This window comes from Psychrobacter jeotgali (assembly GCF_904846315.1).
GTDB classification, from domain to species: domain Bacteria; phylum Pseudomonadota; class Gammaproteobacteria; order Pseudomonadales; family Moraxellaceae; genus Psychrobacter; species Psychrobacter jeotgali.
Genome location: NZ_CAJHAF010000001.1, coordinates 461,371 through 692,056 on the forward strand (window position 1 = coordinate 461,371; position 230,686 = coordinate 692,056).

Below are 230,686 nucleotides of genomic sequence, written 5' to 3' on the forward strand. Positions count from 1 at the left end.
TACCTATTAATAAAAAGTATCCGTTAGATAAGCTGATCGCCGCCGCCAAAAACTACGTTTATGACGTCAATCCTCGCCATAAAAAACATGTCACTATCGAATATGTGATGCTTGACAGGGTCAATGATAGCAATGAGCACGCCCAGCAGTTGGTAGCGCTATTGGATGGTTTGCCTAGTAAGATCAACCTTATTCCTTTTAACCCGTTTCCGCATGCGCCTTATGATAAATCCAGCAACAATCGTATCCATGCTTTTAGTAATGTTCTTAGTGAAGCTGGATTTGTCTGCACTATCAGACAAACGCGCGGCGATGATATTGACGCCGCCTGTGGTCAGCTGGTAGGGCAAGTAGCAGATCGTACTAAACGGTCGGCAAAATGGCAGCAGAGTATTAAGGATCGAGAAAAAGTTTAGGCTAGCATTTAACAGTCTTATTAATAGCTTTTAAGACTCTTTTAAATTTATTATAGGTAATAGCCGCAAATTTTTAGCAACTAAATTGTACTTATAGAGGTTAAATCTATTAAACTAAAGGTTCGCTGAATGCTTTGTTGAAGAATAGGATTAATGTACGCTACAGTTATCTTATTGTGTAATCGTTTTGCATAATAAAAATGCTGCACAATAAACCTCAAACTGTTTAATTAGTTTGATTATCAGCAACATTCTATTTTGGCAACGTAGATACCTTGTCAGCTTACTTATAGAAGCGCTAAAATACAATGTCTTATAAATCGTACCATCAGCCAAACCGTCTGTTTGCTGGCATTACACTATTGACGGCTTTATTGTCATTAAGCCTCACCGCTTGTCAAAGTACTTCGAGTACTAACTTGGTGCAGGGTAGCCGTTATGAGACTACCACCCAAGCCAGTAGCAATCGCAGTATTGATAAACAAGAAGTCGCTCGGGTTCGTACGTCACTAGCGGCTCAATATATCCGCAAAAACGAGCTTGATACCGCCCAGCGTCAACTCGAAAAAGCTTTTGCTGCTGATAGCCGATATGCGCCAGCCTATGATATGATGGGCGTTTTATTGCAGCAAGAAGGCAGTCGGCTGAATCTTGAAAAAGCTGACTATTACTTTAAACAAGCTATTAAGCTTGACCCAGAGTTTGAGCAAGCCCGTAATAACTATGGTGTTTATCTATCGCAGATGCAGCGTTATGCAGAGGCCGCTGAACAGTTCGAGATAGCGGGGTCGGCGCTTGGCTACGAAGGACGTATTGGGGCGCTTGAGAATTTAGGCCGTACCTATCTGCAACTTAACGACCGTCCAGCTGCTGCAACGGCGTTTTTGCGAGCGCTGGATGGTAACCGTAATAGTCTGATTGCTCATATTGAGCTGGTGGATTTATTACTTGAGCAGCAGCGCGTACCCCAAGCCCAGCGGCTTTATGATGAAACGCTAATGCTGGTACAAAATCAAAGCAGTAGCCCGCGTTTATTATTACAAGGTATCAAGCTAGCAGCCGCGCAAAATGATAAAGCGACGCGTCACCAATTAGCACAACAACTTTTATCCGCTTATCCGCTGAGCGAAGAAGCAAAACAACTTAAGACTTGGCTTAACAATCCAGAGGCATCATGGCAATGACCAACCCACCATCGAATAATCAATCTAATGCACAGGGATCATTTGGTACCATGTTGCAGCAAGCGCGCAAAACTAAGCAATTGAGCTTAGATGATGCGGCAGCTGAGCTGTTTATTCTCAAGCGTCATTTGCAGGCTTTGGAAGACGAGCGCTTTGCTGACTTACCACAAGCCGCTTTTGCGCGTGGTTTTGCTATCAACTATGCCAAGTTCTTAGGACTCGATCCGGCGCAAGTAGCTAGCAGTTTTGACGCTGCTTATCCTAATGAGCTCAAGACAAACCCCACCAGTGATATTGAATCGCCGCTACGCCCAATGGGTACGCTTCAGCGTGATACCAATAGTCGCATTCGTTTTAATCCGTTATTGATCATTGCCGTTATTGGTCTGATAATTTTAGCGGTTTTCTTGTATCGAATGGTCAGCAGTGCTAGCCAAGACGAGCAGCCATCGACTCCTATTGTTGAGGATTTGACAGCGACTGAGCAAGCACAAGGTGCGGCGATTAGCAATCAGAATACCGTTAGTGCCTCTGGATCAGCACTGAATCTAGGCGGCGCTGAGAGTACCGAAAGTATGGTGTTAGCGCTTACTGTCACTGACACGGCGACAGTTAATATTACTGATGCTCAAGGTAATAATTTGATGAATGGTAGTCAAAATAGTGGTAGTTATGAGCTGTTGGGCGTCCCTCCCTTTAATATCGAGATTGATAATGTCAATAATGTGAGTTTATTGTTGAATCAACAAGCGGTGGTATTGGATCAATATGTTTCTGGAAACCAAGCCAGCTTCGTATTGACGCCTTAACTATTAGTCTCTTAATTATTAATACCTTAAATAAACAGTCTATGAGCAATGACTGCTGATTTTTCAACGGTAACCTTTAAGCATCTGAGCCTACGACTCTTAAACTTATTGCCTCTCATATTGATACTGTGTGCAATAAATGTTACTTACGATTCATGTAGCATCTATTGATATCTATAATAGAATAAACTCATTATATTTTTATGCACTTTGCTAAAACCAAGGATTTTATTATGTCAACGTCTGCGCCTATTAACCGTCGCCCTACCAAAAAAATCCATGTCGGTGATGTCGCAATCGGCGGTGATGCGCCTATTAGCGTCCAAAGTATGACTAATACCGACACTTGTGATGTCGCTGGCACCGTGGCGCAAATCGAGCGCTGTGTAGAAGCGGGTGCTGATTTAATGCGGGTCTCTACGCCCACTATGGAGACTGTAGAAGCTTTTGGTCAAATTCGTAAATTGGTCAGCATTCCTTTGATAGCCGATGTACATTTTGACCATAAGATTGCCTTAGCCGTCGCCGAAGCGGGTGCTGATTGTTTACGTATTAATCCAGGTAATATCGGTAGCGATGCCAAGGTACGTGAAGTGGTTGCCTGTGCTAAGCATCATAATATTCCGATTCGTATTGGGGTCAATGCAGGTTCGCTTGAAAAAGACATTCAGCGTAAATATACTGAGCCTACTGGCGAGGCGATGTTAGAATCCGCTATGCGTCACATTGATATTCTTGAGCGCCTTAATTTTGATCAATATAAAGTTTCGGTAAAAGCCAGTAATGTGTTTTTGACTTTAGATGCTTATCGTTTGATATCAGCACAGATTGATAACCCGCTGCATTTAGGGGTCACCGAGGCTGGCGTCTATCGGACTGGTGCGGTCAAATCGGCTATTGCTCTTGGCGGCTTATTGCTAGATGGTATCGGTGATACTATTCGTATTTCACTGGCATCAGAGCCTGAGGAAGAGATTAAAATTGGTTTCGATATTTTAAAATCACTTAATATTCGCTCTAATGGGGTGAATTTTATCGCCTGTCCGAGCTGTTCGCGCCAAGAATTCGATGTCATTAAGGTTATGACCGCATTAGAGGCACGTTTAGAAGATATCCGTGAACCGATGAACCTGTCAGTGATTGGCTGCAAAGTGAATGGTCCAGGTGAAGCTAAAGAGTCAGATATAGGTATCGTAGGGGCGTCGCCTAAGTCATTGGTTTATCGTATGGGCGAAAAAAGCCACCTCATTGATACTAATAACTTAGTAGACGAGATAGAAGGCATGGTACGTGCTCATGCTGATGAGTTGGCAAAGCTACGTGAAAATGAGATTATTCGAGTAAAATAGGGCTCAATTGACCAGCGCTACTTTATAAAAATTACGATAATAAAAAGAATGATGACGTTTGAGGATGTGACTGCACCATGATTAAAGCTATCAAAGGGTTTAACGATATTTTGCCAGAACAGGCTGCAAAGTGGCTCCATTTAGAAGCAATTTTGGCCGATGTGCTAAGTAGATATGGCTACGAACATATCCGTTTGCCAATCGTTGAACAGACCGATTTATTTGCTAGAGCTATCGGCGGTGCGACCGATATTGTCGAAAAAGAGATGTATAGCTTCGCTGATAAGTCGGATCCTCCAACCCCACTTACTCTGCGTCCAGAAGGCACAGCTGGGGCGGTACGAGCGGTCATCGAACATAATATGCTGCGCGGTGATACGCCCAAACTTTGGTATATCGGCCCGATGTTTCGTTACGAGCGTCCACAAAAAGGGCGTTATCGTCAGTTTCATCAGCTGGGCGTGGAGAGCTTTGGTAGTGCGCTGCCGGATGCTGATGCCGAGCTGATTGCGATGACTCATTTGATGTGGCAACAGCTGGGGCTAAAAGATGAGATGCGCTTGCAGCTCAATAGCTTAGGCGAGATTGATGAGCGCCATGCTTATCGTGATGCGCTGGTTGCGTATTTGACGGATAAGCAAGATCAGCTCGATGAAGATAGCAAACGTCGGCTGACTACCAATCCCTTACGTATTTTGGACAGCAAAGAAGCCAGTACTCAGGCAATATTAGCCGATGCTCCGAAACTCGCTGACTTTTTGGGCGAGGATAGTGTGGCGCATTTTGCTCAAGTCAAAAGTTATCTAGAAGCGTTAGGTATCGATTACGAGATCAACCCGCACCTGGTACGTGGTCTTGATTATTACAATAAAACGGTCTTTGAATGGGTGACTGATAAGCTTGGCAGTCAAGCTACCGTTTGCGCTGGTGGCCGCTATGATGGGCTTATCGGACAATTAAAGTCTGTGGGCGCAAGCAGTGCAAAAAGCGACAAGCCAGTAAAATCTGAACCTGGTGTTGGTTTTGCTATGGGCCTTGAGCGTTTATTGCTCCTTATTGAAGCGGTAGCGCCTTTTGAGCCCACTGCAGCCTGTGATGTTTTCGTCGCTGCTCATCCTGAGGTTTACAGCGCAGGTATTGGTTATGCCCAAAACTTGCGTTATAAGCGTCCAGATTTACGAGTAAAAATGGCCAGTGCTACTAGCCTCAAGGCTCAGATGAAAAAAGCCGATAAGTCTGGAGCTGCTTTAACCGTGATTATCGCCCAACAAGAGATAGACGATAATACCATTAGCATCAAAGATATGCGTAACGGAGAGCAGAGTAGTGTTGCTCAAGATTGGCTATCAAGCGTCGATAACTTTTCAGCGCAGTAGTGGTATTAGCCGTTTTAGTATAAGCATTTTAGTATAAGCATTTTAGTATAAGTTATTTTATAGACTTATTTTTAGTCACTAGCTTTTATCAGGTAAACAACATGGCTCTGAATCCCAATTCACCAAATCCAGACAACTCGATGCAAGCGTTAAAACAGTATGGTAGCTACATTGTCACCGTTATTTTATTAGTATTGGCGGGTTATTTTGGTTGGACTTATTGGCAAAACAATCACGCTCGTGTTGATACCGTTGCCGCTGATCAATATGCAGATATTAAAATGCTCAACGATCAGGTGTCGCTAGCAGCGCAAAATCCAGATCTAGAAGCGGACGCCCAGCAAGCATTAGCGACCAGTCGTGAGCAGTTAAATCAAGGGATTGATGCTTTGGTCAGTACTCACGGAGATAGTGTTTATGCGTGGCAAGCACTGATGATAAAGGCGCGTATGCAAGCCGATAATGATGATTTTGCTGGTGCCGCAGAGAGCCTTAAACAGGCACAAGCTATAGATTTGGGTGATGCAGGACTAAGCGCTATTACTCGTCTACGTTATGCACGAGTACTGCTAGACTCAGGTGATGCTGATGCCGCTTTATCTGCTGCTAATAATGATGTACCCGTATCATTTGAAGGCAGTCAACAAGAGCTGCTAGGAGATATTTACTTAGCAAAAAATGATAAAGATAGTGCGATTAAAGCTTATAATAACGCCTGGAGTTTGCTTAGCGATCGCCGTGAGCCTCGCGCAGTCCTAGCACTAAAAATGGAAAGCTTAGGTATTATCCCTGAATTCACCAATGAACAGCCCGGTCTTATCCAAACTGCTGCTACCCCGCAACCGCTTGTGATTGATGAGATAAATGATGAAGTTGCTGAAAGCATGGATAGTAATACCGCAGCTCCTGAAGTTAACCCGTAATATAATCTTAACCAATCTGAGTAAGTTGTGCAGTAAACCAGCTATATAATAGCGTTTTATACTGCACTTTTACGTACTAAAATCTGTTTATCGACAGCCAATTTTTTGTAGTGAGAATATATAATGACCCGATCTATTAGCTCCAGCAAGACGACAACCAAAACTATAAAAGCAACGGTTAAGCATGTGGCGGTCCTAGCGCTAATGACAACAGCGGTCGTTGGCTGTAATCGGGGTATCAAGCCCGTGGTACACGATCCGGTGAAGTTAGTAGAAATTGCTCAACCTATTAGTGTGCTTCAGCCTGTTTTTAGTGTCAATAGTGGTAGCCAAAAAGCCAGTAAAAAAGACCCACTAGATCTACGAGTTGGTTATGACAATACCCAAATCGTTACTGCCTCACGTGGTGGTGACTTGAACGGTTTTGATAGCAATGGTAATAGTCTATGGTCAATTAACGTTGGCGATCAAATTACCGGCGGAGTTGCTCTCGATGCCCTTAGCCAGACGGCTATTGTTAGTACACGTGGTGGCAAAGTATTGGCTTTTGATAGTACTACAGGGGCTCAGCGTTGGGAGCAGCAATTATCAGGTTCGGTGTTAACTCCAGCACTAATTACTAATAACAGAGTAGTCTTATCTGCTAATGATGGTTTCTTACATGGGCTGTCATTACAGACGGGACAATCTATTTGGCAGTTTGCCACTCAAGTGCCAGCGATTAGTGTTCGTGGTACTGCAGCACCTGCTATGTTAGATGGCAATACAGCTTTACTGGCTACTGCTGATGGGCGTATGCATGCTATTACTATCGACGATGGCTTGCCGCAATGGTCACGCCGCGTAGGCGTAGGTACCGGTAGTAGCGAGATTGAACGCATGAGTGATGTTGATGGGATGCCCATAGCCGATAACAATCAGCTATTTGCTATCAGCTATAGCGGTCAATTAATCGGCATTGATTTAACCTCGAGACAGGTGATGTTTATCAATGAGCTGGCTAGTCTAAAGTCTTTGGCGGTAAACAATACCCAAGTTATTGGCACCAGCCTAGAGGGCAAAGTGGTTGCCTATGATCGTAGTAATGGTCAAGTGCTATGGGAAAGTGAAGAGCTAGCCTACCGTGAGTTGACCAATCCAGTAATGATTGGGAGCTATATTGCCGTTGGTGATTTAGAGGGTATTGTACATTTATTTGATCCAGCGACCGGTGATATTGTGAGCCGTGTACAAACCAAAGGCGCACTGAGTAGTTTACAAGTACAAGGTAGTCGCTTGATGACTCAAAGTAATTCTGGCCAAGTCGCCATATGGCAGCTACCACGTTAGACGTTTTATTATTATTTATTTAAGTTTATAATCACGCCCAGTCGACCATAGCCGCTATCGGTATGCTTAGGTTTGACGGACATTAGGATTATAATTGTGCCCATAACAGAGAGTAGAGAATGAGTATCAAACCGGTGGTGGCTTTAATTGGTCGCCCAAATGTAGGTAAATCTACCTTATTTAATCAATTTACCAAGAGCCGGCAAGCTTTAGTTGCTGACTTGTCAGGTTTGACTCGTGATCGCCAGTATGGGGATGCTGTGTATGAAGGCAAGTCTTTTATCGTAGTAGATACCGGCGGTATTGGTGAAGCAGATGATGGTAGTGGCAATATTGACGACTATATGTCGGAGCAATCGCATACGGCTATTCATGAAGCGGATATTATCGTTTTTGTAGTCGATGCCCGCTCGGGGATGATTGGGGCGGATGCTGAGATTGGCAAATTCTTGCATACTTTAGGTAAACCGGTCTATGTGGTTGCTAATAAAGTTGATGGGGTGCATGATTCAGCTCCGGCAGAGTTCTATGCGTTAGGTTTAGGTGAGCCGTATCCTATGGCCGCTAGTCATGGCCGCGGCGTGGGTAATCTATTAGAAGCTATCACCGCTGACATGCCGGAGCAAGAGAGTATCGTTGAGCCCGAAGGCCTGAAGCTTGCGATTATCGGTCGCCCAAACGTCGGCAAATCAACGCTAGTGAATCGTCTATTAGGCGAGGATCGAGTGGTGGTATTCGATATGCCAGGCACCACTCGTGACAGTATTTATATTCCTTATGAGCGTGATGGCAAGCATTACGTTTTGATCGATACTGCGGGCGTTCGTCGCCGTGGTAAAATTGATGAAAAAGTAGAAAAGTTCTCAGTTATCAAGACCTTGCAAGCGATTGAAGACTCTAATGTTACGGTTATTGTCATTGATGCCCAAGAAGGTATCGTTGATCAAGATCTGCATATGATTGGCTATGCGCTTGATGCAGGACGCGCTTTAGTGGTAGCGATTAATAAGTGGGATGGGCTAAGTCAAGAGAAAAAAGACTATATCAAAATTGAGATGGATCGCCGTTTTAACTTTATCCCTTATGCTAAAGTTCATCTAATCTCGGCACTGCATGGCACTGGGGTAGGTAATCTATATCCCTCTATTCGCCGTGCTTATGAATCCTCGATGTTTAATGTTTCAACCAATCGCCTCACCCAAATTTTACAAGATGCGGTCACTGCCAATCCGCCACCTACGGTAGGTGGTCGCCGTATTAAGCTACGTTATGCGCATATCGGTGGCCATAATCCGCCAGTGATTGTTATTCATGGTAATCAGACCGGCTCGTTGCCCAAAAGCTATCAGCGTTATCTTGAGAATCAATTTAGAGAAGTGTTTAAACTTGAAGGCACACCGCTCAATGTGGTCTTTAAGCTCAATCAAAACCCTTATGCTAATAAAAGCGATACTCCTACTAAAGCAAAGGCTCAACAGCTGCGTCAGCGCGAACTTAACCGTAGTGCAAAGTATAAAAAAAGAGATAAAAAAGGTCGCTAAGCTAAATACTTACATGGTCAGTTTAATATAGAAACCATACAGTGCTACTGAAGGGTTTTCTTTATTAAAACCAGCTTTTGCATCTTCTTTAACATTAGCTTTTGCGATCCTAGCTTAATGGAGTGACATGAGTAAGCCTCCAGTTAGAACCATTACTGTGCTTGTCCAGCGCTCGGTATTACAGGCTACTGCTGTATCGCTAGTGGTAGCCTTTTTATTGTCTTTTGTTTACAGTCTGGTTTATCACTATCAGCAGCAGCGTTTGCATGTTCAGCAAGTCGCTACCATGCTGGCTAATAACGCCTCGACTCCTGAGGGTGCTGAGCTGGTAGCTACTCAAGTTGATTTTTTATTGCATGATGACCCTTTTATAAAAAGCATATTATTTTACTCTACTGATCAGCCACTTTCTTATCTTGATAAAGCGGTTAATGATCAAGCCCAAGGCGATTGGTATAACGCTTTATTTGCAAATAGCGTGAGCTTTAATCGACCAGTGACTAGTGGTTATATTGCTAGTAACAGTCAACGGCAAGCTAATACCAATCAGGCACCTTCTGCTCATTTATTCTCTCCATCTATTAATGAAGTCAACGACAACTCTGCAAGTGCATCAGTAGATAAAACCCTAGTCGGTTATATCAATATTACTTTGGACATGCAGCGCATGCGGCTTGCTTGGCTACGCCAGAGTCTACCGCTTTGGTTATTCACCATTTTTATGGGTTGGGTGAGTGTTTGGGCTATATTGCGGAAGTTGTATTGGCCGATTAAAGATATCACTGAGCTCACCAATGCCAGCCGTACTATAATTGATAATCAAGAGGTTGCCCAACTGCCAGCTATCCAGCAGCAGTTTGGTTTTGAAGAGCTTTTAGCTATTAGACAAGCGTTCGTTATTTTATTTGAGCGTTTGCGTGCCGCACAGCAAGATTGTCAGGCTTTGATTACCCTTGAGCAGCAGCTGCATAATAAAGACTTGTCTCTCGATATTCAGCGTCATAATTTTCAAAATATGATTACCTATGAGCTCAAAACTTCATTAAATACAGTTTTAGGGGGTTTACAGCTGCTAGATAGCCAATACTTGAATGAAGAGCAAAAAGATACTTTAGCAGTCATTCGTAAAGGTTGTCATCATTTGGAGATGACCCTTGAGCAGATTGTTGAGCTCAGTCGTATAGAAAAAGGCCAAGTAGCGCTTAACTTATCTGAATTTAATCCTTTACGTATAATTGCTGATTTGCTAGAAGAGTTTGAACCCCTTGCTAAACAGAAAGGGCTGGAGCTGGTCAGTCGTATCCATCATATTGATTACACTCTGGAAGGGGATGTCGGCAAAATTAAGCAAGTGCTGAGAATACTGCTTGATAATGCGATTAAATTTACCTCAACGGGTGAAGTTATTATTGAGTCACAGCTGGCACATTTTACGGATAGTATCCGCTGGCAAATCAAGCTAATCGATACTGGGGTCGGGATTGATAACCATTATATCGAAGATATCTTTACTCCATTCTTTCAGGTGGACCCATCAAAAATCAATCAATATGAAGGTATGGGAATCAGCCTGCCTATAGCCCAGCAAATGTTACAGCTTATGGGTGGATCAATAGAGGTGAATAGTGAGCTTGGAGGCGGCAGCCAATTCAAAATAATGGTTCCACTGCGTATCAAATATAAAGGCCAACAACAGCAGTTCTTAACCGATGTTCAGGTCCTGTATTATCATAATGATGAAAATAGCTTCTTAGTCGAAGCACTGCAGCGTCTAGGCGCAACGGTAATGTGCCAAAGTTATGAACAAGCAGTGTTAGATCAAGTCGCTAATATTAAAGTGGATATAGTGATGTTTGCAGAGGATATCTTACCTGAGAAAGCGGAGCAATTAGCACGGCAGATACGTAGACTAGAAACCACAGATAGAGTGTTATTAATCTACTGGTACTCTGCACATAAAGAAGAGATGCTAGACAGCTTTGAGCATGGGCTAAAATCAGCGGGTATTGATTATTGTCATAGCGGCACGCGAGACTTTAAAGTGTTGTCACAAACGCTAAAAAAATGGCTAACTTAATTTGACTTGAGGCTATTGAGCCATAAGAGTGTTGAGCCCTATAAATAACCCCATAATAAAAAAAGACGCTAATCAAAGCGTCTTTTTTGGTTTAAATCTTTGTTAGTTTAAACATAATTCACCCAAGCTCTTAGAATAAATTCTGCGCCCAGCGTACTATACGTTGCCACGTCCGGCTCATAAAGCCCGATTCCTCGATATCGTTATTGGCAACAATAGGTACGGAGGCTACGGCTTTGCCATCGATAACCGCCATCATTTTACCTACCTGCTGGCCTTTTTTGATCGGTGCTTCTAGGCTGTCAGGCAGATCAACCACGGTAGTGATTTTATTTTGTTGGGTCTTAGTGGTTAATACCTGCAAGTTATCGCCGGTACTGAGCTCAACCTCTTTACCTTCACCAAACCATACGGGTAGTTTGCTGACGAATTGTCCAGCGGGTGCTTTAGTAACGGTAGTAAAATGACCAAAGCCCCAATTGAGGAGCTGACGTGATTGATCAGCACGCGCTTGCTGACTATCAGTTCCCATAATGACAGAGATCAAGCGCATATCATTACGATTGCTTGAAGCTACCAAGCAATAACCAGCGGCATCGGTATGACCGGTTTTTAAACCATCAACAGTAGAGTCGGTAGCTAATAATGCGTTACGATTACCTTGAGTAATGCCGTTATAAGTAAACTCCTTTTCAGCATAAATATCGTAGTAATCACCGCTATTTTTAATAATAGCACGGGCAAGCTTGGCCAAATCTAATGCTGAGGCCAGATGGCCTTCATCTGGCATTCCCGTTGAGTTTACAAAGTTAGTATTCTCCATCCCCAGCTTTTGGGCTTGCTCATTCATTAAAATGGCAAATGACGCTTCGCTACCAGCAATATGCTCAGCCATCGCTTTAGAAGCATCGTTACCCGATTGAATAATAATACCGCGTAGCATATCGATGACACTGGCGGTTTTATTGACCGGCACATACATACAAGATTGGCTACTACTACCACGGCACCAAGCATTTTCACTCATAAGGACAGGCTCATCTTCTGAAAGATCTCCTGATGCAAGACGCTGCTCAATGATATAACTGGTCATCATCTTGGTCAATGAGGCTGGTGGTAAGGGTTGATTGGCATTCTTTTGCGCAAGGATTTCGCCAGTATTGTAGTCCATTAATACATAGGCAGTATTATCCATCTCAGGAGGCGTGATAGCCGCTTGAGCAGCTACTGTACCTAAAGATACACTGATACCGATTGCTAATTGTATGAACTGTTGTTTTACACGCTTTACTGTCATAAATGGATACACCACATCATAGAGAAATGCATCTAAGGCTTAGACCAGTACTTATTAAATAAGGCTGATTAGCAATAGACATAAGATTAACCGCTTATCTTAGCAAAATGCTGCCTAAGGGGGAATAAGTAAATATAATAAAAGTAAAAGTTAAGGCAATAAAAAAAGCTTGCTGCGCCGCTCATAAGAGAGTGGGGTACAGTAAGCTTTTTAGGATAAACCCATATATGCAGAATATGTTTTTATTGTAATTTCTGATATCCTCATATCAACTCTTATATTATAGAGCCTGAATGAGGTCCAGTACTATTCATTTAGTATTGTGCATTGGCCAAATCTTCACAAATGGCTTTGTTATCCTGCTTAGAGAAACTCATAGTCCAACTACGAATACTTTGTAAAATCTGGCGATAGTCCTGCTGAGTAGACAGATATTGAATAGCCGCTTTTGGATCTTCAAGGGTCGGCATCAACTCATGCAATTGCATATTATAAGACTTATAAAAACGTTGCTTCTGTCTGTTATTAAGCATCGGTGGGCAAATCTCAGACAATACTTGCATAACGGCAATTTCATGCTTAGTAATATTCATACCTGACATATCAAGCGGAATAGTAGTAGCTACATTACTGTTTGCTGCATTTGCTGATTGCGACATTATAGCTACAGAAGCTACAAGACCAGCAATGCCAAATTTTGTGGCTGTTTTCGTTATCATTGGAATTACAGATAATATCGATTGATTGTTCATTCGGTATCACACTCGCTTAGCTTTATTTGATGGTATTATGGTAATCGGAAAAAAATTAAAAGTCACATAAAATATTGCTTTATGTGTAGAAATATTGTCACCTCAGCCCCGCTTGCAGCAACATAGGCGTAGCATCTTTCAATAAGTTACCTTGAGATTAATAATTGGGTCATTATTGTTAGGCGTTGTTGCGCATTGTAACGGGCTTACCTGTTCTATCATCACTTTTAGTTTTAGCTGTATTTCTAAAATATGGGCTTATCTTATACTATTATTAAAGTAAAAAGATATTAAAATAATAAACTTAGCGAATAAATAATTTACTCTACAATGACATAACGGTTAGTTTGTGACCACGTACTATTCAGGTATAATCAACAGCGTTATTATCTTAACCTTTTATATCGCTACCCATAATTTGTGCTTTTCTGCTTAAAGAAGTTAACTCAGATGGGTAAGCTTAAGCTATACCGTTATCATTCATAGTGAAAAGAATCAAAAAATTGTTAAAATAGCAGTCTTAGTTATATATTTATAAAATGTTATTTAACTGATTGTTTATTATAACTATTTATCAATGATAAAGTACAAATGTGAATGACCGGTCAGATATAAGTATATTGAGTAAATATGAAGTTTTTAATAAGTAACGATGATGGCATACACGCACCTGGGCTTCTAGCATTATACGAGGCATTATCAGAGGTAGGAGAGGTCAAGGTAGTAGCGCCCAATACGGAACAAAGTGGCACTGCTAGCGCCCTCCATATTACTCAGCCTTTATATACTCACACTTTGCCTTCAGGGTTTGTCGCTGTCAATGGTACGCCAGCAGATTGCGTTTATTTAGCCTTGCATGAGCTCTATCCCGATACCGCCTTTGACTGCATTATTACCGGTATCAATTCTGGAGAGAATTTAGGACAGAATGTTCTATTTTCAGGTACTTTTGGCGCAGCGTCAATTGCGCACCTATTTGGCATACCTGCCATAGCAACCTCATTGGTCGGCGGCGCCATGCACACTCATGGGCAAGCTAGAATCGATCTATACCAAATGGCCGCTGCAGAGGTGGTCAAATTGATGACTCAAACCTCAGTATTGCAAGAGCTGCAGGATTTGCCCTATCATGTGTTAAACGTTAATATTCCAAATGTTAACAAGGCTAAAGATATTAAAGGTAGGAGAGTGACCACTTTGGCTTATAGCAAAATAGCTCAACCTGTCCATAAGATAGTAGATCCACGTGGACGTGACGCCTACTGGCTATCTTTACGTAAGCGCCAACACTCGCAAACCATGCAAGGCGCTACTGATAAGGTTGATGCTAGCGAACAACAGCAGTCAATATCAGCTAGCGAGGCTATAACCTCGATTATGACTGATAGTCAAGCCGTGGCAGCGGGTTTTATTAGTTTGTCACCGGTCAAGCTATATCATACGCCAACGGCAACTATAGATCGACTGGCTGCGCTAAACGACTAATAAATTTTGGAAGGATTGGGTAATATTATTAATAATACGTCTATTGATAATCAGTTTTATTAACTATCTGTTCTACTAACACTTTTATGATAAAGCGAGCATGGATAGTTTACGACAGCTAATAGGGCTCCATACAAGTACGTATAATAAAAGTACATAAAACAGGAAATCTTGCATGAAAAAGTTTACATTTAGAACGCCACTGACCACAGTAGCTGTAGTTGCTACCATGTCTGTAGTTATGGCGGGGTGTGCTACTAAGCCGACTTATCAGCCCCCCAATCAGGCAGGTCCTACTATTATTACCAATAATCAAGGGGTGCCTAATTATTACCAAGTTAAGCGTGGTGATACGGTCAGTGAAATCGCAGCACGCTATCGTTTAAATTATCGCCAAATTGGCGCCATGAATAACCTCGATAGTAAATATACCATTTATACCGGTCAGTATCTAAAATTATGGCAAGGTGATCAAAACCTGCGCGCCTCCACCAACAACCAGGTACGTTACAATGCCGCTGCGACAGCGCCTTCAAGAGCGCCGCAGCCTCAATATACGCCGCCACCGACTGGCTCAGCTCCCGTTTATCAAGGTGCTACCAATACCGCGGCTAGCGGCTATCAATATCCTACGCGCAATCAGGTTGTTCGTAATTTTGACGCTTCCTCCGGTACTATGGGTATGTGGTTTGCGGGTAATGTTGGTGATCCGGTGCTGGCGAGCCAAGCAGGAACCGTATTATATGCCGGTGATGGTCTGCCAGAGTATGGCAATCTGATTATGATTCGTCATAGCGGCGACTACATTACCGCTTATGCGCATAACAGTCAGCTACTGGTCAAAGAAGGTGAGCAAGTACAAACCGGTCAGCGTATCGCCAATATGGGTAGCAGTGGTCAGACCAATCAGGTAGGTTTGGAATTCCAAGTGCGTCTCAATGGCAATCCTATCGATCCACGTACCGTGTTAGGACGTTAAATAAACTTCGATACAGCAGGATAATCATCGAATGACTATCCTGCTAACGACTAAAAATGTCCCTAAAGCACCAAAAAAGCACTAACAAAGTAAGGTCTGCTAATGATCTCAACGATTTTTAATACTCAGCACTATAATTATCCGCAAAACTTCGTTGAGATCAAGCCTAAGCTGCAACAGCTTGAGCAAGCGATAAAAAAGTTAGAAGCCAATCTAATGGATGCCAATGAAGCGGTGCTAAACCAGCGTTTGCACCCTAATTTGGGATTAAGAGTAGATTATGCTAGCGAGCTTAATCCCAATCAATTATTAGCCGCTACTACTATTGAAGGTAAAGCTTTAGTTATTGCTGGGGCTGGTTCAGGCAAAACCAAAACCCTCACTTATCGAACCAGCTATTTATTAGAAAACGGCGTACCGCCGAAGCAGATATTATTATTAACCTTTACCCGTAAAGCCGCTAACGAGATTAAAAGCCGCGCAAAAACCTTGCTGACTGAGAGCTTGTCTGATGATGAGTTATCCGAGGATGTGTTGTCAATTCATACAGCGCCCACCAGCAAAGCGCTCAATGATATCACTAGCGGTACTTTTCACTCGTTTTGTAATCGGCTGCTGCGTCAATATTCAGGGCTGCTGGGGATTAATCCGCGTTTTACCATCTTGGATACCGGCGATAGCGAGGACGCTATAGATCTGATTTATAAAGAAAAAAAGTACCCTGCCCAAACCAAGAAACAAGCTTTCCCACGTAAAAAGACCCTGCAAAATATTTTCTCTACTTCTAGAAATCGGCGTATTCCCATCCGTAATCTAATAGAAGACAATTATCCTGATATCGCTATTCATATTTCTATCATTGAGCAATTGGCTGTCGACTTCCACGAGTATAAACGTGCCAATCATTTGTATGATTTTGACGATATTATCAGCCAAGTGGTACGCCATCTAAAAACTAACGATAAGTTTCGTCAGCTACTGCAAGAGCATTACCGCTACATTATGGTTGATGAATATCAAGATACTAATATCCCGCAAAAGCAGCTTATCGATCTAATTTGTGCGCCCGCTTCGGTGTCGCTAATGGTCGTCGGTGATGACAACCAAAGTATCTATGGCTTTCGCGGCGCCAATTACGAGAATATTTTGCTCTTTGGCGAAACTTATCCCGAAGCAAGTTTAATTAAGCTGGAACAAAATTACCGTAGTACCCCGGCTATTTTGAGTTATATCAATGCACTGTCTGCGCAAATCACTTTGGGCTATCAAAAACAGTTGTATTCAGACGCTGCTATAACAGGCGATAAGCCTATTTTTAACCGCGCTAGCGATGAGACCAAAGAGGCTAAATATATCGCCGATAAGATTGTCGAACATAAAGCTGATTATGATTATAACGACTTTGCGGTATTGTGCCGGACGTCTTTTCAGTCGAATTATGTCCAGCTTGAGTTTATGGAGCGCCATATTCCATTTATCGTGGTAGGCGGCATTAAATTCATTGAAAGACGCCATATCAAAGACGTTTTAGCCTTTATTAAAATCCTTTATAACCCGAATGATACCATTGCTTGGCACCGTATTTTGACCTTGTTTAAAGGGGTAGGGGCGGTCACTGCCACGCGTTTAACTCAAGCAATTAACGCTGATAATAACTCGTTTGATTCGCTACTATTACCCAAGTTTGCTAAAAAAAGCCCGCAGCTTGAACCTTTATATGCCACTTTAACTAAAGCCCAGCAAGCGGACTCGGTTACGAGCGTGATTGAGCTGATTTTAGATTTTTATATTCCTACACTAAAGACCATCGAAGAGAACTGGCGCGAGCGCAGTGAGGACTTTCGGGTACTCAAAAACTTAGCGACAGAATATAGTAGCCTTGATGATTTTTTAGAAAATCTAGCTCTTGACCCGCCTAATGATTCAGTCGCTGCTATGGATAAACCCGAAGAGGACGACAATGACAAGGTGACTATTTCGACCATTCATAGTGCTAAAGGGCTGGAGTGGCCAGTAGTGTTTGTTAATTCATTAGTCGATGGCATGACACCGCATTACCGGTCGTTAGATGACTTTGAGGAATTGGAAGAAGAGCGCAAACTGTTTTATGTGGCTTGTAGCCGTGCGAAAAATAAGCTGTACCTTACTGCGCCTGATTATTTCGCTAGCTATTCCGGCTACTTTGATAAACCATCAAGGTTTATTGCAGAATTATCTGCTGATGAGGTAGAAGTTAAGTCATCACTAAGAGGACTAGCGGCGCTGGCGAGTGATGATCCGGTGTGGTGGTAATTATGCTTTGATGCTTCAGTTTAACCTCAATGCCCAACCGTTTTAGAGAACACATTAATGACAATCACCCCGCTGATAATCAGTGCAATACCGGCTGCCGCTGGTAGATCAATACTTTGCTTAAATAAAACTATCCCGATAAAAGCGACCATTACAATGCCCACACCGCCCCAAATGGCATAAGCGATACCCAAAGGAATGGTTTTTAGGGTTAAAGTGAGAAAGTAAAACGAGCAGATATAAAGTATGACGGTCAATAACGTTGGTATTAGCTTGGTGAACTGTGCAGACTTCATCAAAAAAGTTGTACCCGTCACCTCAAAAATAATAGCCAACATTAAAAAGCCGTAGCCAATTAAAACAGGATTCATAGCGTAGACTCCAAAGGATAAATCGCACTAAAACAGTAAAGGGCAATGCGCTTAAAGATAGCAATATGGATGCTAAAGAGAATGATTAAAAGCTAAAATTTCATATAGTGAGTAACTTTTAGCGAATGTATATCTAAAAGTAAGCTATAACAAAAAATTCTGTTAAATAATGGTTCCATATTTAAGCTGATGCGTTATCATTAACGATTGCTATTTTAGTTTTTAATGTTTTTCTTGCTACTACAGCCCTACTAAAAAGGATAGGTTATGCGTTATGACGTGATTGTAATTGGCGCGGGTATGGTTGGCACCGCCGCCGCTTGGCACTTGCAGAACAATGGTTCTAAGGTGCTGTTATTAGATAGAAAGCTACCGGGGCTTGAGACCTCTTATGGTAATGCCGGCTTGATTCAACGTGAAGCGATTCATACCCATCCTTTTCCCCGTCAATTAACTGAAATGGTTAGAGTATTACCCAATCAGGGTACAGATATTCGCTATCGTATACCAGCGATCTTGCGTTATCATCAGGCACTATTGCAATATTGGAAGTATTCTACGCCAGCTTCGGTCAGAAAAATAGAGTCCGAGTGGCAGACGCTAATAGCGCATTGCACCAGTGAGCATCAGACTATGATTGAAGCGTCCGGTGCTGATGAACTCATTACCCGTGACGGCTGGCTACAACTTCACCGCTCAGAAGAAACCTTAAAAAAGGCGGTCGAGACGGCGATTATTGACCGTGAGCAAGGGGTTGAGCATAAAGTATTGAGTCTGGATGAGCTGCGGGCCTTAGAGCCCAATGCTAATTTTGATGGTTTCGTTGGCGCTATTCATTGGCTGAACTCATGGCAGGTATCAAACCCAAGTGCGCTAGTAAAAGCTTATGCCAAAAACTTCCAAGAAATGCAAGGGACGATACTCGAAAGCAATGTCCATCAAATCCTACCTGATAATAATAAAGATAATGCAGAAAAAGGCTGGCAAGTTATCGCAGCTGATGACACCTATTATAGTGATGATTTGGTGATAGCAGCAGGTCCTTGGTCAAATGATCTTATTAAACCGCTGGGTTATAATTTGCCGTTATTCCCGATGCGCGGCTATCATCAGCACTTTAAAATAAGTGATAAAAATACCATTCATCATAGTATGTTCGATATGGATAAAGGTTTTGTAATGGGGCCTATGCAGCAAGGTATTCGTATCACTACTGGGGCTGAGATGACTACTATGGATGCGCCCAAGAACTTTGGCCAATTAAAAACCGTACTGAAACTGGCAAAGAAAATTTTGCCACTAGACGATGCCGTAGAGAGCGAAGCTTGGGCAGGGTCGCGTCCTTGTATGCCCGATATGAAGCCGGTCATCGGGCCGGCTGACAAGCACGATAAGTTATGGTTCGCCTTTGGTCACAGCCATCAGGGTTTTACTTTAGGGCCGATAACCGGACGTTTGGTTGAAGAGCTGATTCATGATAAGCCGTTAACGGTAGATATTGAGCCTTTCAATGCTAAGCGTTTTGATAAAAGATAGCCGACTATTTAATTGTGACCAACTATAGGTGAATTATGATTAAGAAACTCCATAGCAATCAGCGTATGAGTAAAATTGTGGTGTACAACCAGACGATTTACTTATGTGGTCAAGTGGGTAATAGCGAGGATGATATCAAAGCGCAAACCTTGACTTGTTTAGAGAAAATCCAAACTTTATTAGAAGAGGTGGGTAGTGACAAGTCAAAACTACTATCAGCGACGGTTTGGGTCAAAAGCATGTCGGACTTTGCCGCGATGAATGAGGTGTGGGATCAATGGTTTGAAGGCGTACAGCCACCTGCGCGAGCTTGCGGTGAATCGGCGCTGGCCCGTCCTGAGCTGCTCGTCGAGATTACCGCTATTGCCGCTGAGTAGGATATTAGTTGTCTGTTAAGCTGCAAGCTTACTTATGAAGTAAATGGGACATGATATATTGTATCGTGTCCTTTTTTATTGAGTTTTTATGTTTGTTTTTATTGACCCTTTTATTTTTTCAGTGACCTACTTTTTGTTTTACCTTAAACTCAATCCTAGCGCCATAAACCAGATAATCTGCTACCATAGCGCCCTGTTTTATTTTATCAATAGGATTTAGATTTGAATACCTTTATAGCCCCTGTCATTACAAATATAGAAAACCATAATCTACTCAAGCAGCTGCAGCAAATTATCGATACTAAGACCAAGCCGCTTGGTGCGCTAGGACGTTTAGAGTCGCTTGGCTTACAATTAGGCATGATTCAAGGAACGACCAGTCCAACTATTGAACAGCCACAGATTCGGGTTTTTGCCGCTGATCACGGGCTTACCAAGCACGGCACTTCAGCGTATCCAAGTGCGGTTACTGCGCAAATGGTACATAACTTTTTGAATGGTGGTGCAGCGATTAACGTGTTGGCTCGTCAGCATAATATCGAGCTAAAAGTCGTTGATGCTGGGGTGGCAACTGATTTTGAGGGTACTTCTTTTCAAGATCATGAGCAAATATTGACCCAATATAAAGTCCGGCAGGGCAGTCGTGACGCCTTAACCGAGCCAGCGATGACAGAGGCAGAATGTTTACTGGCGCTCAATAACGGTATGGAAGTGGCTGCGACGCTTAAAGGTAATTTATTCATCGTCGGTGAAATGGGCATCGGTAATACTTCAGCCGCCAGTCTTTTATTGGCACGATTAGGCAATCTGCCTATTGGGGATTGCATTGGTCGCGGTACCGGTCTTGATGATACAGGGCTATTGCATAAAGAGAAGATTTTGACCCAAGTGTTACAATATCATAGTAACGCTAAATCGCCATTGGAAGCTTTAGCTGCATTAGGCGGGCTTGAGATAGCCATGATGGCAGGCGCGCTCATTCAAGCGGCGAGTGATAGATGCATTTTATTAATTGATGGATTTATTGCTAGTACTGCCTTATTAGTAGCAGAACGTCTAGCGCCGGGTGTTTTGCAGTATGCGGTCTTTGCGCATCATTCTGTCGAGCCCGGACATGGGCAATTGCTTAAACTGCTAAATGCAGAGCCGTTACTGAATATGCAAATGCGCTTGGGTGAGGGTAGCGGGGCGGCTTTGGCTTATCCTATCTTGCAATCAGCCTGCGGTATCGTCAATGAGATGGCAAGCTTTAGCGATGCGGGCGTCAGTGAGAAGGGTAGCTGATGCCAGACATGCCAAATAAAAACACTTCAAACTCGCAAACCTCTAAGCCACTGCTCAAAGTAATTAAACACGAATGGACATTATTGCTAGTCGCTATTCAGTTTTTGACTCGGCTACCGGTGCCACAGTTTAGTCATTATGAGCCGGACTGGTTACATCAAAGTAGTCGACATTTTCCGGGGGTAGGTTTGCTGGTTGGACTGCTATGCGCAGGCGTATTCTGGTTGACCAGTAGTTTGTTTACGCCACTCGTCGGTGCGGTGATGAGCACGGCTTTTGGTATTAAATTGACAGGCGCTTTTCATGAAGACGGTCTTGCCGATACTTGTGATGGACTGGGCGGTGGTCTGACCCGCGCGCGTACGCTTACCATTATGAAAGACTCACGTCTCGGGACTTATGGGGTTTTGGGGCTTGTTTCAGCGTTACTTATCAAGATAAGTTTACTTGCTAGCATGCCGATGTCGGTAGCTATTATCGCTTTAATCATTGGGCATACCGCCTCGCGCTTGCTTTGTATTAGCCTCATTGCGCTACTGCCTTATGGCGGTGAGATTGAACATGCCAAAGCCAAACCGATGGCGCAGCAATTGACGCCGAAGCAAGGCGTTATTGCTAGCGGTTGGCTACTATTGGGCGTGATTTTAGTGATAGTACTATTTCCTAAAGCTATACAGCAAATTAGCATTTGGCAAGGATTATTAGCCTTAGTATTGGCTGTCATTGCCACCGATTATATGCGCCGTTTATTACGCAGACGTCTGCAAGGCTATACGGGTGATAGTCTAGGGGCAACGCAGCAATTAAGTGAAGTGGCGATTTATGTAGGGCTGGCAGCGGTATTGCCGTTCTGATTTTTGCCTAGTATCGATTTGTTAAAATTAAAATGGTCACTACAGTTAAACGTTTAGTATGTATAGCTCCCGCCAGCTCCACATTTGAATGTTCAACAGACCCTAGTTTGAAACTTTAAGAAAGTAAAATGCTGGGCTAAAAGCGCCAGCCTACAACGACTTAGGAATAGCAAAGGAGCTATCAACATGAAGCTATACATTTGGCGTCATCCTAAGCCGCTTGCTGCGAGTGGTATTTGTTTGGGTCAAACTGATATGGGCGTCCATCCACGTAAACTTAAACGGCTCGCCAATCAGATTGAGCGTTTTGTGCGAATTAATGACCTACCAAAGGTGATTTGGGTTAGTCCGTTGCAGCGCTCTTTAAAAGTGGGTCAGATTTTAGCGCAGCGCGGATTTGCCTGTCATATTACGCCCGATTTGATAGAGCTAAACTTTGGCACTTGGGATGGAAAACTTTGGATGGATATTCCTAAGCAAGCTATTGATGAGTGGTGTGCTTATTTTGCGCATTCTACGCCTTACAATGGTGAGAGCGTAGCGCAGTTATTCTACCGTGTAGAGGCGCAAATGGAGAACTGGTCAAAAGCCCGTATGCTAGAAAAGAATAGTGAACCAATATTAGCAGTTGGTCATGCGGGCTGGATTAATATGGCTAAAATGCTTGCTGATGAACAAGGCGTACCTCAAACAGCTACCGATTGGCCGCGTCCGGTTGGCTATCGAGAGTTGAGTGTATTGAGTTTTTGACTATATTTTATGCGTTTCAATTAACAGCTGGATTTTAGAATAGAAAATTAAGGTTAAAAATCAGATGACCTACCTTGAAAACTTATCCTGATATTCCTTTGGCGTCAGCTCAGTGGTACGTTTAAACAACCGACTAAAAGAGGAGATATCGCTATAACCAACCTGTTCAGCAAGCGACTTTATGGTGACCTCTCCAGATTCTAACAACCGTTTGGCCTGCTCGATTCTCACCGCTTGGATATACTCAATCGGACGCATGGATGTGCAAGCTTGAAAGCGCCGGTTCAGGGTACGTGGGGTGACATTAACCATAGTGGCTAAATGACTGATTTGAATCGTTTGCCGAAAGTTATTTTCGATAAATTCTTGCACTTTTTTTACCAAAGCATCCGAGTGCGGTTTATGCAAAGTCACATTGCTATAGCTACCTTGACTACCACGTTTGCTATCAATAATTTGGGTTTTTGCCACTTGTGTTGACACCTCGCGTCCGCAGTAGCGCTCAATTAATAGCAGCGCCAAGTCATAAAACGCACTGCCGCCCGCTGCGCAAAATATATTCTCTGCCTGAGTGACGAACTGATTTTCTTGCAAGTCAACCAGTGGATAATCGCTTTTAAATTTATCGGCATAGCCCCAATGAGTGGTGGCGGTTTTGCCATCTAGCAGCCCTGCTTCCGCCAAAAAAAATGCCCCGCTACAATTGCTCGCAATATCGGCTTGGGTGCGGGCAAGTCGCTGCAAATACGGGAGCAGATCACGATTTTGCAGCAAAACTTTATCTATCGAATCACCAATAGTCGGAATGAGTAATAAATCGCAGTCTTCTACCTTTGCCATATCACAGTGCGCCTGCATGATTAAGCGATTGCTACATCGAATATCTTGTCCGCCAAGGCTAGCGATTTGCACCTTAAATCTAGGCTGCACTTCTAAATCTAAGAAACGCTGCCAACTGACGCCAGTAAACGAAAATAAATCCAGCGCCCCTGATAACACACTACCCAGCACCCCATCGAATCCCAAGATAATGACTTTAAAAGGCTCGTGGTTTGGCATTGGTTTATATCCTTTTACTGTTTTTAATTTATTTATTTTGAATAGTGTTAATACACTACTAGTTTTGTTTAGCAAAACGATAGAGTGCTACCGATATTAATTTTGCGCAGCCTCTGTCTGCGTAGGCACAGCACGCCAGTAAAATAAATACCAGTAGCACGTGGTAAAAGGTTTGTTGACTCTCGCAAGTTGATTTTTCAATCTAGTATTTTTATATAGTCAACAATTAAATGTCTTTTTTCACCTTAATTATGTCATAAATGACAATACGGTATAGGGCTAAATTAGATTACTATTGATAAACCATCCGTTTTTTACCTTTTATTGACCCAATCTTATCTAACGAGAACACTATGGCGACCGATACTCTAATTAACGACTTTGAATTACCGTTTCAATTATACGATGTGCTAAATGTTGAGAGTTTGACCCAGCATCAAAAGTTTGCCGAGCACAATCGCCAAACTTTTGATGCGGTATTAGATACCGCCAATAAGATAGCGACCGATTTATTTTTGCCGCACAACCACCTTGCCGATAAAGACGAGCCTTACTTCAATGGCAAAACCGTCAGCATGATTGATGAGGTCAAAGTCGCCTTTGATGCCTTTCGCGAGTCAGGGTTTATCGCTGGGCGCTACGCCTTTGAAGACGGCGGTATGCAACTGCCCGAAACGGTGATGACGGCGGTGGCAGGCTATTTTATGGCGGCTAATCCGTCAACGACCGCCTATCCATTTCTGACCACCGCAGCGATTAATGTCATCTCCCATTTTGCCAGCGATGAGGTGAAAGAGGCCTTTATGCCGCGTATGCTCACCGGCGAGTTTACCGGTACTATGGCGTTAACTGAACCGCATGCCGGCTCGTCCTTATCTGATATTAGAACTACCGCAACTGAGCAAGAAGACGGCTCTTATCGTATCAAAGGTAGCAAAATTTATATCTCCGGCGGCGACCATGAGCTATCTGATAATATCGTCCATTTGGTATTAGCAAAGATTCCGGGCGGTCCTGCTGGGGTCAAAGGTATCTCTTTATTTGTAGTGCCTAAATATCGTCTAAAGGAAAATGGTTCAATCGGCGCGCGTAACGATGTGCATTTAACCGGACTGCTGCACAAGCTGGGTTACCGAGGTACCACTTCTACTGCACTGAGCTTTGGTGATAAAGGCGAGTGTTACGGTTATCTTATTGGCGAACCGCATTTTGGTTTGCGTTATATGTTTAAGATGATGAATGAGGCGCGTATCGCTGTGGGATTTGGGGCGGCGATGATTGGTTATCGTGGTTATCAGTACTCGCTTGATTATGCTAAAGATAGAACTCAAGGCCGCATCGCCCCTAATAATAAACCTGAAGATGACGCTACTGCCATCATCAATCATGGCGACGTTAAACGGATGCTGCTGGCACAAAAGGCTTATACGGAAGGCGGTATGTCGCTATGTTTATACGGCTCCAATATTATCGACCGCATCAATACCACCAATGATGAAACCCTTAAAAACGAGCTATCAGAGTTATTAGATTTACTAACGCCAGTCATCAAAGCATGGCCGTCTGAATATGGGCCCAAAGCTAATGATTTAGGCATTCAAGTGTTGGGCGGTGCGGGATATACACGTGAATATCATGCCGAGCAGTTTTGGCGTGATAATCGTCTTAATCCTATTCATGAAGGTACCAATGGCGTGCAAGCACTAGATTTGTCATTTCGTAAGTTATGGCAAAAGGGTGGTCTAGGCATTCAAATATTAAAGCGTGAAATTACCCAAGATTTAGAAGCCCTTAAGACCCCAGAAGCAGCAAAACTTGCAGGCAAGTTGACGCCATATATGGGTCATTTGCATGAAGTATTGGTACATTTGAGTAAAATACTGCCTACTGAAAAAGCCATTACTTTGACCGGTAATGCGCAAGCCTTGATGAATGTGTTTGCCTCAATTGTGGTCAGCTGGATTTGGATTCGCCAAGCGAGCATTGCCGAGCAATTGCTTGCTGGTGAGAAAAATGCCGATAAGCAGAATTTTTATCAAGGTAAAATCCAAGCGGCGAAATACTTTATCGATTGGGAATTGCCAACCATTCAGCGTGATACTGAATTATTAAATAATGACAATGCCGTTTGCATAGATATGCAGGCGGAATGGTTTTAAAATTATTTATTTAACATGTAACTATTAACCAAAACCTTAAAGGAATAAACAATGATAACGAATGGAATTCAAACCACGGAGCTTGTTAATCTACCCGCTTCAAACGTAGCAGATAAACGGATTTTAATCACTGGCGGCGCCTCCGGTATCGGTGCGGCCAGTGCGCTGCTATTAGCCAGTCGCGGCGCAAAAGTGGTGATTGCTGATTTAGCAGAGGAGCTTGGCGCAGCGGTTGCTAAGCGAGGGCAAGATGCGGGTAACAGCGTCATCTTTCATAAAGTAGACGTGACTAGCGGTGAGGACGTACGCGCACTATTTAAATTTGCTATGGGTGAGCTTGGCGGTTTAGATGTGGTGATAAATAATGCCGGCATCGACCACCATCCAGCACCTATGCATGAGCTAAGCGATAATGATTTCGATCGTAATATTGCGGTGAATCTAAAAGGCGTCTGGCATTGTATGCGTGCCGCTGTTGGTTGTATGGCACCGACTGGTGGCGGTCATGTTATCAATGTCGCCTCTATTGCTGGTTTACGCTCAGCGCCATTATTGTCCGCTTATAGTGCGGCTAAACATGGGGTAATGGGACTGACCAAATCCGCCGCTCATGAGTATGCGCGGGTCAATATTCGCTTCAATGCCGTTTGCCCCAGCTTTATCGACACCCCGATGGTACGCAACACCATGGCAAATATGGATGAGCGCGCCCAGCAAGCGACCATTAAAGCCAGTCCCATGCGCCGCTTGGGAGCAGTCGATGAAGTCACAGGCGCTATTGCTTGGCTGGCAAGCGATGAGAGCAGCTTTATGAATGGTCATGCCTTTACTTTAGATGGCGGGATGTTGGCTTAGGGGTTGATACAGTTAATTCGAATTAGAACTAATATGTTTTTTACCACGTGCTGCTGGTATTAATTTTACTTGCGTGCTGTGTCTACGCTGTTTCGATGCTGCGCGACTTATTTTATAAAAAAGTATCCCAGCAGCACTAGAGACCGTCCCGTTTTTAAACAAGAGTTTTATAGTGTTATTAACAGAGGAAAACTTATGAAAAATTTATTTGATTTAACCGGAAAAGTTGCACTAGTCACTGGCGCTAGTCGCGGTATTGGCGAATCTATTGCTCGTCTACTGGCTGCACACGGGGCGCATGTGATTGTCTCTAGCCGCAAGATTGATGCTTGCCAAGCAGTTGCCGATAGCATTGTTGATAACGGCGATAAAGCCAGTGCTTATGCTTGTCATGTGGGCGAGATGGAGCAGATTGAGGCTGTCTTTGAGCACATCAAAAACGAGTTTGGCCGTATTGATATCCTAGTCAATAACGCTGCCGCCAACCCTTATTATGGGCATATCTTAGATACTGACTTAGGCGCATTTCAAAAGACCGTCGATGTCAATATTCGCGGCTATTTCTTTATGTCGACCGCTGCTGGCAAAATGATGCGTGAGCAGGGCGGCGGGGTTATTTTAAATACCGCTTCAGTCAACGGTATTGTGGCCGGCGACAAGCAAGGTATTTACTCCATCACCAAAGCGGCAGTGATTAGCATGACCAAAGCTTTTGCGAAAGAGTGTGGCCCGCTAAACATTCGTGTAAACGCTTTATTGCCGGGTCTGACCGATACCAAGTTTGCCTCAGCTTTAACTACCAATGAAAAAGTCTTGAATATGGCACTACATGCTATTCCACTTGGCCGCGTCGCTGACCCTGATGAGATGGCAGGTACAGTTTTGTATTTGGTCTCTGATGCCTCAAGCTATACTACCGGCGCTTGCGTACTGGTCGATGGCGGGATGTTGACTTAGTAGTAATTGGTTTAATCTTAACCACATAAAATTAAAACTATCGATAAAGATAAAAACTGTACGGTATAAATGCTGTGCAGTTTTTTTGCTTTAAGCTCTAGATAGAGGACATTATATAGCTGCATAAATATGAGGAATAATTACTCACAGCACAAGGTTTCCATAGCGAGGTTTTTTCGGTTCAGGTATATTAAAGGATTATGGGTTGCTCAAATGAATAGTCATCGAATGATGCTATTAGCGAGTTACTGTCATTCATTATGATTGACTTATTAAAAGTATTAGCAGTATCAAGGAAGGCTTTATGAAGGTATTAGCTATAGGTGGTAGTGGCGGAATGGGACGTGCTGCGGTACGTGCGGCTTTAACTTTTGATTTTGTCAGTGAAATTGTTGTTGCTGGAATAGACCTTGAGTTGGCTGAAGACTTTGTTGCCTCGCTCAAGGCTGAGGCGTCAGCTACAGGGCGTATACGTGCTATTTACTTGGATGTGACAGATGATGTTAGCTTACGCCAAGCGATTAGCGAGGTTGACGTGGTATTAAATTCAGCTGGACCGTTTTTTCGCTTTGGCGTGCCTATATTGACGGCGGCAATTGATGAGGGCAAGCATTATTGCGATATTTGTGATGATTGGCAGCCAACTGCTGAGATGCTCAAATTAAGCGAGCGGGCCAAACAAAATAATGTTACGGCTGTGATTGGTTTAGGCGCTAGTCCCGGTATATCTAATCTACTGTGTGTGAAAGCTGCCAGCGCACTGGATAAAGTAGATACTATCGTTTCGGCTTGGAAGCTATCGGGTGCGGTGAATGAGGATGATGGCTTTAATAAGCCAACTGCCGAGGGTCAAGTAGATGCCGCTGCGGTACATTTAATCCATTGTTTGTCTGAGAGTATCCAAGTACTGAAAGATGGCAAGATGGTTGAGACCACGCCCTTACAGCATACCCAGATTGATTATCCAGTAGCAAATTCTGCCAAAACAAAAAATTCAGTCCCTCTAGATGTCTGGTCTTTAGGTCATCCTGAAGCCATAACTTTAGTAAGGCGTTTTCCAGCGCTGCAAAACTGCTATAACGGCATGTTAGGTATCAATGATATCGTCGATAGTTTGCGCCAGATAGCCGCAGCAGTTGCCGCTAAAGAGCTCAGTGTCGATGATGCGGCGCGCCTGCTAACTGAAGATGGCGGACGTGAAGCTCGTCAAACCCGCTTAGCTGAAACCGAACGTGATGATATCCCTGGTATTCTGGCCTATGCTGCAGGACGTAAAAATGGACAGTTCGCTACCGCAGGCGCTTTTATAACCAATCAACCAAAGGGTGGCATGGCAACTATTACTGGGACTCCGCAAGCGCTTTTTTTACCTTTGCTACATAAAGGGCATCTGCAACAGACTGGGGTTTTCGCCCCAGAAGAAGTCATTGATCCTGACGTGTTTTTTGAATTATTAGACTCATTTTGTGGCCCTAAAGGGACAGGTTTAACTGTATTAACGTCAAGTTAGAGCGGTTTTATTTAGGACTCACTAGATAATATTCTTATTTGTAGAGAGAGTAATAAGTTATGTTTGAATTCGATTTAGACTTAAACTTAATGGCATACCATCTCTTTCAATTAGGTATAGCTTTTATATTATCATTGCCGATTGCCCTTAACCGTGAGATGAAAGAGGATGGCGCGGGGCTCAGAACCTTCCCCTTAGTCACTATTGCTTCTTGTGCATTTATGTTGGTTGGCAGAGATATTTATGAAGCCAGCGGTGAAGCAAGAATTATGTATGCCATAATTACTGGTATGGGCTTTATCGGTGGTGGCGCTATCTTCAAGAACGAAGAAGGTTCAAAAGGGACGGCAACTGCAGCGAGCTTATGGAATACGGGCGCTATTGGCATTTCAGTCGCTTACGGGCGCTATGAAATAGCTATTATACTATCAATTGTCGGGTTCTTGATTCTTCAGTTTTCAGAACCTTTTAAGGCTAAGAGCAATAGTAAATAGTATTAGCTGCTGGAGCACTGTACCGATCTTTAAATGGTTTGAATGCAGGTAAGAGTGAGCTTTTAGACCATCCTTAATCCAGGTTTTGCCCTGTTTTAGGAACTAAACTCCTTTGTGGTCTCACTTTACGCTATACTATTATATATAATATATTGACATTTGTTTTTAACCTAGATCATTTAATAGGTGACGGTGTCTATAATGAGTAATAAATAATAGGAGAAAATTATGAAGCGTATACTTGCTACAGCTGTTGCTATAGGCGCAACTTCCTTAATGATTGGTTGTACTGCCACCAATGCGATGTCTCAGAAAGCCCAGGCCACCCCTGAGGTCAAAACCGCCACGCCATCGGTATTGATTAACGTTACCTCGGATGATGCTCAAGTGCAGCTGATGTCAATGGTACTGACTATGCAGTCCGCCCAGCAGGGCGCTGATACCCGAGTTTTACTGTGTGGCCCAGCAGGGGATATGGCTTTACGTGACGCTCCAGAAAGTGTAACGACAGGGCAGCCTCCAAAAAATATGAGCCCACAAGGCCTGATGAAAATGGTCATGAAAAACACTAATACCAAGGTCGAAGTTTGCGCACTTTATCTACCTGGTAAAGGGGTTGATCAGTCAGCGTTGCTTGATGGCGTTACTGCAGCCGACCCAGCTGAAATTGGGGGATTAATAGTAGACGGTAAGACTAAGGTAGTAAGTTTTTAGTAACCGCTGTAAAAATTACAAAACAAAGCGGCTTGATTGAGAAAAGGTATAAAATAACAAGGACATGATATGTATTATCGTGTCCTTTTTTGCGCTTAAAACATACTTTAGAGAATAGCACTGTAGAGGATAGCATCGATGAAACCTTTAAAATATATCGCCCATTATCCAGAGCACATTCAAACCCAAGCGGCCGAGTTAATTAATAAGGGTCAATTGGGAGATTATTTGACTCGAAATTATCCTGACCAGCATCAGATTCAAAATGATAAGGCGCTGTATAACTATGTTAATGACTTAAAAAATCAATATATGCGCAAAATCAGTACGCTGTCACAAGTAAGCTATAATGCTAAAGATAAGATACTAAAAAATGCGCTTGGCACCCACACTTATCAGTCTCGAGTGCAGGGTAGTAAGCTCAAGGCGCACAATAGTATTGCTGTAGCTAGTTTATTTAAAGAGGCGCCACCTGAGTTTTTGCGTATGATAGTGGTGCATGAGCTGGCACATTTTAAAGAAAAAGCGCATAACAAGGCTTTTTATCAATTATGCTGTCATATGGAACCTAGCTATCATCAATTTGAGCTAGATATGCGTCTTTGGCTACATTGGCGTGAGCATTTACTCACTTAATATTATTTCACTCTTAGAGAAACACCCATGATTAATACCAAAATATATAAGTCAGTCTACACCTTGGCAGAAAAATTACTGGAGGCTGATAGTAAAGGTGATCAACAGCGTTTCGACGCCCTCTATGACGAGCTAAAAGCTATTTGTACTGAGCATGAAGGCACTGATAAAGATCATCCTGAACAGTGGGAAACCTTGGCTGATTTTACTGAAGATTTAGTTAAGGCGCTGGTTATTTACGACAAAGCATTGGCAAAAGCGGAGGCTATTAATTCAAAAGACCATTTGTCATCCATTGCCTATGCTATGGCAGTAATACAAATCGAATTGGGCCGCAAGAATGCTGCTATCAGCAATCTACAGAATGCAAAAATTAGTGCCAATAAGATTGAGGATAAAGAGTTTAAGGTTGAGATAGATGAATTGTTGGCCAAATTAGTAGCTGAATAGCCAAAGCTGGACATATATTTGCCATAGCCCTTATCCAAAACCTTAATTTACGCTATAATCTTCAACGTTTATTCTTGCTAACAAGAAGACATGATGCTGAAGCATGATGTTACATCGTACTAACGGCATTGTTTTAATCTTCCCTCATCGCAATGGGGGCTAATATTAATATGGAAGTTACTAGGAAAAATAGTATGGGTTCAATCAACCATGAAGAGCGCGTCCGTCACGAAGGTATGCGTGAAAAAATCATGTCTGCCGATCAAGCAGCTACTTTTATATTACATGACATGAATGTCGGTATGAGTGGCTTTACTGGGGCAGGCTATCCAAAGGCTATTCCAGCCGCCTTGGCAAAACGTATGAAAGAAGCTCACGCTAACGGCGAAGCTTTTCAAATAGGTTTATTAACAGGTGCATCTACTGCCGCAGAGTGCGATGGAGTGTTGGCTGAAGCTAACGGCATCAAAATGCGTACGCCTTATCAATCAGAGCCTGCACTGCGTAAACAAATCAATGCTGGTGAAACTTATTACTTTGATATGCACTTATCGCATGTCGCTCAGCAGAGCACCTTTGGGTTTTATGGCGATATGCATGTGGCAGTAGTAGAAGTCGCTGGCATTTTGCCTGATGGTCGCTTGATTCCTTCGACCTCAATTGGTACCAATAACGCTTGGCTTAATAATGCTGATAAAATTATCCTCGAAGTTAATAGTCGTCAAAGCCTATTATTAGAAGGTATGCACGATATTTTTGATGATATTGGAGTGCCGCCGCACCGTAAACCCATCCCAATTACTACTCCAGGTGAGCGTATCGGTGAGCAATACCTGAGCTGTGATTTGGACAAAGTCGTTGCCGTGGTTTTGACTGATTCGCCAGATCGCAACAGCAAGTTTGCAGATCCTGATGAAACCTCTAACAAAATTGCCAGCCACATCATTGATTTCTTCCATGATGAAGTGAAAAAAGGCCGTATGCCAGCCAACTTATTGCCAATTCAGTCAGGTGTAGGTAACGTTGCCAACGCCGTATTAGCAGGCTTGCAAGCCAGCCCTTTTGAGAATTTGATGGGTTATACCGAAGTCTTGCAAGACGGTATGCTTGATCTGATTATGTCAGGCAAGATGAGTCAAGCTTCTGCAACTGCCTTGTCGCTCAGCCCAGTGGCACTAGCTAAGTTTAATGAAAATATCGAAGAGCTGCGTAAACGCATTATCTTACGCCCACAAGAGATTACTAATCATCCTGAAGTGTCGCGTCGTCTTGGCGTTTTAGCTATTAATGCGATGATTGAGTGTGATATTTATGGTAATGTCAACTCAACCCACGTCATGGGTACTAGCATGATGAATGGTCTTGGCGGTTCAGGCGACTTTGCACGTAACGCCTTTACCTCTATGTTTGTGAGCCCGTCGGTTGCTAAAAACGGCGCTATCTCATGCATCACGCCTATGGTATCGCACCATGACCATACTGAGCATGATGTGATGGTCATCGTTACTGAGCAAGGTCTGGCAGATTTACGTGGTCTAGCACCACGTCAACGTGCTAAAGTTATTATCGAGAACTGTGCGCATCCAGACTATCGTCCAATGTTGCAAGATTATTATGATCGTGCCTCTAAGACTGCTGGTCTACAAACGCCGCATATTCTTAATGAAGCCCTATCATGGCATCAACGTTACGTTGAAACTGGTGATATGCGTATCAAATAAGCTGTTATAGCGATTTTGATGCAGCAATGTTTGAGAATGTTGTCGCTAGAGCCCTTTATCTAATTTAGATAAGGGGCTTTTTATATTGTGGCGATGTCATTTGATAAAAGTTTTCTTTACTATGCTTATAGCAGGTAAGATAATGTCTAAAAATACAAATATCAATCATAAAATATAGTGGTCTGATTGAATTGCTTGAGGAGAACCGGGTGGAAATTTTAGGACTTATTTTCTTTACTATAGGCATAATTATCGCTCTAGTCTATGGGATAAGGCTGGTCGTAACTGCCTTTCAAGAGTCAGTCATTTGGGGGCTGCTATTTTTATTCTTACCTTTTGCAAATATATATTTCATTATTACCCACTGGCAACGATGTAAGCTTCCGTTCGTAAAGTTTTTGGTTGGGGTGCCCTTTATAATAATAGGCGTTATGCTGATGCCCTCAGGTGTCACTTCTTAACCACTATTTTAAATATTAGACTATGCCACTAGCTATAGAATGATGACATCCTATATTTAATAATGGAGCTAAGCATGCCAATCTCACACGCTCATCATATAACTGCCAATAATGCAGAATTTAGCAACCATAAAACTTGGCTGTTTGTACCAGGAACAAGGGTTGAACGCATCTCTAAAGCCTTTGCCAGTGGAGCTGATGCGGTTATTGTTGACTTGGAGGATGCGGTCGCTCAAGCAGATAAAGCGCCGGCTCGTGCAGCGTTACTGGAATATTATAGTAACGAGCAACAGCAGCCAGTTTGGCTACGCGTTAATCAAGCAACCAGTAAGGAGTTTGCTAAAGACTTAGCGTTATGCCAGCAGATGCAGGCTCTTGCAGGAAAAAGCCTTGCGGGAATAGTACTCGCTAAAGCTGAGCGCGCCGATGATATTGAACAGATTCATCAAGCGACTGCTTTGCCAGTGATAGCGCTGATAGAAAGTGCGGCGGGACTACATAAAATCGACACCATATCAAAAGCATCAGGACTGCTGGCTTTTAGTTATGGGTTTTTAGATCTATGTAATGATTTAGGCGTGCAAGTGGGCACTGCAGCAGCCGACATCGTTGCCAATCAAGTCCGCTATCAGCTGATAGTAGCCTCGGCAGTGCAGCAGTTATTAGCACCTATTGATACTATACACCCAGACTTTGATGATCATGAGGGACTGATGCAGCGCACGCAGTTATGGTCGCAGATGGGGATGTCAGGTATGCTCTGTATTCACCCCAAACAAGTCACTAGTGTTCAGCAAGCTTTGCAACCTACCCAGCAACAGCTTGAGTTTGCCAAACAGGTAGTAGCAGAGTATGAGCGGAGTGGGGAGGCGGTGTTTAAAGTAGACGGGATGATGATAGACGCACCAGTAATTGAGCGTTGTCGTCAGATATTAAGCAGCCGTTAAATTGAACAACCATTGAAACGCTAGAATACTGCGATTCTTGGATGTTAAAGCTATGAAGCTAGCCATTTTTGTACCAGCTTCTTTAAGTTTCATCTAGTGATTAGCGACCTGTCCATACAGCGTGACGCTTTTCGATAAAAGCGTCAATACCTTCGCTGACATCATCGGTCATCATGTTACAAGTCATCACCTTGCCCGCATATTCATAGGCCTCTGCCAAATCCATCTCTAATTGTTTATAGAACATATCCTTGCCAGTGGTGGTGGCTACCGATGATTTGCTGATAATAGCCTCTATTAGAGCTTGCAGAGTATCATCCAATTGCTCACTAGCTGCGACGCGGTTAATCAGTCCTTGTCGTAAAGCAGTATCGGCATCGATAAACTCGCCCGTAATGAGCATCTCAAAAGCTTGCTTACGCAATAAATTGCGACTGACGGCAACGGCAGGGGTTGAGCAAAATAGCCCGACATTTATGCCTGAAGTAGCAAATTTAGCATTTTCAGAGGCCACGGCTAGATCGCACGTCGCTACCAATTGGCAGCCGGCTGCTGTCGCAATCCCTTGTACTTTGGCGATGACCACTTGCGGCATCTGATTGATAGTGAGCATCATCTGGCTGCACTGCTCAAATAGCGACTGATGAAAGGCCTCCTCTGTATGAGCGCGCATCTCTTTTAAGTTATGTCCAGCACAAAAGGCTTTGCCATTAGCTGCAATTACCACCACCCGCATATTATTATCTTGAGCAATATCGTTGAGCTCTGTTTGTAAGGCGGATAGCATATCGACGGATAGGGCATTGAATTGCTTGGGGCGATTTAAAGTCAGGGTAACTACACCGTTTGAATCGTTTTCTCTTATGACCAAAGGCTCGTCTATAGCAGAGTTTGTATTTGAATTAGAGTGAGTCATTTTTATCATCCTTGATAGTGGGTGTCCATTTGATAGCTAAATCATAACATGCTCTAGGGGTTATACAATAGAGGACTGTGTTTAACAGACCCCAAGGATACTATTTAAAATGGAAGATGTTGCCCCAAGCGCATAGCTGCTGCAATATTCATCGCTGTGGTTTCGAGGTTATCAGAGCCATTTTTCAACACTTTATCAATGTCATCTAGCTTCTGGATACTGGGCATAACCACATCGAAGGGTTGGGTTTGAGCTGTTTTTGAACCATCTGTACTTGTTACCTGATCTACTGCTCCGCAAATGGCGATGACAGGTTTACCGTTAGCCTTAGCCAGCTGACTAACGCCGCTTGCGACTTTACCCATAGAGGTTTGAGCGTCAAGCTTGCCCTCGCCAGTGATGACTAGATCTGCATCTTTGATATGCTCAGCTAAGTTGAGGGCTGTAGCGACGCTATCGAATCCTGATTGCAGCTTGGCATGACAAAATGTCATCAAGGCAAACCCCAGTCCGCCCGCCGCTCCTGCGCCCGCTACGTTTTGATAGTCTTGCTTGCCGTACTTACTATGTTGATTACAGACGGCTGCAAAGTTAGCTAGAGCACTATCTAACAGCTGAACCTGCGCTGGATTAGCGCCTTTTTGCGGACCAAAGATAGCGCTGGCACCAAACTTGCCGCACAAAGGATTAGTGACATCGCAGGCTACTTCAAAAACCGTATTTACAATCTTGGGATGCAGCAGCTTTGCAGCATCTATGCGCTGCAGGCGGGCAAGTTGAGCTCCGCCTTGCGCCAAAGCCTTGCCGTCATCATCATAAAACTCTATCCCTAACGCCATGAGCATACCTAAACCAGCATCATTAGTGGCGCTACCACCCAGTCCGATAATAATACGGGCCGCGCCGTTATCTAACGCATCTGCAATAAGCTCGCCAACCCCGTAGCTGCTGGTAAGCATCGGGTTTCTTTCTGCGTTTTTTAATAAATGCAAACCACAAGCTTCGGCAACCTCTATTACCGCAGTGCCACCGGCTAACCATAAATACTTCGCTGTAATAGGGCGCATCAGTGGATCATGAACGCGCAGTGCTTTCCAGTGCCCTCCAAGCGCGTAGGATAATACTTTAGATGTGCCTTCACCGCCATCAGCCATCGGTAATAATTTATAGTGAGCATCGGGAAATATCTGCCGAAACCCAGATTCGATGGCGCGGCAAACTTCAATGGCTTCTAGGCTTTCTTTAAATGAGTCGGGAGCGATTAGGATATTCATAAAGTGCTTATCTGCTTATATAGTCAATCCCAAATAAAACTGACATATTTAGCACTGAGTTGTAACATTTTTAAAGTGACTTATCTATAACTTATTAACCTGTCCCAAAAACAGGATAGCATCTGATTGATTGTCTTTGATGATAAACATAAACGGATGGTTGGCTAAAAATTCAGCTTCATAACGGGCAGAAACCACGGTAACCACTGAACCAGTAGCCGCCGCTGCTACCGTTCCTTTTTCATCAACTTCTATCACCGCTTCATGAAAGATATCACTAACCGATAAGGGCAAGTCTTCATTGAATAAGCTAAAGTCAGCCTGATTGCCAAAAGCTATTGGCATACCCATATCAGCCAATATTGGCTTCATTTTATAACTTTGTTTCAGAGTGAATTTTGGCAGGTCTAGCATCACTTCCTTTTGCTCTAACTTATCCGTCCATTGAGTAATCTGCGTGCTGCTCAAGTTTTTGACCAATGTTTGTAGTGCCGATTTATCTTTAGATTTTGGCAAGACGACTAGCATAGACAGATCATCGCCTTTATAGGGCAGCTCTAGCACTTGCACTTGCTGATCTTCGGTATAATTAAAACTATCTAGCTGATACATCATATCGATCGTAGAGGTCGTACCGTCGATATTATTGAATAGATAGTCTTTACTACCGTTAAAGGCAGATTGCCAGTCGCCCTTAAAATACACCGCATTAGTTAATACCGTAGAAGTGTCGGAGGTAATACTGCCGTTAGGTAATAACTCTGCAATCATCTGCTTAGTATATTCACTAATAGTCTGATTAATCTGCTGGCGAGAAGGTTCGGGGCGGTTGTTAAAATCAAGCTCAGTGACTTGTCCACCATAGTAACGCTGCACCGTATTTAGATAATCCTGCTTGGGACTGCGACCTTGCTGCATCCATAAGTCATTGATGGTAGTCAAAATATAGTCAGGATTGGGGCTATTAAACTGATTATAGAGAGCCGCGCTGTTAGGATTTAAAGTAGCAAGCGCCGGATAATTAAAGGTATCTTTGATTTGCTGTTGGGTTTTTCCTTGAGCGGCAGCATATAACATCGCCATCGCTGACGATAGGCTATAAGGCGAGAAGAAAACATTGCTATCCGCTTGATCCGGCTGAGCATGCAACTGCTGATATAAGGAGATGGCAAATTTATTGTTGGCATTAACCACTTGCGCTATACCTGCTGCTGTTGATGTCGAATCATCTGCAGCTTTAAAATCACTATTAGTATTCTTATTATCCGCTTTATCAGTCATTGCTGAGCTATTAGCACTGGGCGCTGTAGCATTCAAAAGACCGTTGCTACAACCGCTAGCAATTAAGGATAGTGTACTAAACGCAGCGATGGCAAAAGCCGTTCTAATGGCGCTAACGCTACGTTTTTGCGTAAAATTTTTTTGATTATGCAGGCTAATATTTTCCATAATAATTTACCTTTTGAAAGTTGAGGTCATGTTCTGATTAGAGCGGTTATATCTTTCATAGTTAAGCAACCATAAATATAGTTAATTGACCATAAAACTCATCCTTTGTCCATCATACTTATGATTGAAATAAGTGTTTAGTGGGCTAGTTAAGGGCATAAACAATCAAAGTGGAGCTGACTACTGGGTATTCATTTCTGTTAATTTCTCAGCCAGTTGCGGGTCATGATGGGTTTGATAAGAAGTTAATGGGTGAGCCGAATTGTAGCAAACCATACTAAAATAAAGGTATTGATGCTAAAATAGAGCCTCTGATAAACCTATCAAAGTCAAAGAGCGATAAACAGTTGCGAACAAGCTTTGACCCAACATTAAACGAGTATTAACGTCAATCAAATTATATTAGCGGTATATATGCATAATTATTATTTAGTCAGTAAGAGGACGAGAAGATGATGGATAAGAAGCAACTTAAATTATGGTTTTTGATTCCGCTCATCGTGTTTCTCGGTTTGATGGTTATGTTGTTTTTTAGGTTGGGTAAACCGACAGACATAGTCCCAGATACCGTGCTTGATCGCCCAGTACCAATGTTTGAGTTGCCGCTATTGTCTGATACTAGTCGAACCATCACTCAAGAACAGCTGCCAAAAACGCCTTATTTAATTAATGTTTGGGGCTCATGGTGCCCAACTTGTTATGTCGAACATCCGTTTTTTCTCGAGTTAGAAAGTCGCGGTGTTGATATTGTAGGGGTTAATTATAAAGACGAGATTGGCGATGCGCTAGGTTATCTTAATGATCTAGGTGACCCTTACTTGATGTCTGTTCAAGATAAATCTGGTCAATTTGCTTTAGATTTGGGTTTGACCGGTGCTCCTGAGACTTTCGTAGTCGATAGCGATGGCGTTATCCGCCAGCATATTTTAGGTGAGATTCACGCTACCAACTGGCGCGAGCGCATTGAGCCTTGTCTGAGCGCTTTGCAGCAAGCGTCCACTGATATAAGTGAGGTTTGTCAATGAGTGCAAGGTCACTATGAATGCCTCTGCTAATCTTGGCTGGTTTATTGCTCTGAGCGTATTAATGGCTGTTGTATTAGCTTTAATAGCTATTATGCCTTGGCTACGAGCAAAAAAAGAAGCAATCGCAGTAGATAATAGGCTGCTCGATATTAATATCGATGTCTATAGGTCTAGATTGCTTGAGCTGGCCGGGGATAAAGAGGCTGGAACCATCAGTGCCAGTCACTATCAAGCGCAAAAAACTGAGCTTGAACGGCAATTATTAGCTGCTGAGCAGATTACCACGCCAATGCAAACTCCGGGATCAAAGGGTAAGTTGCTACTGATTTTGTGGATGCCGATTTTTGTGGGGCTAGCTTATGTAGCGATCAGTGATCGCACCAGTGTATATACATTATGGCACGAGCAACAAATCGTGGGACAAGTGGCGGACGACTTACTAACGGGTAAAATTGATGAACCACCAGAGTGGGCATTACGACAAGGATTAGCGCTATTCTCTGCCATGCAAACCAACGTCCATTTTAATGCGGATGATCCAGCGCGCTGGTTGCGACTTGCAGAGATATTCTTATCTTTTGAGGCTACAGATTCTGGATTAGAGGCGCTATCACGAGCGCATAGATTAGCGCCTGAAGATGAAGATATTGCGATGATGTATGCGCAAACCAGCTTTTTTGCGCAAGATGGTTTTTTGGATGACAATATCCGCCGCATAGTAGAAGAAACTTTACGTAACAACCCTAATCAACAAGAGGCGCAAATGCTCATGGCGCTGGGAGAAGCACGCCGCGGCAATTATACGCAGGCGCAAAGTTGGATTGATAGGATGCGCAGCACTATAGGGCAAAAGTCAGGAGATCGTAGCCATGAGCTTAGTGGCTTAGAGAGCTTGGCGGCTGATATTGCCGAGCAAAAAGCGCAGGCTATGGAAGGCTTTGATATCTCAGTCACCATAAATCCAAGTCTATTACCATTAGTAACCGCTGATGATGTGTTGTTTGTGGCGATACGATCTATAGAAGGCGGCGCCCCTTATGCAGCAAAACGTCTACCTATTAGTAATTTAAGCCAAGGTAAAATTACCCTGACCTTGAATAATATGGATATGATGACCCCCGAGCGCACTTTACAATCAGCCCAAGCTGCAGGGGAGCGGCTGGTAGTAACAGCGCGGGTTAGTCATTCTGGTAATGCAACCACTCAGTCGGGGGATTTATCAGCCAATCCAGTGATAGTTAATAATGAACAGCAGCAAATTAATATTGAAATTAACCAACAAATGCCTTGATTTTTTAGAATATTTATACATTTAGTCTGTCAATTTTTATGCTTATGAAAGGATATAAATAAGCATTGATGGTTCGATAATAACTATTAACTCTATCATTTCATCAAGGGCGAAATAGTAAAGGATAGATATAGTATTTTACTTTGTAAATTTGACCCGAATAGTCTATATATCCCTTAAAAATATAGGGATATATGCTATCATTAGCAATAATAAGGAGTTAATCTTCTGATAGATTCAACCCCCTTAAATTAACAATTAAAGTATTTAACTATTACTAAAAGTTCAATGAATATTTGAAAAATTAAGCAAATCGAAACACTCTGCAACCGATAACTCTAAGTTTACTAAAGTATGATTTTTCCGTTATGGAAGCCAAATATAAACTTATATTATTCGTTAGCTATTTTGAACTTATTAAGAGGTGGAACATGTCACTTGAAAAGCAGTTGAAACGTGAGGAAGGACCTGTCAAGCATCAATGGCTTAGTGCTCTAGTAATGGCTTTTATAGCTTTGCCATTTATAGCTTTACTATTTGTTGCCGCTTATGGTTTTATCGTTTGGTTTGGTCAAATGCTATTTTGGGGTCCACCTACTTAGGGGCAGACGCAATAGCATAACAACACCGATCTTATCTAATATCTCTCAATCAAACCAATAAATATCTAATAAATGTCCACTTACGTCACCATGACAAAGGGTCATGAAAAAGGTAAGGAATTATCATGAACGCTATCAAACGCCTATTTAATTGGCTGCGTCGTCTCTTATTTAAACCTTCAACCCAAATCGGATTAGGCATTCTTATTATCATTGGCTTCGCTGGTGGTGTCTGGTTTTGGGCAGGGTTTACCGCCAGTATGGATGCAACCAATACCGAAGAGTTTTGTTTATCTTGTCACACCATGGAAGATAACATGCTACCTGAGTTGAAGAAAACGGTGCATTTTAAGAACCGTACCGGGGTTCGAGCATATTGTTCTGACTGTCACGTACCGCACGATTTTACTGACAAAATGGCGCGTAAGATGCAAGCTTCGCGTGAAGTATTATCAGAAATAATGGGTGATATTGATACGCGTGAGAAGTTCTTAGATCACCGAATCGTGTTGGCGCAACGTGAGTGGGGACGTTTTAAAGCGAATAGCTCTAAAGAATGCCGTGCTTGTCATGATTATGACAGTATGGATTTCAGTAAGATGCGTGTCACCTCACAAATGATTATGCGTAGTGCGGCTGAGCGTGATGCCAGCTGTGTCGACTGTCATAAAGGTATTGCTCATGAGCTACCAAATACAGAAGGTATGCATAACCCAGCATTTGATTCTCTGCTGTCTGAAGCGAGCCATGCCAAAATTAATGAAGGCGAAACTTATTATAACGTCGTTCCGCAAGCGTTATATTTAACAGCAGATAAAAAGGAACAAGCCGGTATTATAGAAATTGCTACGCCAGTTAAAGTAATCGCTCATGAAGGTGATATGACTCAAATTGAGCTGGATATGTGGCGTAAAAACAAAGGCTATGGCCGGGTTTGGTACACTTACTTTGGTCTAAACATCCCTGATGTTACTATCGATAAAGAGCTTGCCCGTGATGAGAACCTAGTGACAGTAACTGAGTCCAAAGAAGATCCGTTGACTGGCCTAGAATGGCAGAAAGTAAGTACTAAACTTTGGGTTGCTGATGGTGGTCTGATGGAGAGTATTGAGCCAGCATGGGATATCGCTAGCCAGACTTATGCTGATAACTGTAGTACCTGTCACCGTCAACCGAACCCAAGTTCGCATGATGCTAACCAATGGCCAGGACTATGGAGTGGTATGGTAGGATTTACCAGCTTAGATGGCGATACTGCCGCTATGGTTCTAAAGTATCTACAGCTAAACTCATCAGATTTCGCTAGTAACTCTGAAGAAGGTGGTAGTTCGATTGAAGATACCTTCCAAGATGCTAGACCAGGTTTAAGCGCTAGTTCTAGCTAAGTATTGATTATTTGATACATTAATCAAAAGTTAGTTGAACTATAAATATATTCCAAAGTGCGCCTTTGTAATTGGAGAAAATATTGTGAAAAGTATAAAAAATATGAATAGAAGAGGTTTTTTAAAGTCTTTAGCCGCTTTGTCTGGTACGGCATTATTACCTATGCCTTTACTGGCTAATAACAGCATCGTAACTAATACTAAAGGTGAAAAGGTTGATGTGAGTGGCTGGAAAGTATCCGGTGCTCACTGGGGCGCTTTTCGCGCTAGAGTTGAGGCTGATAGAGTTCTTGAGATATTGCCTTTTGAATTTGACCAACATCCTACCAAGATATTGGACGGTACTATGGGCGTTATTTATAGCCCTTCGCGAGTACGTTATCCAATGATTCGTTTGGACTGGTATAGAAAACGTCAAAACAGCGATAAAACCCAGCGCGGTGACAACCGCTTTGTCCGAGTAGGTTGGGATGAAGCTTTAGATACGCTTTATGAAGAGCTTGAACGTATCCAAAGAAACCATGGTCCTTGGGCATTACACACTGCTAACGTTGGTTGGCGTTCGGTAGGGAATATTCACAGCTGTGGCAACCACATGTTACGTGCTATTGCTATGCATGGTAATAGTGTAGGTACAGCAGGTGACTATTCTACCGGTGCCGGTCAGGTCATTCTGCCTTATATTTTAGGATCTACAGAGGTATATTCTCAAGGTACTTCATGGCCAGTCATTCTTGATGAATCAAAAGTGATTATCTTTTGGGCGAATGATCCGGTTAAAAACTTGCAAGTGGGTTGGAACACCGAGACTCATGAAGCTTATGAATATTTAGCACTACTAAAAGATAAAGTCAGGAATGACGATATCAAGGTGATCTGTATTGATCCCGTTAAGAGTAAAACCCAGAATTACTTAGAGTGTGAGCATCAATATGTCAACCCAATGACTGATGTGGCATTTATGTTGGCGATTGCACATACGCTTTACACTGAGAACCTTTATGATAAAGAGTTCTTGGACATGTATGCGCTGGGCTTCGATGAGTTTACCCCGTACCTTATGGGTAAAACCGAAGATATGGTCGAAAAGACCCCAGAGTGGGCGGCACCGATCTGCGGAATAGACGCACAGCGTATCCGTGAACTGGCGCGCTTGATGGCGAGTAACCGTACTCAGCTTATCTTTGGTTGGGCTATTCAACGTCAACAGCATGGGGAACAACCTTATTGGATGGGAGCGATTATCGCAGCCATGCTAGGTCAGATTGGCCTGCCAGGTGGCGGTATCAGCTATTCGCACCATTATAGTTCTGTTGGGGTCTCTTCTTCTGGCGCTACCATGCCAGGTGCATACCCACTGAACTTAGATACTGGACGTAAACCTAAGTATGACAACGATGACTATAATGGTTATAGCTCAGTGATACCGGTTGCTCGTGCTGCAGACTGCTTACTAGAACCGGGTAAAAAGATTAATTTTAATGGTCAAGAAGTTACTTTGCCACCTTACAAAATGGGCATCTTCTCAGGTTGTAACCAATGGCATCGTCACCAAGATCGTAACCGCATGAAAGAAGCTTACTTCAATGTGGAAACCGTAGTAGCGGTTGATTATAACTGGACAGCTACCTGCCGATTTGCAGATATTGTATTACCGGCCTGTACGCCTTATGAGCGTAATGACCTTGATGCTTATGGTTCCTACAGTAACCGCGGGGTTATTGCTATGCATAAGTTAGTCGAGCCGCTGTACCAATCAAAATCAGACTTTGATATCTGGCGCGAGTTTGCTAGACGTATGGATCGTGAACTCGAATACAGTCGTCAGATGAATGAGATGCAGTGGGTTGAACAAATTTATACTGAGTGCCGTGCTGACAACTTGAAAAAAGACTTTTACATGCCGCCGTTCCAAGAGTTTTGGGAAAAAGGTTACGTTTTATTTCCAGAAGGTGAGAACTGGGTACGTCATGCCGACTTCCGTGAAGATCCTGAGGTTAATGCTCTAGGTACACCGTCCGGCTTTATTGAAATTAACAGCCGCACTATCGGTAGCTACGGCTATGATGATTGTAAGAGTCATCCTATTTGGATGGAGAAGGCTGAGCGCTCTCACGGTGGCCCCGGTTCTGATAAGCATCCACTGTGGTTGCAATCTGTCCACCCAGATACCCGTTTGCACTCTCAAACTTGTGAGTCTGAGGAACGCCGTGCGGTTTATACCGTACAGGGCCGTGAGCCTTGCTACATGGGACCTGAAGATGCAGCCGCTCGTGGTATTAAAGATGGCGACTTGGTCAGAGTCTTCAATGATCGCGGTCAACTATTGGCTGGTGCGGTTATTTCAGACAACTTCCCGCCAGGTATCATTCGTATTCAAGAGGGCGCATGGTATGGACCAACAGGGCCTGAGCTTGGTGCCTTAGATACCTACGGAGATCCCAATACGGTAACTTTGGATATTGGTACTTCAAGTTTGGCACAAGCACCTAGTGCGAATACTTGTATCGTAGAGATGGAGAAGTTTGTGGGTACAGCGCCAGCAGTAACCTCTTTCGGTGGTCCTACTTATGTTAGACCAGATGGTAGTCCTGAAACATCAGCTCGAGCTCAATAAACGGGTGCTAGCAGTTTAAAGCTATATAAGTTATTAGTTCACTGACAGCTACTAATTTGTGGAGTATACCCAGAATGCCTTTGTAGATTATAACTATCAACTAGTTATGGTTTATAAAGGCATTACTCCTTACCCTTTATTATTAATAAATAAAAATAAGACAATTGGATATAAAATGACTATTTCAACCGATAGTTCAATAGATACCACAATGGATGCAACGACAGAATGGCAAGCTGCTAATACTGCTCGTTCTGCACTCTATCGCTGGTTTGCAGATATTTTTGCACGTGAGCTGACTACTACAACTCTAGAGCAGTGGCAACAAAACCAAGTTTATGAAAGCATTCATGAAGCTTTTGTTAGCCTTGATCTTGAAGAGCAGAGCAACCGGGTAAAAGCCGCTATTAGTGATTTAAATAAGCTACCTAAACAAGATCGTGCTCTCGAGCTTGCGGCTGACTTTGCCCAGATATTTTTACTGAGTGGCGATGATAGTGCGCCTCCTTATGCCTCGTATTACTTAAGTGAGGATAAGCACTTATATGGTGAGCCAGTCAAGCAAATGCGTCAATTCCTCAAGAGTCAGCAGCTAAGTTTAAACCCTGAATTCCGTGAGCCTGATGATCATGTGAGTGTTTATTTTATGGTTATGAGCTTGTGGATCAATAGTAGTAATAACTCAGGCTCAGATATGCTGACTTTAGCTCAAGAGCAGGTAGAGTTTTTAGATAGTGCGTTACTGAATTGGCTACCGAAGTTTAATGAGCGCTGCCAGAGAATAAGAGTACAAACGGATCTTTACCCCGCATTGGTAGCTTTAGCAGAACAGTTTGTTATCGCTGACAGAGAGGCGTTGTCCACCTTAGTTAGCTAATCCTGCTTGTATAAATTCACCCATACTTGATAAGATGGTTTCTATTTATTGTACATAAGTGAGTATAAATATAATGATTACCGTTGAACAGCTCCAGCATGCTATTACTGAGCGTATTAGTAATTACAACCAAGATGACTCTCCTTTAAGCAAACGAGCTACACAGACCTTTGAGCTTTTGGAAAGTAAAAACCATATTTTGGCCCAAGATATCATTTCACCTTTTAGCGTACCTAGAAATGACTTATCGGCTATGGACGGTTATGCTACGGCTAAGGGAAGTAATCTCTCAAAAGATAATACTATCGAGATCGTGGGTGAATCGCAGGCGGGTAGCCCTTTTACTGGCGATTTACAATCGGGTCAGGGTATTCGTATCTTTACCGGTGCGGTTGTTCCTAACGACTGCGATACCGTCATCATGCAAGAAAATACTGACTTTGACGCAATCAAAAACCATCTTGATAAGTCCCAACCTTATGCGATAACGCTTACCCAAGCTGCCAAAATTGATAATAATATCCGTAAGCAAGGCGAGGAGATTGAGTCGGGTGAAGTGGTTCTTAAAACCGGTAAACGCCTGAACCCTGCTGATATTAGCCTGCTTGCTAACTTGGGAATCGATAAGGTTGAAGTGTTTAAGCCCATAACTGTGGGGGTGTTAGCTACCGGTGACGAGCTAGTCGCTTTAGGGGATACTCTAGATAATTCGGCACAGATTTATAACTCCAATACTCCCACGCTTAAAAGTCTGCTAGCTGACTTGCCCGTTACCATTCATGACTATGGCATTATTCCTGATCATTTAGATAAAACGGCTAATGCGGTCACTGCTGCCATGCAAGAGTGTGATGTTTTAATCTCGACAGCCGGTGTATCCGTTGGTGATTATGACTTTTTAACTACCGTAATTGAGCAATTGGGTCAGATAAATCATTATAAAGTAGCTATGAAGCCAGGTAAGCCTTTTGTCTTTGGTGAATTAAATAAAGACTTGCTCAAGCCTGTATTATACTTTGGTTTACCCGGTAACCCCTTATCTACTATAGTGGGCACTTTGCAGTTCGTTATTCCAGCATTATGGCAATTATCGGGAGTACGTGCTGATGATTTACCATTGACGTTATCGATGCCAGCAACGCTTGAAAATGAGGTTAAAAAGTCAGCTGGGCGTACTGACTTTCAGCGTGGTGTTTTATCGCAGGATAACAACGGTAAACTGCAAGTTAAGAGCTTTGCCAAGCAGCAGTCCCATCGTATTAAGCAATTTAGCCAAGCTAATTGTCTAATGGTGTTGGCAAAAGATGAAGGCAATCTATCCGCTGGTGAGCAAGTGCAGGTTCAGCCTTTTCCTTGGTCGTAACAAGCTGTGGTGATAGTATGATGCTCAAGGCTGATAATAAAATTATCAGCCTTGAGTTTTTTAAGAATGTGAAAATTCGTTATGCTAGTTGCTATAGGCTTGTTAATGGCGACTAGCTCTATTGATATAAAAGCTGGGTTCGTATGGCTGTTAAGTGATTTAACAACCCATAACTTGACACCCTCTAATCTCATAAAGCTTCAGCTCATTATTCCGTTAATTATTATTAGATAAAAATTCCAATAAGACTGGGACGTTTTCTCTAGCGCTACGTCCAGCGCCTATGAGAGTGGCAGAGGCGGGACTGGCCCAATTGCCATAGCCAAATAACCACAGCCGAGGCTCTTTGAGCGCTTGTCCTTGTTTATTTAATATGCTGCCATCTTCTTCAATGACGCCTAAAGGCGCTAAATGCTCAAGCTCGGGCTCAAAACCAGTACACCAAATAATAGCATCTATTGACTCTTTACGACCATCACTCCAAACGACGCCTTGCTGGGTTAAGCGGCTAAACATTGGTAGCGTAGTTAATAACCCTTTATCTCGTGCTTTTTTAACCGCTGGTACCATAACAATATTGCCAACGTTAATATCGACGAGACGGTGTTTATCGCTGTTATCTTCGTCAGCACTATCGCTATTATATTGACCGGTAATACGCGCTGTGGCTCTATCAAATAAAGCACGTCCATCGACATCGTCTGGTAAGAATTGCGGAGGTTCACGTGTCACCCAGCTCGCATCAGCGAATTGAACCAATTCAGCATAAATCTGCGCCCCCGAATTACCACCACCGATTACTAAAACTCGTTTTCCTTTATAAGCTTCTGGACCTTGGTAATGAGCAGAATGGCGCTGCTCACCGAGATAGTCTTGTCGTCCTTGAATATCTGGAATGTAGTAATTATTCCACGTGCCTGTTGCGCTCACTACCGCATTAGCCAGCCAAGTATAGCGACCATCGCTGACACGCAGACAGTCATTTTGATCATCACGCTCTACGCTTTGCACGTCATACGGGCGATAGATAGGTAGCTTATAGTGCTGTTCATAATCAGCAAGATAGCTTAGGACTTCATCACGATGCGGGTTTTTGCCCTCTTTAGATTGTGGCATCAATCTCCCCGGTAAGGAGCTCATCCAAGCAGGTGAAAACAGCCGTAGCGATGGCCAAGTATGTCGCCAAGCGCCGCCACTTTGCTGTTGATTGTCTAGAATTATGAAATCCAGCTCGGCTCGCCTTAAATAATAGCCTACGGCTAGACCTGCTTGACCACCGCCAATCACAATCACATCGAATATTTTAGTTGACATAATACTACTTTAGTCGCCTTTATTAAGGGTGAATTAGAATCTGAATACCTTTAACTTTGCCAGCGCTTTAGTGCGGTCCTCTAATAAGGTATGGGGCTCAACGATAGCGACTCAAGTAGCAGACTATTAGATAATGGTTTATGATGAACGATTATTAATTATTCTGAACAAAATAAACTATGATTTTTATCAATAATAACATCAGTCTCAACGACAATGATGTAGAGATTAGCGCCATCCGCTCGCAAGGGGCTGGCGGGCAAAATGTCAATAAAGTCGCTTCTGCCATTCATCTGCGTTTCGATATCAATGCTTCAAGCCTCAGCGACACTCATAAACAGCGGCTGCTTGCCAGTAAAGACAACCGCATTAATAAAGACGGGGTGTTGATTATCAAAGCGCAGCAGTATCGCACTCAAGAGAGAAACAGAGTCGATGCACTTGAGCGGCTTAGAAGCTTTATAATTAAAGCCACTCAGGTGAATAAACCTAGGAAGCCGACTAAACCCAGTAAGAGTGCTAAACGTAAACGTGTCGATCAAAAAACTCAGCGTGGTAGAACTAAAGCTTTGCGAGGTAAGGTTGATTTTAATCAATAATCTAGCTTTTAGGTTCTGCTATAGCTCGCCATACTTGATTAAGTGCGATATCTTGGCAGAAATGCTAAAGTAGAGCGATTAGTTTATAACTTTTATTACTGCGAAAATATCTATGACTTGCTTACTTCCTCGGCTTTATTCCTTTCGTCGTTGTCCCTATGCTATGCGCGCCCGTCTCGGTATCTTATTTGCCAGGTTACAGGTGGAGCTGCGAGAAATAGTGTTAAAAAACAAACCGGCTCAGATGCTAGCGATTAGCCCAAAAGGTACGGTGCCGGTTTTGCAGTTGTCTGATGGCACGGTGATCGAAGAGAGCAGAGAGATAATGGAGTGGGCGCTTGAGCAACAAGACCCACAAACGCTATTGGATATAAAAACTTTGATTCAGGCTAATGCGCTGATCGATAAAAACGATAATGAATTTAAGTATTGGCTGGATCGTTATAAGTATGCGGATCGTCATCCTGAGATGACCCAAGAACAGTATCGTAAGCAGGGCGAAGTCTTTTTACAGGTTTTAGAAGAGCTGCTAACCGAAAACCCTTATTTACTGGGAGATAAAGTAAGCATTGCTGATATTGGTATCATGCCTTTTGTTCGCCAATTTGCTCATGTGGATCGTGAAGTGTTTTATAGCTTAGATTATCCCAATTTGCAGCAGTGGCTCATAAAATGGCTAGAGCATCCGCTCTTTTTGCAAATAATGATCAAATATCAGCCTTGGCAAGAAAATGATGACGTGGTGGTTTTTCCTCCTTCTTTAAAAGACCTTAATTAATGCTATGATAAATCTTCATTTTAACTTTAAGAGACTACCATGACCGTTGATCTTAATAGCCGTTACGGCCTGAATCCTGCCCACAGTGAAGTGGTAGAGGCTTGCCAAATTATTGAGCCGTGCGATGCGTTAGATATGGGTTGCTCTAACGGCCGTAATGCTTTATACCTCAGCCAACTCGGGTTCGATGTTACGGCGATAGATGTCAATCCTAGCGCCATTCATATGCTGGAAGATATCATTAAGCAAGAAGAGCTGACAAATATTAAAGCTGAAGTGTACGATATCAATCGGGCAAATCTCGATGCAGATTACGGTTTTATTTCCTGTACGGTAACCTTGATGTTTCTTGATCCCGCTCGCGTTGACGCTGTCATTGCTGATATGCAACAGCGTACTAAGCCTGAAGGTTATAATCTGATTGTTTGTGCGATGGATACGCCAGCATACCCGTGCCCTATTAACTTTCCATTTACCTTAAACGAAGGACAATTGCGTGAGTTTTATGAGGGTTGGGAGCTAATTAAGTATAATGAAGATGTTGGCACCATGCACAATGGCGCTCAATTACAGTTTGCGACTATGTTGGCACAAAAGCCTAGCTAGATCATCTGATCTGTTATTCACTCTAACAATTATAGAAAACATAGTCATAAAAATGATTATCAAAAAACATTTATAACAAGCTACTGATATAATGCAAATCGTTATAAGATAAAGATAGAAATTTATGGAACAGAAACAAAACGCTGTAGAACAAAGACCAGTCTTCATGCCTAGAGTCAACAGTGACAATCTAGTAAAAACCGACATGGTTAGATTTGAGCGCCATGTGGGATTTGCTAGTAGACAAAAGAAAAAGTCTATCAATGATTTGCATCAAGTGATTCGCAAAAAGTACGGATTTAACCATGTGTTAGAGCTATCTAGTAAGTCGGGTAACAAGTTGAGTTTCCTGCTCAGTCCGCTGAGCCTAAAGCTAACTGAAAATAATGGTGAGCAGCATAGTGTCGAAAACATCTTTCAAGCCAGTAAAGTTTTTGAGCACGGCGGGCCTTACCCTGATTTGCTGACCGCGCCGCCAAGACAAGCCAAAAAGGATGAGCGCTTGCAAAATTCAGGCAAGCTTATTGGCTACAATGATTTTGGTATGGAATGGCAGATAGAGCCCTTGACTATGTTTTATGATTGGCTGTATGTCAATGCTTTAAAGCAGAATACTCAGCTGCATGAAGAGGTTATGAGCTATCAAGCCTTTACTGATATTGAGTTTAATCCCAAAAAATCTATTCATAGTTCGGCTTATGCGCTAGCTTTGTTTGTGGCGCTTAATAAACGAGAGTTGCTGGATAATGTTGAAGACCCAATAGCTTTTTATGACTTGTGCGAGGGGTTTAAGGTGAGTAATACTGAGCGCCTTTTGGAAGAGGGATGGTTTTAATTTGAACTATGCTGATTTATTCAATCCTCAAGACCGTCCCGATTAACAATTTGTCAGACGTTAAAGATAGATATCAAAATAGATATCAAATCTTAGCGCCTTTTGCTAAATGCTTTTTTAATAAATGATCGAATATAAACGACTCAAAGAGCAAAAAAGATCCAAGTACGCCCGCTGGTATCGCCCACAGAGGCATTTTTATTGTAGTAGCTGCGATTATCAGGATTAGGATATAAGCGATAAATAAAACACCATGTGCCATGCCAATATATTTTACAGCTTCTGGAAAGCCCATTATGTATTTTAACGGCATGGCGATGCCTAATAACATCTAATAACCCTTAATAACAATAAAAAAGAAATCCCTTCCAAATAGCCCATAAATGTGAGTGTTTTTAAGGTGCTGTTTTGTGATGTTGGTAGGGGAAGCGGTTCTCGGTAATGATCTGAGCCTGTGACACTTTATTATCCTTTTTCATTAGTGCCTTGCATGGTTTGCTTCTAACCTAGAGTACGGGTAACTAGTGTTACTCCTTATCACCCTTGTTCTTGGCAGCTTCAATTTCATTAAAGCGTGCTAACTGTTCTGGTGTGGCTTTTTGTTGATACTTCTCTTTCCACTCAGAGTAGGGCATACCATAAATAAGCTCGCGCGCATCCTCGTAGTCGATTTCAATACCACGCTCCTCACCAGCCGCCTTATACCATTTGGATAAACAGTTGCGACAAAAGTCTGCAAGGATCATCAGATCAATATTTTGTACGTCTTTACGCTCGTCTAGATGAGCCAATAAACGACGAAATGCGGCGGCTTCTAATTCGGTATTTGATTCTAATTTTGCCATAAGGTTTTTCCTCGTATTCATGCGTATTTGTGGTTATATACGGTGTCTTAAAAGCAATGATAACCTATATAGGGCTATCATTCTTTTAAAAACCATTAAAAAACTACGTAGCCTTTATATTTAAGGGCTACGCAGTTCGGCAGTTCAATAGTATCAGAGCATCTATCGATGTCTGATAACACTAACACCTGACAACAACAGTCAAGCGTCAATGTGGTTAAGCATTACTTTTCAAATACTCTAACATGGTGTCTGCATCTGATACTTCAAAGGGGTCTATTGGGCAGTTGTCACCAAAATCAGGCTCCTTAAACACTTTTTTGATGGCTTTATTATCGACATACATCGAATAACGCCATGAGCGCATACCAAAGCCAAGATTACTCTTATCAACAAGCATACCCATTTTACGGGTGAACTCACCATTACCATCAGGAAGCAAGAAAACGTTTTCACGATTTTGCTTTAGGCCCCATTGATACATGACGAACGCATCATTAACAGAAACGCAAACGACTTCATCTATGCCTAACGCCTTAAACTCATCATAAAGCTCTTCATAACGAGGGAGATGGCTGGTCGAACAAGTTGGTGTAAAGGCACCAGGTAGTGAGAACACCACCACTTTTTTATTGGCAAATAACTCATCTGTGGTTAGGTCATACCATTTGAAGGGGTTGTCTCCTCCGATAGATTCATCACGAACACGAGTTTTAAAAGTCACATCAGGTACATGGGTAATCATTATTTACTCCGATTTAGGTTATTGTCTTTTTGTTTTTAAAATACTGCGTTTATATGATAATAGTAATAGCCGTTCATAAGCAAATTTTTAGGCTTATATTCCCTATATAAGATATCAGGATGTGTTCTAAAAACTATGCTATTTTCTGAATTTTGATCACGCTATACTAAGATTAGTAATACTAAATAAAGAGTTTAGAATTAAAAGTTAAGCTGTATAGAAATATACATTTTCCCTTCACATTACTATAGTATTTCTATAAAATACCGACCATACGGTTTCTTTTGTTTATTAGCTCGTGCTTAATTAAGAAGAAAAGCTGCGCAGATTAGTATGATTGTAGGCGAGGCCGCAATAATGAACCTACGGTCTGAATAGGGGGTACTATTATGGAAACAGAAAATGCGTATAAACGTAAAAAACAGCCTGAAGTGGTGCGTCGTGCACTGCTTGATCAGGCGGCACGCATAACCTTGGAGCAAGGTTTGTCTAAGGTTACCTTTCAAGCAGTGGCTGACGCAGTTGGGGTAACTAAAGGTGGAGTGATGCACCATTTCGCTACCAAAAATGCCCTCATTCTAGAAGTCTTTTATGATGCGATGGCCAAGTTTGAAGCAGAAGTTAATCAAGCCATCGCTAAAGATCCTGTCAGTTATGGCTCTTTTACTCGAGCTTATATAGATGCCACGATTAGCTTAGGTGAAAAGAGCCAAAAAAAGTTTAATAGCCAAGCCACTTTATATGTATTGATGCTAGGTGATCGTGAGCTGCGGGAGCTGTGGGCCAAGTGGTCAAATGAGCAGTTAGAGAAGCATAAAGCTACCGATAATACCGAAACGCTATGTATGGTGCGCTTAGTTGCTGATGGTATTTGGCTTTCTGATTTTTCAGGTATCAACATATCGGATAAAAAGTCTTTGCGTGAGCGTCTAATAAAGATGACGCAACATGGCTTTGATTAAAGTATTCATAAAGATAACTTTTATTTTAACATTTAACCCAAGACGACATTTGTTGGTGAAGCTTTTTACAGAGTTTGCCAGTCGCCCTAAGGAGAATTCATGACAGCTACAAAGAAAAACCTAAATAATTTAACCGATATCATCGACTTAGAACAAGTACAAACCGCTTATATTAACGGCCGTTATCTGGCTGTCGATAATGCATTGACTACTTTTGAAGATATTAATCCAGCGACGGGTGAGGTGCTTGCCACCATTCAGCAAACCACCGATGGGCAGATTAATGAAGCGGTAAAAGCGGCGCAAAAAGGTCAAAAGATTTGGGCGGCGATGACGCCAGTTGAACGTAGCCGTATCTTGTTAAAGGCAGTTGAGATATTACGCGAACGAAATGATGTGCTGGCATTACTTGAAACCAAAGACACGGGTAAAGCGTACTCTGAGACTAAATATGTGGATATTGTCACCGGCGCTGATGTTGTTGAGTATTATGCTGGTCTTGCACCAATGATTGAAGGTCGTCAGATTCCGCTACGTAATAGCAGCTTTGTTTATACCCGTCAGGAGCCGCTCGGTGTGGTCGCTGGTATTGGCGCATGGAACTATCCGATCCAAATTGCCATGTGGAAGGCGGGTCCTGCATTGGCCGCAGGTAACGCAATGATTTTCAAGCCTTCAGAAGTTACGCCGTTAACAGCACTCAAACTGGCGGAAATCTTTACTGAGGCAGGTTTGCCAGATGGTGTTTTTAACGTCGTGCAAGGCGATTATAAAGTAGGCGAGGCGTTAACCCAGCATCCTGATATCGCCAAAGTTTCATTTACCGGCGGTGTGCCAACGGGTAAGAAAGTCATGTCGAGTGCGGCATCATCTTCGCTTAAAGACGTGACCCTAGAGCTTGGTGGTAAGTCGCCATTAATCATATTTGAAGATGCTGATATCGATACCGCTGCTGATATCGCCATGATGGCGAACTTCTATAGCAGTGGTCAGGTTTGTACCAATGGTACTCGTGTGTTTATCCCGAAGGACTTGCAAGCTAAGTTTGAAGAGGCAATTTTGATACGTGTTAAACGTATTAAATTAGGTGATCCGATGGATGAGAATATCAACATGGGCCCATTGGTCAGTTTCCCGCATATGGAAAGCGTACTTGGCTATATCGAGCAAGGTAAAGCCAGTGGTGCACGCCTCTTAACGGGCGGTGAACGTATCACTTCAGGTGATCTTGCTAATGGTGCGTTTGTAGCTCCGACGGTGTTTACCGATTGTAGCGATGATATGACCATTGTGCGCGAGGAAATCTTTGGTCCGGTGATGTCGATATTGACTTATGAGACCGAAGAAGAAGTCATTCGCCGTGCTAATGATACCGAGTATGGTTTGGCAGCCGGAGTCGTAACGACTGATTTGACCCGAGCGCATCGGGTTATAGGTCAGATTGAAGCGGGTATCTGCTGGTTAAATACTTGGGGTGAGTCACCGGCTCAAATGCCAGTTGGCGGATATAAGCATTCGGGCATTGGCCGCGAAAACGGTATTGAAGCTCTTGAGCACTATACTCAGACCAAATCTATTCAAGTAGAGTTGGGTGCGTTTGAATCGGTATTTTAATCATTTGTGTGAAGATTCTTAATCAGTAAGGCGGGTTCATTAGGATTGATTTTTCCTTTTAGTACCGCCTTACTGATATGAAATGATGGATTTTTTAATATTATGGAGCGTTTTATGACATCAACCACAGCTGAGTATGACTACATCATTGTCGGCGCAGGTTCAGCAGGAAACGTGCTGGCCACCCGCTTGACTGAAGATGCCAACATTAAAGTGTTGCTGTTAGAAGCGGGTCGTCCAGATCATCGCTTAGACTTTCGCACTCAGATGCCAGCAGCACTCGCCATACCTTTGCAAGGAACGACTTATAATTGGGGTTATAAAACCGATCCTGAGCCATATATGAATAACCGTGTCATGGACTGCGGACGTGGCAAAGGACTTGGCGGCTCATCTTTAATTAATGGTATGTGCTATATCCGTGGTAATGCCTTAGATTTTGACGATTGGGCGAAGATTAAAGGTTTAGAGGACTGGAGCTATTTAAATTGCTTACCTTACTTTAAGAAGTTAGAAAACTATGATGCTGGTGAGAACGATTATCACGGAGTGGGTGGTCCCGTTGAGATAACTACCTCAAAGCGGGGAGTCAATCCGCTATTTGAAGCCATGATTGAAGCCGGCGTACAAGCTGGCTATCCACACACTGATGATCTAAATGGCTATCAACAAGAAGGTTTTGGGCCAATGGATCGTTTTGTGACCCCCAATGGTCGCCGTTCCTCAACGGCTCGTGGTTATCTTGACCGTGCCAAGCCCCGTAGCAATATCACTATTTTGACTGGTGCACTCACTGATGTGATTTTATTCGATGGCAAGCGTGCTGTCGGGGTCAAAGTTGAACATCAAGGACAAACTAAAAAGTTCTATGCGGCTCGTGAAGTGGTAGTCTCTTCAGGCGCTATTGCGTCACCGCAACTGTTGCAGCGCTCAGGTCTTGGTCCTGGTCAATGGCTCAAAGAGGTGGGTGTGACAGAAATACTGGACTTGCCAGGTGTTGGTAATAATCTACAAGACCATTTAGAGCTGTATATGCAGTATGAGTGTAAGCTGCCGGTCTCGATTGCTCCTGCCAATAAATGGTGGAATAAGCCAGCGATTGGTGCGGAATGGCTATTTATGGGTACAGGACTTGGGGCCTCGAATCAGTTCGAAGGTGGCGGCTTTATCCGTACTCATGAGAAGTTTACCCATCCTAATATTCAGTATCATTTCTTGCCATTAGCGGTGCGTTACGATGGCCGCAGTGCAGTTAAGTCTCATAGCTTCCAAGCGCATGTGGGTTCATTACGCTCACCAAGTCGCGGTCGGGTTAAGCTGACTTCTAAAGATCCAAGCGCTCATCCAAGTATCTTGTTTAACTATATGTCTCATGAGCAAGACTGGCAAGAGTTCCGTGCTGCTATGCGTATCACTCGTGAGATTATGCATCAGCCAGCACTTGATCCATATCGTGGCCGAGCCATCTCGCCAAGCGATGATTTAGTAACCGATGCACAATTGGATGAATACGTCCGTAATAATAGTGAGACCGCTTACCATCCCTCCTGTACTTGTCCAATGGGTGAAGGCAATGATTCGGTAGTCAATGGCGAAGGGCTAGTGCACGGTATTGATGGCTTGCGAGTCGTTGATGCGTCTATTATGCCAAATATCATCAGTGGCAATCTTAATGCGACCACTATTATGCTCGCTGAAAAAATTGTCGATAAGATGCGCGGCGTGCAGTTGCCACGCTCGACAGCTGCTTATTATGTCGCAAATGGCGCACCGCTAAGAGCGGAGCCGATGCGTGATTATAGCTCTGTAGTTTAAACAACTGAATCAGCTATTGGACAATGATTTATATAAGACAATCTGAATAAGAAGGCCTTTCACAGTAAAGGTCTTTTTTGTCAATGCGTATGTTTAAGAAGGCTTATACCTTTATGGTTGAGTTTTTAATCATTTACTCTGCTATTTAACTAGCAAAACTTATATAGCAGTTTTTATTTATTGGTACTGCTTTGTGCATCATACGTTGATGAAATTATGACGGACAAAGCAATATCAGACCCTGTTTAATTTACCTATTGAGGTCTTTTATGTACAGCTCGCCATCAGAAGATGCGACGAAACCCCTGAGTCTAAATAAAACGGTTTTTTTAGGCTCAGCTATTATTTCTATTTTATTAATAATCTGGACGATTGCGTTTCCAGACTATAGTGAGACCTTGCTTAGCTCTGGCATGGCATGGGTATCAGAAAGTTTTGGCTGGTACTACATGTTGGTGGTAGCTGCTTATAGTATTTTTGCGTTGTTTGTGGGCTTTTCTAAATACGGCGATATTAAGCTTGGGCAAGACCATGAAAAAGCCCAGTTTCCCTTTTTGGCATGGGCAGCGATGCTTTTTTCCGCCGGTATCGGCATTGATTTATTATTCTTTGGTGCGTCTGAGCCGTTGATGCATTATCTGACGCCGCATACGGGGCTTGAGCCTGCCAGTGAGGCGGCCATGCGTGAAGCACTGTCGCAGACCTTTTTACATTGGGGTCTACACGGCTGGGGGATTTATGCCCTAATCGGGATGGCATTAGCCTACTTTGCCTATCGCAAAAACAAGCCACTGGCGCTACGTTCACCATTGACACCAATATTTGGTGAGCGCTTAATCAAGGGCTGGCTGGGTGATAGTATTGATACCTTTGGCGTCGTTTGTACGTTGATGGGTATCGCCACCAGTTTAGGTATTGGGGTATTACAGGCCAATGCAGGCTTGACCCATGTCTTTGGTTTTGAATCCAGTAAAATGGTGCAGAGTCTTATTATCTTGGGGGTGGTTGCTGCTGCGGCTATCTCGGCTATGACGGGTGTAGAAAGAGGAGTGCGCCGTCTATCAGAATTCAATATGCTAGCATCAACTTTGCTATTGTTAGCAATATTGGTGATGGGTAATACGATTTATTTGCTAAATACTTTCACTCAAAGTATTGGTCAGTATTTTCAAACTATTGTTTATAAGACCTTTGATGTGTATGCCTATGATGGTACTGCTGGTGCTGATTGGAAATCAGGCTGGACGATATTTTTCTGGGCATGGTGGGTAGCTTGGGCACCTTTTGTAGGCTTGTTTATTGCGCGTATTAGCCGTGGTCGCACTCTACGTGAATTTGTGTTTGGCGTGATGTTTATCCCGCTTGGTTTTATCTTTGCTTGGTTTTCCATCTTTGGTAATTCAGCTATAGATTTAGTAGCTAATGGGGCAACTGAGCTTGGCGAAATCGCTGTTAATGATGCGGCGATGGGCATGTTCGCCTTATTTGAGTACTTTCCATACAGTGATGCTTTGTCATTTGCAGGTGTAATAATTGGTCTTATATTTTTTGTAACTTCAGCTGACTCAGGCGCTTTAGTACTAGCGAACCTAAGCTCAAGAGGCATGACTAATGATACCGATGCGCCTGTTTGGCTGCGTTTATTTTGGGCAGCAGCAACGGGTCTGATCACCTTAGGTTTACTGTTTGCTGGAGGCTTTGCTTCCTTACAGTCTGTCTCCGTGATTGCTGGTTTGCCATTTTCGCTTATCCTTGTGCTCTACATGATGTCGATGTGGAAGTCGCTAAAAGAAGAGGGTAATAAACGCAAAGCTAGCACTGTGGGTACAGCCAATGTTCTGGATAATGGTAAAAGCTGGAAGGCGCGTCTACAACGTATTGTCAGCTTTCCTGGGCATGCGCAAGTGGGAAGGTTTTTGCAAAATATTGTTATGCCAGCAATGAGCGAAGTCGAACAAGAGCTGAAAGCAGGTGGCCTTAATACTTCTTTAGAGAGTCATAATGTTGGTAATATCAGTGAAAATATAGATGCCGGTATGGATAAAGATAATGGTCAGATCGATGGTATAAAGCTGCGCGTCGGTCATGGTGACGAAGATGATTTTATTTATGAGGTCAATCTAATTAAAGCTGAACGCCCGAACTTCACATTAAATACTTCAACCAAGCATGCAGAGTACTACTATCGTGCCGAGGTGTTCTTAAATGATGGTTCGCAAGAGTACGACTTGGTTGGCTATACCAAAGAGCAAGTGCTGGTCGATATTCTGCATCAGTACGAATGCCATCTGCAATATCTACACTTGGAGCGTTAATTGATCAATAAATACGCTATTATAATATTGCGCGATAAACTTTAAGTAGAAACGGCCCTATAAGCTAGATGCAGTTTATAGGGTTGTTTTTATACTTCACTTTCTATAGTTTGATCACGGTGCTGATTTTCGAGCTTTTAATATATTAGATAATCTTAATAGTTACACTGACCTGCCAACATTAAATCTCGCTACAGCCCCCGAAAAATGGACAAAAAAAAGCCTCACTACTCATATAAAGAGAAGTGAGGCTTTCTGCTCTGATCGAGCTATATTTGGAGCGGGATAAGAGATTCGAACTCTCGACCCCAACCTTGGCAATGGTATCGGACTATTTTTATTTAAAGTGCTTTAAGCTATATACCTTGATATTAAAGGATTTTAGAGATTTAAATTTCATTATTATATTTTTAATAATAGCATATAATAAAGTTAGAGTCATATTTTAGACACGGTGTTTTTGTTAATATTGACACCAAACTATTTTTTGTCTACGATGTAAATGTCGCCTCCCTCATCAGTGATTATTTTTTATGAACAGATTTTTTATATATTATCTGAGTATAAAACTACATAATAATTTTTGAGATTCGTTTCAAATGTGAATGAGCATTGCAGAAAAAGGTCTAATTTTTATTTGTATATAACGTAAGTCAGGTTTATGGAGATGTGGGATGACACAAAAAAATACAGCGCGTCATCGTTTTTTGATCCCATCTAAAACAAATATAACAGTTCATCCTAGTGCGTTATCTGCACATAATGTCTGGCGAAAATTTCACCCCAAAAAATCTTTTATTCATATGATTAGTGTCGATAAATATTTTAAGCCAGCTATTAAAATGATTTTCGATAGCGATAAAAACTACTATTTATATTTTGATAACTTCGAGCGCATGTCACAAATTTTTCAGAATGAGTCCAAGCTGAGTCAGCCTTTCATAGTTATCGCAGGTCATGACCAGCAGATAACTAAGATGGCTTGGGCAGAAGTATTAGACTTATGCTTTTATCGCGATATCAATCATGTATTGTTATGGCAACATCTAAAGGAATATTGTGCTCAGTCGATTCTTAAAGAACTAATGGGATGTGATAGCTTACGTATACAAGATTATTGTTATTTTGCCGGTATTGACAGTGATCAATATGACTATCAAAGAGGCGCTATATTAGTGCAACAGAAGAAAACTGGACTACCACCAGCGTCGGAATGGTTAGATGAATAATAGTGAATACTCTGTAGTTGAGACTATTAGTGCTCATGATCTCAAAGCTTTGATAAAGCGAGTTGTACCGGACGACTCACCTTTATCTGACAGCGTGCAATCATTCGTTTTTAAATTAGTGTTATTGTCTCCTTGCTATCTATTTGATATCGATAACATTGAATCGAATTATGAAGCAACGGTGCTCAATCAAGATGAGTGCAACGAGATCATAGCTCAGGTGAAGTCTGCTCATCAGACGGACACATGGGCAATATCCTATATGTTGGCTGAGTTTTCGAACCAGTATCGTGAAAAGTCGTATAGTGACAAGTCATGGGGGTTTCTCAGTAAGTACTTACAACTAATGTTACGGATAGCGATGCGACAGGATAAACACTATAAGAAAATAAATAAGCTTGGTGTTCGCATTAGAATGGGATTGAATAAAAGTGCATTTCAAGAGGACATTTTGGAGACGCTATATGATATTCATTCATTATCTCACAACGTTAACAGTCATTTCAAAGCTATTAGGGAATATGAAGAGAACAAACGTTATGAAGAGCAAGCAGGTAAGGCAAAAACTACGCATCTAACTGCAAAGATAGCTCAGATAAGACTCGCTTATGAAGTTGTTATTAGCAACAAAAGTTTTATTGAGAAAAACTATAAATCGAATAAAAAGTCGGAGAAAATAAGAGATGATCAGACGTTAAATTATATAGATGAGATAACTCGCAAAATTCGTTTTAAGGTCGAGCATAAAAATAATAACGTTGTCGCATCAGAAAATCTAGCAGACGATGATCCTGTGGCTCTTCTAGATAATAACTTTACACCGCACAAGAAAACTGCGAAATCTTCACAACTACAGCAGTTTCAGGTCAAAACTAATTATCTACATAGTAAACGAAATCGATTTTTATTTGCGAGCAATACAAGATTACTTAAGGTAGCTAACTATCAACGTCTGTTTGCTAGATTATGGGTGTTAATAAGACAGGGTGATTTTTCAGAACGTCGGTTATCTACAGTACTGTTATTATCGATGTTAACGGGTAGACAGATAAGTACGATTATTGAAGAGATTAGCAACAGTAATAGTCAGAGGCAGTTTTTGGTAAAAGAAGATAATGGCGATACCAGTATTAAAAATAGTATCAATGTTACGTTGAATCGAAGGGGCAAGATAAAAAGACATAAAAAAAGTTATAGCAACAATTTTAGATTACCTATACCGCCGCCTTTGCAGGCTGTCTTACGATTTAATTTTGTAGTAGACAAAGGTGCAGTTGAAAGCTTATTGAAAACGCTCAAAGATGATCTATCACTACATTCATTGTCAAGTCAGCATATAGAATCAGCACTAGCTTTTATTATTACTCACCAAGCCCGGCAGCCACTGCATGCTGATATTATGACTGGAGTAGAAGTAGAGCATTCATCTGCGCTTTACTATACAAGTATTAAGACTGCTTCTTTGATTAACACTTATCAAGCAGCAATGATACTATTGAGTGCTCAATGCTTTGAAAGTTTAAAAGACATCTATTTTCATAAAGTACAAAACGTTCAACCAATATCGCATCCTCTAGGACCAAAAAGCTTGAGATTTTGGCAAGCTCATCGGTATTCTTTCTTTGTACATATGCCTTCGCTGCTTAGTAATAGTAAGAAAAAATATATTGGTAGTGAGATGTCATTAAAGGATGATAAGTGTAGTAAGTTTTTTAAGTTACTGACTAATAATGTACATAGTTATGATCATTCATTAATACGAGATTTAAAGATTAATAATGACACTTTTATAAAACAGTTTAATGCATACAGTCTTTGGCTTTGGCATATTGTTCAAATACAAACGGGGATTAGACCTGTTAATGACGCACCCGGGCTTTTGAATCAGTTCAGTTTTAGTCACAATCTTTATTGGGTCTCAGATAAGTCGATACGACCAGGTGAAGACCATGGCCGTCTCATTCCAATAAGTGACTTTCTAAAAACAGCGCTAAAAAACTATATTATCTATATACAACAGTTTGCTAGTGTGCACAATTTGATATATACGGAATATGCGCTACCAATCAAAAAAATCATGCAATCGGAAGTACCCTTTTTACAAGTATTCAACTTCAAATCACAAGAGTTTAAGCCTATCATGCCTAGCCGTATCAAAGGAATGTTGGGTAATTTTCTTTATCATCAAGACAATTGGCTACGGCATCAACTGCGCTCAATGCTGACAGATAGGCTAGATGAGGTATACATTTGCGCGTTATTCGGTCATGAACATGCGGATCAAGAGATATTTCATCCCATGTCCTCACTGCCCATAAGTCAATATAAAGCGCAGCTATCACCACAGCTAGATCATGTGGCCGAAAAGCTAGGTCTCATACAAGTAGAGGTTGATCTTCATGACTGACTTATCGTCGCATAAGCGTCGAGCATTTAATCTAAAACGGCAAAAACAAAAACTAGTCGAAAAAGCAGAAATTATTGTCACTGAGTACTTATATAAGAATCGTCTTTCCAATGGACCTGAAATAGAAAAACACTATAAGAAAATTGATGAAAAGCTATCTGAAGAGTTCAAAACGTTTAATCAGTATCGCCGTGCAAGACAAGTGTTCTTACAAGCTGTCAGAGCTTATAACAAAGATAATCATTGCGCGCTAGATGAACCAATTGTTCCTGTCATAGCAGAACGTGATCGACTCACTATTGGCAGTGACTGGTTCGTTAAGGGTTCAAAAGTCTCAAATACTTGGCAAGATATGCAACAAACTTGGCAGAATAAGCGTAAGTTTAATGCGAACGATTATGTCTCATATTTTTTATACAGTAGTATTATGTTCGGTGGTCTAAACGATGTTGATGCACTAAAAGCATTATATCAATGGCTGTTTAGTGAACGAAAACTGTATCTTGCGAATTTAGATAAACAGACTAAACCTTATCAGAAGTTAGATGCTGATAAAATTCTGCTTATAATTTCTTTAGAGATTAGGGATGACAAGTACGGTTGCAGAGATAATAATAATGATGAGGCTTTGACTCGTTATATGTCTTATGTTCCCGACGATCTTAGTCTTATGTTTTTATATGCGTTGGGCAATACTGATATCAACAAGCGCAAAATTAAGCAGTTCGAGACCATTGTCAAAGAGCTCAATAACAAGTTTGGACTTACTTGCCGCGATGCACAAAAAATTCACTTATCACAGCTTATAAAGTACGCTAATTTTCATTGGCGTCAATATGAGGGTAGTGCTATCGATGGGGCTAGCAGTCTGGTCATGCAAGGACAGCTTAAAAGCACGTCACTACCTAATAAACAACTACTCACTTATAACCAAGAAACTATTCAAAAACATTCATCTGCTATTACATGGCAACAGCTGTTTACTCAAAGCGTATCATCCAATGATAGCTTTAAGCCCAGTAAAAGCTATCCTGCTTTTAGCAAAAATATCATTCAGCTTATTCAGGATGGTTTGAAAGGAACTCGACCATCTGCGCAGCGTACTCTTATTGATCTACAAGCAGACTTTGGGCAGCCAAATGCTACACGTTTAATCAGTTGGGTATTGTCTCTACTAGATGGCAACCAAGCCAACCTTAACTCAATTAGTAAATATGTCGGCTGTATCGGACGTGAATGGCTAATGTTAACGATGGATGAGGATCTAGAGGAATGGGGGAGTAACGACTATGAAGAGGTGTATGAGCAAATTATCTTAAGCAAATCTAAAGATGCGCGCAAAACTGATGTCTTAAAAAAAGATGCTATTGATGATCGAGATGATATTGAGCTTGATAATGAAGATATCAAGAGTAGTGAAGGAGGTGACTCAGATGATTCATCATCTGAGACAGGACAAGTATTAGAAAAAGATAATGATTTAAAAAAAGAAGATCAACAAGCAACAAGTTTAGTTGATCTTAAAAATACTCAGTCGTATACTTATGGACGGCTGCGCGCTTTTCATCGATATCAAATGCAGTATTTTGGCGCGCCGGAAGTCAGTTTTGCATGGGGACAAAATAAGCAGATCGTTAAAGCAAGCATGGTATCTCCTAGGACATATCAAGCCATGCATGATGTGCTAAAAGTCTCTGAATTAAATAAAAGTCAAAAGCTGTTATGTCAGACGATATTAATTTTAGCGTACCGTACAGGGATGCGTATCAACGAGCTTGCAGGGATAAAAGTTAAAAACTGCGAGCATAGCTCAGATTTTAGTATTTTGCTGACACCAAATCCTTATTTACGGCTGAAAAGTAGCAGTGCTAGAAGAAGAGTATTGCTTAAAGTACTGTTAAAGAAAGATGAGCTAGTAACGGTCATACAGTTTATTGAGCAGCAAAAAAGAAGAGGTGCGAAGTACTTATTTTCACAAGGGGATGGTAAGCAGCCACTGCCGACGTACTTTTTTAGCAACTTGACGCGCATACTATGGGATAGCGTGCTTGGACAGGATAATCATAATTATACGTTTCACAGCTTTAGGCATACAGCAATTAGTCAGTTAGCGCTTGCTATCAATGGCTCAGCATTAGCTGAGGTGATGACGGATTATACCTTGGCAGATTGTCAGAACATTGCTGACAGTCTGGCAGGCTATCATCAAACTCAGGGTGCTTGGTTTGGGTTAGCAAGTTTTGTCGGTCATCTGACGTGTGATACGACGTTTGAGCATTATATCCATACTGCACATCTGTTAGCGGGAGAGCAATTAAGTCAAGCAAACATTGAAATACCTTTTACGGTACTACAGAATATTACTGGTATAGATTATCAAAAGGTCAATTATCACGATAAAACTGCCTATGACAAATCTACTAAAGCGGTGGCGTTGAGCAAATTAAGACCTTACTTTGCAAAAAAGCTAAAGGCGCATCATGCTCCTTTATTTACAGCGCTTGAAAGAAATAATCAGTTTATACAACAAGATAATAGCGGAGATAAGGCGCAGGCTCGTTCTATTTTTATTGATGCAAGATATGATGCAGTGATTAGCTTTATAAGAGAGTTAGATAATCTCAAGCTAGAACTACGTGAAAAGGAATTGGAACATATCGCGGTAAAGCATGGCATTCATTTGCTCGCGGCAGAGACGTTTTATCAAAACGCGAATAGTTTAAACAATAACGATAAGCTTATTACGCAAGTTAAAGGTCAAACTACTCAAGCAATTATTACAATGGCATTGGATAAAGCGTATCAGATGTCTGTGCAGGAGCCAGATAGTTTGCGAGAGTTTGTCAGTATCTATAAGCAAAAGCATATTACTTCAAGATCTTATTTAAAGTTCGGTATCAAAAAGTCACAGCATGAGATGCTGGCGCATTTTATAAAAATAGGCTGTCAAATTGTCGATCCACACCATTGGCAATTGACATCTAGCAGTGTGAAAGAAGTCAGAGACTTCAAAAAAAGGCACAAATTGGATAGTGCTATTAGGGTTGAGGGCAAACAAAGTTGTGCAGCCTTTGAAGTTAGAATTGTCAGAAAAATAAAAAACTCCACTAATGATACTGCCTATGAATCATCGGGTGTATTGAAGTTTCTAGGAGAGATTTTGGCGGTATTAATTGAATAAATTAAGCTGACAGGATCTATGAACATAACGATCCCAAAACTAACTCGTGCCCCATTGCATAATAAGTGCACGCTGCTTGAACGTAGTGGACGTCCAACTTAACTTATCGAAATCGTACACAGGACAAGTGACATTGCGGAAATCTTCATAGGAGTGATCAACAAAATCCATCTCTTGGCGCAGTATATGATAGCCTACCTGCGCATCTAAGGTGTTGTGAGACGTAGCCAGCAAGAAGTTTTGATTACTGCAAGATTTCATTTGTAAAGCCAGCTCAGCAATGACTTCGTGTACTGTATGCATATCTATGATATTAGAGAGTAGGTGAAAAGTCTCTTTATTTGTGCTAGGTGAGGGTAGTGAGGCTTGACCGAGTGTGCAGATCTGACAATGTATAGATACGGCTATACCATGTACCTTTGCTAACTTCTTAATTAACAGGACTGCAATACCCACGCTAATTTTAGAGGGTTCTATCAGATGCACCTCAAGTGCAGTTGTTGAGGCGACACGGTTTTGTGCCAAGTAATCCATAAATGCAAGTGTGGCTATACCTTGGCCGCTGCCATAGTCGATGAGTCGGATAGAATGCTGAATCTCGCTGGTGACATCAATCGTGTTATGCAATAAGTGCTGCATGCTTTGGTAGTGCTGCCAGCCGTAAGCAATCATATAGCATATTGCATCGTACGTAGAGTCAATAATATGAGCTGGGTCAAAAAGATGGGAAGCAAAGGTGCTGTGATTTGAGCTTTGATCAAAGCAGTTTACCAAGTGTTGATAATAATCAAAAAAGCTATTATTTATAGCGTGACTGGCACTGTCGATCTGACGTTGAAACGGCATAAGCATGACCCTGATAACGATTGGTGATGAGCCTATTATCAGCGCTTTTGCTTGCTTTCTCATAAAATGACAAGCTTGCAAGTCCTATATGAATTACAAAGACGCCGTCTATTAGGAATAGACGGCGTCTTTATTGTGGTTATAAGAGTATAAAAATTACTGGCTTTGAGAAAATACGATTTAAACGGTTGTCTATTCAGACTAATACTATCAGTCTTCAAAAAATCCTATTTTAAGGGTGTTTACTTGCGAAGCTAAAATTGGCATGCAATTTTTAAACGCCTAGAAAGTTCTATTTAAAGAACTTTCTCTTGCGAGACTAAAAAAGCAGTACTTTTTCTTAACGTCTCTCACCACTAGAAACCGTGGGTGAGGAGGGATAAAGCAAAGCACTACTTTGCCCCATTGCTGTAGAAAATCTGTGATTTTTTATTCAGACTAAACTAAGTCTTACAGAATTTGCGAAAATGCAAATTCTCTTGCACTCGGACGAAACAGTGTTCCGTTGTTTCCTCGTTCACCCACTAGGAATCGGGGAAGGTTTCAGACACCCCAAATCAATTGTAGACCATTTACAAACTACTGTCTTAATCCCCTAAGAATCGGGGAAGGTTTCAGACAAATGTGCTGATTCTCGTTCAATTTATGTTGAAGAGTCTTAATCCCCTAAGAATCGGGGAAGGTTTCAGACCTTACCGGATATATACCACGACATCATCGCGGTCAGTCTTAATCCCCTAAGAATCGGGGAAGGTTTCAGACTGTACACTGGGTTTTATTATCAATAGAATCAATAACCTACCATCGATATTTTAGCCGACAAAAATTGGCTTAAAAGTTGACGTTTTTTTAACCAATTTTCAAGTGAAAGTTGATCAAAAAATAACCAGTATTATGTCTGAAATGTTAAATAGCGCACCTTATCTTCGTCAGATAATGTCTGAAACTTCCCTAATTTACGGGGGTTACTGAGTGTAAATTAGCAACTCTATTATAGTAAAACAATGGTTGCGGTTTTGCAACGCTGGCTAATCAATATCTGTATCGAAGTCTTTTAGTTTTTCGACTAATAAAGTCAAACGGGCTACCCACTTTTTCTTTGGATCTTTTTTTACGCTAGGTTGCTTTATGATAAGCTCATAAGCTTCTTTTACTAATAGCTTTTGCTCTTCTGACCAAGTCATAATTTTTTGATAAAACTCAAAGACTTCAGGTGTTTGGTGGTCTCTAAAGTCATCAAGGAATATCTGTTCAGCAGACTTACCTTGGTTTCTTTTTTGCTCTTCGATACGAGCCTTTTCCTCTTCTATAAGAGCATCCTGTTCATTTTGTAACTTACTATTTTCAGCTTTATCTAGTAACATTCGACCGTAGCCTGTAGCTGTTTTGGCACCAATGCCTAAATGCTCTAATGCAATAGTAATAATGTTTGCGAGCTGTTTGGTTTCTTCCTCTGTGACATGAGCACCTAGTCGCGGCATGACTCCAAACTGCATAGAAGCATTTTCTACTGCCAAAAAGCTAACTGGAATAGGAGCATGCCAGTCTCCAGGTTGAGCTTCAGGCGATAGAGGCTGTGTATCTCCTTTTTCATACCACTTACCGTAATGAGGTGTCATAATGGATTGTACTAGCATTACAGGCTTGGTGGGGATAGCATCCAAAAATATAAAGCTACCCGTTGCTTGCGTGCTCAACTCTTCTTTTGTCTTTTCATCAATGTCATAGCCAAAATTGTGATTGAATAATTTTGCTGAATAGTGCTTTGACTGCAATAAGTTTACTGAACCAAACCAGCGTTTAATCAGTTTCGGATCAGCACCCCATTTTTCCATTAAGGCTTTTGCCATACCCTTTACAGTACTGCCTTGGAAGTAGGGGACGCCAAGAGTGGGATGCCATAGCATTCCGTTATCCAAAGGATGGCTATTTCCTAGTCCTACAGCTATTTGCCAAGTATTATTATAGCTAGTAGCGATACCCTGCTGTGCATGACAGAGTAAGCGTTGACGCATTGCATAGTTTTTCAATAAACTGCTATTACCGCATTGGCGTTGACCTGACTGACCCCAAAACTCCGTAAAAAAGCTTTCCTTCTCTCTAATCTTGGCTGTTTTTTTTGCGTCAGGATCAGCGATCAGACCTCCTTGACTATCGAAGATATGATAAGTATAAAATCGTTCATACCATACGCCTAAGTGCCCGTCTGTGCTGTCATCTTTAAAGACAGACTCTGCTTTTTTGGTAGTGTTCTCTTGATTATATATGGGTAGCATAATAATTAATCCCCTTTATCATCATTAGCAGTCAAAAGTGCGCGTGCGAATTTTTTTAACCATAACAAATAAGCTTGTGCTTCTTGTTGAGCGATTTGATAAGTCTGCAAGTCCGAGTGAGTAATGGCCTTTAATGGGGTTAATGAATTTAAATCCTCTAATGACTGAAAAACACCACTATGGTTTTTTAACCAGTCAAATACCGCATCGACTAATGCTGCTCGAGCAGGGAAGTTTTTGATATCACTAAGATAAAAAGCAAAGGCATGCCCTAAGCCATTCATATGAATCATAGCCGGTAGCCCTGATACGGCTGACTTAATATCTTTATCTGTTAGAATGATAGGCTTCTTTTGATTCTGAAATAGTTCTATTTTTTCTAAAGCGTGTTTGGCTCTAAGCTGATCGCGAGACTGAATCATAGGGTATGCTCCTTAAGCTGTCTGAGATGAATCGGTAAAATGAATGGCAAACCAGCCCATCCCCACAGTTTCGTTACCGCCGACTTGTAGATAGCGATTATGAGCAGGTATTATTTTATCCGTTAAAACGTGCGCAACATCAGTGGCAGTTAGCTTTATATTTTTTCGTCTTGAAGAGGTACACATGATTAAGCTATACATAACCGTTTCAGGCGGTAGAGTTTCCTCATACCATAGCGCTCCTTTGACTACCGTTTTATTCTCATCTAAAGCAATGTGAGCATTGACTGGTGTACTGTTCTGCGCCAAGTAAGTAAACATATCATCGCTTACTATAGCTAGCTGATCATGTAACTGTGATAGCTCAATTCCGATAACCTGATGGATGACTGTAGAGATTTGCTCTAATTCTGAGGCGTTAACGACAGTTAATGCAAACTCTTCTAAGAATAAAGTTTTTTGTTTACTGTCATTCACAGCCACTTGATCCAGTGTGATATCAGGTAATAATAAGGTGTCTGTACTTAAACTGGCACGATCACAATCTTTTAAGAAGCGTCTTATTAAAGCTGGGCAAGTTACCCATTTAAAATAGCCGTTTAGTGATCTGACTGGCAATAATAAAAGTCGAGCATCGCTTATCATACAAGCGCCTGCATAGGCATTACTATCTGCCCCTTGAGTGTCAGGACCAAAAACAGCTGATAAAACTTCTTTATCTTCATCATCTATTAGGGTTTGATAAGCTTGATAACGCAGAGCGCCTTTAAGGCTAGAGCCAAATACGACAGGATGCTGGGTATGCCCTTCGCGTTGTATGGGTAGATCTATAACACTTAATGCTTGCCCTGCGCCGGCATGAATGGATGTCTGTGCGGTCATAGCCATAATCATACTTTGATTGTTCATTTTATATCCTTGAATAACTATTGTTAATAGAATGTTTGTTGCTGTGTGCTGAAGTTTTAGATATTACTTATCATGAGAGATCAGTTGACCTACTAACATGATACCTTCGCCCCATTCATCATTTTCATTCAGACTTTGACCGTGAAGCCTTGAGATTAAAGTCCGGTCATCTATTGAGTCATCTACTTCTATAAAAAAAGCACTCCCTGCTGGTAAGTAGCTCTGAATAGGACGCGGAATATGATGCATTTGATCCCAGCCGCCTTCACGATGCGCCTTACCTATACAGGCAGACATTATTGTTAGATCGATACCATTGATAGATCCTGACCAGCCAGTCTCTGACAAGGTAAAGCGCTTAGGTAGCCAGCTATCAGTCTGCATCATAAGTTTAGTTAGTAGATAAATCATAAAGACTTTCTTATTGTTATCTCGCTTTACTGTAAGAGTGTTAGGTGGCGTAGGTAAAAACTTGGAGACACTTTGTTCAAAAGACATACTTGCCATACGTGCTTCACCACCGAGGCGAACAAGGTGTTGAGTATTAAAAAAGCTATCATCCACCACCGTTGATATGACTTGCTTATCCATAGTGACTGGCATTACAAAGCTAGTATTTGGATCTAATCTGATATGAGTGGTCTGGTATAGCTGTCCATCAACGACACTTCGATTATTAGGATCAACCTGTATACCTAGTCGATATTCTTCAGATATAAAGTCATCTTGCTCTTGAGCTGCTGCTGTAACCTGACTAATTTTATCTAACTTGCCTTGTAAGACTAGCTCCCAAGCTTCTTTAGACAACCAAACATCTTCAAGAGGCTTTGCTCCTTTTAAGTCGCTGTTACCGTTTACATTTAATGGTAGCTCTACTAACCTTGTCATTCCCAGGTCTGTCTGATATGACTTATCCGTTAGCTGTAAAGAAAAATAAATAGTCCTGCTTTCTTGTGTGTCATGATTCTTACGACAAACACTTATGGGTGCAGGGAGATAATATCGTTCTATATTTTCTATATGGGTTTTGACAAAGACGCCGCGAGGTTTTAGACAGCCTAATGTTGTAGCATCTCCAATAACTGATTTAAGTTCTGTTAGGGTAGATAGGTTATCCCATGATTTATTGGTATTTTTTTGAAAGTATTGATTGCCAATATGACTGCGCAAGCACCCCATAAGAGAGCGGGTAGGCGGTGGAAAAACAGAGCTAAGTGCATTGGCTCCGACACTACCATGAGGGCGTGACTCTCGAAAAAACCAGCTATCCACTTGTTCAAATATTATCAAGGTTTGGTTACTGTCATTCATGATCTATCTCCTTTTGCCAAACCTTTTTGGCCTAATATACGAAGTAAAATACCAGCATCTCCTGATAGTTGCTGACCTGATGTGAGATCTAGCTCTGCTCTACCGTCATCAATAATGCTACGATAATCACGGCTTTGTTCAATCAAGATTTCAAAGATACCAATGAGGCGCTGCTTGTCTTGTTCTTCTATTTTGCTAAACTGACCAGCTTGCAAGTATTCAGCTAAAAGCAGCTTACTTGCTTGAGTATCTGTCAGACTTTTTGTTTGCATCATATCTTGTAACATGACCATCAACTGGCGAGTCTTATAGAAAAACCCTGTCGAAAAGATAGATAAGTTGTCATCGCTATATTTTTGTTGAGCGATAGCAAGTGCCAATGCATGAATAACGGGTAACTCATCAAAGCTTTTTACGCTATTAGGTAAGCTTATATTGTAGCTTTGCTTTATCTCATTAACTACCGAAGGCTGTAATACCTTATCCCATGGTAATCTCCACTGCACCGCCACTCCTGATGGCTTCCATACCCGAACAGCTAAAGCATTACGACCAGTAGTGTCTTTAGCAATATTATCCAGTAGGTTATGACTATCCATTAACACATGCGTTAAACCTGAGCCAATATGACAATAGTTGATTGCACCTGATAAGGTGGAGCTGACTTTCACATCAGCAGTAGAAGCTGCTGCAAAGCACGCTTTATAATTATTTTGTAGAGCAACTGCTGCTGTCATAGCGTTGTCTAGGCTGAATAATGCTAATACATCATCCCCACCTGCATATATCAAAAAACCATCATGATCTTTTACGATATTTTGAGCGGCATTGGTAAAATTATTAAGAGCATGGCTAATAATAGGTTGTCGTTCTTGATGTCCCATCTGTTTGCCAAGACTGTCACCATCCATTAATAAGATTGCATAATAAGGGGAGGGTTCTGAGTCTGTTTTTCTATTGAGATCTCTCAATGCTTTGATAGCTTTTGCTCTATCATCTGACTCGGTATGCTCAAAAAACTTTTGATTGAGTATATGGTTTTCAAAGTAAATGCTACCATCAAGACTGGCGTAGTGTTTGTCTTGACGAGTTAGTAAACTGGCAATACTTTTTATATGGTTGGCCGCTTCACTGTGAGTGCCTATTAGCTGATAAGCAGATTCATAAAACGTAGCATAATGCTTAGCAAGCTGCTTATCGCCCTCTGATATATGCTTTAGCACGTTGTGTAACCAAGGTGTAGCTGCTAGATAATCGACAGAAGGGACGTTAGTAGGAACATGCCAGCCATGCACCCGTAGCTCATAATTATTAACATCTATAAGTGTGTTAACCAGATGAAATATGCGTACAAAACGCCGTTTGACATAAGCAATGGAGCATAGCTGTTCTTTTGGGCTTAAATCTAAACCTGTCTTGTTTAGCTGTGCCAAGGTTTGCCAGTATTTACGACGATTTTCACCGCTATTTTTTGTAGCGTTGCCGCTAAGCTCTTGATAGCCTGTCATCATCATACATTTATAGCCGAACTCTATTGAAGGAACATGAGTACGTAGGTTTTTTCTCTTATCAAGTGCACTGGTGTCATTGTTATCAGTAATGACCCAACTCATATCCCAAAACTTCTGAGTTTGTAATTCCCAAATTAATCGAGTTTTTTGATTACCATCTTGTTGTAAGCCTTTTTTGTCTAACTGCCAGACTTGTTCGCAAACAGCTTCCCATGCTTTCGTTATTGCATCAGTTACCGCTTTACCACTGAAATCTTTGCAATGGCTAATATCAGCCATAAAGCGATTAGGAATACCGCCTTGTTGAGGTAGGTTTTTTGTTGCTTCTCCGTTGATCGCTGCTAAAAAATTCTTATCTGGTATAGGAAATATTATTGCACCCCCTTGTACTTTGACCGCTTCTATAGCCACTCCTGCCAACCAAGAAAGCAAAAAAGATCCTGCCCAAAAGTCACGTGTTCGACGTGCTTGTGCCACGAAGCTTTGAACTGGGCCTAATGTAAAATGAAAGTACTTTTGATGGTTATCAGTCATTAAATGCTCTCCTTGTTATTAAATGTTTGGCGATTCATAAAATCTGTAATGACTGCCCAATCGATGTCAGGGTTAACAAAAGCTCTTTCTGATTTATTATCTTTACGCGCTGCTATTTTTATCTTAGCACCACTTGGTAAGAACTCACTTTTCAATAGACATTGAATAAGCTGATATTGGTCTTTGTTCTTATGGATATGCTGTATCAAAGGAGAGGCTCTTCTACCAGTAGATGAGTCAATATTAGCGCTATGACCTCGAGTGGTAGTGCCAGAATAAAAGTAATTATGAGGCAATCCAAATACCACTCTTTTAGGATGCTGAATAGTATTAGGTGTTGCAGTAAAAAGGTTTAGAGTAAAGTCATGATCTTTGGTAAAGTTTTTCTCTGCAACTTCACCATTAACTTTGCCACCGCGACCAAAACTTCTATAGAGTTGAGCTTCTTCACCGACTGTATTAAGCAAATCCAAACTATCTTTGTTAGTGATGGATACGATATCTATACGAGTATTTTTATAAAAAGCTGATAGTGGCGGTAGTTCGGAGTTTTTGTGGCATTGGTATTTGTCTAGCAGCTCTGTCAGTGCCAACTTTGCTTCGTTTTCAAAGCTAATAAGATCTGATTGATTAGTGATAGTATCGATTTGACTTAGCTCTATTAAAGTGACTGATCCTAAACCATGGCGAGAACGTGATCCAAAACCACCTAAAAGCCCTATAATTCTCAAGGTGTCGATAACCTGTAAATAGGCTTTGCTATCGATAGTGAAGTCAATTGTGAAGCTACGCCCTGCTGTTAGAGCATCACGAGTGACACCTGTTTTAAAGCTATAAAGTCCTTGGCCGAGTAGATAGTTTAATCCCGATTGATTACCATTGTAGTTCCATATATTAGATTGAGATGCTTCTTCGAGCTTTAAGGTGTTAATTAAGCAATAACCTTGACCACCTCTACTTTTATTGTCATCAGCAGTGGATCCAAATAGTTTTGCTTCTTCATTATGTAGCTTTTTAAAAGCGCTTTCTTTATTGTCACAGCTCAAGCGGATACGAGACCAATTTAGTGCACGCCACCAAAATCGCATGACACCTTTGATAGTTGTTGGCGTTAGTTCAGCTTGCTTTTGATTTGATCCTGCTGCAAAAATTGGAGTGTTTATATGAAATGTAGCGCTAACTATCTTAGGCTGGTTATAAAAATTGGGTAGATCCATGCTATCTATTCCTCTATTTTTGAGAGCTTCTTTATTAATTCATAAGTAAGGCGGTAAATACACTATATATCAATAATAACTACAATTTATTTTAATAAAACTATTACGAGCCAAATAATTTAACTCAAACTATGCCGCGCGCAATCTTGCGCGCTCAACACCACGCTCATACCAGTCGCGACCTTTTGTGCCGCAGTAATCTCGAATGTAAAGCTTATATTCGCGCGTTGCCTGATTTATTTGACGAATCTCAGTCAATTTATGCTCTTTTTCTTCTGCAAGCATGATCAGTTGAGCTTTGGCTTCATTGAACTGATCTCGCATCTGCTGAAGCTCTTGTCTGATCTGTTGCTTTTGGGCACCTGTTGCCGCGTCACGCTGCTTTTTAAGCTTACCAATACAGCGGCCAAATGCATTTTTTTTGTCGCTGAACATTGCCACGATATTTTTGTGATGCTTAAGCTCTTCATATAGCGCATTAGCGGTGAGATGAGAGGCATAATGCAGCTCAATATGAGTATAGAAGTCTTGATTCTTCTCATAGTTGGCGCGGCGCTCTGCAATTTGCCGCTGGCGCTGAGCGGTTTCTTTAGACAATCTACGGCTAGACGCGTGATAAGACGCGCAGGCACTTTGCTCCTCGCTGCTTAACCAAGCGACAACTCCAACTGCGGCAACTGCTCCAATAACCCAATACATATAACGCTCCTTGAATAGCGAAGATAAAATATCAAACGATAAATCACGAGGTCTGTAAAGTCAGCTTACGTCAGTGAAGGTACGCGGCTGTCCATCATCCCGCATCCCATCAACCAGCATAGCAAACGCATTAATAGGTGCTTTTGAGTTTTCGATATGGCTATTCATTAAGCCAGACTGTTGCTGCGAGAGTATACTTACCGTGCTTAATATGTCGTTTCTTACCTCAGCGGTTAAACCTTTTTCGGAAAAAGCATTTAAGAGCTGTGTAATTTGCTGTTGGCACTCAGCGATCATTTGCACGTTATCAGCGCTTGATTGCATGTGATTGGCTAAAGTAATTTTATGCGCTTGAGCCAATGTATTGATTTTGGTCATTTGCATATTATGATCATGATCGAGCTGCTGTAAGACTATATTAGCTTCAGTGTGCATGCGTTGACATTGGAGCTCATTTTGCTGCGTGGCCAGACGGTACTCCAAAATAGACTGGCATAAGCTTAAGCCTTCTTTTAAGGCGGCAGCAGCAAACGTAGGTGCGATGACGGCGGGAAGTGCCATAGTTATTCTCCTAAATGATATGAAGTAATCGATAAGGTTATAATACGGCACTATCGCCAATGAAACTGAGATCGCAAGCTTGTCATGTATATCGCATTTGTCTTAAGACATATCGTTTATCACAATCGCCTCTGGCGGGATAGTCAGTTGGAATGAAGAACCTTTGCCTGAGCCTTGAGTGATACCAAGCTTAGCCGCAAGCTCTATGCCTAAAGCTTCTTTTAGTGCGGTTTGCAGTCTTGATTTTGCGCTTTGAAAGAACTTTTTATCCACGCTTATATCTAAGTCGGCCTCGTTTTTATGATCGTAGTAATAAGTCAGATACTCTTCAGTCAATTGACTGATATGAGACAACTGCTCACTATTAATATTTCTCTCGTTTATGTTTTTAGTAGGGGCAATAACGCCACCTTTACTATCTTTGCGTCGAGCAGCAAACCAGTTTAAAAAAGCCCATTCTCGTGGTGGCAAGTTATCTATAGTAAATTTGCCATTAACGATAGCTTTTCTGCTAAAGGTGTTCAGCTCCAAGCTCACATCCTCATAAGACTCATTAATTTTTTGCACCACTTCGCTAAAGCTGTCTTCTTTTCTTAACTGGTGCTTTGGTAGTATGGCCTCATGCATTCTCACAAACGGGATCTTGGCCAGCCACACTTGCGCCTCTTGAGCATCACCAACGACCTTAGCGTTCCAATCAGAGACTAGGTGCTCTGTAGGCGTCGGATAAAAGAAGTTATTCGCTTGTTCAAATTTCTCATCTACCAATACATGAGACAATGCGTCTTGCGCCCGCCCATATAGCGATAAAGCATAACCAGCATAAAAGCCCATGGTTTTGCGCCCGCCTGCGATGGAGACGTGTACACTGGTGTCCTCCATACTGGTAAAGTCTTTGACCATCTGACAGATAATATCAGCTGAGCGCTCGTTTTCCTCTGGCGTCTTTAGATCCACCAATGGTTTACCCACATGATCGGTAATCACATGGAGATGATCCACTGGGTTAAATTCTACGTCTGACACAATAGGGTAGTCTTGTTTGAGTTGCTCAAATACACCATCTTCAAATAAGCGCTTGCGTATTTGGTTCAAACCATCTTGAGTGCTCAAAACATGAATTTCATCCGGCACCCAGATATCAGACGCATCTTCATCGCAGGCAAGTGCCCAAACGGTTTCGGTAACAATCTGTGGTGTTTTACCGGTAACTAAAAATAAAATATTACGTGACATAAGCATTCCTCTTTTTAAATTTAACAGCGATTTGATATCTCAAATTTTAGCAGAGCTTGTGACGATTTCGGGATCATCACAAGCTTGTGATATTTGTGGCGATTAGGCGATATAGCGACCAAAGTCTAAGAGCTGCTTACCCATGATGACTTCAATACCCGTATCCTTAGCGACAGCAAGTGACTGATCGGAGATGTCAAACAGACTGACAAAGTACTTGTGGGTGTTAAGCCCGCCGACCTGACCGACAGAGTCAAACTTACGCAGATCGGCATTGACCTTGGTCGTCGGGTTGTTTTGGTTATCCCAATTGACAGTCTTGCATTCAAACAGGTGCAAGTAGCTTGAGTTGATATAAGCTACATCGACTTCATTGCCGTCACTGGTTTTTTTGAACTGTAGGCCAATTTGTACATCGACTTGTTGTTGACGAGCAATATAGTGCTGAACGATGAGTAGTCCGGTCAGCACTTCAAACCATTTGCCTCCGACAAATTCAACCGCTTGTTTAGTCTTCCAAGTGACCGTCCCCGCTTCACTGTCGTAACTAAAGTAAGGCTGCGGCAGTTTGGTGAGTAATTTGAGCCACGTGATGCATTGTTTTAGCCGATAGCCATCGCGCACTTCAACTGTGTGCGGGAAGCTGTGCTCAGGCTCGTTGATTACCTTTGCTGCAAGTGCATTGAGTACAAACACCAAGTCTTTTGCTTTATCAAGATTGATGTCTAGGTACTTATACATCTGCTGGATATAGTGATACTGCTGTGCTGGCAAAGCCAAAAATGAGGTCTCAGAACTGACGGTTTGATAGCCGCGCCCTTTTAGACGGGCTTCAAGGTTTTCGGGTAGTACCAAGTCGTAGCATTGTTTGCCCGGTGGCCGGTTGTACCAAACCAGCTGATTGTTGGCTCGGCTTTGATAGACACAATCATAGCGGCTGCTGATCTGTGCGATCTGGTCTTGAGCGATGCTCATCAGCTTAGTGCCGCCAGTAATATTAAAGATGATCTGTGAGGCTTTATTGTGCGCAATCCATTGCAGCAGGACGTCTTTGATCGCCTCGACGTTGTTCTCCTCAACACCGTTTTGTAGTGGCAGCTCCTCTATGGTCACAGAGGAATCCTCAGAGCCAATTTGCAGTGCGTTTAAGACACTGGTCAAATTATCTACGTAGCCTTTTTCACGAGTAAACTCAGTACTGATAATGACGATCTTTTCGATGTCAGTATTGCTTTGTTTAAAGAAATGCCAAATCAGATAGTAGTTGGCTTCGGTTTGGGCGGTGGCAGTAACAAATAAAGTTTTCAAGTGTGCATCCTTTATATTTTGACAGTAAGTAATCGTGATGTCGTTGCGATGTAGTGTATTAAACCTGATATCGCTCAGGGCGTGTTAGCTTCACAAGCTTGTGAGGTTCTTGATCGGTGATAATAGATTTAGTCTCTATATCTTTTCAAAGATGAGCTGATACTGACCTAAGCCCATCGTGGTGCTTTTGCCGATATGCAAGTATTGTCCGAGCTGTAGGGCGGGTAAGAGGCGAGTAAGCGTAGGGTAATCGCCTGTGAGATGAATATCGCCTTGTAGACCATATAACTGCATTTTACGCTGTTGCCGATTGGAGCGCCGTGCTACGTGATTGGGACGAATGTCGCTATCTATCTTTAAAGCCACGATATCTTGTTTGAACTGATGATAGGAGTCATAACCGATATCCCATGCCTTATCAGGGCTGTGGTTGTCTTGGCATAAGCGAATACGGTTATAAAGCGAGGCAATAAAGGTGGTACTGTCGAGCTGCTCAGGATGAGAGATAATCCGGTTGTCTTGCTGATAGCGAAACGGGGTCAAAAAGCGCATGGTTAACGGTATAGGTAGGCTTGTATTAGGCTTAGGCAGAGTAATAACGCTTATCGGACTTTTAGGGTCAGGCAGATGCCCGTTGGCGATACGTGGTAAGTCTTTATGGGAGTAAATAGGTTTATCCTCACTCGACACCTGTAGTAAGGTTGCGCGCTTATAGGGCTGATGGGTGCCTAGTCCTGTTTGTAGCGCCTGTTTCCATGCTTTGATGATAATATTTTGCGCGTGTATAGCGGCGCCCATAAGGGTCATACTAAAGTGCCAGATGTCACCTTTTTTATAAACACGGCACTGATCTTGCGGTATAGAAGGGATATGAATGACATAGGGATTGACCGCTTGGACGTTACTTGACTCCAGTGCTGGCGTTTCAAAGATACTAGGAAACGTACAAAACTGCTTTATAGGACAGTCCTTACATTCCGGCAGGGCGGTGATGCACGTTAAGTCACGTAGCGCTACGCCAAATGCGCCGCGTAACATAGAGCCTGAATGAGCTGGTAAGCGCAGCGTGTCCTCTTGACGCACTGTCAATTGAAGCGTAGTCAGATTGGCGATATGCAAACTTGCAGGCGCAGTAGAATGAATGTCCATGTTTATTATCCAGTCAGTTAACTATAAAAATACTCACACTACCTTAAGCCCAAGCACAAGTTTAGATAAACATGCTGACTATAATAAGTGAAGTCTATAAAGTCTAGTCCTATGACAAGCTTGTCAAATTATATATAACTATGTGCTGAAGCGCCTAATGGCAGCTTGTTCCATAACATCGCGGTATATATCATATATCGAGCCATCCAGTCGGGCATTGTCAATGCGATCAAGCAGCTCAATTAAACCGTAGTAGTGTCGACCTGCTTCTAACTGCTGCTCAGTGACTGCCTCAAGCGCTTGCACATCAGCGGCGCGGCGAGCTTGTAGCTGAGCGAGCTGCTCTTTTAAGATCTGGCGTTTGGGTGTATAGGTGAGTAGCAGGCGCTGGCTGATGCTTTGTATGGCGATCAAGCTTTGCTCAATGTTTTGGCTCAGTGCCACTTTGATTGCCTCTTGTTCTGCGCCTTGTTGCTGCACGTCGTCTATTGCCTCTAGAGTCTGACGGCGCATCTGAGCGCATAAGGCCTGCTGCTGGCGAATAAAATTGGCTTGCTGCTGCTCATAGAGCTGCTCTTCGCGCTCGCGTGTTTGGCGCTCAAGACGCCGCTGTCGGCGCTCAGCACGTTCACGTTCTTCGACTTCGCCGCCTTCAATATATGCCAGTGCTGTCACGCCTGCTGCAATACCGCCTAATAACCAAATCATAAGTTGCTCCTAGTATCCCATTGTGTTTGTCTTTGCCAGTACGACAAGTGCTAATTGTATTACAGCTGACCGAGTGCCAGCCCGCTGCTACGGTATATCTCTATGCTTTGATTACCCATCACTCCATGCGCTGTAATCAGGGCGGACTGCTGCTGATGCAGTGTCTGTATCAGTGCATTAAGCTGCACCAGCTGCTCTGCGCTCATCTGCCGATCAGTCAGGCACTGCGTTAGCGTAGATAGTTGGCGCGTGATGCTTACGCACAGGTGCGCAAGCTGCTGCGACTGCCTGCGGTTATGATGTAAGCTGACTGCAAACGCATCAGCAATAGCTCTCAGCGTCTGCATATAGCGCTCATGCTCATAATGCATACGCTGGGCTGCGATATTCGCTTGTCTGTGCATAGTCTCGCACTGCACAGTCAGCATCTTGGTCTGCACCTGATACTGCCGCGCCTGAGTGCTCAGCCCTAATGCGGTCTGGATAATCTCGCTGAGCTGCCACTGCGCCATATTGCTTCCATTGTAATAGTTAATTAAGTTGGCTGATCGCTTCAGTAGGATTATCATAGCGCTTATGGACAAAAACTGTGCATATCACAAGCTTGTCAGTATGTAGCAATCAGAAAAATCATAAAGGTAGGTGATTTGCGTTGCAAATCTACAAGGCTTGATTTACTATACTTAAGTCGCTCATTATATGAGTGACCTCTAAGCGATTAGGGATGTTTTAGACACTATCTGACGAAGATAAGGTGCGTTATTTAACATTTCAGACGTGTTATTGGTTATTTTTGATCGATTTGTACTTAAAAATTGGTTAAAAAAACATCAACTTTTAAGCCAACATTAGTCGGCTAAAATTTTTATGGTAAGTTATTGATTTTATTAACAATAAAAACCAGTGTACAGTCTGAAACCTTCCCCGATTTCTAGGGGATTAAGACGGACTGCGTTTCTTTTCATCTAACAAATCTACGTCTGAAACCTTCCCCGATCTCTAAGGTGAGAGACGTTAAGAAAAAGCACTGCTTTTTTAGTCTCGCAAGAGAAAGTTCTTTAAATAGAACTTTCTAAGCGTATAAAAGTTGCCTGTCAGAAAATTAATATCACTAAAATTATCCAAGAAGCCATCTATTGCAGATGGCTTTTTTGGTTTTTGGTCGCCTGATACTTGAGCTTAGTAATGCGGTTATCTATCAGTAGCAGGGTGATACATTTATGATAAGTATCACAAGCTTGTCAGCTCACCAATAAGCATAATAAATCGTATAGGATAATGTCTGTTGAGAGTCGCTGTAGTCACTCTACTCTTATTACTAGTCATAGCAGCGCTATCATGGTTTGCATTGCAAATATATAAGGAGTGCTTTAGCATACATAAGTTGTTTTTTAGCAGCCAGCGACCTTTACCCACCACTAACTTGAGCGCGATATCCTTATGATGACTTACCAAGCCCTTGATGCGATAGCGCATGCCAGCCGCCTACATCAAGCCGGTCTCGATGATGAACTACAGCGGTATTATCATCAGTTAACGGGTGATGGCATTGATGAGATCCGGCCGTGGCTGAGTCAGTTGCTACTGCGCTCAGCACAGTATGATGCTGATAGTCTGCCTGATAGTGTCTATCAGCGCTGCGAGGGTTGGCGTGCCTATTTTCAAGGGCAATATATCAAGGCGTATGAGTATTTTCAGCACAGTATCGCAGATAGCGACTGGCAGCGTTATGCTTATGATGCGGCGCTGGGTATGGCAAAGGTTTATACACGTAGTGGTCAGTGGCAGTTGGCTCAAGACTGGGCACTATATTATCTATCACTAGCCCGCTCGTTGCGTGATGACTTTGGCCTGACCAAAGGCTATGGCGCGCTTGCCGAGATTTATTTGCGAGGTGACCAGCCCCGCGCTGCGCTGGCGTGCTTTCAAATCGCCAATCAGCTGATGCCACTAGGGCAAGGGCAGCTTGATAAGCAGTATAATTTTTTGGCATCAGCGCTGATGCGTAACGGGGAGTGGCTACGGGCTGAGACCTTATTACGTAACAGTATCAAGATGTCAACCGATAAACTGGGTATCAATCCAGAAGATATGTCTGCCAAGATCAGCTATCTGCATAGCTGGTCACGCCTAAGCTATCTGCATTTAGAGCGTCAGCAAGATATATGCCTACCTGAGCGTGTCAAGATGCTATTGTCCGAGTTGACTCATCCGGCGCTTTTTGTGCCAGCAGGGTTTGTACTGTCTGCGCTCGCTATCCAAGCGATACGCTATCAGCAATACCACTTCGCCAATGACTATCTAGCATCGTCATTATCAGCCTTTGGCAAGTCAGCTGCTATGGAGTATCAGTGGGTGCTACGCTTGCAGCAAGCGCTATCTGCTGATACTGCTCATGCTCAGACTGAATCTACAAGCTATGCACCGTGTCAGCAGTTGCTTGAGCTATCGCCTATCGCCGCGCCTGACATAAGTATCGTCGTCGATAACACTTGGGCGAACATCGAACTTGATAATGCAGGGTATCAGCCGCTTATCACCGAGCAGGAGTCGTTAGAGTCGCTCACCGAGATGTGGCGTTTATTCTTTATCTAAACAGCTCTTTATCTAAAATCTTCTTTATTTAGACAGCTTTTTATCTCAATCATTATAATTATCAAATAATAAAGGCGTGACTGTATGCAAATGTTAACCCCAAATAGTGTCAATGGCAGTAGCAAAGCCAATTCACAAAAACAAACTATCATTGTCACTGGAGCGGCGGGGGGCATGGGGCGCGAGTGCTGCCGCTACTTTTGTGAACTGGGCTGGCAGGTACTGGCGATTGATCATAATAAGCCGCGACTTGAGCGTCTAGCTAAGCTTGACGGTATCGAGGTGCTGTGCATCGAGCTACAAGATATTGGTTTGGTCGCTGCGATCGATCAGATACTAGATACCATGCCGCCGCTGTGGGGACTGGTCAATCTAGCAGGCATCTCAAAAGGCGATAGTATTGAAAACCTGAGTGAGGCGGATTGGCAAATGTCCTTTGATGTCAATGTCACGCCAGCGTATCGTCTGATTAAAGGCGTCTATGAGCGCATGCACAAAGACTCAAAAGGCGGCAGTATCATCAATGTCTCCTCACCTGTGGCATACATCGGCGCCAGAAAGCCGAGCTACTCTGCGAGTAAAGCGGCGATGCACGGTTTGACCACCAGCTGCGCGCGTAACTTGGGTCAATACAATATTCGCGTGAACTTATTATTACCGGGTACGACCATCACTGAGATGACATCGGACTGGAGCGAGGAGCGCCAGCAAGCGATCGCCGCTGAGAGCTTACTTAAGCGCTTGTGTACACCGCAGGAGATCGCTGAGAGTATTGCGTTTTTATTAAGTGAGCATAGCCGCTATATGAGTGGCAGTATCTTAGATATGACGTGCGGCGGGATGTGGGGACACTGATGACTAAGCAAATGATACAGCCGATAGGTGATAATCAACCTAAATTGCGCTGCGTACTCTTTGGTCTGGGCAATCAAGCCCAAGAGCATCTGCTCGCCTCGCTGAGCCATCCTGACATCGACATCATCGCAGGTATCGACTCAAGCACCGCGCAATGGGAGGCGATACGAACCGCTTACCCTACAGCGGATATACAATTTTTTGACTCACTTGAGGCGTTACTATCCTCAAGCCTAGACTTTGATGCCTTTATCATGGCATTGCCGCATCATGCTTATCAGCCTATTTGGTCTGATATCTTGCGCTGCAATAAGCCTATCTTAAAAGAAAAGCCACTGGGGCGTAACTATCAAGAAGCGCGGCAGTTTATGCAGCAGGCGAGCGATGCTCATTGTGGCCTGATGACGGCCATACAGCGGCGCACGCATCCAAGCTATGTGTATCTGGCACAGTACTTAAGCGACCATAAGCTTGTCGCAGATGAGGTACATGTCCATCTACATTTGGGCAAAGGACAAGTTAATCCATCGCAGTCGTTTGATTTGGGCTGGCGCGGTGACCGTATCGTATCAGGTGGCGGCGCGTTACTCGATGCAGGCTATCACATGATCGATATCTTGATGTATCTGATTGGCGACTTTGATATCGTCGCCGCAACTATGTGGCATGACGAAAAAGTCGATAACGGTATCGAAAATGAAGATCGCAGCTGGCTGATGGCACGCTCACAAAACACTTGGATAGGCGTTGATATTTGGGTAAAAGGCGAGCCAAATAATAAAGGCGGCTATAAAAAGTCCGAGCGCATCGTACTCAAATGTGGCAATCAGCATATCTGCGCTAATAGAGAAGGGGTGTGGGTCGATGATGAGCAGATATATCATACCTCTCGCGAGTGGCAGCAGGCGATGGCGCAGCAATTGACCGACTTTTCTACACGTATTCGTCACGATCGCTGGGATGACAATATAATATGGGATCAGCTGCCGATTATGCTCAAGATAGAACAAGCCTACGCCTTATCTAGCCGTTATTAATGATTCAATGTCAATCATAATCAATCGGTTAAGAGTATACGTCCTATAAGGCACAGCTAATAGCAGACAGTCACTAAAATCTAATAAAACCTTAGCCATCTGTTATGGACAGTCAGAGTTCACGCGCCGTACCACGTATTGCTCAAGCTTAGCATCGAGCGCCGATAGCTGCTCAGCCGTCAACTCAACACCGCGTAACTGCTCTGGAATATACAGGCTTAAATGTAGATAATTCACCCCGAGTACATTTAGGTCAGCGACGATATTGATAGGTAGTGAGCCAATGACGGTATCGCCTGCTGTCAGCATTTCGTAATCGGTAAGATGGGTCAGGTGCGCGTCATAGTGATGACCCGTATGATTCATCCAATCCACCGCGCCCTGATGACGACTGACCAAATAGATACTCATAATCTCTCCTATCGATGATGATTTTATACTGTATATAATAACGACTATGATAATAAAGCGCGATTATACAGACAGTGGTGCAAATAGCGTACTTACGCAAGCTTGTCACGGTCTCTCTATATCACCATGCCACTATGTCGCATAATATTATTATGAGACTTGCTAACATGCGCTCTACACGTTGATGGTTATTAGCTCTGGGTCAAAATAGTAGTTGCATAGCCAAGCGACTTCTATTAACATTGAGAAGTGACAAACAACTGTCACTTCCTAAGTGATTAGGGATAGTTTCAGACATTATCTGATGAAGATAAGGTGCACTATTTAACATTTCAGACGTATTATTGGTCAATTTTTAATCAATTAGTTGCTAAGAATTGGTTAAAAAAACATCAACTTTTAAGCCAACTTTTGTCGGCTAAAAAATTGATTATAAGTTATTGATTCTATTGATAATAAAAACCGGAGTACAGTCTGAAACCTTCCCCGATTTCTAGGGGATTAAGACTTTCAGATACATGACTAGGAAGAGTACTCACTGTGTCTGAAACCTTCCCCGATTTCTAGGGGATTAAGACTTGTCTACAGTGTGGCGGTTCTCATTAAAGTCTAGGTCTGAAACCTTCCCCGATTTCTTAGGTGAGCGAGGAATAATGAGTGTCTGGGAGACACTCATCCGAAGCGCAAGGCAAGAGCTATGCTCGCGCAGGCGTATAAAAATTGCATGTCAATTTTAGCTTCGCAAGTAAAAATCCTTTAAATAGGATTTTTCAAAGACTGGTATGTTAGTCTGAACAGAAAATCTCAGATATGTCAGTCGCTCTAATAGCTCAAAAAGCACACAGCATTTTGTTGTGTGCTTTTTTTATTGCCTATGAATTGTTTAACCTAGCACCTAAAGAGTAGAGGTATCAATCATGCGCATATTTAGTTTATATTTTAGAAGGATTATATTGATAATTAAAACTTAGTTCGGTACTATTGTTGACACGATATTATTGAACTACTGTCCACTGCCACTACGCTTACCATGAGCCATTCTCTTGCAACACAATCCTTTTCGTTTATGACTAATGAGACCTCTATGCCAACTTTTTTTAAAAAATCAACATTAGTACTTAGTGTTTGTGCTTTATTGACCACGCTACCTGCCATGGCAGACTTGCAGAGATTTGAGCAAAGCCATGATGATGAACCAACTAAATGTGGATTCAAAAATGATAACGGTAAAGTTGTTGTACCTGCCAAGTATCATGATTGTGGTACTTTTTCAGATGGTCGCGCGCGTGTCTCATTAAGAACAATGGGAACTATAAGATACTTTGATGGTGATGAGATGCAAGAGTATGAAGACTATGTTTACCTGCAAGGTTATATTAATGATGCAGGTAAACTTGTAATACCTATCAAACATCAAGCGTTTGTTGAAGATATGATGATCGACTACCGCGACTTTAGTGAAGGTTTGCTGGCGGTACATAAAGATGGTAAATACGGCTATATTGACACCTCAGGCAAGCAAGTTATTCCTTACCGTTATAAAGACGCTACTGACTTTAAAGATGGCGTCGCCGTCGTGAGCCAAGGCGATAAATATGGTGTGATTGATAAATCAGGCAAAACCGTTGTGCCTTTCAGATTTGATTGGCTTGATGGTTACTCAGATGATATGGCGAAATATAGAAAGAATACAGATCATGATGCCTATAGTCTGGGTAAGTATGGGTTTGTTAATCGCACGGGTAAGATTGTCATTCCTGCCGAATGGGATGAGGCTTTTGATTTTTCAGAAGGGCTTGCGGTGGTCAAAAAAGGTGATTATGACACTGGTCAGTGGGGCGTGATTGATAAAACGGGTAAGCTCATTGTCTCACCAAAGTACGATCAGGTGTATGTAGAAGGCATGGCAGGCTTCGTTGCTGATGGCGATGGTCAATATAAAAATGGCAAGCTTGATGTCTATAACTTCAATCCAAAGGGCGCTAGTGCATACGATGGCTACGACAGTATCACACGCTACACACTCGATAAGCGCGGCAAGGTCTTGTCCCAAAAAACTTACTCAGAATGGAATGAAATAGAAGCTGAGCGTAACCCTAACTTTTCTTACTCAAGTTCTGAGTGGTGAGTTATCTTTAAACGTCTCTAACAATATAAAGGATAAGACATGTCATTGAGTGATAAGTTATTTATTAGCCCGTCCGTTGTTATCGAGTCTATGCGTGATAACGGCTATAAAAACACAGCTTATGCAGTCGCTGAGTTAATAGATAATAGTATTCAAGCACAAGCCACAGAAGTTTATTTTGTTGTCTACGAAAAACAAGTTCAAAATACTGATGGATCTCAAGGTGGTAAGCAGATCGATAGAATTGCCATTATTGATAACGGCAACGGTATGCCACCTGAAATCTTACATGCAGCCTTAGAGTTTGGAGCATCACAAAATCGTAAAGACTTAAAAGGTATGGGTAAGTTTGGTATGGGCTTGCCAAACTCAAGCATCTCACAATGTAGAAGAACAGATGTGTATAGCTGGCAAGATAGTGAGCTACCATACACTACATATTTGGACATCAATAAAATCCAAGAAGAAAAACAAGAGCATATTTTATATCCTCACCAGCAGATACTTCCTGAATACTTAACATTGCCATTTAAGGGTGCGATACCAAAATCTGGTACGGCAGTGGTGTGGAGTCATTTGGATAAACTACACTGGAAAACATCAACTGCCTTGTTGCGCAATACCCAAGATATCATTGGTCGTATGTATCGCCGTATGATCAACAATGATGATGTCAAGGTGGTTTTCCAAACATATTATCTAACCGAAGATGCATTATTTGGCTCTGAATACGTACTCGAAAATGATGTTCCCTTTATTGCTAATGACCCATTACAGCTAATGGAGAACACTACGTTAAAAGGTGTCAAAGGCTATCCGCAAGAGATAAGTGAACCTGCGTTTGAAAAGGCATTTTATGATCGTTTTGAGATTGTACTCAATAATGGTAAAACAGGAATGGTGACAATAAGCTCATCAACTATCTCAGATAAACTGGTTCAAAAGCTACGCGAAGACTCAAATTCATATATTGGCAATACTGAGGTGGGTAAAAAACTTAAGAACAACATTGGTCTATCTATTATGAGAGCTGGGAGAGAGCTTGATTTGATAGAAAACTTCAAGCTGTTTGATGATAAGTGTAAAGTGTTGCCGTATGATTAGGCAGTATCTAGTCTAAACGACAATCACATAGAATGTGACATCATCTTTCACAGTTATTCTTTAAGCTAGTCAAATATGTGAAAAACTCATTAGATTTTTTTAACTAAAGTTTTAAATCTTAATTAATACATTAAACCACTGGTTATCTCTATCTTTTCTTTGATCTAAAGTTAGCCAAGTCGTATCTTTAATTCTACTATCTAAGTGCAGTTTAATATCTTGCCAGCGCTTTTCATTCATATCACAAAAAAAGCGCTCATTATCAACGCGCTCACCATCGCCATATTTAAATGACATATAAAAAACGCCCCCCTTTTTTAGCATCATTAATAAAGTATTTATCAAAGTAGATAACTCATTAAAAGGGACGTGTAATAAAGACGCACATGCCCAAATCCCGTTGAACTTGTTTTGCCAATCCTTTTTTACTAAATCATTAAAGCTGCAGCACTGCCAATCAATATCTTTTATATGATGAGATTCTGCCCGATCAATCAATTGCTGGCTGCCATCAATGGCGCTTACCCGATATCCTAGACTGGCAAAATATGCCGCATCACGCCCAGAGCCGCAGCCTAAATCTAAAATATACGAGTCATCAGAGTTTGATAAGCTATTTATAAAGGGACGATATAACGCGTCCATATCAACATGGATAGTTTGCTCAATAAAGTCATGAGCATGTTCATTGTAAAAATCTAGCGTATTGGACTGAGTATTCATACTAAAATAACGGACTGGCTTTTGGCGTAGGTTGCCAATTATGAATTAATCGTTCTTTTGAAAAGTTAAAAGACTTTTGCAAAAAGTACTGCCGCGCGCGCTCGTTTTTACCCGTTTGCATGATTAACGTTTCACGTAGTGGATGATGACTGTTAATCAGGTATTCATTGCGCGTATGCAAACGTTGCAATAATTGTAGCGCAGGCACTTGCGCAAACTTGCCGTGCTCGCCGCGATTGCAATCCGTGCAAGATAATACCAAGTTCCAAACGCCATCGACATTCACCGGACGGCAGCAACCGGCATTTGCTACTTGTGGCTTTAGCGTATGCGGAAAAAAATGATCCACGTCAGCAAGCATAGTGTCATGAGAGGCAATACTGATAGGCGTAAAGCAATAAAAACAACGGCTTTTTTGATAGCCATTTAACGCGCCGCGAGAGCTTGTAATATCGGTACGCCGATAGCTAGCATCTTTAGTAAAGAGCTGTTTTGTCGCGTCATCGTATTCGACGCTTAACAAGTTTTTATTCATATTGAGCGCCCACGCTTTTTCAACCAAATTCCAGCGCGCCTCTGTCTCTTGATTGAGGTTATCAGCAGAATTATCAAACACATAAAATAGCTTGAATAGATTGTCGGTTAAGCGAATACCTTTATTATGTTTGCGCTCATCGATAAAAAAATGCTCATCAATCACATCAAAAAAACGCTCATTCACCGCTTTGGTATTGACCACATGAAACGCGTCCAATACATTTCTAAAACCTTTTTTTCGAGTAATATCTATTAAATCAGTTTTACTGATTAATCCATTATTAAAGTTTAAGCACGCTTCAAGAAATGTACTGCTTTTAACTGTAATTTGTTTAGGGCTGTGCTTGAGATGTTCACAAAGATGTAAAGCATTTGGTAGCGCTAAGTCTTCTAATGAAATTAAATCAGAGTCCCTTTCTAAACTGATATCAATCAGGCTTTTTGCGAGGGCAAACTTATAGGAGGCGGTATTTTTGCCAAATAGGATAATGGCGCGCCAGTAGTTCTCTAGTGTCGGTTCGACATCGATAAAGTTCATAAGCTATTCCATAAACTGTATACTGACTAGATATTTTGTCAAAAATAGTTTACTATTTTTTATAAAAATTTAGTATAACACTGGCATTTAATTTCTAGCAGTATTTGTTCTTATAATAATCGATGTTTAAGCAGGCAGATAGCAGATATATGCTGTAATACATGTAGTAGTTAACTTTATATTTTGTAAGTAATCAAAAGTTTATACTCTAAAAAGCAGCATTTATCAAGTTAATTGTCATCATAAGTTGAATTAATTGATGCATAAGGTACTTAACGCTTACTTATAAAAAGGGCTATTAAGATAGTAACTTTGTTTATATTCAATAGTTATTTCTCAAAAAAAAGAAGAAGGCTTGATAGTATCACAGCGTAAAATAATGACCCAAATTCAGTTAAAGAAAAACCATAAAGGTACTTTTTGCGCTGATATTGTAGTAGATGGTCAAGAGCTTTGCGCCTATCTGTCCAATAAAGTAATTGAAGGCGGCGGGCTCTATACTGCTCCTTTAGAAGGTAGTCACTATTGGGCCAGTATTAATATAAGTAGTCGTGGACTCTATATTAATCAGTTATTGCCTTTGTCTCAATACAATAAGCGATCGTCAGAGCTTGAGTACCTCTGTTATTGTCAACGGCTCGAAGATGGTCGTATTCATTTGCTAGTAGAGCAAAGTAATGAATCTATTATTTTGTCTAGAAGCTCAGTATATTCTTGGCTATATCGAATATTTTACAACAGCTTCGTTGTAGTGACTTTTTCTTATAAAAACGAGCATAAAGGTGACGGGCTTGTCATCCAGCAGTGGCATACTAAAGATCCTGAACCTGATTTTATTAATAACGGCATCGTTACCAACATCCGTAAGAAAAATGACGATTCAGATTTTTATTTAGCTGATTATTATGTCAATGAAAAAGCATTTTTACCTGTGACGTTACCTAAGTTTTTAATCAAAAAACTAGGTATCGACAGCGTTACTAAGCAAGCCGTACTGCCCGCCAGTATCACATTTAATGAAGAGCGCGAAGCCAGAGTCAGCTTGCTTGTGAGTCCTGAGCGATTATTAGAACTTCACAATCAGCCAATGGCAAGCCTAGTTTTTGTCCAAACTGAACTGATAAAAAAAGAGGGCAAAATATATAAGTTATACAGGTTTGTCACGCCATGGGTTAGGGGCATTAGTTTGAATGTGAATGCTTGGCAGTCGGATCTTGAACACTTTATTAAAGACGTGTCGACCCTACAAGCAGAAGACACGATTAAAGTGCATTTAACTTACGATGTGAACGAAGAATGGTGTAACTTCAAACTGCCGATTGCTACCCAAGATGAGTATAACGAGCATTTTCGTTGTATAGCAATGAAAACTGTAAAAGATGAAAATATGGCATTGTTTGAAACTACAGAACCTCCTTATATTAGGGTACTGGTAGATAGAGGCGAGCTTGTAAAGAAAGGAATTTATGCGATTCATTCGGGTGTTGAATTTGACTTACATATCAAACGAGAAGAGTCGAAAAAACCTTGGCAAATTAAAGATATCGATAAAGGTTTATTTGCAGGTATAGACAGTGATAAAGCGTATAGAGCGGATTGTAGGGTTGTCAATACTTGGAGCCGATATGATAACTATCCTGATTACGTAATGAAGATTGAGCGCAGTCAAAAAAACTACGCGTTCAAAAACCATGCTATTGCTTCGGTACGTAGCAAACATGTAGACCTAGCGCTCATTATTCCTAAGTCGCTATTGATAGTGCGGGGTTTTCGTACGCTAGATATTGGTAAAAAGCTATCGGTAGCTTTTAAAGAAATCACTTTTCCGGTATTCACCACCGAGGCCGTTCGCATATTTTGCGTCGATTATTTGCAAGATAGCGAAGAAAATCAACATAGTATTGGTGCTGGTAGCAGTGTTGTTGTATTGGCCGAGTATAGCGGACAGCTACCTGATCATATCGGCAACAAACCCCCGTATAAAGCTACGCCTAAATATAGTTTTGTTGTTATAGACAGTGACGATAGCGCTGAGTTTATTGATTGGGATCATCTAATGAGTCAAGTTAGTGAGCCAGAAAAATATCGTTATAAGATACGTATTGAAGCCTCGAAGTGGGGAGTTACAGTCAAAGAACTTATTTCAGCGAGTACAAAATGAGTCAAACGCTACCAGTATTTTATGAACAAATGAGTTTTGATTCGATGAGGAAGCTGTATGATCTTGCGCGTATACCGCTTCCTTTTCCAAACGATATCGAGTCTTGGGCGGAGATGCTTAACCAACCATTCGATCTAAAAAACCTAGCGTCGGCTCATTCAGATCAAGAGTATTATGTGCTGTTAGAGTTTGTTAAACGTGGAGCAAAAAAAGGCTACGTGGTATTGGCCATTCCAGTCACCATTGATATACCTGAGAGTGGGCAGGCTAGCATTTATTTATTACCAAGCATTACTAAGACAATTACCCTAAACGCCGAGTACTATTTAGGCGAGCATAATCAAGATACCCCCGAAATTCAGTTAAATGATACGTCCTTATCTTATAAAAGTTTGTCATATTCGCTACAAGTAGGAACATCACAAACTTGGTTTCATCAGGCGTGCCGGTATCTATATGCAAGCTGTCAAGTTGACTCCCTACGAGAATTGCAAGAAAAAATACGACAGCAGCTTAAAGGTCAAGAGATAAAAGCGAAGCTGTCTTTAGTCGAAAAGCCGAATAATAAATCCAAACACAGTTTGCTTAAATTATATGAAGGTCTACTGTCTGACGGTGCTAGTGCGTATCAACAAACGCCTTTACCTAAGCTATTGAGTGTTTATGATGCACCTTCTAAAACGAATCAAAATAAGGCATTTAAATGTCGTACAGCCGATTTATATAAGAATTTTTTAAACACTGCAAGAGGCAAGTATGATCCTGATATACCCTATTTGCTCGGTCATATGGACACTCAAAAGGGAGGCACAGATGATAACAATGACCCAGTTACTCGGTTTAATAACCGTGAGTTATTCCCTTTAGACAATACTCAGCGGCATGCTTCATTAGCAGCTGCCTATTTAGATAAGAACTATTCACATAATAGTGATTATGGGCGAGTACTGGCGGTTAATGGACCACCGGGTAGTGGTAAGACCTCAATGCTCAAAGCAGTGGTTGCGCATTATGTAGTAAAAGCGGCGCTGCTAAAAGAGCCATGTCCTATCATTGTAGCCAGCGGCGCAACCAATCAATCGGTAAAAAATGTCACCTCAGCCTTTCCTGATGTGGTACAAGATGATAATGATGAGTGGCTACTTGAGTATCAGCGATGGATTCCACATTGCCCAACTTACGGTAGTTTTTTCGCTTCACAAAATGCTGAAGGTAAGTTAAGCCATAAAGAAAAAGAGCAGATTCCAATCTTGGTTATTGCTGGCAAAGACAAGCCTTATAATTTTGGATGGAAAGGTGTAGGGGAACGCCTTAACGCTTTGTATGCCAATGATGAGTTGGCCGTTTATTACTTAAAAAAGGCTAAGGTATTTTTTAATCAAAGAGGCTTATCAGAACCAACTAATATTCAGCAAGTCGTTGATGGTCTGCATCATTTATTGTCTTATACTTATCTTGAGATGGCAGATGCACTGCACAATGCTAAAGCGCAACTTTTTTCAGACAATGCTGATTTAGATAAAGTATTTCCGCTGCATCAAGAAGAACATCATCTGTCAGCCCTTAAGAGCACCCGTGAAGACTTAATAAAACTTTATAAACATGATGACGTAAAGGTTTATGAAAAAGTATGCCGTGAAATAATAAGCGATGAAGCTATTAAGCCTGAGTATTATCCACTTGTATTGCGTAAAGCAGCGCTGAACTTGTTAATTGAGCAATGCATTGACTTAGAGTATCGCACCCAAATGTTTCATTTAGCAGCACGTTATTGGGAAGGTCAATTTATTATTGATCAAGCCTCTAATTTACACTTTTCTCGTACCGAAGATAACATAATCGCTGGTTTAAGACGGGTATGTATGATTACACCTGTGATTATATCAACCGTCAATCGCTTACCAAGCTTACTAAAAATTACAAGCTACCCACCCGGCGCAATGCAAAGAGACTATGCGTATGGTGGCATTGATTTGCTCATCACTGATGAGTCGGGTCAAGCGCCCATTATGAGTGCACTGCCTGTAGCGGCGTTGACCAAGCGGTTAATCTCTGTGGGTGATGTTTTGCAATTGGCACCTGTAATTGATACGCAAAAAGATGTTTCAGCCTTTGATGAGTATCTGATTTGGTTAAAATATGGCTATTCATCAAAGCAGATTGCTGTTTTATTTAAGCAGCAACTATCGGTATCGCATGGTAGTTTTTTGCACGTGGTACAAGAGAGCTCTAGTTTAAACTATCAAGGCAAAGGTTTTATGCTTCGTGGGCACTATCGCTGTTATCGAAATATTATCGATTATTGCAATCGATTGGTATATGAAGAAAAGCTATTTTATATTCCACCGTTAGATAAAGACCGTAAAGACGAAGGATTGCCGGCGATGGCTTATGTAGAGTCAACAGGGTCTTCTAGCAAAGGGGGCGGTGGTTCTTCTAAGCAAAATAAAGATGAAGCTGAAATGATTGCGCAGCTAGTGTTAGAGAACTATAAACAGTGGCAAGAGTTATTGAAAGATGACGACAAAGTTCCACGCCTGCAGGATATGCTGGCTATTATTACCCCATTTAATAAGCAGCCAGATTGCATACAAGATGCCTTAGTGACTGAGAATAGTGCCCAAGGTAAGGTTATTCCAGAACAAGAGATTGCAGAAACCATTATCAATACCATTCATACGCTGCAAGGTGCCGAAAAAGATATTATTATCTACTCTGGCGTACAATCTCATGATGATAGCGAAACCTTATTTTTTGAAGATCAGCCTTACCTTTTAAATGTGGCAGTCTCTCGTGCCAAACAGTCATTTATTGCCTTTTTGTCACCGACACTATATAAATTGAACAGTCCTGAAGTTATTGGAAACAAAAACTTTCAAACAACTAATTCCATACATTACCTAGGCTGGTATATGGCAAATTATGGCGTGCGACTTTTCCCAAACTATCTATTTATCGTGGAAGCTCCGGGTAAGGTCAAATCGCTTAAAAATATTTTGAAAAGTGACTATATTGTGTATGCCACCGGGGGTGCTATTACTAATATGGATCTTGAAGATGCTTCATTTGAGACAGCAGGGCAACAGTTGCGGCCTCAGTATCAACTTACGTCCAATGGAGAAAAAACACTTAAGAAGATTTTGACAGAAGGGTCACGTGTCCAAAAAATCTATTTGGCTACGGATGATGATAACGTTGGTGAGACCATCGCTTGGCATTTACGTCACCATACAAAACAAAGAGAACCACAGCTTATCGAGAAAATTGAGCGAGTAGCGCTACGATCGATTACTGAAGAAGGGGTCAAAGAGGCTATAAGTAATTCAAGAGAAATTAGTAAGCCCCAAGTAACTGCCGAGATAGCTCGTCAAATTATAGATCGCTGGCTAGCGCAGTACATGATGCAGCTTCTATCAGAGAAATTGCCGAATGATCATGTCGGCAAAAAAGGCATGGGACGTGTCAAAGCGGTGATATTGGATTTGATAGCGAAGCATGAAGAAAGCGTAAAGCGTCGCAAATCAAGTGCCTTGAAAGTAAAGCTAACCGTCAATAATCGACAAGTAAGTGGGTACATACAGAATGTGCCCAAAGATTATTTGGAAAAGGTAGCAAGGCATATTAATAGTATGGGCGAGCCTATTGATGGAGATAGTCAAAAATATAGGCTGGTAGATGTACAAACTGAAGAGGTAAGTTGTGAGCCTTTTAATCGCTCAACCTTGGATGTGATGTCATTAGCTTGGCAGCGTTATGGTATAAAACCGGCAGCAACCATGCGTATATTACAACGCTTGTATGAAGGGAATATATAAGGAAGTTATATGACAAATAGTGCCCATGATAATATCTCAATTATCGATAAAGATGCCCTTGAACACATTCATGATAGTGATATGCGCAAAATATATCAGTTGATTGAAGATATGCAGGCAAGTGAGAAGCTGGGGGCTGCCCATTTAATACAGCAAAAAATACAGTTAGATATGCCAAAAGACGACAGTGATTTGTTCATATATCTACAAAGCAACATGGTAATGAATGAGGGCTGGCTAGCCGGACCATTAGGAGCGTTTTTCGATGTTGAGCAATCAAGCTGTCTTACACATGAGGATATTAAAGCGATAGAAAATGGCGACTTTCAAATACAAATAGATTTATTTGATGAGGCGGAGACTTTATCCTTAACTAAACTTTTGCAGCAGATGGATGTTTTTGAGGCAGGTCGCCCTTCAACAGTAGCAGGCATCATCGAGGATTTGATGCAAAAAAGCGAGCTGATTGACATATCATTAGAAGGCGATGCCGTTAAAATGACACCGCAAGGATATGAGGTTCACCAAGTGCTTCAAACTCATTTAGCGAAAATTGCAAACGTAGAGTGGAATAGCCAGTTTGTGTCCCATCTATCACAAATTGAAATAGGGGAGTGCGATGCTGACTCTGTTATTTTTGAGGTGCTTAAAACTTTGTACGGCGAAGAAGAAGCCGAATCCTTAAAGCAGCTAAGTTGGACAGATCCCGATGTGTTGTATGAGCTGCAAACCGCATCTCAAAGTATGGGCATAATATCAAAGGGCTCAGACAGCAACCCTAAGAAAAGTGAAGACGATAGGCAGAATAAGTCTCGGCAAAATTATGATCATGATTATAGCCATGGATTATAAGCTATGGGATATATTACCTATCCACGAACTAGTGGCTCAGCCAAAGATATTAAGCGTGCTGAGCATGTATTGTTATTGATTGAACGATTACTACAACACTTTAATCCTAGTGATTTAAATTTATTACTATCTTTGGTATCTCGCATAGGGTGGGGGAATCTACCAGCGGCCCTGCGTGCCCGATTATTGCGACTGCTTTATTACAATCTGTTTGCAAAAATTCAGGCACAGAAGATAGATGATGCTAGCGTAGCTACCAGCCTAATACAGTCAGTCACAAAAGCACTGGTCGACATTGCGCTGCAGCTGCCTGCTTTGTCTGATTCATCTGACTTATTAGATATGGCGCTACATGAGCGAATAAATAAAACGCTACAGGTGTCGGTATCGCATAGGCTGGCGACTCAAGGTAAGCGCTACGAGCAAGAGATATTGATATTTGATAATGGTATCCACGTTATTTTAACCGCTTGTGCTAGCCGTGACAGATATATTAATGATCAACAGAAAGAGTTGAGAGCAGCCATAAGACTCTACGATGCGGATACTTTGCAGACACTAAAGCAGGCTCACAAAAAAGGTGTGCTGGTGACGCTCAATTTACTATCTGACTATATTGTTAATGATAGCGACGGTGTCAATAGTAACGGCAGTGGTAATAATAACAGGGCAGAGCATTTTATAAGCTATGATTTTAAACATATGGGTAAAGGCATGTTGGCTCATAGTGGCATTAGACGAGTAGTGTTAGACTCTATTGGTCATTATTTAGAAATCCTTCGCCAGCAAAATACCGAGTCAGCCTTGGGCTATAAACGCGCTTACCTGGTTTCTTACCCGTATTTTATAACTAGATTAATCCAAGACGGTAGGACAAATGGCTATAAAGAATTAAGCTCTAAAACAAAAGGCTTCGGCGCTTGGAGCTTTTGGGTAGAAGATAGTCAGACACAAGGCACTGAATGCCGATTCTTAACCCTGCAAATGGTGAGTATCGCGCGTCAGTTTAAGATACAAGGACATGAAGGGTCTCTATTAGAGTGGTTGGATAAAATTGAGGCTGCTTTATTTTTATTTTTTACGACAGCTCGGTATAAAAGAGGGCTCAATGGCTTGCCACGACATTATAGTAGACTAGAAGCCGAGCTTATTGCCACTGCTATAAGACAAGAGCTACAACAGCATCTTAGCCGCTTAAATATTCCTATGACAATGACTCTTAGCAATCAGTTAGCAAGACTAGATATGGTAACAAGACTACCTGATATAAATAGCACAGAGAACAGTTATGTTTATTTTTAATCTTATATTTGAGTTGATGTTTAAATGATAAAGGATGACTTTGATTATATAACCGTTAATAAGGTGCTGTTTCAAGGTAGCGGATTTGTTTGCTTGCAGTCGTATGAAAAAGATAACAGCTTATATATGCCTCTATCTACTATCAAAAAAATGACCTTGTATGATAAATATTCACATAAAGAGACGCTTTTAACTACCAATGTCACTTTAACGGATATTACCGTCTCTTCATTTGGTACCATTTGGGCTATTGATATGCTGGGTCACTTGTACCGCTCAAATTCTGATGGTCTTAGCGGTGCTCATTTAGATGAAAATCTTGAGATACAGGCTTATGGCTCAAAGTGGTCGTTGCAAGGCATCACTAACCAGACTCCGGTGTGCCTTATAGGTGAAAATGATGATCTCTGGATTGCCACTCAAGAAGGTGGATTGATCCATTATGATGGTCAAGACTTTACAAAGCATTCTGGTATAAAGCAGCCTATTCGATTTAAGCGCGTTAATGGTCATTATTTTTTGATAGGCTATCATCGCCAGCTTATGCAATACGTACAAGGGCAATGGCAAACGCTAAGCTTTGATGCATCGGTACCAGCAGATATACCCATTAATGATTTGACTATGGTTAATGGTCATTTACTAGTAGTATCTAATTTAGGCTTAATCTTGTACCAACAATCAGACAACGTATTTTCCATATTACGCTACACTGCAAATATCCCTTGGTTTGGCTGTGATGCGCTTCAAGATACAGTATATTTGGCTGGTGGTAGTAGCGGTGCTTATCAGTTATCTCTAAATACTGACGAGCTATCAGCAGATAAAAACGAGGTTATCCTAATTAAAAAAGGTCATTTTGTCGCAGTGACTGTATTGGGTCGCAGAGTAGTATTTTTACAAGCGCTTACTAGCAGTGCCAACTTTGTGTGCCACATCCCTTTTAAACAAAATCGCTGGTTTCTGGTGCATACTTGATAAGTTGCTGTTGCTATGGAGGCTGGCTATGTTTGAAGAGGTATTAACACCTAAAGACAGTGCTTTTTTTGACTGGGATTATACGGCCGATGAGTGTATTGAGCAGCTAGAGCAATTAGCCTATAGTGATGATACTGATTTGTCTTTTATCTGTGAGTGGGTTGCTTTATCGCTTGAGACGCAGTCAGTTGCGTATTACAAACAGGATTATGAAGCAGTAGCAAATTTGCTAGATGCAATAGCCTCTATTGTTTTGTTAATAGACATCAAACGCTTATCAGAATATCCATTTCTACTCCATACTGGTCTGCGCGCTTTAATGTCACAGACCCATCAGAAAGTAAACACCAGCTATTTGTTAGCGCTATATCGCTTGTTACCTTCAATACCAGATCCAAAAACTCTAGACATCTATGTTATGTTCCAATGCCACTTTGGCTTTACGCATGTACTAAGTCGCTGGAGAGAGAACTTTAATCACCATGCTAATGAAAATGGGTGGTCAGATTACAATGCAGTGCAGCTTGACGTTGGTATAAACTTAATCAAAACACGCATTCATAAAGAGCCAGCGTTGTTGACTAAATTAGATGAACAGTTTTCGGACTATATTTTAGCCTTAGAGGATTCGCCATTAGCAGCTGAATGGTTTCCTTGGTTACCTTGGTTTATTTCTCAAGAAATGTGATGAGTGATATATTTTGGTAATTTCCTAGGTTTCTGAACTAAGCATAACGCTTTGCAGCTTGAGTTTATGTCAGGCCACAAAGTATAGAACGGTATTAATTTACGTCAAGCCGGATACCTTCTAAATGAGGTTAAGTAGCATTTCCCTTGCTGTACGCCTGTAGCAAAGCTATCGACTAGTCTCATTGCTCTTTTCCTACCGTACTGCCCATCGTCTAGCTCTCAGCGCAGCCAGATAAAGTCATATGCCGATAATAGCGAGTATTGGTATTGCTTTATTTGCTTTCATAATTTAGCCCATTAATTTTTTAGATTTGAGATGCTTTAAAGATCAAAGGTACAAGTGACATCATTATAGTCAGCATCTGAGGTTCTCAAATTGATAAGCGCCTGCTTATAGCTGGACTCAAAAAAGTATCTAAGCTTTTGGCAATACCGACATCGCTTGAAGTGCCAGCATTGGCTTGGTCTATGATGGAATAGATATAAAGTGGCTGATGTCCAGGCTTTTCCCATTTATAAAACTGTTGTGAGAAAAGCTCGTTTTCGCCTTTATCGCAGTTTGACTTTACTCGAGTAAGCTCACTTTCTCTAAATAGATCTTCAAGTTTATACACGGCGCTACCGGTCTCATCCTCCATAACCGCTTGACCTGAACCAATCGTTATTATCTCTGGCTGCTCTTGAGTACCATAAACTGCTATACCACCATAGTTGTCTAAACCTCCTCTAATTGAGTAGCTAGGGTCTTCGGGTAGATGTTCGTTCTGAGCAGGTGTTTTGCTATACCACTCCTTGATATCAGGCGTATCCGCTAGTGATTTCCAACTCCAATTTGTATTAGGCTCTAATGCTAGATAATCAGTAACCTGAGCAAACCTAGGAGGGTTTTCATCAACCACTTCAATGACCTCTGCTACAGGCTCATCTATAGCATCTGATTCAGTAGCGACAGTGTCTGTAGGTATTATCGCTTCAGGAGTAGCGACTTCAGTCGTTTCCTCTACCGGTGTTTTGTCAGAGCAGCCTGTGAGAGCAATTAGGCCAGTTAAGACAAATACAGATAAAACATGATTGGCTTGCATAAAAAAATCCTTAAAATACAAATCTGAGTAATAAACTTAAATATTTGAATTTAATCATTAATGAGTCAAGACCAGTAGTAGGTTTAGAGACTGATCTCAACCGGTAAGTAGGTTACGCTCTATCGACAAGCTACTTTTTTATCTGACTTGTTGATGCATACTGTTTTATCATTGATTGTCGCCACTTCTGCGACGTTATCTTCAAAAATAAAGTAGCTTGCACCCATATAGTTAACGCTATAGCGCTCAACATTATCATCTGAATATTTAAAAGGAACCATCGTCTTATTCGCACCATTAATGAAACCCCACTTGCCATTCTTTAATACACCAGCGACGCCTTCACTAAATGGACGTATCTCATCATAGACGAAGGGGATAGCGACTTTACCGGATTTAGTAATATAACCCCACTTATCACCTTTTTTCATGCCCGCTAAGCCTTGCGAGAAGCCGTAAACACCGCCAAAGTGACCGTTAGTACCATCATACTTAGGGGCAATAACTTCTTTACCATTTTTATCAATAAAGCCCCATTTGTAAGACTTCGACATGACTGGTGCCATGCCTTCGCTAATTGACTTTATAGCTGCATATTTATCGTTGAAAGGCATAATGACTTTATTAGAGGTGTCGATGATGCCTAACTTACCGTTTTTCTTGACTAAAATACGTCCATTCGAGACAGGCTCAGACCACGTTTCGTCGTATTTATTATTAGGGTCTCGCATACTATCGTAAACGGTTGGTATCACCAGTTTACCTTGGGTATTCATATAACCCACTTTACCGTTCTTCATTACCGCAAAAATATCTTCATTAATGCTATAAAAATTTATATCGTCATATCCTTTCGAACTTACTAAAGCTTTACCTTGCTTATCTAATAAGGTTTGAACGCTATAATCAGAGTTGAAGCCAATATAGTATTGGGAGTCTGCAGTACAGTAAACTTCTTCATAATTCGTTTTGGGTGGCTGACACTCCTCATAAGCTTGCGCAGGTATCGCATAAACGCTAAGACTAAGTAGAGCGGCTAGAGGTAGCAAACGGGCAGGGGATAAGATCATGATACATATTCCTTATGATTAGTTAAGATTTTGATTGGACTTAGTTTACCTTCAAAATTATAATGACTGATTTGGCCTTAAAACCGACGATCTGACGAACGGTAATTCTAGTCGAGTCTCTAAAACAGCGGTTTACAGCTGAATAAAATAAAAATATAAAGTTTTTTGATAAAAACTTGATTTTAGATTTAGATAAAGACTGTTTTCTCAATTCGTTATTGCTTGTATGAATAAAACTCTATTGAAGCAAATCAGAGAAGTTCTCATATTTCTTACGTTTAAGCTCTTTACCTTTTTTATCGATAGTAATATCCGTTACTTGGCCATTCTCACCGTCTTGATAGACATCGATAGTGCCGTTTTCAAAATAGCTGCCAATGACATCGGGTGAGTCGCCCATAGGATAGATATAGACCTGATCATAGTTGGGTACGATGACGACATTGCCTAAGGTATTTATAAATTCCCAGCTAGTGTTTTCGTAAGTCCCCTTTGGCAATAGTAGCTTGGCCTTTAAAGAAGTCTTTAGCATCTAAGAAACAGTTATAATCTGCTGCGATATCTACGAGTATGACTAGCTCACCTATACTGTTGACGTAACCGATCATATAAGCACCTTCAGAATTTGTATTTGAGTTGTTCTTAAGGTATGCCATCCCTTCATTAAAACTGCCGCAAAAGTCATATTTTGCTTTTACGGCACGTTGCCTGCTTCACTCTTAAAGCTGCATTGTTCTGAGTACTTGCCATTGACTATAGCGTAGTGAACTAAATCAGCAGTAACTTCAGGCTTTGTCTCATCTTCTAATATGGTTACTGGCCCTACTGGTACTTCGGTTTATTCGACTACATTATCAGTGGTTACGATATTAGTTTCATAAGCTGTAGCATCATTGTTACTGCAATCAATGAGAGCAAAAGCTGTGATTATTGACAGCGTCAATAGTTTCGTTCGCAACATGCTATTTACCTTAGTTTCTCAAAAACAACTAAGGTAAATAGCAATATTTTGTTTGCTTTTGTTCTAGAGGTGAGACAAGTCAAGTTTTTCCTAAAGCGTTTTACATTAAATCATACAAGTGAGTACTTAAAAATTTGAATTGAATGAAGGTTTTAATCTGAATTTTCTACATAGCACAGAAACGTCACCTGTGGAAAGCTATCCGACGAACGGCAGCTAAAATATTTTCGTTATTTAGCTACCGTTCGTCGGATTGCTAAAAATAAAACGTTTAGCCACTTATAATTTATGCACAACTTCTGGCTAACAGATGTTGCCACTTCAAATTATCAAGGAAAGCATATGAACAAGGAAATATTTAGTCTAGGTGTCATGCTAGGTTTATTGCTAAGTACGCCTGCTATGGCTGCTGATTACAATCGCTTCTTATCGCCCAGCTCTTTGGGTAAAGATGTTAAGACCTTAAGCAGTCAATACAAGCTGGGTCTCAAGAAACAAGATAGCCAGAGCTATAGCAATAGCGATGCTTACGACTGCAACGTCAACGTGAGCGTCAATAGTCGTAATCTGATAACGCGTATTAAAATCTCTCCAAACACTGAAAAGTGTGATTATAAAGCCGCTTCAAGTGGCGTTAGTTTCAATTCACAAGCGACTAAAACAGTAGATATCCTTAACCAAGCTAAACTTAGCGAGATTAAGTTTATCCCCGGGTGCTTTAACTGTCCTTCTCGTATTGAGCTACCTGACAGCTTAGTGGTTAATAGAAGTCAAGATAACTACTACACCGAGTTTGAGATAGGTGGTTATAACAGTGAGTATCTTAAGTTTATGGGTGAGAAGTTACTTGGCAATTTTAGCGAGGATGACTACTATCCAACTATGGATAAACTTGAGACCAAGCTTGGGAGTAGTCCTAGCAGCTATAACCGTAAAGACTTCAAGCTTAAAGCGATTCAAACCTACGATCTTCAGCAGCAACCATGGAACTATACTATTGGTCTTAAATAGCTGAGCGAAAAATTGTCTGATGACACTATAGTATTTAAATAATTAATAAAGAGATGGAGAGCTATCCGTATGAGAACGATAATAAAAAGTCATTTTCGGACCATAACACTAGCAGCAATAGTGAGCGCAGGCTTAGCTTTGTCAGGCTGTAGTGAGATGAATACAGTCATGACCGATTTGCAAAATTCGAGCACTTCAGCTGTAGCCAGTCAAAGTGTACCTCAAGTCAACAAGGTATCGCCAAAACCTACCGAAAAGCTGGATTTAGTTGGTCTAGTCGGCTGGTTTGAAGATAGCTGCGGGTTTGATAATAAGTCTTATACTGAGGGGACTCAAGAGAATCTGATTGGGAAAAGATTTGATGCTTTTAAAGAGACCTTTATGGAAGAACGATACACTCCTGAGAGTGGTTATAAAGCATACGTCAAACCTGATTATCGTAAGAACCTGCCAGCTGCCATTAATAATGTTATTCAAAATATCTCTGTAGTACAAGATAATCAGGGCGTACATTATTACGTTGATTTTATCAATGCGACTTATCGTGGCTATGACTTATCACGCTTAGAGCTGTTTTATCAGCCAGAGAGCGACTATATTTATGATGTGCTCTATTTCAAGAATGACAATTTTGTAGAGTTAAAGCCGATATTTAAAACTACTATGGACGATTTAGATAACCTTCGAGGCGGTGAGTTTAATGTCAATAGTCGTTCGGTGATGTGTTATTTGGGGTTGTAAGTTAATAGCATAGCTTTGCCTGTCAGAATCGACCAAACCCTAATATTACTCAAGCTGCCTGAGTATTTCACAAAATCTTAAAAGCGGCGCTAAGTCATTTCTGATTTGACTTAGCGCCGCTTTTTTATACTGGGTTATGCTAAGCACACCGTTCTTTTTTCCACTAAATCTAATAATAGTACACCTTAAAAAATGACGATATTAACATCTAAACAGTAGACCTTGCTCAATTTTTATATACTGACAAAAGTCGGTAAATAATTCATTCTATATAGTATACACCCATAGTCCTCGTAAAATAGCCTGCCTAACAATTAATCACCATTAGTGAGACAAAAAATTGAATTTAGAATAGTCCATAACCTAGAAAATAAATTGGTAGGTATTCCGCTATACTGTTTGTACAGTTGAAAGTAATAAGCGAGCTGGTATGACCGTGACTCAAAGCTACAAAATTCCAAATATCAAGCCAACAATAGCTCAAGCTTGCGCCATTACCTTTTTAGGCAATGCTACTAATAATATTCAGCAAGATGCTTTTTACTTATTAGATGACTGGTATCAAGAAACTCTAGGCGTGACTGAGATTATGCCTGTCACACTGCCGTTCTGTTTGGCGGTGTCTGATGGCGTAGCGAGCTCCAATTATTCGCAGCATTGCTCAAAAGCTGTGGTCAAAGCGATTAAATCGTTATGGACAAGTCAACAAAACATAACGTCTGATAGCATTCATCATCTGCTCAATAAAACCAAGCATCTCTCTAAGCGTCATGGCGCAGCAGCAACTTTAGCTATGATTGTTAGCGAGTTAAACAGTGATAACACCATTAAGATAAAGATTACCCATGTCGGCGACAGTCGGGTTTATCTGCTACCTAAAGGTTCAAAGCACTGGGAATGCCTGACTCGCGACCACAATTTGTTGAATGAACTTATTGATGAGCAAGCACGGACAAGAGGCGAGCGAGTTGAGTTTGCAGAGTATAACCGCGAAGGCATGGCAGGGAGCTTATATAGTATTACGGAATGCTTTGCCTTAAGTGCTGACGATGATGGTCTAAGCTCTGAAGCGCCAGAAAGCGCCGTTCGCACTATAGATATTGAGTCCGGAGATTGTCTTGTGGTTTGCAGCGATGGTATTCATGATTTAGTAGCGAGTCATCATTGGCAACTTATCGATACTCACACTGATCTGCAGGAGTGGTTACAAACGCTTCGGCATCAAGTGTATGAATCAGAAGGCAATGCTTATGACAATGGTACGGCTATTGTAGTGCGGTTTGATTAGACAAAGACATAAAACTGGCTAGTTAAGTGAAATTAAAACTCATAAAAATAAGACGAATTGATTATGCCAAACCATCCAATCACCAGCTATAACAAATCAACACGCTTATTTGCGCTGTATCAATGTTTGCCCCGTGACGAAGCAAGCGCTATCTCATTGTCAGAGCTTATGACGGTTTATGGTTATGATGCTCACAAGTTTGATAATGAGCGCAAAAATTTAGAGAACGACCTAACAAGTCTCAATCAAATATTCAATGACGTCTTTCATAGCGATGCTTTAAAGCGTTTGCCAGAATGGGGATCAAATATCAGAGGTAAGACGGCAAGGTTTTATATTGAGCCAAGCTTTAGTATCGATATCATCAATGAGCAAACCGTGTTCTTTTGGCAGATGCTCGCCAACTATACCGCTAACTACTTGCCCGCTACTCTTAAGCAAAGTATCGACGATAAACTCACTCAATTAGATCGGCAAGATAAGCGAAGCTTTAATCAAAGTCAGCTGGGACAATGGCAAAGTCATATTATTACCTTGCCTAGCGTGATACAAGCACCTGCGCTTGATAAGGAGATAATGGCTCAAATCCATCACGCCTTATTAAGCAATCAGCAACTAGCCATCACTTATCAAAAAAAGTGGAACAAGCATGCAGACGTTAGGATAGTTTATCCCAAAGGTTTGGTCTTTATCGATAACATGATTTACCTTACTGGCTTTTATCCCAAAGAAGATGATATTGACGACCAAAAGTTGTTAAAAGCACATCGTAACTTTGCTGTGAATCGTATTAAAAAAGCAAAAGTCATAGCAAAGTCGATTCCCGATTGGGTAGGGCGTGATGCTTTTACTTTAGAAAACTTGCGACAACTGGGCAAGCTCGAATTCAACGATGATTTAAAAATCAGTCTAGTTCTAAAAGTACAGAAGTATGCCTGCCAGCACCTCTATGAGCGCCCTTTATCGTTTGATCAAACTATTATAGTTATTGATGACACTTGGAACGAGGTACACGCAACGGTTGCCAACACTCAGCGCTTGCAAGATTGGCTAGTGAGTATGTCGCAGCTGTCAGTGGTGATGGAGCCTGTCGAGTTAAAGGCGGTAGTTTATGAACGTCTGCAGAGTGGGATAGCGCTTTATGAAGAAGAAACCGATAAAAATATAAACGTTAATCATTAAGGAATATATATCATGGAAAAGCTACAAAATCTGCTTAATGAAGTTATCAAAAAAACCGATGCTTTAAAAACGGCGCAAGCGCTCTATAGCCGGCAACTTGCGCCTAAGTTTAATACTTTTGACTATATCAATACTGATGAGCTAGGACTGAGCCGTATCTTAGCCGATCTACTAAACCCAAAAGGCAGTCATGGACAACAAGAAAGTTTTTTACGATTGTTCATCGAGCATTGCTTGCCTAATCTTAATCAAGCCGCTAATTGGCAATCATTTATAGATCATATCAAAAAAACAAATGTTCTTGTAGAAGAAACCACGTGGAAAAGTGGTACAAGTAGGCGCATGGATATTTATCTAGAGTGTAAAGCTGACGGTACAAGCTATGGGATTTGTATCGAGAATAAACCCTATGCGTCAGATCAATTTAAACAGCTACAGGATTATGCAAATGAACTTACTAATAGAAATCTGTCTCGATGGCATCTGATTTATCTTAATGAATACACTGATACGCCAAGTGAGCACAGTATCAACTCTAAAGAATTGCAAGCTTTAACAGCTAAAAATCAGTTTAGCGCGCTTAAATTTAGTGACTTAATTGACTGGCTTAAAGCTTGCCAAGTTGAATGCCAAAATAATAGCGTCACCGAATTTTTAGCACAGTTAATAAAATTTATTCAAAAACATTTTATGGGAATTGAGGATATGAACATGGATAAGACAGTTTTAGAGGTAATGCAACAAAGTGATGAGAATATCGAAGCTAGTATTCAAATAGCAAATAATTTAAATGAGCTAAAAAAACAGCTGATACAGAAGCTTATACAAGACCTAAAAGCTGAGTTTTCAAAAAATTACGATAAAGGGTCTTACCAACTCGATATTAGTAACCTAGGAGACGGTAAAAATTATGAGCAAGTTAATTTGATAAGTCCTAGTTTCAATAATGGCTATATTTGCTTTGAGTTTCAGAGTGCAAATTTCGACAGACCATGTCTAGGTTTTAAATTTAATACAAGAGCGGAAGTTAATTCATTTATCAACGCTGAGAACATGAAAACAGCACTAGAAAATAATTTAAGTAATAAAAAAATTTGGAAGTCACCGCTTTGGCCGGCTGGCTATTATTTTTCTCCACAAGATTGGAGAAGTTCAAGTAAAGCATGGCTGATGATTAGAGATGGCGAAATGGCAAGTAAAATCATGAAGGAAATGGACGCAATGTTCCAAATTTTAAACGGCAATGGTTGTTTTAACGGTTGATTTTGGTTTACTAGCAAAAACTACCAAGCAGCTTATAACGATTAGATAAATACGTGATATTAATTCTATTACCTTAAAGTTAAGGACAGCAAAATAATGACAAGTATCAGTATCCAAGAGTATCTAGCTAAGCGAGAGCTACTTGGTGAGCAGACCATCGTAACAGAGGATACTAATCACATCGATCTCGACACTATGGACAAAGAGGCTTTGCAACAGGTCATCGACTGGGCGAAATCATGCAATATTCCAGAACATATTGTGCCTCATAATATGCAACAGCTTGCTAACCAAGAAACGTTGGATATACAGGCTTACACCCAGACTCTGCCAAAAGCACTTGGTAGTTTGACCGAGCTAAAAAGCCTATCTTTAAGAAACACAGAGTCATTACCAAATGGTGTAGAAGATAGGGTGCCTGATAGTATTAGTGATCTAATTAATCTTGAAGAGTTAAGCCTTGATTATGAGGACTATGCGTTTAATTTTGAAAGCTTAAATAAACTAAAAACCCTCAAGCATTTAACGCTCTGTTGTTACGATACAATTATGCTTCCCAATGAGCTAGAAAAACTGCGATGTAATATAAGGCTACATCTACGAAACAAGCAGGGTAGACTACCCGCTAACTTAGTTGATATTAAGAACTTAATTTATCTATCAATATATGATGTCAACCTAACGGTACTGCCAAGTAATATTGGCGCTTTGGATAGGCTCAAAATATTATCAGTGCATTGTCAAAATCTAAGCCATTTACCAGAATCCCTAGGCGCTCTAAGTCAGCTTTCTACTCTTAAAGTATCAAGTAATTGCCTAGATGAGATACCCGAAAGTATTGGTGATTTGACTAGTTTGACGAAGCTAAAAGTTAGCTGCGCAAATCTTGCTAGCTTACCGCAAAGTATGGCTCAGTTAAACAGACTTGAAGAGCTAAGTGTTTATAGCAATCAGTTAAAAGAAGTACCTCAAAGTATTGGTAGTCTTTCAAGTCTAACTAAACTCATAGTAAGAGGTGAAAGCCTTAGGTATTTGCCTGAATCAATAGAGCTATTGAACCAACTAAATAAATTAGTGCTACCTAGCGACAAAATAAGGCAATTACCCAAAGGACTAGGGAGTTTGATCAAACTTAGACACTTAGAGATTAACAGAGAGTTAACTACTAAAATTTCAAAGAGTTTGATCGACAGGTTTCGTAGCGGAGATTTGTATTTGAGCGGTGTGCCTGCTGCTGCTCTATATCAACCAAGCATGCATAACTTCCCATTATCTATCATTGGTTGCTTTATCATCAGCGATAGTTGGGATAAGCAGGATTTACTAAAATTAAAGGAGCGTATAGGAGCTTATTTTTTAGTAGGCTTACAAACAGATGATAATGAGTCTGAGCGCTTAGATATTGTAGAAGGCGTTGTTAGATGTCAGCCAGATGAAGTAAACGATGTTGTTAAACTGCTTGATGTAAATGCTGTAAGTAGCCTTATCGCTATAGATGTTGTAGATATCAAAAGTTTGTTCGAGCGTGACTATTCATTTCAATTTATCCAAGCCAGCGCCACAGGGAAGTGTGAGTTAGATTTAATAAAATCAGCTACGCATGATTTGGTGAGTCAGGTTTCAAAAGTAAATTATATCAAAAGATTATTACTTGCAACGCAGAGTGTGGAAAGTCTCTCACTAGATCATCTTTCGTATATATCAGAAACAGTTGAAAAGTCACTATCTATCGATGATGAATATATATATTACAGTGCAAGTATTGCTAACGGGGCTGATTGTTTCCGACTAAGGGCAATTTATTCTGAAGTATAAAAACTTGAGTATTGTGGTTACGTATGCCCAGTAGAAGTGCTGGCAGATATCCCTTATATGCGTGCAAAAGAGAGTTGGTGTTGTGAGATATGTGAATATGCCACGTGGCATGAGCATAATAGTAAGTAAACAATAGATTTTATTACATAATAAAAAACCAGATAACTTAGGTTGTCTGGTTTTTACTTGTAGCTTTCTAAATCGTAAAGGATTACTCGTAAATTCACTATTAAGTAGAATCTAAAAGAATAGACATCTAAACCAGTCAAACTGATTTGTTGTAAAAACTGATATAGTGTTTATCTTTTATGTTTTACTGAGAAAACAAAAGATGACTTTTACTGCTGATTATTATCATTACTGGGGCAAAGCCCAGCCTAATGAAGAGCTTGAAAACTCTCCTTACCATTTACTGATTTATCATAGTTTAGATGTGGCTGGGGTGGCTTATCATCTCTTACATGATGACGCGCCTATTATGAATGATTTATCAGCTTATTTGGAAATCCCAAAGTCTGAATTAAGACAGCTACTATGCTTTTTGATTGGTCTGCATGACTTAGGTAAGTTTGCCTCATCTTTTCAAGGTTTATACCAGCCTGATAATGATGATTTTTTGCTTAAAGTGGATCGCAATACTTATGCGTATGATAAAAGGCATGATGCACTAGGCTGGTGTTTTTATCAGAATGCCTTATTTAATGGTTATCTAGGCAACCTGGATATGGATAGAAAGACAAAACGGCAAATGAAAACAGGGTTATCCATTTTGTTTAATTGTGTACTAGGTCATCATGGCAAGCCAATACAGTTAGAAGATAGGCCTGTTAATTTTGATGAGCCGTTAGCCGTTGGTGTTAAATACCAGCATGAAATAGACCCAAAAGATTTGCAAGCTGCCAATCAGTGGATTGACGACCTAAAAGCCTTGTTTGTGATAGAGCTGCCTGTTGAGCTACTTGCTAATAAAGATTGGCATACTCGTGCTCGGCATATCAGCTGGCAACTATCAGGAGTGACCATGCTTGCGGATTGGCTAGGGTCAGACAGTACTTACTTTAATTATAACAATGAAGTCATGCTACTAGCAGACTATTGGCAGATGACGCTAGAGACTGCTAAGCGCTGCGTCAATGATAAAGGATTAGCGACAATAGCGCCGCCATTACCTTTTATTAGTGTAGAGAACAGTTTTGGTTTTAGTCCATCACCGCTACAAGCATGGGCAGAGTCGGTGACCATACATAACTATCCGCAGTTATTTGTACTAGAGGATGTGACAGGTTCTGGTAAGACGGAAGCGGCTTTGACACTCGCGCATCGATTGATGGCAATGGGCGAGGTAGATGGTTTTTATTTTGGTCTTCCCACTACTGCAACCTCTAATGCGATGTTTGAGCGTATCGAAAGGTTCATGCCAACTCTATATTGTAGTACTGACGATAATCAGCCGTCATTGGTACTAGCGCATGGTAGTAAAAACATGAATGAGACTTTTCGTAAACTGGTTGCTAATGCCGATAATAATATCTCTTCGATAAACAGCCCTCAAAATACAAGTATTGAAGCAACAGGGGATGAGATCAGCAGTCAGTGTCATGCTTGGTTTGCCAGTAGTAATAAGCGGGCGTTATTGGCGAATATCGGTGTCGGTACGATTGACCAAGCATTGCTTGCCGCGCTGCCTAAAAAGCACCAACCATTGCGCCTCCTAGGTTTGCATCATAAAGTGCTCATATTCGATGAGGTACATAGCGCTGATAGCTATATGTTTGAGCTGCTCAAATCCTTGCTACAAGTCCACCTGCATCAAGGCGGTCATGCTATTTTATTAACAGCCACCTTGAGCTTAGATAAGCGAGAAGCGCTAGCCAAACTATGGCTGGGTCAAGAAGCACCCAGCTATGCCAAAACCGTCTCTGCAAATGTGACGCAATCTACAAAATTTCCTTTAGCCACACATATTACTACTACAGCAGACACAGACATTGAGACAGTGGTTGAGACGTCAATAACCAGCCCAGAGCGGGTATCTCGTAAGCTTAAAGTTGACTTTTTACAGCAGTCGTCAGATGTTGTTGATTATCTAGTCAAAGCTTCACAAAACCATCAATGTGCGGTATGGGTAAGAAATACAGTGACCGATGCTATTGAAGCCTATGATGAGTTATTGAATGCAGGTGTAGCCGCTGAGAATTTACTCTTATTTCATAGCCGGTTTGCGCTGGTTGATCGCAGTCGTATTGAATCGACAGTGTTGGATTGGTTTGGTAAACACAGCACACCTGCTAAGCGGGCGGGCAAGATTTTAATAGCGACGCAGGTATTTCAAGAGTCATTGGATGCTGACGCTGACATTATGGTAAGTGATTTATGTCCTATTGATTATTTGATTCAGCGGGCAGGTAGGCTGCATCGCCATAAGCGCGATATATCAGGGCAGAGAATAACAGATAGTCATACCACGGTAGAGTCAAGACCGTCGCCTGTACTGACGATACTGGCACCAAAGTTCAGCACAGAGCCCAGCGCGAGCTGGTATAGCGAGCTGTTTCCCAAAAGCCAATACGTCTATCGTCACTTAGGTCAGTTATGGCTGACGATGTGTATATTGCAGCAGCAAAGCTATTTGGATTTGCCCAAAGATGCGCGTCTATTGATTGAATCGGTATACGCTGACGATGCGCAGCAACAAATACCCGAAGCGCTACTGGCTGATAGTAAAGCTGATATGAGTCAGCAAAAGCGCAAGCAAAACAGCGCTAAAGATGCCTTGATTGATTGGCAACAAGGCTATTGCGAAGACAGTCAAAGTAGGTGGTTTGGCAGTGAGTCCGCTATCAATAGTGAAGCCAATACGCGCTTTCAAGAGATGCCCACTTGTGAAGTGGTGATACTGAAAACTCATCAAGCTGGCGATACCAAGCAGATTGGCTTTTATGCTGAAGCTTCTGAATTTCAATTGGAGCTAAGTACGGTTAAGATTGGTGAAAGTATGGCTGATAAGTTGACAGAAGTGCCCAGCCAATTTGCAAAACAAGTCGCATTATTAAAAGAGCGCTATCGAGGGCTTGAATATAAGCGCCTGTGGCTGGCTGACGCTGATGATCAATTTATTTATGATCAAAAGAAGGGTTTGGTTGAAATAAGAAACGACACTAGATGTCGCAATAAAGCTAAATTTTGTTGACTTAAATACTTATTAAACGTAGCCTTTGATAGGTAGATTATAGTTCGATAAACACAATAAAAGAGTGCTGCTATGAATCTGATTACTGATAGCTGGATACCGGCTCTAACGCAAGATGGTAGTAGAGTTACTATTAAGCCCGCTAAGTTGTCTGAACCCGATATTATGGAGCTGGATTTGCCACGCTTGGATTTTCAGGGTGCTGCTTATCAGCTGCTCATAGGGTTATTGCAAACGACTTTTGCACCAGCAGATGTAGATGAGTGGATGGACTACTATGATAGTCCGCCTAGCGAAGCTGATTTGCAACTTAGCTTTGATGATGTCATCCATGCTTTTAATGTAGATAGTGGCGATGCACGTTTTATGCAGGATTTGAACCCTCTGCAAGATGTAAAGTCGGTTAATGGTATCGGTGGCTTACTTATCGAAGCACCCGGCGGTAATACGCTTAAATATAATAAAGACTTTTTTATCAAACGTGGTCTAGTTAATCAGCTGTCTGTACCGATGGCAGCACTGGCTTTATTTACTCTACAAATAAATGCGCCATCGGGCGGCCAAGGTCATCGTACTGGTCTGCGCGGTGGCGGTCCTATGACCACGCTGATACGCCCTAGCAATGCCAATAGCACGCTCTGGCAAAAGCTGTGGTGGAATATCATTAATAGAGAAGCGTTTGAATACCCTGATCCAGACTTTAGCGATGGCAGTGTCTTTCCTTGGTTAGCTGAGACTAGAGTCAGTGACAAGACTGGCGAGCCCATCTATAGGGGGGAGGTGCATCCACTGCATGTCTATTGGGCAATGCCGCGGCGTATCCGCCTAATTATAGACACGCCAACTGATGAGCAAACCGCCAGCGACTTAATAGATGACATCACTGGTGTGCAGTGCAAGCAAGTAGTGAGTCAATACCGCACCCAAAACTATGGGCATAACTACGAAGGCGATTGGTCACCGCATCCCATCACCCCGTATCGACACAATCCAAAAAAGCCCGAAGACACTCCTTTTTCTATCAAAGCCCAACCTGGCGGTATCAATTACAAGCTTTGGTATATGCTCACCTTTACCGGTAATGAAAAAGACTCAGGATTTATCCGTGCCAAAGTTTTAGACCACGCTAATGACATCCATGAAGCGAGTGACGGCGCAATAAGTGCCTCAGGGCTGTGGGCGTTTTCTTACGATATGGATAATATGAAAGCACGTGGGTTTTATAGTAAAGAGCTGCCTATTTATCACATTCCGCCCAGCCAGCAAACTGATCTGCTAGAGACGGTGCTAAAGCTACATGAGTTGACCGATAGTATTATTAAGCAGCTGCGCAATAGTATTAAATATAGTTGGATGAGTGAGCGTCAAGCCAAAGATAGCAAAGGCGATATGAGCATGATTGATACTATGTTTTGGCAGCGTAGTGAGCCCCTATTTTTTAAAGCCGTAGAGAATGCTGTAAATAACGACGGTCAGCTGACTTCAAAACCTGCCATCGAATGGCTGAGTAAAATAAGCAAACTGACGGAACAAATTTATGAAGAGCAAGTGCTATCGACTGCGGTGATTAAGCAAAGGCATATGGAGCAGCTTAATAGTTTGCGTGCGTTCTTATACGGCAACAAGCAGCTAACAGCTTTTAGAAATCGCCATAAGTCAACTAAGGAAAATAGCTAATGACTGACACTATAGATAAAGTAGCCTCTACCAATTCGCCCACGAAGCAGGCCACTCGATATTTGGTTAACTGTACTTTCATTGTGATGGCTTGGCATCAACGCTTGCTAGAGATTAAAAATAAATCACAGCGAGAGCCGTTTCAAGAAGAAGGTGATAGTCCAACTACGGCTTATCTACAGTTCTTTCGTACGACTATTTCTGCCTCTGACGCCGCAAAACTCAAACGCTGTCAGCATATGGATGATGTGGCGATGCAGCCGGCTTTTATTGCGCTATGGCAGCAAGTAGAGTCTAAGCTATTGCAAAATGATGCTAATCAAAGCACCTTGGGTAATAAGAGCTCTGATAATACTTTTGCAGCATGGTTGGCGGTAGCTTGGGTACTGTCGCAAGTGCGAACTGTCGATGAACGTTATCTAGTTGCCAGCACCGGAAAGAGCAAACGGCAACTGAATAATACGCTGGCGCGAGTAGCAGGACAGCGCCAAGACGATAGTGAGAGAGCGCTTATCACCCCATTGCGTTTTGAGAAGCTCATATCTGCACGTGATCCTGACAATTTTGTGAGTTTGCTTGCGCGTATGGTCGCCCAGCTGCAGCAGCAAGGTCAGGCTATCAATACCATATGGCTAGCAAATGATATATTGCATTGGTTTGCTGATTATCAGGGCAGCAATTACCGCACGCCAAAAGATAAGCTTACGGTGCAGTGGTCGCTGACTTACTATCAGATGCATAGCGACTAGATAAAACTTTAACCCAATACAACACCTTAATATTCACTACCCGTTATTACCCCTAATTATGAGGATTGTCCTATGACGCAATTTATTCAATTACACGTACTGACCAGCTATCCGCCTTCTAATCTCAACCGTGATGATATGGGTCGCCCAAAGACTGCTCGTATGGGTAATGCCGAACGTCTGCGTATCAGCTCCCAAAGCCTAAAGCGTCACTGGCGCGTGTCCGACGTGTTTGAAGAAGCGCTGGCAGGTCATATCGGCACGCGCACCAAGCGCATTGGTACGCAAGTTAAGGAAGCGCTGATTGCAGGTGGGGTAAAAGATAAAACGATAGAGAATACTGCCAAAGCGATTGCTGAGCAATTTGGCAAAATCAGTGCCAAGCGAGCGCCTGAGATTGAGCAATTGGTACACATTAGCCCAGCGGAGCAGCAAGCGGTTACCGATTTGGTTAAGCGCGTCATTGAAACGGGGGATGAGCCTACAAAAGATGAGCTAGAACTATTGAAGCACGATAACATGGCAGCAGATATTGCCATGTTTGGACGTATGCTTGCCAAGAAGCCAACTTTTAGTGTCGAAGCCGCGTGTCAAGTCGCTCATGCCATTAGCGTGCAACAAGTGGCGATAGAGGACGATTATTTTACCGCTGTTGATGATTTAAACGATCACAGCGAAGATGCTGGCGCCGCGCATATTGGCGAGACCAATTTTGCCGCTGCTGTGTTTTACCAATATATCTGTATTAATAAAGACTTGCTACTAGATAATCTAAACGGCGATACTGAGCTTGCCGAAAAAGCGCTTGCGGCACTCACCGAGGCGGTCGCAACCGTTGCACCATCAGGTAAGCAAAACAGCTTTGGCTCGCGTGCTTTTGCCAGTTATGTCATGGCAGAGAAGGGTAGTATACAGCCGCGCTCATTATCGGTAGCGTATCTTCGTCCTATCAACACGGACAATGTATTAAGTGATGCTATCAACGGCTTGCAAAACCATCAGCAGAAGTTTGATAACGTCTATGGTGATTGTGCAGACAGCCGTTATGTCATGGATGTAGAAAATGGCATAGGCAGTTTGGCTGCACTAAAGCAGTTTGTAAGTAGTGATGGCGAGGCCAATTACCCAACATCATGATTGACGACTTATCAGTGTAAATACAAACGGTGGTCGCAGTGACTCTCAAAATCACCAATGCAATAATAAGTGATGGAAATTTACTATGGATTATTTAGTCATGCGCTTATACGCGCCAATATCTTCTTGGGGGACGCTGGCGGTAGGAGAGGATAGACCTACGGTTAACTATCCCACTCGCAGTGCGGTGCTGGGTTTGCTGAGTGCTGCTTTGGGTATCAAGCGTAGTGAGACGCAAAAGCTAAAAGACTTAGCCAATAGCATTGGTATTGCGTCTAAAACCTATAGCGAGGGTACTATACTGCGTGACTATCATACGATCCAAACGCCTACTGCTGGTAAGGGTGTTAAGTTTTTTACGCGCAAGCAAGAGCTACAGAGCGCCAAGGTTGAAACTATTTTATCTTCAAGAGACTACCGCGAAGATGGGCTGTGGGTCGTGGCTATCTGGCTAAAGGCAAACGCTAATAGTAGTATGCTTGAATACCAGTTTGACTTACAGCAGCTACAACAAGCGCTGAAGTATCCAAAGTTTACTTTATATCTTGGTCGTAAGTCTTGTCCTTTATCTCTTCCACTATCGCCGCAGATTGTTACTGCAAGTCATCTAAAAACGGCTTTGGATGTCAGTATAGATGAGCTTTTGGTAACATCGTCACAAGATGAGACCGCAGTACAGCCTAATGCCCCAACAGATAAGCGTAACGGGTTTACTAAATGGCAAATTAATGAACTGATAGATACTATTGTCAGTGATAGGTATTTACCGACTACCATAGATTATACCGTTATCAATGAGCAAAGTAACCGTCTGCGCCAAGTGACTTATCATTGGGAAGGCGAGATTGAGTTAATGTTTAAAGATACGCCGCCAGCTAATATCTTTACCCATCATCATTGGGATGAGCCAACGGATCGTAAGCAGTGGCAGTTTACGCAGCGCATTGGTCATCAGTGGACAACGCTTGAGCCTATTAATAATGCTAAAGAGGTAAAAAAAATAATGTCAAATACACCAGATAAGGGAGAGGTGCTATGAATTATCTGAGTAAAGTGACCCTTAAGCCGAGCATGCATGCCAAGCACTTGTTTGTGAAGGAACAAATAAATCCGCAACGTCCATCATCAATGGGTAACGACACGCCGAAAACCGATAATCCTTATCGGGTGCACCAAGCGCTATGGCAACTATTTGATTTGCCACCGGGAAGTGACAGACCCTTTTTGTATAGAGAGTATGAACGTGGTGGGGAGACGTTTTATTATGTGTTATCTACCATTAAGCCTAACTTAGACCATCTGTTTTTTAACGTGCATGCTAAAGTTTTTAACCCCAAATTTTTTGCGGGGCAGCGTTTGGCATTTGAGTTACGAGCTAACCCTGTCAGTAGTCTAAAGGATGCTCAAGGCAAATCATCTCGGCACGATGTGTTAATGCTCGCTAAGAAGTCGATGATTTCTCAAGGCTTTGATGATTCTTATAGTATTGATCAAGCCATGTTCGATGCTGGCGTAGACTGGATTACCAGTCAAGAGCGCATGCAAGCATGGGGCGTGGTCATCCATCCCAATCTAGAGCTGTCTGCTTATACGCAGCACCGACTGCGCCGTAGCAAACAAGACTTAGAGCAGCAAAAGCAAGCTGACGATACTACGGATAAAAAGCCAACCAAAGCTAAAAAAAAGATGATTCAGTTTTCAAGTCTTGACTATGCAGGCGCACTTGAAATTCAAGATGTAGACTTATTTTATAATCAAATGATAAAGGGTTTTGGTAAACAAAAAGCCTTTGGCTGCGGTCTTATGCTTGTCCGTCCACTACGTCAGAACAACCAATAATTATTATTCAGTTTTTATAAACTACCATTAATACTACAATTACCAGTTGAGTCTACTTATGGCATTTATCCCCCTAAAGCCTATTCCTATTAAAGAGCGTAACTCTATGGTGTTTGTAGAGCGTGGTCAAATTGACGTCAAGGATGGTGCGTTTGTAGTTATAGACAAAAATGGCGTTCGCATGCATATTCCAGTCGGCTCTACTACTTGTTTAATGTTGGAGCCAGGGACGCGGATAAGTCATGCTGCTATTGCCTTAGCAGCCAAGACAGGCACGCTGCTTATCTGGGTTGGAGAGGGCGGTGTTCGTCTCTATTCAGTTGGGCAGCCGGGCGGTGCACGCTCAGATAAATTACTGTATCAAGCCAAACTGGCTCTAGATGAGAAGCTCAGACTAAAAGTCGTCAAAAAAATGTTTGAGATTCGCTTTAATGAGACAGCACCCAGTCGGCGTAGTGTTAATCAGCTGCGAGGTATTGAAGGGGGGCGAGTCAAAAAAATCTATCAGCGTCTGGCATCAGAGCACGGTATGATTTGGAAAGGACGCTCTTATGATCCTAGCGACTGGGACGTGTCAGATGATCTCAATCGCTGTATCAGTGCCGCAACCGCTTGCCTTTATGGTGTTACCGAAGCCGCAATTTTAGCAGCTGGCTATGCGCCTGCCATTGGATTTTTGCATACTGGAAAACCAAAAAGCTTTGTCTACGATATTGCCGATTTGGTAAAGTTTGAAACCGTGGTTCCCGTTGCTTTTGAGATTGCCAAGCAAGCGCCTCGCAATCCTGATAGAGAAGTCAGAATCGCTTGCCGTGAGATATTTAGACAAAGCAAACTGCTAAAAAACTTGATTCCCATGATTGAGGAGGTTTTATCTGCAGGAGAAATTGAACCACCAGAGCCTTATGCGGATGCTCAGCCACCCGCCATTCCAGAACCTAAGTCTATCGGCAACGAAGGTCATCGTAGTCAGTAGATATCGATATAAGGAGATAGGTTATGAGTATGTTAGTTGTGGTGACTGAGACTATACCGCCAAGGCTAAGAGGTCGATTGGCAATATGGTTATTAGAAGTACGAGCAGGCGTATATGTTGGCGATGTCTCACGTAGAGTTCGAGAGATGATATGGGAGCAGGTCTTAGAACTGGCTGAAGAGGGCAATGTGGTCATGTCATGGGCAACCAATACAGAATCAGGCTTTGATTTTGTCACTTATGGTGAAAATAGGCGAATACCTATAGATCATGAAGGCATGCGTTTGGTACAATTTTATCCATTGGAGACTGATGAAAATTAATATCTTTAATTTCAACAACTTAATCATTCAGAAGATGAGTGATATATACTATTTAACAACTAAAAAACTTGGTAGAATAATAACAATAGAAAAATAATAATAATTTCATGGACTTACAACAAGTCTGTTCCCCGTGAGTACGGGGATTAACCGATTAATAGACCGAGCGACGCAGCTACCCGCCACTGTTCCCCGTGAGTACGGGGATTAACCGCTTGCGAGGGGATTCTCCGCCGAGCCGAGAAGCTGTTCCCCGTGAGTACGGGGATTAACCGTAATAGTGCTTTTTTTCTGCATTGCTCATACCCTGTTCCCCGTGAGTACGGGGATTAACCGCCTGTCATGAGCTTGGTTAAGTGGCTAGCATGCTGTTCCCCGTGAGTACGGGGATTAACCGCCTTGTAACAACTCGCCGGTGCCAGATAAAAACTGTTCCCCGTGAGTACGGGGATTAACCGGCAAAGATTGCTGAGCGCTACAGCATTACCGACTGTTCCCCGTGAGTACGGGGATTAACCGTACCGGTAGCAACAGAAGATCAGGTGCAAATACTGTTCCCCGTGAGTACGGGGATTAACCGTACCGGTAGCAACAGAAGATCAGGTGCAAATACTGTTCCCCGTGAGTACGGGGATTAACCGGCCACCAGTTACTGCTAGTGAGGGAACTTGCTCTGTTCCCCGTGAGTACGGGGATTAACCGATTATCGAGCCTGACGAATTAGCGAGCATGCACTGTTCCCCGTGAGTACGGGGATTAACCGCGTCGTCTTTTTGTGATAACGCTTTTGCGCTTCTGTTCCCCGTGAGTACGGGGATTAACCGTATTCTTTGCGCATGGTATTTATCCCCCGTTACTGTTCCCCGTGAGTACGGGGATTAACCGTCTTATGGAGTTTGGGCTGTAGACGTGCATAGCTGTTCCCCGTGAGTACGGGGATTAACCGCGTTTACGGCTCTTACTCTAGCTACATAGTTACTGTTCCCCGTGAGTACGGGGATTAACCGCTGGTCTAAAACAATTTAATAGAGAGTATAACCTGTTCCCCGTGAGTACGGGGATTAACCGCGTTAACTTAGAGTCTGGCCGCGCCCAAACTCCTGTTCCCCGTGAGTACGGGGATTAACCGCAAACGCTAAAACAGCAGACGATAAAGCAGTACTGTTCCCCGTGAGTACGGGGATTAACCGATTAGATAAAACTTACTTGATTAGTATTGATTCTGTTCCCCGTGAGTACGGGGATTAACCGATTAGGCTTAACTGGTGCGCCGTCACTACTAGCTGTTCCCCGTGAGTACGGGGATTAACCGGACGCCCAGCGTCAGCGCGTGATTTGCGAGCCCTGTTCCCCGTGAGTACGGGGATTAACCGCCATGAGCCGCGATATCTTAGCGCACAACATGCTGTTCCCCGTGAGTACGGGGATTAACCGTCCTAGCCTTTGATGCTAATACGCTAACAGGACTGTTCCCCGTGAGTACGGGGATTAACCGATACCTGCTAATTGCTGTAATACTGTAAAAGCCTGTTCCCCGTGAGTACGGGGATTAACCGGTTGAGCATACTGGTAAAGACGGTGCTGAGTTCTGTTCCCCGTGAGTACGGGGATTAACCGTTACGTTCTAACTCTTCTTGCGCTTGGTCGTTCTGTTCCCCGTGAGTACGGGGATTAACCAGATGCGTGAGTACTGCTACGAGAGTGTCAAAGCTGTTCCCCGTGAGTACGGGGATTAACAGGTCAGATTAATGATAATAGTTTATATGAGGCACTGTTGTTTATAGCATGAGAATTAATATAAGCATACAAATAATATATAAAAACCTACCTATACATTAATTTGACCACCTGAAAAGATGATACATCCTTCACATAACCAAGATTCTAATCTTCTTGCATAAGGTATATCTGCTGGTACATCAAGCTCGTACGGATGACCGCAATACTCACAGTGTATATCATCTAAGTAAACTTGACATTTTGCAAGTGTACTAAATAGTACAGAATGACTTATGCCATAAGATTGACACAGTGTTTCTACGTGAGCAATATAGTTGTTAGGCGAACTATACAACCAATACTCACGGCAAACATCTTTTACGATATCATTCAGCACTGGGTCAAACACAAAAATCAGACTCATAGCATCCTCCTTAGTGCCCATAACCAGTTTGTGGTAACAGCCCATAAAGTTCAACTTCTAGCTGATTACATATCTCATCAAGCAGATAGTCAGGATTGACCTCTAAGTGCTTTTGTACCCATACGCGCAGTGCCATATGATTATCAAAACAAGTCTTCACTCCTAAGAAGCGTGCTAGATGAGATCCAGGTTGAATGCATAACTCACGAATAAGCATATTAGCAATCTCGTTAGCATCTTCACTGATAGCACCGTCAGGCTTAAACTCGGCAAATAGTTCTTCATAATTGATAATTTTCATTGTGACGTCTCCTTGTCAGTTTGTACATTCGCAAATACAGCTTCACCTTCAGAGCTATTTGATGCGTCTGTTAATTTCTCCTTACTCGCAAGTAGCAGATTATCCATTGCTGAACCGTCTTGGCGAGTAATATCAGGAACATAGCGGCTATACACTCGAAATAGCATCTCCGTACTACTATGACCCATTTGCCGCGCTATCCATTCAGGGTTTTCACCTGCAGCCAGCCAAAGCGTTGCTGCCGTATGCCGAGTCTGATAAGCGCGCCTGTGTTTCAGACTGAGTAGGGCAAGTGTGGGTTTCCATACTCGTCTATTCACATTGCGATACTCCAAAGGATTACCTTGAGAATTGCAAAAAACAAACTCTGACTTACCATACGTGATAGCCTTTTGCTCCTGCAAAGCGTCATAAACCAGCTGTGACATAGCTATCTCACGTTGTGAGCCTAACGTCTTAGTTGGTCCCATCTGACCGTTCACTAATGCACCGCGAATACTAATCTCACGCCGATCAAAGTTAACACATTCCCACTTGAGACCATCGATCTCACTAGTACGCATTCCTGTGAAAAAACGAATAGTGTAATAGGGTTTGTAATCAGCACGAACATGCTCTAAAAATAACCATACTTCAGCCAGCGTAAAAGGATGCACATCCGGACGAGCTTGTTTGAGCGTTTTAATATTCCTATATGGCATTTCAAACTCGTAGCGATCGGCCGCTTCTTGTAGTATCATACGTAGTGGTACCATGATCTCGTTGATCCGTGCTACTGACAGACTTGACTGTGCATCTTTACCGTAACGAACTTTGGCGAGTGAACTACGGAAGGCCAGCAAGTCTGTTTTCTTTATAGCATGTACTGCTTTACCACCAAACTCAGGTAACAGATACTTATCAAGGATAATCTGAATCTTACCTTGATAACTCGGTCGCCATTCAATCTTCTTCTCTTCATACCAAATATCAGCAAACTGCTTAAAGGTTGGATTACGACTGATACAAGCTTCTGCTCTATCAGCCAGTGCCATCATCTCCTGTGCTCGTTCACTCTTTGGGAAATAAGCAGCATAATTAAAGATGCCTAGGGTGATTTCTGCTTCCATTTTTTCGATAATCTTAGCCAGTTTTTTTCTATTGGCTGGGGTGTCTGTGAGATTAGTTGTCTCACGGCAACGTATATTCATATATCGAAAATCTACGAATAGTTTGCCACGTCTTGCTCTTATTGAGGCCATTGTTGAGCTCCCTGTTTAATTAAAATTTACTGTAAAGCCATACCGTTGATGGCGCTCATGACAGGCTTACACATATCCTCTTCGATACGCTCCCATACATATAGAATTTTACGTCCACCAAAGGGGCGTATGTAATGGATGTTCTCGATCAGAACCGTGTCCTTAAGTTGATTGCGAATGGTACGGGCATCGTATTTGATACGGTCAGCTAGTTCTTGAGTGGTGAGATAGGTCTGTGACATAATGGTTCTCCATGTGGGATAATTTTTCTATTAGTGAGTTATTAGTTATCACTAATGAGTATATATTATCTGCAAATATTATCACTTACAAGCACTTTTTTATCACTTTAGGGATTTTATATATGATTAAACTCAATTTGCCTGTTTTATTTGCAGAAAGAGGTATTCGTGTAGCGGATGCTGATAGGATGTCGAAACTAGGAAGGTCTACTCTATATCGAATGTATAATAACGAGGTCACTCGAATAGATTTTGATTCACTAAATGAGCTTTGTAAGCTTTTAGATTGCACGCCTGGAGATATCATTATCTACGAAGAAGATGAAGTAGATGATAAGAGTAAGAAGAGCGAGGATAGAGATTAATGTTCTTTTTAAGATAACTTAGAAAAAGCGAAAGGTCATAGAGGGTGGGAGTAATAAGTTTAAGCTACTCAATTGATCTTGATAGTGGGATTGGAGGAACTATTCTATAAATAGTCTCGTATTTAAACGTTATAAATCTGACAACTTAACATTGTAGTTTTCACAAAATGAGAATGAGAATAAGGTTGAGTTCAAGATTAAGATGACATTCAACCTTCTGAGTAAGTGTCATTAATTTTGATGATATAAATTGTCTAGGTTGGTGTCAATTCAGTATTCGCGGTTTTAGGGCGGGGCACAGTTTGGGCACCAAATGGGCACCGCCCCGAAAACGAGCCTTTTGACTGAGTAGCTAAACTTAACTATATTCAAAAATATATTTCGAAAAACCCTCTACAGCCCCCGAAAAACGGACAAAAAAAAGCCTCACTGTGAAGTGAGGCTTTTTAAGTATTTGGAGCGGGATAAGAGATTCGAACTCTCGACCCCAACCTTGGCAAGGTTATGCTCTACCACTGAGCTAATCCCGCTAAATCATCATATCAACTATCGTCTGATGATGAAGGCGTATTATACGCCATTTTTTGTTGCTGTCAATAGTTATAATAAAAGAAAATCAAAAGTAGCAAAATAGCTATGTTCTACATCTACATTCTCATGTTATAACTTATTTTTATAACGACTATTCCAAAAGACTTAGTTAAAAGTAAGCTAGAAAATGAAGTTATAATTTCCAATCTAATTTTTATAAGTATAACTACTTACAAAGCTATAAATCAAGGACAACTATAATGAGCCAACAATATACTATCGCAGACTATTTATTTGACCGTATTAGCGAGGCTGGTGCGACTGAAGTGTTTGGGGTGCCTGGTGATTACAATTTATCTTTTCTAGACAATATTATCGAATCGGATAAGCTACGCTGGGTGGGTAATACCAATGAGCTCAACGCCGGCTATGCCGCTGATGGCTATGCTCGTGAGCGTGGGTTTGCTGCTATGGTGACGACCTTTGGTGTAGGGGAGCTATCAGCGATAAATGCCACCGCTGGTTCTTATGCTGAGTATGCACCTGTATTACATGTCGTAGGCGCACCTACTATGGCTCAGCAAGATGCCAAGCGTAGAATCCATCATTCTTTAGGTGATGGGGTTTTTAATCACTTCATAAAAATGGTAGAGCCTGTAACCGTAGCTCGTGCTCATATTACCCCAGAAAATGCCGCTTCTGAGATTGACAGAGTCATTCGTTTGACCCTTAAAAAACATCGTCCAGGCTACTTAATGTTATCACCGGATGTGGCAAAGATGCCCATTTATCCACCAACCACCAAGCTAGATGATAGTCAAGAAAATATTACTAGCCAAGCGGCATTGACTGACTTTAAACAAGCGCTGATAGAGTTTTTGCCCAATAAAACTACGACTTTGATGGCAGACTTAATGGTGCATCGTTTGGGATTGCAAAATCAGCTTAAAGCGCTTATTGCTGACACTGAGATTCCTTATACTACCTTATCATGGGGCAAAACCTTACTTGATGAGCAAAGCGAACGTTGGGCGGGCACTTATGCTGGGGTGGCATCGCGTCCTGTCGTCAAGGATGCAGTGGAAAATTGCGAATGTTTAATAAAAGTGGGCGTTAATTATACGGATACTACGACTGCAGGATTTAGCCAAGATATTGATGAAAAAGTGGTCGTTGATTTGCACTATGAGCGGGCAAGTATTAGTGGTCAAAACTTTGCACCGATATCCTTAAAAGACTCGCTACAAACCCTACATGAGGTGCTAACGTCTGGAATAAAAATAACCCCTAAAGCCCTATCAGGTCAAGTACATCCTCATGAGCAGCACGGAGACGATAATGAAGCTATTCGCCAAGATGATTTGTGGCATATTATTGCTGATCACTTAGATAGTAAACACTTGGTCTTTGCTGATCAAGGAACGGCTTATTTTGGTATTAGTGATGTGCGCCTGCCAGAGGGGGTGACTTGTTACGGTCAACCGATGTGGGGATCTATTGGTTATACACTACCAGCCAGTCTGGGCGCTAGTATAGCTTCACCTAATAAGCGTAATGTTCTGCTAATCGGTGATGGCTCAGCATTACTGACTATACAAGAAATGGCAGTCATGCTCAAAGAGCGTACTAATCCGATTATTGTCCTTATTAATAATGAGGGGTATGCGGTTGAGCGTGCCATCCACGGTGAGAACCAGCATTATAATGATATTCCAAACTGTGATTGGCAAGTCATGCCAAAAGCTTTCGGTGGTAATGATGATAATAGTTTGTGTATAAAGGCTAAAACTGCAGGCGAGCTAAAAGCTGGACTTAAAAAGGCCAATGAGACTACCGACAAGCTGGTGATGTTAGAAGTCATAACTGATAAGCACGACATACCGCCTTTATTAAAAGATATTAGCGAATCGCTCAAATAATAGATAAATAAACTATTTTGGGTTTGAAGTGTAACAATCTCAAACTCTATCAGTACTCAATAAAACCCCTTTAAATCTAGCATTTAAAGGGGTTTTATTTTGGTGAGGTGATTGCCTTATCGTGAACCACATTTATCATCGAGCTGCCTCGACACTTATCCCTTCAAGCCTTTCTAGCATCATTTAAGGATAAGTAATAGGTTTTTGGGAGCCAGCCTTATCAACTATTCTATTTTTTAATAACTGTATTCTACTTATTACACAACTGCTTCACCAACGACAAAAGATTTAATGATAAAATCGCCAACCGTTATGGCCTAGTTACATCTGTAGGCCAACTATTTTATTGATCGAATTAGCTGTTTGATCCCGCGCAGATCAGTCTCATATTAATAGGAAGCTGTCATGATTGTTTGGCAAAAACCGAATGCCTTTAGAATACTTTTTACCTTGCGCGGTTCTGTAATCCCCCATATTTATCCTCAGGTCATATTAATTACCCTGCTAAGTGCCATAATTTCGGCAGTTCAGCATCTGATACCAAGCTCTTTTTCCTCTTATGGAGCTGCACCTTTTACCTTAATGGGAATTGCTTTGTCATTGTTTCTTGGATTTCGAAACAATGCAAGCTACCAACGTTGGTGGGAGGCTCGATGTCTATGGGGTCAGTTGGTATTTGAGGCTCGTAGCTTCACACGTCAAATACTCTCTTTTATAGATGAAGATAGTGAGGACGGACGGCACACTCAGCAGTCTATGGTCCATCTTACTATTGCTTTTACTCACGCTTTGCGCCATCGCCTTCGCAAAACTTCTCCTTGGGAGGACGTTCAGCGCTTTGTAGAGCCAAAATATCACCATAGTATACGCCAAGCAGGAAACCTACCTGAGTACCTGCTACGACTGATGGGCAAAAAACTCGGTTATAGTCGGCGTCAACAATTAACTTCAGAGCTTATGATACAAAATATGGACGAACGTCTTACCTCTATGACTATAGTCTTGGCTGCTTGCGAGCGCATTCATAATACGCCCTTGCCATTTGCTTATACTTTACTGGTACATCGCACCACTTATCTATACTGCTTTATGTTACCTTTTGGCTTAGCCACTTCGTTGGGCTGGGTAACCCCTTTAGTTTGCGGTGTCATTGCTTATACCTTTTTTGGGTTGGATGCCCTCAATGAAGAAATAACTGAACCTTTTGGTGTAGCGGCTAATCATTTGCCCCTTACGGCCATATCTCGCACTATCGAAATTAACCTATTAGAAGCATTGGGAGAAAGTGAGCTTCCACCTGAAGTTACCTCTGAAGGCGGCTATTTACAATAATTGATTAATATTATTATCGTCTGGCTGCGTAACTCAAATCTCCTAAGTCAATGTCTACAAATTTGACGGCATAGTATCAACTATAGCGATGCAAGCATTCGTTTATGGATATAAGTTTAGTTCTAAAGATTTCATCTTAAAGGCTTAACTAACCTAACTCCTCGTTATTTAAATTAATATAGTAATATTAATTACCATTATCAAAATACTGGTTGCAACGCTATATTTACTATCTTAGTATGTCTAATAGAGTCTAATCATTAAGATTGATAATTAAGCCATTATATAATGGTAATAATAATTACTGTTTATTATGAGTTAATCATTAAGTCTATTATGAAATTCTAAATCCATTCATTATCACAAGATAAAACCGTCAAGGAAGACTTTATGAGTATCAAAACATTTTCAGCAAAGTGGATGACCGAAGAGCACGAAATGGTATACGACAGTGCTCTAAAGATGTTTCAAAGCTGGGAAGACAGAGACGAGCAGTGGCGCGACAATGGGATGATCGACCGCGATGCTTGGGAAGAGGCGGGCGAGATGGGCTTTTTATGTGCGTCAATACCAGAAGAATACGGCGGCGGTGGCGGCGACTTTGGTCACGAAGCCGCTATTATTTTGGCTCAAGCGCAAGCGAACCAAGCCGGTTATGGCGGTATGGTACATTCAGGTATTGTGGCGCCCTATATCTATAAGCTTGGCACCGAAGAGCAGAAAAAGTCATTGCTGCCTAAGATGGCAACGGGCGAATATATCGGCGCTATTGCAATGACTGAGCCTGGCACGGGTTCTGATTTGCAAGCCATTAAGACTTATGCGACAAAAGACGGCGACGACTATATTATTAATGGTTCAAAAACCTTTATCACTAACGGTCAGCATGCCAATATTGTGCTATTAGCTTGTAAGACAGACCGTGATAAGGGTGCTCAGGGCGTCTCGCTTATCCTTGTTGAGACCGACGGTTTAGAAGGTTTTACGCGTGGCCGTAATCTCAAAAAGACCGGCCTAGCTGGACAAGATACCTCAGAGCTATTCTTTAGTAATGTCCGTGTGCCACAAAAAAACGTCCTAGGCGGTATGGAAGGTCTAGGTTTTATACACATGATGCAGGAGTTGCCACAAGAGCGCCTGATTATTGCCCTAAGTGGCTGCGGAGCTATGAAACTGGCTTTAGAGTTGACCCTCGATTATGTCAAACAGCGTGAAGCCTTTGGCAAGCCGATTTGGAAGTTCCAAAATACGCGCTTTAAGCTGGCTGAGGTGCAAGCGGATTATTTGGCGGTAAAAGCCTTGTGCGATGCAGCAGTGGAGGCGCAAATAGAGGGTAAACTTGACGCTGCGCAAGCCTCACTCATTAAGTACTGGGTGACTGAAAAACAGTGCAAAACGATGGATGAGTGTCTGCAACTATTTGGTGGTTATGGTTATATGTCAGAATATCCCATCGCTCGTATGTATGCCGATGCTCGGGTACAAAAAATCTACGGCGGTACTAATGAGATTATGAAAGAGCTGGCTTCACGCTTTATGTAATCATTTTTTAGGTCACTGTTTTATTGGCGTTATCGCTAATATAAAAGATAGAGCTGGATTTACGATAAATAAGTCCAGCCCTAGAATTAAGACTTGAGCCTCAAAACTTAATGACTATTACTTATTCAAATATTTATTCAAAAGACAGAAAAAGGGATTTTTTATGACTGAGACTGCTTATATTTATGATGCTATTCGTACTCCGCGTGGCAAAGGCAAAAAAGACGGCTCTTTATACCAAGCGTCCCCTATTTGGCTGGTGCGCGGGTTATTAAAAGAGATGCAGCAGCGTCATAGCTTAGATACTAGCTTAGTCGATGACGTGGTGCTGGGCTGTGTAACTCCGGTCGGCGAGCAGGGCTCTGATATTGCTCGTATCGCCGTTATTGATGCTGATTGGGATCAGAGCGTCGCTGGTGTCACGCTTTCGAGATACTGTGCTTCAGGACTTGAGTCTATTAACCTTGCCGCTGCCAAAGTGATGTCCGGTATGGAGGATATGGTAGTCGCAGGTGGCGTTGAGTCCATGAGCCGTGTACCGATGGGCTCTGATGGCGGCGCTTGGTACATGGATCCACGGGTCAACGCGGCGACTGACTTTGTCCCACAAGGGGTTGGCGCCGATACCATAGCCACGCTCAAAGGCTTTAGTCGTACCGATGTCGATGAGTTCGCCACTGAGTCGCACCGCCGTGCTACCAACGCTTGGGAAAAAGGCTATTATGATAAGTCAGTAGTGCCAGTTAAAGACCTCAATGGCATGCTGCTATTAGATAAGGATGAGACTATTCGTCCCAATACCACGGTTGAGACTTTAGCAGGCTTGAATCCCTCTTTTGTGATGCCCGGTCAGATGGGTTTCAATAGCGTAATCTTAGATAAATATACCACTATCGAAAAAGTAAATCACGTGCATCATGCGGGTAATTCATCCGGTATCGTCGATGGTGCTGCTTTGTGTTTAGTCGGTAGCGCTGCTGCTGGCAAAAAAGCCGGACTCAAACCACGTGCCAAAATTACTATGGCCGCAGTTATCGGCTCAGAGCCGGCTATTATGCTGACTGGTCCAACACCTGCCTGCCAAAAAGCTTTAGATAAAGCCGGCATGCAAGCCTCAGATATTGATCTTTGGGAGATCAACGAAGCCTTTGCCGCAGTGCCTATGAATACCGCTCGCGACTTTGGCATCTCGCTTGACATCGTCAACGTCAATGGCGGCGCTATTGCAATGGGTCACCCGCTAGGTGCTACGGGCGCTATGCTGATGACTACCGTACTAGATGAGCTGGAACGTCGTGACCTCAAAACGGCGATGATTACGTTGTGCGTAGGTGGTGGTATGGGTATTGCCACTATCATTGAGCGGGTGTAAAAACTTTAATTATTAAACAGATAGTGATAACTAAGAGATCATTTAAGGGACAAAAAATGACTACCAATACAGCAGGCAGTGCTAAAGATAGCGTAGATACTATTAACAAGTTAGCGAATTTTTCAGCCGAGCGTGATAATGAGGGTATCCTCACCGTAACTATCGATCAAAGCGATCGCAAGATGAATGTCATCGGCGACGGTTTTACCGAAGCTTTCGCCACTATGACAGACAGCTTTATCAATGACGCGGCTGCCAAAGGTTTAATCTTGACCTCCGCAAAAGACACCTTTGTCGTCGGCGCTGATATTGATCAGCTCTCTAACATAGAAACCGCGGAACAAGCTTTTGAGCTGGTTGAAGATTTAAAGGATAGCTTACGTAAACTTGAAACATCTGGTAAGCCCGTAGTGGCCGCCATGACCGGAACGGCTTTAGGCGGCGGCTTGGAGCTTGCTTTAGCGTGTCATTATCGCATCGCCATTGACAATCCTAAAACCAAACTCGGTCTGCCAGAAGTTAAACTAGGATTATTGCCAGGTGGGGGCGGTACTCAACGTCTGCCAAGGCTGGTTGGTATTCAAAAAGCGCTTGAGCTGATGACCCAAGGTAAAGAGCTACGTCCTAAGGCAGCACTAGATATCGGTCTTATCGATGCGACGGCTACTGATAATGATGATATGTTAGCGCAAGCAAAAGCGTGGATTAAAGCCAACCCTGAAACCCAGCAGCCTTGGGACAAAAAAGGTTTCAAGATTCCTGGCGGTGATAGCAAGCATCCTAAAGTGGTGCAAGTGTTCTCTATTGCACCTGCTATGGCCAATCAAAAGTCGCACGGCAACTATCCGGCGATTACCCATATCATGTCTTCTGTATTTGAAGGTTGTATCGTCGATATTGATACTGGTCTTGAGCTTGAATCGCGCTATTTTGCCGCTTGCGTGCTCTCAAGCGAGTCCAGAAACATGATTAACACCCTTTGGACGCAGCTTAATAGCATCAAAAAAGGTCAGTCGCGCCCTGAGGGTTTTGAGCGCTATAAAACCAAAAAGGTCGGCATTTTGGGCGCTGGCATGATGGGCGCGGGTATCGCTTACGTTTCAGCCAAGGCGGGTATGGAAGTGGTATTGCTCGATACGTCTATCGAAGGTGCCCAAAAGGGTAAAAGCTATTCTACTAAGCTGTTAGACAAGGCTATCAGCCGCGGGCGCTCAACCGAAGAGAGAAAACAAGCATTATTAGACCTTATCAAGACTACAACGTCTTATGATGATCTAGAAGGCTGTGATTTAATCATTGAAGCCGTCTTTGAAGATGTAGATATTAAAGCTGAATGTACGCAAAAATCTGAAGCCGTTATTCCAGAAACTGCCATTTATGCTTCTAACACCTCAACCTTACCTATCACTGAGCTTGCTAAAGCCAGCAAGCGTTCTAATCAGTTTATCGGTCTGCATTTCTTCTCGCCAGTCGATAAGATGCCATTGGTTGAGATTATCGTTGGCGAAGAAACTGACGATGCAACCCTAGCAAAAGGTTTTGACTATGTTGGTCAAATCGGTAAGACGCCAATCGTGGTCAATGACAGCCGCGGCTTCTACACCTCTCGTGTCTTTGGGACTTACGTCTCAGAAGGTATTGCCATGCTAGCTGAGGGTGTGCACCCACGCAGCATCGAAGTGGCTGGTATGAAGTCTGGTATGCCAATGCCGCCGCTTGCATTGCAAGATGAAGTCTCATTAAGTCTGTCACTACACGTGATGGAGCAGACTAAAAAGGCCATGCAAGCAGCAGGTAAAACCTTTACGCCGCACCCTGCCATGTCAGTGGTAGAAAAAATGGTCAATGAGCTTGGCCGTGAAGGTAAAAAGGTTGCTAAAGGCTTTTATGATTATCCTGAAAATGGTGAAAAGCACTTATGGTCCAAGCTCACTGAATTATACCCAACGACAGATGAGCAGCCGTCGCAGCAAGATTTAGTCGACCGACTACTGTACGTGCAAGCCAATGAGACCGCCAAGTGTTTCGAGGAAAACGTGGTGCGTACGGTGGCTGATGCCAACATCGGCTCTATCTTTGGTTGGGGTTTTGCACCAAACCAAGGCGGTACCTTGCAGTTTATCAATTCTGTAGGTATCGATACCTTTGTCACGCGTAGCCGTGAGCTGGCGGAGAAGTACGGTGAGCGTTTTGCGCCTGCTAATATCTTGGTGGAGATGGCTGCAAGTGGCGAGGAGTTTGTAGATGGCTAATAGCACTTTATCTGGCACGTCAGACGCATCATCTGCTATCAGTCAAATGAGCGATTGCTTACAAGGACTGTGCGTCGTTGATTTGACGCGTAACCTTCCAGGACCTTTTGCGACTAGGCTGCTGGCTGATTTGGGTGCAGAGATCATAAAAATAGAGCCTAAAGGCGGCGATCCTGCACGTGCGTTGGGTGATTTGTTCACTGCACTTAATCATGGCAAAACCATCGAAAAGGTCGATTTTCGTGACCCCAAAGGCATAGAAGCTATCAAGACGCATCTAAAGGATGCCGATGTTATGCTCGATAGCTTTCGCCCCGGTGTCCTTGAGGGCATGGGACTGGACACCCAAACCTTGCATACCATTAATCCAAAGCTGGTCATGGTATCGATTACTGGCTATGGCGTAGCTGATAGCGAAGACATCACTCATGAGTGGGCGGATAAAGCGGGTCATGATATCAACTTTATGGCGATGAGTGGCGTGCTTGATCAGCTCAAGACGGCAAATGGCGATCAGGCAATGCCTAACATCCAGTTTGCCGACTTAGCAGGCGGTAGTGATACGGCGGTGATTGCTCTTTTGGCCGCTGTGCTTTCAGCACAGCGCACGGGGAAAGGTCGCCACGTTGCCGTCAGCATGACTCATAGCTTGTATCAGCATTTGGTCATGCCAAAAGCGACTGGAAAACTGGTTGCGAGCTTTTCTGGCAAAAATCCAAAGCCGCAACATGATTTCTTAGGTGGGTTATTGCCTTGTTATCGGTTGTACAAAACCGCAGATGGTCGTCATATGGCGGTCGGCTCTTTAGAGTTAAAGTTCTGGCAAGGACTATGTGAGGTATTAGAATTGCCAGAGCTTAAGACTAAGCATTGGCAAACGGGGGTCATGCCTAATACCAAAGACAGTCAAGAGGCAGCACAAACGGTTGCTGATACCTTTGCCAGCCATAAACTTGCTCATTGGCAGCAGGTTTTTGAATCCACCGATGTTTGTGTCACACCAGTGCTAACCTTAGAGGAGGCAAAAGCCCATCCACTATTTGCCCATCAAGATAAGCATCACACAACGTTAGGATGGCAACAGATTATATGAGTTAAATTAATATTATCAATTTGTCATAAACGTATTACCAAGGAAGGTAAATTATGAATAAATTTTGGACCGAGAAGTATCCTGAGGATGTCGCCAAAGACCTGCCTTATGCTGACCAATCCTTAAATGACTTTTTTGATGAAGTATTGGCTAAATTCGCCCCGCGCAAGTTCATGACCAAGATGGGCGTATCTTATACTTATCAGCAAGTCGATCAAATGGCCACCAGCATCGCCGCTTGGATTCAAAGTTTGGGTCTGCCAGTGGGTAGTAGCGTTGGGTGATGATGCCTAATGTCAATCAATACCTACCTATCGTCATCGGCATTTTGCGCGCAGGTATGGTGTTGACCTTGATTAACCCTTTATATACCTCACGTGAGCTCAAGCATCAACTGAGCGACGCTGACGCCAAGCTACTCTTTGCCTTTGTTAAGCTGCTTGCAAAAGAAGACTTCCATCTATTGCCTGCGGTAAATACCTTGTTCCAAGCGCTGCTCAATCACCCAAAATTCAAAGATTTGGACTTCTCTAACCTTAAGCTGTCACTAGCTGGCGGTATGGCAGCCACGCCTGAGATGGCACGTAAGTGGCTAGATACCACGGGTGTTACGATAATCGAAGGGTGGGGGATGTCTGAGACTCTAGGAGTAGGTACTGCTAATCCGCTTACCAATACCAACTTTACAGGTACCATCGGTATGCCAGTACCAGGCATCGATATGGTCATCTTAGACGATGATGAAAATAAGCTGGAAATCGGCGCAGTGGGCGAGATTGGTATTAAGGGTATGAACGTCATCAAAGGCTATCATAACCTCGATAACAGCAAGTTTTTTACCCAAGATGGCTATCTAAAAACAGGTGATGTGGGCTCTATCGATGCACAAGGCTACGTCAAGCTGTTAGATCGCAAAAAAGACATGCTCATCATTAGCGGCTTTAATGTATACCCTAATGAAGTCGAAGGCGTGGTCGAGATGCACCCTAAAGTCAGAGAGTGCTCAGTGGTGGGCGTCGATGACGAGCTACAAGGTCAAGCGGTCAAATTGTATGTCGTCACCGATGACAAAAGTTTGAAAAAAGAAGAGCTCATTGAGTTTTGTAAAAAGAACTTATCAGGTTATAAATGTCCACGCTATGTAGAGTTTATCGATGAGTTACCCAAATCTACTGTAGGAAAAATACTACGTCACGAGCTTAGAAAAGCGGCCAATGAAGTAGCTGTAAATGGATAGGCTTCAAGTATTGTGACTACGATCCGTAACTTGACTATGTCGCTATCAATAAATGTCAGTAATAATTCCTTAAAATGCAACTTAAGACGTCTATGGAGCAGGTTTTGACATTGAGCGCCATAACATATCAAATAAGGCATCAAAATTTGCATTGAGCGGGGCGTCTGCTTGACGAATAGTTTTCATAATACCGAGACGGCTGATAAACCCCATAAACACGTCAAATAGGATATGTAGTGGAACCGTCTCGACCAGTACTCCTCGCTTTTGACCATCCTCAAGCACGCTCAGAAAAGCATTGATAAGCTCTTTATTATTATAAATGGCGATGTTATGAAAACGCGCTATAGATACTTTCGATAACACCATCACGGCGTCAGGATGAGTATCTACAAAATCCAAGCACACCCATAGTGTTTTACGCAGACGATCTTCTACGCTATCGATACCTTGCAGATGATCCATCATCCTTGTCGCTAGCCTGCCGAGCACTAAATCCATAATGGTATAAAGTACCGTTTGCTTATCGCCAAAATATTTATAGAGGGTTTGCAACGAGACGTTTGCAGCTTTGGCAATTTGTATCATGGTAATATCGCTAGCATCATTACTAGCAAAAAGCTGGCGCACGGCTTTCTCTATTTTATCTAAAGTAGCAGGGCGCATATCGGATAATGGCGCTAAGGCTGAAGACTCCGTTTGGGCAATTGATTGAGTACCGTCACTTTTATGTTTAACATTTTTATTTTTAGAGCTTTTTTTATCATTGCTAGTTTTAGCAATAGCTTGCTCTTTTAAATGAGTGGTTTTCATCTTTAATATCTCCAGCGTTCTGTTAGTTTAAAAAATAGTTGTTAATATAAATGATAATTATAATTACCATTATAAAGAAGTTTATTACAAGTATAGTATTTATTTTATAAGATACCAATCATTAGGCTAGTATTAGTATGTATTTTATCAGTAATTTTATAAGGTAATAATAATTACCTGATGTCATCTTCTATGATGAGCTAATAAAGGGCGAGTCAGATGAGTATGAGGGGCCTGAGCTTGATGAAAATACCCTAAGCTCGCTCTGTTATACCTCGGGTAGCACCGGCAATCCTAAAGGCGTGTTATATACCAATCGTAGCACGGTGCTACATAGCCTTAAACGTAATGTTGTTGGCGGTTCAGCTTGTCCGTCGTCCATGATTAAAGCCTTTCGTGATGAGTTCGATTGCGAAACCTTACATGCGTGGGGTATGATTGAGACCAGTGCACTAGGGACAGCCAATCAACTCAAGGCCAAACATAGCGCGTTATCAGAGGACGATAAGCTAAAGACACGTCTATCACAGGGTCGTCCGCCATTTGGGGTTGAGATTCGTATTGTTGATAGTGAGCAGAATAATAAGCTGCTTCCTAATGATGGTAAGACCTCGAGCAATGTACAAATCCGAGGATATTGGATTGTTGATAGTTACTTCAAACCCTGATATTAACAACATCACCTAAGAAAATTAAACTTCATGCCTAAGTTCTACATGCTATGCAAATAATAGCATGTAGAACTTTTCCGACCTATCAAGGTAAAATTAATCTATTAGATGCATAGATATTATTGATACTTCGAACACCATAGTATTGAGGGGTTTGTTAACTAATGAATTATAGTTTAAATTGATATTTGCTCTATTCTAGCTGATTGATATCTTCGACATTAATCTGAATTTCACAACTTCATCTATATGTAGTGGTCAACTAAGTTCATAATGTCATAAAAATAAAAAAGCTGGATCTCGGTGCCTGTGTCAAGGCAAAGTAGGAGCCTAAGACATTGTTTAAGTTATTGTTCGACTTTATAGTTTTTATGGCTTTGATTTCATCAATTTATCCATGAACAACCTTTCTCCCAAGTCTTATCTTCACATTTGCCAATATCAAACCCGATAAAATGAGTACCATTGCTAGCATCTTCCACCACGTTACTACCTCTCCTGTGAGCAGCACTGAGGTTGCCATACCAAATACGGGCACTAGCAAAGCGAAGGGCATAACTTTGGAGGCGGTATTTTGTGCCAGCAAGTGCGCCCACAGTCCAAAGCCAATCAAGGTTGAGATGTAAACGATAAACCCCAGCGACAACCAAGACTTGGAGGACGCCTGCGTAAACGTTGCGAGCTGCCAAGCGTCGGTCTCAAATATCAAAGAGGATAACGTCAAAATCACGCAAGCGATTAGACCGCCCCATACCACCAGTGCCAGCGCTGATAGTGCTGCTGTTTTGTTCTTGCTATGAGCAGGCGAGACAGGAGTTGCACCAGCGTCCTGCTGCGTGGTGTCTCTATTGGATGGCTTTGAAGCCTGCTTTGAGGCAATGTTGCCAAAGCTCCAGCCTATAGCCGCAATTAAAATACAGACAAAGCCAACCAACGGCATATCACCGCCAAGATTTAGCGCAATCACCCCCAGTCCTAGCACGCCGACCACCATACCGATAATCTGCTTGTGACTTACTGTCTCGCCCAATAAAACATAGGCTAGCAGTACAGTGATAAAAATCTGCATTTGCAATAGTAGCGCCGTCAATCCTGCGGACGCACCCAGATGCATAGCGGTAAATACAAAGGCATACTGCAAAACAAAAGTACCGATGGCATAAATAAATAGCGTACGGTTAAATTTTGGCGGTTTAAGAAACAAAACTAGCGGCACGGCAGTAAAGAAAAAACGCATGGCGGTCAGCATGAGCGGCGGAAAGCTCTCAAGCGCCCATGCAATAAAAGTGAAGTTCACGCCCCAAATAAAGGCAACCAATACGGCTAAAGCAATGTGGATTGGGGTCATAGGATTATCCTAGATAATGGGTATTGGTTTTAACGTTTATTATTGATGAACCTTAAAAATTAGAATTGATAAATCTCACTTAACTCTTCTTAAAAATAAAACGTGCTAACAATAGCGTTTAATGACTAACCGCGCTTCTTTTGAAGACAAACACAAATAGGATAAAAAGAGCAGATATTGCCATAGAAAAAATAAAAAACACTAAGTTGGTATTTATCCAACCAAGATAATTCAATATAGGAGCTGGTAGAAAAGCGCCTAAGGTTGCAAATAGCGCAATAACGGTCTCATTAATACCTTGAAATTTTAGTCTTTGGGCGCCTTGAATATTACTCAGTAGAGCCGATCCTCCTGAGTAAGTAAAATTCCAGCCAACGCCTAAGACAATCAAAGCCATATTGATAAAAATAGTATCTACAAACAAGACGGGTAGTAAGCAAGAGAGAGATATGAGTACAAAGCCGAGTATGATGGTATTAACACTATTGATATAGTGGATTAGCTTTGCCACAAAAAAGGAAGGTAAAAACATAGCGAGTACGTGCATCTGAATGGCATAGGAAGCATAGTTAAAAGAATGGCTTTGCTTCAGAAATATAGACGACGCAATCATCATCAGATTCATAATGTAGTAGCCTAAAGCGCCACCTAATATAGCAATGATAAGCGTATATTTTCTAATCGTCATCGTTTTTAAGACGACCATTTTAGCCTTTTGAGTGTTTTTATTATGATAGTTATTTGATCGGTTCCAAAGGTAGATAGTAATGAGCAAAAGAATAGCTAGAGCTGATAAAGATAAATAAATTAACGAATAATCCGGTAGATCTGTTTTTTTGGCTAGGTTTATCGCTAGCAGTGGTGCAACAATAGCAGCAAAAACACCGCCTGAGATCACCATTGAGGTCGCTTTGGGAATAAGTTCACTATCTAAAGTATCGGTTGCGGCAAATCTATAAAAGTTAGCGGTTGAGATAAAAAGTCCTAATAGAAAATGACTGATACACAAATATAAGAAGTTTTTATGTGTCAGTGATAAAAACCCAATAACCCCAGATAAAAACAAGAATAAGATACCTGCCTTAAAAATACGATAGCGACCAAACTTTTCCATTAGTTTTGAAAATAATACGGTACTCAGTAGAATCGCTAAAAACTGTAAGCCATAGGGGATAGTGGCGTAACCAACACTGGGCGCTAAAGACAATCCGACAAGTGCAGCAACGGTTACCGATAGAACCGCTGTGGTTAAATTGATACTTTGACCTATTAGTAAAAAATAGACGTGGTTTGGTAATTTATTATTGGTTTGCATATGTAGGCTCTATTTAAAGCTAATTTTTAGAAGCTAAGTTCAGGTAAAGGTTTAAAGCAGTATTTAGCAGTTAATATTTATACTATTCATAATACCTATAAATACCCATAACAGACCCGCTACAGTTTCATGAATGGGGAACAAAGTGTATAGTTGCTTTTGACGTTACAGTTTGTTTATCCATTCATTAATTCTTAAAGGCAGCGCAGGTGTTATGGTCGAAACCTATACCCTCAATCCCAATTTAACCAAGACCGCTGCCGTCGCAGAATGGCTGCAACAGCGTATTGATTGGCAAATCTACCTGCCCAATCAGCGCGTGCCCTCGGTACGAAAGTTAGCAAAGCTACTTAATATCTCAAGCTTTACCGTGGTACAAGCCTATGAGCAACTGGTGGCGACTAGTGTATTAACCGCTAAACCCAGTTCGGGCTATTACGTTAATGCAGTAGCGAGAGTTAATGAACCTAGTAGCCATAAAAAAGTAGCTGTTAAATATCCAGTAATAGATACGCGCTGGTTGGTGCAGCAAGTGTTTAGCGATATTGCGCATGAGCGCTCACCGGGAGTTGGCACTTTGTCCAGAGACTGGGTACGTAACGACAAGATGGAATGGGCGATACGGCAAGTCACTCAGCAAGCCGATAGTTTTGTCTATGATTATGGCGATGTGCAAGGCTACCTTCCACTACGTCAACAGCTGGTGCAGCATCTGCATACGCTTGGAATGCAAACTCATACTGATAATATCGTGACTACTGCTGGCGTGTCGCAAGCGGTGACCATGGTCGCGCAATTGCTTACCCAAGCGGGTGATACGGTGGTCGTTGATGGGCCGGGCTGGTACTGGCTGTCAAGCTGCCTGCAACAACAAGGGCTAAACGTCGTCTCTGTAGAGCGTGACCATCAAGGGCCTAATACCCGGTACATGCAAAAGCTATTTGCCGCGCATCGTCCCAAGCTTTATTTGACCAATAGCGTATTGCATAATCCGACTTCTTATAACTTGCATCCTGCGCGCGCGCACCAAGTCATCAATCTTATCCATGAGTACGACGCTTATATTTTTGAAGATGATTTATACGCCGCCTTTGTGCCGGGTGGGCAAGTGCTACGTTACGCGACTCTCGACCAGTTTGAGCGGGTGTTTTATGCGACTGGATTTTCAAAATCGATGGCGTCTGGCTGGCGTGTCGGTATGCTGGTCTGCCCTGATAACTATATTGATGACGTGCTGCGTATCAAAACCTTGACTAATTTGAATACGCCGGAGTTTGGGGAGCGCGTTATTCATCATTTATGGACGCATGGCGAATATCGGCGGCAGATTAAAAAGGTGCATCAGCGTCTATATGACGCGCACGAAAGCATGCGGGACGCGCTACCAAAGATAGGACTTATTTATCCTGAGCATACGCAGGCGGGACTGTTCGTTTGGGTGAACACAGGACAGGATACCAGTCAGCTAGCGCTAGATGCTTATAAAGACGGCTGGCTGGTTGCGCCGGGGCAATTGTTTTATCCGGATGTTAGCGCTTCGACTCATTTGCGACTTAATGTGTCAACGACTAGTGATGAGTTTTTAGAATGGTTGGGAGGGTATCTAAAGAATTAAATATAAATACCTAGCTACTATTAAAATTGGGCTTTTACCATTGATACGTTATACATAGTCAATACTGAACAGAAATTACACGTTTTTATTATGTAAGGGGAGCTATGAAAAGTCTAATAATACTAAAGTTGTTACTACTCTCATCTATTAGCTTTGCTGAATTTAATAAAGTAGTAGATGCGCATGGCTTGCCAAGTGGGTTAATTGCTTGGCGGATTGTTATCACGACCAGCACCTGATGGATTCCCTGTTGTACTCGGCCAGCCTGCATCTTGTCTACCATTGTTCATATAAATAAAATTCAGGCAATAAAAAACCCTTACAAGCTAATGGCTGTAAGGGTTTCTGTTTTTTTGCAATATATGGTGGGCCCAGTAGGACTTGAACCTACGACCAAAGGATTATGAGTCCTCTGCTCTAACCAACTGAGCTATGGGCCCTAACGGTAGACGCATTATAATACCTGAAATTTTTAATTTTTCAAGTAAAAGATGCTAAGTAAGGCAGATTGTTTGGCTGTTTTTTAGTAGCCCCTAATTATAGCCTCCTGCTAACGTTAAACTACGTCCGCCATCAACCGTAATAATCTGTCCGGTGACATAACTGGCCTCAACTAAATAAAGCACGCTATGAGCAATATCTTCAGGTGCTCCTATTCGCTGCATCGGGATAGAGTCAACGATATACTGCTGCTGAGTGCTATCAAGTGCTTGATCGCTATCTGCTTCTGGCAAGATATTAACGCCTGGCGCAACGCCATTCACTCGAACATGAGGAGCCATATCTAGCGCAAGCGACTGTACCATCGTGCGATGCGCAGCCTTTGCCATATTGTAAACGGCGTAATTACTAAATGGTTTATTATCAGCATGAATATCGAGTAGGCTAATAATGCAGCCTTGCTGAGCCTTCAGATAGGGTAGAAATGCTTGGCTTAATAATAAAGGCGCTTTGGCATTAGTCAAAAAAAGCTCATCCCATTGCGTGTTTTCAATACCACCGATAGGGGTTGGATAAAATCGTGAGGCGTTATGTACCAGTATGTCTAGCTGACCAAAAGTTTCAATAACCGTTTGAGTAAATTGAGATAAAGTTTGGCTATCATTGACTAGAGTTAAATCTGCGACAATGACTGCAGCACTATTATCGCGTTTTTTATTGAGAGTAGTAGCCAATGCTTTTGCTTGTTGTTGACTATGATGGCAATGAATGATGACTCGATAGCCCTTCTCATGAGCACGTTTTATAATAGCTGCGCCGATACGCTTAGCACTACCAGTAACTAGCATAACTGGTGCAGTAGTGATATTGGCATAGGATAAGTTGCGAAAGTTTTGCTTAAAGTGAGGCATAGATTAAGCTTGCTGATCCTGTTTTTGTAGATGTTCAATGCGTGCTTGGCGTAACGCCTCGCCGATAGCTGCTCCCTGCAGATCAGAGTCAATATGATTGATACCAATCGCATGGAAGCTATTAAGCGCTAGCATCATTTGGCGATGCTGGCTTGCTAACTGTAATACATGACTGATGACTAATAACTGCGAGAGCTTATCAGGCTCTTTATGGGCGCTACAGGCTTGGATGAGATCAATTTTTTTAGCAGCGTTTAGCTTATCTATCTGATTTAATTGGTGAGCTTGGTTAATAAATAAAGTCGCAAATTGAGTGTGCATTTTAGGGGCTTTGGCTTTGTTGCCTATTTTGACGATAGCTTTGGCAGCATCAGTAGCCTCAGTTATTTTATCAGCTGCTATATTAAACAGTGACTCATCTAAACTGCTCATCAGTAGCGCCCAGCGCTGGGATAGATTAAGCTGCATTTGTCCGGCAAAATAGAGTGCGGTTTGTACGGTCTCTCGAACATGAGCATCTTGCCAAGCCTGATGTAAGGGAGCAAAATACTCAGTTAAGGCCCCAATAGCGAACAGCTGTTGCCAGTAGACCTGCGGAGAGCTTTGCATAGTAGCGCGGCTCGATTCTTGCCAAATACGCTCGCTACTTAAATGAGCAAGCTCGCCTGACTGCACCAATCGGCGCATTAGCTCCAAAGTCTCATCTGCAATAGTAAAACCTAGCTCATAGTAACGGCCATAGAATCGAGCGGTTCGTAATACGCGTAATGGGTCTTCAGCAAAAGCGTCCGAGATGTGCCGCAAGACCTTACTGTCAATATCATTAAGTCCATTATAATAATCGATGACTTCACCTGTAATAGGCGTATTGTCAGTGAGGCTTTTGACTTCAATCGCCATCGCATTGATAGTTAGGTCGCGGCGCTGCAAATCCTCTTGTAGCGTCACATCAGGGCTGGCATGTACGCTAAAACCTTGGTAGCCATGACCCTGTTTGCGCTCAGTACGGGCAAGCGCATATTCTTCGTGAGTAATGGGGTGTAGAAATACTGGAAAGTCTGCGCCCACTTGCTGAAAGCCTGCTGCTAGCATCTCATCGACTGTCGCACCGACTACTACAAAGTCTTGGTCTTTAACAGAGCGATTCAATAGCTGATCACGGACAGCACCGCCGACAAGATAAATTTGCATAGCACTCTCTTTATTTAGGATTAATTCAGTGTTTTGATTGATAAATGGCAAAAAAAACCAGTCAGCGCTATTATTACAAGAGCGTTGACTGGTTTTAGTATAGCAGACTGCCATCAGTAATTATAAATGAAGACAGCTAAACCTTGAAGGTTTTAAGAGCTTTTCTTTTATTGCCATTATTACTGGTCGTTCTCTAAGTCTTGAGCTTCAGTTACGGCAAGCGCAGTCATATTGACTACACGGCGCGCCGTTGCTGAAGGGGTCAAGATATGCACAGGCTTACTAGCACCCAATAAGATAGGGCCAATAGAAGCACTGCTAGTTGCTGTTTTTAGTAAGTTAAAGGCAATGTTTGCCGCATCAAGCGTTGGCAAAATGAGCAAGTTAGCAGAACCTTTAAGCGGACTTGATGGCATATTCTCTAAACGGATAGCCTCACTTAAAGCAGCGTCACCATGCATCTCACCTTCAAACTCAAAGTCTACATTCATCTCTGTTAGGAGCTCATAAACTTTACGCATTTTTACAGCGCTGGCACGATCTGAGGTACCAAAGTTCGAATGCGAGACCAAAGCCACCCGCGGTACAATACTAAAGCGGCGCAGTTGCTGAGCAGCTAATACGGTCATCTCTGCCAATTGTTCAGCAGTAGGGTCTTCATGAATATAGGTATCGGCAATAAAGATATTACGATCTTGCATCAACACCGCATTCATAGCATAAAAGTCTTTAACGCCTTCTTTTTTGCCAATGACGCTTTGAACATATTCTAAATGCAGCTGATAATGGCTAAAGGTACCACAAATCATGCCTTCAGCGTCGCCATTTTCGACCAATAAAGAGCCGATCAAGGTAGTCTTACGGCGCACATCACGGCGAGCAAGCTCGATACTAACGCCTTTACGTTTGTTCTTTTCGTAATAGCCTTGCCAGTAGTCTTTATAGCGTGGGTCATCATCTTGATTGACGATGGTGATGTTAACCCCGTCTTTTAGACGTAGACCTAGTCTCTGAATGTTATTTTCGATGACCGAAGGACGGCCAACTAAAATAGGTTGGGCCAGCTGCTCATCAACAACCACTTGGATAGCTAACAATACATTACTGTCTTCACCTTCACAGTACACGATACGTTTTGGATCTGACTTAGCACGAGAGAATATAGGCTTCATCACAAATGCAGAGTTGTAAACGAACTCAGACAGATGTTGACGATAAGCTTTAAAGTCATCAATCGGTAATGATGCTACCCCTGAGTCCATCGCCGCTTTAGCAACCGCAGGGGCGATCTCAATAATTAGGTTAGGCTCAAGAGGGCCGGGGATTAAATAATCACGACCGAAGCTTTTCATGCTTTCGTTGTCTTTTATGTTCGATGTTGGCGTTGCTTCAACGTGTGCCATAGCGGCAATAGCGCGAACACAAGCGATCTTCATCTCTTCATTAACAGTCGTTGCTCCGACGTCCAAAGCCCCTCGGAAGATATAAGGGAAGCATAACGCATTATTTACTTGGTTAGGATAGTCCGAACGACCCGTTGCCATAATAACGTCTGGGCGTACTGAATGGGCCAATTCAGGCATAATTTCAGGCGTTGGGTTAGCTAGGGCAAAGATGATAGGGTCTCTTGCCATACGCTTGACCATATCTACGCTTAGGATACCAGGCATAGATAGTCCCAAGAACATATCTACCTCATCCATGACTTCATCGATGCGCGTAGCATCAGTATCACGAGCATAGCGTTGTTTGGATTCATCAAGGTTTTCACGACTGGTACTGATAATACCGCGTGAATCTGAGACTAGAATGTTATTTGCATCAACACCAAGCGCACAGATAAGGTCTAAACACGAAATAGCAGCAGCGCCAGCACCAGAGCAAACGACTTTGATATCTTCAATTTTCTTTTCAGTCAATATGAGCGCATTTAGCATCGCAGCGGCTACAATAATTGAAGTACCATGTTGATCATCATGGAAAACCGGAATTTTCATACGCTTGCGCAGTTCACGCTCGATTTTGAAACATTCAGGTGCTTTGATATCTTCTAAGTTAATGCCGCCAAAGGTAGGCTCAAGCGCAGCAACGGCTTCGATAAATTTATCAGGATCATTTTGCGCCACTTCAATGTCGAATACATCAATACCGGCGAATTTTTTAAATAAGACGCCTTTTCCTTCCATAACTGGTTTTGATGCCAATGGGCCAATATTACCCAAGCCTAACACTGCAGTCCCGTTAGTAATAACGCCTACTAGGTTACTACGAGCGGTGTACTTAGCGGCTAACTTAGGATCTTTTTCAATCTCTAGACAAGGGATAGCAACACCTGGCGAATAAGCCAAGGCAAGATCACGTTGGTTGGCCAATTGCTTGATAGGGGTAACTGAGATTTTACCAGGTCTTGGAAACTCGTGATAATGTAAAGCGGCTCTTTCAAACTGCTCTCTTTCATTAGAAGAGTTATCCGTGTTTAGAGGGGTATCGTCATTCATAGTAATTGCCATGGTTGGAATAAAATTAAAATAAATTGGGACAAAATGAGCTAGCGATCGTGCTTTATAATGAAATAAGCTATCAGCTGACAGTTTGCAACTGAATATCAGGAAAACTGCCGCACTCTAGCATCGCAGAAACAGTGCGCTGAAAAAATAACTATTCTAGCATCAATGGCAATTAACTGCCTAGTCAACGAAGGTAAAATAAGCAAATTATATATTAATTTGATAATCAACATTTAGCCCGTTAATAGTGAAAGAGCACAGTTCTCGTCTGTACTCTTTAAAAGAGCTGGTGCTTAACTAAGAGATTATTAAGCTAGGATGAACAGCTAATGGGCGTTTGCGGCGCATCAGCCGCCGGAACGCTACTATCTAGATCGGTGGCGATGTCTTGTACGTTATAAGGATTAGCAAGTAGCTGATATAAGCGCTCGACCTCTTCAAATTGCCCTTGTTCAGCCGCAGTAATGGCACGCTGCGCCATACTATTACGCAGCACGTAAACTGGATTGTTATTCTTTAAACTATCAAGCACTTCTTCTTTTGGCAAAGTCTCAATTTGTGCCAAATAGCGTTTGCGCCAATCTTGAAAGGCGCTTAGTGCTTCTGGGGGTAGTTCATTGACTATAGCCGTTAGTAGTTGTTTTTCATAAGCATAAGATTCTGAATCAATAAGCCCTAATAACGCTCGAAAGCTATTGGTATAATCTAGCAAATTGTCTTCTAGTAAGCTCAAAAACTCAAACGCCAGCTTTAAGCTATCAGGCTGATGGGGTAGTCCTAATTTGCGGCATAATCCTTGCTGATAATGCTGCATAAAAGTAGCCTCATAAGGGGCTAGGCAGTCCGCTAAAGCCTCTTTAGTCACTCCAGCTTCAGTTAAGCGCATAAAATGCGGCAGCCAAACATTGAGATTCCAATAGCCGATAGCAGGCTGGTTTTGATAAGCATAACGCCCCGTATGATCAGAGTGGTTATTAATCCACGCTGGATTAAAACGCTCCATAAAGCCGAACGGGCCAAAGTCTAAAGTGCTACCAGTAATGGATAGGTTATCGGTATTCATAACCCCGTGGGCAAAGCCAATCAATTGCCAATCAGCAATCATGCGCGCGGTACGCTCAACCACTTTTTGCAAAAACGCCAGCACGGGCTTGTCGCTATCACGGCATTCAGGATAATAAGTGTCTATCATATAATTGGTAAATTCAGCCAATAAGTCCGGTGCAAAGCTAGCAATCCACTCGATATGACCCAGCCTAATATGACTGTCAGCCACCCGCATCAGCGCCGCTCCAGGCTCCATCCGTTCGCGGCGTACCGGAGTATCAGAGACCACAAAACCAAGAGCGTTAGAGGAGGGGATATCCAGTTGATTGAGCGCATGACCACACAGGTATTCACGAATAGTGCTGCGTAATACCGCGCGTCCATCACCCATACGTGAGTAAGGCGTTAGACCGATACCTTTGAGATGTAAGTCCTGTAAAGTGTCATGGTTATCTAATACTTGCGCCATAAGTAGGCCGCGGCCATCACCTAATTGCCCAGCCCATTGTCCAAACTGATGACCAGCATAGGCCATCGCTAGCGGCTCAAAATCCTCAGGTACGTAATGGCCACCTAATATATCGACCCAACGAGCCATCAAATCAGCATCATCTGTCCAGCCTAACTGCTCAGCAACTTGTCGATTAAAATGTCCTACACGAGGATTTTTAAGCGGAGTTGGAGGCTGTTTATGGTACAAACGTGGGTCCAAATGAGCATAAGTATTTTGATAGCGCATATTTAATTTTCCTAGTTGAACAACTAGATCTGTGACAATCATTTTCATCCCAAATGCATAATGAAAGCTTGGAAGATGATTGAATTAAGTCAACAGCTGCTAGTAAATGTAAATAAACTTACTATAACATAGCCATAATTCGCTAATGGTGGGCTTTGTTCGCATCCGGTAATTTTTCTATAAAAAAACCCTCCATCTATAATAGACGGAGGGTGGAGAGTAAATTAAGCTAAGACAATCAAAACCACTTATAAACACAGCTTATTAAGCGGCTTTGCTACTATAACCAATTGAGCGAAAAGCAGTTTTTAAGTTGTCATTATGTTGCAGGATTTTTTGCTCAACTTTATCGTATTCATGCTTAAGCTTTTCATCAACCTCATGCAAACGATCGGCAAAATCAGTCTTTTTCATCTCGACCGCTTTTGCTTTTAGTGCTTGCCATTCTTCTACCGTTTGCTTAAAGGCATCATATTCAAACTTGATACGATCTTGGAAGTTTTGCATAGCATGTGGGATGTCGATTCCGTCAGCGCTTACCTGCTCAATTTGCTGCTGGGCCCGTTTGAACTGCATTTGCACCTCAGCATGTTTGATTGTAGTATCATCGACGGTGCGCAGATCACTAGCTAGCCCAATTTTAGATAGACCAGCGATCAGCCATTTAGTGGGATCATACTGCCACCATTTCACCCCATTACGATAGTCGTATTGGAAGAAGTGATGGTAGTTGTGATAACCCTCACCCCAAGTAGGGATGGCTAAGATAAAGTTATCTCGAGCGCTATTGGTATCGGTATAAGGTTGGGTTCCAAGCATGTGGCATAGCGAGTTGATAAAGAAGGTAAAGTGATGGGTCAATACCAGACGCAATAGTCCAGCGAGGACCAAAGTACCCCAGACATCGCCTACTAACCAACCTACAGCAGCTACCAAACCAATATTGGTGGCCAATACCCAAAGACCATAATACTTATGCTGAATTTGCAGCACTTTATCTTTAGTCAAGTCAGGAATGTTTTTGTAATCAAACTTACCACTAGGATAGTTGCGTAACATCCAACCAATATGGCTAAACCAAAATCCACGCTGTGCTGAATACGGGTCATCTAGACGGTCATCAACATGACGATGATGCGTACGGTGACCAGATACCCAGTCAAAGGCCGAGCCTTGCACTGCTAGTGTTGAGCCCAGCAATAAGAAGTTTTTCACCAATGGATGAGCTTTATAAGCACGGTGTGATAACAGACGGTGGTAGCCTGCAGTGATACTCATACCGGTCCATACCATAAAGGCACCAAATACTCCCCATACCGGTGCGCTTACTTGATGAGTAAATAGATACCACGGAGTGATAATCGCTGCCGCAATGGGCGTTGCAACTAAAACAGTGGCTGGTATCCAGTTGATTGGTGCTTTTTTGAACTCAAGCTCACGCAGATCAAGTGTCTCATTTTTAAAGGAGACCTCTTCGGCTTGACTGGAGTTGCGATTAGCATAATCACCAGCTGTGATAGGCTGCTCTTTTAGGGCCTGATTCGCTCTATTGGCATCAAACATCGTTTTGAAACGAGTCATTTGAGTGCCGGCAGTTTGGATGAGCGTGTCACCAGACTTGATAGCGAAACGTAAGCTTTTGAGCGGTAAGCCTATTACTTTTTTTGCAATCATGTAATATTCCTAGTGGTATTGATTTCAGTCTCTATATTACCTTAAAAAAACAGTAAAGTGAACAGGTATGCACTAGAAAAATCTTAATAAATAACAATAACTTGTATAGTTTATAGCACAGATTTTTGTAAATACCCTGTTAGCTATCAGGTATTAGGTAAAAGTGTAATTTTTATGAAAAAGATGTTAAGAGTAGCCGATAAGTTGAATGATAAACAAAAGTCTATCTAGGTAAACTTAAGAATAGTTTAATTAACTTTCTCTTATCAGGCGTTGATTAATAAATATTCTTAAGAAAATTAGCCATTACTTGGTTTCCTTGGGAATAGATTTAATTTTTACGTAGTTGAAACCATAGCATTATAATAATAACTGAGTCGGAATATCGGTAATAATGACATCCACTTGCCACTCAACAAGCTGCTTGATAGCAGCGATATCATTAACCGTCCATGCGCTGACAGCTAGGCCGTACCGATGACAGTTTTGAATGATACTTTTGTTGAGGAGTGGGTAGTAGATACCAAGCTGACGGCAACCGAGTTGCAAAGCAGTATTGGGTGCAAATCTTAATAATGGTGCTTCTCGCACCAAAAATCCACGCGGTATGTGGGAGAGTAATTTGCTGCGTTGAAGCTGGGCTAGCAGCCGCTCATCAAAACTGGTCAAAACAATAGGCAAGTTTGCAAAGGGAGTGTCTAACAGATTATAAGTTAAGGCTTGTATAAATTTAAGATAGTTGGTGCGATTGTGGGTTTTCATTTCAAGCTCGATATGAGCGAAAGAATTGAGTTTCGGGGCCGAAAATGCAGACAGTGCTTGTCCTAATGTATCTAAGGTCATAATTTGATGCCCTCCTTGCAGATTACGCTGAATCTCAGAAAGATTCAGTTGATCTACTCGTGCTTGCAAGCCGCATAGGCGCTGTAAAGTGTCATCATGAAAGACGATAAGGTGACCGTCAGCCGTGAGCTGCACATCAAACTCAACGCCTGCTAAGCCCTTTTTTTGTAGATTATGCGCATGCTGAAAGCCAAATAAGGTGTTTTCCAAAGCCTCATTACGGGCTCCGCGATGACCTAAAAGGAGGGTGTTTCCTAAATTTATCATAAGTTAGTAGCTTAAACTAAAGAATAGGGTGTTTAAAATAAGCGGTCTAGCAGCGTAACGGCTTTCTTAATTTGTTGCGTTTTTGCAACTACAATACTGTTTTTAGGTAGGGATGGCGCCGATTTGTACAGCAGCCGTTTACTTTGCTGACCTATTCTCTCAAAACTCGTATAATAGCGGGATTTTAGTATTTAGTATAAAATAAATAGTTACCGTGTCTATCTATAGCGTTATACAACATAGCGTTATACAACGCTTTTTATGATAATTTTATCGAGATAAAGATCGCTGGCAAGGGTAGTCGTTAGCAAATCAGGAGTAAGGCAAGTATGAGCGTAGTGAATAAAAAATGGCATAAATGGCAGCGCATTGCTGGTATCGGTCTGGTATGCAGCTTGGCTGTTGCTGGCTGTAATCGCTCAGATAATGCCGAAGATCAAGATAATCTGGAAACTGCTGATGCGACCACGGCCCAGCCAACAGTAGATAATAGTGAGGTTGCACCTGCCATAAGATGTGATAACCCAATGGTACAAGATCGTCTGAAATCGGCTCTAGAGAGTACGCTTGAACGGCAAGCTCAGGTTTTTGCTGCAAACTATGCAAACAACGCTGGTTTTGATCTAGATGACGATATTGTTGAAGACAAAGTCGATAATATTTTAATTGATGTACAAAATGCAGCAGTCTTACAAGAAACCAATAGTAATGGTATTACCACCTGTCAAGCTAGCGTTAGTATGACGTTAGCAAGTGAGGACTTGTACCAAGCAAGCCAAGTACATTCGGCTAATAATAAGCCAAGTTTACAGTCTCGTTTAGCGCAAAACAATATTCGTATTAATAACAATATGCTAATCGATGATGCCTTTACCTATATCGTTGGCGTTCAAGAGGGTCAAGTACGCGTCCGTATCGCAGGTCAACCTGCTTTGATCAATATAGTCTCTGATATTATGGCAGGCTCGGCTTTTGGGTCAGTTATGGAGGAACAAAGAGCTGAACGCCAAGCACAACAAGCAGAAGCTCGCCGCCGTCAAGCGGCTCAAATTGCCCAAGAAAATGAGGCCAGACGTCAGGCGCAAATGGTGACACCGGTTGAACCTATCGATCCGATTAGACCGGCAACTCCGCCTACGATTAATAATGAGGGTAGCCAAGCTGCAACACCACCAGCACCCGATACACGTGCCAATGCCAAAACCCCGGTAGCACCAAAAACCACACCTAAGGATGACAGCATCGATATGGTGATCGTTGAGGATGAAAGCGCTACTTATTGATACGGTGATGTCATACCTTATTAAATTATGATGCATGTAAATAAAAAGTCCGCAACTTTATAAGTTGCGGACTTTTTGATGGTTTTTATGACCTATAAATTTTGTAACACTTGATTATCCCACAGCACTTCGGTAACTTGCTCAGGATCGGTACAGAAACGAGCGGCCACAAATAGCCAGTCAGATAATCGATTAATCAAACTGACTGCGGTATTACGGATAGCTTCTGGGCGCTGCTGCTGTAACTGCACTGCTTGACGCTCAGCACGGCGGCACACAGTACGAGCCACATGCAGCTGACTGACCAATACTGAACCTGTTGGTAAGATGAAATCTTTTAGTGCTGGTAAAGTGTTATTCATGCTATCAATTTGCTGCTCTAGCCAGCCGATATGAGTCGCAATGATACCTTCGTATTCAGGCATAGCCAGCTCGCCGCCAACGTTAAACAACAAATGCTGAATAATCACTAAGGCTTGCTGAAAGTCTGCGCCGGCTTGCTGTTGCAAACGGGCTGGCAGTTTTTGCTGATCAGTTATCGCCTGCTTGAGATGCGCACGTACCAAGCCAATATGTGAATTAAGCTCGTCAACATCGCCCATTACGTTGAACAGACTATCAGCCTTACTCATACGGCTACCATCCGCCATGCCGGTACTGCCGTCGTCGCCTGTACGAGTGTATATTTTACTTAAGCGATTGCCCATGATGTTTCCTTTGTGGTCATTAGATATGGTTGATAATTAAATACAGTGAGTTATGGTCAGAATTGGCCTTTTTAAGCTCAATACACACGACAGCATAACGTGTCTATTAACGTGGCCATTATAGTATTTTAGTGTTATTTTCGCTAAGATAGCGGCTTACTATGATGGTTAGTACCCTAATTAATAAAAAGGACTGCCACTATAGTTCTAATTCACAAAATTATATGACCTTAAATTTATATGGCATTAAATAAAGTTATTTTCATTCAAAAGGCTATCTTATTATGACCACATCTCTTGCTGATGCGATGACGCCGCTGTCTATTTATGATTCATTATCGGGGCGTAAGCAGCCATTTAAACCGCTTAATGAAGGACAAGTAGGTATGTATGTTTGCGGAATGACGGTTTACGATTACTGTCATATTGGTCATGCTCGGGTAATGGTCGCCTTTGATATGGTAGTGCGCTGGCTCAAACAGTTGGGTTATGACGTTAACTATATTCGTAATATTACCGATATTGATGACAAGATTATTGCCCGTGCCAATGAAAATAACGAAGATATTGGCGCATTGACCCAGCGATTTATCAAAGCGATGCATGAAGATGCCGCGGCGCTTGGCTGCTTGACGCCTAACAGCGAGCCGCGTGCCACCGATTATATCGATGAGATGCAGCAAATGATTGAGACCCTAGTTAACGGTGAGTATGCTTATGCTGGTAATAATGGCGATGTCTATTATGCCGTCGATAGCTTTGCTGATTATGGCAAACTCTCCAAGCGTAACCTTGATGATATGCAAGCAGGCTCACGGGTAGATGTGGAAACTGACAAGCGCAATCCGTTTGACTTTGTGCTGTGGAAAGCGGCAAAACCTAATGAGCCGCAGTGGGCTTCTCCTTGGGGACAAGGGCGTCCAGGCTGGCATATTGAATGCTCAGCGATGTCGACTAAGTGCTTGGGCAATACTTTTGATATTCATGGCGGTGGGCATGATTTACAATTTCCGCATCATGAAAATGAGATTGCTCAATCTGAAGCGGCTACCGGCTGTGAGTATGCGCGTAATTGGATGCATGTGGGCTTTATTAATGTTGATGGTGAAAAGATGTCCAAGTCTTTGGGTAACTTTTTTACCATTCGTGAGGTGACTGCAAAATATAACCCCGAGACCGTACGCTTCTTTTTATTATCGAGCCATTATCGTAGTCAGGTCAATTTCTCTGATAGTGCTTTAGATGAAGCGCATAATAGCCTAAGCAGATTATATAATGCGCTTAAAATTGCGGAACAACAGCAAAATCAAACCTTAGAGATTGATGATCAATTAATCAATCAAACTTATAAAAGCGCAGCAGGACAAGCCTTCACCACAGCCATGAACGATGACTTTAATAGCTCCGCAGCTATCAGTGTACTGTTTGGGCTGGCAAGTGAGATCAATAAAGCGGTGAAAGCTGAAGATACTGCCAAAGCATGGCAAGCGGCGCAGCAGCTGAAAGTATTGGCCAAGTCGCTGAATATACTACAACAACCAGCAAAGCAGTTTTTGCAAGCCGTGATTGGCGAAAAGGCTGAGGATGGTCTTAGTGATACGGTTATCGATGAGCTCATTATTGAACGCAGCGACGCCAAAGCCAATAAGAACTTTGCTCGGGCAGACGAGATACGCGATCAGTTAAAACAAGCGGGCATTGAGCTTGAAGATAGCCGCGCTGGAACGACATGGCGCCGTGCCTAAGCACTGGATCTAAGTATCCTTTTTAAATACTGTGTCTAATACCATGCCGTTTCAAGTACCAAATCTAACAAATTAAGTCAGCTTAACGCTGGCTTTTTTTTGTGTACTGTTTTAGCTTATCTTTAAAACAGGTTGATAGGTGATGTAACTTTATGCCGTTAATTATATTTTTGTTAATCACGACTTTTAGTCTCATTTCTTTTCCGCTCAATGCGGCAACGAATGAGGGCAGTGCAGCTGCAAATTCCAGTAACTTACAAACTCAAGCTGGGCTGCAACCGCAAGCGCACAATAATCCTGACGGCTTGATAGAGTATATTGGGCAAGAAATTGAGGCCTTGAAAGAACAAGGGCTTGATTTACCTGACAGCGTGAGTGAGGCTTTAGAGTCCACGGAAAAAGTGGAAGCTGCAAAGCAAGCGGATAAGCTGCAAGCAGAGAGTGAGCTCAAAGGCAAATACAATGAGAACTACTACCTACTAGATGAGCTCAATACCGGTTTGTCGCCCTTATCACCACCGCCAAATCTACTGACACCGATGGCAACTTTAGAATTTTTTCATACAGCGGCAACGCTGGGTAACTTTGAGCTGGCGGCTTATGCGCTAAATATGAATTTGTTTGATCTCAGCACTCAATCTACACGAGGCGCTGAGTTGGCCGAACGCTTTGATTTTTTATTAAATAGAAAGAATCTTTATACTTTTAGTAAGTTACCTGATCGTCCCGATGGCTTGGTTGAGCCTCCTTTTGGTGGGGGCACTAATATTCATGGTATTGCGCGGCGCTCTATTCGTCTTGGCAATATAGAGTTTCATGGACAACGAATACCAATATTTGTTGAACGAGTAAAAGTGAATGACAATACGCCTGTTTGGGTATTCTCCGCCCAAACGGTCAGTCATATTGACAAGCTTTATGAGCAATATAAACCTGCAGAGTTTGAGCGCTATTTACCTAACTTATTGACCATGAGGTTTTTCGGTATTGCTGTTTGGGAGCTGTTAGCGTTACTGACTTTCCTCATGACGACGATGGGATTGGGCTGGGTAGTGAGTAGGCTCACTGGTAAGTTCATAAACTACTTTGCCAAAGATGAAGATCTCTCTAAAATCGGTTATAAGAAAAGCCTTACCGAACTAATTAATAAGTTTACCGTACCGCTAACCTTTACCATCAGCTTCTCTTTAGTTTTTATTCTAGTTTCAGGCGGTTTCCCTTTTATAGAAGCGATTGCAACGTCAACTCGACCTATCATATGGATAGCTTTAGTAATAAGTGTGCTATGGCTTGGAATTCGTATTATCAACTTTTTTGCTAATCGATATGAAGACATTCAAATTGAAAGCTTGGATGAAGAAGCCTATGACGAATATCGTAGACGCAGCACCTATTTATCCATATTTCGGCGAGTCTTTATTTTTGTTATGGTGTTAGGCAGTATCTGGATTGGTCTTAGTGAATTCGTTAATCTTGAAGGGCTTGGCAAGACCTTATTGACCTCAGCAGGTATTTTGAGTGTGATTATCGGTATTGCGGCCCAGCCGACACTTGGTAATATCGTCGCTGGCATACAGATAGCTATGACTCAGCCTGTACGTATTGGCGATACGATCATGTACGAGGGCAATTGGAGTACTATTGAGGACTTGGGTTATACCTATGCAACGATCAAAACCTGGGATGAGCGTCGATTATTTGTACCGATGCGGCATTTTGTTTCACATACGGTTGAGAACTGGTCGCATCCTGAGTCTCATCAAACCCGTACTATCTCTTTATTGGTAGATTACGGCATAAATGTTGATGATATTCGGCAAAAATATATCGAAGTGGTCAAAGCTAGTGAGTATTGGGATGGTAAGACTGAGCCTATGCTACAAGTATTATCGGTAGCTCGAGATACTATTGAGCTATATGGCACACTTGCAGCGCAAGATCCTAATCAAGCTTGGATGCTGGAGTGCGAAGTACGTGAGCGGATGTTGGCTTACCTTTATGATAAGCAAACGCCTTATCTACCCGCTGAGCGTGTAGCTTTGCAAAAGAATAATATCGATGAGTAAATTAATTTGAAAAGTAAATTAGTTAGGATTAATAAGAGTTTCATCAAAATAATTATTAAGTTAGAAACGCTATACATAAAGTACGCTTACTAACAAATTAAGTCAGCTTAACGCTGGCTTTTTTTGGTGTACTGTTTTAAGTTAATCAAATATCAAGACTAACTATACTAAGAAACTTCATATGCGCCCCAATCCTAACTCCTTGGTTAATAAAAGATTCCAGGTTAATAACAGCGTGACTAGTGGAGAGTCTTTAGATACTACTAATCAAAAGCTTGCTAATCAAAAGCCTGCATATAATCACGAACGTCCTTTTATTGTTGTCATTTTTCTTATGCTGCTTGCCGTTGTGGGTATATTGGCTTCTACTTTGGCTTACGCCAATACTGTGGCGGCTCAAAATGGCCCTGATGAAGAAATTCAAATCACTCCCAAGCCGGATACATTTGTAGAGTATGTCGCACAAGAGGTCGAGACGCTTAAAGAAGAGGGTTTAGAGCTCCCTGAGAATGCGACTGAGGTTCTCGATTCAACCGAACGAAATGCGGTACAGCAAGCCGGTACCTTGCAAGGCGATATGGCGTTATCTGGGGAGTATAATGAAAACTACCATCTGCTTGATGAGCTGAATGTTGGTCTCCCACCTTTAGCAAAGCCACCAAATATCTCCACACCACTGGCAACATTAGAGTTTTTTCAGTCTGCGGTTATGAGTCAGCAGTATGATTTGGCGGCTTATGCGCTGAATATGAACTTGTTTGACAAAGAAGTGCAAGCGAATCGTAGTGTCGAATTATCACGGCGCCTTGATTACTTATTAACTAAGAAAAGGCTTTATGTCTTTGATGATCTGCCAGATCGTACTGATGGTTTAATTGAGCCTCCTGTGGGCAGCAACAGTAGTATTCGTGGTATTCCGCGCCGCTCTATCCAATTGGGTTACATGGATTATCGTGAGCGTCAGGTGCCTATTATCATACAGCGAGTAAAAGTAGGTGATAATGCTCCTGTTTGGGTGTTCTCAGCTCAAACCGTAGGTAATATTGATAATCTCTATGAACAATATCAACCAGCACAATTTGAGCGCTATTTACCAACGTGGATGACTATGCGCCTCTTTAGTATTGCGATTTGGGAGCTATTAGCGTTGCTGCTTTTCTTCTCGCTTACCATGGCTCTTGGTTGGGTGTTTAGTACCGTCACTGGCAAATTAATAAATTGGTATGTTGGTGATGAAGAAATAGCTTCACAAACCGGCGGTAAAAAAAGTATAACTGACTTGGTTAATAAGCTGACCGTACCTTTGACTTTTACCATCAGTTTTTCTTTGGTATTTACTTTGGTGTCAGGAGGCTTTCCTTTTATAGAAGCGATTGCCACCGCCACCAGACCTATCGTATGGATAGTTTTGGTATTGAGTGCGGTTTGGTTAGGTGTCCGCGTTATTAACTTTTTTGCCAACCGTTATCAAGACCTGCAAATCGAAAGCTTAGGCGAAGAAGAATATGATAAATATCGTATTCGCAGTACTTATGTATCCGTATTTCGACGGTTATTTATTTTTGTAATGATCCTTGGCAGTATTTGGATTGGGCTTAGTGAATTCGCTAATCTTGAGGGACTAGGTAAAACCTTACTGACCTCAGCAGGTATTGCTGGTGTAGTGATTGGTATTGCTGCTCAGCCTACCTTAGGAAACATTGTTGCAGGCTTACAGATAGCGGTGACTCAGCCCATTCGTATTGGTGATACTATCATGATGGACGGCACGTGGAGTACGGTTGAAGATCTACGCTATACTTACGCCATACTCAAGACTTGGGATGAGCGCCGACTATTTGTACCGATGCGCCATTTTGTAAATGAAGTTGTTGAAAATTGGTCACACCCTGATTCGCATCAGACCCGTCCAGTATATCTATACGTAGATTATGGGGTGAATATTGATGATATTCGGCAGAAGTTTATTGAAGTCACTAAAGCTCATGAGCTGTGGGACGGTGAAACTGAGCCTATGTTATTGGCTATCTCGGTAAGTGAAGATACTATTGAGCTACGCGGCGCTTTAGCTTCTAGTAACCCTGATGATGCTTGGGCATTAGAGTGTGATGTACGTGAACAGATGTTAACTTATTTATACGATGAGCAAAAACCATATCTACCAGCTGAGCGTATGACCTTTAAAGAAGTCTAAGATTCAATAAACCGAAAACAAACTTTAAAATATATCATGTGAGAAGGCGCCATATTTGTTATAATATGGCGTTATTTTTAAGGGATAACTGGGTTATTGAGGGTAGAGATGAAGTATGATCTTTGTTGGTTATCAATAGATTGTTCTTATCTGCTATTAATAAAGAGATAAGTTTGGCTAGGCCGCTATATTTGCGTGTCTATATTGATATATTTAAGTAAAGTTGCAGATATCATTTGAGCCTCTAAACTTATTGACTTGATACCCAGCATCCACCCATCAAAATAACCACTACTAGGGGTATGTATGTTACGAATTGTTGATGAAGCCTTGACCTTTGATGACGTTTTATTGTTACCAGCCTATTCTGAAGTCCTGCCAAAAACTGCTGATTTATCTACTCGTTTGACCAAAAATATCACTTTGAACTTACCACTAATCTCTGCTGCTATGGACACGGTTACCGAGTCTGAGATGGCGATTACTATGGCGCAGTTAGGCGGCATTGGTATTCTGCATAAGAGCATGGATATTGATAAGCAAGCGACTCAAGTACGCCGAGTCAAAAAGTTTGAAGCGGGTACAGTTGTTGATCCTATTACCGTTCACCCTGAGATGACTATCGGTGAATTGCTACAACTAACGCAAGATAATAATATCTCAGGCGTACCAGTGGTCGAAAAAGGTACTGACAATGTAGTGGGTATCGTCACCCATCGAGATTGGCGTTTTGAGACTAACTTGTCACTACCGGTTAGCCGTATTATGACCCCAAAAGATCAACTGGTCACGGTTCAGGAAGGGGAAAGCAATGAGAATATTAAAAAATTGTTGCATGAGCACCGTATCGAAAAAGTAATCGTTATCGATGATAACTTTCGCTTGCGTGGTTTGATTACCGTGAATGATTTTGCCAAAGCTGAGAATAACCCTAACGCTTGTAAAGATGAGCAAGGTCGCTTGCGAGTGGGTGCCGCTGTTGGTACTGGCGCTGATACCGAGGCGCGAGTTGAAGCTTTAGTCGCCGCTGACGTTGATGTCATCGTCGTTGATACCGCTCATGGTCACTCAAAAGGGGTGATTGATAAGGTGTCTTGGATTAAGAAGAACTATCCGCATATCCAAGTTATCGGCGGTAACATTGCTACTGGCGAGGCGGCTCTAGCTTTACGTGATGCGGGCGCTGATGCGGTAAAAGTAGGTATCGGTCCTGGTTCAATCTGTACCACTCGTATTATTGCCGGTATTGGTGTGCCACAAATATCAGCGATTGATAGTGTTGCCAGCGCCTTACAAGACAGCATTCCATTAATTGCCGATGGTGGTATTCGCTATTCAGGTGACATGGCAAAAGCTATTGCCGCTGGTGCCTCGTGCATTATGGTAGGCTCATTGATGGCGGGTACTGAAGAAGCACCGGGCGAAGTCGAATTGTTCCAAGGCCGTTACTATAAAGCTTATCGCGGTATGGGTAGTCTTGGGGCGATGTCAGGTCAGCATGGCTCATCGGATCGCTACTTCCAAGATGCGAAAGATGGTGTAGAAAAACTGGTGCCAGAAGGTATCGAAGGCCGTGTCCCTTATAAAGGACCCGTTGCTGGTATCGTTAATCAATTGGTCGGTGGTCTGCGCTCATCAATGGGTTATACCGGCTGCGCTACCATCGAAGAGATGCGTAGTAAGCCTCAGTTTATCAAAGTGACTTCAGCGGGCATGAAAGAGTCACATGTTCATGACGTTCAAATCACTAAAGAAGCGCCAAACTATAGAGTCTAATAACGGGCCATATTTTGGAAAAATATAGGCTGAAGCAGTGCTTGTCAGCCCTACAATAGCAATAAGATACAAACAGCCAACAATGCTTAGACGTTGTTGGCTGTTTTTTTTGTAAAATAGCTCAGTAGTCATTTTAAGGTTACAATAAGAGTTAGGCTGATCTTTTAATGTAATATAACTGTATCTAATAATAAGGACATAATCATAATGAGCTATTTTGGCACTGATGGTATTCGCGGCAAGTTTGGTCAAAACCCAATTACACCTGATTTTATTTTAAAGCTCGGTTATGTTACAGGCCGCGTACTGGTAGAGAGTAACGCTAATCCTAGCCGCAAACCTAGCGTGATTATAGGTAAAGATACTCGGCTTTCAGGCTATGTCATCGAAGCTGCCCTGCAAGCAGGTTTTAATGCGGCAGGCGTTGATGTGCACATGCTAGGGCCATTGCCGACACCGGCTATCGCTCATTTGACTCGCAGTTTTAACGCTGATGCTGGGGTTGTTATTTCTGCGTCGCACAATCCTTATTATGATAATGGCGTCAAGTTTTTCTCAGGCGATGGTAAAAAACTATCTGATGAAGTACAAAATGCCATCAATGATAAGATGCAGGCTATTATGGATACGGATGATGAGCTGCCAATGCCGATTCACGATCCTGCTCAGCTTGGCAAGAATCGCCGAATTAATGATGCCAAAGGGCGTTATATTGAATTTTGTAAGGGCAGTTTCCCTTATCAATATGACCTTAGCGACCTGACCGTAGTGGTTGACTGTGCTAATGGCGCAGGCTATAGCGTGGCTCCGAGAGTCATGCGCGAACTTGGGGCTACCGTCATTGCCATCAATAATGAGCCTAATGGGGTTAATATTAATGCCGATTGCGGCTCCACTCATCCAGAGGGCTTACAACGAGCGGTGTTAGAGAATAATGCTGACGTTGGGATTGCGCTCGATGGTGATGGCGACCGTATTGTTATGGTTGATGATAATGGCAAGCTGGTCGATGGCGACGGCATTCTTTATGTCTTAGCCACTCAAGGAGCGACTCAAGCTGCAGGGGTAGCGGGTACGCTTATGACTAATATGGGTTTAGAGCTAGCGCTAAAAGACAAGGATATCGACTTCACTCGAGCTAAAGTAGGCGATCGTTATGTGATGCAAGAGCTTGAAGCTGAAGGTTGGATACTGGGCGGTGAGCCATCAGGACATATTCTATGTTTAGATAAGAGCCGTACCGGTGATGCGATTATCGCTGGTCTGCAAGTATTGGCAGTGATGCAAGAGCAAGATAAAACCCTCAGTGAGCTGGTAGATGGTTTTGAGATATTGCCGCAAAAGCTAGTCAACGTACGCTTGACTAAGATGCAAGATCCGTTTGAGTTTGAGGAGCTGGTGGCAGCTTTTGATAAAGCGCGTAATACCTTAGAGGGTCGCGGGCGGTTATTGATTCGCCAATCAGGTACAGAGCCGATGATTCGAGTGATGGTAGAGTCGGATGATGAGATAGAATGTGATGTTATGGCGAACGATTTAGCGGATCATATTAAAGCTGTATTGGGCTAGTATTAGGTACAGGTTAATATTATTAATAATAAGGAATGATTATGAGTATGGATTTTAGTGATCAGCGCTTATCTTATGAAAAAGGTCAGCTGGATCAGCAGTCAGTACCTGAATCACCATTTGAGCTATTTCATAGTTGGATGAATGATGCTATTGAGCAAAAGGTGCAAGAGCCCTATGCTATGAGCTTGGCGACGTGCGGAACAGATATGAAGCCCAGTGTACGTATCGTGCTCATGCGTGAGATTACCGAAACAGGCATTGTATTTTATACCAACTATCAAAGTGCCAAAGGGCAAGATATCGCTGAGAACCCCAATGCCGAGGTGTTGTTCTTTTGGCATGAGCTTGAGCGTCAAGTTCGTATCAGTGGTAGTATCGCCAAAATAGATGCGGATAAATCAGCGGCATACTTTCAAAAGCGTCCGCATGATAGCCAAGTAGGGGCGTGGGTAAGCCAGCCTCAAAGCGGAGAAGTTGCCAATCGTGAGGTTATGGAGCAGACCTTTGAGCAACTACAAGCGGACTATCCTGAGAATAAAGAAGTGCCAACGCCTGAATTTTGGGGCGGCTATGAGATTACTATTGACGAGATTGAGTTCTGGCAAGGTCGTGCCAATCGTATGCATGACCGTATCGTTTATACTTGTGATAGCGATGATTCAAGCTGGATTACCAAGCGTTTATTGCCTTAACTGGTAGCTATAAACTTAATAGCAGATCGCTACATTTATCTATAAAAATAGTCTAAGATTATCTTGGACTATTTTTTTGCATTACATAGTGAGTTCAGTATAACAACGATACAGCGGGACTGGTATGAATTTTGCGCAGCATCGAAACGACGTAGGCACAGCACGCCAGTAAAATTTATACCAGTTCCGCGTTTAAATATAATGTATCTGTTTTATTTAGAATCGACTATAGTCAAAACCATGGACGGCTTTACCCTCTGATTTTAGACCCCAGACCTAAAGCTTAGCCTTTAAGAGGAAACAAACGCGAGGAAAAAATGGATTTTGCCCAAATAACCCCTGTTAAAACCCCGAGTGCGTGGCTGGATATGGACGCTCTCGATCATAACATTGCGCTGGTGAATCAAAAGACTCAAGCGGTTAACTTACGCTTGGCAACCAAGTCTATCCGTTCTATCGCTGTCTTAAACTACATCAAAAAGCGCTCGCCACACTTTATTGGCTTGATGTCTTATGCTGCAGACGAGTCGGCTTATCTGCTAAAGAATGGCTTTGATAATATTTTATGCGCCTATCCGACCTTGGATATGGATAGCGTGGCGCAAACTTTTGAGCATACCAAACAAGGCGCAACCATGATTTGGATGGTGGATCGCTTTGAGCATATAGATAGGCTGAATCAAATAGCCAAGCAGCACGATGTAATGGTTGAGGTCTGTGTCGATATCAATATGTCGATGCCATTACCGAAGCTATATTTCGGTAGCAAACGCTCAGCCTTGATGCATAAAAAAGACGTGAAAAGGCTGCTTAAACATAGCAAAAAATGTACTCATATTAAGGTCGCTGGTGTAATGGGCTACGAAGCGCAAATCGCTGGATTGGCTGAGCATCTGCCTGATAAACCATGGCTTACGCCTGCCATTCGTCTACTCAAAAACCGCTCCAAAAAACAAGTACAGCAGCGCCGTAGCTCAATCGTTAATGAGTTAAAGAAACAAGGTTATGAGCTACAGCTTGTCAATGGTGGTGGTAGTGGCAGTATGGATTTTACCGCAAGCCAGCCTGAGATTACTGAAATCACTGTCGGCTCGGCGTATTATAAGCCTGCCTATTTTGATTACATGGATAGTATGCAAGACTTTAAGCCCGCCGCTGGCTTTGTGTTGCCTGTGACTCGTCAGCCGGAAAAAGACATCATCACTTGTCATAGTGGCGGCTTTATCGCTTCAGGGTCGATAGGTGTAGATAAAGCGCCAGTGGTACATTATCCCAAATACTTATCCATATTGGCTGATGAAGGATTTGGGGAGGTGCAAACCCCGATGGCTATTGATAGAAAGGCTATCAAGAAAACCCAGCAAGCTGATGCTGATATTAATATTGATATTGGCATTGGCGACTTTGTTTGGTGCCGACATGCCAAAGGCGGCGAGCTTTGTGAGCATTTCAACGAGCTTGTTGGTTATCGAGAAACTAGTAAGGATGCATCTATTTTAGCTGATAATAAAGCCAGCGATGGGCGAGGAGTAGTCCAAACCATGACCACTTATCGAGGAGAAGGCAAATGTTTTCATTAAAACGCTGGCAACAAGAAGATCATTGGCAGAACTGGGTCGGTTATGTCACCGCGCAGCCTGAACAAAAACTCACGCCTTCATCAGTAGCCGAACTACAACAGATTATCAAAGACGCTCGTATTAATAAAAAACGAGTTAGAGTCACAGGCGCCGCCCATTCTTTTAGTGGCTGTGCGAAACCAGAAGAGATTGCCATCAGCCTACATAATATGCGTGGACTGGTGTCAGTAGATAAAGAAAACAAGCTGGCGACTTTGTATGCGGGCACCTATTTGCATGAGATAGGTGAAGCATTAAAAGAGCATGGTTTTGCTCTAGAGAATATGGGTGATGTGCAAGCGCAAACGATTGCTGGCGCGGCCAGTACTGCCACTCATGGAACCGGTCTGAGCTTGGGCTCGGTTGCCAATCAAGTCGTGGCGTGGGAATGGATCGATGGCACAGGCAAGCTGCACAACCATCAGCGTAGTAATTCGCAAACTGACGAATTAGGTAATGCTTTACACTTGAGTCTTGGGATGCTCGGTGTATTTACCAAGCTGACCGTGAAAGTAGTGGCGCTGTATGGGCTCAAAGAGCGCAATGAAGTACTGGACTTTGAGACTGGATTATCCCGTTTTCATGAAGCTGCTAATACCCATCGTCATTTAGAATGGTTTTTATTCCCTGGCACCAATAAGTTACAACAAAAGACTCTCTCTGTCATAGCGCCTAAGCCGATGAGTAGCAACCAAAAGCTCAAAGATAAGTTTGATAGTGCAGTGACTCTTAATGGCGCATTTTATGTCCTGTGTGAGCTGGCACGACTGCGCCCGACATGGACGAAAAAAGTCAGTGAGATATCGGCAAGATCTATCCCTAATAGCAAACGCGAAGGTTACAGTTTTGAAGTATTTCCGACCCCGCGCGGGGTGAAATTTAACGAATCGGAGTACTTTATTAAATTGTCTGATTTTGATCAGTGTATCTCGGAGATTAATCAAATCTTGCTGGCGGACAATAAAGGCTCACATTTTCCAATAGAGGTACGCACGCATAAAGGTGAGACAGGAATGCTCAGCCCAACTCAAGGCGAGGATAGTGCGGTATTATCCTTTCATGTCTATAAAGGTATGGATGATGAGCCGCTGTTTGACTGGCTATATGAGTATATGAAGAAGTGGCAAGGTCGGCCGCATTGGGGTAAGCTTAATAAGCTGACAACGGATGAGTTGCACCATTTATACCCAGAGCTTAAGCGCTTTTTGGAGATTCGTAAGACCTATGATCCTGATAATATATTTATCAATAGTTGGTTTGAGCAAAAGCTCCTAAACGGTACGCTATAAGTCTTATCTCAAGCATTTATAAAGATAAAACATAAAAAAACAGCTCACTAATGAGCTGTTTTTCATTTAACCTAAGCAATCATATTTTCGCTGCTCTTTAATAGTACCTTTTACCAATTTTCAAAGCATCGAATTATTCTGATTGATCATGATTGGCTTCAAGGCGCATAGTACGCTGATAGCTATCAAGACTTGCTAACTGTAGAGCATACTGTTCGATGTGCGGATAGTCGGCCAGCTGCTTACTTTTAGCCAGCATAATCAGATCAAATGACAGCATAAAGTCTGCGCCAGTTAGCTTATTGCCGATAATAAAAGACTTACCTTCTAAGGCTTGATTCAAGTAGCTGAGCAGATTGTTTTTCTCTTGCTTGATATAACCGCTTAAAAACTCATTATCACTCACGCCTGCTTTATTAGTAAATAACTCTAGTAATAAAGGCACCATGAGCGAGCTTTCTGCAAAATTAATCCACCCCAGATAATGCCCATAATCGGCGCTATCAGGAGCGGGACGTAAACGTGCAGGCGCGAAACGCTCAATTAATAATTCAGTGATAGCCGCAGACTCGGTATAAACCTCGTCATCCATCTCTATAACGGGTGATTTACCAAGCGGATGCACTGTTTTCAAGCTAGCTGGCGCAAGGTTAGTTTCAGCGTCACGCTGATAGCTAATAATCTCATAAGGCTGACCTAACTCTTCAAGCAGCCAAAGAATACGTAGCGAACGCGATTTATTAAGATGGTGCAAGCGAATCATGAGCCGAGCCTTTTTATTAGTTGTAGAGAGCTGCTATTTATTTTAAAGTGGGTTCTTTTAAGACGAGTTATTTTAAAGCATATTAGCCATTAAGCTTTTGTAGTAGACGCTTAGCGGTATCTTCGGAGGAAGCTGGGTTTTGACCAGTGATAAGTAGACCATCCTCAACCACATAGGACTGCCAATCATCGCCTTTTTCATAGTTAGCGCCATTAGCTTTTAGCACATCTTCTAATAAGAAATGTAGTGGCATAATGAAATAGGACAGTAGATAAGAGGTTATACTATCACCAAGACTGGAGAGAAGATATGACCACCAAACGCGGACGCTACAGCCAAGAATTTAAGCTAGAAGCCATTAAACTGGTTGAAGATCAAGGCAGAAAGATACCAGAAGTAGCCAACTCATTAGGTATCGGCAAAACCACCTTAGAGAATTGGGTATATAAATACCGTAAAGAACAGCAAGGTGTCATGCCATCAGAAGGCAAAGCCCTAACGCCTGAATTACGGCGTATACAAGAGCTTGAAAAACAGGTCAAGCAGCTTAAGATGGAGCGAGATATATTAAAAAAGGCATCTGCTCTGCTAGCCCAAGACAATCTCAGCGTCTATCGCTAATAACCAAGCTTGCAGAGCATCATAAGCATATTAGCAAACACAAGCTATGTGAACTGTTTGGGATTGTTAGAAGCAGCTATTACAACAGTACTAAATCTAGGTCTATAGACCTTGAACTTATAAGGCTCAAAGCCTTAATCAGAGAAGTATTTGAGCAGTCAAATGGCTCGGCTGGTGCAAGGACGGTATCTGCTATCGTCACGCATCAACATGACATTAAACTCACACGCTACAGAGCAGGTAAGCTGATGGCACAAATGGGGTTGATTAGTCGACAGATAAAATCACATAAGTACAGGCGTTGTGAAAAATTCCATAAAGTTTATGGAAACATACTAGACCGTCAGTTTGCGCCCACTGCACCAAACCAAGTGTGGACAGGTGATGTTACTTATATTCGTATCAAAGGCGGATGGTGTTATTTAGCCATCGTTATGGATTTATATGCTCGACGTATTGTTGGTTTTGCCTTGTCAGATAGCCCGAATACCCAGCTGACCACATCTGCACTAAAAATGGCATATCACATAAGACTTGAGCCTAAAGGCGTGCTGTTTCATTCAGATCAAGGCAGTCATTATACCAGTGAAGAGTATGCTAAATGCGTAGCCAAGTGCAATGGTATGTCGCATAGTATGAGCCGACGAGGCAACTGTTGGGACAATGCACCTACAGAGAGGTTCTTTAGAAGCTTTAAGACAGAGTGGATGCCAAAAAACGGCTATGACAATATTGATGAGGCTCGGCAGGCAGTAAATGATTATATTTGGGGCTATTATCAAAGTGTAAGACCACACAGCTTTAATGAGTATTTAACACCGAGCGAGAAAGAGAGACTTTATTTCAACAAAAACCTCTTAAGTACTGTCTAAAAATATTTGACCACTACAAAAGGCACCACATCAGTAAGACCAACCCCTTCTTCTTCAGTATTGGTAAAGCCGGTAACCGTTTTACCTTTTACCAAGTATTCGCCATCAACTTTGACATTTTTAAGCGCTGCTGGCGCATGGCAAACAAAACTAACCGGCTTATCTTGCTTAACAAAAGTCTCAATCAACTCGATGGAGTTTTTGTCCACTGCCAAGTCCCATAATGGGCCATGACCACCGGGGTAGAATACCGCATCAAAGTCGTCGCTTTTGACATCGGCTAGTTTTTTGGTATTAGCAAGATGCTTTTGAGCGTCATTATCTTCTTTAAAGCGCTGAGTGTCTTTAGTTTGCGCATCTTCAGTATCGCTACTAGGGTCAAGTGGTGGCTGACCACCAGCAGGAGAGGCGATGGTTACATCAGCGCCTGCGTCAATAAAAGCATAGTAAGGTGCGGCAAACTCTTCTAGCCAAAAGCCAGTTTTTTTACCGGTATCACCTAACTCATCATGTGAAGTAAGTACCATTAAAATTTTCATAGTTATCCTTGTTTGTAATCAGATTTGATAGTTTTTAACTCTAGCTACTTTATTTATAATATTTAAATTTACAGTATTTAAATCTATAGTATCTAAACCTAATTCTTAATATAATGCGAGCTATCGTAGGCTGTGGCTTTAGCCCAGCAAAAAGTTTGTAAAATTAAAGTGCTGGGCCTAACGCCGCAGCCTACGCAATGAAGTTAAATAGTTGAGAGTATCTAATCTAAATATTATTCAACATCAGCCACTTTTACCACGGTTTTACCAAAGTTGTCACCATTTAGCATGCCAACAAAAGCGTTTGGTGCTTCGTTTAAGCCTTCAGCGATATATTCTTTGGTTTTAACGTCACCTGACTCTACCCATTTACTCATGGTTTTGAGGAACTCTGGGAAGTGATCGCCGTACTCTTCAAAGATAATAAAGCCTTTGATAGTCAGGCGGCGGCTCAAGACGTTGCCCATCAGCATACCTAAGCGGTCTTTGCCCTCGGGCAGCTCAGTGGCGTTATATTGTGAGACCAAACCGCAAACCGGAATACGGGCATGAGCATTTAGAAGTGGCAATACCGCATCAAATACTTTACCACCCACGTTTTCATAGTAGATGTCGATACCATCTGGGCAAGCGGCTTTGAGCTGTTCAGCGAAGTCATCGGCTTTATGATCAATACAAACGTCGAAGCCAAGCTCATTTACCGCAAAATCACATTTTTCTTTACCGCCAGCGATACCGACGCTGCGGGTGCCGTACTGCTTACCGACCTGACCGACAGTGGCACCGACCGGGCCCGTTGCAGCAGCAACGACCAAGGTTTCGCCTTGTTGTGGTTTACCGATATCAGTTAGTCCCATATAACCGGTAAATCCTGGCATACCTAGCACGCCTAGACCGTATGAGGGATGCGGCATATCTTTATCAAGCTTCAGTACACCTTCGCCGTCACTGACGCTATAATCCTGCCAGCCCGAATTGGAAACCACTAAATCACCTTTGGCGAACTTATCGATATTAGATTCGACCACTTGCGCAACGGTTGCGCCCATCATCACATCGCCGACCTCTAAGGGATCAGCATAGCTTTTGGCATCGCTCATACGTCCGCGCATGTACGGGTCTAATGATAAATAAACGGTGCGCAGTAACATCTCATTATCTTTCGGTGTTGGGATGTCACTGGTCGCTAGATCGAAGTTGTCTGATTTTGGCTCGCCATGAGGACGGCTGGCTAGTTTGATTTGACGGTTTTGTTGTTGGTTTTGTTGTTTATCAAAACTCATAATGAAGCTCCTTTGCTATTATTGTTTGTTTTCAATTATCTTTATAGGGTTTAACTTTGTAATCCCTAACGTTATATCGCTTAGGATTAAAGGCTATTTATTAATAACCTTTAGTTAACAGTAACTATATTTGCTGTTTATATATAGACCATGATTGTTTAAGTTTATTGCTCGTTCTTACCAGACCTTCTTACCAGATGTTAAGAAGCTTTGCTAGTTACCGCACGCTCTAATATACGGCGTGAAACTGAAAGATCATTTTTGCTGTGCTCACCCAGTTTGACCATTTGGTGCGCCTCTAATTGCTTGACGATAGGGTCAATCGCTGACTCATCTAATTCTGCGTCCGCTAGGCTAACGGGTAGTCCAAGCTCTCGGAAGAAGTTTTCGGTATAAACAATTGCCATCTCTATAATGGTATCTTCGTCTAACTGTTGACCTTGCTCTGCGCCATCAATATTCCAAACATTACGAGCGTATTGCAGTAGCTTGTCTTTTTTGCTGTCTTTCAGCTCACGCATCACTGAGGGCAGTACGATAGTCAACGTACGAGCGTGATCGATGCCGTGCAATGAAGTCAGCTCATGACCAATCATATGGGTCGTCCAGTCTTGTGGTACGCCTGTACCTATAAGGCCGTTGAGCGCCATAGTAGCTGTCCACATGATATTTTTGCGGGTTTCTATATTATTAGGATCATTCTTAACCGCTAACCCTTCACTGATCAAAATCTTGAGTAAGCTTTCAGCAAAAGCGTCTTGAACTTTAGCATTCACCGGGTAAGTGAGATATTGCTCTATAACATGAATAAACGCATCAGCGACGCCGTTCATCACTTGACGCTCAGGTAAAGTCAAAGTCTTAGCAGGATCTAAAATTGAGAATTTTGGGAAAGTGAGAGGGTTACCAAAAGGTAGCTTGGCTTGACGTTCGCTATAGTTGATAACGCCGCCTGAGTTCATCTCAGAACCGGTCGCTGGAATGGTCAATACCGCACCCAAATCAATAGCGGAGTCTATATTTTTACAATAGCTGGTGAGCGCTTCCCACGCTTTATCACGAGAAACGCTGCCATCTGCATCTGTCAGTGAAGAGACTAACGCTACAAACTTACTGCCATCAATAACTGAACCACCACCAACGGCTAGTAAAAAGTCGATGTCATGTTCATTCACTTTATCAGCAGCTTTCATTAAAGTCGTAAATTCTGGATTGGGCTCAATACCGCCAAATTCAAACACTTCACGGTTGCTATTCGCAGCCAGTGCGGTTCTTACTTCATCCAAAGTGCCCGTGCGCTCAGCCGAACCGCCGCCATAAGTAATCAATACCCGAGCATCATTTGGCACTAAGTCTGCTAGTTTTTCGATTTGTCCTTCTCCAAACACGATGCGTACAGGGTTATAGTATTGAAAGTTTTTCATATTGTTCCTAGACATTTTTGAGAGTTTTAATAGCTATAAGTAATAGCTAAGAAGAATCATATTTCTTATCAAGATGGATTAGTATTGTACATGAATTAGACCGGTCGTCTAGATATTATTAAAAGATGATTACAAAACTATATTATTTCTACTTTAAGGCTTTTATCATCTAGTATTGGTTTTGCAATAAGTTTAAATCTTTCTAAAGCTAACGCCCCATTTGGGTGGTAGTCATCTGCCAAACTTCAGCAAGCGGGGTGTTGGTCTGGCTGATCTTGGCAATTAAACTAGCACCAAGCCACGCAAAGTACCAACGCTTAGCCATACTTTCTGCAGCAATATTGTCAGGATGAGGTACAGATCCATCCGCCCAGCCTGCTTTGATCTGCACTGCTAGCCATTCTATAGTTTGTTGATAGCCTGCATGTAATGCTATACGCATAGGCTCAGATATATCAGCGACTTCAGCGCTTAGCTTTACCACCAAGCACTTTTCATGATCGCAGCCATTTTGCTGAGTGTCGTACCAGTTTTGGAAATAATCGTAGAGCTTTTGCTGTGCGCTATCATCTTGTGATCCAATAGCGTTGAGCCGGTTTTTATAATTGCCAAAATAATGATTGATGATGGCTTCCCCAAAGGCTTCTTTTGAGGCAAAGTAATGATAGAACGAGCCTTTAGGCACGCCTGCAGTATCGAGTATTTGTTTGATACCGACCGCGGTAAAGCCTTTTTGGGCGATAAGCTGATAACCTATGGCTAGCAAATGCTCTTTAGTATCTAGTGGGGCAGCTGTTTTATTAGTAGTGTTATTAGCTGTAGTAGTAACAGACATAAAGGTTATATTCTCCTGACTTATAGGTATAAAATAAATGGTTAAACAAAGTATTATCGCTGCAGTAGGGCTTGCATTTTTACAGTTATTTTAAAAATAGGTATTTTAAAAGCACCTATATCAAAAGCAGTCATATTGAAAAAAGTACGCTAATTAGGGTTTCCAAAGATCTATTAGAATCTCCAATAAAAGCGGGTTATAAGTGGCAAGTTACGTTTTTTCAACAATACGGCTTGGTAAATAATTCTCGTTTTTACTGCAGTTATGATAGCATTAGACCAGTCGTCTAGCAAGTTGGGTTTAGACTTAACTCAATAATACGACTGACGATTATAGAATAATAACTATTTACTGACCTAAAAAAATAGCAAAAAGGATAATTTATGACTGATATAACAAATAATACTTACAGTGATTTTCATCTGCAATATATTGCCGGCTCGTGGCAAGCTGGTCAGGACGATAGCGTCAATACCAATACCAATCCCTATAATGGCGATACCTTGGTTGAAATTCAGCAAGCGACAGCAACCCAGCTTGATGAGGCTTATAAAGCGGCGACAGCAGCGCAGAAACAATGGGCACAAAAGCTGCCAGCAGAGCGTGCAGGGCTATTGTATAAAGTGGTCGAGATTCTTGATAAACGCCAAGATGAAATTGTCGACTGGCTGATTAAAGAATCGGGCAGTACCCGTATCAAGGCGACAGTAGAGTGGAGTACAGCGCGCGCCATAACTCTTGAGGCAGCAGGTTTTCCTAATCGTCTCCACGGTGAGATTCGTCCTTCGAATACGCCTGGCAAAGAGAATTTTGTCTATCGTGAGCCTATTGGTGTCATTGCTGTTATTAGCCCGTGGAACTTTCCGTTTCATTTGACCCAGCGCTCTATCGCACCAGCATTGGCATTAGGTAATGCCGTGGTGCTCAAGCCTGCCAGCGACACCCCTGTGACCGGCGGTTTACTATTGGCGAAGATATTCGAAGAAGCAGGATTACCAAAAGGTTTACTTAACGTAGTAGTGGGTGCGGGTAGTGAGATAGGCGATGCGATTGTCACTCATGATACCCCAAGCTTGATATCGTTCACCGGTTCGACTCCTGTGGGCAAACATATCGGCGAGCTTGCGCATAGCGGTGACTATATTAAGCAATTGGCATTAGAGCTGGGCGGTAATAACCCGTTTGTGGTGCTCAAAGATGCAGATATCGATAATGCAGTAAAAGCGGCGGTCTTTGGCAAATTCTTACATCAAGGTCAAATCTGTATCGCTATCAACCGTATCATCGTTGAAGATGAGATTTATGATGAATTTGTAGAGCGTTTTCATCAGCACGTGAAAACTTTGAAGTTCGGAGATCCTAGCGCGGATGATACGGCTATTGGTCCGATTATTAATGAAAAACAGCTCAAATCTTTAAAGGATAAAATCGCTACAGCGCAGCAACAAGGCGCAAAAATGCTATTAAGTGGTGAGATTGAAGGGCAAGTGGTACCACCGCATATCTTTACTGACGTTACCGCTGATATGGAGTTATTCCGTAAAGAAATCTTTGGGCCCTTGGTGGGTATCATCCGCGCCAAAGATGAGGCTGAGGCGCTTGAGCTCGCTAACGATACTGAATATGGTTTATCAAGCTCCGTATTCACGGCGGATATGGAAAAAGGCTTGCGCTTCGCCCGTGGTATCAGAGCGGGTATGACCCATATCAATGATATCACCGTCAATGATGAAAGTAATGCGCCCTTTGGTGGTGAGAAAAACTCTGGTATTGGCCGTTTTAATGGCGAATGGGTGTTAGAAGAGATGACCCGTGTTCATTGGGTTTCTTATCAGCATAAACCGCGCGATTATGCGTTTTAAGAATTCTAGCATTCTAGAGCTATTTAACTCTCATAATTCAACTGCGAATGCGACGTAATTTTTATTTTAAAAGTCCATACCTTAAAGACCGCTCATAATGGAGCGGTCTTTTTACGGTTTTATCTAGATCAATTGAGCTTAGGTTGTTTGCTTAACCCTATCTCTCGTGAAAACCAAGTAAGGCTTCAATCTCCTCTATGGTTATTTTTCTAACCGAGGCCTGCTCTTCTACCGTTAAGCGATTAGTATTCTCTTTTATCATCGTATGAATGCTACGAGCAATCTCTGAAGTCGGAGCATAGTACATCTGCGGGGCTTCTTTGGTCAATCTGATTAAAAATCTATTGATAATCTTACGTCTTGCAGCCGGGGTATTTTCTTCAGTCATAATATTCTCCTAGAGGTAAGCTATTTAAGCAGTCCACTGAACTTGAGTCAATGTTTGTCGTTAGAATAACAACAATAAAGGAGGTTAGCTCATATTTAACATGCCTTATACTGTATGCAGTAAACTAAAACATTATAGTGACACTCTAAATTTAAGCGAAATACTTACCCCTTCTTTATGTAGGGGTTATTTGTTTAAGGATTATTAGCTGTAAGCGTTATTGCTAGAGATGACATAATGATAGATTAGTCAGCCAATCTTGAAAAGCTGCTAGCTACAAGATTGTTATGATAACTTTAGAGATAAATGGTGGTCGTAAAGTAGGGGTGTAAAGCCGCTAATTGAGAAGTAATTAACAAAAATTTTAAATGATGAGTTTTAAATAATGAAAAAACCAAGTCCTTATTTAACCTTTGCTGGCGCCATTCCTTTTGTCGTCTGCGCTATCCTTATTACTATAGGTATCGATGCTGTAATAGCACTGGGTACCACCGCTGAGATTTTATCCGCTTATGGTTTAGTAATTGTTTCGTTTATGGCAGGGGCACATTGGGGTAATCATTTGAGTCTGGCGGATAGTAACCCTTGGGCGCTCAAGCTACCCATCTACAGTAATATTGTTGCTATTCTTTTATGGCTTGGATTTTTAAGCTTATCGAAAGAGGGTTTTCTTTGGCTATTGGTAGTGGGTTTTTTAGTCCTATTAATGATTGATTATAGTTTGAATCAGGCCAATATTATCAGTGCTCAGTATTTTAAGGTTAGAAAGTATGTCACCTTGATTGTGATTATCTCTTTAATCGTAGCTGCCATCCAATTATGAAATAATTGATATTGAAAGCTCAACAAAAGCTACCGTATTGGTAGCTTTTTTTATCTAAAATGGACGGTACTCTTGCTGATTTTTTTATAAGTACTTTTTATAAATATTTGACCTATTAACAGTACATAATGGCTAGACAAGGTATAAGCATTGTATTATCTATAATATTCATTTAAAATGAATCTTTATGGTTATTATTTAAAGTTCTTAGTTAACTTGTCCTAAGACGATAAAATAAATTTAAGAAGATCGCTATGCAATCAATCAATCTCCCTACTAAATCTCCAAGCTCTCCACATCCAATTCTTAACTTAGGCTTTCGAGTTTTCTTTAGTGGTGCCGCTCTATTCTCAGTGATAGTCATGGTGTTATGGTCCTTTATATATACTGGGCACACCAGCATTGACGCCCAACTCGTCAATCCGCTGTATTGGCATGGTCATGAGATGATCTATGGTTATGCGTTAGCAATTGTGGCAGGGTTTTTATTGACGGCTGTCAAGACTTGGACTGGCGTCATGATGCCGCATGGCTATAAGCTATTGGGCATATTTATGTGTTGGCTACTGGCACGTATGGGTTGGCTAGCCTTTGGTTTGGGCTGGGATTTTGGGGTAGGTCAGAGCGCTTGGCTAATATATGGCGCCGCTATTTTTGACATGTTATTTATCGGTATAACTTCTTGGGTAATATTTCAAGCGGTATTGCAAGTCAAGCAGTATAAGCAAATGGGTATCCTATCCAAGCTGGCTTTATTAACGTTGGGCAATGCACTGTGCTATTGGGGCGTCTTCAGTAATGATATGAACTTAACTCGAATAGGAATATATTTGGGCTTTTATATAATTATTGGCTTAGTATTGACCATTGGTCGCCGGGTCGTTCCCTTTTTTATTGAACGCGGCTTGAGTCACGGCGCAGACCCTAAAACAGCAGAAGCGATCAAAGTGCGTAACAGTAAGGTGCAAGATGTTGCTAGTTTGGCTTTTTTCTTAGCGTTTTTTATCGTGGATTTATTTTATCCAAATAAGTATCTGCTAACCATTACCGCCCTTGGGGTGGCTGTCGTTAATATCGTACGCTTAGCGGGCTGGTATCACCGCGGTATCTGGCAAAGACCCTTATTATGGTCGCTCTTTATCGCCTTTTTGGGTATGTGTTTGAGCTTTTTATTGTATGCCTTACAGCCGTGGTTTGGCTTTGCGCACAGTATAGCGATGCACGCATTAGCTATTTCTGGAGTTGGCATGATGACCGTGTCTATGATGGCACGGGTATCACTTGGGCATACTGGCCGCAGTATTCATGAACCGCCTAAAACTGTAAATATTATGTTTATATTAATGGTATTGGTTTTCGTTAGCCGAGTATTATTACCGATGGTTGATATGAGTCATTACCTATGGTGGATTATGATTGCTCAAGGGGCATGGATTGCTTGCTTTGTGTTATTCTGTATCAGTTATCTGCCGATGTTGGCACGTGATAGACCTGATGGTTTGTTTGGCTAATAGAGCTGAGTCACTTTAAAAAGTTACAACTCAGTAGCACGTGGCTAAATATTTCAGTTTTATTTGGGATTGGCTATAGAGCCTTATTAAGCTTTTGCAAAAAATAAAGAAAACAGGAGCATTATTAAATGCGCTTAACTAATTATAGTGATTATGCACTACGCTCATTGATGTATTTGGCTGTCAAACCAGAAAGGTATGAGCTGGCTAATATCAGTGATATTGCTGATAGCTATAATATTTCAAAAAGTCACTTAACCAAAATTATTCATCAACTTGCTAAGCTTGGTTATATTGAGAGTGTACGGGGCAAAAATGGTGGTATCCGGCTGGCGTGTGCGCCAAAAGATATCAATTTAGGGGTGTTGATTAAGCAGGTTGAGCCCGACTTTGCTTTAGTAGAATGTTTTGCCACCCAGTTGCCTAGTGAAGAGACAGATAACGATAACTCTGCTGCTATGGCTCATACTAAAGGTTTCCCTATTACATTAATCGCTGAATCAGCGGAGATCTCTAAAGTAGGCTGTGTTATTAGTCCAGCTTGTCATTTAAAACAGGTGTTTTTTGAGGCATTAACTGCTTTTATCAGCGTCCTTGAGCGTTATACCTTAGCCGATATTGTTAATAATGAAGAAGAGCTTGCCGGCTTATTGGTGGTATAGAATTATGCAAAATCTATTTAGATAATTCGTTTCATATTATTAATAAAAAGCTCAGAATTAGCTATAAATGGTAGCTAATTCTGAGCTTAATGTTTTATGACTTCGGACTTTTATTTGCTCACTTGCTCTACTGTACGTGAACCTTGGGGCTGGATAGGACGATTATTACCTTGGTACAAGTCAGTCATGATAGCCAATTGGTCACTAGCAAGCGCTAATGGCTGTTTCACCACATACCATTGTACTTGCTCTGAACAAGGCGGGGTAGTAAGCGAGCCTTTATAGTGATAAAAAGTAGGCATAGTAGGGACTAATGCTGATAAATTAACCTTGTTAGCCGTGAACTCGACTTGGTTCTCACTACTTAGCTGGGTGCCATTGAGCAATATACGCATGATACCGTTAGCCGCCCCTTGTTCTAACATAAGCCCGACAACGGCTAGATTACCGGCGCTATTAGCATGCACGAAATGTACTTCAGCAGGATAATTCTGCCCACCAAATTGGTGCTCGCTTGGGGTGTGGTAATGAAACTGTTTTAGCTCAAAGCGTTCGTTATCGATAGTGATATGGTTGTTTGAAGTGGCGGGCGTGTAGACCACGGTATGACCGTTATCAGTGATACGCAAATTTGCTGCTTGGCTATAATTGAAAGCGGGTGCGTCTTTAGCGCTAGCAGTGACCCTAGCTATGTTAATAGGCGACTGTTCTTGACCAATCTTACAGCTACTTGCACCTTCGACATCTCCCCAGTATTCAGGCCCTGTATCACCACTATAAGACCAACCCGCATGATTATCTGCTTCATTAGATTGCTCAATGATAATAGGTTTAGTGGTAGCTCTCTCATTGGCAACTTTATAAGTGTTAGAGCAAGCACTTAAACCTATCAGACTTACAGCAGTAATAGCGGTTATTAAATAATGACGATGCATATAAAAATCCTTTTATGGTGAAATAATTTGATGACTAAATCCGTTTATTGAATTCATGTATAAGAAGGTTTCTCTTTAATTTATTAAAAAGTTAAACTCTACTATCAGCGTTTTTAATAATAGTAATAAGTTTTAACAGAATGACAAATATTTAGCAATAATTATCAAGCAAATAATGCGCTTAAGTTTAGGAAGGTTTTTAATGTTCCTCAAAAAAAGCTACCTTCACTAAAATTTTGTGAAGGTAGCTTGTTAGATTATCGAGCACCTAGATTTTTTTATTACGACGCCTTTTCAAGTTTTGGACGCGCCTTTTCTACAGCTTTTAATAAAGCTTTTTCAAAGCCGCCAATCTCAAATTTAACTAAACTAGAATGGGCCGCACAGAAGTTATGAGTGTCACGCCACTGGTGGGCAATTTTGGTTGCCCAGTCGCAGTATTGCTTGCCTGCATCAGGCTCATCTTTGAGCGCTTGTTTGGTAGTGGGGTGCAATAGCAGCTCGGGTAATACTGCTTCTAGTACCTTTGCCGGAGGACTCATAAAGGTATCATCGACATGCAAGCTTCTACTGGCGGGATGGTATACCAATAGCGAACCGGCATGAATCTTATCATTAGGCGAGATGTAGTGAATACCTTCTGACATCGAAAATTCAAGCTCAGGATAGCGCTCAGCTACTGCATCACTCTCAACCAAGTCGTCGCTCCAATCCACCTCTGGCACTTGCTGTTGGTGACGGCTGCTGCCATAAAAGGTCGCTTCTGGGAAGTCCTTTGCCATTTGCGCGCAGTGTATGGTATGAAAGGGATGCACGTTAAGTACCGCCTCGACATCTTGACCGTCATTGGTTAGCGCCATGACTTGCTCTTTTACTTCGCCAGTTAAAGTATAGCTGTCCAAAAATATAAACTTTCCTGACTCTAACTGTACCAGCGAGCATTGAGTGCCGATATTGATAACGCCGCCGATACGAAAATCACCGCGTATATTCCAAAAACCTGCTCCTAGGTCATATATCTTATCTGACATTTTATTATTCCTTAGTAATTATTGTTTGTTAACCTAAATTGTTTATTACAGTAAATTGACTATGGATAATAACCCAAAAATAAAACCATAAACGTTACACAACGTTTGTGACTTGTAGGGTATTTATCAGCAATTGGCATAATCATAAGCTGAGAAACGGGGGCTGTCGCTATAATTTTCATTAGCGCATAAAAACTTATCGAAGCGGGTGTCATCATTAATATAGCGCTGCATCCATGCGATGCCGGGTTTGCTTAATAGTTTCTCATTAAAACGGTAGCTTGGACAAAAGTGGCTAGCATTGTTGACCTCAACTTTCATTTTTGGACCGGTCAGTTTGTCATAGAAGATATTGGTGTATTTTTTATTGGAGGCAATACGATCATGTTCACAAGCAATAACTAAAGTGGGGGTTTTTACTTCCTCATAGCCTTTATCGTGATAGGGCGCTAGCGGCATAATAGCCCGGATGTCACGACGGTCAGTGGCTAACCTAAGGGCACCGCCGCCGCCCATCGACCAACCGATAACGCCTAAACGATTGCGATCTACCATATTGCCAACGGTGCTGTCAGTAAAGATGTGATCAAGGGCGGCACTTAACTGAGTGGCTCGGCTATCGGGATTATCGTAGATGGAATTGGTGTTGATAGTGATGACTACAAAGCCCCAAGAAGCCAAGCGCGGCCCCCACCATTTTATAGAGTTCTCATAAGAGACATAACCTGGAATAACAGCGATACCACCTAAAAGGCCGCAGCCTTCGGTATGGTTTGGATAAAAGATAGTACCACCGCCAAAACCGCTAGCTGCTTGCCGTGGAACGGGCTTAGCTGTTACTGAAAAAGGGCCGTTAGCTTGCGTATCTGCAAGGGTAGTAGCATCAATTACCGTATCAGGAATACAGTCGGCGGTAGATAGCGATGACGATAATACGGTTCCATGGGTTCCATTGGTCGCGGTGCTTAATGCAGTTTTAGCAGGGTGGTCAGCAGCTATAGCGTTTACACAAAAAACACTCATAGAAAGCGTAAGAGGTCCTAGAGCGCCTGCTGCTTTTGAAAAAAAACGATTATGAGTCATGAGCAACGATCTTTTATAAGGGGGTTATGTTGTTTTTGGTTCATTTTCTTTGAGAGCAAATGGACGGCTGTTGAACAGATAATAAGTTTCAGTATGATAAGTATCAATATATCAGCGGTCAAATCTCTAAGCCTACTAGAGTTAACACACTTTAAAATAGGTACAGTGCTGCTGGTATCAATTTTACTTGCGTGCTGTGCCTACGCCGACAGAGGCTGCGCAAAATTGATACCAGCAGCACATATCATGACATGTGCCAGTTCTATTTAGGATTGACTATATACAGTTTTCAATAAAACAGCCAGTCCATTAATTCTTCTTATTTGGCACTCTGAGCACCTCTTTCATTGTGATATCATGACCGACTTGCTCTATAAAATAAATACGATCATTAAAATAAGTGCAGGCATAATAAGGCCTGTTTTCATCCTTTAAGTTGCGGTCAGTCATCATGGCTGCGGCGTCCAACCTAATCAGTGTCCTTGTGAATAATACTATTGATAACACTCAAAAACTATCGCCACAGCCGTCGCCGCAGATAGACTCTCCATCATGGGTTTTAAAATTAACTATTGGCCTTATCGGTATGTTTGCCTTTTTGCAGGTGTATTCTGTACAGGCGGTGCTACCGGTATTGATGATGGATTTATCCGCCACTGAAGTCCAAGCGGGGATGGTCGTCGGTGCAACGGTAATGGCAATTGCAATTATGTCGCCATTTTTGGGGATGATCTCTGATGCGGTTGGTCGTAAGTCTTTTATCGTTGGAGCGCTATTATTTTTAGCCATTCCCACCGCGCTGATTGCTCAAAGCCCTAGTATTGAATGGATGGGGATATGGCGCTTTATGCAAGGGCTGTCGGTGCCTGGTATTACAGTGGTAACTATCGCCTATATTGGTGAGGAGTTTGAGGGGCGAGCAGTGACTGAGCTGATGTCCTTTTATGTGTCAGGCTCGGTGCTGGGCGGTTTTATGGGGCGGTTTTTGCTGGGCCATTTGCATGAGTTTATGGGCTGGAGGCATGGCTATTATGTGATGGCAGCTATTACACTGATAGGAGCGTTGTGGGTAAGCAAGACCTTGCCAGCATCACGCTGCTTTGAGGCCAATCCTAATTTTCGTTCAGCGCTGCAAACACTAGGCGAGCATCTGACCAATCGTTATGTAGTCACAGCTTGTCTGCTGGGCGCTTGCGTATTGTTTTCTTTGGTTGGCTGTTTTACTTTTATTAATTTACACCTCGCCAAGACCCCTTATAACCTCGGCACTGGAGCATTGGCTAATATCTTTGCTGTTTATCTGATTGGGGTGATTATTACGCCGTTATCGACAACTTTGCTCCGCCGCTTTGGCTCGGCGAGAACAGTCCGAGTAGCGGTGGTAATATCTATGGTTGGAGTACTATTAACTTTAGTAACGCCGCTATGGGGCATTATTGCGGGGTTGGCTATCATGTCGTCAGGGGTATTTATCACTCAATCTGCTACCATTAGTTATATCGCAGTCAATGTTAAAAAAGGACGCTCATTAGCTTCTGGCTTATATTATATGGGCTATTATGCTGGCGGAACGATGGGAGCGTGGCTGTGCGGCTTAGCCTATGCGCAAGGGGAGTGGACGCTGACGGTTTGGCTGTTATTATTCGTACAAGTATTGGCTCTATTAATAGCGGGTTTTGGCATGATAAAAACTAAAGCACGTACGGCTTAAAATATTTTTTATTTAGAGTATTTTTATCTTTGACTATTTGGTACTAAGTGAGTACGTGCTTATGCTTTACATGACGCTCATTTTTTTCTACTATCAATAGAGGTATAACAAGAAAAAATTGAAGGCTGGGTTAGCGATGCGTAATCCACCGACATCTCATAATTAACATTTAAAATGGTGGGTTACATTTTATCAGCACTCTCTATGAGAGTTTGAAAAACTAATTCACCCTACGCCCCTACAAGTATTATTAAATATCAAGCCAATCAAAATAATATCAAACCATCCACAAGGAAGTTCTTTTATGTCAAACATCTATAGTAGCGCCCCTTCAGCGTATGAGTATCCGCTTATTATCAAGCAGCTGTTAAACCGTGCCAAAGTGGTCTCACAAGAGCAAGAGATTGTTTATGCGGACAAAAAGCGCTTCACTTATACGGATTTATTTGCCCGCATTAACCGTCTAGCTAATGTGTTAGCTGACCTAAATCTTGCTGCTGGCGATGTAGTAGCGGTCATGGATTGGGACAGCCATCGTTATCTTGAGTCCTATTTTGCCGTACCGATGTCGCAGTATATTCTGCAAACGGTCAATATTCGTCTGTCCCCTGAAAAGGTGCTTTATACCATTAATCATGCCAGACCCAAAGTCTTGATGCTCAATTCTGAATTTGCACCTATGGTCAAGGACTATCAGTTTGAGAACTCTAGTATTGAACATATTATTTGGCTGGACGACGATGGGGTGACGGTAGAAGGGGTGTTTGGTGAGAGCCAAAGCCGAGTAGTGGGTGAGTATGAGACTTTATTAGAAGCTGCTGCTGACACTTTTGATTTTCCGGATTTTGATGAAAATACTATTGCCACTACTTTTTATACTTCAGGTACCACCGGTGATCCAAAAGGGGTGTTCTTTAGCCATCGTCAACTGGTGCTACATACTATGGCAGAGGCGGCGTCACTTGGGATGCTGCCGAACAAGCAAGGCGTCAGCTACGGTGATGTCTATATGCCGATGACGCCGATGTTCCATGTGCATGCTTGGGGTTTCCCGTTTACCGCCACTATGACCGGTCTCAAACAGGTATATCCGGGTCGTTATGCACCCGATAGTTTGCTTGATTTGATTATTGATGAAAAGGTCAGTATCACCCACTGTGTACCGACTATATTGCAAATGGTACTCGGCGAGGCCCAAAGTCGTGATGCTAGCTTCAATGGGCTAAAAATGATTATTGGTGGCTCAAAGCTAACGGAGGGCTTAGCCAAAGCGGCACTAGCACAAGGTATCGAGGTCTATACCGGTTACGGTATGTCCGAAACTGCGCCGCTGATTAGTCTGACTGACTTTAGTTTGAATGAGCCTGAATTGACTGAGGAAGAGGATATAACCCGCCGCTGTATGACGGGCAGACCAGTATTGATGGTCGATGCGCAAGTATGGAGTGAAAACAACGAACCTGTCGGTACTGGCAAAGAGCACACTGGCGAGCTGGTATTGCGGGCGCCCTGGTTGACCCAAAGTTATCTGAAAAACGATGATGCGGGCAAAGAGCTGTGGGAAAATGGCTATATGCATACTCAAGATATTGCCTACATACAAAAAGACGGCTATATCAAGATTACCGATCGCTTAAAAGACGTGATCAAATCCGGCGGCGAGTGGATATCATCGCTTGAGATTGAAACCATTTTATCCTTGCACCCAGCGGTATCTGATGTCTCAGTCATTGGTGTGCAGGATAAAAAGTGGGGTGAACGTCCATTAGCTCTCATTGTTCTCAAACCTGATTGTCAAGATACCCAAGCTGATGATATCAAGGCTATTGCTGAGCAGGCAGTGACTCGCGGTCTTATTCCTAAATATGGCGTGCCCAATGATTACAAATTCGTTGATGACTTGCCTAAGACCTCAGTTGGCAAACACGATAAAAAGGTTATGCGCGAGATGTATGCTGACCAAACTGGTGTATAAGAATTAGGCAGTTTGCAGGGTTAACTGTTGACCTTTATCGATAGCTCTGCTACATTTTAACCGATACGTATTAAACCGATACATAACGTATCGGTTTTTATTTTTTTATTTTGCTAGGGACAGCAAAAGTTTGATTATTATATTCTTAATACTAAACTCTCAATACTAAGATTTTTAATACTAAAAACACTCGATGCTAAGGATAGCCATTATGAGCAAGCAAACCTCCAACTCAGCTTCTAACCCCACCTCTTCAAACTCAGCAATTGCTAATCAAAACGCCACTTTTGCGGATATCTATCAAGCTTCTATCAATGATCGTGAGCAGTTTTGGGGCGAGCAGGCTCAGCGCATCTATTGGCATAAGCAGCCCGATAAAATCCTTGATGATAGTAATCTACCTTTTGCTAAATGGTTCGTCGGCGGCGAAACCAATTTATGCTATAACTGCGTTGATCGTCATCTGGCAGATCGTGCTGAGCAGGATGCCTACATTTGGCTATCCTCAGAGATTAATCAAGAGCTGATTGAGACCTTTCCAGCTGTTGCTGATGCCTTCGATGATTTAGGTAACAAGGTTGAGTTTTATACTGATTATACCAAGCGCCGCCTGACTTACAATGATCTGTATAAAGAGGTCAATTATTTTGCCGATGTTCTGCAGCGTCATGGCGTGGGCAAGGGCGACCGCGTCATTATCTATATGCCGATGATACTGGAAGCGGCCTATGCGATGCTGGCCTGTGCGCGTATCGGTGCCATCCATTCGGTGGTATTTGGCGGTTTTGCGGCGCACAACTTAGCGATTCGTATGGATGATGCCGAGGCCAAAATGCTTATCACTGTCGACGCCGGTTTGCGCGGCGGTAAAGTGATTAATTATAAGAATCTAGTCAATCAAGGGGTCGAACAAGCGACCAAAAAGCCAGAGCACGTACTGGTGGTTAATCGCGGTATTTTGCCCTTTAAAGCGCAGGAGATAGATGTTGATTATGCCACCGAGCGTCGCCAAAGCTGTGATGCCAATGCCATTGTTGAGCCGGTATGGCTAGAGTCAAATGCACCGTCCTACCTGCTTTATACCTCAGGCACCACAGGTACACCCAAAGGCGTGCAGCGCGATACCGGTGGTCATGCGGTGGCGCTCACTACCTCGATTGATTATATCTATGATGGCAAGGCAGGCGAGACCTTTTGGACCATATCAGACATTGGCTGGGCTGCTGGACATTCTTATACTATCTATGCCCCGCTGCTGGCTGGCATGACCAGCGTCATGTATGAGGGCTTACCGCACCGTCCTAATCCGGGGATTTGGTGGCGAATCGTTGAGGCCAATAAAGTTAATATTTTGTTCACTGCCCCAACGGGTGTGCGGATGCTCAAAAAACAAGACGAGACTTGGATGACTCGCTACGATGTCTCCAGCCTTAAGTCATTCTTTTTGGCCGGAGAGCCGCTTGATGAATCTACCGCTAATTGGTTAACCGAGCATTTAGGCGTGCCGATTTTAGATCATTATTGGCAAACAGAAACCGGCTGGCCTATCTTAAGTCATACGCCCAAATTCAATCACAAACCACACAAACAAGGCTCGCCCGGCTATCCGATGTATGGTTATGATGCGCATGTTATTAATGAAGAAACCAGAGAGCCCTGCGCGGCTAACGAAAAGGGACTGCTGGCTATTAGTGCACCGCTGCCGCCCGGCGCACTAACCACGGTATGGCGTAACGACGAGCGTTTTATCAGTAGCTATTTTAAACTGTTCGATGGCAAGCAATATTCGACCTCAGACTATGCAGTGACCGATGAAGAGGGCTATTTTTATATTCTTGGTCGCACCGATGATGTTATTAATGTCGCTGGTCATCGAATAGGTACGCAAGAGATTGAAGAGGCGATCAGCACCCACCCAGAGATTATAGAATCTGCGGTTGTCGGTATTCAAGATGAGCTAAAAGGCGAGTTACCTATCGCCTTTTGTGTACTGCGAGATCATGAACAAGTAAAAACTACTGAAAACCGCTTTCGTCTTGAGCAGCAAATTATTGGAGCCGTGGTCAAGTCGCTTGGCGGTATTGCCCGTCCAGCCGCCGTATATTTCCCGCAAGCTTTGCCAAAAACTCGCTCTGGTAAAATCTTGCGCCGTGCGATTCGAGCTTTGGCAGAAAATCAGCCTACAGGTGATATGTCGACTTTAGATAATCCACCAGCGATTGATGCGGTCAAGCAGTCTATGAAGGATTATTAATAAAGCCCTTGACCGCAAAATCACATTATTGCTATAGTCAATAACGATACGAATTAAATCATTTTGATTAACATGCTTATAAATAGCTAAACAGAAATCTTCATACCCCAATAAATGACGCCTTGAATGGCAGTCATGCAAACAAGATAAGGACATCTTATGCACCACGTTCAGCAGCTTATCAATGGTCAGTTTAGTGATTCTAATACCAGCGAATGGATTGATATCACCGATCCTGCTACCCAAGAAGTCATCGCCAAAGTCCCGCAAACCACCGATGATGAAATCAATCAAGCCGTTGCTAGCGCCCAAGCCGCCTTTCAAACTTGGCGCAAAACACCCATTACTACCCGCGCCCGTATCTTTTTGAAGTATCAAGCGCTTATCCGTGAACACATGGACGAGCTGGCTGAAATCTTAACTGCCGAGCAAGGTAAAACCATTGCTGATGCGCGCGGTGATGTGTTTCGTGGCTTAGAAGTGGTTGAGCACGCCGCCGGTATTGCTAATCTACAAATGGGCGATTTCGTTGAAAACGTCGCCTCCAATGTTGATACTTATAGTATTTGGCAGCCACTTGGCGTCTGTGCGGGTATCACTCCCTTTAACTTTCCGGCGATGATTCCGCTATGGATGTTCCCGATGGCAATCGCTACCGGCAACACCTTTGTCCTAAAACCCTCCGAGCAAGATCCGATGGTCACCATGCGTTTGGTAGAGCTGGCTGTCGAGGCGGGCGTTCCTGAAGGCGTGCTCAATGTGGTACACGGTGGTAAAGCAACCGTTGATGCGATCTGTGATCATCCCGATATTAAGGCGGTTTCTTTTGTCGGCTCTACCAAGGTCGGCCAACACGTTTATGAGCGTGCTAGCCAATCGGGCAAACGCGCCCAATGTATGATGGGTGCCAAAAACCACGCCGTAATCCTGCCAGATGCCAACAAAGAGCAAACCTTGAATCAGTTAGCGGGCGCAGCTTTTGGCGCCGCCGGTCAGCGCTGCATGGCGCTATCAGTAGTGATATTAGTAGGTGAAGCTGGAGATTGGATCGACGAGATTAAGTCTAAAGCAGAAGGTTTAGTGGTCTCAGCGGGCAAAAATGATAAAGATTTAGGGCCACTGATCTCGCCGCAAGCCAAAGCTCGCGTTGAGCATTTAATTGGCACCGGTGTCGATGAGGGCGCGAGTTTATTATTAGATGGCCGCGGCATTACGGTTGAAGGGTTTGAAAAAGGTAACTTTGTCGGTCCAACTATCTTTGATAATGTCACCAGCGATATGCAAATCTATCAGCAAGAAATCTTTGGTCCGGTACTGTGTATCATGCGTGCTGAGAGCTTAGGCGAGGCTATCGACATTGTGAATGCCAATCCAAACGGCAATGGTACGGCTATCTTTACCCAGTCGGGAGCTGCCGCGCACAAATTCCAGCAGGATATTATGGTCGGTCAAATCGGTATCAATCTGCCTATTCCAGTGCCATTACCAATGTTCTCGTTCTCAGGCTCACGTGCCAGTAAACTTGGAGATCTTGGCCCTTATGGCAAGCAAGCGGTACAATTTTATACCCAAACCAAAACCGTTACCGCACGCTGGTTTGATGACGAAGCGAGCCGTGGTAAAGTAAACACCACCATTTCAATGTAAAATTCATAATTTATAATCATAATTTGTAATATAGTCGGTTGGTTTGAAAGTTATACCTATAATTATTGTTTTGAACTAACCGTATTTTGAATTCATTATAGCTGCACTATTAAGTACAAGGATGACCTCATGGATTTTTCATTAACGGAAGATCAAATTGCCTTTGGGCAAACCGCCAGACAGTTCGCCAAAAAAGAGCTTAAACCTAACGCTGCTGAATGGGATCGAGAGTCTCACTTTCCTGTTGATGTCATCAAAAAGTCAGGTGAGCTTGGGTTTTTGGGCTTATATACCAATCCAGAATACGATGGCTTAGGATTACCGCGCTTGGACTCCGCTATTGTGTTCGAAGAGCTGGCTTGGGGCGATACCTCAGTCGCAGCTTATATGAGCATTCATAACATGGTCGCTTGGATGGTTGGCGAATATGGTAGCGATGCTTTGTGTCAGCAGTATTTGCCCAACATGGTTAGCGGCGAGTGGCTCGGTAGTTATTGCCTAACTGAGCCCAATGCCGGCTCCGATGCCGCCTCCCTGCGGACTAAAGCTGACAAGCAAGGCGACTATTATGTGTTAAATGGCGAAAAAACCTTTATCTCAGGTGCAGGCTCGACCGACGTATTGGTAGTGATGGCGCGTACCGGCGGCGCTGGACCCAAAGGAGTTTCGGCATTAGTGGTCGATGCGCATAGCGACGGTATTGAATACGGTAAGAATGAGCAAAAAATGGGCTGGAAAGCTCAGCCAACACGTACAATCAGCTTTAATAATGTCAAAGTACCTGTAGCTAATCGCTTAGGCGAGGAAGGTCAAGGCTTTAGCATGGCAATGAAAGGGCTAGATGGCGGACGTATCAATATCGGTATTTGTGCGGTAGGAACGGCGCAAGCGGCGCTTGAAACGGCGACCAATTACGTGAAAGAGCGCAGCCAATTTGGCAATCCAATCGCTAACTTTCAGTCGGTACAGTTTAAACTGGCTGATATGCTGACCCAAACTATCGCTGCTCGTCAGATCCTATATTTAGCGGCCAGTAAAGTGGACAATAATGACCCGCAAGCCTCGGTTTATTGTGCGATGGCCAAGCGTTTATCGACGGATCTTAGTTTTGATATTGCCAATCAGGCTCTACAATTGCACGGCGGTTATGGCTATTTAAACGAGTATCCACTTGAGCGTCATGTCCGTGATTTGCGCGTGCATCAAATACTTGAGGGTACCAATGAGATTATGCGAGTCATTGTCTCACGCCAGATGCTACAAGACGAAGCGTTAAGCCAATTACGTTAAAAGGCACGGACCCTTTAATAGTAAATTAAAAAATATCATAAAAATAAAGGATTATTTATGACAGATTATACCAATCTAAAACTGACCATTGATGGTCATATTGCGACGGTAACGCTGCAAAATCCGCCAGCCCATACGTGGACGATGGACAGCCTGCCCGCACTCAAGCAACTGGTTACTGACCTAAATGCCAACGATGAAGTGTATGCGCTCATTATTCACGGTGATGGTGAAAAGTTCTTTTCTGCAGGGGCAGATCTTAATAACTTTGCCGATGGCGACAAAGGCCGGGCGGTTAGTATGGCGATTGCTTTTGGTGAGGCTTTTGAAGCGTTATCCAATTATCGCGGAGTCAGTATTGCCGTTATTAATGGCTATGCGATGGGTGGCGGTCTTGAGTGTGCGCTCGCTTGTGACATCCGTATTGCAGAAGACCATGCGCAGATGGCACTGCCTGAGACTGGCGTAGGTCTATTGCCTTGCGCTGGCGGCACTCAAAACCTACCTTTATTAGTCGGTGAGGGCTGGGCAAAGCGCATGATATTGTGCGGTGAGCGCATCGATGCCGCCACTGCGCTACGTATCGGTTTGGTCGAAGAAGTGGTCGAAAAGGGCAAAGGTTTAGAGAGCGCTCAAGCCTTGGCACAAAAAGCCGCCAAGCAGTCGCCAGTCGCCGTTAGCTATTCTAAGCAGTTGATTCAAGCGGCTAGACATACCCCGCCTGCCCAAAACCTGATCAACGAGCGTGAAGATTTTGTCAAACTATTCGATACCAAGGATCAGCGTGAGGGCGTTCAAGCCTTTTTAGAGAAGCGTAGTCCTAACTGGCAGAATAAATAATTTGTTAACCGCTTGGCATTTTTTATAGTATAAAGTTTTTAGTTCAGCTCATTTTTATATAGATCACTTTCACATAACTATTTTTATATGAGCACTTTTATATAGGTCACTTTTATGACAACAGCGCAAAATACAGATACTAAGTCATCATCACAAGCTCCGGTACTTTTCAATACAGAAGCTACCGACTGTGGGCATTTGATTGGGATTATGACGTTGAACACGCCCAAGTCCTTAAACGCGCTCAGTGTAGAGATGTGTCAGTTATTATCAAATCAACTTGAGCAGTGGCAATCGGATCCAGATGTAGTAGCGATATTATTAAAAGGTGCAGGGGATAAGGCGTTTTGTGCAGGCGGCGATATCCGTAAGCTTTATGACAGTATGTCTGCCGATGCACCAATGCCCAACCCTTATGCCACAGAGTTCTTTAGTCACGAGTATCGCCTTTATCGGCAAATGCACTTTTATCCCAAACCTTTAATACTTTGGGGCGATGGCATCATTATGGGCGGCGGTATGGGACTGATGGCCGCCTGTAGTCATCGTATCGTCACCGAGCGCACCCGTTTTGCGATGCCTGAGATTACCATTGGCTTATTCCCTGACGCCTCTGGTAGTTGGTTCTTGCAGCGGATGCCCGCCGATACTGGTCTATTCTTAGGTCTAACAGGCGCCCACTGTAATGCTAACGATGCGCTATTAGCCAATTTGGCTGAATATGGCGTCGCCAGCGCTGATTACGAGGCTATTTTGCAGCGCCTGACTCAAATTGATTGGCAAGTGATGTTTGATACTAGCTATAGTGAAAGTGCTTATAGTATTACGAGTCGTGCGTTGGCGGCGCATTCGTCAACTATTGCAGAGCTTCCCGCCAGTAAGCTGGCTTTATATTGGCAACCGATTCAGCGTTTAATGAATACTGGTGGGTTAGCTGATATTGATGCCTTGTTGCGTGATGATGAAGCACTAAGTGAGCTCGATGCTGATTTTGCCGCCGATAGCTGGACACAGCGAGCGCTAGCGACTTATCGTCAAGGTTGTCCGGTTACAGCCGCTTTAACGCATAGCCTTTATCATAAAGTGACTGACCTATCGATAGAGCAGGTACTATATTTAGAGCTTAACGTGGCCGTGCACTGCGCCGCTAATCCCGACTTTAAGGAAGGCGTACGGGCGTTACTAATTGACAAAGATAAGAATCCCGAGTGGTCACGCTCTTTAGCAGAATGCTTGACGCCGGAGGGACGCAGTTATATTCAACAGCATTTTGAAAGCCCTTATAGTGCTGGCGAGCATCCATTAAAGGACTGGTTAGGCGCTGATGCGCTTGCCGCCCAACAACTAAGCTAGTTTTAAACCTTTAAACGCTTTAAAATTTCTAAGCTTGTATAAATAAAGCTTTTTATAATAAAAAATTTACCTAAAATCATCAAGGAGCGATGAGATGAGCCCAACTAAACATAGCGATAATCAGGCGACAAAACCAAATATTGCATTCATTGGACTCGGTAACATGGGTGCGCCCATGGCCGAAAATTTACTGAAGGCGGGCTATCCGTTATCGGTATACGATCTATCCGCTGACGCTCTTAAGCGTCTACAAAACGCAGGCGCCACCGTCGCTGATAGCCCTCTATCAGCTGCCACCAACGCTCAAGTCGTTATCAGTATGCTACCGGCTGGCAAGCATGTCCATTCTGTTTATCTGGGCGATAGCGGCTCAAAGGGTTTATTATTATCCTTACCTAAAGGCACGCTGGTGATTGATAGTAGTACCATTGCCGCCGCTGATGCTCGGGTAGTGGCTGATACCGCCAATAAGATGGGCATTGATTTTTTAGATGCGCCAGTTTCAGGTGGTACGGGCGGTGCAGTCGCTGGTAGCCTAACTTTTATCGTGGGCGGTGAAGAGCAAGCTTTTGCAAAAGCCAAACCGATACTGGCGGTTATGGGCAAGAATATCTTTCATGCTGGCGAACATGGTGCGGGTCAAGTCGCCAAAATATGCAACAACATGCTACTAGGTATTTTGATGGCAGGCACAGCCGAAGCTATCAATCTCGGAGTCAAAAACGGTCTTGATGCCAAAGTGTTGTCGGAGATTATGCTACAAAGCTCTGGACGCAACTGGACGCTGGAGGTCTATAACCCTTATCCGCAAGTTATGGACAATGTACCCTCAAGTCACGGTTATAAAGGCGGCTTTATGACGGATCTGATGCAAAAGGATCTTAATCTTGCCATGGAGACTGCAAAAGCGATCGGAGCAGAAACGCCGATGGGAAGTAAAGCTACGGAGCTTTATCAACAGCACAGTGTTGAGCATGGTGATAAAGATTTCTCAAGTATTATGGCCCATCATGATAAATCAGTCTGGTCTTCCTAGTCGGCTATGAGGTGTAAATGTTACAGAGCTTAGCAAGAGACAGTTAAACGTTAAACGCTCAGTTTTTATAACCCTTTATCCCTTATTTATTAACCGCTATAAAAAAAGTCCATTATCATTACCAATATGCAATTGGATTATGATAATGGACTTTTAGCTAGACAAACGATTCTAGCTTTGTAATTCGTAAACCAGTGCTTGTAGGTCTTCAGCGGCAGTACGTAATCGGGGTACATGGGTCAATAGCTCATCTAAAGACACTCGAATAGTCGGAGCATGCAAATATAAAGAAGCCAGGTATCTCGACTTTTTATCTAAAATAGGTACCGATATTGCCACCATTTCCGAAATAAACTCTTCATTGTCGATACCGATACCCGTCTCAGCGATTTTATCAAGCTCTACATTTAATTCATCAATATCGACGATAGTATTCTTGGTAAACTTATCCAAAGATAAGCTCTTGAGTATCTTATTACGGCTAGGCGTGCTAAGTTGACTCAGATATAGCTTGCCTGTTGCCGTACACCACATCGGTGACTTGGCGCCTACCGGTAAGTAAATTTGGATAGGCAACGATGTTTTGACTCGGTTGGTATAAATCATATTCATATGATAGGGCACCCCGATACCGCAAGTCTCCTTGATATCATCAACCAGCCTTTGCAAGATTACCTGACGCTCATTAAAGAACTGGCGCTGTTGCCAAAGCTCAACACTCAAGTTACGTACCCGTTTGCCAGGTATAATACCGCCGCCAATATCAACGGCTACAAAGCCTTCATCGACTAGATTCTGAATCAAACGATGGATAGTAGGCTTTGGAATATCAAGCTCTTTTGAGAGCTCGAGTGGTGAGATAGGTTTAGGCGCATAAGAGACGGCTTCAATAATTTCTAATACACGAGTAATTGATGAAACTTTGGGCATACAAATAGCTCAGTTCATGTTAGATAAGTAATTATTATAACTTAAGTTTCTTACCATGCATAACTCAATATAAGCTAGCATCGAGATAGTTATAAAGGATAGTTATTAGAACAATCATTCTCCCTATCAAAAACAGCTATTGGCAGGCAATAGGAGATACATCAACTAACAAATCACAACATACCGTAATGTTAAGTTATACAATATACATTGAGTTATAGGGGCGAATAGGCGAACATAGAAGTATGTTATATGGGTTCTTATTCAGATGATTTGTGATATTATGCACGCAGTCGCCCAAATGACTGGATAGAAGCAATAAAAAACGAGTTTTTATCGAGGCAAGTAGTAATTATTACAATTACTATGCAATCTTTACATAATGGCAAATAAAAACCTCGTCTTTGGGGGTGACTTTTTCAGCCAAAATTGTTTTAATCTGCTCAACAAAATGATTGTCTAAAATCAGAATCAGACAATCCATGTTTGTGGGCTAGTTATTTCATACTTTAGGAGAGTAATTATGAAACTTATTAAATTAACTGCAGTATCCGCTGCTGTTTTGGCATCAACAGCCGCATTAGCAGCTGAGCCAGTAGTAGTCGTTGATAACAACGACGCTGTTGTTTATGAAGCAGAGCCAGTTGTATATCAAGCTGAGCCAGTTGCTTACCAAGCAGCACAACCTGCTTATCAGTATGATAACGATGCTGGTATGGTACGTAACACTACTGGCGCAGTAGTTGGCGGCACCAAGACTTTCTTCGGTACGGTATTTAATCCAGCAGCTATCAGTGCTGAGATTGGTACTCTAGGTTATGGTGCAAACATCGGTTGGGCCCTAAACGACAAAACTGAACTACAAGCCGGTTGGGCAGGCGGCGACGTATCTGACATTAAAGATAACTTCGATGTCAATGATATTGAGTATGATATCAAAGATGCTGACTTCAGCAATCCATACCTAGGCGTACAGATTCGCCCTGCAGCCAACTGGTTCACTATGGCGGGTGGTATCATTGTACCGGATAACGATATTGATGTAGAAGCTAATGCCAAAGGTCCAAACTACAGAATTGGTAACATAGACTATAATGCTGCTCAGACTGGTACTTTAGTTGGTACCGTAGAGCATCGTAACAAGTTAGCACCTTATGCCACTATTGGCTTTCGTCCTAATATCTCTGATAAATGGGGCATCTTTGGTGAAATCGGTGCTGCTTATCTAGGTAAAACAGATGCTACGGTTCGTTCGACTAATCCAAACGGTCCTGTAGTAGCCACTACTGTTGGTGGTACTACTACTGTTACTGGTAATGATGTTGCAATTGCAGCAGAAAAAGAGCTACAAGATAAAAACTGGTTAGAGTGGTTGCCAATTGTTAAACTTGGTGCAACTTACCGCTTCTAATAGTACTGTAGAGTTATAATTAGTCAGTATCATAAAAAACGGCCTTCGGGTCGTTTTTTTGTTTTTGCGGTTATATTTTTCCAATATATAATCATATAACCGATTCACTATTGGTTACCTTCATCATTATTAAAAATAAATTAATTAGAAAGTAAGGTCATCAAAGTACAGCGACCATTTTTTGAGGGGACAATAATACAATTTGATAGTCTGAATGACTTTTCATAAAACTTATGTGAGGGAGAGGATTGGTAGCTTGAATGGCTATGAGTTCATCTAGGAGCTCGAGATAGGGAACTCCTAAACCTGCTGCTAAGGTGTCTTGGTTAATTTTGATAAAGCATTCTTTTATCTGCCACAATAATTTTGAGACTACCTGCCGTTGTTTTTCATCTAAACTACTTAAAATAGTGACTTCAGTAGGATGGTAATAACGCTGTACCAGTTTCCAACTGATATCTTGTACTTCGATATCAATGCCTATACTGCGACTATAACTAAGTGCCACGGCCACTTTGTCATAGGGTGTATGTTCTGCTAAGGCATTACTCAACTTGCTATGACCCGAATGACTAAAACAAATATAATAGCCGCTATTTACCAGCCGATAAGGGTAGGCGGAGTCGTCTAAGGGATCAGTGATACCGAGTTTTTTGAGTAAGGCGTCAAGTAATAGACGCACGCCTATGCGTTGTTGTAGATGTCTGTCGCTAGCCCTTGCAGGTGTCAAAGGTAGTGAGGACTCATAATGATAGTATTGCCAAGATAAAGTATTGAGCTTCGATGGTGGATGGCAGCTTGATAATGGTCTATAAGGCTTAAGAGTATCAGTTACATGCGGCCACAAAGTAGGTTCTGATGGCGGTATAATCTCAGCACTGGCACACCAACTCATGGAATTGAGCTGGTTATAATGAATATGATTGAGCGTTATATCAGACATGAGGCAATCACAAGCAAGGTTATAAATAAAAAGGCCTCGTTATATTAACATAACGAGGCCTTTTAATAATTAACGATACGCCATCTAATGGGCTATAGAAAAGCTATCTGCTAATAATGGCTATTAATAAGATAGCTATTAATAAGATAGCTATTAATAAGATAGCTATTAATAAGATAACTCAGCACGGCGGTTTTGAGCATAGGCTTCTTCGGTAGTACCATTAACGGCTGGGCGCTCTTCACCATAGCTGATGATTTGAATACTGTTCACAGGAACGCCTTGAGCAGATAGGTAGTTACGTACAGACGCTGCACGGCGCTCGCCTAATGCCATATTATACTCGCGGCTACCACGCTCATCTGTGTGACCAGCGATCAGAACTGTAGCGTTAGGGTTAGAAGTCAATAAACTAGCATGCTGGTTCAGAACCGCAGCTGAGTCTGCTGTAATATCACTTCTATCAAAACCAAAATAGACCACCGCTTGTAGGTTTTCGGCATTAGTAACGACCATGGTTGGATTGTCTACTACCACTGCGCCTGGATAAACGACTTGACCGCTAGGCACCCCTAACGGTGCAACTACCACTTCTGAGGTGGTACGTTTGGTGGCACAACCCGTACTTAAAGCAACTGCACCTGATAAGATAGCAAGGGTAGTAACTTTAGCAAAACGACCCTTTAGAACCGAATGATAAATTGACATGACGAGCTCCTGAATGTTAATCAAATTTGTTATTTTAAACTGCTTATACGACAACATAGGCAATTAAACCCATATTAGAGTTAATGTTACGTTATGTAAATAACATTACTGTAAATAATGTCAAAGTTTGTCAATGATTTCAGTATATATTTAGCAAATGCACTGATTTTAGTAAATTATTTTAGCTAGGGAAATAGAAACTTGCTAATGGCTTTATAAAGAAAGTCCAAGCACAAAGAAAGTACAGGCGCCAAGTTAAGCGCTCGATCTTGAAATTTGAGAACATGCGCCAATTTAGCTATACAACCCCTCAAACCCCACGAAAAGTATAAATTATAATTAGGAACTCCTATGTCTACTGCCGAAGCTAGCGCAAATATCATTAATCCTGAAATGGCTGATGTTCCGCCGCATGCACCTACCAAAATTAACCTAAAAGACTATCAACCACCAAGCTTTGATGTTGATAGCGTTGATTTGGATATCAAGCTCTTTGATGACCACGCCATCGTCGATAGCAAGCTGGTTATGAGCCGTCAGAGCGCAGGCGATTTGGTTTTATATGGTGAAGATGTCGAGCTGTTGTCCATTATGATAAATGACAATGCTTTAGATGCCGATCAGTACCATATAAATGAGGGCAAGCTGACCATTAGCGATGCTCCTGATCAATTAACGCTGCAACTGCAAGTGCGTGTCACACCGCAAACCAATACGGCGCTTGAAGGCTTGTATATGGCAGGTAGTGGTGACGAGACTATGTTTGTCACTCAGTGCGAGCCTGAAGGTTTTCGCAAAATTACCTTTTATCCCGATCGCCCTGACGTGCTGGCAGTGTTTACTACCCGTTTAGAGGCGGATAAACGTTATCCCACCTTATTAGGGAATGGTAATTTGGTTGAAGCAGGCGAGGTGGCAGAAGATAGCAACCGCCATTATGCGATTTGGCACGATCCGACCAATAAGCCAAGTTATCTGTTCGCCAGCGTGATTGCAGATTTGGACGTATTGACCGATCACTATACCACTAGCGAAGGTCGAGAGGTCACCCTTGAGCTCTATGCCAAAGCGGAAGATATCGATAAATGTCACCTTGGCATGCAAGCGCTAAAAGATGCGATGGCGTGGGATGAGGTCAATTATGGCCGTGCTTACGACTTAGATCGTTATATGATCGTAGCGGTCAGCCAGTTCAATATGGGCGCCATGGAGAATAAAGGCCTGAATATCTTCAATACCGCCTGTGTACTCTCTAGTCCTGAAACCACTACTGATGTCCGCAGCTTTAATGTAAAAGCGGTTATTGCTCATGAGTATTTTCATAACTGGACCGGCAACCGTATCACTTGTCGTGACTGGTTCCAATTGTGTCTAAAGGAAGGCTTTACCGTCTTTCGTGATCAGTCGTTTTCCGCCGATCAGCAGTCAAGGGCGGTGCAGCGTATTGATGATGTAGCGATGCTACGAGCACATCAATTTGCCGAAGATGCAGGGCCTTTAGCGCATCCGGTACGCCCTGAGAGCTTTGTAGAGATTAATAACTTTTATACCACTACTATTTATGAGAAAGGCGCAGAAATCGTGCGTATGATTGCCAATACTCTCGGGCCTGATAACTTTCGTAAAGGCACCGATGAGTATTTCCGTCGTTACGATGGGCAAGCGGTCACGGTTGAGGACTTTTTATCAGCGCTAAGTATTACTGATAGCAAAATCGAGGACTTCATTGATTGGTATCGTCAGCCTGGTACGCCAGTAGTCTCCGGGCATCAAAGCTATGATGAAAAGGCGCAAACTTTGACCATTACTTTGAGTCAACAGACCCGTCATGTTGCTGGCTTTGATGCGCCAAAGCCACTACCTATTCCGGTAGCGACAGCGCTATTTGATAAAACAACCGGCGATATCGTCAGCGAGCGTATGTTGCTGCTAGAGCAAGCTGAGCAGACGTTTGTTTTTGATAACATTGCCAGCGAGCCGATAGTGTCGCTGCTGCGTGATTTTAGTGCACCAGTACAACTGAATTATGATTATCAAAATGAAGATTTGGCGTTTTTACTTGAGCATGAGACCAATGGCTTTAACCGCTGGCAAGTAACGCAGCTGCTGGTCAATCGTATTTTATTGCAAGGTAACGATGAAAAGATTTACCTACAAGCATTGGCACAAACACTGCCTAAACTGGCAAGTGATGACCCGATGCTAGCAGCACGTTTGCTAGATATTCCATCGCCGCAAGAGCTAGCCTCTGCTATTCATAAGGATTATGATCCTGATTTGATTAAGCAGCAGCGTGAAGACTTATACCGTCAAGTGGCAGATAGCCTAAAAGATCAATGGGCAGTGCTGTATGAGCAATTGCCGCTACAGCCTTATTCGGATAAGCCGGAAGCGATGGGCGCACGAGCTTTGCGTAACGTAGTACTAGATATGGCATTGACGGCAAAAGTAGTGGATGCTGATAAATGGGCACAGCAGCAATATGATAATGCTAGCTGCATGACAGAACGCTTTGGCGCTCTAAAAGCCATGGTTAATCATCAAGTTGCATCAGCAGATGAATATTTGGCAGATTTTTATCAGCGCTTTAAAGATAATGATTTGGTCATTGATTTATGGTTCAGTGTGCAGGCTTCGAGCAATCATGTGACGGTGGATGATATTACCGCTTTGCTAGCCCGCGACGACTTTGATTGGCATACACCGAACCGCATACGCTCAGTAATTAGCGCGTTCACCAGCCAGCCCGCTGTGTTATGGACGTCTGAAGGTTTGGATATCTATACTGGCGTGATTAAAAGATTGGATGATGCCAATCCTGTGATGGCTTCACGTTTATTGCAAGTGCTGGCGCATTGGTACACTTTGGTAGAGCCTCGCCGGCAAATGGCGCAGGATAAACTGCTTGATTTGCAAAAGCAGGCGTCATCGAAACACGTCCTTGAGAGTTTGGATAGTGTACTTGGCGCCGCAAAGGTCTAGGCGGCTATGAAGTATTAAAGCTTTTAGAGGTTGAATTCTTAGGTATTGAGTTTGAAAAAAGGCTAAACTGGCTTGCTGGTTTAGCCTTTTTTTATGCAAAAAACATACACCCTGCAATATAAAAGTATCCAGTTGAAAACTCATAAAAGCCATACTGTAATTAAGGGCTCATCAACTATTTTTGATAAAAGCCTATGTGGGAGCGGGTTCATTAATAACTTGGCAACCTTAATACATTTTTTTGGTAAACATATTCCCAATGTAGCAACAATAAGTATTTATAGCGTGCACTCGAACAGCAGGGACTTAATAGCATGGATATAACAGTATGGATATAACAGTATGGATTTAAAAGATATTCAAAAACTCGAGCAAAAGTCAGGCTTTAGTCGCGGAGAAGCGCTGCGCATGGGTTGGGTGTTGGCATTTATTATGGGGGTAATGTTGTACACCCATCTTAATACTGCTGATGTGCCTGACCGTATGATGCTCATAGTAGCCGCAATGATTGGGGGCTATATGGCGTTGAATATCGGTGCCAATGACGTTGCTAATAATGTAGGACCCGCTGTGGGCTCACAAGCTATAACCATGGTTGGCGCAATTTTTATTGCGGGCATATTTGAAGCGGCTGGAGCTTTGATTGCAGGCGGCGATGTAGTCAGCACCATCAAAAACGGTATTATTGACCCAAGCCTGATTACCGACAGCGGAGTTTTTATTTGGGTGATGATGGCCGCTTTGCTGGCAGGCGCGGTGTGGCTAAACTTTGCTACGGCAGTAGGCGCGCCGGTATCGACCACGCACTCTATCGTAGGCGGGGTGATGGGGGCGGGTATCGCAGCGGGCGGTTGGGGCATCGTCAACTGGAGTCAGATGGCGGCGATAGCGTCGAGTTGGGTCATCTCTCCGGTCATGGGCGGTATTATTGCCGCGGCTTTTTTATTGCTAATCAAGCACACCATTACTTATAAGGATGACAAAATAGCTGCCGCTAAACGGGTGGTGCCGCTACTGATAGCTTTGATGGTATGGTCATTTACCACTTATTTGATTATGAAAGGCCTAAAAGCGCTGTGGCAGATAGAGTTTTTTACCGCACTAGCCATTGGTTTTGTGATCGCCATTATCAGCTACTTTATTATCAAGCCCCTAATTGCTAAGGCTGCAGATAAGCTTGAGAATGATAAAAATGCTATCAATGCTTTGTTTACCGTTCCACTGATATTTGCCGCTGCTATGCTCAGCTTTGCTCATGGAGCCAATGATGTTGCTAACGCCGTAGGACCACTTGCAGCGATCAGCGATGCGATTACCAGTGGTAGCATCGCTAGCGAGGCCTCTATTCCCTTATGGGTAATGATGGTCGGTGCAATAGGAATCGTATTGGGTCTGGCGTTATATGGTCCCAAGCTGATTCGTACTGTGGGTTCAGAGATTACCGAGCTCAATAAAATGCGGGCTTTTAGCGTAGCTATGGCCGCCTCGATTACCGTTATTGTCGCCTCACAATTGGGGCTGCCGGTGAGCTCTACTCATATCGCTGTGGGTGGTATCTTTGGGGTAGGATTTTTGCGTGAATATATCAAAAAATCTTATGATCGTATGGTCAATGAGATTATGGAACATCACAAAGCTTCTGAGCACGAAGAGGTTGAGGCCTTTTTAAAGGATTTTCAAAAAGCCTCGGTCAAAGGTAAGCAGAAGATGCTGCAAACGCTAAAACAAAATAATACCGCCACCCACTTTACTAAACGTGAAAGGAAGAATCTAAAAAAGGTTTATCGTCGTGAGCTAGTGAAGCGCTCGGCGCTGTTAAGAATAGCTGCGGCTTGGGTGATAACTGTACCGGCTTCTGCTATTTTAGCAGCGCTTATTTTTTATACTATTAGGGGCGCCTTACTGCCTTAGTGTTTTAATATTAAAGATACTGCTTTTTGAATATCTATTTTTATTAAGGTATCGTGTTATTAGAGGTGTCATTATTAAAAGTGTCATCATTAAAAGCATCATTATTTTTATCGCTGATGGATAATAAATTGCATGTATAAAAGAATAATACTGTTAACCATTTTCATCGTTCTATCTTACGGTTTTTGGGTGAGCCCAAACCTAAAGCAGATCAGTGCGGGTGTAGCGATATTTTTATTTGGCATGCTGTCATTGGAGGAGGGCTTTCGAGCCTTTACTGGCGGACTATTAGAAAAAATTCTGAAAAAGACCACCACTGGTCTTTGGAAAAGTATGAGCTTTGGGGTAGTCACCACTACGTTGATGCAATCCAGCTCGTTGGTTTCTGTCATCACCATCTCGTTTTTGTCCGCTGGTCTAATTAGTCTCGCCTCGGGTATCGGTATCATCTTTGGCGCAAATTTAGGAACGACGACGGGCGCTTGGTTGGTGGCAGGCTTTGGTCTCAAAGTCGATATTGCCGCCTATGCGATGCCTATGTTAGTGTTTGGGGTTATATTAATACTACAGAAATCCAAACACCTAAAAGGTATTGGCTATATCTTGGCAGGTCTAGGATTCTTATTTCTCGGTATTCATTATATGAAGGAGGGTTTTGAGCTCTTTCGGGAGAATATTGATTTAACTGCCTACGCCATGACCGGTCTCAAAGGTTTGTTGCTGTATACCTTGATTGGTATCGTCGCTACGGTGATTATGCAATCGAGTCACGCCACCTTGGTGCTGATAATAACCGCCTTAGCCAGCCAGCAAATCACTTATGACAACGCTTTGGCACTGGCCATTGGCAGTAATATCGGTACGACCATCACCGCAATAATCGGTGCTATCAGCGCTGGGGTCAACGGCAAACGGCTGGCTGCCGCGCATCTAGTTTTCAACGTAATTACTGGGCTGGTGGCTATCGCTTTAATCTCACAGTTGATGTTATCGGTTGACTGGTTGTCCGAGCGCTTAAACATAGCGGCTGACAATTACACCCTTAAATTGGCGGTTTTTCACACCTTATTCAATTTATTAGGGGTCATTTTGATGGTGCCTTTCATCGACAAGCTGGGCGCTACCATCACCAAACTGCTCCCCGATAAAACCTACGCCATTGCCGAACCCATGTATCTAAAGGACTCGGCTTTAGAGATTCCTGAGCTTGCTGTAGAAGCTGTCCACAAGGAGATTCTGAATTTAGGTAACTACTTCTTCGGCATACTCTGCCATGGATTGAGCTTTAGGGTTAAAGATATTCGCTCAAATACGCCGATACAAGAGGTCATAGACTCCTTTGAAAAACCCATTCCTGTCAATCTGGATGAAGAGTATACCAATAAAATAAAAGGGCTTTATGTAGAGATAGTGAATTATATAGGCAGAATAAATAATGAAAACATGTCTCCTGCGCAAAGCAATGAGATATTCGAGCTACGCTCTGCGGGCAGGAGTATGCTGGCCGCCATCAAAAGCACCAAACATCTGCATAAAAACCTATCCAGATATATGAGTGACCCCAATCCCTACGTACGTGCTGAATATAATAAGATTCGCTATCGCTTGGGCACTATTCTTAGAAGTGTGGCTGAGATGCAAGAGGATCCCGATGAATTTAGAACCGTACTGCCAACCATTGAGGCTATGAGGATTGATGTAATTCAAGCAGATCGGCAGTTTATAGCCGATATGAATCAACTTATTCGCAATAGAAAAATCACCGGTGCTATGGCGACTTCCTTAATGAATGACAATAACTATACCAATAATATAGCCAATCAGCTGCTTGAGATTGCCACCATACTGTTCAAAAGTAGCGACGCTGATATCTATGCAGTCGAACAAAGCCTAATGCTCGATGAGCAAGAAACTGCTGATGCCATTGCTGCTCGGCAAATCAAGGAAAAGGAGTATGGATCATGAAAGCCAGCAAATTAATAAAAAAGACCGAGGAATATCTCGGCGCCGACAATCGCAAGCGTAAAGAGAAAATAAAGTACCTAAAGCAAGTGCTCAAAAAGTTAAGAAAACGTGAAAAAGAGCTGGAGCTTAAGTTTGAGGCAGAGAATAGCAATAAAGAAAAAATATCCAATGAGCTGGCTTTAATCCATGCACACAGGAAAAAAGGCTTAAAGCTTTTGAAACAACTAGAAAAAGAGCGTAAGGAAGCCAAAAAAGCTAAAGAGGCCAGAAAAGCCGAAAAATAAGCAAAGCTCTGATGGGTTTAAACTAAAATAAGATAGTCATTTATATATGCTACTGAAATAAATTTACTTAGACACTAAAAAGCCCATCTAGCACTAATTCTAAAGTGATAAATGGGCTTTTTGATTTTATAAATTTAAAACTAACGATTAGGTAATACGTCTTTTACCATATCACGCAAATCGTGCAGTGCGGTAACCGTGCTTTCCCAATCAAGGCAACCATCAGTAATAGATTTACCATATTCAAGCTGGGTTAAATCAGCGGTAAGCTTTTGATTGCCGCCTTTTAGATGGCTCTCAATCATCATACCGATAATGGATTTATTGCCATTCTGGATCTGCTGGGCAACGTTTTGGATGACCATAGGCTGCAAGTAAGGGTCTTTACCCGAGTTGGCATGGCTGGAGTCAATCATAATCTTGGTGCTGGTTTTACCTTTGGCTAGCTGGTTCTCAGCCTCAGCAACTGCAGTTTCATCATAATTAGGTTTGCCATTACCGCCGCGCAGTACTACGTGAGCGTAAGGATTACCTTTAGACTTGATAATCGATACCTGACCGTCTGCCGAAAGGCCCAAAAAGCTATGGCCTTCTTTTACCGCTTGCATAGCATTGACCGCCACTGTCATACCGCCATCAGTGCCATTTTTGAAACCGACTGGGCAAGATAAACCTGAGCTCATTTCTCTATGCGTTTGGCTCTCAGTAGTACGAGCACCAATCGCTGACCAGCTAATCAAATCCTGCATATACTGCGGGGTGTTAGGGTCAAGCGCTTCGGTAGCGCAAGGTAGCCCTTTTTCATTGAGATCAATAAGCAGTTTGCGTGCGGTATATAAACCTTTTTCGATATCGAAGCTGTCATTCATATCCGGATCATTGATCATGCCTTTCCAGCCCACGGTCGTACGCGGCTTTTCAAAATAAACCCGCATGACCACAAAGATAGTATCTTCTAGCTCTTTTGCTAACTTCGCTAAGCGGTCAGCATATTCGTGAGCGGCTTTGATGTCATGAATAGAGCAGGGTCCAATGACAATAAATAGGCGCTTGTCTTTACCATCCAAAATATTTTGGATAGTTTGACGACCGTTAACTACGGTATTATAGGCGCTATCAGTAAGAGGGAGCTCGGCTTTTAATTCAGCTGGCGTGATAAGGGGGATGAACTTTTCAATATTCACGTCATCAATATCTGCGTTATGGGTAACTGGTGTCGTCATAGTTATATCGTCTAGCTAATAGGTAGGAGTAGTTGTTATTATGGAGTCAAAAGTGCCTGTTGACAAGGGCAGTCGCCCAGTTAATTGACTGATAACTGGAATGTCAAAACCAAAATTTTGTTATACTTAATAGTTATTTAAGGATGCGCAATGATTTTTTATGGTTATTCTATACTTTTTTATCGCTAGATTATCATGACTTAAATTTTAATATCGCTATCAGTATTCATTTTTTGCCATTATCGAGAGTTTGTTATGAACGACTTTGCCATGCCTGCGCAAGCCACCAAAGCGTCTGATATGCCAGATGAAAGTTACCAGTTGCCGAGCAAACCTTTGGTTATTGGTATTGTAGCAGGGGAGGTGTCAGGCGATAGTTTGGGCGCTGACTTTATGCAACAAATGAATAATCTGCGTGATGATATTATTTGGGTTGGGGTAGGCGGCAGCAAGATGCAGGCGCAAGGCTTGCAAAGTATCTTTCCGTTATCCCGTCTGGCAGTGATGGGTTTAGTTGAAGTGCTGTCGCAATTGTCTGATCTATTCAAAGCGCGCTGTGAGCTATTAACGGCTTTTGCCGCCGCTGATATTGATTGGTTTATAGGTATTGATGCGCCCGACTTTAACTTGCGTGTCGCCAAAAAGCTCAAACCCAAAGGCGTGTTTTGTGTGCAGTATGTCAGCCCCTCAATTTGGGCTTGGCGCGAGTCACGCATCCATGGTATCAAGGCGGCAACCCATCTAGTATTGTGCTTGTTTCCCTTTGAATTACCTGTCTATGAGCGCCATAATCATCCAGCGGTATGTGTCGGCCATCCTTTACTCAGAACTATAGATCAGGCGTTAGTAGACACCCCGATCAATCAGCTGCGTAGTGAGCTGGTTTGGCATAATGATGGTTTGCAGCAGTTTTTTGTTGAACGTTTTGATAATGTTAGTCAGCTTATTTGTGTGATGCCTGGCTCTCGGCGAGGGGAGATTACCGCAATTCTACCCTTGATGCTCGATGGCATTCAAAGGCTGTTGTTACTCGATCCTAAATTGTGTTTTATCATTCCGACCGTCGACCAGAACCATCAATATATCGTCCAAGACGTGATAGATCAGCGCTCAGAGCAGCTGCGTGCCGCTATTGCGGTCATTTATGATGAGAGTCAACCCGCTTTTAGCCAACAAGCTATGGCCTCTGCTGACCTTATTATGCTGGCGTCGGGCACTGCTACACTCGAAGCCATGCTTTTAGAGCGACCTATGGTGGTCATCTATCAATTGAATAAACTGACCTTTCAACTCGCTAAGCGTTTGGTCAAGGTGCCTTATGTAGGACTTCCCAATATATTAGCCGCTGATACTATTGTTCCTGAACTTATTCAAGAGCAGGCCACGGGTGATAATATTTGCCGTACGGTTATGCGGCTTTTACAGCCCCGCGCTTATGAAGAGCAGTTACAGAACCTAATCACTACTAAAAAGATGCTACAGCAGCAAAGCAACCATGATCCTGCCAATAGTGTCGTTACAGAATGGTTTGCTCAGAGTAAGTCTCAACGCTAAATAAACCATCTAAACCAATAACTAAAAAGTATTACAATTATGAGCACTAGCTATTCTAAAGTTGAGTATTCTAAAGCTGATATTAAAGTAAAAAGTGACCTGATCGCCATTGATAATCGAATTGAGCATATTGATGTTAAGGGCCAATATATCCAGTTAGCCGCACCTATACATTTATCGGGACAGATAAATGCTGCTAAGCTATCAATGGAATATAAAATACCTGAACAACAAATAAATATAACCGAAAATTCAGATGAGCTTGTATTAAAAATAGGCGTTGATGAAGCAGGGCGTGGGCCACTTTTGGGTAGTGTTCATGTTGCCGCTGCTATATTGCCACAAGCGTGGTCAGGTTTGATCGAAGAGCGACCACTTAACGATACGCCTCTATCTATATTGACAGATTCCAAACAGTTGAGTGAAAAGAAAAGAGATATCTTATATCCGTTGATAAAAGAGCATGCTATTGGCTATGTCGTTGCTGACATCCCAGCGGCGGTGATAGATCAGATCAATATTCTGCAAGCGACCATGTTGGGCATGCGTTTGTGTGCGGAAGTTTTATTAGAAGCCATAGCTGGCCAAGTTTTGCAAGCGCCACAGTCTGTCTTTAGCTCTTTTAATATTGAGACTCAAATACTCTACGATGGTAACCGCTGCCCCGACTTAGATTATTCCAAGCTTACCAAATCAGGAATAGACAAAGCAAAAATAGACTGCCAAGCATGGGTGAAAGGCGATGCTCGGCATACCAGTATCGCAGCAGCCAGTATTTTAGCAAAAGTAAGCCGTGATCAAACGATGTATGCGCTTGATGAACGCCATCCGCAATATGCTATTGCTAAGCACAAAGGCTATCCTACTAAAGGACATATGGAGGCAATCAATAATTATGGGGTATTGCCTGAGCATCGGCGTAGCTTTGGCCCTATCAAAAAAGCATTAGGAAATAACCTAAGCTAAATATTAACAATAATATGAAAAATTAATTATAAACTAACTCAAAATCTAGTCTTCAAGATATCTACCTATAGCCGTTTGTTAATAATCCATTAACAAGCGGTTTTTTATTGGAGATAAATAAATGAGATTTTATAATTCACATTGTGGTAAGTTTAAGTAATTATAACTATACAAAAGGTTGCTAAGTTAAACTTTCTGTGTCTTTTTCTAGCGTGGCACTTATCATTTTTGTATTCCTTCTTACTACTATTTCTAATACATATTATAGGATAAGACATGATTTTTGACATGACTGATAAAAGCTTTGCAATTGCTTTTTTCTCTACTTTACTACTTACTGCTTGTGGTGGCGGGGGAGCTGGTAGTGGTAACAACAATAACAACAATCAGAATAATAATAGCTCTTCTGCTACTGAATTGCAGTCAACCAACCCTGAATCTAAACGCCTACCTGATGAGATACCGGGACCTGCTAATGGAGAAAACGAGCCTTTAGTAGTTAGCAATGAGGTACCAGCAGCCTTACTAGTAAACAATGAAATTAGTATGGCACGAACGCAATGCGGCCTAAATGGTTTATCCGTTGATGCGGCGCTTGATGACATTGCTATTCAACATGCTAATTATATTAAGCACGTGTTTACTAGCGCTACACCGACAAAATTTAATCCCCATCTTGAGAACAAAATTGCTGATATTGTAGAGGTTACAGGTGAGAATAATCCATTTTTTTCAGGAGTTGAGTTCAAAGATCGGCTGTTAAAAGCTGGCTATCCTAATCTAAGATATGGTGTAGCTGAGAATATATCACGTCCTATGTACTATACTTCTGCTGGTAATATTGAGGATGTTAAATCCGAGGTAGTGGCTCATTCGATGGTCAAGTCATTGTTAGCAGCACCTTACCATTTGCGCTCGCTGATGATTCCGGCATCCAGCTTGACAGGAACTAGCGTCACCAGTTATACGCCTTTTGGCAAAAACGCTAATAATTATAAAGACTATATCTTAGTCAACCATACTGCAGCGACGTCAGTGACTCGTAATACAAAGGTTGAAGGTGTCTTTACTTATCCATGCCAAGGCATTACCAATACGATTACTGCGCTATATAACGAAACCCCTAATCCGTTCGCAGGGACGGGCCGCAATTTAAGACTAAATCCTATCGGGCAACCTATCTATATCAATGTACCCAGCGCTCAAAAGATTGAGGTTAGTAATATCAGCTTTTATGATGTTGAGCGTAATATAAAGATACCCACTCTACTGCTTGATCATCGTCAAGATCCCCACAAAGATACACTTTATGAGTTACCCGCTAATGAGGCATTCATTTTGCCACTTACTGATGCGCTCAACAGTTGTAAAGCAGTGAGCAAACAGCGAGGCAATTGTGGGCTTTATAGTGATAGTGAATATCAGGTAAGCTTTGATGTTTTAATAGATAGCAATAACTTACAGAGCCAAGCGTTCACGTTTAAAACGGGCAACGTAAACGATTGACTTATGCAAGTTAGAACCTTAATAAATAGTATTATTCTACTAAATAAAAACTCTCTAGAATGAGGAGTTGGGCTGTTGTAAGAAGGCTTCTTCTTCCTCGGTGGACTCTCGATCTAAGGTGTCATTACGATGCGGGTAGCGTCCAAATCTGTCAATAATCTCTTTGTGGCGCAGCTCAAATCCTAGCGTACTTTCATCATTTAGTTGTTCGAATAAAGGTAAATAGCGCTCATGAATCACCGCAGATTCAGAATGCATGAACGGCATAATGGTAAATCGACGCCATTCCATTGGTAAGTTAGCAAAATGCGGCTGCTCAATCGCTTCTTGTGCTAACGCAACAGCCATGCCATCTTGAGCAAAGGCATCGGCCTGACCGCGGCAAAGATTACGCGAAAATTGATCTAAAACAATAATCTCAGCTAAGCGTCCCGCTGAATTAATTAAGGATACATCGGTATTCATGCTTTCTTCATGGCGTCGCCAAGGCGCACATTCCCCATGGGTTGCCGCTTGCCATGTTTCTCCGAACTTATCACTGATTTGCTGATCAAAATTATCATTTTTTTCAAACCAGTAAGGCTCGTTATTTTTGTCAAACCAAAAATCTAATACAGCACGAGCATCAGGGTGAAGCTGTTCTAAATCTATATTTTCTGCATTAAGCTCAGTAATCTTAGATCGACTTGCAGAAGAGGAATAGTCAGTTGAAAGTGCCATAAAATATTCTATTTGTAGTGAATTTAGAATACTATAGCTTAATTATTTATGTCTGTCATGACGCTAACAATAGCTATTAGGTTATCTTTTATGAATTCAACAAAAACGCTACAATCCATTGATGTTCCAGCTTTACCTACTCCTTACTATTTACTAGACGAAGCAGCCATCGTTGCCAATATGCAAATCATTGCTAGGCTTTGTGAGCTATCGGGCGCTAAAGCATTGTTAGCGTTAAAATGCTTCGCAACTTGGGGCGTGTTTGAGGTCATGCAGCCTTATCTGCATGGAACCACCTCATCTTCGCTAAATGAAGTTAGACTGGGTTATGAGACCTTTGGTAATAATAGTAATGGCAGTAATAGTACAGATAAAAAAGAAACCCATGCTTACAGCGTTGCTTACAGTGCTGATGAAATTCCTGAAGTGCTGAGCTATGCTGATAAAATTATTTTTAATTCCATCTCACAGTTACAGGCATTTAAAGCACAAGCTCAGGCAAAAGACATTCCTATAGGGCTACGATTAAACCCTAAAACCAGTAACTCATCCTTTATTATTGCCGATCCAGCACGTCCCTTTAGCCGTTTAGGCGAGCATAATAAGGATAAAATTACAGCAATATTGAGTGATATCACCGGTGTTATGATTCATAACAATTGTGAAAATGATAGCTTTGAGGCCTTTAGTGACAGCCTAGCCGATATTGAAGCTAGATTTGGTGATATCTTGCAGCAGCTTGATTGGGTAAGCTTAGGCGGCGGCATTCATTTTATTGCTCCTAATTATCCTCTTGAAAAACTTGCTAAAAGGCTTAAAGACTTTAGTGAAAAATACGGCGTCCAAGTCTATCTTGAGCCGGGCGAAGCTAGTATTCACGGTGCTGGCACCCTAGTCACTACCGTACTTGATACCATGCATAATGACAAAAACTTAGCAGTGGTTGACGCTTCAATCGAAGCACACATGCTTGATTTGCTCATTTATCGTGAGTCTGCGCCTATAGTTGCTATTAATGAGCAGCCCCTTGATATTGCTCCGGTTGCTAGTGAGGATAATGAAAAACAACGCTCAACTGACCATACTATTATCTATGGTCGCTCTTGTTTAGCAGGTGATATCTTTGGTGAGTATAACTTTGTAAACACCGCCCAAAAACCTTTAGAAATAGGCGACAAAATCGCTTTTGGTAATGCTGCTGGTTATACCATGGTCAAGAAAAACTGGTTTAATGGTGTCAATATGCCAGCGATTGTAATTCGTCGTTTAGATGGCAGTGTTGACATCCAGCGTGAGTTTGATTATCAAGATTATAAAGCCAGTTTGTCTTAATTTTTTAACCTAAGTTATTAATTTAATTTAGGTCATTAAATAGTGCTAAAAATACTATAAAAATTGTTATAATTGCGTCGGGTAGAATAGCTGTTGATTAAATAGCATTCTTTGCCCGACGGGTGCGTGGGTTTTCCTCGGTCTTCCTTTTTAATTCACGCATATCATTCACTCGTTTCTGTTTTGCATAGCCACTATCGATGGTATCGACAGAGACACAAAGGAGGATTGTTCATTGAACACTAACCAAAAAACTAAGCTAAACAAAAAAGACGTACTTATCATCGGTGCCGGCGGTGTCGCTCAAGTAGTTGCTCATAAATGTGCTATGCATAACGATATCTTAGGCGAGATTCATATCGCTTCACGTACCAAAGATAAGTGTGAGGCTATCGCTCAAAGCGTAGATGATAAAGGCAGCTTTAAGATTGCTGCTACTATGCGTACCCACCAAGTTGATGCTATGGATGTACAGGCATTGATAGCACTGATTAATGAAACCGGTATTCAAATCCTCATTAATGTGGGCTCGGCGTTTATTAATATGACGGTGTTAGAGGCTTGTATTGAAACGGGTACTGCCTATATTGATACCGCCATTCATGAAGATCCACGCAAGATTTGCGAGACCCCGCCGTGGTATGAGAACTACGAATGGAAGCGAAAGCAGCGCTGTGCAGACAATAATATTACCGCTATTTTGGGCGCAGGGTTCGACCCTGGTGTGGTCAATGCTTATGCGCGCATCGGCTACGACATGATGGATAAAGGCTCAGTGACCGATATCGACATTATCGATATTAATGCGGGCAGCCACGGTAAATACTTCGCTACTAACTTTGATCCTGAGATTAACTTTCGCGAATTCACCGGTACCGTTTACTCTTGGCAAGACAGTCAGTGGCAGTCCAACAAAATGTTCGAAATTAAACGTACTGATGATTTGCCCGTCGTCGGGGTGCAGAACAGCTATTTAAGCGGGCATGACGAGCTTCATTCATTATCGGCAAACTTAGACGTGCCGAATATCCGTTTTTGGATGGGCTTTGGTGAGCATTATATTAACGTCTTTACCGTTTTGCAGAGTTTAGGGCTATTATCCGAGCAGCCAGTAACGACCGCCGAAGGGCAAGAAGTTATTCCGTTAAAAGTGGTCAAAGCGGTACTACCAGACCCAAGCTCGCTGGCACCTAATTACACAGGAAAAACTTGCATTGGTGACAAGGTTAAAGGAAAAGTAGACGGCGTCGATAGCGAGGTATTTATCTACAACGTCTCCGATCATAAAGATGCTTATAACGAGGTTGGTAGTCAAGGTATCTCTTACACTGCTGGCGTGCCACCTGTTGCTGCTGCCTTATTAGTTGCCGCAGGTGCGTGGGACGTAGGCAAAATGGTCAACGTTGAAGAGCTTGACCCCAAGCCCTTTATTAATACCTTAAATGAGATTGGTTTGCCGACTCGTATTCAAGATACCAAGGGTGATAGGGCGCTTGAGTTTGATATTTAAAAGCTGCTAGGTTCAAAAAAGCTTGCATAATTTTTAACTGAACTCCAAAGCTTCAGTGGTTTAGTAAGTAAAAGGCTAAGCTTTATAATGAATAGAGCTTGGCCTTTTTTTTCATCCATGTTTCACCACTATCTGACTCACTGAAACCGTCAATAATATTCATCGTAATAGGCCAGCTAGCAGACTTAAAATTATAGCTTGGAAAAGAATTTGTGCGTCGGAACGACTAGCGCTGCCGCTAATACCGCTTTAATAATGCCGCCGATAATAAACGGATATAAACCAAACTGCAGAACCGTACCTTTAGGGACAAAAAGGGATAAGTGGATTAAGCCAAATACAAAAACCACCGCAGTAGCGACAAGGGCAACCACGGTGCTCATGACGTAACTTTTTAGAATGCCTTTATCACTGAAGTAACCCAAAATGGCGACAGAAGCGATAAATCCATATAAATAACCGCCAGTAGGCCCAAAGAAGGCGGCAATGCCAGCCGAACCATTAGCAAACACCGGTAGCCCGATAGCGCCTTGGAACAAATATAAGAGTACCGCGGCGATACCTGCTTTTCTACCTAACGATAGCCCAACGACCGTAACTGCTAGGGTTTGCCCGGTGATAGGCACCGGATACATGGGGACTGAAACCTGTGCCAATAAAGCAATCATTATCGACCCAAAAATAGCCTTTATAAAAAAAGCGGTCTGCTCATGAGACATAAACCAGCGTTTGGTTGATGTTAATACGGTTGTCATGGTGATTCCCTTCTTATTAATATATAGTGTACGACTGTGTACCAGAAATTAAAGTATACTATTGCACGCTAGGTTTCAACTTTTATTTTAGCGGCTGCATGGATATAACCTTTATGGTAAATGAGATTACAATTTGGGTGTATGATGACGAGGGTACAAGTGAGCTTAGCGTAAAATCCGTCTTAGCTACTGTACAAAAAAAGCTGAAAACAGCTGGTATTATAACCATACAAACCATCTCTAGCGCTGACATTCTTAACCATAAACTTGCCAGCAAGTCGCCAGGCAAAGGTGTTTTAATCATGCCGGGTGGTGCTGACTTGCCTTATTGCCAAAAGCTTAACGGGCTAGGTAATGATATTATCCGCCAGTTTATTAGTAAAGGTAATATTTATATTGGCATTTGTGCTGGCGGCTATTATGGGGCGCGGGAAATTGAATTCTCTGGAGCTGGCTATGAGATTAATGGCGCTCGCGAATTAGCGTTTTTCACAGGAACTGCCATCGGTAGTATAAAAGAATTTACTAATGGGCAGTACTACGATGAAAAAGTTGGGTCTAAAGCTATCGTCACTTTAGACTACGCTAATGGTCAGCAAGACGAGGTTTATTATCATGGCGGTGCATACTTTTTAGCCGATGCAGATGCTGAGTTTGAAGCTTTAGCCACCTATAGCAATGGTCATAATGCGGTGGTTAGTGGCAATATTGGTGAAGGGAAGTATTTACTTTCGGGCGTACATTTTGAGCTGTGTCCGATTATGTATGAGAGATATGTAGTCGCTCAAGCAGATGACACTGGTATAGAAAAAGAGAGCAATTTATTATTAGCCATCAGCAATGAGCATTATGGCGAGTTTATTTATAAAGAGATTGATAAAATGATAGCAGGGGTGTTTGAAAAGAATTAACCTTAGATATCTTTATATCTAAAGTCGATGCTCTTTAAAAATAATATATCAGTAGCGCATTTAAATCTCTTCTATAACAGTTTTAATTTCAGCTGACTATAGATATCTAGATATAGGAAACCTATAGTATTCGGAGTAAATAGCTATAAAAATAATCGCTATTTAGAATCAATGGCTACGTTTACGTTAATAAGCGCTTACTTACGGATACATAGTGATTTGCTATAATAAGCACTCGGCTAATTACAAAGCTAGCTACTCTTTATTGTTATCATTGGTATTGCTATTTTAGGCAATGATGCTCACTATTTTGGTTAATTTATTCCTATGCGTATTCGTAAACTCTTTAAATTTGAAAATGCCCATATCGTTCGTAATTGTAGCTCTGAGCGCTGCAAGCACTCTATTCACGGGCACAGTTATCAAATTGAATTGATTTTGGAAGCCCACAGTCTTGATCATGGACAGATGGTTTATGATTTTGGTCTACTAAAATCGTCGATTAAAGATATTATTGATAGTTTTGACCATGCGATATGTTTTTGGAATCAAGACGATCCTGAATATATTGCCGCCTGTAAAAAGTTTAGCGCACGTTGGATAAGTCTGCCGATATCACCATCAGCTGAGCAGTTCTCGCGGGTGATATTCTTTTGGGCGCAAGAAATTTTAGCGCAAACGAAGATGCAAAATGGCGAAGCGGATGTCAATGTATACTCCGTTATTGCCCACGAAACCGCTACTGGCTATGCGCAGTGTTTTGCTGAAGATGTAGCAAACGCACAAATGGGTAAGCTCATACTAGAAGATTTTGAATTTAGCGAACAAGTTCAAAGTGAGTGGCACGATCCTGAGCTTTATGCCAAGCTAATTCGTGGCGAGCGTTTTGTTAATCCTAAAGTGACCATTCAAGTTCATGAAAAAACGCAGGGAAAGTCTGATGTCTAACACTACTGATACCTCTATTAATGACCAACAATTTCGCATATTAACCTTGCATTCTGAGGATGAGACTCAGCATCTAGCGGAACAACTTGCCGCTTTGGTGTTGTCAGGTAGCGTCTGGCTTTCAGGTGACTTGGGTGCTGGTAAGACCACTTTGACTCGTTATTGGTTGCAAGCGTTGGGTCATAAAGGGGCGGTCAAGAGTCCGACTTATACCTTGGTTGAGCCTTATAGCATCGAGCAAGCTAAAGGCAGGCCTAAGTTGGTTTATCATACGGATTTATATCGTATACAGGATCCTGAAGAGTTGTCGCTCATTGGGTTCGATGAGTATCTTGATGATCCTCATGCGCTAGTGCTTATAGAGTGGCCGAGCCGTGCTGATAGCTATTTGCCTCCGCCAACCTTATTTATTGATGTTACTCAAGGCGTTGATGACTCTCGTCAAGTTGAAGTGCGTCTATCCAAAGTAGGGCAAGAAAAAGGATTAGACTTATCCACTCTAACAGTTTGATTGCTTTATTTGATTATCTCATTTGACTACCTCAGTTGATTAGCTAAAAAACACGACCTTCAATAATGCCAGATAAGCACTCCTATACCCGTATCAAAAAATTATCGCCGCTGCTAATCAATCAATTGGCAGCAGGTGAGGTCGTCACTCGCCCCGCAGCCGTAGTCAAAGAGCTGCTCGAAAATGCCATAGATGCTGGTGCTACTGATATTGAGATTCGCATCACTGAGGGCGGTATGGGTATGATTGAGGTCATAGATAATGGTATGGGGATTCATCCTGATGATATGGTGATGGCCATTACTCGTCATGCGACCAGTAAAGTCGCTGATGTGGCTAATTTGCAAGGTATTCGCACTTTGGGCTTTCGCGGTGAGGCGCTAGCAGCAACGGCGGCAGTCTCACGTTTGACGCTAGCCAGTAGTCATGATGATAGTGGCGTTGGTCGTCAGCTCCAAGTCGCTGGCATATTGGCTGAGACGCCAATTTTGACGCCAGTGGTGCATAACCGTGGTACTACTGTGACCGTAAAGGATTTATATTTTAATGTGCCGGCACGGCGCGGTAATCTTAAATCTATGGCGACTGAATTTAACCATATCGAAAATATCGTTCGTGAAGTGGCGCTGGCACGTGCTGATATAACGCTCAGCCTTTATCATGATAATAAAAAACGTTTAGCACTATTTGCACAGCCTTCACAGTCTAAAAACGCGCCGCTTGAAAGTTTAAATCATAGCGATAATGCCTTGTCTCAATTACCGCTGGCACGACTTGAGCAAGCTCTAGGCGTAGTATTAACTGACCATGCCATAGCCATTACAGTAGATTTGTCCAGCCTTGTGCAACAGTCTGCCGATGCTATTGATAAGCAAAACCTGAGTAATAAAGCCAGTATCAGTGGCTGGTTATGGCCTATGTGCGATCAGCAGCAGACGTTACCCAAGCTGCTTTATATTAACGGGCGCTTGGTAAAAGAACCCATCATTAGCAATCAGCTGCGCCAGCTCGCTCAATCCGCTCAGCTTAATGGAGTAGGTTATGCGCTTTATTTTGAGCTGCCGTATCAATGGCTCAATGTTAATGTGCATCCATCTAAGCAGCGAATTAAAATCAGCCCGCTGAACAATATTATGGCGCATTTAAGCCATGCCATTCAGCTTAAGCTCAAAACCTTAACGTTATCTAATAAGCCAGCTACAGAACCTGCAAAACGAAATCTAGATAGCGATGCTGCGGTTGGCTCAAGGTATACATTTTCAGACTCGCAAGTACAAACGCCAAAACGAAACTATCAGTATGTAGCCGCTGAGCAATATTCAACGCCATCAACAAATACTCCGATAGATGCTGATAATGACCTGACGGCTGCAAGTCATCAAAACGCTCAACAATACAGCTATAAGGACTATTCTCAAGACGACGATAAAGACCATACTAAAGATCATCCTAAAAACAGCGCTGACAGCTTGAGCTCTTTTGCTAATGTGCGAACCACAGATCTAAAAGCCCAAGCTTCTTTACCGTACTGTTTAGATGTTATTAGCCACTTACCAGTTAATACCAGCCTGGCTGAAGGTTATCCGTTGGATTCAACGCCACTGCCGTTGCTATTATTTTATGATAAAGGCCAGTTAATACTTATTAGTAAGAAGGTTTGGCAAGCACACTTAAAACAACTGTTTGAAAGCCACTCATTGCATGAAAATGCAGCGCCAACGAGCGCTATTGAAGTTAACCAGCAGATAGCCAGTTATGCCACACGAATGTCAGCGCAAGATTTGGTAGCGTTTAGCAGCGATATTGAAGCGCTACTACTTAAACAGTCAATCAAAGTTGTCGATAGTCATCATCTCGTTACCTCAATGCTCTCCTTTGCATCAATTTAACATTTACCTCTGTAATAATACTGCTAAGGCATCATTATGCATTCTTCATCTGTGTTATCGTCTCATAAATTGCAGGATAATAGCGTGGTATGCCTGATGGCGCCTACCGCTAGTGGTAAGACGGCATTGGCTTATGAATTATATGATACAGGGCGTTATGAGCTGATATCGGTAGATTCAGCACTGATCTATCGCGATATGAATATCGGTACTGCTAAACCAACCGCCGCTGAGCTTGAGCGTTATCCTCATCATTTAGTCAACATCATTGACCCGACCCAAAGCTATAGCGTAGCTGAATTCGTCAGCGATGTAGAGAGACTTATCGATAAGTGTCATCAAAAAGGTAAAATACCGTTATTAATAGGCGGTACGATGATGTATTACATGGCGCTACTTGAGGGGCTGTCACCAGTACCTGATAGTGATGCCAACGTACGTGAGCAAGTCGAGCAGTGGCGACAAACCGATGGTATTGATACATTATATGATTATTTAGCTAAGGTCGATCCTATCAGTCATGCGCGCCTAAAAGCTACTGATAGTCAGCGTATTACTCGCGCGGTTGAAGTCTATTTACAAACTCAAATACCGATAAGTAAATGGCAGCAACAGCCTAAACGGGCATTGGCTCATAACCCCAAGCAACAATGGCATGCTTTAGTCGTTATGCCGGAACGAGCTTGGTTACATGAGCGTATTGCTCAGCGTTTAGATATTATGTGGAATGAGGGATTGGTCGGTGAAGTTATTGGTTTACTTGAGCGCTATACTTTAACTCCCGATATGCCTGCTATGCGCTGTGTGGGTTATCGGCAGGTGCTAGAGTATTTAGTACAAATCAATCACCCTATATTTGAGCAGCCGCATGTAAATAAGCAAAAGTTTTACGATGCTTTTAATAGCTCTGCAAACAGTAATGATCCATTAGTAGTCAGTGCTCAAAAAGAGCGGCTTGCTTATCAGAAAATGCAAGATAAATCATTATACGCCACCAGACAATTGGCAAAGCGTCAATATACATGGCTGCGAAAGTTGACCAAGCTGGTTGATTCTGAGCTTCCAACTTCATTAGCACCATCAGATTTATCAGATGATGAAGGTTATAATATAAAGGTAAGTTCACTAACCACTATGACGCAGGCGGAAGAATATTTACTTTAAAAGTCGTTAATATCATTACCATCATCGCTATACATGATAATATAGATTAGAGTATTGACAGTTCTAAAAATTTGCTAACAAATAGGCTATAAAGGCTATTGTTAGAAACAAGTAGTTACTTAAAATACTTACAATAGACCAGTATTAACGATAAAGTAGAACGATTCAAGAAAAATAAATGCTGATTTAGATACGTATTATTAATAAAACTTATTACGGTATCTGCATATAACCATTATAATTGAATTAGCACATTATAATTAGATAATAATTAGGAGAAATTCCATGTCAAAAGGACAAACCTTACAAGATCCGTTTTTGAACTCTTTGCGTAAAGATCGCATTCCTGTTTCTATATTTCTGGTAAATGGTATCAAGCTGCAAGGTCAGATTGAATCGTTCGACCAGTATGTGGTACTGCTCAAAAACACCGTCAGTCAAATGGTATATAAGCATGCTATTTCGACTGTTGTACCTGCACGCAATCCTCGTACTGGTGGTACCACAACTACTGGCATGCAATCACAAGGTAGTGTTGGTGGTTATCAAGGCGGTGGTATCAGCGGTGGCTTTGATCGTGGTGGCGCTACGAGTAGTGGCTTTGAAGAGCGTGGCTTTGCTTCTAACCGCAGCGGTTTTAATCGTAGTGGTTTTGGTCAAGAGCGGGGTTTTGAGCGAGGAAGCTTCGGTCAAGATCGAGGCTTTGAGCGCGGTGGCTTAGGTCAAGATCGTGGTTTTGAAGAGCGGACCGAAAGCCCAGGCTTTGAGAACCAAACGACAGAAAATAATGACGATAACACCTAACATTAAGGTGCCTGTGTTAACCACCAGAATATTAAGGCTTTAGCTTAGTTCTGGTGGTAATTAATAATTATGCTATTATTTGTTAGACCTGCTATATAGTGGGTCTTTTTTGTATCGGTGCTTTCTTTTCCATATTAAAATGTGTCACAAACTCGAATGAGTGACAAAAAGGGGTCGAGCAGAGATTGTGCTTGATGTTATTAATCTTGGGCGGAATATAGTAAAATAAGCCATCAATCAATAATCAACACCGAGTGAGCAATGAATAATAATCCCAGCCACCTTACCCACGAGCAGTTTATTGCAACCGCTATCGAGGCTATCAATACTGAAAAATCTGCGCTAGCATTATTGACTGAGCAAATAGACGATAGATTCGCTCAAGCTTGCGATATTATTCTGGCATGTAAAGGTCGGGTAGTGGTCACAGGCATGGGTAAGTCGGGCTTAATAGGGCGCAAAATTGCTGCTACTTTTGCTTCTACAGGGACACCTGCATTTTTTATGCATCCTGGCGAAGCGGGTCATGGCGACTTAGGGATGCTGGTGAAGGGCGATGTGTTATTAGCTATTTCTAACTCGGGTGAGTCTGATGAGATTAAAATGCTATTGCCGGTGGTCAAACGCTTAGTTATTCCTTTGATCAGTATCAGTCGTGACAAACGCGGTATGTTGCCACGCGCAGCCGATATTGTATTGACCTTGGGCAAATCACAAGAAGCCTGTCCGCTGAATTTGGCACCCACTTCTAGCACTACTGCTACTTTAGCTTTAGGGGATGCTTTGGCAGTAGCGCTAGTGCATGCAAGAGGTTTTACTTCAGAGGATTTTGCTTTATCGCATCCTGCTGGGGCGCTTGGTCGTCAGCTATTGACTCAGGTTCAAGATTTGATGCATACCAGCTCGGAAAACCTTCCCTTAATTCACCAGCAAGCGCCTTTAAATGATGCTCTGTTTATCATGTCTAATGGGCGTTTGGGCATGACCGTGGTGACTGATAATGATAGTGATGATAAAAAGGTGGTGGGTATCTTTACTGATGGCGATTTGCGCCGAGTATTAGAAAAAGGCATTGATTTAGCTACGCCCATGTCTGAGGTGATGACCACCAATCCGCGTTCAGTTAGCAAAACCATGCGTGCCTCTGATGCTTTAAGTGTGATGAATGAGCATAGCATTACTCAGCTTTTGGTCATGGACGATGATAAGCATTTAGAAGCGGTTATTACCCTGCATGATTTGCTACAAGCTGGGGTGAAGTAATAGTTTTTTTTGATAAAAAATAGTGTTTTATAAGAGATAGATTATGCAAGATTTAATCGAAAAAGCAGGAAAAGTTAAGATGCTGGTTATGGATGTTGATGGTATCTTATCCAATGGTCAGATTATTTATGATAGTAACGGTATTGAAACCAAAGCTTTTTCGGTACAAGATGGGGTTGGGGTCAAGTCGCTCAAGCGTTATGGTATTTTAACCGCTATTATTACCGGTCGTAGTAGCCCGATGGTCGACAAGCGTGCTTCTGAGATTGGGGTCGATTATGTGGTGCAAGGGCGTGATGATAAGCTGATTGCCTTGAACGAGCTATTGTTAGTGCTTGAGACCGAGTATGATATCCAAGCGGGCGACTGCGCTTATATGGGTGATGATTTGCCAGATATTAAAGCGATGCAGACGGTAGGGTTTGCGGCAACTGTGCCCAACGCGCATGCTGAAGTCATTAATCGCAGTCATATGGTAACCACTCGTGCGGGCGGTTATGGCGCGGTTCGTGAAGTCTGTGATCTTATTCTAAAAGGTCATGGTCATTATGACGACTTTATCGCTCACTATGTGCTGGATGAAACCTTAACTTCTGAAACCCCAGCTGATCAGGATGACTTATCGTGAATACTCGCGTATTGATAATATTAGCGTTGATCATTGCAGCTCTTGCAGGTTGGTTCTTTACTAAGCAAGGGGACATCGAGCCTCCAGTCAGTATTGCCCCCACTGATGTAGATTATGAAGCGACAGATATTCAGGCGGTACAAACTAATGAGCAGGGCGAGACTGAGTATGAGCTTAATGCAGAGTCATTAACCCATAATCCAGTGACCAATCAAGATGAGATGTCTGGGGTTACTATGAACTGGGAGCCCTCGGATGAGCAGCGTTACCGTATTCAAGCGGGTACAGCTACTATCAATCAGCAAACCGGTGAGTTGCAACTATCTGGTGGCTTTACTTTAATCAGCGAAGACAAGGCCGATAGTAATATTGCACCCATTCAAGTCAGTGGTCAGATTTTAAAAGGCAATACTAAATCACGGCAAGTATACAGTGACAAGCCGGTAAAAGTCGTTCAGGGTATGAATAGTTTTGATGCTTCTAGTATGAAAGCCAATCTTGAAACCGGCGAGTATGAATTTGGACAAGTTGCGGTTAGCTTTATGCCTCCTGAGCGACAGGATCAGGCTCTATTTTAACTTAAGCTTTGTTTTAATTTAAATGAAAGCTGTCGTTTTAAATAATTTCTATATTATTGACTATAAAGTTAACGTTAAATTTAGTGTTCGTCGACCCTATTACCTATTATTAAAAGAGTAACTGTTATGAAATTAAGCTTTTTATCTGTCAGGCGATCTATGCAGCAATCGCAAATGCAGGGTTGTCTACAGGTGCTACCCGTAGCGCTGTTAATGGCCTTTCCATTATATAGCCACGCCTTACCATCAGACGCCAACCAAGAGATTAAACTCTTAGCAGATAGAGCGACCTATAGTGAGCGCACAGGAGTTACCAGCTATTCTGGCAATGTAATCATTACTCAAGGCACCCTAAAACTCACTGCTGACAATATTACGGTTAATCTATCGCCGCAGCGCAGTATCAATTCAGCGGTTGCAACCGGTCGTCCGGCAACTATGCAGCAAGTGGTCACCCAAGAGAAAGGTCTGGCAAAAGGACAGGCTAATAAGATTGATTACAACGCAATGAATGGCATTATTACTTTGACCGGTAACGCCAGATTAGATCAGAATGGTGCAAAATTCTCTGGTAATGTCATACGTTATAGCCTTAAAGCTGGCGATGTCGAAGCAACCGCTGGTGGTAGTCAGCGTGTTGAGCTAATATTGCCGCCTAATAGCAATGCCAATCAAAGTAGCATACGCTAGTTTGTACGTCTGATTTATCTATACTTTTAATGCGTTTGACTAAACGTGTCTCCAAATTTTGTAATAGCCTGAGTTAATTATGAGTGAGCATAAGAATACTGATCATCAGTTATCGAGCAACATTACTGAACCTTCCACACGCTTAGTCATGCAAAACTTAGGTAAACGTTATGGTAAACGCTGGGTGGTTCAAGACGTCTCTTTTTCTGTAGAACAAGGGCAGGTCGTTGGCTTATTAGGTCCCAATGGTGCGGGTAAAACCACTAGTTTTTATATGGTGGTAGGTTTAGTGAATATGGATAAAGGCCGAGTCACCTTAGGTAAGATGGATCTATCAAAATATGCTATGCATGAGCGTGCGCGTGCAGGTATAGGTTATCTGCCTCAAGAAGCCTCTATTTTTCGCAAGCTCTCTATTGAAGATAATATCTTAGCTATTTTACAGACTCGGGGAGAGTTATCGGCCGCTGAGCAGCGCCAAGAGCTTGAAAAACTCATCGGCGAGTTCCATTTAGGACATGTCCGTAAATCCTTGGGAATGAGCGTTTCAGGTGGTGAGCGTCGTCGCTGTGAGATTGCTCGCGCTCTAGCCGCTGACCCCAAGTTTATCTTGTTAGATGAGCCCTTTGCAGGGGTTGATCCTATCTCTGTGGGTGACATTAAAGAGGTTATTTTAACCCTAAAAAAACGCGGTATTGGGGTGCTTATCACTGATCATAACGTTCGTGATACTTTAGCCATTTGCGAAAAAGCATTTATCGTCTCAGAAGGCTCAATTATTGCCGAAGGTACGCCTGAAGAGATTCTGAGCAATGATCTGGTTAGAACCGTATATCTAGGCGAGGATTTTAAAGTATAAACATTTTATAACTTTTAATACTAAATAAATCCTCTTAAAAATAGCACAATAAAGCATAGCCTAAATTTTTTATCCTTTATTTCTCTTTATAAAATAACTATATCTATCTGCATTATTCTACACTATCTTCATACTTATGGCCTTTATTAGGATGCTATAAGTTGATGATAGTGCCTTATCTTATATTTATTCATTCTATCGTTTGTACAAGGCACTTATCCTATGGCAAAAAATAAAAGCAGCTATGTCTGTCAGAACTGCGGTGCTCATTTTGGTAAGTGGGCAGGGCAGTGTTCTGACTGCGGAGAATGGAACAGTCTCGTTGAGGCTCCCAATGTTAGCATGCCTCATCATAATAAAACTTCGTCAAAATCAGTAACTAATCGTACGCCATCACGTAATGTTGGCGGTGGTGCGCCAGCAGGGAACTACTCAGGAACTCACAGTGCGGTTATGCCGCTTAATGCGGTCAGCGTAACTTTGGATACGCGTCTGCCAACTGGGATTAGCGAGTTTGATCGAGTCTTAGGTGGCGGCTTAGTGGCAGGTTCAGTGGTGCTTATCGGTGGCGACCCGGGTATCGGAAAATCAACGATTTTATTGCAAACCGCGACCAATATGGCACGTAGCGACTCACTAGCAGGCAGTGCGCTGTATGTCACTGGTGAGGAGTCACTCGCGCAGGTTGCCATGCGGGCGAAGCGCTTGGATTTGCCAGCGGACCGACTGCGGGTACTTGCCGAGACCAACGTTGAGACCATTTGCGCCGCTTTGACCCAAGAGCAGCCAGCTATCGCTATTATTGACTCCATTCAGACCATCTATACCGATGCGATTAATTCAGCGCCGGGCGGGGTCAGTCAAATTCGGGAGTCGGCAGCTATTTTGACGCGCTATGCCAAGCAGACTGGCACCGCGCTATTTTTGGTTGGTCATGTCACCAAAGAGGGTACACTGGCAGGGCCACGGGTACTTGAGCATATGGTCGATACCGTTCTATACTTTGAGGGTCAGTCTGATTCGCGGTTTCGCATGATTCGCGCGGTCAAAAACCGTTTTGGCGCGGTCAATGAGCTGGGCATCTTTGGCATGACTGATATGGGACTCAAAGAAGTCGCCAATCCCTCGGCTATATTTTTGAGTCGTTATGATAAGCCGGTTGCAGGCTCAGTAGTTATGGTTAGCCGTGAAGGTACGCGCCCCTTGTTGGTGGAAGTGCAAGCACTGGTTGACGACTCACAAGGGCAGCCGAGGCGTATGGCTTTAGGTCTAGATTACCAACGTTTATCTATGCTATTGGCAGTTATGCATCGTCATGGCGGCATTCATACTAGCGGGCAAGATGTCTATGTCAACGTGGTTGGCGGAGTAAAGGTTATAGAGACAGGTTCTGACTTAGCGGTACTCTTAGCTTGTGCTTCTAGTATCAAAGAAAGAGCGCTGCCCTCATCACTAGCGGTTTTTGGTGAAGTAGGGCTGTCAGGTGAGATCAGACCCGTTCCTAATGGACAAGAGCGTTTAAAGGAAGCTATGAAGCATGGGTTTACCCACGCCATTATTCCCAAAGCTAATGCGCCTGCTAAAAACTCTGCTCAGTTTAAAGGTATCAATGTGATTGCGGTGGAGCGCTTAGATGAAGCTCTCGAAAGTGCGTTTGAGTTATAGTTTTAACTTATAGTCGTAGTATAGATGCTGACATCGTTAATTAATGACTTAAAATAGCCTAAGCTTTACATTTTCTACAAAAAATTATCCAAAAAAGCGCCTAGCTTACGAGTAGCTAGGCGCTTTTTTTGGTTTATATATTATATGGAATCAATCAGCAGTTTATGGGCCTGAAACTCGCTCAATCGCTACGTTACCTACGCCCTTGCTAGTGATACCCAATTGCTTGGCAGCGCCATACGATAAGTCTAATACTCGGTTGCCATGGAATGGACCGCGATCATTTACTTTGACCACCACACTTTTGCCATTATTGTTGTTGGTCACTTTGACATAGCAGTTCAGTGGTAAGGAGCGGTGGGCTGCGGTTAAACCGTTCATATCGAAAGTTTCGCCACTGGCAGTTTTGCGACCATGAAACTTACGACCGTACCAAGAGGCAAGCCCTGTTTGCTTGAACTTGCTGACAGAGTTAGAAGCCACTGCTGTTAAGCGCTCTAAGACATCTTCATCATTTGATACTTGGCTGGTGTCATTAGCTAATAAAGAGCTATTAAGAGCAAGTGATGTCGGTTGACGTGCTGATTTAACTAAGCTTGATGCGCTATCGTGTTGACGAGTAAGCTCACCTAGGACACGATCGATATGGGAGGCGTTATCTTTTGACAACGTCTTCGCTGATAAAGTGGATTCTACTGCATTGGCATTAGAAGCTACCGCAGAACCAGCAAATAAACATACTGACATTGTGAGTAAACCAGATAGACGCTTATTCATAAATACCTCTGTAACTTATACTATAAAACCTAAGGTGTAACTATTGTTTGAGCTAAATAATCCTAGACCAATCCAGGGTTTTTTCACGCTCTAAAGTGAGAGTTTAAGTGTCGAACTTACATAATGGTAAGGGAGTACTTAAATCAGCTTTATTGGTTTTACAATATGGTTAATTTTATTTCATTATTGTTTATATAACTATTTTAGATAGGCGAACTACAATTAATGTAGAAGGCTTCACTGAATAGATTTAAACGACAAAAGGTTAATGCAAAATGCTTAATGACGGCTCAATTTAAAAAATATTAGAGTTATGATCGCAAGACCACGATTGTTAAAGTTTTCTAAGTTTATTAAGTAATCATTATATTTTGCTATGTTCTATAAAATCAGTGCTTTAGTAAGTCAAGTACTTTATCGAATAATAATAGTATCCACTAAAAATTCAATTTACAACTTTACTATCAAGCTGTGACCTAAATATAATCAATTGCTACTTTTGTTAGTGGCAATGTATAGGTTATGTATTAAAAGCAGTAAGAATGAGAGTAACGTAAAATTTTATAAAAAACAAGTATTAATATTTAAAAAAACTAGGGAGTAATAAGTAGGTTTACAAAGAGGTTTTTAGATGGTTTTAGGTATATTATACTAACAATATCAATTACTTATGATTTTTTATCTTTCCGGATTCTTATTAAATTCATTAACTTATATTTAATAATAAAATAAGCTATAGATAGCTAAATAGACTAAAAACAACCTAGCTACAGGCCGTACGTAATGCTAATAATCTATAATTGCTGCTGGCTATGTGCATCCATCGTAGAGCTATTTCAACCCTTATTATACTGTCCATTAATAAAAATTTTAAAAGCTTAATATGGCCGTCGTCTTTAAATCTTCTGTTTTATCTGAGCCTCTTATTAAACGGCTTTATGCGTGTGGATTGACATCAATAGACCAAAACCTGCCATCAAGGTTACGATAGCGGTGCCGCCATAACTGACAAATGGCAGAGGCACCCCTACTACGGGCAAAATGCCACCTACCATACCAATATTAACGAACACATAGACAAAAAATGACATAGCAATAGCGCCTGCTAAGAGACGGCTATAAGTATCGGGGTGGGTGATGGTAATATATAGAGCCCGTATTAATAAACAAGCATAGGCAAACATCAATAGCATTACGCCAAATAATCCAAACTCCTCAGCGAAGGCGGCGATAATAAAGTCAGTATGACCTTCAGGCAAAAAGTGTAAGTGCGATTGAGTGCCATCAAGATAACCCTTGCCACTAAGACCGCCTGAGCCAATGGCGGTTTTAGATTGAATAATATTCCAGCCCGCTCCTTGAACATCAGCTTCCGGATTGAGTAAGGTCAAGACTCGGGTTCGCTGATAGTCGTGCAATAAAAAATGCCAAGCAAAAGCGATTAATGGAATAGATAAAGCGATTGCGCCTGAGATCATCCACCAAGATAATCCTGCTAAAAACAGCACGAAAATACCGCTAGCAGCTACCAATAAAGAAGTGCCAAGATCAGGCTCTTTAGCGATAAGTAACACCGGCACTATAATAATAGCTAAGGTTACGACGATACTAGAGAGAGAAGGGGGGAGGTCACGCTTGGATAAATACCAGGCGCACATCATAGGCATGCCCAGCTTCATAAATTCGGACGGCTGTACACTCCCAAATCCAGGTAGATTAATCCAGCGCTGAGCACCCATTCTGACTTCACCAATAATATCGACTAGCACCAACAATATTAATCCTAATACGTAAAATATAGGTGTAAAAGAGCGATAAAAATTGGGGGGGATTTGTGCCATGATAAACATAACCACAAAAGCCACCCCATAACTAATTACTTGGCGCATAACCATATCTACGTTTTGAGTAGAGGCACTGTATAAAATGGTTAAACCAATACAGCAAATGGCTAATAGTAGTAGAGTTAGCCAAGGGTCAATATGGATTTGTTGCCACAACGTCGATTGATGGCGCTGGCCAAAATGATGACTTTGACGTGAAAAGCGATACTGCGGGTTCAAGGACATAAGCGTAACGGGCTATCAGGTAGCGAGAAAGGATAAGGACGACTAATAAAAAACTATAAGTAAAGTATAATATTTAGATAAGTGCCAATACTTAAGGCACACGACCTAAGTTAAATAACTAAGTAATTAAATGATTAAGTAAAAGTGATGAAACTGAATGAAAACAATCCATTTGGGCTGCTATTATCAGACACTAAAGCGTAATAAAGTCACCTAATTATAAAGAGTTATCATGAAAAATGTTAATAAAAATATTATTAGCTATTATAGGTGGCAATAGTTTAGCTTGGCTATCTGAAATTTGATAGTATCAGTAATAGGTTTCAATGAGAACTTATTCAGCACGCTTTTAACGACTCCCAGATAAACATTACTGATCGCTGATAACTATTATTAATTAAAAAAATAATCCTTTCAACTTTCAATACCCACTCTTCGACACCAATTAATATGACTATTCTTAAAACCAGCACTGTTCTTACCCTGTCCTTATTTATAGGGATGGCTAGTACGCAGGCGGCGATATTGAGTTCCGATAATGAGCGCCGTATTCAGGTGCGTCATGGAAACAGTAACAATGCTTATATTGCTCCTGACAATCGTAATAGACCCAGTGATGACTCATATCGTACCAATTTAGGTGGTGATAGCTTGCAAGGTCTCATTAATCAAAAACAACGTGAATTTGAATTTGATGCCAAGCTATCTATTGAAGAAAACAAACGAGTTAGGATCAACAGACCTGCAGTTAGTAATCGTTATGATACCCGTTATGGAACGGTGGATAATGGCTATGATTATGAGGACGACTATAGCTATCAAGCTCCTGGCAGGGCTATGGATTTTAATAGCTGGCTGAATAGTAGCCAGTACCGTGCTCAACAAGTGGCCA

The 230,686-nt window shown here is 42.3% G+C and carries 184 protein-coding genes, 2 tRNA genes, 5 pseudogenes and 1 CRISPR repeat array (2 of these 192 running past the window's edge); of the genes and pseudogenes, 126 read left to right on the plus strand and 65 right to left on the minus strand.

The features are described 5' to 3' along the window. The 9 genes from rlmN to JMX18_RS01920 all read left to right on the plus strand — a co-directional run. Positions 1–416: the 3' portion of a 23S rRNA (adenine(2503)-C(2))-methyltransferase RlmN gene (rlmN, locus tag JMX18_RS01880; RefSeq protein WP_201583181.1), read on the plus strand. The gene continues 817 nt to the left of window position 1, outside the view; only the last 416 of its 1,233 coding nucleotides appear in the window; its start codon lies off the left edge, out of view; the stop codon is at positions 414–416. Positions 417–724: 308 nt separating this feature from the next. Then, positions 725–1,600, plus strand: coding sequence for a type IV pilus biogenesis/stability protein PilW (gene pilW / locus JMX18_RS01885; protein ID WP_201583182.1), 876 nt, complete (start codon positions 725–727; stop codon positions 1,598–1,600). After that, the gene (locus tag JMX18_RS01890; RefSeq protein WP_227674525.1) at positions 1,591–2,409 is read left to right on the plus strand and encodes a helix-turn-helix domain-containing protein; all 819 of its coding nucleotides are present in this window, start codon (positions 1,591–1,593) and stop codon (positions 2,407–2,409) included. Before pilW ends, JMX18_RS01890 begins: the two co-directional genes overlap by 10 nt. A gap of 233 nt (positions 2,410–2,642) precedes the next feature. Then, positions 2,643–3,758 (plus strand): flavodoxin-dependent (E)-4-hydroxy-3-methylbut-2-enyl-diphosphate synthase, encoded by a 1,116-nt coding sequence (ispG, locus tag JMX18_RS01895; protein ID WP_201583183.1) that lies wholly within the window; start codon positions 2,643–2,645, stop codon positions 3,756–3,758. A 77-nt stretch (positions 3,759–3,835) separates the two neighbouring features. Then, positions 3,836–5,134 (plus strand): histidine--tRNA ligase, encoded by a 1,299-nt coding sequence (gene hisS / locus JMX18_RS01900; protein ID WP_201583185.1) that lies wholly within the window; start codon positions 3,836–3,838, stop codon positions 5,132–5,134. A 101-nt stretch (positions 5,135–5,235) separates the two neighbouring features. Then, the gene (locus JMX18_RS01905; RefSeq protein ID WP_201583187.1) at positions 5,236–6,057 is read left to right on the plus strand and encodes a YfgM family protein; all 822 of its coding nucleotides are present in this window, start codon (positions 5,236–5,238) and stop codon (positions 6,055–6,057) included. Between the two features lie 123 nt (positions 6,058–6,180). Continuing rightward, positions 6,181–7,386 (plus strand): outer membrane protein assembly factor BamB, encoded by a 1,206-nt coding sequence (bamB, locus tag JMX18_RS01910; RefSeq protein WP_201583189.1) that lies wholly within the window; start codon positions 6,181–6,183, stop codon positions 7,384–7,386. A gap of 119 nt (positions 7,387–7,505) precedes the next feature. After that, complete coding sequence (der, locus tag JMX18_RS01915) at positions 7,506–8,927, plus strand: ribosome biogenesis GTPase Der (protein WP_201583191.1); 1,422 nt, start codon at positions 7,506–7,508, stop codon at positions 8,925–8,927. Positions 8,928–9,054: 127 nt separating this feature from the next. Beyond that, positions 9,055–11,004: a sensor histidine kinase gene (locus JMX18_RS01920; RefSeq protein ID WP_201583193.1), complete on the plus strand. Its 1,950-nt coding sequence runs from the start codon at positions 9,055–9,057 to the stop codon at positions 11,002–11,004. A 130-nt stretch (positions 11,005–11,134) separates the two neighbouring features. On the opposite strand, the gene JMX18_RS01925 is transcribed toward JMX18_RS01920, so the two are convergent. After that, complete coding sequence (locus JMX18_RS01925) at positions 11,135–12,301, minus strand: D-alanyl-D-alanine carboxypeptidase family protein (protein ID WP_201583195.1); 1,167 nt, start codon at positions 12,299–12,301, stop codon at positions 11,135–11,137. A 314-nt stretch (positions 12,302–12,615) separates the two neighbouring features. After that, complete coding sequence (locus JMX18_RS01930; RefSeq protein ID WP_227674526.1) at positions 12,616–12,960, minus strand: MCR_0457 family protein; 345 nt, start codon at positions 12,958–12,960, stop codon at positions 12,616–12,618. A gap of 723 nt (positions 12,961–13,683) precedes the next feature. On the opposite strand from JMX18_RS01930, the gene surE reads away from it, so the two are divergent. From surE to JMX18_RS01945, 3 genes are all read left to right on the plus strand, one after another. Further along, positions 13,684–14,538 (plus strand): 5'/3'-nucleotidase SurE, encoded by an 855-nt coding sequence (gene surE / locus JMX18_RS01935; protein ID WP_201583206.1) that lies wholly within the window; start codon positions 13,684–13,686, stop codon positions 14,536–14,538. A 175-nt stretch (positions 14,539–14,713) separates the two neighbouring features. Then, a complete protein-coding gene (locus tag JMX18_RS01940) occupies positions 14,714–15,517 on the plus strand; it encodes a peptidoglycan DD-metalloendopeptidase family protein (RefSeq protein ID WP_201583208.1) in 804 nt (267 codons plus the stop codon). 102 nt (positions 15,518–15,619) lie between these two features. Further along, positions 15,620–17,809, plus strand: coding sequence for an ATP-dependent helicase (locus JMX18_RS01945; RefSeq protein WP_201583210.1), 2,190 nt, complete (start codon positions 15,620–15,622; stop codon positions 17,807–17,809). A 26-nt stretch (positions 17,810–17,835) separates the two neighbouring features. On the opposite strand, the gene JMX18_RS01950 is transcribed toward JMX18_RS01945, so the two are convergent. Beyond that, entirely contained in the window at positions 17,836–18,180 is a 345-nt protein-coding gene (locus JMX18_RS01950; protein WP_201583212.1) for a DMT family transporter, read from the minus strand. A gap of 267 nt (positions 18,181–18,447) precedes the next feature. Here JMX18_RS01950 and JMX18_RS01955 point away from each other — a divergent pair, with 267 nt between their 5' ends. The 5 genes from JMX18_RS01955 (at position 18,448) to JMX18_RS01975 (ending at position 22,981) form a co-directional block, all read left to right on the plus strand. Beyond that, a complete protein-coding gene (locus tag JMX18_RS01955; protein WP_201583214.1) occupies positions 18,448–19,716 on the plus strand; it encodes an NAD(P)/FAD-dependent oxidoreductase in 1,269 nt (422 codons plus the stop codon). A gap of 38 nt (positions 19,717–19,754) precedes the next feature. Continuing rightward, positions 19,755–20,093: a RidA family protein gene (locus JMX18_RS01960; RefSeq protein WP_201588177.1), complete on the plus strand. Its 339-nt coding sequence runs from the start codon at positions 19,755–19,757 to the stop codon at positions 20,091–20,093. A gap of 222 nt (positions 20,094–20,315) precedes the next feature. Beyond that, positions 20,316–21,377 (plus strand): nicotinate-nucleotide--dimethylbenzimidazole phosphoribosyltransferase, encoded by a 1,062-nt coding sequence (gene cobT, locus JMX18_RS01965; protein WP_201583216.1) that lies wholly within the window; start codon positions 20,316–20,318, stop codon positions 21,375–21,377. Then, positions 21,377–22,231: an adenosylcobinamide-GDP ribazoletransferase gene (gene cobS, locus JMX18_RS01970; protein ID WP_265088805.1), complete on the plus strand. Its 855-nt coding sequence runs from the start codon at positions 21,377–21,379 to the stop codon at positions 22,229–22,231. The genes cobT and cobS overlap by 1 nt, the downstream gene beginning before the upstream one ends. A 186-nt stretch (positions 22,232–22,417) precedes the next feature. Continuing rightward, positions 22,418–22,981 (plus strand): histidine phosphatase family protein, encoded by a 564-nt coding sequence (locus JMX18_RS01975; RefSeq protein ID WP_201583218.1) that lies wholly within the window; start codon positions 22,418–22,420, stop codon positions 22,979–22,981. A 69-nt stretch (positions 22,982–23,050) separates the two neighbouring features. Here the strand turns inward: JMX18_RS01975 and JMX18_RS01980 are convergent, their stop codons facing one another. Further along, on the minus strand, positions 23,051–24,040 hold the full coding sequence (locus JMX18_RS01980; protein ID WP_201583220.1) for a GlxA family transcriptional regulator: 990 nt from the start codon (positions 24,038–24,040) through the stop codon (positions 23,051–23,053). 353 nt (positions 24,041–24,393) lie between these two features. Between JMX18_RS01980 and JMX18_RS01985 the strand changes: the two genes are divergently transcribed. From JMX18_RS01985 to JMX18_RS02030, 10 genes are all read left to right on the plus strand, one after another. Continuing rightward, positions 24,394–26,199 carry an acyl-CoA dehydrogenase gene (locus JMX18_RS01985; protein ID WP_201583222.1) on the plus strand — a complete coding sequence of 602 codons (1,806 nt, stop codon included), beginning with the start codon at positions 24,394–24,396 and terminating at the stop codon, positions 26,197–26,199. A 51-nt stretch (positions 26,200–26,250) separates the two neighbouring features. Then, the gene (locus JMX18_RS01990; protein ID WP_201583223.1) at positions 26,251–27,054 is read left to right on the plus strand and encodes an SDR family NAD(P)-dependent oxidoreductase; all 804 of its coding nucleotides are present in this window, start codon (positions 26,251–26,253) and stop codon (positions 27,052–27,054) included. A 195-nt stretch (positions 27,055–27,249) separates the two neighbouring features. Then, positions 27,250–28,011, plus strand: coding sequence for an SDR family oxidoreductase (locus JMX18_RS01995; protein ID WP_201583224.1), 762 nt, complete (start codon positions 27,250–27,252; stop codon positions 28,009–28,011). A 304-nt stretch (positions 28,012–28,315) separates the two neighbouring features. Beyond that, complete coding sequence (locus JMX18_RS02000; RefSeq protein ID WP_201583227.1) at positions 28,316–29,521, plus strand: saccharopine dehydrogenase family protein; 1,206 nt, start codon at positions 28,316–28,318, stop codon at positions 29,519–29,521. A gap of 59 nt (positions 29,522–29,580) precedes the next feature. Further along, positions 29,581–30,015 (plus strand): MgtC/SapB family protein, encoded by a 435-nt coding sequence (locus tag JMX18_RS02005; RefSeq protein ID WP_201583228.1) that lies wholly within the window; start codon positions 29,581–29,583, stop codon positions 30,013–30,015. A 228-nt stretch (positions 30,016–30,243) separates the two neighbouring features. Then, entirely contained in the window at positions 30,244–30,729 is a 486-nt protein-coding gene (locus JMX18_RS02010) for a hypothetical protein (protein ID WP_201583229.1), read from the plus strand. 138 nt (positions 30,730–30,867) lie between these two features. Next, positions 30,868–31,365: a M48 metallopeptidase family protein gene (locus JMX18_RS02015; RefSeq protein ID WP_201583230.1), complete on the plus strand. Its 498-nt coding sequence runs from the start codon at positions 30,868–30,870 to the stop codon at positions 31,363–31,365. Between the two features lie 27 nt (positions 31,366–31,392). Continuing rightward, positions 31,393–31,815, plus strand: coding sequence for a tetratricopeptide repeat protein (locus tag JMX18_RS02020; RefSeq protein ID WP_201583231.1), 423 nt, complete (start codon positions 31,393–31,395; stop codon positions 31,813–31,815). A 194-nt stretch (positions 31,816–32,009) separates the two neighbouring features. Next, positions 32,010–33,536 (plus strand): acetyl-CoA hydrolase/transferase family protein, encoded by a 1,527-nt coding sequence (locus tag JMX18_RS02025; RefSeq protein WP_201583233.1) that lies wholly within the window; start codon positions 32,010–32,012, stop codon positions 33,534–33,536. A 535-nt stretch (positions 33,537–34,071) separates the two neighbouring features. Beyond that, complete coding sequence (locus tag JMX18_RS02030; protein WP_201583234.1) at positions 34,072–34,944, plus strand: HpcH/HpaI aldolase/citrate lyase family protein; 873 nt, start codon at positions 34,072–34,074, stop codon at positions 34,942–34,944. A 100-nt stretch (positions 34,945–35,044) separates the two neighbouring features. On the opposite strand, the gene JMX18_RS02035 is transcribed toward JMX18_RS02030, so the two are convergent. The 3 genes from JMX18_RS02035 to JMX18_RS02045 form a co-directional block, all read right to left on the minus strand. Next, the gene (locus JMX18_RS02035; RefSeq protein ID WP_227674527.1) at positions 35,045–35,860 is read right to left on the minus strand and encodes an enoyl-CoA hydratase; all 816 of its coding nucleotides are present in this window, start codon (positions 35,858–35,860) and stop codon (positions 35,045–35,047) included. A 104-nt stretch (positions 35,861–35,964) separates the two neighbouring features. Next, a complete protein-coding gene (locus tag JMX18_RS02040; RefSeq protein WP_201583236.1) occupies positions 35,965–37,134 on the minus strand; it encodes a glycerate kinase in 1,170 nt (389 codons plus the stop codon). 84 nt (positions 37,135–37,218) lie between these two features. Then, on the minus strand, positions 37,219–38,583 hold the full coding sequence (locus JMX18_RS02045) for a serpin family protein (protein ID WP_201583237.1): 1,365 nt from the start codon (positions 38,581–38,583) through the stop codon (positions 37,219–37,221). A 455-nt stretch (positions 38,584–39,038) separates the two neighbouring features. Here JMX18_RS02045 and JMX18_RS02050 point away from each other — a divergent pair, with 455 nt between their 5' ends. From JMX18_RS02050 to JMX18_RS02080, 7 genes are all read left to right on the plus strand, one after another. Then, positions 39,039–39,608, plus strand: a complete 570-nt coding sequence (locus JMX18_RS02050) for a DsbE family thiol:disulfide interchange protein (RefSeq protein ID WP_201588179.1) — start codon at positions 39,039–39,041, stop codon at positions 39,606–39,608. 13 nt (positions 39,609–39,621) lie between these two features. Then, entirely contained in the window at positions 39,622–40,899 is a 1,278-nt protein-coding gene (gene ccmI / locus JMX18_RS02055) for a c-type cytochrome biogenesis protein CcmI (RefSeq protein WP_201583238.1), read from the plus strand. Positions 40,900–41,330: 431 nt separating this feature from the next. Beyond that, positions 41,331–41,501 carry a periplasmic nitrate reductase, NapE protein gene (locus JMX18_RS02060; RefSeq protein ID WP_227674528.1) on the plus strand — a complete coding sequence of 57 codons (171 nt, stop codon included), beginning with the start codon at positions 41,331–41,333 and terminating at the stop codon, positions 41,499–41,501. A gap of 125 nt (positions 41,502–41,626) precedes the next feature. Then, positions 41,627–42,886 carry a pentaheme c-type cytochrome TorC gene (torC, locus tag JMX18_RS02065; RefSeq protein WP_201583239.1) on the plus strand — a complete coding sequence of 420 codons (1,260 nt, stop codon included), beginning with the start codon at positions 41,627–41,629 and terminating at the stop codon, positions 42,884–42,886. An 85-nt stretch (positions 42,887–42,971) separates the two neighbouring features. Beyond that, complete coding sequence (gene torA, locus JMX18_RS02070; RefSeq protein ID WP_265088806.1) at positions 42,972–45,503, plus strand: trimethylamine-N-oxide reductase TorA; 2,532 nt, start codon at positions 42,972–42,974, stop codon at positions 45,501–45,503. Positions 45,504–45,678: 175 nt separating this feature from the next. Beyond that, positions 45,679–46,380, plus strand: coding sequence for a molecular chaperone TorD (gene torD / locus JMX18_RS02075; RefSeq protein WP_227674529.1), 702 nt, complete (start codon positions 45,679–45,681; stop codon positions 46,378–46,380). Between the two features lie 73 nt (positions 46,381–46,453). Beyond that, positions 46,454–47,743, plus strand: a complete 1,290-nt coding sequence (locus tag JMX18_RS02080) for a molybdopterin molybdotransferase MoeA (protein ID WP_201583241.1) — start codon at positions 46,454–46,456, stop codon at positions 47,741–47,743. A gap of 216 nt (positions 47,744–47,959) precedes the next feature. On the opposite strand, the gene JMX18_RS02085 is transcribed toward JMX18_RS02080, so the two are convergent. Further along, positions 47,960–49,057, minus strand: a complete 1,098-nt coding sequence (locus JMX18_RS02085) for an ArsO family NAD(P)H-dependent flavin-containing monooxygenase (RefSeq protein ID WP_201583242.1) — start codon at positions 49,055–49,057, stop codon at positions 47,960–47,962. 179 nt (positions 49,058–49,236) lie between these two features. Between JMX18_RS02085 and arfB the strand changes: the two genes are divergently transcribed. The 4 genes from arfB to JMX18_RS02105 all read left to right on the plus strand — a co-directional run bounded on the left by arfB (position 49,237) and on the right by JMX18_RS02105 (position 51,875). Then, positions 49,237–49,656 (plus strand): alternative ribosome rescue aminoacyl-tRNA hydrolase ArfB, encoded by a 420-nt coding sequence (gene arfB, locus JMX18_RS02090; protein WP_201583243.1) that lies wholly within the window; start codon positions 49,237–49,239, stop codon positions 49,654–49,656. Positions 49,657–49,768: 112 nt separating this feature from the next. After that, on the plus strand, positions 49,769–50,434 hold the full coding sequence (locus JMX18_RS02095) for a glutathione S-transferase (RefSeq protein ID WP_201583244.1): 666 nt from the start codon (positions 49,769–49,771) through the stop codon (positions 50,432–50,434). Positions 50,435–50,473: 39 nt separating this feature from the next. After that, entirely contained in the window at positions 50,474–51,040 is a 567-nt protein-coding gene (tehB, locus tag JMX18_RS02100; protein WP_201583245.1) for a tellurite resistance methyltransferase TehB, read from the plus strand. 124 nt (positions 51,041–51,164) lie between these two features. Further along, positions 51,165–51,875, plus strand: coding sequence for a DarT1-associated NADAR antitoxin family protein (locus JMX18_RS02105; RefSeq protein ID WP_201583247.1), 711 nt, complete (start codon positions 51,165–51,167; stop codon positions 51,873–51,875). 85 nt (positions 51,876–51,960) lie between these two features. On the opposite strand, the pseudogene JMX18_RS02110 reads toward JMX18_RS02105, so the two are convergent. From JMX18_RS02110 to JMX18_RS02120, 3 genes and pseudogenes are all read right to left on the minus strand, one after another. Next, positions 51,961–52,206, minus strand: a pseudogene (locus tag JMX18_RS02110) (DUF3817 domain-containing protein); the annotation flags it as partial. 196 nt (positions 52,207–52,402) lie between these two features. Continuing rightward, positions 52,403–52,720, minus strand: coding sequence for a DUF1244 domain-containing protein (locus JMX18_RS02115; protein ID WP_201583249.1), 318 nt, complete (start codon positions 52,718–52,720; stop codon positions 52,403–52,405). A 217-nt stretch (positions 52,721–52,937) separates the two neighbouring features. Continuing rightward, entirely contained in the window at positions 52,938–53,465 is a 528-nt protein-coding gene (locus JMX18_RS02120) for a peroxiredoxin (protein WP_201583251.1), read from the minus strand. 389 nt (positions 53,466–53,854) lie between these two features. On the opposite strand from JMX18_RS02120, the gene JMX18_RS02125 reads away from it, so the two are divergent. From JMX18_RS02125 to JMX18_RS02155, 7 genes are all read left to right on the plus strand, one after another. Next, entirely contained in the window at positions 53,855–54,427 is a 573-nt protein-coding gene (locus JMX18_RS02125; protein WP_201583258.1) for a TetR/AcrR family transcriptional regulator, read from the plus strand. A 99-nt stretch (positions 54,428–54,526) separates the two neighbouring features. Further along, on the plus strand, positions 54,527–56,041 hold the full coding sequence (gene betB, locus JMX18_RS02130; protein ID WP_227674531.1) for a betaine-aldehyde dehydrogenase: 1,515 nt from the start codon (positions 54,527–54,529) through the stop codon (positions 56,039–56,041). 114 nt (positions 56,042–56,155) lie between these two features. Then, positions 56,156–57,856, plus strand: coding sequence for a choline dehydrogenase (gene betA, locus JMX18_RS02135; protein ID WP_201583262.1), 1,701 nt, complete (start codon positions 56,156–56,158; stop codon positions 57,854–57,856). Positions 57,857–58,125: 269 nt separating this feature from the next. After that, positions 58,126–60,171: a choline BCCT transporter BetT gene (betT, locus tag JMX18_RS02140; protein ID WP_201583264.1), complete on the plus strand. Its 2,046-nt coding sequence runs from the start codon at positions 58,126–58,128 to the stop codon at positions 60,169–60,171. Between the two features lie 674 nt (positions 60,172–60,845). After that, positions 60,846–61,400 (plus strand): hypothetical protein, encoded by a 555-nt coding sequence (locus tag JMX18_RS02145; RefSeq protein ID WP_201583266.1) that lies wholly within the window; start codon positions 60,846–60,848, stop codon positions 61,398–61,400. Beyond that, positions 61,393–63,807 carry a hypothetical protein gene (locus tag JMX18_RS02150; RefSeq protein WP_201583269.1) on the plus strand — a complete coding sequence of 805 codons (2,415 nt, stop codon included), beginning with the start codon at positions 61,393–61,395 and terminating at the stop codon, positions 63,805–63,807. The genes JMX18_RS02145 and JMX18_RS02150 overlap by 8 nt, the downstream gene beginning before the upstream one ends. After that, entirely contained in the window at positions 63,800–66,988 is a 3,189-nt protein-coding gene (locus JMX18_RS02155; protein ID WP_201583272.1) for a tyrosine-type recombinase/integrase, read from the plus strand. The genes JMX18_RS02150 and JMX18_RS02155 overlap by 8 nt, the downstream gene beginning before the upstream one ends. A 39-nt stretch (positions 66,989–67,027) precedes the next feature. On the opposite strand, the gene JMX18_RS02160 is transcribed toward JMX18_RS02155, so the two are convergent. The 14 genes from JMX18_RS02160 to JMX18_RS02225 all read right to left on the minus strand — a co-directional run bounded on the left by JMX18_RS02160 (position 67,028) and on the right by JMX18_RS02225 (position 82,187). Continuing rightward, the gene (locus JMX18_RS02160; RefSeq protein ID WP_201583274.1) at positions 67,028–67,834 is read right to left on the minus strand and encodes a hypothetical protein; all 807 of its coding nucleotides are present in this window, start codon (positions 67,832–67,834) and stop codon (positions 67,028–67,030) included. A gap of 1,028 nt (positions 67,835–68,862) precedes the next feature. Beyond that, the gene (cmr6, locus tag JMX18_RS02165) at positions 68,863–70,110 is read right to left on the minus strand and encodes a type III-B CRISPR module RAMP protein Cmr6 (protein WP_201583276.1); all 1,248 of its coding nucleotides are present in this window, start codon (positions 70,108–70,110) and stop codon (positions 68,863–68,865) included. A gap of 5 nt (positions 70,111–70,115) precedes the next feature. After that, positions 70,116–70,532, minus strand: coding sequence for a type III-B CRISPR module-associated protein Cmr5 (gene cmr5, locus JMX18_RS02170; RefSeq protein ID WP_201583278.1), 417 nt, complete (start codon positions 70,530–70,532; stop codon positions 70,116–70,118). A 12-nt stretch (positions 70,533–70,544) separates the two neighbouring features. Beyond that, a complete protein-coding gene (gene cmr4 / locus JMX18_RS02175) occupies positions 70,545–71,441 on the minus strand; it encodes a type III-B CRISPR module RAMP protein Cmr4 (RefSeq protein ID WP_201583280.1) in 897 nt (298 codons plus the stop codon). Positions 71,442–71,504: 63 nt separating this feature from the next. Next, positions 71,505–72,752 (minus strand): type III-B CRISPR module-associated Cmr3 family protein, encoded by a 1,248-nt coding sequence (locus JMX18_RS02180; protein WP_201583282.1) that lies wholly within the window; start codon positions 72,750–72,752, stop codon positions 71,505–71,507. Continuing rightward, positions 72,749–74,797, minus strand: coding sequence for a Cas10/Cmr2 second palm domain-containing protein (locus JMX18_RS02185; protein ID WP_201583284.1), 2,049 nt, complete (start codon positions 74,795–74,797; stop codon positions 72,749–72,751). Before JMX18_RS02185 ends, JMX18_RS02180 begins: the two co-directional genes overlap by 4 nt. Continuing rightward, positions 74,797–76,014 (minus strand): type III-B CRISPR module RAMP protein Cmr1, encoded by a 1,218-nt coding sequence (gene cmr1, locus JMX18_RS02190; protein WP_201583285.1) that lies wholly within the window; start codon positions 76,012–76,014, stop codon positions 74,797–74,799. The genes JMX18_RS02185 and cmr1 overlap by 1 nt, the downstream gene beginning before the upstream one ends. A 129-nt stretch (positions 76,015–76,143) precedes the next feature. Further along, entirely contained in the window at positions 76,144–76,713 is a 570-nt protein-coding gene (locus tag JMX18_RS02195; RefSeq protein ID WP_201583286.1) for a hypothetical protein, read from the minus strand. A 60-nt stretch (positions 76,714–76,773) separates the two neighbouring features. Next, a complete protein-coding gene (locus tag JMX18_RS02200) occupies positions 76,774–77,274 on the minus strand; it encodes a hypothetical protein (RefSeq protein ID WP_201583288.1) in 501 nt (166 codons plus the stop codon). Positions 77,275–77,376: 102 nt separating this feature from the next. After that, on the minus strand, positions 77,377–78,510 hold the full coding sequence (csm6, locus tag JMX18_RS02205) for a CRISPR-associated ring nuclease Csm6 (RefSeq protein WP_227674532.1): 1,134 nt from the start codon (positions 78,508–78,510) through the stop codon (positions 77,377–77,379). A gap of 102 nt (positions 78,511–78,612) precedes the next feature. Further along, on the minus strand, positions 78,613–79,818 hold the full coding sequence (locus JMX18_RS02210; RefSeq protein WP_201583292.1) for a Card1-like endonuclease domain-containing protein: 1,206 nt from the start codon (positions 79,816–79,818) through the stop codon (positions 78,613–78,615). Positions 79,819–79,953: 135 nt separating this feature from the next. Continuing rightward, positions 79,954–80,967: a CRISPR system precrRNA processing endoribonuclease RAMP protein Cas6 gene (cas6, locus tag JMX18_RS02215; protein WP_201583294.1), complete on the minus strand. Its 1,014-nt coding sequence runs from the start codon at positions 80,965–80,967 to the stop codon at positions 79,954–79,956. A gap of 138 nt (positions 80,968–81,105) precedes the next feature. Next, positions 81,106–81,675, minus strand: a complete 570-nt coding sequence (locus tag JMX18_RS02220) for a hypothetical protein (RefSeq protein ID WP_201583296.1) — start codon at positions 81,673–81,675, stop codon at positions 81,106–81,108. A gap of 59 nt (positions 81,676–81,734) precedes the next feature. Continuing rightward, complete coding sequence (locus JMX18_RS02225) at positions 81,735–82,187, minus strand: hypothetical protein (protein WP_201583298.1); 453 nt, start codon at positions 82,185–82,187, stop codon at positions 81,735–81,737. Between the two features lie 928 nt (positions 82,188–83,115). Between JMX18_RS02225 and JMX18_RS02230 the strand changes: the two genes are divergently transcribed. From JMX18_RS02230 to JMX18_RS02240, 3 genes are all read left to right on the plus strand, one after another. Continuing rightward, entirely contained in the window at positions 83,116–84,270 is a 1,155-nt protein-coding gene (locus JMX18_RS02230; RefSeq protein WP_201583300.1) for a tetratricopeptide repeat protein, read from the plus strand. An 84-nt stretch (positions 84,271–84,354) separates the two neighbouring features. After that, positions 84,355–85,125, plus strand: coding sequence for an SDR family NAD(P)-dependent oxidoreductase (locus JMX18_RS02235; protein WP_201583302.1), 771 nt, complete (start codon positions 84,355–84,357; stop codon positions 85,123–85,125). Further along, positions 85,125–86,162 carry a Gfo/Idh/MocA family protein gene (locus JMX18_RS02240; protein ID WP_201583304.1) on the plus strand — a complete coding sequence of 346 codons (1,038 nt, stop codon included), beginning with the start codon at positions 85,125–85,127 and terminating at the stop codon, positions 86,160–86,162. The genes JMX18_RS02235 and JMX18_RS02240 overlap by 1 nt, the downstream gene beginning before the upstream one ends. 102 nt (positions 86,163–86,264) lie before the next feature. Here the strand turns inward: JMX18_RS02240 and csx16 are convergent, their stop codons facing one another. Next, positions 86,265–86,573: a CRISPR-associated protein Csx16 gene (gene csx16 / locus JMX18_RS02245; RefSeq protein WP_201583312.1), complete on the minus strand. Its 309-nt coding sequence runs from the start codon at positions 86,571–86,573 to the stop codon at positions 86,265–86,267. A gap of 1,084 nt (positions 86,574–87,657) precedes the next feature. Between csx16 and JMX18_RS02250 the strand changes: the two genes are divergently transcribed. After that, on the plus strand, positions 87,658–88,701 hold the full coding sequence (locus JMX18_RS02250) for a WG repeat-containing protein (RefSeq protein WP_201583313.1): 1,044 nt from the start codon (positions 87,658–87,660) through the stop codon (positions 88,699–88,701). Positions 88,702–88,740: 39 nt separating this feature from the next. Next, on the plus strand, positions 88,741–89,805 hold the full coding sequence (locus JMX18_RS02255) for an ATP-binding protein (protein WP_201583316.1): 1,065 nt from the start codon (positions 88,741–88,743) through the stop codon (positions 89,803–89,805). A gap of 111 nt (positions 89,806–89,916) precedes the next feature. On the opposite strand, the gene JMX18_RS02260 is transcribed toward JMX18_RS02255, so the two are convergent. Both JMX18_RS02260 and JMX18_RS02265 read right to left on the minus strand, forming a co-directional pair. Further along, positions 89,917–90,528, minus strand: a complete 612-nt coding sequence (locus JMX18_RS02260) for a class I SAM-dependent methyltransferase (protein WP_201583318.1) — start codon at positions 90,526–90,528, stop codon at positions 89,917–89,919. A gap of 1 nt (position 90,529) precedes the next feature. Next, entirely contained in the window at positions 90,530–91,603 is a 1,074-nt protein-coding gene (locus JMX18_RS02265) for an HNH endonuclease family protein (protein WP_201583320.1), read from the minus strand. Between the two features lie 355 nt (positions 91,604–91,958). On the opposite strand from JMX18_RS02265, the gene JMX18_RS02270 reads away from it, so the two are divergent. The 6 genes from JMX18_RS02270 to JMX18_RS02295 are packed head-to-tail and all read left to right on the plus strand — an operon-like array spanning position 91,959 to position 101,399. Beyond that, positions 91,959–93,764 carry a hypothetical protein gene (locus tag JMX18_RS02270; RefSeq protein WP_201583321.1) on the plus strand — a complete coding sequence of 602 codons (1,806 nt, stop codon included), beginning with the start codon at positions 91,959–91,961 and terminating at the stop codon, positions 93,762–93,764. Continuing rightward, entirely contained in the window at positions 93,761–97,579 is a 3,819-nt protein-coding gene (locus JMX18_RS02275; protein ID WP_201583322.1) for an AAA domain-containing protein, read from the plus strand. Before JMX18_RS02270 ends, JMX18_RS02275 begins: the two co-directional genes overlap by 4 nt. 9 nt (positions 97,580–97,588) lie before the next feature. Beyond that, on the plus strand, positions 97,589–98,431 hold the full coding sequence (locus tag JMX18_RS02280) for a DNA topoisomerase (protein ID WP_201583323.1): 843 nt from the start codon (positions 97,589–97,591) through the stop codon (positions 98,429–98,431). A gap of 3 nt (positions 98,432–98,434) precedes the next feature. Beyond that, a complete protein-coding gene (locus JMX18_RS02285; RefSeq protein ID WP_201583324.1) occupies positions 98,435–99,733 on the plus strand; it encodes a hypothetical protein in 1,299 nt (432 codons plus the stop codon). Between the two features lie 24 nt (positions 99,734–99,757). Further along, positions 99,758–100,711: a hypothetical protein gene (locus JMX18_RS02290; protein ID WP_201583325.1), complete on the plus strand. Its 954-nt coding sequence runs from the start codon at positions 99,758–99,760 to the stop codon at positions 100,709–100,711. Between the two features lie 28 nt (positions 100,712–100,739). After that, positions 100,740–101,399: a hypothetical protein gene (locus JMX18_RS02295; protein WP_201583326.1), complete on the plus strand. Its 660-nt coding sequence runs from the start codon at positions 100,740–100,742 to the stop codon at positions 101,397–101,399. Between the two features lie 373 nt (positions 101,400–101,772). On the opposite strand, the gene JMX18_RS02300 is transcribed toward JMX18_RS02295, so the two are convergent. The 3 genes from JMX18_RS02300 to JMX18_RS02310 form a co-directional block, all read right to left on the minus strand. Continuing rightward, on the minus strand, positions 101,773–102,483 hold the full coding sequence (locus JMX18_RS02300; RefSeq protein ID WP_201583327.1) for a hypothetical protein: 711 nt from the start codon (positions 102,481–102,483) through the stop codon (positions 101,773–101,775). A 119-nt stretch (positions 102,484–102,602) separates the two neighbouring features. Beyond that, positions 102,603–103,553: a WG repeat-containing protein gene (locus tag JMX18_RS02305; protein ID WP_201583329.1), complete on the minus strand. Its 951-nt coding sequence runs from the start codon at positions 103,551–103,553 to the stop codon at positions 102,603–102,605. Between the two features lie 238 nt (positions 103,554–103,791). Beyond that, on the minus strand, positions 103,792–104,085 hold the full coding sequence (locus JMX18_RS02310; RefSeq protein WP_201583331.1) for a hypothetical protein: 294 nt from the start codon (positions 104,083–104,085) through the stop codon (positions 103,792–103,794). A 771-nt stretch (positions 104,086–104,856) separates the two neighbouring features. Here JMX18_RS02310 and JMX18_RS02315 point away from each other — a divergent pair. The 14 genes from JMX18_RS02315 (at position 104,857) to cas2e (ending at position 121,705) form a co-directional block, all read left to right on the plus strand. Then, positions 104,857–105,525: a hypothetical protein gene (locus tag JMX18_RS02315; RefSeq protein ID WP_201583338.1), complete on the plus strand. Its 669-nt coding sequence runs from the start codon at positions 104,857–104,859 to the stop codon at positions 105,523–105,525. 120 nt (positions 105,526–105,645) lie between these two features. Further along, positions 105,646–106,266, plus strand: a complete 621-nt coding sequence (locus tag JMX18_RS02320) for a hypothetical protein (protein ID WP_201583340.1) — start codon at positions 105,646–105,648, stop codon at positions 106,264–106,266. Between the two features lie 430 nt (positions 106,267–106,696). After that, positions 106,697–107,554 (plus strand): PP2C family protein-serine/threonine phosphatase, encoded by an 858-nt coding sequence (locus tag JMX18_RS02325; RefSeq protein ID WP_201583341.1) that lies wholly within the window; start codon positions 106,697–106,699, stop codon positions 107,552–107,554. Positions 107,555–107,617: 63 nt separating this feature from the next. Beyond that, on the plus strand, positions 107,618–108,736 hold the full coding sequence (locus JMX18_RS02330) for a helix-turn-helix transcriptional regulator (RefSeq protein ID WP_201583342.1): 1,119 nt from the start codon (positions 107,618–107,620) through the stop codon (positions 108,734–108,736). Between the two features lie 12 nt (positions 108,737–108,748). Beyond that, positions 108,749–109,999, plus strand: a complete 1,251-nt coding sequence (locus JMX18_RS02335; protein ID WP_201583343.1) for a PDDEXK-like family protein — start codon at positions 108,749–108,751, stop codon at positions 109,997–109,999. Between the two features lie 96 nt (positions 110,000–110,095). Beyond that, positions 110,096–111,814: a leucine-rich repeat domain-containing protein gene (locus tag JMX18_RS02340; protein ID WP_201583344.1), complete on the plus strand. Its 1,719-nt coding sequence runs from the start codon at positions 110,096–110,098 to the stop codon at positions 111,812–111,814. Between the two features lie 331 nt (positions 111,815–112,145). After that, positions 112,146–115,004 carry a CRISPR-associated helicase Cas3' gene (gene cas3 / locus JMX18_RS02345; protein ID WP_201583346.1) on the plus strand — a complete coding sequence of 953 codons (2,859 nt, stop codon included), beginning with the start codon at positions 112,146–112,148 and terminating at the stop codon, positions 115,002–115,004. Between the two features lie 72 nt (positions 115,005–115,076). After that, positions 115,077–116,681, plus strand: a complete 1,605-nt coding sequence (casA, locus tag JMX18_RS02350) for a type I-E CRISPR-associated protein Cse1/CasA (RefSeq protein ID WP_201583353.1) — start codon at positions 115,077–115,079, stop codon at positions 116,679–116,681. Next, positions 116,681–117,430, plus strand: coding sequence for a type I-E CRISPR-associated protein Cse2/CasB (gene casB, locus JMX18_RS02355; RefSeq protein WP_201583361.1), 750 nt, complete (start codon positions 116,681–116,683; stop codon positions 117,428–117,430). Before casA ends, casB begins: the two co-directional genes overlap by 1 nt. Positions 117,431–117,502: 72 nt before the next feature. Continuing rightward, complete coding sequence (gene cas7e / locus JMX18_RS02360; RefSeq protein WP_201583366.1) at positions 117,503–118,567, plus strand: type I-E CRISPR-associated protein Cas7/Cse4/CasC; 1,065 nt, start codon at positions 117,503–117,505, stop codon at positions 118,565–118,567. Between the two features lie 85 nt (positions 118,568–118,652). Beyond that, positions 118,653–119,606, plus strand: coding sequence for a type I-E CRISPR-associated protein Cas5/CasD (gene cas5e, locus JMX18_RS02365; protein ID WP_201583367.1), 954 nt, complete (start codon positions 118,653–118,655; stop codon positions 119,604–119,606). Continuing rightward, on the plus strand, positions 119,603–120,406 hold the full coding sequence (gene cas6e / locus JMX18_RS02370; protein WP_201583373.1) for a type I-E CRISPR-associated protein Cas6/Cse3/CasE: 804 nt from the start codon (positions 119,603–119,605) through the stop codon (positions 120,404–120,406). Before cas5e ends, cas6e begins: the two co-directional genes overlap by 4 nt. Before the next feature lie 58 nt (positions 120,407–120,464). After that, positions 120,465–121,382 (plus strand): type I-E CRISPR-associated endonuclease Cas1e, encoded by a 918-nt coding sequence (gene cas1e, locus JMX18_RS02375; protein WP_201583375.1) that lies wholly within the window; start codon positions 120,465–120,467, stop codon positions 121,380–121,382. Positions 121,383–121,405: 23 nt separating this feature from the next. Continuing rightward, the gene (gene cas2e, locus JMX18_RS02380; RefSeq protein ID WP_201583377.1) at positions 121,406–121,705 is read left to right on the plus strand and encodes a type I-E CRISPR-associated endoribonuclease Cas2e; all 300 of its coding nucleotides are present in this window, start codon (positions 121,406–121,408) and stop codon (positions 121,703–121,705) included. Positions 121,706–121,829: 124 nt separating this feature from the next. After that, positions 121,830–123,444: direct repeats of the CRISPR family, unit length 29 nt; unit sequence CTGTTCCCCGTGAGTACGGGGATTAACCG. An 89-nt stretch (positions 123,445–123,533) separates the two neighbouring features. Here the strand turns inward: cas2e and JMX18_RS02385 are convergent. Genes JMX18_RS02385 through JMX18_RS02400 form a run of 4 tightly spaced genes read right to left on the minus strand, consistent with a single transcriptional unit; the run spans position 123,534 to position 125,632 of the window. Further along, a complete protein-coding gene (locus tag JMX18_RS02385; RefSeq protein ID WP_201583385.1) occupies positions 123,534–123,848 on the minus strand; it encodes a hypothetical protein in 315 nt (104 codons plus the stop codon). Between the two features lie 10 nt (positions 123,849–123,858). Further along, positions 123,859–124,149 carry a hypothetical protein gene (locus JMX18_RS02390; RefSeq protein ID WP_201583386.1) on the minus strand — a complete coding sequence of 97 codons (291 nt, stop codon included), beginning with the start codon at positions 124,147–124,149 and terminating at the stop codon, positions 123,859–123,861. Further along, complete coding sequence (locus tag JMX18_RS02395) at positions 124,146–125,390, minus strand: Arm DNA-binding domain-containing protein (protein WP_201583388.1); 1,245 nt, start codon at positions 125,388–125,390, stop codon at positions 124,146–124,148. Before JMX18_RS02395 ends, JMX18_RS02390 begins: the two co-directional genes overlap by 4 nt. Before the next feature lie 26 nt (positions 125,391–125,416). Then, positions 125,417–125,632 (minus strand): hypothetical protein, encoded by a 216-nt coding sequence (locus tag JMX18_RS02400; RefSeq protein WP_021815097.1) that lies wholly within the window; start codon positions 125,630–125,632, stop codon positions 125,417–125,419. Between the two features lie 11 nt (positions 125,633–125,643). Between JMX18_RS02400 and JMX18_RS02405 the strand changes: the two genes are divergently transcribed. Further along, a complete protein-coding gene (locus JMX18_RS02405) occupies positions 125,644–125,997 on the plus strand; it encodes a helix-turn-helix domain-containing protein (RefSeq protein WP_227674533.1) in 354 nt (117 codons plus the stop codon). A gap of 455 nt (positions 125,998–126,452) precedes the next feature. Here JMX18_RS02405 and JMX18_RS02410 read toward each other — a convergent pair. Then, positions 126,453–126,527: transfer RNA gene (locus JMX18_RS02410), tRNA-Gly, on the minus strand. A gap of 261 nt (positions 126,528–126,788) precedes the next feature. Between JMX18_RS02410 and JMX18_RS02415 the strand changes: the two genes are divergently transcribed. From JMX18_RS02415 to JMX18_RS02445, 7 genes and pseudogenes are all read left to right on the plus strand, one after another. Beyond that, positions 126,789–128,447, plus strand: coding sequence for an alpha-keto acid decarboxylase family protein (locus JMX18_RS02415; RefSeq protein WP_201583391.1), 1,659 nt, complete (start codon positions 126,789–126,791; stop codon positions 128,445–128,447). A gap of 405 nt (positions 128,448–128,852) precedes the next feature. Continuing rightward, the gene (locus JMX18_RS02420) at positions 128,853–129,779 is read left to right on the plus strand and encodes a bestrophin family protein (protein WP_201583393.1); all 927 of its coding nucleotides are present in this window, start codon (positions 128,853–128,855) and stop codon (positions 129,777–129,779) included. Positions 129,780–130,169: 390 nt separating this feature from the next. Beyond that, on the plus strand, positions 130,170–131,321 hold the full coding sequence (locus JMX18_RS02425; protein WP_201583404.1) for an acyl-CoA dehydrogenase family protein: 1,152 nt from the start codon (positions 130,170–130,172) through the stop codon (positions 131,319–131,321). A gap of 163 nt (positions 131,322–131,484) precedes the next feature. After that, a complete protein-coding gene (locus JMX18_RS02430; protein ID WP_201583407.1) occupies positions 131,485–132,693 on the plus strand; it encodes an acetyl-CoA C-acetyltransferase in 1,209 nt (402 codons plus the stop codon). Between the two features lie 56 nt (positions 132,694–132,749). Next, on the plus strand, positions 132,750–134,945 hold the full coding sequence (locus JMX18_RS02435; RefSeq protein WP_201583410.1) for a 3-hydroxyacyl-CoA dehydrogenase NAD-binding domain-containing protein: 2,196 nt from the start codon (positions 132,750–132,752) through the stop codon (positions 134,943–134,945). Then, complete coding sequence (locus JMX18_RS02440; protein ID WP_227674534.1) at positions 134,938–136,038, plus strand: CaiB/BaiF CoA transferase family protein; 1,101 nt, start codon at positions 134,938–134,940, stop codon at positions 136,036–136,038. The genes JMX18_RS02435 and JMX18_RS02440 overlap by 8 nt, the downstream gene beginning before the upstream one ends. A 53-nt stretch (positions 136,039–136,091) precedes the next feature. Then, positions 136,092–137,275 (plus strand): annotated as a pseudogene (locus JMX18_RS02445) (AMP-binding protein). A 90-nt stretch (positions 137,276–137,365) separates the two neighbouring features. On the opposite strand, the gene JMX18_RS02450 reads toward JMX18_RS02445, so the two are convergent. Further along, positions 137,366–138,088 (minus strand): TetR/AcrR family transcriptional regulator, encoded by a 723-nt coding sequence (locus tag JMX18_RS02450; protein WP_201583413.1) that lies wholly within the window; start codon positions 138,086–138,088, stop codon positions 137,366–137,368. A 173-nt stretch (positions 138,089–138,261) separates the two neighbouring features. On the opposite strand from JMX18_RS02450, the pseudogene JMX18_RS02455 reads away from it, so the two are divergent. Beyond that, a pseudogene (locus tag JMX18_RS02455) lies at positions 138,262–138,747 on the plus strand (AMP-binding protein); the annotation flags it as partial. Positions 138,748–139,150: 403 nt separating this feature from the next. Here JMX18_RS02455 and JMX18_RS02460 read toward each other — a convergent pair. Next, positions 139,151–140,107: an EamA family transporter gene (locus tag JMX18_RS02460; RefSeq protein WP_201583415.1), complete on the minus strand. Its 957-nt coding sequence runs from the start codon at positions 140,105–140,107 to the stop codon at positions 139,151–139,153. 118 nt (positions 140,108–140,225) lie between these two features. Further along, positions 140,226–141,422 (minus strand): MFS transporter, encoded by a 1,197-nt coding sequence (locus JMX18_RS02465; RefSeq protein ID WP_201583418.1) that lies wholly within the window; start codon positions 141,420–141,422, stop codon positions 140,226–140,228. Positions 141,423–141,636: 214 nt separating this feature from the next. On the opposite strand from JMX18_RS02465, the gene JMX18_RS02470 reads away from it, so the two are divergent. Continuing rightward, on the plus strand, positions 141,637–143,037 hold the full coding sequence (locus JMX18_RS02470) for an aminotransferase-like domain-containing protein (RefSeq protein ID WP_201583421.1): 1,401 nt from the start codon (positions 141,637–141,639) through the stop codon (positions 143,035–143,037). A 363-nt stretch (positions 143,038–143,400) separates the two neighbouring features. Here the strand turns inward: JMX18_RS02470 and JMX18_RS02475 are convergent. From JMX18_RS02475 to JMX18_RS02505, 7 genes are all read right to left on the minus strand, one after another. Continuing rightward, positions 143,401–143,477, minus strand: a tRNA-Ile gene (locus JMX18_RS02475). A 93-nt stretch (positions 143,478–143,570) separates the two neighbouring features. Then, complete coding sequence (locus JMX18_RS02480; RefSeq protein WP_201583424.1) at positions 143,571–144,389, minus strand: pteridine reductase; 819 nt, start codon at positions 144,387–144,389, stop codon at positions 143,571–143,573. 3 nt (positions 144,390–144,392) lie between these two features. After that, positions 144,393–145,580 carry a tRNA nucleotidyltransferase gene (locus JMX18_RS02485; protein WP_201583427.1) on the minus strand — a complete coding sequence of 396 codons (1,188 nt, stop codon included), beginning with the start codon at positions 145,578–145,580 and terminating at the stop codon, positions 144,393–144,395. 179 nt (positions 145,581–145,759) lie between these two features. Continuing rightward, complete coding sequence (locus JMX18_RS02490) at positions 145,760–148,078, minus strand: NADP-dependent malic enzyme (protein ID WP_201583429.1); 2,319 nt, start codon at positions 148,076–148,078, stop codon at positions 145,760–145,762. A 322-nt stretch (positions 148,079–148,400) separates the two neighbouring features. After that, positions 148,401–149,873 carry a protein adenylyltransferase SelO gene (locus JMX18_RS02495; protein WP_201583431.1) on the minus strand — a complete coding sequence of 491 codons (1,473 nt, stop codon included), beginning with the start codon at positions 149,871–149,873 and terminating at the stop codon, positions 148,401–148,403. 264 nt (positions 149,874–150,137) lie between these two features. Then, positions 150,138–151,547, minus strand: a complete 1,410-nt coding sequence (locus JMX18_RS02500; protein ID WP_227674535.1) for an acyl-CoA desaturase — start codon at positions 151,545–151,547, stop codon at positions 150,138–150,140. 360 nt (positions 151,548–151,907) lie between these two features. Beyond that, complete coding sequence (locus tag JMX18_RS02505) at positions 151,908–152,657, minus strand: glycerophosphodiester phosphodiesterase (protein WP_201583433.1); 750 nt, start codon at positions 152,655–152,657, stop codon at positions 151,908–151,910. 329 nt (positions 152,658–152,986) lie between these two features. On the opposite strand from JMX18_RS02505, the gene JMX18_RS02510 reads away from it, so the two are divergent. Beyond that, on the plus strand, positions 152,987–153,940 hold the full coding sequence (locus tag JMX18_RS02510) for a hypothetical protein (RefSeq protein ID WP_201583435.1): 954 nt from the start codon (positions 152,987–152,989) through the stop codon (positions 153,938–153,940). 92 nt (positions 153,941–154,032) lie between these two features. On the opposite strand, the gene JMX18_RS02515 is transcribed toward JMX18_RS02510, so the two are convergent. Beyond that, positions 154,033–154,647 carry a cob(I)yrinic acid a,c-diamide adenosyltransferase gene (locus tag JMX18_RS02515; protein WP_201583445.1) on the minus strand — a complete coding sequence of 205 codons (615 nt, stop codon included), beginning with the start codon at positions 154,645–154,647 and terminating at the stop codon, positions 154,033–154,035. Between the two features lie 284 nt (positions 154,648–154,931). On the opposite strand from JMX18_RS02515, the gene cysS reads away from it, so the two are divergent. The 8 genes from cysS (at position 154,932) to JMX18_RS02555 (ending at position 167,600) form a co-directional block, all read left to right on the plus strand. Beyond that, positions 154,932–156,392: a cysteine--tRNA ligase gene (gene cysS / locus JMX18_RS02520; RefSeq protein WP_201583448.1), complete on the plus strand. Its 1,461-nt coding sequence runs from the start codon at positions 154,932–154,934 to the stop codon at positions 156,390–156,392. 152 nt (positions 156,393–156,544) lie between these two features. Further along, the gene (locus JMX18_RS02525; protein WP_201583451.1) at positions 156,545–158,458 is read left to right on the plus strand and encodes a mechanosensitive ion channel family protein; all 1,914 of its coding nucleotides are present in this window, start codon (positions 156,545–156,547) and stop codon (positions 158,456–158,458) included. A gap of 181 nt (positions 158,459–158,639) precedes the next feature. Then, positions 158,640–160,652: a mechanosensitive ion channel family protein gene (locus tag JMX18_RS02530; RefSeq protein ID WP_227674536.1), complete on the plus strand. Its 2,013-nt coding sequence runs from the start codon at positions 158,640–158,642 to the stop codon at positions 160,650–160,652. A 306-nt stretch (positions 160,653–160,958) separates the two neighbouring features. Continuing rightward, a complete protein-coding gene (gene guaB, locus JMX18_RS02535) occupies positions 160,959–162,428 on the plus strand; it encodes an IMP dehydrogenase (protein ID WP_201583456.1) in 1,470 nt (489 codons plus the stop codon). Between the two features lie 207 nt (positions 162,429–162,635). Further along, positions 162,636–163,997, plus strand: coding sequence for a phosphoglucosamine mutase (glmM, locus tag JMX18_RS02540; protein ID WP_201583458.1), 1,362 nt, complete (start codon positions 162,636–162,638; stop codon positions 163,995–163,997). 47 nt (positions 163,998–164,044) lie between these two features. Beyond that, positions 164,045–164,692, plus strand: a complete 648-nt coding sequence (gene pdxH / locus JMX18_RS02545) for a pyridoxamine 5'-phosphate oxidase (protein WP_201588189.1) — start codon at positions 164,045–164,047, stop codon at positions 164,690–164,692. A 317-nt stretch (positions 164,693–165,009) separates the two neighbouring features. Next, on the plus strand, positions 165,010–166,272 hold the full coding sequence (locus JMX18_RS02550) for an alanine racemase (RefSeq protein WP_201583460.1): 1,263 nt from the start codon (positions 165,010–165,012) through the stop codon (positions 166,270–166,272). Then, entirely contained in the window at positions 166,260–167,600 is a 1,341-nt protein-coding gene (locus JMX18_RS02555) for a D-arabinono-1,4-lactone oxidase (RefSeq protein ID WP_201583462.1), read from the plus strand. The genes JMX18_RS02550 and JMX18_RS02555 overlap by 13 nt, the downstream gene beginning before the upstream one ends. 133 nt (positions 167,601–167,733) lie before the next feature. Here JMX18_RS02555 and JMX18_RS02560 read toward each other — a convergent pair whose 3' ends face one another. Beyond that, positions 167,734–168,363 (minus strand): glutathione S-transferase family protein, encoded by a 630-nt coding sequence (locus JMX18_RS02560; RefSeq protein WP_201583464.1) that lies wholly within the window; start codon positions 168,361–168,363, stop codon positions 167,734–167,736. 82 nt (positions 168,364–168,445) lie between these two features. Beyond that, a pseudogene (locus JMX18_RS02565) lies at positions 168,446–168,604 on the minus strand (type 1 glutamine amidotransferase domain-containing protein); the annotation flags it as partial. Positions 168,605–168,672: 68 nt separating this feature from the next. Here JMX18_RS02565 and JMX18_RS13310 point away from each other — a divergent pair. Then, the gene (locus JMX18_RS13310) at positions 168,673–168,984 is read left to right on the plus strand and encodes a transposase (RefSeq protein WP_192994872.1); all 312 of its coding nucleotides are present in this window, start codon (positions 168,673–168,675) and stop codon (positions 168,982–168,984) included. A gap of 29 nt (positions 168,985–169,013) precedes the next feature. Next, positions 169,014–169,856 carry an IS3 family transposase gene (locus JMX18_RS02570; RefSeq protein WP_406947357.1) on the plus strand — a complete coding sequence of 281 codons (843 nt, stop codon included), beginning with the start codon at positions 169,014–169,016 and terminating at the stop codon, positions 169,854–169,856. Positions 169,857–169,867: 11 nt separating this feature from the next. Here the strand turns inward: JMX18_RS02570 and JMX18_RS02575 are convergent. The 4 genes and pseudogenes from JMX18_RS02575 to JMX18_RS02590 form a co-directional block, all read right to left on the minus strand. After that, positions 169,868–170,395: pseudogene (locus JMX18_RS02575) on the minus strand (type 1 glutamine amidotransferase domain-containing protein); the annotation flags it as partial. A 233-nt stretch (positions 170,396–170,628) separates the two neighbouring features. Beyond that, positions 170,629–171,678: an NADP-dependent oxidoreductase gene (locus JMX18_RS02580; RefSeq protein ID WP_201583467.1), complete on the minus strand. Its 1,050-nt coding sequence runs from the start codon at positions 171,676–171,678 to the stop codon at positions 170,629–170,631. Between the two features lie 200 nt (positions 171,679–171,878). Beyond that, positions 171,879–173,102: an iron-containing alcohol dehydrogenase gene (locus tag JMX18_RS02585; protein ID WP_201583469.1), complete on the minus strand. Its 1,224-nt coding sequence runs from the start codon at positions 173,100–173,102 to the stop codon at positions 171,879–171,881. Between the two features lie 208 nt (positions 173,103–173,310). Continuing rightward, positions 173,311–173,937, minus strand: a complete 627-nt coding sequence (locus tag JMX18_RS02590; RefSeq protein ID WP_201583471.1) for a TetR/AcrR family transcriptional regulator — start codon at positions 173,935–173,937, stop codon at positions 173,311–173,313. 383 nt (positions 173,938–174,320) lie between these two features. On the opposite strand from JMX18_RS02590, the gene JMX18_RS02595 reads away from it, so the two are divergent. Next, the gene (locus JMX18_RS02595) at positions 174,321–175,799 is read left to right on the plus strand and encodes an aldehyde dehydrogenase family protein (protein ID WP_201583473.1); all 1,479 of its coding nucleotides are present in this window, start codon (positions 174,321–174,323) and stop codon (positions 175,797–175,799) included. 157 nt (positions 175,800–175,956) lie between these two features. Here JMX18_RS02595 and JMX18_RS02600 read toward each other — a convergent pair whose 3' ends face one another. After that, positions 175,957–176,187, minus strand: coding sequence for a hypothetical protein (locus tag JMX18_RS02600; RefSeq protein ID WP_201583475.1), 231 nt, complete (start codon positions 176,185–176,187; stop codon positions 175,957–175,959). 385 nt (positions 176,188–176,572) lie between these two features. Between JMX18_RS02600 and JMX18_RS02605 the strand changes: the two genes are divergently transcribed. The 3 genes from JMX18_RS02605 (at position 176,573) to JMX18_RS02615 (ending at position 179,183) form a co-directional block, all read left to right on the plus strand. Continuing rightward, on the plus strand, positions 176,573–177,010 hold the full coding sequence (locus tag JMX18_RS02605) for a DUF3429 domain-containing protein (RefSeq protein WP_201583480.1): 438 nt from the start codon (positions 176,573–176,575) through the stop codon (positions 177,008–177,010). A gap of 254 nt (positions 177,011–177,264) precedes the next feature. Next, positions 177,265–178,521, plus strand: a complete 1,257-nt coding sequence (locus JMX18_RS02610; RefSeq protein ID WP_201583481.1) for an NnrS family protein — start codon at positions 177,265–177,267, stop codon at positions 178,519–178,521. Positions 178,522–178,649: 128 nt separating this feature from the next. After that, positions 178,650–179,183: an Rrf2 family transcriptional regulator gene (locus JMX18_RS02615; RefSeq protein ID WP_201583482.1), complete on the plus strand. Its 534-nt coding sequence runs from the start codon at positions 178,650–178,652 to the stop codon at positions 179,181–179,183. A gap of 110 nt (positions 179,184–179,293) precedes the next feature. On the opposite strand, the gene JMX18_RS02620 is transcribed toward JMX18_RS02615, so the two are convergent. From JMX18_RS02620 to JMX18_RS02630, 3 genes are all read right to left on the minus strand, one after another. Then, complete coding sequence (locus JMX18_RS02620) at positions 179,294–180,118, minus strand: carbonic anhydrase (protein WP_201583483.1); 825 nt, start codon at positions 180,116–180,118, stop codon at positions 179,294–179,296. 281 nt (positions 180,119–180,399) lie between these two features. Further along, on the minus strand, positions 180,400–181,149 hold the full coding sequence (locus JMX18_RS02625; protein WP_201583484.1) for a hypothetical protein: 750 nt from the start codon (positions 181,147–181,149) through the stop codon (positions 180,400–180,402). Positions 181,150–181,275: 126 nt separating this feature from the next. After that, positions 181,276–182,232 carry a dienelactone hydrolase family protein gene (locus JMX18_RS02630; protein ID WP_201583485.1) on the minus strand — a complete coding sequence of 319 codons (957 nt, stop codon included), beginning with the start codon at positions 182,230–182,232 and terminating at the stop codon, positions 181,276–181,278. 451 nt (positions 182,233–182,683) lie between these two features. On the opposite strand from JMX18_RS02630, the gene JMX18_RS02635 reads away from it, so the two are divergent. From JMX18_RS02635 to mmsB, 8 genes are all read left to right on the plus strand, one after another. After that, a complete protein-coding gene (locus JMX18_RS02635) occupies positions 182,684–183,943 on the plus strand; it encodes an MFS transporter (protein WP_265088808.1) in 1,260 nt (419 codons plus the stop codon). A 304-nt stretch (positions 183,944–184,247) separates the two neighbouring features. Further along, the gene (locus JMX18_RS02640) at positions 184,248–185,918 is read left to right on the plus strand and encodes a fatty acid--CoA ligase (protein WP_201583486.1); all 1,671 of its coding nucleotides are present in this window, start codon (positions 184,248–184,250) and stop codon (positions 185,916–185,918) included. A gap of 211 nt (positions 185,919–186,129) precedes the next feature. Then, positions 186,130–188,172, plus strand: a complete 2,043-nt coding sequence (locus tag JMX18_RS02645; protein ID WP_201583494.1) for a propionate--CoA ligase — start codon at positions 186,130–186,132, stop codon at positions 188,170–188,172. Between the two features lie 159 nt (positions 188,173–188,331). Beyond that, positions 188,332–189,819: a CoA-acylating methylmalonate-semialdehyde dehydrogenase gene (locus JMX18_RS02650; protein ID WP_201583496.1), complete on the plus strand. Its 1,488-nt coding sequence runs from the start codon at positions 188,332–188,334 to the stop codon at positions 189,817–189,819. Positions 189,820–189,948: 129 nt separating this feature from the next. Next, positions 189,949–191,109 carry an acyl-CoA dehydrogenase family protein gene (locus JMX18_RS02655; RefSeq protein WP_201583498.1) on the plus strand — a complete coding sequence of 387 codons (1,161 nt, stop codon included), beginning with the start codon at positions 189,949–189,951 and terminating at the stop codon, positions 191,107–191,109. A 57-nt stretch (positions 191,110–191,166) separates the two neighbouring features. Next, entirely contained in the window at positions 191,167–191,949 is a 783-nt protein-coding gene (locus tag JMX18_RS02660; RefSeq protein ID WP_201583500.1) for an enoyl-CoA hydratase, read from the plus strand. Between the two features lie 114 nt (positions 191,950–192,063). Continuing rightward, positions 192,064–193,302: an enoyl-CoA hydratase/isomerase family protein gene (locus JMX18_RS02665; RefSeq protein ID WP_201583502.1), complete on the plus strand. Its 1,239-nt coding sequence runs from the start codon at positions 192,064–192,066 to the stop codon at positions 193,300–193,302. Positions 193,303–193,396: 94 nt separating this feature from the next. Then, positions 193,397–194,338 (plus strand): 3-hydroxyisobutyrate dehydrogenase, encoded by a 942-nt coding sequence (gene mmsB, locus JMX18_RS02670; RefSeq protein ID WP_201583510.1) that lies wholly within the window; start codon positions 193,397–193,399, stop codon positions 194,336–194,338. A gap of 171 nt (positions 194,339–194,509) precedes the next feature. Here the strand turns inward: mmsB and JMX18_RS02675 are convergent, their stop codons facing one another. Then, the gene (locus JMX18_RS02675) at positions 194,510–195,268 is read right to left on the minus strand and encodes an IclR family transcriptional regulator (protein ID WP_201583512.1); all 759 of its coding nucleotides are present in this window, start codon (positions 195,266–195,268) and stop codon (positions 194,510–194,512) included. Positions 195,269–195,791: 523 nt separating this feature from the next. On the opposite strand from JMX18_RS02675, the gene JMX18_RS02680 reads away from it, so the two are divergent. Further along, on the plus strand, positions 195,792–196,679 hold the full coding sequence (locus JMX18_RS02680) for a hypothetical protein (RefSeq protein ID WP_201583515.1): 888 nt from the start codon (positions 195,792–195,794) through the stop codon (positions 196,677–196,679). 160 nt (positions 196,680–196,839) lie between these two features. Here JMX18_RS02680 and JMX18_RS02685 read toward each other — a convergent pair whose 3' ends face one another. Together JMX18_RS02685 and pal are read right to left on the minus strand one after the other, a co-directional pair. Next, positions 196,840–197,622, minus strand: a complete 783-nt coding sequence (locus JMX18_RS02685) for a 4'-phosphopantetheinyl transferase family protein (RefSeq protein WP_201583526.1) — start codon at positions 197,620–197,622, stop codon at positions 196,840–196,842. A 168-nt stretch (positions 197,623–197,790) separates the two neighbouring features. Further along, complete coding sequence (gene pal / locus JMX18_RS02690) at positions 197,791–198,330, minus strand: peptidoglycan-associated lipoprotein Pal (RefSeq protein ID WP_201583529.1); 540 nt, start codon at positions 198,328–198,330, stop codon at positions 197,791–197,793. 393 nt (positions 198,331–198,723) lie between these two features. Between pal and pepN the strand changes: the two genes are divergently transcribed. From pepN to JMX18_RS02710, 4 genes are all read left to right on the plus strand, one after another. Further along, entirely contained in the window at positions 198,724–201,312 is a 2,589-nt protein-coding gene (pepN, locus tag JMX18_RS02695; protein WP_227674676.1) for an aminopeptidase N, read from the plus strand. Between the two features lie 342 nt (positions 201,313–201,654). Further along, on the plus strand, positions 201,655–203,223 hold the full coding sequence (locus JMX18_RS02700; protein WP_201583536.1) for an inorganic phosphate transporter: 1,569 nt from the start codon (positions 201,655–201,657) through the stop codon (positions 203,221–203,223). Between the two features lie 189 nt (positions 203,224–203,412). Next, positions 203,413–205,188 (plus strand): Na/Pi cotransporter family protein, encoded by a 1,776-nt coding sequence (locus JMX18_RS02705; protein ID WP_201583539.1) that lies wholly within the window; start codon positions 203,413–203,415, stop codon positions 205,186–205,188. Further along, entirely contained in the window at positions 205,185–205,472 is a 288-nt protein-coding gene (locus JMX18_RS02710) for a hypothetical protein (protein ID WP_201583542.1), read from the plus strand. Before JMX18_RS02705 ends, JMX18_RS02710 begins: the two co-directional genes overlap by 4 nt. A gap of 140 nt (positions 205,473–205,612) precedes the next feature. Here JMX18_RS02710 and JMX18_RS02715 read toward each other — a convergent pair whose 3' ends face one another. Beyond that, entirely contained in the window at positions 205,613–206,695 is a 1,083-nt protein-coding gene (locus tag JMX18_RS02715) for a 3-deoxy-7-phosphoheptulonate synthase (RefSeq protein WP_201583544.1), read from the minus strand. Between the two features lie 270 nt (positions 206,696–206,965). Between JMX18_RS02715 and lpxB the strand changes: the two genes are divergently transcribed. From lpxB to JMX18_RS02730, 3 genes are all read left to right on the plus strand, one after another. Next, complete coding sequence (gene lpxB / locus JMX18_RS02720) at positions 206,966–208,249, plus strand: lipid-A-disaccharide synthase (protein ID WP_201588191.1); 1,284 nt, start codon at positions 206,966–206,968, stop codon at positions 208,247–208,249. A 39-nt stretch (positions 208,250–208,288) separates the two neighbouring features. After that, a complete protein-coding gene (locus JMX18_RS02725) occupies positions 208,289–209,215 on the plus strand; it encodes a ribonuclease HII (RefSeq protein WP_201583547.1) in 927 nt (308 codons plus the stop codon). Positions 209,216–209,491: 276 nt separating this feature from the next. Then, the gene (locus JMX18_RS02730; RefSeq protein ID WP_201583550.1) at positions 209,492–210,721 is read left to right on the plus strand and encodes a CAP domain-containing protein; all 1,230 of its coding nucleotides are present in this window, start codon (positions 209,492–209,494) and stop codon (positions 210,719–210,721) included. A 54-nt stretch (positions 210,722–210,775) separates the two neighbouring features. Here the strand turns inward: JMX18_RS02730 and JMX18_RS02735 are convergent, their stop codons facing one another. After that, on the minus strand, positions 210,776–211,441 hold the full coding sequence (locus JMX18_RS02735; RefSeq protein ID WP_201583552.1) for a DUF924 family protein: 666 nt from the start codon (positions 211,439–211,441) through the stop codon (positions 210,776–210,778). A 90-nt stretch (positions 211,442–211,531) separates the two neighbouring features. Here JMX18_RS02735 and JMX18_RS02740 point away from each other — a divergent pair, with 90 nt between their 5' ends. Further along, complete coding sequence (locus JMX18_RS02740) at positions 211,532–212,773, plus strand: carboxynorspermidine decarboxylase (protein ID WP_201583555.1); 1,242 nt, start codon at positions 211,532–211,534, stop codon at positions 212,771–212,773. A gap of 235 nt (positions 212,774–213,008) precedes the next feature. Continuing rightward, the gene (locus tag JMX18_RS02745) at positions 213,009–214,283 is read left to right on the plus strand and encodes a saccharopine dehydrogenase family protein (protein WP_201583558.1); all 1,275 of its coding nucleotides are present in this window, start codon (positions 213,009–213,011) and stop codon (positions 214,281–214,283) included. Positions 214,284–214,474: 191 nt separating this feature from the next. Here the strand turns inward: JMX18_RS02745 and JMX18_RS02750 are convergent, their stop codons facing one another. Beyond that, entirely contained in the window at positions 214,475–215,038 is a 564-nt protein-coding gene (locus JMX18_RS02750) for a biotin transporter BioY (RefSeq protein WP_201583569.1), read from the minus strand. A 113-nt stretch (positions 215,039–215,151) separates the two neighbouring features. On the opposite strand from JMX18_RS02750, the gene JMX18_RS02755 reads away from it, so the two are divergent. The 12 genes from JMX18_RS02755 (at position 215,152) to radA (ending at position 226,948) form a co-directional block, all read left to right on the plus strand. Continuing rightward, positions 215,152–215,949, plus strand: a complete 798-nt coding sequence (locus JMX18_RS02755) for a BPL-N domain-containing protein (protein WP_201583571.1) — start codon at positions 215,152–215,154, stop codon at positions 215,947–215,949. A 327-nt stretch (positions 215,950–216,276) separates the two neighbouring features. Beyond that, entirely contained in the window at positions 216,277–216,897 is a 621-nt protein-coding gene (locus JMX18_RS02760; RefSeq protein WP_201583573.1) for a 6-pyruvoyl trahydropterin synthase family protein, read from the plus strand. Continuing rightward, positions 216,890–217,408 carry a tRNA (adenosine(37)-N6)-threonylcarbamoyltransferase complex ATPase subunit type 1 TsaE gene (gene tsaE, locus JMX18_RS02765; protein ID WP_201583596.1) on the plus strand — a complete coding sequence of 173 codons (519 nt, stop codon included), beginning with the start codon at positions 216,890–216,892 and terminating at the stop codon, positions 217,406–217,408. Before JMX18_RS02760 ends, tsaE begins: the two co-directional genes overlap by 8 nt. A 65-nt stretch (positions 217,409–217,473) precedes the next feature. Next, positions 217,474–219,297, plus strand: a complete 1,824-nt coding sequence (gene mutL / locus JMX18_RS02770) for a DNA mismatch repair endonuclease MutL (protein WP_201583602.1) — start codon at positions 217,474–217,476, stop codon at positions 219,295–219,297. Positions 219,298–219,333: 36 nt separating this feature from the next. Beyond that, positions 219,334–220,461, plus strand: coding sequence for a tRNA (adenosine(37)-N6)-dimethylallyltransferase MiaA (gene miaA, locus JMX18_RS02775; protein ID WP_201583605.1), 1,128 nt, complete (start codon positions 219,334–219,336; stop codon positions 220,459–220,461). 285 nt (positions 220,462–220,746) lie between these two features. Then, positions 220,747–221,265 carry an RNA chaperone Hfq gene (gene hfq, locus JMX18_RS02780; protein WP_201583613.1) on the plus strand — a complete coding sequence of 173 codons (519 nt, stop codon included), beginning with the start codon at positions 220,747–220,749 and terminating at the stop codon, positions 221,263–221,265. A 261-nt stretch (positions 221,266–221,526) separates the two neighbouring features. Next, complete coding sequence (locus JMX18_RS02785) at positions 221,527–222,528, plus strand: KpsF/GutQ family sugar-phosphate isomerase (protein WP_201583616.1); 1,002 nt, start codon at positions 221,527–221,529, stop codon at positions 222,526–222,528. 43 nt (positions 222,529–222,571) lie between these two features. After that, positions 222,572–223,156: a KdsC family phosphatase gene (locus JMX18_RS02790; RefSeq protein WP_201583619.1), complete on the plus strand. Its 585-nt coding sequence runs from the start codon at positions 222,572–222,574 to the stop codon at positions 223,154–223,156. Next, entirely contained in the window at positions 223,153–223,734 is a 582-nt protein-coding gene (gene lptC, locus JMX18_RS02795) for an LPS export ABC transporter periplasmic protein LptC (protein WP_201583636.1), read from the plus strand. Before JMX18_RS02790 ends, lptC begins: the two co-directional genes overlap by 4 nt. A 174-nt stretch (positions 223,735–223,908) precedes the next feature. Then, complete coding sequence (lptA, locus tag JMX18_RS02800) at positions 223,909–224,424, plus strand: lipopolysaccharide transport periplasmic protein LptA (protein ID WP_406947358.1); 516 nt, start codon at positions 223,909–223,911, stop codon at positions 224,422–224,424. Positions 224,425–224,572: 148 nt separating this feature from the next. Next, complete coding sequence (gene lptB / locus JMX18_RS02805) at positions 224,573–225,283, plus strand: LPS export ABC transporter ATP-binding protein (RefSeq protein WP_455237841.1); 711 nt, start codon at positions 224,573–224,575, stop codon at positions 225,281–225,283. Positions 225,284–225,505: 222 nt separating this feature from the next. After that, positions 225,506–226,948: a DNA repair protein RadA gene (gene radA / locus JMX18_RS02810; RefSeq protein ID WP_201583667.1), complete on the plus strand. Its 1,443-nt coding sequence runs from the start codon at positions 225,506–225,508 to the stop codon at positions 226,946–226,948. A 162-nt stretch (positions 226,949–227,110) separates the two neighbouring features. Here the strand turns inward: radA and JMX18_RS02815 are convergent, their stop codons facing one another. Next, positions 227,111–227,725: a septal ring lytic transglycosylase RlpA family protein gene (locus tag JMX18_RS02815; protein WP_201583670.1), complete on the minus strand. Its 615-nt coding sequence runs from the start codon at positions 227,723–227,725 to the stop codon at positions 227,111–227,113. 926 nt (positions 227,726–228,651) lie between these two features. Further along, positions 228,652–229,794, minus strand: coding sequence for a rod shape-determining protein RodA (gene rodA, locus JMX18_RS02820; RefSeq protein WP_201583673.1), 1,143 nt, complete (start codon positions 229,792–229,794; stop codon positions 228,652–228,654). Positions 229,795–230,244: 450 nt separating this feature from the next. Here rodA and JMX18_RS02825 point away from each other — a divergent pair, with 450 nt between their 5' ends. Beyond that, positions 230,245–230,686, plus strand: partial view of a D-Ala-D-Ala carboxypeptidase family metallohydrolase gene (locus JMX18_RS02825; RefSeq protein WP_201583676.1) — the start only. Its footprint extends 491 nt past the window's final position; the window shows 442 of its 933 coding nt (coding positions 1–442); its start codon is at positions 230,245–230,247; its stop codon lies off the right edge, out of view.

What these genes read in the sequence shown, in the direction of transcription:
- tsaE (WP_201583596.1), top strand. Translation starts at nt 216,890, where the DNA reads ATGTCTAACACTACTGATACCTCTATTAATGACCAACAATTTCGCATA.
- JMX18_RS02195 (WP_201583286.1), bottom strand. Translation starts at nt 76,713, where the DNA reads ATGTATTGGGTTATTGGAGCAGTTGCCGCAGTTGGAGTTGTCGCTTGG.
- JMX18_RS02040 (WP_201583236.1), bottom strand. Translation starts at nt 37,134, where the DNA reads ATGAATATCCTAATCGCTCCCGACTCATTTAAAGAAAGCCTAGAAGCC.
- cobS (WP_265088805.1), top strand. Translation starts at nt 21,377, where the DNA reads ATGCCAGACATGCCAAATAAAAACACTTCAAACTCGCAAACCTCTAAG.
- JMX18_RS02485 (WP_201583427.1), bottom strand. Translation starts at nt 145,580, where the DNA reads ATGCAAATTTATCTTGTCGGCGGTGCTGTCCGTGATCAGCTATTGAAT.
- JMX18_RS02045 (WP_201583237.1), bottom strand. Translation starts at nt 38,583, where the DNA reads ATGGAAAATATTAGCCTGCATAATCAAAAAAATTTTACGCAAAAACGT.
- arfB (WP_201583243.1), top strand. Translation starts at nt 49,237, where the DNA reads ATGATTTTTATCAATAATAACATCAGTCTCAACGACAATGATGTAGAG.
- JMX18_RS02760 (WP_201583573.1), top strand. Translation starts at nt 216,277, where the DNA reads ATGCGTATTCGTAAACTCTTTAAATTTGAAAATGCCCATATCGTTCGT.
- JMX18_RS02160 (WP_201583274.1), bottom strand. Translation starts at nt 67,834, where the DNA reads ATGCCGTTTCAACGTCAGATCGACAGTGCCAGTCACGCTATAAATAAT.
- JMX18_RS02020 (WP_201583231.1), top strand. Translation starts at nt 31,393, where the DNA reads ATGATTAATACCAAAATATATAAGTCAGTCTACACCTTGGCAGAAAAA.
- cas6e (WP_201583373.1), top strand. Translation starts at nt 119,603, where the DNA reads ATGAATTATCTGAGTAAAGTGACCCTTAAGCCGAGCATGCATGCCAAG.
- JMX18_RS02315 (WP_201583338.1), top strand. Translation starts at nt 104,857, where the DNA reads ATGAACAAGGAAATATTTAGTCTAGGTGTCATGCTAGGTTTATTGCTA.
- JMX18_RS02425 (WP_201583404.1), top strand. Translation starts at nt 130,170, where the DNA reads ATGAGTATCAAAACATTTTCAGCAAAGTGGATGACCGAAGAGCACGAA.
- JMX18_RS02600 (WP_201583475.1), bottom strand. Translation starts at nt 176,187, where the DNA reads ATGACTGAAGAAAATACCCCGGCTGCAAGACGTAAGATTATCAATAGA.
- JMX18_RS02030 (WP_201583234.1), top strand. Translation starts at nt 34,072, where the DNA reads ATGCCAATCTCACACGCTCATCATATAACTGCCAATAATGCAGAATTT.
- JMX18_RS02330 (WP_201583342.1), top strand. Translation starts at nt 107,618, where the DNA reads ATGCCAAACCATCCAATCACCAGCTATAACAAATCAACACGCTTATTT.
- cas5e (WP_201583367.1), top strand. Translation starts at nt 118,653, where the DNA reads ATGGATTATTTAGTCATGCGCTTATACGCGCCAATATCTTCTTGGGGG.
- casB (WP_201583361.1), top strand. Translation starts at nt 116,681, where the DNA reads ATGACTGACACTATAGATAAAGTAGCCTCTACCAATTCGCCCACGAAG.
- JMX18_RS02640 (WP_201583486.1), top strand. Translation starts at nt 184,248, where the DNA reads ATGTCAAACATCTATAGTAGCGCCCCTTCAGCGTATGAGTATCCGCTT.
- betT (WP_201583264.1), top strand. Translation starts at nt 58,126, where the DNA reads ATGTACAGCTCGCCATCAGAAGATGCGACGAAACCCCTGAGTCTAAAT.
- JMX18_RS02740 (WP_201583555.1), top strand. Translation starts at nt 211,532, where the DNA reads ATGAATTCAACAAAAACGCTACAATCCATTGATGTTCCAGCTTTACCT.
- JMX18_RS02085 (WP_201583242.1), bottom strand. Translation starts at nt 49,057, where the DNA reads ATGTCAACTAAAATATTCGATGTGATTGTGATTGGCGGTGGTCAAGCA.
- radA (WP_201583667.1), top strand. Translation starts at nt 225,506, where the DNA reads ATGGCAAAAAATAAAAGCAGCTATGTCTGTCAGAACTGCGGTGCTCAT.
- JMX18_RS01925 (WP_201583195.1), bottom strand. Translation starts at nt 12,301, where the DNA reads ATGACAGTAAAGCGTGTAAAACAACAGTTCATACAATTAGCAATCGGT.
- cysS (WP_201583448.1), top strand. Translation starts at nt 154,932, where the DNA reads ATGACCACATCTCTTGCTGATGCGATGACGCCGCTGTCTATTTATGAT.
- JMX18_RS02500 (WP_227674535.1), bottom strand. Translation starts at nt 151,547, where the DNA reads ATGATTGCAAAAAAAGTAATAGGCTTACCGCTCAAAAGCTTACGTTTC.
- JMX18_RS01955 (WP_201583214.1), top strand. Translation starts at nt 18,448, where the DNA reads ATGCGTTATGACGTGATTGTAATTGGCGCGGGTATGGTTGGCACCGCC.
- JMX18_RS02635 (WP_265088808.1), top strand. Translation starts at nt 182,684, where the DNA reads ATGGCTGCGGCGTCCAACCTAATCAGTGTCCTTGTGAATAATACTATT.
- JMX18_RS02655 (WP_201583498.1), top strand. Translation starts at nt 189,949, where the DNA reads ATGGATTTTTCATTAACGGAAGATCAAATTGCCTTTGGGCAAACCGCC.
- cmr1 (WP_201583285.1), bottom strand. Translation starts at nt 76,014, where the DNA reads ATGGATCTACCCAATTTTTATAACCAGCCTAAGATAGTTAGCGCTACA.
- pilW (WP_201583182.1), top strand. Translation starts at nt 725, where the DNA reads ATGTCTTATAAATCGTACCATCAGCCAAACCGTCTGTTTGCTGGCATT.
- JMX18_RS02220 (WP_201583296.1), bottom strand. Translation starts at nt 81,675, where the DNA reads ATGATTTGGTTATTAGGCGGTATTGCAGCAGGCGTGACAGCACTGGCA.
- JMX18_RS02325 (WP_201583341.1), top strand. Translation starts at nt 106,697, where the DNA reads ATGACCGTGACTCAAAGCTACAAAATTCCAAATATCAAGCCAACAATA.
- JMX18_RS02250 (WP_201583313.1), top strand. Translation starts at nt 87,658, where the DNA reads ATGCCAACTTTTTTTAAAAAATCAACATTAGTACTTAGTGTTTGTGCT.
- JMX18_RS02415 (WP_201583391.1), top strand. Translation starts at nt 126,789, where the DNA reads ATGAGCCAACAATATACTATCGCAGACTATTTATTTGACCGTATTAGC.
- JMX18_RS02225 (WP_201583298.1), bottom strand. Translation starts at nt 82,187, where the DNA reads ATGGCGCAGTGGCAGCTCAGCGAGATTATCCAGACCGCATTAGGGCTG.
- mmsB (WP_201583510.1), top strand. Translation starts at nt 193,397, where the DNA reads ATGAGCCCAACTAAACATAGCGATAATCAGGCGACAAAACCAAATATT.
- JMX18_RS02785 (WP_201583616.1), top strand. Translation starts at nt 221,527, where the DNA reads ATGAATAATAATCCCAGCCACCTTACCCACGAGCAGTTTATTGCAACC.
- JMX18_RS02725 (WP_201583547.1), top strand. Translation starts at nt 208,289, where the DNA reads ATGAGCACTAGCTATTCTAAAGTTGAGTATTCTAAAGCTGATATTAAA.
- JMX18_RS02460 (WP_201583415.1), bottom strand. Translation starts at nt 140,107, where the DNA reads ATGACCCCAATCCACATTGCTTTAGCCGTATTGGTTGCCTTTATTTGG.
- JMX18_RS02630 (WP_201583485.1), bottom strand. Translation starts at nt 182,232, where the DNA reads ATGACTCATAATCGTTTTTTTTCAAAAGCAGCAGGCGCTCTAGGACCT.
- hfq (WP_201583613.1), top strand. Translation starts at nt 220,747, where the DNA reads ATGTCAAAAGGACAAACCTTACAAGATCCGTTTTTGAACTCTTTGCGT.
- JMX18_RS01940 (WP_201583208.1), top strand. Translation starts at nt 14,714, where the DNA reads ATGAAAAAGTTTACATTTAGAACGCCACTGACCACAGTAGCTGTAGTT.
- JMX18_RS02310 (WP_201583331.1), bottom strand. Translation starts at nt 104,085, where the DNA reads ATGCTAAAGACTTCTTTAAAGGCCAAGCTACTATTGCCAAAGGGGACT.
- JMX18_RS01995 (WP_201583224.1), top strand. Translation starts at nt 27,250, where the DNA reads ATGAAAAATTTATTTGATTTAACCGGAAAAGTTGCACTAGTCACTGGC.
- JMX18_RS02590 (WP_201583471.1), bottom strand. Translation starts at nt 173,937, where the DNA reads ATGTCTGTTACTACTACAGCTAATAACACTACTAATAAAACAGCTGCC.
- JMX18_RS02585 (WP_201583469.1), bottom strand. Translation starts at nt 173,102, where the DNA reads ATGAAAAACTTTCAATACTATAACCCTGTACGCATCGTGTTTGGAGAA.
- JMX18_RS02340 (WP_201583344.1), top strand. Translation starts at nt 110,096, where the DNA reads ATGACAAGTATCAGTATCCAAGAGTATCTAGCTAAGCGAGAGCTACTT.
- JMX18_RS13310 (WP_192994872.1), top strand. Translation starts at nt 168,673, where the DNA reads ATGACCACCAAACGCGGACGCTACAGCCAAGAATTTAAGCTAGAAGCC.
- der (WP_201583191.1), top strand. Translation starts at nt 7,506, where the DNA reads ATGAGTATCAAACCGGTGGTGGCTTTAATTGGTCGCCCAAATGTAGGT.
- JMX18_RS02530 (WP_227674536.1), top strand. Translation starts at nt 158,640, where the DNA reads ATGCGCCCCAATCCTAACTCCTTGGTTAATAAAAGATTCCAGGTTAAT.
- cas2e (WP_201583377.1), top strand. Translation starts at nt 121,406, where the DNA reads ATGAGTATGTTAGTTGTGGTGACTGAGACTATACCGCCAAGGCTAAGA.
- JMX18_RS01930 (WP_227674526.1), bottom strand. Translation starts at nt 12,960, where the DNA reads ATGTCGCAATCAGCAAATGCAGCAAACAGTAATGTAGCTACTACTATT.
- JMX18_RS02185 (WP_201583284.1), bottom strand. Translation starts at nt 74,797, where the DNA reads ATGACTGATAACCATCAAAAGTACTTTCATTTTACATTAGGCCCAGTT.
- JMX18_RS02755 (WP_201583571.1), top strand. Translation starts at nt 215,152, where the DNA reads ATGGTAAATGAGATTACAATTTGGGTGTATGATGACGAGGGTACAAGT.
- JMX18_RS01890 (WP_227674525.1), top strand. Translation starts at nt 1,591, where the DNA reads ATGGCAATGACCAACCCACCATCGAATAATCAATCTAATGCACAGGGA.
- JMX18_RS02750 (WP_201583569.1), bottom strand. Translation starts at nt 215,038, where the DNA reads ATGACAACCGTATTAACATCAACCAAACGCTGGTTTATGTCTCATGAG.
- JMX18_RS02680 (WP_201583515.1), top strand. Translation starts at nt 195,792, where the DNA reads ATGAAACTTATTAAATTAACTGCAGTATCCGCTGCTGTTTTGGCATCA.
- surE (WP_201583206.1), top strand. Translation starts at nt 13,684, where the DNA reads ATGAAGTTTTTAATAAGTAACGATGATGGCATACACGCACCTGGGCTT.
- JMX18_RS02650 (WP_201583496.1), top strand. Translation starts at nt 188,332, where the DNA reads ATGCACCACGTTCAGCAGCTTATCAATGGTCAGTTTAGTGATTCTAAT.
- mutL (WP_201583602.1), top strand. Translation starts at nt 217,474, where the DNA reads ATGCCAGATAAGCACTCCTATACCCGTATCAAAAAATTATCGCCGCTG.
- JMX18_RS02300 (WP_201583327.1), bottom strand. Translation starts at nt 102,483, where the DNA reads ATGCAAGCCAATCATGTTTTATCTGTATTTGTCTTAACTGGCCTAATT.
- hisS (WP_201583185.1), top strand. Translation starts at nt 3,836, where the DNA reads ATGATTAAAGCTATCAAAGGGTTTAACGATATTTTGCCAGAACAGGCT.
- glmM (WP_201583458.1), top strand. Translation starts at nt 162,636, where the DNA reads ATGAGCTATTTTGGCACTGATGGTATTCGCGGCAAGTTTGGTCAAAAC.
- JMX18_RS02665 (WP_201583502.1), top strand. Translation starts at nt 192,064, where the DNA reads ATGACAACAGCGCAAAATACAGATACTAAGTCATCATCACAAGCTCCG.
- cmr4 (WP_201583280.1), bottom strand. Translation starts at nt 71,441, where the DNA reads ATGAACAATCAAAGTATGATTATGGCTATGACCGCACAGACATCCATT.
- JMX18_RS02125 (WP_201583258.1), top strand. Translation starts at nt 53,855, where the DNA reads ATGGAAACAGAAAATGCGTATAAACGTAAAAAACAGCCTGAAGTGGTG.
- JMX18_RS01975 (WP_201583218.1), top strand. Translation starts at nt 22,418, where the DNA reads ATGAAGCTATACATTTGGCGTCATCCTAAGCCGCTTGCTGCGAGTGGT.
- lpxB (WP_201588191.1), top strand. Translation starts at nt 206,966, where the DNA reads ATGCCTGCGCAAGCCACCAAAGCGTCTGATATGCCAGATGAAAGTTAC.
- JMX18_RS02335 (WP_201583343.1), top strand. Translation starts at nt 108,749, where the DNA reads ATGGAAAAGCTACAAAATCTGCTTAATGAAGTTATCAAAAAAACCGAT.
- bamB (WP_201583189.1), top strand. Translation starts at nt 6,181, where the DNA reads ATGACCCGATCTATTAGCTCCAGCAAGACGACAACCAAAACTATAAAA.
- lptA (WP_406947358.1), top strand. Translation starts at nt 223,909, where the DNA reads ATGCAGGGTTGTCTACAGGTGCTACCCGTAGCGCTGTTAATGGCCTTT.
- JMX18_RS02000 (WP_201583227.1), top strand. Translation starts at nt 28,316, where the DNA reads ATGAAGGTATTAGCTATAGGTGGTAGTGGCGGAATGGGACGTGCTGCG.
- pal (WP_201583529.1), bottom strand. Translation starts at nt 198,330, where the DNA reads ATGTCAATTTATCATTCGGTTCTAAAGGGTCGTTTTGCTAAAGTTACT.
- JMX18_RS02230 (WP_201583300.1), top strand. Translation starts at nt 83,116, where the DNA reads ATGATGACTTACCAAGCCCTTGATGCGATAGCGCATGCCAGCCGCCTA.
- JMX18_RS02095 (WP_201583244.1), top strand. Translation starts at nt 49,769, where the DNA reads ATGACTTGCTTACTTCCTCGGCTTTATTCCTTTCGTCGTTGTCCCTAT.
- cmr5 (WP_201583278.1), bottom strand. Translation starts at nt 70,532, where the DNA reads ATGATTCAGTCTCGCGATCAGCTTAGAGCCAAACACGCTTTAGAAAAA.
- JMX18_RS02200 (WP_201583288.1), bottom strand. Translation starts at nt 77,274, where the DNA reads ATGGCACTTCCCGCCGTCATCGCACCTACGTTTGCTGCTGCCGCCTTA.
- JMX18_RS02145 (WP_201583266.1), top strand. Translation starts at nt 60,846, where the DNA reads ATGACACAAAAAAATACAGCGCGTCATCGTTTTTTGATCCCATCTAAA.
- JMX18_RS02435 (WP_201583410.1), top strand. Translation starts at nt 132,750, where the DNA reads ATGACTACCAATACAGCAGGCAGTGCTAAAGATAGCGTAGATACTATT.
- JMX18_RS02105 (WP_201583247.1), top strand. Translation starts at nt 51,165, where the DNA reads ATGGAACAGAAACAAAACGCTGTAGAACAAAGACCAGTCTTCATGCCT.
- JMX18_RS02505 (WP_201583433.1), bottom strand. Translation starts at nt 152,657, where the DNA reads ATGATAAATTTAGGAAACACCCTCCTTTTAGGTCATCGCGGAGCCCGT.
- JMX18_RS02470 (WP_201583421.1), top strand. Translation starts at nt 141,637, where the DNA reads ATGGTCGAAACCTATACCCTCAATCCCAATTTAACCAAGACCGCTGCC.
- JMX18_RS02550 (WP_201583460.1), top strand. Translation starts at nt 165,010, where the DNA reads ATGGATTTTGCCCAAATAACCCCTGTTAAAACCCCGAGTGCGTGGCTG.
- betA (WP_201583262.1), top strand. Translation starts at nt 56,156, where the DNA reads ATGACATCAACCACAGCTGAGTATGACTACATCATTGTCGGCGCAGGT.
- JMX18_RS02405 (WP_227674533.1), top strand. Translation starts at nt 125,644, where the DNA reads ATGTGGGATAATTTTTCTATTAGTGAGTTATTAGTTATCACTAATGAG.
- JMX18_RS02280 (WP_201583323.1), top strand. Translation starts at nt 97,589, where the DNA reads ATGACAAATAGTGCCCATGATAATATCTCAATTATCGATAAAGATGCC.
- JMX18_RS02580 (WP_201583467.1), bottom strand. Translation starts at nt 171,678, where the DNA reads ATGAGTTTTGATAAACAACAAAACCAACAACAAAACCGTCAAATCAAA.
- JMX18_RS02440 (WP_227674534.1), top strand. Translation starts at nt 134,938, where the DNA reads ATGGCTAATAGCACTTTATCTGGCACGTCAGACGCATCATCTGCTATC.
- JMX18_RS01985 (WP_201583222.1), top strand. Translation starts at nt 24,394, where the DNA reads ATGGCGACCGATACTCTAATTAACGACTTTGAATTACCGTTTCAATTA.
- JMX18_RS02235 (WP_201583302.1), top strand. Translation starts at nt 84,355, where the DNA reads ATGCAAATGTTAACCCCAAATAGTGTCAATGGCAGTAGCAAAGCCAAT.
- JMX18_RS02525 (WP_201583451.1), top strand. Translation starts at nt 156,545, where the DNA reads ATGCCGTTAATTATATTTTTGTTAATCACGACTTTTAGTCTCATTTCT.
- guaB (WP_201583456.1), top strand. Translation starts at nt 160,959, where the DNA reads ATGTTACGAATTGTTGATGAAGCCTTGACCTTTGATGACGTTTTATTG.
- lptB (WP_455237841.1), top strand. Translation starts at nt 224,573, where the DNA reads ATGCAAAACTTAGGTAAACGTTATGGTAAACGCTGGGTGGTTCAAGAC.
- JMX18_RS02675 (WP_201583512.1), bottom strand. Translation starts at nt 195,268, where the DNA reads ATGCCCAAAGTTTCATCAATTACTCGTGTATTAGAAATTATTGAAGCC.
- torD (WP_227674529.1), top strand. Translation starts at nt 45,679, where the DNA reads ATGACTATTTCAACCGATAGTTCAATAGATACCACAATGGATGCAACG.
- JMX18_RS02400 (WP_021815097.1), bottom strand. Translation starts at nt 125,632, where the DNA reads ATGTCACAGACCTATCTCACCACTCAAGAACTAGCTGACCGTATCAAA.
- JMX18_RS02025 (WP_201583233.1), top strand. Translation starts at nt 32,010, where the DNA reads ATGGGTTCAATCAACCATGAAGAGCGCGTCCGTCACGAAGGTATGCGT.
- tehB (WP_201583245.1), top strand. Translation starts at nt 50,474, where the DNA reads ATGACCGTTGATCTTAATAGCCGTTACGGCCTGAATCCTGCCCACAGT.
- JMX18_RS02015 (WP_201583230.1), top strand. Translation starts at nt 30,868, where the DNA reads ATGAAACCTTTAAAATATATCGCCCATTATCCAGAGCACATTCAAACC.
- JMX18_RS02555 (WP_201583462.1), top strand. Translation starts at nt 166,260, where the DNA reads ATGTTTTCATTAAAACGCTGGCAACAAGAAGATCATTGGCAGAACTGG.
- JMX18_RS02120 (WP_201583251.1), bottom strand. Translation starts at nt 53,465, where the DNA reads ATGATTACCCATGTACCTGATGTGACTTTTAAAACTCGTGTTCGTGAT.
- JMX18_RS02180 (WP_201583282.1), bottom strand. Translation starts at nt 72,752, where the DNA reads ATGAATGACAGTAACCAAACCTTGATAATATTTGAACAAGTGGATAGC.
- rodA (WP_201583673.1), bottom strand. Translation starts at nt 229,794, where the DNA reads ATGTCCTTGAACCCGCAGTATCGCTTTTCACGTCAAAGTCATCATTTT.
- JMX18_RS02510 (WP_201583435.1), top strand. Translation starts at nt 152,987, where the DNA reads ATGAGCGTAGTGAATAAAAAATGGCATAAATGGCAGCGCATTGCTGGT.
- JMX18_RS01980 (WP_201583220.1), bottom strand. Translation starts at nt 24,040, where the DNA reads ATGCCAAACCACGAGCCTTTTAAAGTCATTATCTTGGGATTCGATGGG.
- ccmI (WP_201583238.1), top strand. Translation starts at nt 39,622, where the DNA reads ATGAATGCCTCTGCTAATCTTGGCTGGTTTATTGCTCTGAGCGTATTA.
- JMX18_RS01990 (WP_201583223.1), top strand. Translation starts at nt 26,251, where the DNA reads ATGATAACGAATGGAATTCAAACCACGGAGCTTGTTAATCTACCCGCT.
- JMX18_RS02285 (WP_201583324.1), top strand. Translation starts at nt 98,435, where the DNA reads ATGGGATATATTACCTATCCACGAACTAGTGGCTCAGCCAAAGATATT.
- JMX18_RS02275 (WP_201583322.1), top strand. Translation starts at nt 93,761, where the DNA reads ATGAGTCAAACGCTACCAGTATTTTATGAACAAATGAGTTTTGATTCG.
- JMX18_RS02010 (WP_201583229.1), top strand. Translation starts at nt 30,244, where the DNA reads ATGAAGCGTATACTTGCTACAGCTGTTGCTATAGGCGCAACTTCCTTA.
- JMX18_RS02240 (WP_201583304.1), top strand. Translation starts at nt 85,125, where the DNA reads ATGACTAAGCAAATGATACAGCCGATAGGTGATAATCAACCTAAATTG.
- JMX18_RS02790 (WP_201583619.1), top strand. Translation starts at nt 222,572, where the DNA reads ATGCAAGATTTAATCGAAAAAGCAGGAAAAGTTAAGATGCTGGTTATG.
- JMX18_RS02290 (WP_201583325.1), top strand. Translation starts at nt 99,758, where the DNA reads ATGATAAAGGATGACTTTGATTATATAACCGTTAATAAGGTGCTGTTT.
- cas7e (WP_201583366.1), top strand. Translation starts at nt 117,503, where the DNA reads ATGACGCAATTTATTCAATTACACGTACTGACCAGCTATCCGCCTTCT.
- JMX18_RS01920 (WP_201583193.1), top strand. Translation starts at nt 9,055, where the DNA reads ATGAGTAAGCCTCCAGTTAGAACCATTACTGTGCTTGTCCAGCGCTCG.
- JMX18_RS02625 (WP_201583484.1), bottom strand. Translation starts at nt 181,149, where the DNA reads ATGTCAGATAAGATATATGACCTAGGAGCAGGTTTTTGGAATATACGC.
- JMX18_RS02080 (WP_201583241.1), top strand. Translation starts at nt 46,454, where the DNA reads ATGATTACCGTTGAACAGCTCCAGCATGCTATTACTGAGCGTATTAGT.
- JMX18_RS02685 (WP_201583526.1), bottom strand. Translation starts at nt 197,622, where the DNA reads ATGTCTGATATAACGCTCAATCATATTCATTATAACCAGCTCAATTCC.
- JMX18_RS02155 (WP_201583272.1), top strand. Translation starts at nt 63,800, where the DNA reads ATGACTGACTTATCGTCGCATAAGCGTCGAGCATTTAATCTAAAACGG.
- JMX18_RS02385 (WP_201583385.1), bottom strand. Translation starts at nt 123,848, where the DNA reads ATGAGTCTGATTTTTGTGTTTGACCCAGTGCTGAATGATATCGTAAAA.
- miaA (WP_201583605.1), top strand. Translation starts at nt 219,334, where the DNA reads ATGCATTCTTCATCTGTGTTATCGTCTCATAAATTGCAGGATAATAGC.
- JMX18_RS02035 (WP_227674527.1), bottom strand. Translation starts at nt 35,860, where the DNA reads ATGACTCACTCTAATTCAAATACAAACTCTGCTATAGACGAGCCTTTG.
- JMX18_RS02115 (WP_201583249.1), bottom strand. Translation starts at nt 52,720, where the DNA reads ATGGCAAAATTAGAATCAAATACCGAATTAGAAGCCGCCGCATTTCGT.
- JMX18_RS02620 (WP_201583483.1), bottom strand. Translation starts at nt 180,118, where the DNA reads ATGCATCGTCATTATTTAATAACCGCTATTACTGCTGTAAGTCTGATA.
- JMX18_RS02610 (WP_201583481.1), top strand. Translation starts at nt 177,265, where the DNA reads ATGCAATCAATCAATCTCCCTACTAAATCTCCAAGCTCTCCACATCCA.
- JMX18_RS02050 (WP_201588179.1), top strand. Translation starts at nt 39,039, where the DNA reads ATGGATAAGAAGCAACTTAAATTATGGTTTTTGATTCCGCTCATCGTG.
- csx16 (WP_201583312.1), bottom strand. Translation starts at nt 86,573, where the DNA reads ATGAGTATCTATTTGGTCAGTCGTCATCAGGGCGCGGTGGATTGGATG.
- JMX18_RS02730 (WP_201583550.1), top strand. Translation starts at nt 209,492, where the DNA reads ATGATTTTTGACATGACTGATAAAAGCTTTGCAATTGCTTTTTTCTCT.
- JMX18_RS02305 (WP_201583329.1), bottom strand. Translation starts at nt 103,553, where the DNA reads ATGATCTTATCCCCTGCCCGTTTGCTACCTCTAGCCGCTCTACTTAGT.
- JMX18_RS02560 (WP_201583464.1), bottom strand. Translation starts at nt 168,363, where the DNA reads ATGATTCGCTTGCACCATCTTAATAAATCGCGTTCGCTACGTATTCTT.
- JMX18_RS02815 (WP_201583670.1), bottom strand. Translation starts at nt 227,725, where the DNA reads ATGAATAAGCGTCTATCTGGTTTACTCACAATGTCAGTATGTTTATTT.
- JMX18_RS02255 (WP_201583316.1), top strand. Translation starts at nt 88,741, where the DNA reads ATGTCATTGAGTGATAAGTTATTTATTAGCCCGTCCGTTGTTATCGAG.
- JMX18_RS02420 (WP_201583393.1), top strand. Translation starts at nt 128,853, where the DNA reads ATGATTGTTTGGCAAAAACCGAATGCCTTTAGAATACTTTTTACCTTG.
- JMX18_RS02260 (WP_201583318.1), bottom strand. Translation starts at nt 90,528, where the DNA reads ATGAATACTCAGTCCAATACGCTAGATTTTTACAATGAACATGCTCAT.
- torC (WP_201583239.1), top strand. Translation starts at nt 41,627, where the DNA reads ATGAACGCTATCAAACGCCTATTTAATTGGCTGCGTCGTCTCTTATTT.
- cas1e (WP_201583375.1), top strand. Translation starts at nt 120,465, where the DNA reads ATGGCATTTATCCCCCTAAAGCCTATTCCTATTAAAGAGCGTAACTCT.
- JMX18_RS02645 (WP_201583494.1), top strand. Translation starts at nt 186,130, where the DNA reads ATGAGCAAGCAAACCTCCAACTCAGCTTCTAACCCCACCTCTTCAAAC.
- ispG (WP_201583183.1), top strand. Translation starts at nt 2,643, where the DNA reads ATGTCAACGTCTGCGCCTATTAACCGTCGCCCTACCAAAAAAATCCAT.
- cmr6 (WP_201583276.1), bottom strand. Translation starts at nt 70,110, where the DNA reads ATGCTACCCATATATAATCAAGAGAACACTACCAAAAAAGCAGAGTCT.
- JMX18_RS02660 (WP_201583500.1), top strand. Translation starts at nt 191,167, where the DNA reads ATGACAGATTATACCAATCTAAAACTGACCATTGATGGTCATATTGCG.
- JMX18_RS02490 (WP_201583429.1), bottom strand. Translation starts at nt 148,078, where the DNA reads ATGAATGACGATACCCCTCTAAACACGGATAACTCTTCTAATGAAAGA.
- csm6 (WP_227674532.1), bottom strand. Translation starts at nt 78,510, where the DNA reads ATGTCACGTAATATTTTATTTTTAGTTACCGGTAAAACACCACAGATT.
- JMX18_RS02005 (WP_201583228.1), top strand. Translation starts at nt 29,581, where the DNA reads ATGTTTGAATTCGATTTAGACTTAAACTTAATGGCATACCATCTCTTT.
- JMX18_RS02605 (WP_201583480.1), top strand. Translation starts at nt 176,573, where the DNA reads ATGAAAAAACCAAGTCCTTATTTAACCTTTGCTGGCGCCATTCCTTTT.
- casA (WP_201583353.1), top strand. Translation starts at nt 115,077, where the DNA reads ATGAATCTGATTACTGATAGCTGGATACCGGCTCTAACGCAAGATGGT.
- JMX18_RS01905 (WP_201583187.1), top strand. Translation starts at nt 5,236, where the DNA reads ATGGCTCTGAATCCCAATTCACCAAATCCAGACAACTCGATGCAAGCG.
- JMX18_RS01945 (WP_201583210.1), top strand. Translation starts at nt 15,620, where the DNA reads ATGATCTCAACGATTTTTAATACTCAGCACTATAATTATCCGCAAAAC.
- JMX18_RS02710 (WP_201583542.1), top strand. Translation starts at nt 205,185, where the DNA reads ATGAAAGCCAGCAAATTAATAAAAAAGACCGAGGAATATCTCGGCGCC.
- JMX18_RS02700 (WP_201583536.1), top strand. Translation starts at nt 201,655, where the DNA reads ATGGATTTAAAAGATATTCAAAAACTCGAGCAAAAGTCAGGCTTTAGT.
- JMX18_RS02430 (WP_201583407.1), top strand. Translation starts at nt 131,485, where the DNA reads ATGACTGAGACTGCTTATATTTATGATGCTATTCGTACTCCGCGTGGC.
- JMX18_RS02295 (WP_201583326.1), top strand. Translation starts at nt 100,740, where the DNA reads ATGTTTGAAGAGGTATTAACACCTAAAGACAGTGCTTTTTTTGACTGG.
- JMX18_RS02595 (WP_201583473.1), top strand. Translation starts at nt 174,321, where the DNA reads ATGACTGATATAACAAATAATACTTACAGTGATTTTCATCTGCAATAT.
- JMX18_RS02495 (WP_201583431.1), bottom strand. Translation starts at nt 149,873, where the DNA reads ATGCGCTATCAAAATACTTATGCTCATTTGGACCCACGTTTGTACCAT.
- JMX18_RS02465 (WP_201583418.1), bottom strand. Translation starts at nt 141,422, where the DNA reads ATGCAAACCAATAATAAATTACCAAACCACGTCTATTTTTTACTAATA.
- JMX18_RS02395 (WP_201583388.1), bottom strand. Translation starts at nt 125,390, where the DNA reads ATGGCCTCAATAAGAGCAAGACGTGGCAAACTATTCGTAGATTTTCGA.
- JMX18_RS02450 (WP_201583413.1), bottom strand. Translation starts at nt 138,088, where the DNA reads ATGAAAACCACTCATTTAAAAGAGCAAGCTATTGCTAAAACTAGCAAT.
- JMX18_RS02390 (WP_201583386.1), bottom strand. Translation starts at nt 124,149, where the DNA reads ATGAAAATTATCAATTATGAAGAACTATTTGCCGAGTTTAAGCCTGAC.
- JMX18_RS02715 (WP_201583544.1), bottom strand. Translation starts at nt 206,695, where the DNA reads ATGACGACACCAGTTACCCATAACGCAGATATTGATGACGTGAATATT.
- cas6 (WP_201583294.1), bottom strand. Translation starts at nt 80,967, where the DNA reads ATGGACATTCATTCTACTGCGCCTGCAAGTTTGCATATCGCCAATCTG.
- JMX18_RS01950 (WP_201583212.1), bottom strand. Translation starts at nt 18,180, where the DNA reads ATGAATCCTGTTTTAATTGGCTACGGCTTTTTAATGTTGGCTATTATT.
- JMX18_RS02735 (WP_201583552.1), bottom strand. Translation starts at nt 211,441, where the DNA reads ATGGCACTTTCAACTGACTATTCCTCTTCTGCAAGTCGATCTAAGATT.
- pepN (WP_227674676.1), top strand. Translation starts at nt 198,724, where the DNA reads ATGGCTGATGTTCCGCCGCATGCACCTACCAAAATTAACCTAAAAGAC.
- JMX18_RS02060 (WP_227674528.1), top strand. Translation starts at nt 41,331, where the DNA reads ATGTCACTTGAAAAGCAGTTGAAACGTGAGGAAGGACCTGTCAAGCAT.
- JMX18_RS02515 (WP_201583445.1), bottom strand. Translation starts at nt 154,647, where the DNA reads ATGGGCAATCGCTTAAGTAAAATATACACTCGTACAGGCGACGACGGC.
- JMX18_RS02615 (WP_201583482.1), top strand. Translation starts at nt 178,650, where the DNA reads ATGCGCTTAACTAATTATAGTGATTATGCACTACGCTCATTGATGTAT.
- JMX18_RS02480 (WP_201583424.1), bottom strand. Translation starts at nt 144,389, where the DNA reads ATGCCTCACTTTAAGCAAAACTTTCGCAACTTATCCTATGCCAATATC.
- cas3 (WP_201583346.1), top strand. Translation starts at nt 112,146, where the DNA reads ATGACTTTTACTGCTGATTATTATCATTACTGGGGCAAAGCCCAGCCT.
- JMX18_RS02150 (WP_201583269.1), top strand. Translation starts at nt 61,393, where the DNA reads ATGAATAATAGTGAATACTCTGTAGTTGAGACTATTAGTGCTCATGAT.
- betB (WP_227674531.1), top strand. Translation starts at nt 54,527, where the DNA reads ATGACAGCTACAAAGAAAAACCTAAATAATTTAACCGATATCATCGAC.
- JMX18_RS02265 (WP_201583320.1), bottom strand. Translation starts at nt 91,603, where the DNA reads ATGAACTTTATCGATGTCGAACCGACACTAGAGAACTACTGGCGCGCC.
- pdxH (WP_201588189.1), top strand. Translation starts at nt 164,045, where the DNA reads ATGGATTTTAGTGATCAGCGCTTATCTTATGAAAAAGGTCAGCTGGAT.